The organism is Methylobacterium sp. CB376, from assembly GCF_029714205.1.
GTDB lineage: Bacteria > Pseudomonadota > Alphaproteobacteria > Rhizobiales > Beijerinckiaceae > Methylobacterium.
Window position 1 is genome coordinate 1,760,409 of sequence record NZ_CP121648.1, and the last position, 230,686, is coordinate 1,991,094.

The window sequence follows — 230,686 nt, forward strand, 5'->3', positions numbered from 1 at the left end:
GCTGGCGGTGGCCTGGCTCATGAGCGGCGCGACCTCGCGCGGCGATGCGGCCGCGCCGGGCGCAGGCACGGCTGCTCAGGGTCACGCTCACCCGGTTGCGCCCATCTCGCGCAACACCTCGGACGCGGCCTGAGCGGAACCGCGGTGAGCGGCCCCGTACCGCTCGGCGAGCCCGCGGCCCCGCCGCTCGGGACGGCACGAGCCGGCCTCCATCCAGCTGGGCCCCGTGGCGACCGAGTGAACCACCCCCCGGGCTTCGCGGAGGCCGCCTGGTTCGGATCGGGCGGCCAGGGCCTGCTCCTGCGCCCGGGCATGGCGGCGCGCCTCGGCCTCAGCGGGATCCGTGCGGCCGACCGGTTCGAGCTGCCGGCGCGTGTTGCCTCGTCGCCCGATGCGGGGCGTTGGTCCTATTGCTGGTCACGATTTGTTAACCATGGCAATCCAAGTGTCAGTCGCGGTCCGCATCCACGTCCTCGATCACGATGGGCCGCACGCCTTCAAAAGGCGCCCGGCACGGTCACGCGTCCGGGCGCCTCTTCTTTTGGCGCGGATCGCGGCGAGTCCGTCGTGCGTGGCAGGAGGGGCGGCGGCCGGGCCGGCAGGTCTGGTTGACCCGGGCGCCGGTGCGGCGACCAGCCCCCGCAGGATCCCTCCCGGCAGGTGCTTGGCGCGGCCTTCGCCCGCTCTGGTCCGCGACGCGAGCGGACGGGTGATACGCGATCCGCTTGATCAAAGCGGATCGCGTATCACAGGCCTGAGCGAAGCCGACATCCGCATGGCCGACATGGGAGATGGCGAAGCCATCAACCGGATGTCGGATGAGGATGTCCGTGGGGCGCGCCTCGCGCCCGGTGAACGCGTCGCGGCCGGGCCGCCGCCATCGCCGGGTCGGGATGTCCGGTTCGGTTGGCTGCAGGCTGCCGCGGGCTGCTCGATGCAATCCTGCCGGCAGCAGAACGCCCGGCGGGCATCCCAACCCGTCCTGCTACCCTGGGCTGCCCTTGGGCGTCCGAGCGCGGCGTTTCGGATCGGCGTGAGGCGATGTGACGTCGCGGCCCGGTGCCTGGACATGGGGCGGCCTTCGCTGGCCGCGCTGATGGGCGCGCGGTGCCGGCCCCACGGGTTGATCCGCGGCTGCCGGGCCGGCATGAGCCGCGACCACGCGGCGAGCCTCTTCGATGGTCATGCCGCAGGTTGTCAGTCCTTGGAGGGCGCCCAGGGCCCGATTGTACTCGGGGAGGTTGGCGCACCCGGGAATGCCCCAGGCTCGGGCCGCGATGGGCGCCGCGACTGCTGTCACCAGCGCAAGTACGGCAGCACTGTTCTTGACCGACAAAGCCGATGCTCCTCGCGGTCGATGCGCGAGCGGGAGGTATCTCAGGTCGCGGGCGGGTTCGGCAAGGTTCAAACCCGGCCGACCCGACGCTGGGCCGATGCTTCCGGCCCGGTGCCGCCAAAAGCTCTGCAATTTTCTCGCATCTCCCACTTGCCACGGCCAAGCCATGCGTTAACCTGTCTGTAGAAGGCGCCGTTGTTCGAACATTCGGCGCGAGATGCTGACGAAATTCAGCATTAAACGAAAAAATTTGCCACGTGTCATGGCGCAGACGTGGCTTGGCGCCCGATCTATGTAGCCAATTAAGAAAAAAATGCGCTCCATCACGTGACGGGGATGGAGAGCTGGGAGAACTTGCCTTCAGGGAGACGAGCATGCGTAAGCTTGGTTTCGGTGTCGCCACCGTCGGCCTGATCGTCTGTACGGCAACCACCAGCTTGGCGGAAACGGCGGCCGACCGAGCGGCCTGCACCCCGGACGTGTGGCGTCTCTGCAGCAGCGAGATCCCGGACGTCCCGGCGATCAGGGCGTGCCTGCGACGCCAGCGTAAAATCCTCAGCACCGCGTGCCGCCAGGTCTTCAACGCGCTGGATCGCGCTGAGATGTCCTCCGCCGCCATCGCCCGGTAGGCGGGCCCGGAACCTGCGCAAGCCGCGCGCTCGACGCTGAAGGCCGGCGCGCGGGGAGGGCGGGCACCCCCTCATCCTCGACGCGGCGCAGGCGACCGACCTGGACTTGGCGGAGGCCCGCAGGACGCTTGTCCGGAGGCCGATGGTCGCCGGTCGAGGAGACCGCCCGCGGCCCGAGCCGCGCAGGCGCCAATCGCGATGCTCTTGCGGGTCCCAGGAGGGACCGACGCGCGCTGCGGCATGTCCGAAGGAGGGAAGGTCCGACCTTCCGGTGAGAGACGTCCTGGGATCAGTCCGGGCACCGGTGAATGTCGGTTTCGAACGTGCCTTCCCTCTCGGTCATATGCCATGTTCCACCCTGCCCGGGTGTGAAGGCGATGTCCGAGCCCATCGTGCCGCCCCCGCGGAACCGGCACGAAACCCCGAAGATGATCTTAGTGCCCTCGCTGCGTCTGGATTTGATCGCGCAGGTCCCGCCCGAATACGTGATATTTTGTGGTGTGATCGCCACCTTGAGGTTTGCGGGATCGCTGTTGTCGCCGCGGCAGGGGCGATTTTGCAGGTAGCGGCCCTCGATGGCCTCCTCCGCCCGGGCCGCCGCGTGGCCCAGGGCCATCACGGCGACGACGATGCCGGCGCTCCCGCGGAGCCCCGGTCGCGATGGATGCGTTCGCGAAGGGGCTACCAGCACATCATGCGCTCCGCCCGGCCGCACAGGGAGCCAGCTTCGGCACTTCATTGTTGACCCGGATCAAGTAGCCTTGCCGAAGATCATGTTCTAATTCGCACCTGCTGATCGCGCAAGTTGGACTCCGGAATGCCGCTCGTCCTGACCCTGGCGCTTCGAAATCTGTTCCAGGACCGGCTCCGCTTCGCGGCCGCGGTGACCGGCATCGTGTTCTCGGTGGTTCTCATCCTGGTGCAGATGGGCCTGTTCTACGGCTTCGGGCGCATGGTGACGCTCATCGTCGATCATACCTCGGCCGACATCTGGATCATGTCGAAGGGGACGCAATACTTCGAGGACCTCTCGATCCTGGACTCGGACATGCGGGAGGAGTTGCGCGCCCTCGACGGGGTGGCGGACGCGATTCCGGTGGTGGCGGGCTTCTCCGCCTGGATCCCGCCCGAAGGCGGGCTGGTCGGCATCTTCGTCATCGCCTCGGACCCCGCTTCGGGCTTGGCACCGTGGAACATCGTCGAGGGCGGGCTCGACGACCTCGCGGCCCCGGGCACGGTCACCCTCGAACGCTCCTACGCCGCCGAGCTCGGGGTTTCCGCGCGCGGCGAGGCGGCGCAGGTGCGCGGTCACCCGGTCACGGTCGGCCCGGTGACCTCCGGCCTCCGCTCCTTCACGACCAGGCCCTACGTCTTCGCCGATTTCCGCAACGCCCGGTCCTATGTCGGGCTGCCCGCGAATCTCGTCACGTACTTCCTCGTCAGGATGAAGCCCGGAGCCGACCTCGAACGCCTCCGTCAGGACGCCCTCTCGCGCATTTCCGGCATCGAGGCCCTCACGCCGGATCAGTTCCGCGCGCGCTCCCGCAACTTCTGGCTCTATCGGACCGGAGCCGGCGCGGCACTCGTCGCGGGAGCCTTGCTGTCGGTGATCGTGGGAACGGTGATCATCGCGCAGACGCTCTACTCCAGCACGAAGGAGCACCTCTACGAATTCGCGATGGTGCGGGCGATCGGCGCCTCCAACCGCTACATCTACCGGGTCATCGCCTGCCAAGCGCTCGTCAACGCGCTGATCGGCCTCTCGGTCGCCACCGTGATCAGCATCGCGGTCGGACACCTCACCGCGACGAGCATCATCCCAGTCGTCATCACCCCCGGCCTCGTCACGATTGCCTTCGCGGTGACGCTCGTCATGTGCGTCGCGTCAGGGCTGGCTTCGATCGTGCGGATCATCCGCGTCGATCCCGCAAGCGTGCTCACGCGATGAATGCGGCGATCATCGAAGCCGAACGGGTCAGCAAGACCTACGGGCGCGGGCCGACCTGCGTCGAGGCATTGCGGACGCTCGATCTGACGATCCGCAGCCACGAATTGACCATCCTCGCGGGGCCATCGGGCAGCGGCAAGACGACCTTGCTGTCCATTCTGGGCTGCATGCTGACGCCCACGAGCGGCACCGTTCGGGTCTGCGGCGTGTCGGCCCGCGACGCCCGTCCCGAAGCGCTGGCGGCCATCCGGCGGCAGCACATCGGCTTCGTCTTCCAGTCCTACCACCTGTTCTCGACGCTCACCTCGGCGGAGAACGTGCAACTTGCGCTCGACGTTCGCGGCGAGCGCGGCCCCGAGGCGGTGGCCAAGAGCGTCGCGGTCCTCGGCAGCGTTGGTCTGTCGGCCAAGCTGAAGTCCTTCCCGCGCGAGCTGAGCGGCGGCGAGCAGCAGCGCGTTGCGATCGCGCGCGCCCTGGTCGCCGATCCCTCGATCATCCTCGCGGACGAGCCGACGGCCGCGCTCGACACGGAGAACGGCAGGAGTGTCATGGCCATCCTGTCCTCGATCGCCAGGGCGCGAGGGCGCGCCGTCCTGGTCGTGACCCACGACGCGCGGCTGTTCCACTTCGCCGACCGGATCGTGCAGATCGAGGATGGCGCGATCATTCGCGAGACTCGGCCGGACGCAAGCGGCAGCGGGGCGCCGGACCCGAATGCGTCCCGCGCAGGCACCTGAGGCGCGTTCGTCGCCCGCGCGCGAACGATGGTCCCGTGCGCGAAGCCGACCCGCTCGGGATCCAGCATGGTGCCGGGCGGCACGCTGGCCTGGACCAGCATTCGTCGGCAACCCTCACGATCTCGTTCTTGTTCGATCGCATGCAACGCTATCGCGCGGCAGCGAATCCGGCATGCCCCACAGTATGCGGCGCGTCCAGGCTGGGTTTGATCTAGCGCAATGCGGAGAAGCCTGTCCGATGTACGCTGGGGCCATAACAGAACGAAGGGGAGCGAAGCGATGCAGGTGAGAGGGGCGAAGCCGCAACTGATCGTGCTCGTGGCCGAGTCGCAGGCCTTGCCCGGCATGTGGCTGGAGGACATCTTGACCGACGCGGGGTGCGGGGTCAGCGGCCCCTATGCCACCTGCCGAGACGCGATCGAGAGCCTGGACGCAGCCCCTCCCGACTTCGCGCTCGTCAGCGTGAACCTCCGCCAGGGTCCTTGTTTCGCGCTCGCTCACGAGTTGCGTCGGCGAGGCATCCCGTTCGCCTTGATCGCCGGTTCCGTTCCCGTCCCGCCCACCTTCAGCGACGTGCCCGTCCTCGACCGCCTCTTCTGCGAGGAGGATGTCGTGAGGGCCGTCCCGATCTACGCAGGGTCGGCGCGAGTGATGCGGCGGATGCTCGCGCGGGACGCCGTCACCATCCGCCTCGCTCACGAGCCGGGTTGTTTCCGCCATCGCTCTGCGAGCGGGATGAGGGGCGCAGGTGCGAATGCCGGCTTTCGGCTGTCCGCCGTCGGGTGATGAGCGGCCATCCCGGCGGCACGCGCCGAAGCTCCGGCAACGCCGCCGAGCGGAGAGAAGCAGGGGCCGAGTCCGACCGCTCGGCATGAGCCGCACTCTCCCCGCACGGCGCGGCGCGCGGGCATTCTCCGAACATGTCCCGGAACAATGGCTGCCGCCGGCCGCGTGCCGACGGTCGTGTCCCTGGCGGTGGACCCGGCGGCCGCGAGGGAGCCCGCCTGGGGCCCCTCCGTCGCTCGATCGGCGTGAGCCGAGTGCTCTCGCCGTCAGATCTACTCGGGGGGACGAAAGCGTGCGGACGCGGGTCCGTCGTAGAGCTGGCCCTCGCGATCGTAGGCGCCGGCGAACGCGCGGCCGCCCGGGGCCTGCGAACAGACGAGGCCGTGATCGGGCGTCTCCGTCACTGCACAGGCCGCCGTGGCGGCGAGCGCCCCCGGGAGGAGCCGGAAATCTCCCCGCTCCGGGGCCGTGAAGCCGGGGCTGCCGGTTCGCCCGTGGCTCTCGATCCCGCGCTGCCGCGTGAGCGCGACCGGAAAGCCGTTGCTGCTGACGTCGTGATCGAACGCGCTCGCGAGTTCGGGACGGTCGTGCCCCTGCTCGTCGACCGGCAGCCACCGGAAGCAGTCGAAGAACGGGCTCGATCCGGTCTCGCCGGGATAGCGCGCGAGGTCGTCCCCCCGCACCACGCCTCGGCCGCAGGTGCTCGCGTCGAAAGTCTCGGGCCGGGTCCGGCACAGATCCGCGTCATAGCCGGGCGCGTCGGGCTCGCAGAACAGCAGGGCATTGTTCCAGTGCCGAAGGTTCGCGGCGGCGCCGATCCCGGTCACGGGCGAGCGCAGGTACCAGCTGTTGTTGAACACGTAGATCGGGCCGTGCTCCGCGTAGCGGTAGGAATCGGGCTCCGCGCCCCGCGGTGGAAGCGCGAGCTTGACGACCCGGCCCTGGAGGCTCGCGTCGCAGGTCTGATCGCGGGGATCCATCCAGGTGACCTCACCGGAGGGCGCGACGCTCTCGACTCCGACGGCGAGCCAGCGGGCGCGCGTGAAATCGAAGCGGCGGTCGAGCTTCGGGTCGAAGGCCCCGCCGGCCTCCGGCTTCTCGATGGGCTGACGCGCGCAGGGCGGCAGGGGAGAGGGGCGACCGGGACGGTCGATCGCCGGAACGTCGTCGAACCAGCCGCGGTTGCCGTAAACGTAGACCGGCCCGCCCCCCATGTCGTCGAAGGAGAACCACGCGTGGGAATTCACGATCCGGTTGCGGGCGATGCGCACCTCCATCGCCCAGGTCTCCAGTTCGACCGGATTGTCGCGCACGAAGGCGAACAAGTTGTCGTAGATCCAGACGTCCCGGTTGAACGGGCAAGTCGCCGGCGACAGGGCCGATGCTTTGAGATCCTCGCAGGCGGCGGCCTTGACCCGGAGGCCGTTATAGGCCGACAGGACGGTGTTGCGGCGGAAGATGATCGGTCCGCGCACGTCGGCACCGCCCAGGAGCGCGCCGTTGAAGTGGTCGTAGGCACCGTGGTGGGTCACTCCCCAGGGAATGCTGCGCCAGATCAGGCCCGCGCAGCCGAACGCGCCGACCCGGCCGTCGCGGCAGCGGAACGGTCCCTCGCGCGTCAGGGCGGCCTCCTCGTAGCCGCTCGCGTCCTGCACCCAGGTGACGTCCTCGACCACGAGCGTGTCGGCGGGGCGGTCGGGGCTGCCGCGCGCCGCGAGGCCGTAGCTGCTGCCGATCACCAGGGAACGGCGCAGCGTGACGCGCCGGCTGTCGATCGCCCGGACGGCCGCGAGCCAGCACCCCTGGAATGTCAGATCCTCGATCGCGACGCCGTCGGCGCGGTCGATGTCGAGGCAGGCCGCCTCGGCGAGCCGCCCCGCCCGCCCGATCGGCATGGCGAGCCGCGAGCGGCGGCCGCGGTCCCGCTCCACCGCCGAGGCCGCCACGGTCAGCGCGCCGAGGAGATCCGGCGCCCGGGGAACCGCGAGCGCCGTCGCGAGGTCGCCGCAGGGCTGCTCGACGTCGGCCTCCGGCATCGGGCAGCCGCGGATCTCCTCGATCGTCCGCCCGACCATCCGGGTGCGCAGGCCGAGCCCGCGGACGACGACCGGCGGGGCGTCCCGCTCGCCCGCTCCGGACAGCGTGACCCGCCGGGCATAGCGGGTCACCGCATCCGGCGCCGGGCTGTCGGCGAGGAGCTGCACGACATCGCCCGGCCGCAATCCCTGCAGGGTCTCCGTCGCGAACGCCTCCGTGCGCGGGGCGACCATGCGGCCGTCCGCGCCGTATCCCGGGCCGCCTCCCTCCGGCGTGACGTAGATCGTCCGCGCCGCGGCAGGGTGCGCCACCAGGAGCAGCAGCCCCGCCGCGAGGATGCGCCGGAGCCGTCCCGCCGGCAGGACGGGACGGGCCTTCCCGGTGCCGGCCGCGTCGTCGATCGCGCCCATCCTCGGTTCCCCGGTCGAGCCGGACTCATACGCCATCCGGTTGAGTGCTTCGCCATCTCCGATTTCGGCCATGCGGATATCGGCTTCGCTCAGGCGCCGCGCTCAGGCGCCGCGCAGGCGCGTGATCCGGGAGCCGCTTCGATCAAGCCGATCCCGGATCACTCGGCCGGTACCGGCTCGACGTCCTTCGTCGCCTCCGCGCCGCTGGCACGCTTGGCGGCCTCGTAGGCGTCCCGGTAGCCGCGGGCCACCGCGCGCACGCCCCGACCGATATCGGCGTAGACCTCGTCGGGGAGGTTGGCGAGGGAGACCCGCAGCGACCAGTCGGGTGCCTCGAAGCCCCCGCCGTTGAGCAGCACGATCCCGTGCACCTCGGCCAGCCGGAACGCGAGGTCGAGGGGGTGGACCGTGCGCTTCAGGTACTCCACCGCCTCCTCGCCGATGTTCTTGCGCGCCCAGAACTCGAAGTCGATCAGGCCGTAATAGGCGTCGAAGTTCGGATTCGGCGTGAGATGCAGGCCGAGGCCCTCGATCATCGACCAGACGCGCCGGTTGACGATCTCCATGCAGGCCTCCTGGTAGGCCTTCTTGTCGTCCATCAGCTCCGAGAGCGAGAACAGGCTCATCATCACCTGCTGCGGGAGGGAGAGGCCGGCGGTGTGGTTGAGCGCGATGTCGCGGCTGTCGGCCACGATGCGGTCGATGAACTTGAGCTTGCGCGGCTCCAGCGTCAGCGGGCCGTAGCGCCTGTCGAGGTCCGCCGTCACGTCGGCCGGCAGCTTCGCGATCATCTTGTCGAAGATGTTGTCCTCGTGGATCGCGATGGCCCCCAGGCGCCAGCCTGTGCAGCCGAAATACTTCGAGAAGGAATATACGCCGATGGTGTTGTGCGGCAGTTCGGCCATCAGCGAGCGGAAATCGTGCACGAAGGTGCCGTAGACGTCGTCGGTGAGGATCATCAGATCCGGCCGCTTGCTCTTGACCAGCTCGGTGATTTTGGCGATCGTCTCCGCGCTCATCGCCATCCCGGTCGGGTTGCCGGGATTGACGACGAAGAAGGCCTTGACCTTGGGATCGAGAAGCTTGTCGATCTCCGCATCCGTGTACTGAAACTTGTTCTCCTGTGGCGCCTTGATGTGGACGACGTTGAGCGCGTAATCCTCGAGATGCGTCATCTCGAGATAGGGCGTGAAGATCGGCGTGCCGAGGGCGATCGTGTCGCCCGGCAGCAGCAGCCGGTTGGCCTTGAGCGATTTGAACAGGTAGCACATCGCCGCCGTTCCGCCCTCGACCGCGTAGAGGTCGAACCGGCCGGCCGGCGCGCGCTTCCCGCACATCGCCCAGATCAGGTATTCGTGCACGATCCGCTCGTTGTGGACGAGCATGCGGTCAGGCACCGGGTAGTTGTCGCCGACGATCGAATCGACGAGCTCGTGCACGAAGGCGTCCGGATCGAACGCGAACGCCTTCACGGCGAAGGGCACCATCGCGGCCAGGAAGGAGGCCCCGGGCAGATCGGAATGCCGCTCCAGCCACGCGTCGAGCCGGCCGGCGATCCCGGCGGCCTGCGGCATGCCGCCGAGCCCCGCGGGGTGGCTCATCACGCGCCTGCTCTCGCTCATCGCGAACTGGCCGAGCAGGAAGAAGGCGTCGCGCGGCGTCGTCGCGACCCAGTTCGGATTGCCGCGACCCGCGTTGAGGAACGCCGATTGCGTCCGGCGGGACGTCTCCTTGGCCAGTTTGATCAACTCGTCCTTGATCTCGAACGGGCTGAGCGACTCGAAGTTCTTCAGGTTCAGCACATCAGTCATCGTCATCCTCCCGGAGATATGAATTGTCGTGCAAGACAATGGCCGTGACCGTGCCGCAGGTGACGAGCCCGATGGGGCCGGGGGCGGGCCGACGCCGAGAGCCGGGGCCCTCGTCCTAGAGCGGATCCCGGAGCCGATCCCGGCAGCGGCGCGGACCCGGTCTGCGCCGAGGTGGCCGCCGACCCGATCGCGACGAAGGTGCGGGTGAGGGTGTGGCCGATCCGACCTCGGTCGCGCCGGCGATCGCGGGCTGCGCGACCGCGACCACCGCCGGCAGGGTTGCCGTAACGTGTCCGGGACCGGGTCCCGCGACCTTCCTCCGCGTGATCGCGAGGCCGGACACGAGGGACGAGACGATGGCCAGATCAGGATGAGCACGGGACATCCTGACGCGCCGGTCGGTCATGGCCTCCCTCCCCGCATGGCCGCCCGACCGAGGAGGCCCCCCTCGAGGACGAGGCGGTCTCCGCGGGCAGCCGTATCTCGACTTCCGTCAGATCGCGTTGCGGTCCGAAGGCACAGCCGAGGCAGCGTTTCCTAAAGTGTTTACGGTGCGACCGACCGGGTGCTTGATCGAACGGGACACGGATCGGTACGCCTTCACTGAATTACGTAAAATCTCATTGCCACAGATCTTGTGCGGTGCGAGGGTATGGGCGGTGGCGGCTCTATTCAGCAGGAATTGCGACGCAGCATCGCGCGGCTTGATCGCTTGGCTCGGGCGCGGCGTGGCGACCCACTGATCACGCCGGCCGGATCGGGCGCATCCGCGAGCGCGACGGCGCGCGCGACATCGGGAGGGCGCGGTGGGTCAGGTGCGTCTGCGAAGCCCGCGTCGGCCGGACCGCGAACCTGGCCGGGCATCGCGCATCCATCGCAGGGCACTCCGCGCGATCGTCCTGATGGCGGCCGGTCTCGTGACGTGCGTTCCCGCTCACGCCGCCGCGAAGCCCGCGCGCGTCGTCGTGAGTTACGTGCCGCCCAGCGACCCCGCGCATCGCGACATCTACCGGACCGCGCGGCGGCAGCGCGTGCTGGAGCGGCTGGCCGATGTGATCCGCCTCGTTCGCCTTCCCCACCGCCTCACCTTCCGCATGCAGGGGTGCGGCGGCGAGCCGAACGCGTGGTACGATCCGGACAATCACTCCGTCACGATGTGCTACGAGATGGTCGCGGGCGTCGTGGCCCTCGCGCCTCGCGCGCGGTCTCCGGCCGGCGTCACCCGGGATCAGGCGATCCGCGGGCCGGTCGCGCAGATCCTGATGCATGAGACCAGCCACGCGCTGTTTCACCTCTTGCGCGTCCCCATCTTCGGGCGCGAGGAGGACGCGGCTGACCAGCTTGCCTCCCTGATCCTGCTGCAACTCGCGCCGGCCCCTGCGCGCGACGTCGTGAGCGGGAGCGGATACTTCTTCGCGGCACTCGGCCGACAGGAGCCGGTCGACAAGGGCAGCTTCGCGGACGTGCACGGCCTGTCGTGGCAGCGATTCTACAATCTCGCCTGCTTGGCCTATGGCGCGCATCCGCGCCGCTACGCCGACATCGTCACCAAGGGGTATCTGCCGAAGGAGCGGGCGGAGCGGTGCGGCGAGGAGGCCGCGCAGGTCTCGTACGCGTTCGAGCGGCTCATCGCCCCGCACCTTCGCGTGCGCCCCCATCGCGGCGCCCATCTTCGGCGCGCGTGGCGGTCGCGTTAGCGGACGGGCCCGCCGTCGTGTGTCGATGCCGGCACCGGCGGCCGCGGCGAGGTGCGCCGGCCATGCGCGGCTCCCGCCGATCCCTCGGCGCGCGACGCCGATCTGCGCCACGCGTCGCAGCGCCACCGCCGGACCCTCGATCGGTGCCGCCGCGATGACCTTTCGTCCCTCACCGTCTCGCGCGCGGCGGATGCCGATCCAGGTCTCGTTCGATCAAGCACCTGCCGCGGGAGCGGTCATTCTCGCGGGGACGGGCTCACCCGCCTCGGCGGTGACCTCGATCGGAGATGAAGGCAGCGATGGCCCGAGACCTCCCTCGTACATCGCCGTGCGCCGGTCGCGGTACCACCGCGGTGCCCGGCTCGCGGGATGAGGCGGGCGCCGGCCCCGAGGGGGACGCCGCTCCGCCTTGCCCCCGGCGCGGTCGTGCGCGTCGTCTCGCATCGGCGCGGCATATCCGGAGACGGCGACATGCGGCGCACCCTCGGGCTGACGGCGGGTTTGGCGCTGGCCGGCAGTGCCGTGCCGGGCTGGGCGACCCCGTCCCGCGATGCTCTCATCCGCGTCGTTTACGATCGTCCGGTGCAAGCGGAGGCGCTCGCGATCTACCGCGACCTCAAGGGGCGCCGCGTGCTCGAGGAATTGCGGAACATCATCGGCGTCCGCCTGCCGCGGCCGCTCACCCTGAAATTCTCGGCCTGCGACGGCGAGGTCAACGCGTGGTACGCGCCCGAGAGCCGGCTGGTCACGATCTGCTATGAGTACGTCCGAGACGTCCAGGATCGGGCGCCCAAGGAGACCCCCCAGGCTGGGGTGGCGCGGCACGCCGCGGTCTTCGGTCCCATCGCTCTCGTGGTCCTGCACGAGACCGGGCACGCCCTCTACGATCTGCTCGACGTCCCGGTGCTCGGCCGGGAGGAGGACGCGGCCGACCAGTTCGCCGCGATGGTGCTGCTCGAATTGCCGCCCGCACAGGCCCGGCCCATCATCGACGGCATCGCGCACCATTTCCGCAGCCATGCGGCCGAGGAACAGGCGGAGGAGGCGGTGCTCGCCGACGACCACAGCCTCGCCTTCCAGCGCCTCTACAATCTTCTCTGCCTCGCCTACGGCGCCGACCGCCGCGCCTTCGGCTACCTCGTCGAGGGCGGTGCCCTGCCGAGGGCGCGCGCCGCCCAGTGCGGGGCGGAGTACGACCTCGCCGCGTACTCGCTGCGCAAGCTCTTCCGGCGCCATCTGCGCGACGGACGGATCGCGCGCGCGCGCCTCCGCCGCGCTTTCCAGTGGATGTTCTGATGTCGTCGCCCACCCTCGTGCAGGTTGGCCCCGTCCTCGCCGCCCCCGGTCCGGCCGGCGCCGCGACGGGCCGGCCGACCGGTCTCGACCCGGCCCCGCGTGCCGGGCCGGGTCGCCGCAAGGGCGGTACGACCCCGTCGAATGGCCGATCTCGCGCCATGCCGGGCACCGGACCCGGCTCTCAGAGTCCTGACAACCGGAGACAAGGAGTGGCCTCCATGAAGCTGTTCTCTCCCGTTACCCTGGCGGCCCTGCTCCTGGGCACGCTGCTCGGGTTCGGCCCCGCCCCGGCGAGCGCCGCGCAGGGATGTGGCCCGGGCTTCCACCGGAACGTCTACGGCGTCTGCCGACCGAATTACGGCGGCTATTACGGCGCGCCGGGCGTCTACAGGGGCGGTGTCTACCGGGGCGGCGTCTACAGGGGCGGCGTTTACCGGGGCGGCGTCTACGGCCGGCGGGTCTATGGCGGCCGCGTGTACGGCCACCGCGGCTATGCCGGCCGGGGCTACGGTGCCCGCGTGGGCCATTACGGCGCGCGCGGCTTCGGCGGCCGAAGAGGCCGGCGGTAGGGGCCGCCGCCCGAGCCGGCCGGTGGGAGCCGCCCGCGCGGGCCGGGCGGCCCGCGCTGCGCCTCGCTCCGCGGCGCCGGCGCTCCCGCGGGCGGGCGATCGGGGCTGCGCGGGCCTGGGCCGCATCATGAGGCAGGGCCGCGCTCGCCGCGGAGGGTCGCGGGCGGCGGGGATGATCCAGAGGAGGGCGGGATGACGGGCATCTCCACCGACACGGTGTCCGATCAGGTCCCCGACGGCCGCTGGCGGCGCATCGGCCGGCGGATCGCCGACGAGGCCCGGCGGATCGCCGCGATCTTCGCCTATCTCTGGGTCGTGTTCGGCGTGCTGGTGCTGCACGAATCGATCGTGCTGTCGCGGCACGGCATCGGCTTCCGCTTCTACGGCTTCGCCTTCCTCAATGCCTGGATCCTCGCGAAGGTCGTCCTGGTGGCCGAGGCCTTCGATACCCGCCTGCGCTTCGAGGGCAGGCCGCTGATCCTGCCCATCGGCCTGCGCTCCGCCGGGTTCGCGCTCCTCCTCGTCTGCGCCTACGCGGTGGAGGAGACGCTGATCCACCTGTGGAACGGGCGCCCGCTCGCCGAGAGCCTCCCGGCCATCGGCGGCGGCGGCGTGCGGGGATTCGTGGTCATCGCGGTGATCATGACCGTCGCGCTCGTGCCCTACTTCACGTGGCGCGAGCTCGGGCGCGTGCTCGGCCGCGAGCGGCTGCGGGCCCTGATGCTGTCGGGCCGCGCGGCCTGACCGGCCCGCTGTCCCATCCGATCAAGCCGGTCGGGCGCGACCTGCGACCATGGGCTGCCGTTCTCCGCGCGAGGGGCGATCATGCTCCACCGTCCCCGATTACTCCTCCTCCTCCTCCTCGCCGCCGCGCCCGCCGCGGCCCGGGCCGAGACGGATCCGGCCGCGGCGCTCCCGGTCGGCACCGTCGCCGCCCAGAAGAAGGCCATCGACAAGGCCCTCGACTTCGTCGGCCGGGTCGAGGCGGTGAGCCGCGTCGAGGTGCGGGCCCGCGTCACCGGCTTCCTCGACACCGTCCTGTTCAAAGAGGGGGACCTCGTGAAGGAGGGCGCGCCCCTCTACCGGATCGAGCCCGACCTGTTCGAGGCCGCGGTGAAGCAGGCCGAGGGCGCGCTGGAGCGCAGCCACGCGGCCGAGACGCTCGCGGCGATCCAGCTCCAGCGGGCGCAGGACCTCCTCGATCGCAGTTCGGGCACCGTGGTCGCGCGTGACCAAGCCCGCGCCGCCCTCGACCAGTCGCGGGGTGCCGTGACGGGCGACGAGGCGAACCTGAGGACCGCGGAGATCAACCTCGGCTACACGAAGATCCTCTCGCCCATCGCCGGCCGGATCGGCCGGACCAGCGTCACCAAGGGCAACGTGGTGGGGCCCGACAGCGGCGTGCTGACCACCATCGTCAGCCAGGACCCGATGTATGTCAGCTTCCCGGTGAGCCAGCGCGAGTTCCTGCGGATGCAGCAGGGCGGTCCGCAGCCGGACCGCAGCAAGATCGCCGTGCGGATCCGCTTCTCGGACGGCTCGACCTACGATCAGGTCGGGCGGATCAACTTCGTGGACATCAGCGTCGACCGGAGCACCGACACCGTGCTGGTGCGCGCCAGCATGCCGAACCCGGCGGGCACCCTCCGGGACGGGCAACTCGTCCAGGTCGCGCTCCAGACCGGAATGCCCGAGGAGAAGGTGGTGGTGCCCCAGGGCGCGCTCATCGCCGACCAGGGCGGCGTCTACGTCTTCGTGGTCGAGGACGGCCGCGCGGTGACGCGGCGCGTGACGGTGGCGTCGGGGGCCGGCGGGAGCGACGCGGTGATCGAGGCGGGGCTCTCGGGCGGCGAACTCGTCATCGTCGACGGGCTGCAGCGCGTGCGCCCCGGCCTCCCGGTGCGGGCGGTCCCGGCCAGCGCGGCGGCGGGAAGGACCTGATCCGATGCTCTCCGCGATCTTCGTCGACCGGCCGCGCCTCGCGCTGGTGATCGCCATCGTCACCTCGATCGCGGGGGCGCTGGCGCTCCTCGCCATCCCGGTGGCGCAGTATCCCGACATCGTGCCGCCCCAGGTCTCGGTGACGACGACCTACCCGGGCGCCGCCGCCGACGTGGTCGAATCGACCGTGGCGCAGCCGATCGAGTCGCAGGTCGTCGGCGTCGACAAGATGATCTACATGAAGAGCGTCAGCGGCAACGACGGCAGCTACACGCTCACCTGCTCGTTCGAGCTCGGCACCGATCCCGACATCAATGCCGTCAACGTCAACAACCGGGTCCAGATCGCGCTCGCGAAACTCCCCGAGGACGTCCGCAAGCAGGGCGTCACGGTCAAGAAGAAATCCTCCGCCCTGCTCGGCGTGCTCGCGGTCTACTCGCCGAAGGCGATCCAGGACCCGCTCTTCATCTCGAACTACGTGACCATCAACCTGCTCGACCGGATCAAGAGCACGCCCGGCGTGGGCGACGCGACGCTGTGGGGGCCGCAGGATTACGCGATGCGGGCCTGGGTGCGCAGCGACCAGCTCACCGGCCTCAACCTGACCACGGGCGACGTCATCAACGCGATCAAGGCCCAGAACGTCCAGGCCCCGGTCGGCCGCATCGGCGCCCGGCCGATCTCGGACGAGCAGCAGCTCCAGCTCAGCATCCAGACCCAGGGGCGGCTCACCTCGCCCGAGCAGTTCCGCAACGTCGTGCTGCGCACCAACCCGGACGGGTCGCTGCTGCGGCTCGGCGACGTCGCCCGGATCGAGCTCGGCGCGGCGAGCCTCGACCGCGAGACGCGGCTCAACGGCAGCCCGGCCACGGTCATCGCGATCTACCAGTCGCCCGGCGCCAACGCGATCGCGACCCTGAAGGAGGTCAAGGCGCGGGTCGCCGCGCTGGCCAAGGCCTTCCCGGAGGGGCTGGAATGGAAGGTCACCTACGACCCGACCGCCTTCATCACCGAGACCGTGCACGAGGTGCAGAAGACGCTCGTCGAGGCCTTCGTGCTCGTCGTGATCGTGGTGTTCCTGTTCCTCGGCAGCCTGCGGGCGACGCTGATCCCGACGGTCGCCGTGCCGGTGAGCCTGATCGGCACCTTCATCGCGCTCAAGGCGGTCGGCTACTCGGCGAACTCGGTCTCCCTGCTCGCCATGGTGCTCGCCATCGGGATCGTGGTCGACGACGCCATCGTGGTGGTCGAGAACGTCGAGCGGGTGATGGAGGAGCACCCGGACCTGTCCCCGCGCGAGGCGACGAAGCGCGCCATGGCGGAGATCACCGCGCCGATCATCGCGATCACCCTGGTGCTGCTCTCGGTCTTCGTGCCGGTCGCCTTCGTGCCGGGCATCTCGGGCGAGCTGTTCCGCCAGTTCGCGGTCGCGGTCGCGGTCTCGATGTTCCTCTCGGCCATCAACGCGCTCACGCTCTCGCCCGCGCTCTGCGGCGTGCTGCTGAGACCCCATCACGGGCCACGGCGCGGCATCATGGGATTCGTGATGCGGGCGATCGACGCCGTCCGCGACGGCTACGGCGCCGCGGTGGCCCGCATCGTGCGCCTCTCGATCATCGGCCTCGTGCTGTCGCTCGCGGCGGCCTGGGGCACGGTCGAACTGGCGAAGATCACGCCCACGGGCTTCCTGCCGGAGGACGATCAGGGCGCCTTCTTCGTGGTGGTGCAGCTTCCCGAGGGCGCTTCGGTCGCGCGGACCTCGGACGTGGCGGCGAAGGCCGAGGCCATCCTGCGCGAGGAGCACGCCGTCGCCGACGCGACGACCGTGGTCGGCCTCAACTTCATCGACAATTACTCGCAGAGCAACGCCGCCTTCCTGGTCGTCACGCTCAAGCCGTTCGAGGAGCGCAAGGGGGCGGGCGACGGCGCCGCGGCCCTGATCGCGCGGCTCGGCCAGCGCTTCCGCGAGGTGCCGGGCGGCCTCGTCGTGCCCCTCGCGCCCCCGCCGATCATCGGGCTCGGGACCGGCGGCGGCTTCGCCTACGTGCTGGAGGACCTGCGCGGCGGCGATCCGAAGGAACTCGCCCAGGCCCTGCGCGGCCTCATCGTCGCGGCGAACCAGGAGCCGAAGCTCAGCCGCGTCTTCAGCACCTTCTCGGCGACCAACCCGTCGGTCTACCTCGATATCGACCGCAACAAGGTCCAGATCCTGGGCGTGTCGCTCGACAGCGTGTTCCAGGCGCTGCAGGCCTCGCTCGGCGGCTACTACGTCAACGACATCAACCTGTTCGGCCGCACCTGGCAAGTTCAGGTCCAGGCCGAGGCGGCCGATCGCCAGAGCATCGACGACATCTACCGCATCAACGTGCGCAACAAGGACGGCCAGATGGTGCCGCTGCGCAGCCTCGCCGAGGTGCGGATCGTCGTCGGACCGCCCTCGCTGATCCGCTACAACAACCTGCGCGCGGTGACGGTGCAGGGCGGGCCGGCGCCCGGCATCTCCTCGGGCCAGGCCCTCGCCGCCATGGAGGCCGTCGCGGCCCGGACCCTGCCGACCGGCTTCGGCGGGGAGTGGACCGACACCGCCTTCCAGGAGAAGCGGGCGGAGGGGAAGACCGCGATCATCCTCGCCTTCGCGGTGCTGTTCGCCTTCCTGTTCCTGGTCGGCCTCTACGAGAGCTGGACGATCCCGGTGCCGGTCCTGCTCTCGGTCACCGTCGGCATCGTCGGCGCCTACGCGGCGATGGTCTGGGGCGGGCTCACCCTGGACCTCTACGCGCAGATCGGCATGGTCGTGCTGATCGGGCTCGCCGCCAAGAACGGCATTCTCATCGTCGAGTTCGCCAAGGAGCAGCGGGAGAAGGGCGTCGCGCTGCGCGAGGCCGCGACCGAGGGGGCGCGGCTGCGCTTCCGCCCGGTCATGATGACCTCCTTCGCCTTCATCCTCGGCCTGCTGCCGCTCGTGATCGCCACCGGCGCCTCGCAGCTCGCCCGGCGCAACGTCGGCACGCCGGTCTTCGGCGGCATGGTCGCCGCGTCCTTCCTCGGCATCTTCGTGATCCCGCCGCTCTACGTGGTGTTCCAGGGCCTCCGCGAGCGGGCGTGGCGGCTGCTCGGCGGCAAGAAGCAGCAACCGGCGACGCGGCCGGCCGCGCCGACCGGTGCGGCGGGGCACCAGCCGGCGGAGTAGGGGGGAGGGGGCGCCATGGACGACACCGACCAGGACCTGCTGGCGGAGGCGCACGACGAGGCGGTGCCGGCCTCCGAGGCCGGCCGGCTCAAGCGCAAGCCCTACGAGCGCGAATTGCGCAAGCTCCAGGTCCAGCTCTGCCACCTGCAGAGCTGGGTGCGGGCGACCGGCGCGCGCATCATCGTCGTCTTCGAGGGCCGCGACGCGGCCGGGAAGGGCGGCACCATCAAGGCGATCACCGAGCGGGTCAGCCCGCGCGTGTTCCGGGTCGCGGCGCTGCCGGCGCCCTCCGATCGGGAGAAGAGCCAGCTCTTCCTGCAGCGCTACATCGCCCAGTTTCCGGCCGGCGGCGAGATCGTGATCTTCGACCGCTCCTGGTACAACCGCGCCGGCGTCGAGACCGTGATGGGCTATTGCGACGAGGCGGAGCGGCGGCGCTTCCTCGCCCTCTGCCCGCAGATCGAGCGCTTCATCACCGGCGGCGGCATCCAGCTCATCAAGTTCTGGCTGGAGGTGGGGCGCGCCGAGCAGAAGCGCCGCTTCGAGGCGCGCATCGACGACCCGCTGCGGCAGTGGAAGCTCAGCCCGATGGATCTCGAATCCTACCGGCGCTGGTACGAGTATTCCCGCGCCCGCGACGCCATGTTCGCCGCCACCGACACCGACGACCTGCCCTGGTACGTGGTGCGCTCGGACGACAAGCGGCGGGCGCGGCTCAACTGCATCGCGCACCTCCTGCACCTCATCCCCTACAAGGAGCTCGAGGCCGAGAAGGTGACGCTGCCCAAACGGAGCAAGAAGGACGCCTACGACGACACGCTGCGCGACCGGCGCTTCGTGCCCGAGCGCTACTGATCCCGACGGTCACGTCGCATGCGACATCCGACGGATGGCTTCGCCATGCGGATGTCGGCTTCGCTCAGGCGCCGCGCAGGCTCGTGATCCGGGATCCGCTTCGATCAAGCGGATCACGGATCATACGCGGTCCGGACGTGATCGTCCGGACCGCGTATCATCGGGAGGCACGACGGCCCGATGCGTCGGCATCCTGGGCCGTTGGCGCGGGGCGGGCGGCGCGGTCGCCGTGCGCGCCCCGATCGGGCGGGGCGCGATCGGCGGCCGGGCTCAAGCCATGATGCTGAGGCCGCCGTCGACGTAGACCGTCATGCCGGTCAGGCGGGCGGCGTAGGGCGTCGTCAGGTAGGCGGCGGTGAGCCCGACATCGTCGATGTCCACGAGTTCGCCGATGGGCGAGCGCTGGATCGCCTCGTTGAGGAGGAGGTCGAAATCCTTCAGGCCCGAGGCGGCGCGGGTCTTGAGGGGGCCCGGCGACACCGCGTGGACGCGGATGTCGCGGTCGCCGAGCTCGTAGGCGAGGTAGCGCACGGCGCTCTCCAGCGCCGCCTTGACGGGTCCCATCAGGTTGTAGTTTGGCACCACCTTGCTGGCGCCGTGGTAGCTCATGGTGAGCAGCGTGCCGCCCTCGTGCATCAGCGGCGCGGCGAGCCGCGCCATGCGGATGAAGGAGTGGCAGGACACGTCCATGGCGATCCCGAACCCCTCGCCCGAACTGTCGACCAGCCGGCCCTGGAGGTCGGCGCGCGGCGCGAAGGCGATCGAGTGGAGCGCGATGTCGAGGCGGCCCCAGCTCTCGGCGATCTGCCGGAACACCGCCTCGAGCTCCCCCTCCCGCTGGACGTCGCAGGGCAGGAAGAGCGGCGCGTCGAGTTCGCGCGCGAGCGGCTCGACGAAGGGCCTCGCCTTCTCGTTGAGGTAGGTCAGGGCGATCCGCGCCCCGAGCCGCCGGAAGACGCGCGCGCAGCCGTAGGCGATCGAGTGCTCGTTGGCGACGCCGAGCACCAGCGCGTTCTTGCCCGCAAGGGCGTTGCCATCGGGGATCTGCGTCATGGCTCTGTCTCCGGAGCGGGCGTCAGCCGGCTCTGCGTTGACGGGGGGCGGGCTCGGGTGCCGGAACCGCCGCGGGGGCCGGCCCGAGGAGGTCGCGCAGCCGCGGCATCACGGCGAGCTGCTCGGGCGCGAGGTCGAGCCGCGTCGTCAGGCGCTCCAGGATGTCGAGGAGGCGGCGGCGCTCCTCGGCCGTGCGCAGCAGGTCCGGCAGGGTCGCCATCGCCCGCTCGGGCGCGTGCGCGATGATCTCCGCCTGCTGGCGGACCACCCGGGCCGCCGCGCTGGCCGGCAGGTCGAGCAGGCCGATCTCGCGGCCGGCGATCTCGCGGATGCGCTTGAAGGTGGACAGCCGCCGCTCGCTGCCGAAGCGCGACACGAGGAGTCCGGCCCGCACGGCCGCCTCGGTGAAGCCGCCCTCGGCGATCCGGCTCAGGGCCTCGGGCGGCGCCGCATCGATGGACGGGGCGACGGCCGGCTCCGCACCGGGCGGCGCGACCGCGCTCAGCGTCGCGTAGACGGTGAAGAACAGGTTCTCGACCGCGGCGTCGCGCATCTGCCGGTAGAAGTCCCACCCGGCCATGATGCCGGCCGCGGCGCCGCGCTCGCTCGCCGCCCAGGCCCCCGCTTCGTCCCGGTGGACGCGGTGCCCCCTCACCAGATCGGCACAGGGGCCGAGGCACGCGAGGGCCGGGTTGAGATCGGACAGGGCCCAGCGCCGCGCCCGCAGGGGGTGCAGCGCCCGCGACAGCGCCCCGATCTCGCGCGGCACCCAGGCGCTCAGCACCGGATGCACGAAGGTCTCGTAGGCGGCCGCATTGAGCTCGGAGACCCGGCTCACCGCGGCGAACGGCACCTCGTCCTTGCGCGCGTATTTCTGCAGCGTCTGAAGGTCCTCGACCTGCAGCTCGCGCAGGACCGCATCGTAGCGCACGCCCCCGTCGGCGCGCTCCTCCTCGACCTTCATGCCGTAGAGCCCGGGCGGAAGGTGCTCGATGTAGTCGAGGAGGTCGACGATCTGCGCATGCTCGCGGCGCGCGACGCCGGCCGAGACGAAGATGCCGAGATGCCCGACGCTCTCGTGCATCAGCCCGACGATGACCTGCCCGTTCGCCTTGAGGTCGGCGGTCGTCGGGTAGAGGTCCGCGACCCAGTTGAAGGCCTGCTGGGGCGGGGTGATGTTGTCGCCGAGCGAGGCGAACAGGATGATCGGCGAGCGGATCGCCTTCAGGTCGAAGGTTCTGCCCTCCGCCCACTCGGCGCTGCCGGAGGCCAGCCGGTTGCCGACGAACAGGTTGTCGACGATCCAGCGGATCTCCTCCCGATTCATCAGGAAGTACCCGCCCCACCAGCGCTCGAATTCCAGGTAGCGCGCCGGCTCGGTGTCGATCTTCGAGAAGAGGTTGTAGGATTTCCCGAACCACGTGTTGGCCGGGTTCAGGTACTCGAAATTGTCGACGAGGTGCGCGCCGTCGAAGACGCCGCCGCCGAGGTCGCTGGCGAGGAGCGCCGTCCAGCTCCCGCCGAGCATGCCGCCCGCGTAGCGCATCGGGTTCTCGGCGTCGTTGCCCGCCCAGTAGGACATCGGCGCGCCGTTCACCACGATCGGCCCGGCGCCCTCGGGATCGAGCGCGCCCACCAGCATCGCGGCCCAGCCGCCCTGACAATTGCCGACGATGACCGGCTTGCCGCGCGTCGGGTGGCGCTCGCGCACGAGGCGCAGGAAGGCCGCCTCGGCCTGCGCGACGTCCGCCAGCGTCTGGCCCGGGACCGGCTCGGGGAAGAAGATCACCACGTAGACCGGATGACCGGCGCGCAGCGCCATCCCGACCTCGGAATCCGGCTTGAAGCCGCCGATGCCCGGCCCGTGCCCCGCCCGCGGATCGATGATGATGTAGGGGCGCTTCTCGGCGTCGCTCGGCCGCTCCGGCGGCGGCAGGATCCGCGCCAGGGCGTAGTTCACCGGCCGGGCGAAGCGGCGCGCATCGGCGACCACCTCGTAGGGGAAGGCGAGGAGCGGCGGCTTGCCGGCCGCCTCGTGCGCCAGCCAATTGTTGCCGCGCTGCCGGAGCGTGTCCCAGAACAGGACCGAGCGTTGGGCGAAGTCGGTCCAGTAGGTGATCGCGTCGCCGGCCGCCTGCGCGGGCGTCCGGGGCGTCAGGGCCTCGATCCAGGCGCGGTTCGCCCCTTGGACCGCGTCCAGATAGGCGTCCAGGGCCGTGGCGCAGCGTTCGCGGTAGACCTCGGCGATGCGCAGCTGGAGCGGGAGCAGCGGCTGCAGGCTGCCCGTCGTCGGAGCTTGCCGAGGATATACACGTGTTCCTGGGTCTGCCATGGCCCTCATCCTGTCCCGGTTGCGTGCGCGGCGGCGGGCGGCCGCGCGGCGCCTTGCTGCCCCAAATTCATGATCGCGTGCCGATGTCTCGGTCCCAGAGCACTTTCCGACGAAGTGGATGCCGGTTCGTCGCGGAAAATGCGGCAGGATCAGAGACCTAGAGCAACACCCGATTGCAACGTGATCGGGTGCCGCTCTAGTGGGGCTTGGTCTCCCAGGTGAGGAAGAACCCGACATCGCCCGGCATCCCGTCCGGCCAGTCGACGATCATCGCCTTCAGGCCGTAGCCGGCCGGTTGCAGGCGGTCGCGCCAGAACTCGTAGGCCTGGCGCGGGCGGCCGGTGAGGGTCTCGGCCCAGCCCGCCTCCGCCCCGTTGATGGCCCGGCCCTTGTCGGTGCAGATCAGGTTCGGGAAGCGCATCACCAGGAGCTCCTTCTGGCCCTGCTCGGCCGCGATGCGGAGCTTGTGCAGGAGGCGCTGCGTGATCTCGCTCAGCTTCTCGGGCGTGAGATCGAGGGGTTCCGCGAGCTGCTTGGCGAGTTCGGTCCGCGCCTTGGTGGCGCGGTCCTGCCCCTCCATCTCCTTGAGGGCCTTCGCGGCGCGCATGCGGGCCGAGTAGGCGGCGAGGTCGTCCGCCGACATGAACGGATCGTTGCCGATCACCGCGTCGGGCTTGGTCGTGAGCGTCTCCATAGCGGTCTCCATGGGGTCAGAGCGCCGGCTGGCGCGCGTCGTCGAGCACCGCGCGCATCCCGCGCGCGATCATCGTCTCCTCGTCGGTGGGGATGACGAGGGCCTGGGGTCCGGGACCGCGCGTGATCAGCGGCCCGCCCGCCGCGTTCGCGGCCTCGTCGAGCCGGAAGCCCGCCCAGGCGGCGCCCCGCAGCACCTCGGCCCGGGTGGCGGCGTCGTTCTCGCCGATGCCCCCGGTGAAGACGAGGCCGTCGATGCCGCCCAGGGCCGCCACGAGCGAGCCGAGCTCGCGCCCGATCCGGTAGACGAAGAGGTCGATGGCGGTGCGCGCGCGGCGGTCGGTGCCCGCCAGCGCGCGCAGCGTCCGCATGTCGTTCGACAGGCCCGAGACGCCCAGGAGCCCCGAGCGGGTGTAGAGCATCCGCTCCAGCGCGTCCGCGTCGAGCCGCATCTCCCGCAGCAGGTAGAAGACCGCGCCCGGGTCGAGGCTGCCGCAGCGCGTGCCCATCGGCAGCCCGTCGAGGGCCGAGAAGCCCATCGTGGTCGCGACGCTGCGCCCGCGGTCGAGGGCGCACAGGCTCGCGCCGCTGCCGAGATGCGCCGCGATCACCCGGCCCTGCGCGAGGACCGGGAAAGCGGCGCCGAGCCGCTCGGCGATGAAGGCGTAGGACAGGCCGTGGAAGCCGTAGCGGCGCACGCCGCGATCCGAGATCTCGGCCGGCAGCGCGAAGAGCTGCGCCACCTCCGGCTGGCCGCGGTGGAAAGCCGTGTCGAAACAGGCCACCTGCGGCAGGTCCGGGAATTGCCGCCGCACGACGCGGATCGGCTCCAGGTTGTGGGGCTGGTGCAGCGGCGCGAGCGGCACGAGGCGCTCCAGCGCCTCCAGCACCGCGTCGTCGACCCGCACGGGCGAGCTGTGCGCCGTGCCGCCGTGCACGACCCGGTGCCCGACCGCCGCCAGCCGGTGCTCGCTCCGGTGGGCCCGCAGCCACGCGGCAATCTGGAGCAGCGCTTCCTCGTGCCCGAAGCCGCCCGCCTCGAAGCACGCGTCGGCGACCACGGCGCCGGCGCGGTCGCGCACGATCATGTGCGGCCCGCTGCCGAGCCCCTCGAACAGGCCGCGATAGAGGCGGCGCGGGGCGCCGTCCTCCCCGGGCTCGAAGACCTGGAACTTGAGGCTCGATGAGCCGGCGTTCAGCACGAGCGAGGCCGGGATCATGGCTAGACCTCGGGCAGGGGCTTGGCCGCGCGCTGCGCCGCCGCGAAGAGCGAGGCGACGGCGCAGGAGGCGAGCCGCGTCAGGCGCGAATCGGCCCGGCTCGTCAGGATGATCGGAACCCTCGCGCCGAGCACGATCCCGGCGGCGTCGGCATCCGCCAGGAAGGTCAGGCTCTTGGCCAGCATGTTGCCGGCCTCGAGATCCGGCACGACCAGCACGTTGGCCCGGCCGGCGACCGGCGAGCGGATCTTCTTGATCGCCGCCGCGCCGAGATCGATGGCGTTGTCGAGGGCGAGCGGCCCGTCGAGCACCGCTCCGGTGATCTGGCCGCGATCGGCCATCTTGCAGAGCGCCGCGGCGTCGAGGGTCGAGGGGACCTTCGGGTTGACGGTCTCCATCGCCGACACGATCGCGACCCGCACCGTCTCGATCCCGAAGGCCCGCGCGAGGTCGATGGCGTTCTGGACGATGTCGCGCTTCTCCTCGAGACTCGGCGCGATGTTGATGGCCGCGTCGGTGACGATGAGGGGGTCGTCGTGGCTCGGCACGTCCATCACGAAGCAGTGGCTGAGGCGGCGCGCCGTGCGCAGGCCGCCCTCGCGGCGCACCACCGCGCCCATCAGCTCGTCGGTGTGGAGGCTGCCCTTCATCAGGGCCTCCGCCTCGCCCGCATTCACCAGCGCCACGGCCTTGGCGGCGGAATCGTGGCTGTGGGCCGCCTCGACGACGCGGTAGGCCGCGAGATCCTTGCCGAGCGCGGAGGCGGCCGCGGCGATCCTCTGAGGCGGGCCGACCAGGATCGGGTCGATCAGGCCGAGATCCGCCGCCTCCAGCGCCGCGCCGAGCGAGGCTTCGTCGCAGGGATGGGCGATCGCGACCTTCAGCCGGGGCCGCGCCCGCGCGGCGGCGACCAAGCGCTCGTACTTCTCGTGCCGGCGGTGCCGGGCCGGCGCCTCCTGCGTCGTCGAACTCGCCACGATGCTCTCTCCTGATCGGACAGGGCGCACGGTGCGCCGCCGATGGCCGCGCGGCCGGACCGGCCTCGGCCGCGAACCGGAGGGGCGCCCGCGCCTTCCCGATCACCCGCCCCCCGGCGGCGTCCGCGGGGCAATCTTCCAGAGGACGCGCCCCGCCGCTTGATCGGGCGGGACACCGGCGCGGCGGCTGCGATCGGCCCGGGACCGCGCCGGCCGGGAGCGGCGCCGCGGCGCTGGCGGGTGCGGGACGCCCGAACTCCCGTCAGCGCAACCGGAGCACGACGTGGACCGTCCGGCCCTCCCGCCGCATCTCCACCGGGGTCCCGCAGCGCCTGAACAGCGCGAGCATGGGAGCGTTGTCCGACAGAACCTCGGCGGTGAGTTCGGAGAGGCCGCTCCGGCGCGCCAGGGCGATGAGGTGGCGCATCAACGCGGCGCCGACGCCCCGGCCCTGCCACGCATCCGCCACCGCGAAAGCGAGCTCGGCCGTGCCGGGCGCCGTGACGATGAAGCGGCCGCCACCGACCAGGGTCGGGGCGCCGCCCGCCTCCGCCACCAGGGCGACGTGCTCGCGGAAATCGACATTCACGAAGTAATCGACCTCCCGCTCGCTGAAGCCGCGCCTGGGCGCGAAGAAGCGCAGGGTGCGCGAGCGCTCGCCGAGGCCGGCGAAGGCGGCGAGCAGGCCCTCCCGGTCCCCCGGCCGCAGCGCCCGGATCGACAGCGCCTGCCCGTCGCGCAGGTGCTCCACGGCGGCGTAGTGCGGTCCCGGGCCCGTGCTGGCCTGCTCCGTCATGGCGGACCTCGAATGTCGGAGGGGCGGCGCACCGATCAGGCCGGGCTCGGGCGCCTCGCACCGGCGGTCATGTCTCGTGACCGCCGGTGCGATTCGCGAATCGTCGCCAAGCCTGCGGCCTGCTGTCGACGGTGCGAGATGGTCACCGGCCCGATGCGTCAGCGTCCCGGGCCGCCGGCATCAGTAGCGCCGCACGCGCACGGCGCGCGCGCCGTAGACGCCGCGGCGCACGCCGACCGCCCCGCGCGGGCCGACGCAGCCGGCCCGGTAGACGCCGCGCGCGCAGACGACGGCCTCGGCCTCGGTCGGCGCGAGGGCGACCAAACTCGCGAGCAGACCGGCGACGATGAGAATGATCCTCATGGGCAATTCTCCTCCTTCTCGCGCGTCCCCGCGCGGTGATGGGCTTCCCTCACGTGCCCTCGGTGAGGGCGATGGCGAGGTCGGCCTCGGTGGCGGCGCGCACGGCGTCGAGGCTGACGCCCGGCGCCGTCTCGACGAGGGTCGCGCGCCCGTCCGGAAATGCGATCACCGCGAGCTCCGTCACCAGGAGGTCGATCCGCCTCTCGGCGGTGAGGGGCAGCGTGCATTCCCGAACGAGCTTGGGCCGGCCCTTCGCGGTGTGCTGCATGGCCACGACGACGCGCTTGGCTCCCGTCACCAGGTCCATCGCGCCGCCCATGCCCGGGACCATCCGGCCCGGCACCATCCAGTTGGCGAGGCGCCCGGTCTGGTCGACTTCGAGGCCGCCGAGCACGGTCAGGTCGAGGTGGCCGCCGCGGATCAGCGCGAACGAGGTGGCGCTGTCGAAGGCCGAGGCGCCCGGAAGCGCCGTGACGGCCTTGCCGCCCGCATCGGTCAGCCAGCGCAGGGCCATGCCGGGCTCCGGGACCGGGCCGGTCCCGATCAAGCCGTTCTCCGATTGGAAGAACACCGTGAGCCCGGGGGGGACGTGGTTCGCGACCAGGGTCGGGATGCCGATCCCGAGATTCACCAGCATCCCGTCGCGGAGTTCGCGGGCGATGCGCTTGGCGATGACGACGTGCGGATCCATCGGTTCACCCGCAGGCGATGACGTGATCGACCAGCGGCGCCGGCGTCACGACGTGGTCGGGCGCGATGACGCCGGTCGGGACGATGTGCTCGGCGCACACGATCACCGTTTCGGCCGCCATCGCCATCAGCGGATTGAAGTTCCGCCCGGTCAGCGCGTAGGTGAGGTTGCCGAGATAGTCGCACAGGAAGGCCTGTATGAGCCCGAACTCGGCGCGCAGGGCCGGTTCGAGCAGGTAATCGCGGCCGTCGACGGTGATCCGCCGCTTGCCCTCCTCGACGAGGGTGCCGATCCCGGTCGGGGTGAGGATTCCGCCCAGGCCGCAGCTGCCCGCCCGGATGCGCTCGGCCAGCGTGCCCTGCGGCACCAGCTCGACCTCCAGTGTCCGCGCGATCATCCGCGCCTGGGTCTCGGGATTGAGCCCGATATGGCTGACGACCGCCCGCCGCAGCGCCCCGGCCGCCACGAGCTTGCCGATGCCCCGCCCGGGCGCGGCGGTGTCGTTGGCGATGACGGTGAGGTCCTGCCGGCCCTGCCGGACGAGCTCGTCGACGAGCGGCTCGGGCGTGCCGACGCCCATGAAGCCGCCGATCATCACGCTGGCCCCGTCGGGGATCAGGGAAACCGCCTCGGCGAGTGAGCTGATCCGCATGGGAGACTGCCGCTCGGTGATGAGGGAGGGTGCGGTCGCACCGCCGGCCCCGGGCGGGCCGGGCTGCCCGTGCCGCCCGGGTGAGCGGTCCGGGGGGCGCCGGCAACTCGGCCCCGCGACCGGCGACGGGCGAGGATCCGTCGTGCGCGCCTCGGCGCGCGACGAACTCTCGGCATCGGCTCCGCCGTCCGCCCGAACGGCGGCCCGGTCACCCCGTCCCCCGGACAGGGCTGCCCTGCGCGCCCCGCTCAGTAGACGGCGGCGGCGCGCACGCGGCGGTAGGCGAACGGATCCGTCCAGGCAGGAACCCTGACGACCACGACCGGAGGCGCGGGATCGAAGGGCAGGAGGGCGGCACTGAAGGCGATGAAGCCGGCCGCCGCGCGCACGTCGTCGGGCTGCCGCGGGTCGCGGGAGATCCGGTCGGCCTCCCATTGCAGGCGCAGATTGCACCGGCGGGACGGGAGCCCGCCCGCCGGCGTGCAGGCGTCGTGGCGGGCGCAGGCCGCATCGAGCGCATCGACCGGCGGCAGCGGCGCCCGGTTCCCGAGGCCGCAGTAATTGCCGTGCATCAGCAGGCTCGGCGCGAGCGGCGCGGCGGGCGCCTGCGCCAGCGCGGGCGAGGCCAGGCCGAAGGCCAGGACGATGGGCGTGAGTTCACGGATCATGGCAGGCCTTCCTCCACTCTGCGGCCATCCCCGGGCGGCGCCCGCCCCGGCGGGCGCCGAGGAGCGACCGCTCAGTAGCCGTAGGGGCGGCAGACACCCGACGCGGCGTCGTAGTAGCGGGACGGGCCGCATCCGCCGTAGGTGGAGCCGTAATAGCCCGCCGCCGCGGCCGCCGCGGCGCCGGCCGCCAGCCCGTAGCCGTAGGGACGATAGCGGTAGCCGTAGGCGCCGTAGCCGCCGCGGTATCCGTAGCGGCCGTAGCCGCCGCGGTATCCGTAGCGGCCGTAGCCGCCGCGGTACCCGTAGCGGCCGTAGCCGCCGCGGTATCCGCCGCGCACGCCCGCCACCCGTCCGCCGCGGAAGCCGCCGGCACGGACGCCGTGGAACCCCCTCCGCCCCGGAACCCCCTCCGCCCCGGAACCCGCCGCCGCCGAAGCCGCGCGCTTCGGCGGTGATGCTGGTGAGGATCAGGGCGGCGATCGCGGAGGTGACGATGATGAGGCGCTTCATGGCGTCGTGTCCTTGACCTAACGGGCCGGCCGGCACGGGCTGCTGGCCGCCGATCAGGAGCTCGGGATCGGCAGCAGCTCCGCCGGTCATTGCGATGTGAACGATAATCTTGGCGTGCCTTGGCGCTTGATCGGACAGGACAGCCGAGATCGCAGTCGGACTGAACGTCTGGATTGCAGCTGGATCCACCCTGCACTACGCTCGACGGCGTTCGCTCATCGACCCTCACGCGCCAGCGCGGCGGGTCCGCGTCGCTGCGTCAGAGACGTCCCGCCTGGAGACGGTCGGGGCCGGGCGACGCGGGCGAGTCACGCGGGTTCGGCGCGGCATCGATTCGGTCATAACTGAAGTGCCGTCATTCGAGATCAGGGTCACGACGGGAAGCGCGGGGGCGATCCTGCGCGCCGCGACCGAGCGCGCGGCGGCCGCCAAGGCCGAGGGGCTCATCCGCCGGGCGCACCATCGCGGCGCCGCCATCGCGGTCGCGGTGGCGGGCAACGACGACCAGGCGGTGCGCCGCATCGAGCTCTACCTGGCCGACGTCATCTCCGAGGTGGAGCGGGCCTGACCGCCGAGCGGGACGGCGCCCGGCACGTCCGGCGCCGAACCCCGCCGGCCGGCTCGCCGGCGCGGTCCGGCGCGACCGCGGCGGGACACGGCCCGCGCCCCGGCGGCGTCGCCGCGGGCGGACCGGGCGCCGGCCTGGGGGCGAGTCCGGCACCGATCGGCAGGCCGACCGTGGCGCCCGGCTGCGCGAGGGCCGGGCCGGCGAGGCCGGCCGCGAGGGTCAGGCAGACGAGGGGCAGGCGCATCGCTGCGGGTCTCGGTGAGGGGGCCTTGCGGGCCCGGACCAGGGGCGGCTCTCGGCGGCCGGCGCCGGGCTGCGCGCCGTCAGGGGCCCGAGCAGCGCCGGTACTCCACGCCCGTGGGGTCCTGATCGCCGTAGTAGCGCTTCAGGGTTCCGTTCGGCCCGAGCGCCAGGAGAACCCTGACCTCGTTGACGGCGACGACGTTCGCGCAGTCGAGGACGAGCCGCTGACGGTCGCTCACCGGGCGCACCGACTTGATGCGGCAGGACGCCATCGGCGTCCTGAGGCGGTTGCCGGAGACGATGAAGGCCGGCGCGAAGATGTCGAGCGGCGTCCTGAACGACGTTCCTTTCCCGGCGGATGAGTACACCTCCGCACAGTCGCGCCCGCCCAGCACCCAGGCGCCCTGGTAGCCGGCGAGCCCGGCCGGCGCCGCCGTCGCGCGCGTGCCCCCGGCCGAGGCGAAAAGGGCCAGGCCGAGCGCGGCGGCACGAACTCCGTGTGCAGGTCCCATTGCGGATCTCCTCCCTCACGCCTCACGCCTCACGCGCCCGCGGCAGCGCGACGGCCGTCGCTCATCTCGCCGCCGCTCGGATCTCGCCGCTGCTTGCGCCACGCGCTCGGCGTCGTCCCGGTCCAGCGCCGGAAGGCATGGGTGAAGGCGGCGGGCTCCGAGAATTCCAGGGCGACGGAGATCTCCGCCAAGCTCAGGTTGGTGTCGGCCAGCAGCTGCTTGGCGACGGAGAGGCGCGTCTCGTTCGCGACCGATCGGAAGCTCGTTCCCTCGGCCCTCAGACGCCGGCTCAGCGTCCGCCGGTGAACCGCCAGCGCCTCCGCGGCCTGGCGCGCGCTCAGCTCTCCTTGCGTCAAGGTGGCACGCAGGTGCCGGCGCAGCTCGTCCGTCAGGTCCGCGGGCATGCTGGCCGCGAACTGGCGGATGCGCTGCTCGGCAAGCTTGCGCACGATCGGGCTCGCGTCCCCGATCGGCCGCCCGAGGAGGCGCGCCGGGAAGGTCAGCGCCGCGATCTCCTGTCCGAAGCGGACGGGAGCGCGAAAGACATTCGCGTAGGGCGTCGCATCGTCCGGCCCCAGGCGCGGCAGCAGCACCTCCTCGGGCGCCCAATCGCCCCCGCAGAGGGATCTGATCACGTTCGTCATCGCCGTGAGCGCCCGCTCGCAATGGAGCGCGATCCCCTCGGCCTCGGGCCGGTAGGGCGAGTAGCTGGCGATGGCGAGCGGGCCGTTCACCGCGACGCGGATCACGGCCCCTCGGTTGAGAAGACCGTGATGCGTCTCCAGCACCCGCAGGGCGTCACCGACCGTCTCCGAGTTCCTCATCAGCACGCCGAGCAGCCCGAGCGAGGCCAGCGTGGTGCGCTGGCCGACCAGGAGGCCGAAATGCGGACAGGCGCTCCGGCGGGCGGCGAGCGCCATCAAGCGTCCGAGACTCTCGAACGAGAGCGCCCCGGCTCCCTCCAGGCATCGCGGGCCGATGCCGCTCTGCACCAGCAGCGGAGCCGGCTCGATCCCGAGCGCCACCAGAACCTCGCAGATCGCCTCGACGGCGCTGCCGTGAACGGCGGCAGGGGCGGCCGGGCGCGGAGGGATGCTGGTCTCGGCACGCCTCGCCTCCGGCCGCGATCGCTCGCAACTCCAACTGATGGCTGACATCATGCCCACTCCTCCCTTCTTCGGTGCCGATGCTGCGGTCTTGCTGCGACGCATGATGACCGAACGCCGCTTCGATCGGCCGCCCCCGCCAAGTACTTTACCCGAGCCAAAACGCAGTTGCGCGAAATACGACCCCGACCAGCACTCTCTGTCGGATATGATATGAAGCAAAATTCGGAGATGATACTTGAAAAAATTCAGTCGTTTGGCAACGAAACTGAATTCGTCGCCACGCCGACCGTCTCACCCGGTTCCGGCCGAGCGGGATCGGTGCGGCAGGAGCCGCGCCATCCGGCCTCGTCCGAGCGATGACCTCCTCGCCCCGCCGGGTCGGAGCGAGGACTGACCTGATGGCGCGGTCGGAATGCCCATGCGTCCGGTCCACCTGCCGGCCGCCGCTCTGAGGCTTCGAGCCACCGTCTTGCCTGGCACAATCGTATGTTTCTCGATGCTGTGGTCCTTGACATAAGTCAATATCTGTCCGGTCTGACCACCGTGAGCGCGATGAAGAGGCTTGCCAAACTTCACAATTGATATTGAATCGGGCGCTGCCAGAGGTGGAACCCTGACATCTTGCAACGGATCGCCTCCTCGAGGGCGTGGAGGGTCCGGAGGTCGCCTCCGCGGTGATGGGCTGCCGTTCCGGATGGGGGGCGCGGCGCAACGCGCGGCCGCACCCGCCGCGCAGCGGGAGGCGGACCGGGATGCCGGTGCCGCGCGAGCAGGCCGAAGGGGCCGACACCCTGCGATCCTGCCGGCCTTTCGACGCGACCATCGGAGGGCGCCGGGCGCAGCGAGGAGATTTGCGTTCGGCGCCGCTTCAACCTGATCTACATCAAGGCGGCGAGCGACGATTCCGCCCTGATAGGATCGCGAGAGTTCAGCCGAGGCCGCAGCGCCGATCGATGCCGAGGGCCACGCCCAGGCGTCGCGCCGGCGCTGCCATGCGGGGAGGCAGGCGATGCACCGAGGACGCGGGACGCCGAAACACCGTCCGGACCTCCTGTCCGGCTCGACCCGCGCCCTCCTCATCCTCACCCTCCTCGTCGCGGGCGCGGACCGAGGCTGGTCGCAGGACAGCGTTGCCCGGGGGCGCCGCCTCGCCGACGATCTCTGCGCCGAGTGCCACCGCGTCGATTCCATCTCCCGGCCGAGGGGCGGCCCGGCCCCCGACTTCGTCGCCGTCGCGCAGGCGCCCTCCACGACCGGCGTCGCGCTCAGCGTCTTCCTGCAGCAGCATCACCCCGGGATGCCGAGCTTCCAGCTCTCGCGCGAGGAGCGCGACGCCCTCATCGATTACATCCTCAGCTTGCGCTCCCGGGCCTCCGGCAGCGGGCAGCCCTGAGCGCCGAGGCCTGCGGAGGGGCTCGCTTCGCGCCGGGCGGCGGCATCGCGTCGGACGAAACGTCCCGCACCCCGCACGCGTCCGGAGATCGAGGCAGGCGCAACGGGAAACACTCTCGGTCGGGGATCTGGCCCATGTACCAGAATATCGCCATCCTGTTCGCGTTCGTGTTCGCCTACAGTCTGGTTGCCGCGCCGCTGGAGCGCACGCCGGTGGCCGGCGCTCTCGTCTTCACGGCATTCGGGCTCGCCCTGGGACCGATGGGCCTGAATCTGCTGGAGATCGGCTCACGCGCGCAAGTCCTCAAGACTCTCGCTGAACTGACGCTGGCGCTGGTGCTGTTCACGGATGCGGCCAACGCGGATCTCGGTGTGCTTCGGCGCTCCTACGCGATCCCGGTCCGCCTGCTCCTGGTCGGGCTTCCTCTCACGCTGGTGCTCGGTACGGCGGCCGCGTACCTGCTGTTTCCCACGATCGGCCTGCTCGGCTGCGCGCTCCTCTCCACCATCCTGGCCCCCACCGACGCCGCGCTCGGGAAGGCCGTCGTCACCAACCCGTCCGTGCCCGCGGCCGTTCGCGAGGGCCTGAACGTCGAGAGCGGCCTGAACGACGGGATCTGCGTGCCCGTCCTGCTGATCCTGCTCGCGCTGGCCGCGGATCGGGCGGCCGACAACGACCACCTGCAGCTGGTGATGTCGCACTTCGTTCGGGAGATCGGCATCGGGCTCGTCACCGGGGTCGGGCTCGCGGTGATCGGCGTCTGGGGGCTGCGATGGGCGGAGCGCCGCGGCTGGATGGGCACCGGGTGGCGCCAGATGCCCGCCGTCGCGCTGGCGATCACGTCGTTCGCGGCCGCGCAGGCGCTGGGCGGCAGCGGCTTCATCGCGTCCTTCGTGGGGGGGCTGGCGGCCGGCTGGATGGCGCGGCGGCGGACGGTGAAGCACGAACTGCTCATGGCGGCCGAGGGCGCCGGCAACGTGCTGGCGCTCCTCACCTGGGCGCTCTTCGGCGCGACGGTGGTCAGCGAACTCGCGCCGCGCCTCGGCTGGGAGATGGTCGCCTATGCCGGCCTCAGCCTCACGGTGATCCGGATGGCTCCCGCGTGGATCGCGCTGGCCGGCTCCGGTGTGGACGCCGGCGGCAAGGTGTTCCTCGGCTGGTTCGGCCCGCGAGGGCTGGCCAGCATCGTGTTCGCCGTCCTGGTGCTGGATGCCGAGGTGCCCGGCAGCGACCTCATGGCGGCCACGGTTGCCTGCACGGTGATCCTCAGCGTCGTGGCCCATGGCCTGACCGCCAATCCGCTCAGCGACGCGTTCGCCCGCCACGCCGCGAGGCGGAGCGAGCCGCGCGGGGCGGCCGTCGCGCCGGGGCAGGCCGGCGCGCAGGTCCCGCGGCGTCGGGGCGCAGCCGCTGCCGGGGAGCCGCTCGCGAGGGATTCCCTCTGGCCTCACGCCTGATCCGGGATCCGGTTGACCCAAGCGGATCCCGCGCGCGATGGCCGCGATCAGGTGGGAAGACCGGCCTCCCGGCCCGTCCGGAGCGGCTCACGTCTTTGCAGCGCGACGTCTCCGGCGGCTTCCGCGCGGCGCGCCGACCGGAGCGCCTCCTCCCGCTTCGTGAGCGCCTGGTCAACGTAGTCGACCGCCAAGTGGATCACCGCGGCCTGGTGCTCCTCCAGGCGGCCGCGCGCCGCCTGCGACGCGATCGTGGCGACCGCCTCGTCGAGGCGGCTGCGGATCCTCTCGAGATCGGACAGCGTGCTGGCCCGCGCGATGGACGAGATCATCTCGTGCGCGCGGGACAGGATCGTGGGAGCATCCTGGACGCGCGGGACGCCGAGGAACCGCAGGATCGCGGCCAGTCCGGAGCCCAGCAGCCCCAGGATCATGGGACCGTAGAAGAGCCAGTCGCCGTAGCGCTCCATCAGGGTGGTTTCCTCGCTGTCGTAGAACGCCCTGGCGCCGGGATGAACCGGAATGACGGCGTCCTTGTCGGTGCTGGCAGCCTCCACCAGCGCGGCGAGCGGGGCATCCGGCGTGAGCTTCTGGCGATTGTCGAAGAGATGGCGGGTGAGCTGCGTGATCACGTCGTTCGAGACCTCCCGGTCCGCGACCAGGAAGGTCGCGACCTCGAGCGTCGTGAGGCTCTCCGCGGGCAGCGTGGGCGAGCCGCCGAACTGGCCGGCTGCGATCTCGGTGGCCTCGTAGACCGGGGTCGCCGCCGCGATGGCCTCGGCCTCGCTGATCTCCAGGAAGGCGAGTTCCCGGCGGCTGGCGCGGCGCACGGCCGCCCATTTCTCCCTCATCCTCGCCCCGCGGGTGGCCGGCACCGTGAACAGCAGCGCGTCCACCTTTCGGCTCCTGATCGCGTCCGAGATCTCGATCGCCGATGGCGGGACGGTCCTCGCGTCGACGGAGACCGCATAGTGATTGCGCAGCGTCGCGACGATCTGATCGTTGGCGTTGGGCGGGCCGACGACGCCGAGCACCCGGCCTCTCAGGTCGGCGAAGCCGGCGATCCTCGTCTTGCTCAGAGTGACGATCACCACCGGATCCTTGTGCAGGATCGCCACGGCGCGGACCTTCTCCGAGACTGCGCCGTCGCCGCGCACGACCGCGAGCTGCGCCTTGCCCGCGGCCAGCCGCGCCAACGCCTCGGTCGGGCCGGAGGTCGGGATCACGGACAGGCGCGCCGGAGCGCCGCCCTGGGTGAGGGCCCGGCTCCAGGCGGCGATGAGCACGGCGTCGTCGAACTCGGCCGGCCCGACCGCGACCGACAGGATCGCCGGCTTCGAGAGGTGGCGCCACGCCGCGACGGCCAGCCCGGCGACGAGGCAGAGACCCGCAGCGACAACGAGCCAGCGCACCGTCGTGCCCATCGCCCTGCCACCTGCGACCCGCCTCGCCATGACGCTCAATGACCCGGGCGGCGTCGACAGGCTTGATCGTGCGGGACAACGCGCCGCCAAGACCGAGAGCAGCGCTGATACGCGACCTCGGTCGGATCATGATCGCCGTGGACGCGCGTGAGACCGCCATTCGGCACGGCTGCCATGAGAACCGCGACCGCGTTGGCTGCGACCGTATTCGCGCAGTCGCGCCCGCTCGACAACCACGCGCCTCGGGAACCCGAGAGATCGGCCTGGGCCGCCGACGCCGGGACCGAGCCCGGCGGCACGCGCGAAACCTGCGAGGCTGATGGCGGCCCCGTCCCGAATCGCGCGCCGCGGACCGCGGATCCGCGCAGGGCCGCTACTTGGCCCATCGTTCGTTGCGCCACGCGCTCGGCGTCATGCCTGTCCAGCGCCGAAAGGCGTGCGTGAAGGCGGCGGGCTCCGAGAATTCGAGCACGGATGAGATCTGCGCCAAGCTCATGGTGGTGTCGGCCAGCAGCTGCTTGGCGATGCCGAGCCGCGTCTGGTTCGCGATGGACCGGAACGTCGTTCCCTCGGCCTTCAGGCGGCGGGTCAGCGTGCGCTGGTGGATCGCCAACGTCTGGGCGACCTGATCCTTCTCGATTCGCTTCTGCATGATCCTGGAGCGCACGCGCCGCCGGACCTCGTCGGTGACGTCGGACGGGAGGATGGCCTCGCATTGCTGGATGCGCCGCTCCACGCTCGCGCGAATGACGGGGTTGGCGTCCTCCACCGGCCGCTTCAGGAGCCGTGCGGGGAACACCAGCGCGGCGATCTCCTGCGCGAACCGGACCGGGGCCCGGAAGAAGCCCGTGTAGGGTGTCGTGTCCGGCGGCTCGAGCCGCGGCAGCAGCACCTCGTCCGGGCTCCATTTCGCGCCGCACAGCGCGCGCAGGACGTTGGTCAGGGCCGCGACGGCCCTCTCGCAGTGGAGCGCGACGCCGTCGACGTCGGACGCGTAGGGGGCGTAGCTCACGGTCGCGACGGCACCATCGACCGCCAGCTCGATCATGGCGCCGCGGTTCAGGAGATCGTGGTGCGTCTGCAAGGCCTGCAGGGCGTCGCCGATCGTCTCGGAGTGGCGCATCAGCGTCCCGAGCAGGCCGAGCGAGCCGAGGGTGGTGCGCTGACCAACGAGGAGGCCGAAATGGGCGCACCGCGCCTGGTCGGCGGCCAGTGCCGTCAGGCGGCCCAACGCCGCGAAAGAGACCGTTTCCACCGTCTCGAAGATCTGGGCATCGATCCCGGCTTCTTCAAGGACAGTTTCAGGATCTAGCTCAAGCTCTAACAGTATATCGTAGACGGCCTTGACTGCGAAGACGTGGGTGAAATTGAATGGGATAGACGGTGCGCTGAAACATTTTGAATCTTTTGATATAAGACCCTTCTGAAACTCTGGGTCGCGGCCTTGATTGCCACTCGACGGCACATCGGAAGGCATAGTCGTGCCTCCAGTGCTTCTGGATCAGGGCTGTCATGTAGATCATAAATGGGGCGGCTTCGCAATACACGTCTCAAGAACGTGGCCGTGCCGCGGAATGCGCCAGTGTCAGCGAATTGCGCTCGATCTTATCCGGCGCGAGGCGAATAGCCGTGGCATGGACAGGCCGTGGAGGCTCGGGACGGGGACATCGGCCCCGTTCGCGCGGGCGCGGGTCCCCGATCGTCCCGCTCCGTCGACGCGCGGCGGGGACGAGCGGCCGGTCCCGGGCCCCGACGGGGATCCGCGCCTTCCGATTCCGGCCCCGTCTCCGCGCGGACCGACGCGCCTCGCACCTCCCTCGTCGCGCTGCCCTCACCCCGTGGCGGGGAGCGGGCCGGGCAGGGGGTCGACGACGCCGCGATGCCGACGGCCTCGTGCCGAGCCGAGCCGAGCCGAGCCGAGCCGAGCCGAGCCGCGGACGGGCAGGGCTTCGCTCCCGTCGCGGCGGCCTCACTTGTCCTGGACGGTCGGATGTCCCGCGTCTGCTCCCCGCGCACCGGGGGCCCGGCGGCGCCTCACGGTCGGAGACGCGGGCCCTGCCTCCCGCGCGGCGGCCGCGTCCCGGTCGCGCGTGGGCGTTGCCAGCAGGATCGCCGTCCTCACCGCCGCGCGCATCTGGGCGTCGGACGAGCCATGCATGGCCAGCACCTCGCGGGCCTGAGGGTTGGCCTGCATGATCGCGCAGACGTCGATCGCGATGCCCTCCGCGAGCTGTCGCGGCCCGGGCGCCGGATCGTTCAGGTAGTCCGCCACGGCAGCGTCGAGCTGCTCGTCGGTGACGCGCTTGCGCTTGTGGAGATCCCCGATGGTGGGAGTGTCGATCATGGGCAAACTTCTACTCTGGCATGCCTGAATGCTGCGTTGAAGCGGATGATCGGGCAATGCGGCGGTCTGCGCAGGCGATGGGAGCCTCGAAACATCCAGTATCTACTTGATAGGCCGCCACGGCGTCGGTGCAGGAGCGCACTGCTGGATCGCTGCGCGGGGTCCGGAGATGCGCGCGGGCGCGCCTGGGTGGGGTCGCGGACGAGCGCAGCCGGTCGGCCCCCCGCCGGTGACCGCCGACGAAGCGGTGATCGGGAGGGGGATCGTCGCGCGTGCGTCGGGCCTGTCCCCGAGGCGGCGGGGCTGGCCGGGCGGGGCCCTTGAGCGAGGGGGCGGTCCGGGCTTGAGGGGCGGCGGTCATCGGTGCCAGCCATAACCGGCAGCCGGCGCGAGAGTTTCGGCGAAAGTTTCGGCGAGAGTTTCGGCGAGAGTTTCGGATCGCGTGCTTCGCCGAGGGAGGCGGGATCCGATCCGACGGGCAGCCTCACGAGGCCGAGGCGCGGACCGAGGCCGGGCGCGAAGCCGTCGGGGTGGCTGCGTCCCGATGCCGAGCGCGCATGGCACGCCGCTCGTCCGGCGCCGACGAGTCTAGAGCAGCACCCGATCACGTTGCAACCGGGTGCCGCTCTAGTGCACTGACGCCTTCAAAACGTACAAAGCTCAGCGCGATTTCTCGGGCGTTTGTAGACGTTTAGCAAATGAGCGCGTGGTGCGTTCGTCAGTGTCTGTGCACTAGATCTCTGATCTTGCCGCATTTTCTGCGACGAACCGGCATCCACTTCGTCGGAAAATGCTCTAATCGGGCACGCATTTCGCTTGTCTCTCCTGGTATCGCTGAATAGCAACTCGCGCATTGAACAGCAGGCGATCCGGTCCGAGCTCCCTGTCCAGACCAGAGCGCCTCACCATCTCAAGCACACCGGGATTCAAGCCGACGAGCCAAACCGTCACGCTGGTTCGTCTCGCGCCCTCCTGCAACATCTTGAGGGCCGAATACTCGATATCCGGAACGCGGCTGAGGTCGAGGGCGACCACGCGAGGCTTGTGTTCTGCAATGAGCAGCCTGATCTTGTCACCCACGTTCTGTGCATTCGCGAAGTAAAGGCGTCCCTCGGGCCGTATGATCAGGAGGCCGTCGAAGGTCTCGTCGTCGGGATGCTCGGGCGAGAGGGGGCGCAGGACGTCCGCACCGCGCTTGCGACCGATCACGGCGACCGCGGGGCGCGCGGTCTGGAGGGCCAGGCCGACCAGCGAGAGGACGACCGCGACGACGATGCCCTGGAGCGTGCCGAAGACGAGCACCCCGATGGCCGCCATGATGGCCCAGCGGAACTCCATCTGCCTCACCTGGAGGATGGCCCGGAACTCCCCTGGCTGGATCAGGCCGACGGAGTACACGACGACGATTGCCGCCAAGGTCGCGTGCGGAAGGAGGCTCAAGATCGGCGCCAGGACCAGCATCGTGGCGAGAGCCGCCGCCGCCGCGACGAGCGAGGCGGTCTGCGTCCTGCCCCCGGCGGCCCGGACGACGCCCGTCTGCGACGTCCCGCCGCCGGCCGGCATGGAGCCGAGGAACGCTCCCCCCAGATTGGCCGCTCCCGTGGCGATGAGTTCGCGATTGGCATCGATGGGCGGATCGCCCGCAACCACGAAGGCTCGCGCCGCGGCGATGCTCTCCGCGAAGCTCATCAGCGCGATGCCTATCGCGCCCGGAAGAAGCGCCTGGACGAGGGCCGGGTCGGGCCACGACAGCGCGGGGAGGCCGCGCGGGATCGGACCGACGATCGGGACGCCCCGGGCGTGGAGGTCGAGGAGCCACGAGGCCGCGATCGCCCCCGCGACGGTCACGAGGGGCGCTGGCGAGTGGGGCCTGAGGCGCTCCATCACGATGAGCGCGGCCAGCGTGATCCCCGCGACGGCCGCGGTCGGCAGGGAGGTTTCGGGGAGGTGTCGCACGAGGCTCAGCGCATCGGCGAAGAACGACTGCTTGGCGACGTGGAGCCCGAGAAGCTTGGGGGCTTGGTCCAGCAGGATCACGAGACCGATCCCGGCCTTGAAGCCCGTCAGGACCGGCACCGAGATGAAATCGGCGACGACGCCGAGTTTGAGGAGCCGCGCCGCGAGAAGCAGCGCGCCGACCAGGGCGGTGAGGGTCGCGCACGCGGCGGCTGTCTTCGCGGGATCGCCGTCCGACACCACGCTGCCGAGTTCAGCCCCGGTCAGGATGGCCAGCGTGGTCGTCGAACTCACGCTGAGAACGCGGGACGAGCCCAGCAGGCCGTAGAGGATGGTCGGCACGAAGGCCGTGTAGAGGCCGACCGCCACCGGCAATCCGGCCACGGTCGCGTAGGCCATGGCCTTGGGCAGAACGACCGCCGCGACCGTGGCGCCCGCCACGGCATCCGAGCCGAGCCCCGTCGGCGCACCTGCCGGACGAGCCTGCATGGGTGGTCCGAGTTCAGCCATGTGGACGACTCCGCGGATCGGGAGCGAATCCTCCCGGGGGTGGCGCGTCGCGCCGAGCAGGGGACCCGATCAGCGAACGTCCCGTCCCTCTGCCAGGGGCCTGACCTCGCGGGCGCGCCGCGGAGCGCGGGCGGAGCCGCGACGACGGGCGGGGCGCGGTTGAGCGGCGCATCTCATCGCAGGGCGCGGGCTGGCCGACAGGGGCTCCGGCCGAGCCGCCGCCGGCGCCGATCCGACCCACCGGAGAATGCGGAGAGGCTCTGGCATCGCGGTCGCTCCCGTCTGCTTCAGGTTTGAGATCGAATACTCGCGGTGATCGCCCGCCCAGCCAATGGTAGCACTGCGCGTGCTTTCGAATTGAAGCAATCCTGACGTGTCCCGTTGGATCAAGCGCCGCCGGAACCGGCGGCTTTAACATACATCGATCGACGAGGGTTTCCAGCAAGATCAGCGCCCGCACTGGCGAGGCCGAGAGAGGGTTACCTCCATGTCGAAGGCTGACCGACCGCACACGCCGTCCAATTTGCGGACTAACGAGCGATCCTCACGAAGGCTTGGCCCGCGATCGGTCGATGAGGGTGGCGCCTCATCCTCGCAGCGCGTCGACCAATTCTTGCTCATGCACTCCGCCCGACTGGACCAGTGGCGGGATATCGCGGTCGTTGCCGAAGCGTGGCAGGCCGGGACCAGGCAGCGGGACGATGTCGAGGCGGCCGTCCAGGCCATGGAAGCGGTCGAAGGCTACCACGCCTATCCGGGATCGCGGCTCCTGGCGGCGCTCCGCAACGCCATCGCGGAGGACGACGCGGGCGGCACGGCCCGCATGGCGCTGCGGATCTCCAATGCCTTGCTCACGCGGGCCTACCGCGAGCGGGCCGCGGAGTGGGACCCGCGTGCCGAACTGGCACCGGACGAGGTCGGCGACGTGATGCCGCCCGGCCTCGGCGAGGCGGACCCGCACCGCCCCTATTTCGAGGTGCTGTTCGTGACCGCCCAGCCGGCCTCGCGGTGGCCGGCCCTCGCCGAGGAGCTGCGCCGGCTCCGCCGCCCCGAGGATTCGTTCGTGTACGAGCCGGTTCTCGTCGGGTCGTTCGAGGATGCTCTCTGCGCGGCGGCGATCAACCCGTCCATCATCTCGGCGGTCGTGCCGGAGGGCTTCGCGTTCCGGTCGCGCCACGACGCGCCCGTGCTGCGGGAGGTGCTGCACACGCTGGGCGTGGAGGATGACCGCAGCACCTCCGCCCTGCGGCTCGCCGCGGCCCTGAAGCGAATCCGGCCGGAGCTCGACATCTTCATCCTCTCCGAGCGCCGGGTGGAGGATCTGGCGGGCGACCCCGCCGCGGATTGCGTGCGCCGGATCTTCTACGCCGTCGAGGAGCCCCTGGAGATTCACCTCTCGATCCTCGAAGGCGTGCAGGACCGCTACGAAACGCCGTTCTTCGACAACCTGAAGCGCTATGCGCGGCGGCCCATCGGCACCTTCCACGCACTCCCGATCGCGCGCGGCAAGTCGGTCTTCAGATCCGACTGGATCCGGGACATGGGCGCGTTCTACGGCATCAACCTGTTCCTCGCCGAGAGCAGCGCGACGACGGGCGGCCTCGACAGCCTCCTCGAACCGACCGGCACCATCAAGCGGGCGCAGGACATGGCGGCGCGCGCCTTCGGCGCCGACCACGTGTTCTTCGTGACCAACGGAACCTCGACATCGAACAAGATGGCCGTTCAGGCCCTGCTCGGGCCCGAAGACATCGCCATCGTCGACCGGAATTGCCACAAGTCACACCACTACGGCATGGTGCTGTCCGGCGTGCATCCCATCTACGTCGAGGCATTTCCGATGACGGAATACTCGATGTACGGGGCGGTTCCGCTGACCACGATCAAGCGGGCACTGCTCGCCCTGCGCGCCGACGGTCGTCTGGAGCGGCTGAAGCTGCTCGACCTGACCAACTGCACCTTCGACGGCCACATGTACAACGTGCGCCGCGTGATGGAGGAATGCCTCGCGATCAAGCCGGACCTGGTCTTCCTGTGGGACGAGGCATGGTCCGGTTTCGCCCGGTTCTCACCCTTCCTTCGGCCCCGCACCGCGATGGGAGCGGCGGCCGAGATCGAGGCATGGTTGCGGGACCCGGCCTCGCTCGACGCCTACGAGGCGCAGCAGCGCGAGCTGGGACCCCAGCCTTCGGACGAGGCGCTCCTGAGGACGCGGCTGATTCCCGATCCGCGCCGCGCGCGGCTTCGCGTCTACCAGACGAACTCGACGCACAAGTCGATGTCGGCGATCCGGCAGGGCTCCATGCTCCTGGTGAAGGATGTCGACTTCCACTCCGTGGAGGCGCAGTTCCGGGAGGCGGTGTTCACGCACGCCTCGACCAGCCCCAACCAGCAGCTGATCGCGAGCCTCGACGTCGCCCGCCGCCAGATGGAGCTCGAAGGCTACGGGCTGGTCATGAACGCGATCGAGATCGCGCTCCGGATCCGCCGGGCGGTCAACACGCATCCGCTGGTGTCGCGCTACTTCAACGTCCTTGGTGCCGAGCGCATGATCCCGGCCGCGTACCGCCAGTCCGGCTTCAAGGACTACCTCGACCCGGACGCGACCTGGGCCGACGTCGTCCGCGCCATGCACGAGGACGAATTCTACCTCGATCCCACGCGCATGACGCTCGTCTGTGGCACGGCGGGCTTCGACGGCACGCAATTCAAGGGCCTTCTGGCGAGCCAGTACGGTATTCAGCTCAACAAGACATCACGAAACAGCGTGCTGCTGCAATCGAACATCAACAATACACGCAGCGACGTCGCCCACCTGATCCGCGTGCTGGTCGAGATCGCTCACGGCATCGAAGACCGCCTCGCGGCGGGCGGCGAGGCGGAGCGCGCCGCCTTCGACGCGCGCGTCAAGTCGCTGATGACCGACGTGCCGGATCTGCCGAATTTCAGCCACTTCCACCAGAGCTTCAGGGAAAACGCCGGCGAGAATACGCCCGAGGGCGATATCCGCTCGGCCTTCTTCAGTGCCTACGATCCTTCGCTCTGCGAATACGTGCCGCTGTTCGGTCCGGAATGCGACCGCCGGTTGCGCGACGGACCGGAGATGATCTCGGCGAACTTCGTCATCCCCTACCCGCCCGGCTTCCCGATCATGGTGCCGGGCCAGGTGCTGACGCGGGAGACGGTCGACTTCATGCGCAAGCTCGACGTCAAGGAGATCCACGGTTACGAGAAGACGAGGGGGCTCAAGCTGCTCAAACCGGATGCGATCGCGGCAAAGCGCAAGTCTAAAGCACCGGCTGCGACGAGCAAGACCTCGCGAGCCGCGTAGGATGAGGTGCGAGCCATGGAATGAGGTGCGAGCCATGGGATGAGGTGCGAGCACTTGGACGAGGCGGATCTGACGGGAGAGGGCTTCCATGTTCGACTGGTTCGCAAACACGCTTCGCCAGTATCCTGAGATAGCCATCTTTATCGCCCTGGCGTTCGGCTATTACTTCGGGTCCTTCACCTACAAGGGGCTGGGTATCGGTGCCGTGACGGCGACGCTCATCGCCGCCGTGGTCATCGGCCAGATCGGCATCAGCGTGACCGGGCCGCTCAAGCCGTTCTTCTTCCTGATGTTCCTGTTCGCGATCGGCTACGCGGTCGGACCGCAATTCGTCCGGGGCGTCGCGCAGGACGGTCTTCCGCAGGCCCTCTTCGCGGTCATCGTCTGCGTGTTCTGCCTTGCGGGCGGTTATCTCGCGGCGCGGTTCGGGGGCTACGATGCCGGGTCCGCGGCCGGGCTCTACGCCGGCTCCCAGACGATCTCGGCCTCCATGGGTCTGGCGACCGACGCGATCAACCGGCTGCCGATCCCCGCCGAGCAGGCCAAGGCTCTCCTCGACGCCATGCCGGTCGCCTACGCCATCACCTACATCTTCGGCACGCTGGGTTCCGCGGTGATCATCGCCCTGCTCGGCCCGGCCCTCCTGGGCATCGACCTCGAGGCCGCCTGCAAGCGCTACGAGGAGAAGCGCGGCGGCACGAAGGTCGCCGGCGGCCCCGGAACCGCGTGGCACCAATTCGACCTGCGTGCTTATCGCGTGCGGCCCGACGGGATCATCGTCGGAAAGACGGCCGCGGAGGCGGAGCGGATGGTGCCGGAGCAGCGGCTCTACATCGAACGGCTTCGCCGCGGCGCGAATGTCATGGATGTGACCGCCGATACCGTGATCCAGGCGGGAGACGTGGTCGCGGTCGCGGGACGGCGCGAGGTCCTGGTCGGCCTGATCGGCGCGGCGGCCGAGGAGGTCGATGACAGGGAGTTGCTGGCGGTGCCGGTCGAGGGCCTCGACGTCTACGTGACGAGCAGGGAGGTCGATGGCAAGTCGCTCGCGGAGCTGGCGCAAAGCCCGTGGGCGCGCGGCGTCTTCCTGCGGAAGATCACGCGCGGCGCCACCGCGATCGACATCCCGATCCTGCCGAGCACGAGGATCAATCGCGGCGACATCCTCACGCTGGTCGGCCGAACTCAGGACGTGAGCGCGGCCACCAAGGCGATCGGCCATCCCGACCGCGCCACCGACGTCGCCGACGTCATGTTCATCGGCGCTGCGATCGCGATCGGCGCCCTGGTGGGTGCGGTGGTCTACACCGTCGGCGGCGTGCCGCTGACGCTCTCGACGTCCGGGGGCGCCTTGATCTCGGGCCTCTTCTTCGGCTGGCTGCGGTCGGTTCGTCCGATGTTCGGACGGATCCCGTCCTCGACCGTCTGGTTCATGAACTCCGTCGGACTGAACGTGTTCATCGCGATCGTCGGCATCTCGTCCGGCCCGAAATTCGTCGCCGGATTGCAGCAGCTCGGCTACGGTATCTTCCTCTGGGGAATTTTCGCGACGACGCTGCCGCTCATCCTTGCCCTTTATGCCGGGAAATACCTGTTCCGCTTCGACGACGCGATCCTGCTCGGGGCCGTGGCGGGAGCGCGCACCACGACGGCCGCGCTCGGGATGGTGACCGATCGGGCGAAGAGCCAGATCCCCGGCCTCGGCTACACCGTCACCTATGCGGTCAGCAACACCTTCTTGACGATATGGGGAATGGTCCTGGTCATGCTGCTGACCTAGCAGGTTCCGGAGATTGCCAAAGACGGACGGCTCTGTTCTGAAAATTCGGCCGTCCGCAGCGCTGCATGGATGGTGGAGATTGGCTCTCGATCTTCACCATTCTTGACGCGAGAGCGTCAGTGCTCTTGCGGGCATCCGATCCGAGCGATCTCGCGGAGGACGTTCGGCAATTGTCGCGCTCTCGTTCTGGTCAAGGCCGGTGGCGGCGGGTGGACGGCCGAAACTCCGTTCGTGGTTCGCGGCCGCGTGGATCGCGGCCGCGGAGCCGAAGGTCCGCCGGCTGACCAGCCTGACCTCGGGCCCGCCTGTCTCGTCCGATCAAGCTGCGCCGGCGCCATGGTTTAGCATGTCGGGAATGCGACGGTGGTCTCGCGCTTTCGGAGCCGTTGCGCGCGGCGGAACGATCCGAGCAGCGCCCACCTGACCAGGATCCAACTGTCCAGGAGGCTGGGCCATGAGGCGTCTGATTCTGCCGGCGGCAGCCATCACCGTCCTGATTTCGAGCGGTATCGTCGCGGAGGCGCGGGGCTTCCGCGGCGGGGGCGGCTTCCAAGGGGGCGGCTTCCGCGGCGCGTCCGTCGGTGGGGGTGGCGCGGTGGCGTGGGCCGCCCGGGCTGGGGGGCGGCAGGACCGATCGCGGGCAGGCCCGGCTGGGGTGCGGGGCGGCCCGGGTGGGGAGCGCGGCCGATCGCCGGGCGGCCTGGCTGGGGCTACGGCGGATATCACCGATACGGCTACGGGTACCGTCCCTACGGGTACGGCCTTGCCGGGGCCGCGGTCGGGGCGGCTGCGGGATATGCTCTCACGAGCCCGGCCGGTGACGGCGAGTGCGGGCCTTACGCCTATTACGACGCGTATGCGGGCGTCTGCCGCCCCTACTGACCGGGCTGCATTCCCGCGGGACGCGCCGTGCCGGTTCGCCCCGTCGGGACGGGCGGCGATCCGCGTCATCTCGGTTTCACGGCCCCCCGCGTTCCGCGCGGGGGCAAGCGCGCATCGAGGGCCGACGACGGGTCTGGCTCGGTGCGGCGTCCGGGCCGGTTCCCTCCGCGCGTCGCGACGGCGTTCGGAGCCGACGCTCCGCGCCGCGCCGGCGCCGCGCCGGCGCCGCGGCTCCCGCGTGATCCGCGCGAGGCGCGAGATCGGCGGAGGAGCAACGACCGCGCCTCAGCCCTCGCGGACGGCATCGACCGGGCGGCCGCGATGCGCCCGGCGCGTGCCGGCGCCAGCGCGCCACGTACGTAGGGTATCATTCCCATAGATTATATTCTGGGATATGATTTGAGCATTGAGCGATTCTCGCGGGGGCGGAATTGTGAAAAACTATCACGAAGAACTTTATGAAGATTATACGGATCCTGCATCCGTCGTGATCGACGAGTTGAGCGAGATCGATTATGTTGAGCATTTAAAAATCATCCTAAAATCTCATATGGGTCATTTTTTGGAAACCGGAGAAATCAGCAAGGTTGGCCTCGAAGCCAGTCGGTTGGATTTTGACGAGCTGATAAAGCGTTACGATGCCGACATCGAGGCGAAGATGATCATCAATTTCGCCAAAGATCGTCTATTTGGCGCAATCTGTTGCTTCAAAGATAATACGGCTCTGGCGTTGAGGCACATCGAAGAAACGCTCGGATACGTCGAGCGTATCCGAACCATATTTGACTAGGTGGGAGTTCGACTCGGAGCCCTTCCTCCCCTTTCGACGCTCTCGCGGCGACCCTCGCCAGCCTGCGCCGCGATGCCGGGCGGGGGCGCGACGAGGGACGCGCGCAACCGCGGCTTGCCGGGCCCGGATCACACGCCTGCGCGGCGCCTGAGCGAAGCCCCAATCCGCCATCCCGAAGGGATCAAGCGGATCACCAGCCCGCGCGGCGCCTGAGCGAAGCCCACATCCGCCATCCCGAAGGGATCAAGCGGATTTGGGATGAGCGGCATCCGAGGTCGCGCGGCGTTCTCCGCTGGCCCCGCCCCGCGACGACGCGCGAGCCGAATCGGTCTCTGCGCCGCCTCGAAGGCGGTGCGGTCGTTCGCCCGCAACTGGATCCTCGACCTGAAGGGGCGCGGCATCCGGGTGAACACGCTCAGCCCCGGCGCGACCCGCAGGCCGGGCCTCGTCGCCCTTGCCGGCCCGGATGCGGCCCAGCAGCAGGGGCTGCTCGACCATCTCGCCTCGAAGGTCCCGACGGGCCGGGTCGGCGAGCCGGACGAGATCGCGAAGGCGGCGGTGTTCCTGGCCTCGGACGACGCGAGCTTCATCGACGGCGTCGAGGTCTTCGTCGATGGCGGCCAGGCCCAGGTCTGACCCGGGATCCGCCTCGATCGGGCGGATCCCGGGTCGGGAAGCCCGCGCGGCGGAGCCTCGCGCGGCGGCGCGGCGACCGCGTGACCACCGGCGGCGCGGCGGACGCGGTGTCCAGAGCCTCAAGAGACGCTTCGATCGCGCCTCTGCTCGTCAACCACGTCGTAGATGCTGCACATCGCATTGAGGAACTGGATGACGGCGCTCTTGATCGCCGTCCGGTCGGACTCTCCGGCTCCGATCACATCGATCGTGAAGTGGCGTCTGCGATGGGCGTCCTCCTGCAGCGTCACTTTCACGGATTCGATGTCTTCGAAGCACGGCATCTCTTTGAGGTAGAGAAGGGCCAAGCATTCGATCTCAGAGCAAGTTCTCCGCGGGCGCCTCACTTACCATACTCCAGTGCAGCATGGGACCAGCAGCGTCGCAATCCGGCAGCGACTGATCAACGATAGTTGTTAACATTTGCTGTTCACGATCCCTCGATCATCGATCGGCGCGACTCCACTGCAAAGCTGCGGGCCGCGTGCTCCGGCGCGACGCGGGAGAGGGGGCGGGCGGAGAGCGCCGGCGCGGCCGGCGCCGCGCCCGAGCGGGTCGCTCCCGATCGTTCGGCGCGGCTCGACCCGTGACGAGGCCGCGGAACGCTCTCGCCGTCCCGTGCCCGGCAGGATGCGTCTTCGCCGTCAACTCGTCTTCGAAAAGGAACGTTCCCGCTGATCCTTCGGGATGGCGGATTGGGGCTTCGCTCACGCGCCGCGCGGGCTCGTGATCCGGGATCCGGTCGGATCACCGGATCCCGGATCAGGCCTCCGCCCGTCGGAACCGCGCCGCCGGGTGGCTCCCCGGCAGCAGTCGCCGCGCCTCGCCGAACACCTTCTGGCGCAAGGTGCCCGGCGCGTAGTCCGCCTTGTAGCGGCCCCGGCGCTGCAATTCCGGCACGACGAGGTCGATGAAGTCGCCGAAGCCCTCGGGCGTCACCGCGTAGCTCAGGTTGAAGCCGTCGAGGCCGGTCCCATCCATCCAGGCTTCGAGCCCGTCCGCGACCTGCTCGGGCGAGCCGATCAGCACCGGGCCGCGGCCGCCGATCGCGTTGTGCTGCACGATCTCCCGGATGGTCCAGCGCCGCTCGGCCCGCGCGAAGGACTCGACCATCGAGGTCACCGCGTTGTCGCGGCGGATCACCGGGAAGGGATCGTCGAGCGAATAGGCCGAGAGATCGATGCCGGTCCAGCCCGAGAACAGGGCGAGCGCGCCCTCCGGGTCGACATAGGCGAGGTAGTCGCGGTGCTTGTCGCGCGCCTCCGCCTCGCTGCGCCCGACGATCACCGTGATCAACCCGAAGAACAGGATGTCGTCCGGGTCGCGGCCGCGCGCCGCCGCGCGGGCGCGGGTATCCGCCACGGTGGCGGCGACCGCCCGCCGCGAGGGATCGCTCAGGAACACCGCCTCGGCATGCGCGGCCGCGAAGTCGCGGCCCCGGTGCGAGGCCCCGGCCTGGAACAGGAAGGGCGTGCGCTGCGGCGAGGGTTCGACCAGGTGGATGCCCTGCATGCGGAAATGCGCGCCCGCGTGCGCGATCCGGTGGATCTTCGCCGGGTCGGCGAACAGGCCGCGCTCCCGGTCGCGCAGCACCGCCCCGTCCTCCCAGCTCTCCTCCCAGAGGCGGTAGACCACGTCGAGGAACTCGTCGGCGATGTCGTAGCGGGTGTCGTGCGCGGTGATGCCGGGCCGGCCCACCGCCCGCGAGGCCGCGTCCGAGTAGCCCGTGACCACGTTCCAGGCGATGCGCCCGCGCGTGAGGTGGTCGAGGGTGGAGAAGCGGCGGGCGAGCGTGAAGGGCGGCTCGTAGGAGACCGAGGCCGTCACCCCGAAGCCGAGATGCGCGGTCACCGCCGCCATGGCGGAGACGAGGAGCATCGGGTCGTGCTTGGGCACCTGCGCGGCCCGGCGCAGGGCCGCCTCGGCGCTGCCCGCGTAGACGTCGTGGATGCCGATGCCGTCGGCGATGAACAGCGTCTCGAACAGCCCGCGCTCCAGGAGCCGCGCGAGGTCGGTCCAGTAATCGAGCGTGTGGAAGGCGAGCGAGCGGTCGCGCGGATGGCGCCACAGGCCGGGCGAGAGGTGGACCGGGCTGTGGATCGCGAAGCCGTTGACGCGGATGGGCTTGGGCATGGCGGTGGTCACGCCGCGCGGCGCCGGAACGCGGCGCCCGGATGGGTGGATTTCAGCCGCGCGCCCGTCCCCGGAAACAGCTTCTCGCGCAACGTGCCCTCCTGGTAGCGGGTCTTGAAGGCGCCGCGGTCCTGCAGTGCGGGCACCACGAGGTCGACGAAGGCCTCCAGCGTCTCCGGCACGACCACGCGGGTCAGGTTGAAGCCGTCGACGTCCGCCTCCTCGGCCCAGGACAGGAGTTCGTCCGCGACCTCGCCGGGCGAGCCGACGATGAAGGGCGCCCGCGCGCCGAGCGGCCCGAACTGCGCGAAGTCCCGGACGGTGAAGCGGTGGTCCGTGTTCACCGTCAGGTTCTCGACCAGCGACTGCATGGCGTTGGTCTCGACGTAGGCCAGCGCCTCGTCGGGGCCGAGCGCCGAGAGGTCGATGCCGGTCCAGCCCGAGACGAGCGCGAGCTGGCCCTGCACGTCGAGGTAGCGGGCGTACTCGTCGCGCAGGTCCAGCGCCTCGGCGCGGGTCGGGGCGACGATCACGGTCGCGCCCAGGAACATCAGGATGTCGTGGCGCGCCCGCCCGTGCGCGCGCGCGGCCTCGCGGATGCGGCGCACGGCCTGGCCGGCGATGGCCCTGGTGTGGCCGTTGAGGAAGATGCACTCGGCGTGGCGCGCCGCGAAGGCGCGGCCGCGCGCGGAGGTGCCGGCTTGGTAGAGCACCGGCGTGCGCTGGGGCGAGGGCTCGGCGAGGTGGTGGGCGTCGACCCGGTAATAGGGGCCGTCGTGGCGGATCCGGTGCACCTTGTCCGGGCGGGTGTAGAGGCCGCGCGCGCGGTCGCGCACGACCGCGCCGTCCTCCCAGCTGCCCTCCCAGAGCTTGTAGGCGGCCGCCATGAAGTCCTCGCCCGCCTCGTAGCGGGCGTCGTGGGCGCGGGCCTGCGCGAGGCCCATGCCGCGGGCACCGCTCTCCAGGTAGCCGGTGACGACGTTCCAGCCGACCCGGCCCCCGGTGAGGTGGTCGAGCGTCGAGAAGCGCCGGGCGAATTGGTAGGGGTGCTCGTAGGTGAGGTTCGCCGTCACCCCGAAGCCGATCTGCGAGGTGACGAGCGCCATCGCCGGCACGACCAGGAGCGGGTCGGCGTTCGGCGCCTGGGCGGCGCCCGCGAGCGCCGCGTCGGCGCTGCCGCCGTAGACGTCGTAGGTGCCGAACACGTCGGCGAGGAAGATGCCGTCGAGGAGCCCGCGCTCGGCCGTGCGGGCGAGGGAGGTCCAGTAATCCAGGGAGGTGTAGCGCACCGAGGCGTCGCGCGGGTGGCGCCACATCCCGGCCCAGGAATGGCCGGGGGCGTGCATGTGGAAGGCGTTCAGCCTCAGCTCGCGGCGGCTCATTCGAAGTCGTCCGGCAGGGTGAAACCGTCGTAGAAGCGGTCGGCCCGGATCGCGGCCTTGAACGCGTCCGAGCGGTAGGCGGCGACGAGGTCGCGCGCCCAGGCCGTGCCGGCGGAGGCCCTGCGCACCGCCACCACGTTCACGTAGGGCGAGGTCATCCTCTCCAGCGCCAGCGCCTCGCTGAGCTTCAGCCCGCTGAAGATCGCGAAATTGCCCTGGATCGCCGCGAAGTCGACGTCGTCGAGCACGCGCGGGGCCTGCGCGGCCTCCAGCGGCACCAGCCGGATACCCGCCGGATTCGCGATCACGTCGAGTTCGGTGACGTCGACCGGGTTGCCGTTGGGGCGCAGCCTCACCCAGCCGAGGTCGCGCAGGATCTTGAGGGCGCGTTCCAGGTTCACCGGGTCGTTCGGCACCGCCACGCTGGCGCCGGGGCGCACGGCCCCGGCGTCGCGATGCTTGCGCGAGTAGAGCCCCATCGGCGGGGTCGGCACCTGCACGATGCCGACGAGGTCGGTGCCGTTCCGGTCGTTGTAGGCCTTCAGGTAGACGCTGTGCTGCATCACGTTGGCGTCGACCTCGCCGCGGGCCACGGCCGCGTTCACCTCCAGGCCGGTGCTGAACTGGAGCCGCTGCACCCGGTAGCCCTGGGCCCGCAGAATCGGCTCGACCCCGGCCCGGAAGGCCTCCTCGTAGGGGCCGGGCGCGAAGCCGACCTTGAGGTCGGGCCGGTCCGGCCCGGCGCGCGCGCCGCTCGCCGGCGCGAGCACACCGCTCGCCGCCAGCACAGCGCTCGCCGCGAGCGCGCCGCTCACCGCGAGCCCGGCGACGAACCGGAGAAGCTGGCGTCGCATGGTCAGGCCTCCCGCGCCCGCCGGCCGGACACGCGCGCCGGTGCTTTCGGCCGCGACCCGGCCGGATCGAGGGTCTCGCATGCCATGAGGGGTCTCCCGAGGGGCGGCCGTCGCGGCCCTTGCCCAAGCCCGGGAACGCTCTCGCGCCGCGGCGCCGAAGTCAACGAGAATGTTCTTTTTAAAGAACGGCCTCGGGGAGGCTCGGCCCCTCTCGCGGGCGGAGAGGCGAGATTTTCGTTGCTGCCGCGGGGAGCCAACAGCCCCGGGCCGGGACCGGAGGGCGGCCTCGCGATATTCCGCGGAAAAAACGTTCGGAATGAGAAACAGGCCGGACGGCGGCCGGACCCGCTTGCCACGCTCTTCGAATTGTCTATCAACTAAGTGGATTACACGCCGGCGCGGGTCCCCGCGCGCCACAGGGAGCAGGCCGATGTCGCAGGTTCAGGCAGGGTGGGGCGGGGGGCCGAGCGCCCGCTACGAGGATCTCGCCGAGCGCTTCCGTCCGGTCTTCCGGCGCATCCGCGACACGGCGGCTGCCCGCGACCGCGAGCGGCGCCTGCCGCACGAGGAGATCGCGTGGCTGCGCGAGGCCGGCTTCACCACCCTGCGCCTGCCGCGCGCCCATGCCGGCCACGACGCCACCCTGCCGGAGCTGTTCAACCTGCTGATCGAGCTCTCGGCCGCGGATTCGAACGTCACCAACGCGCTGCGGGCGCATGTCGGCTTCACCGAGGACGCCCTGAACGCCCGCTCGCCCGCGTGGCGCGAGGCCTGGATCGCCCGCATCGGCCGCGGCGAGACGGTGGGGAGCGGCGTCTCCGAGACCGGATCCGCCAGGGTCGGGTCCTTCGAGACGGTGCTGCGGCGCGACGGCGCCGGCTGGCGGCTGTCCGGCACCAAGTACTACACGACGGGCTCGCTCTTCGCCGACTGGATCCACCTCGCGGCCGAGGACGAGGCCGGCGCGCCGGTCGGCGCCGCGGTGCCCCGCCGGGCGAAGGGCGTCGAGGTCATCGACGATTGGGACGGGTTCGGGCAGGCGCTCACCGCGAGCGGCACCGTGCGCTTCACCGAGGTCTCGCTCTCGCCCGACCTCGTGAATCCGGATCCGGGCCGCTTCCGCTACGCGATGGCGTTCTTCCAGCTCGTCCACCTCGCGACGCTCGCCGGCATCGCGCGGGCGGCCGCCGAGGACGTGGCGCGCCTCGTCGGCGAGCGCCGCCGCGTCTACAGCCACGGCAACGCCGCCCGCGCGGCCGAGGACCCGCAGATCCTCCAGGTGGTTGGGCGCGTGCGCGGCGCGGCCTACGCGGCGGGCGCGGTGGCCCTGCGCAGCGCCGAGGCGCTGCAGCGGGTCTACGACCTCGAGCAAGCGGGCGACGCCGAGGGCGCGGAGGCCGCCGGCACGGTGGCGGATATCGAGGTCAACCAGTCCGTGACGCCGGTGACGGGCCTCGTCCTCGACGCCACGACCCTGCTCTTCGACGCGCTCGGCGCCTCGGCGACGGCGCGCTCGCTCGGTCTCGACCGCTACTGGCGCAACGCCCGCACCATCGCCTCGCACAACCCCCGCATCTACCGCGACCGCATCGTGGGCGATTTCGCCGTCAACGGCACCGTGCCGCCCAAGCAGTACCGCGTCGGGCAGGGGTGAGGCGCGAGGCGGAACGGCTCACGCCCCCGGCCAGGCCGGCACGAAGCCGGGGCGCGTCCGGGCGATGAGGACGGGCGCGAGCGCCCACGCCACACCTGTGCGGCCCCACGATCCCCCCGCCGCGGCAGCGCCGAGGCGGACGGGCTGGCCGGACACCGATCGATCGTCAGCCCCTCAGGCGAGGAGGGGCCGCACCCGTTCGGCGAAGCGGCGCATCTCCGCCTCGAAGGGCTGGAATTGCAGCATGAACAGCTCGATCCCGGCGGCGTGGAAGGCGGCGAGGCGCTCCGCCACGGTGGCGTAGCTGCCCACCAGCCCGGCCGCCGTGCCGCCATTGGTGCCCACCGCGCGCGTCCTCGCCATGGTGCGGATCATGACCACCTCGGGATCGACGCGCGTGCGGCTCGCCTCGCGCATCCCGGCATCCGCGCCCGCGAGGTCGAGGAGCCGGGCGTGCTCGGCCCGCGCCTCCCGGTCCGTCTCGCGGGCGATCACGAAGGCCGCGAGCCCGAAGCGCAGGGGCGGCAGGTGCCGCGGCCGCGCCGCCGCGTCCGCGATCAGCCCGCGCACGGCCTCCATCGGCTGGCCGTTGAGGAACCAGACGTCGCCCTGATCGGCCACGAGGGCGCGGGCCGGCTCGGACTCGCCCCCGAGATAGATCCGCGGGCGCGCCCGGTAGGGGTCGGCGGGCCGCAATTGCAGGTCGCTCACCCGGAAATGGCGGCCCTCGTGGCTCACCCGCTCGCCCCGCATCAGGCGCGAGACCAGCGCGATCCACTCGGCCCCGTAGGCGTAGCGGGCGTCGTGCGCCGGGAAGGGCAGGCCCGCCGCCTCGAATTCGGTCGCGTTCCAGGCATTGACGAGGTTCAGCGCGAAGCGTCCCCCGCTGATGTGCTCGATCTGCAGCGCCATCTTGGCGAGCACGACCGGGTGGAAGAGGCCCGGCTTGACCGCCGCGATCAGCTCGATCCGCTCCGTCAGCGCGGCGAGGGCCGCGGTGGCGGTCCAGGTCTCGAGCTGGTCGCGGGCCTCGTCGTAGGGGTTCACCACGTGCTGCGCCACCAGCACCGAGTCGTAGCCGAGCGCCTCCGCCTCCCGCACCAGGGCGCGGTTGCGGGCCCAGGAGGCGTCGTCCGGCTCGTCCGGGTCGTGATGCGCCGCGCGGCTGCCGTGGACCGGCGCCCAGACGCCGAAGCGGGGAGGTGTCATCGCGCAATCCCTCTCGGGGGACGCCGCCCCCGGGCCGGAGGCGGGGCCGCCGGCGATCGGTATTCAGCCGCCCGTCTCGGGGCTCCAGAGCGGCACCGAAGCGGCATCGATCGGGCGGGGGATCAGGCCGGCCTCGTGGAAGGTGTCGGCGATCACCTGCTGCTCGGCCAGCCCCTCGCGCAGCACCGGCCTCACCGCGTAGCTGCGGCGGGCATTCACCGTCTCGACGATCGGCACCGGGACGTCGCCCCAGAGCGGGGCCAGCCGCGCGGCCGCCTCCCGCGGGTTGCCCTTCACCCAGCGGCCGGCCTCGACCAGCGCGTCGTACACCACCCCGACCACGTCCGGGCGCGCCTGCGCGAAGGCGGTCTGCACACTGTAGTAGCGGTTGTAGCTGGAATAGCCGGTGGCGTCCGTGATCACCCGGACCGGCGCCTTCGCCTGCACGATGGCCAGGAACGGATCCCAGATCACCCAGGCGTCGAGGCTGCGCCGCTCGAAGGCCGCGGCCCCGTCCGGGGCGTTGAGGTAGGCCGGCCGGATCTCCGCGAAGCTCAGGCCCGCGCGCTTGAGCGCCGCGGCCAGCAGGAAGTGGCAGCCCGAGCCGCGGGAGACGCCGACCGTGCGGCCCTTGAGGTCCTGGACGCTGCGAATCGGCGAGTCCGCCGGCACGATGATCGCCTCGGCCGCCGGGGAGGCGTCCTCCTTGGCGTAGAAGGTCAGCGGCGCCCCGGCCGCCTGCGTGAAGATCGGCACCGCGTCGGCCACGTCGGCGTGGAACTCGGTGCTGCCGGCATTCATCGGCTCGATCACGCTGGTGAACAGGTGCCAGCTCACGCCGAAGCCCTTGGCGGCGAGCCGCTGCTCCAGCGTGCCGTTCGTCTTGAGGAGGGTGAGCAGCGTCGAGGAGCGCTGGTAGGCGAAGCGGAGGATTTTTGGCGCGGCCCGCGGGAGGCCGGGCGCCGCGAGGGTGCCGGCGAGGCCGCCGAGGAGGGCGCGACGGGTCGGAGGGGCCATGGGATTCCTCAGGGGCCGGGCCGCCGCACGGCGTCCGCGATGGCGAGGGGCCTCGGCAGCGGGCCGAGCCGGTGGACGCCGTCCGCCGCCCGCCGCTGGTCCGCGATCGCCCCCGCAGAGGTCCGGTCGCCGCCCCGGACGACCCGCTCCTCGGCCCGGGCGGTGAGCACGGTGACGAACAGGAAGGCGAAGGCCGTGAGCAGGAGCCAAGTCTCGCACAGGCCCCCGCGCCGGAGCACCCGGCGGGCCGCTGTCGCAGGCATCGACACTCTCCGATCGGTGCGGTCCGTCCGCGGCGCGGCGATCCGCAGGGACGGACTCTCACCGACATGCGCGCGCCCCGTCAATGAAATCGGTTTTCGTTTTCAGGTCGATCGGCGGATGAACTCTCCGCGTGGCACGGTATGAGGGAGAATGTCCGACCATCAGCCGGCATTTTTCGAAGCGAGGATGCCCATCACGTCGATCGATCGTCGGAGAATATGCCTCACATGGGCGTTTTGGGAGGACATCATTGCTGCGAGATCGACACGGGAGGGGAGGAGTATGCCGGCCGACGGCGACGTGCTGCGCCGGGGGCGGACGCGCTGCCGCCCGGGTCCGGGAGGAGATCCGGGCAGCTGTCTCCGTCTTGCCGGACGGCGCCGCTGAACCCAGCGATCCGGAACCGCGTCACAGCGTCGAGACGACCTGGCCGTCGGATCGGACGAACAGCGCGCGCAGGCCCGAGCGCTCGGCGAGGCGAACCGCTTCGGTCTCTCCGAGGACCAGGAGCGCGGTCGCCCAGGCATCCGCCACCATGCAGGTCTCGGCCAGGACCGTGACCGAGACGAGGCGGTTCGACGCGGGGGCGCCGGTGCGGGGATCCATCGTGTGGGACACCGTGCGGTCGCCGATCCTGCGGCGATGCCGGTAGGAGCCGGAGGTCGCCACGGCGCAATCCGTCAGTTCCAGCACCCCCGCGAGGCTGCGCAGGCCGGGCTCGGGCCGCTCGTGCCCCACCGCCCACGGGCGTCCGTCCGGCTTGGTCCCGCGGGCGCGGAGCTCCCCGTCGATGCCGACCAGGAAGGCGGTCACCCCGGCCCCCGCGAGGACGCGCGCCATCTCGTCCACGCCGAAGCCCTTCGCGATCCCCGACAGGTCCAGCGCGAGCGGCGCGCGCTTGCGCGCGCGGCAACCCGGCCGGTCGATCTGCAGCAGGTCGGGCCCGCTCGGCAGGGGGCGGCCCGCCAGCGCCGCGATCGCACCCGGGTTGGGCCGCCCCGCCCCGCCGAAGCCCCAGGCGCGCACCAGGGCCCCCGCGGCGATGTGGAAGGCGCCGCCGGAGGCCGCGCCGATCTCGATCCCGGCGGCCAGCACGGCGGCGAGGTCCGGCGGGATCGCGACCCAGGTCCCGACCGGCGCGGCGTTGAGGCGGTTGAGGTCGGAGGCCGGATCCCAGCTCGACATCTGCCGGTCGACCCGGCTCACCACCTCCTGCAGGGCGGCGCCGAGCGCGTCGCGGTCGTGCGCGCCGGAAGGGTAGAGGAGCGCCGACCACCGCGAGCCCATCGTGGGGCCGCTCAGCGCGACCCGCGGCCCCGGGGCCATAGCCCCCGGCCCCGGGGGCATAGCCCCCGGCAAGTCAGTAGACGTCTTCGGCATAACGCCTCCGCGACCTGAGGGTGGTGACGTCGAGGCCGAGCGGCTGCACGGCCCCGTCGAGCACGCGCCGCACGGCCTGCGCCATGCTGCGCCCACCGCAGACCAGCACCTGGCCGCCCCGGTGCACCTGCTCCCGCACGAGCGCCGCGTCCGCGGCGAGGCGGTCCTGGACGTAGCCCCCGCCCGGCCGGCGCGAGAAGGCGGTCCGCAGCGCCGTCAGCCGCCCGGCGGCGAGGTGCTCCGCCAGTTCGCGCGCGTAGAGGTAGTCGGATTCCGGGCGCCGGCCGCCCCAGTAGAGATGGATGGGCCGTCGCGCCCGGTTCGCGCGGACGAAGCCGATGAGCGGCCCGATCCCGGTCCCGGCGCCGACCAGGACGAGCGGGGCCCTGCCGGGGGCAGGACGGAACTCGGGATTGGCCCTGATGAACGCCCTGACGCTGCCCCCGATCGGGAGGTCGTGGAGGAAGCCCGAGCAAAGCCCGCCCGTGTGCCGCCGCACGCAGATCTCCAGCACGCCGTCCTCCGACGAGGTCGCGAGCGAGTAGGAGCGGGGCACCTCGGTGCCCGGTGCGAGGATGCCGAGGAGATCGCCGGCCCGGAAGGGAGGCGTCTCGCCCCCGTCCGCGGGGGCGAGACGCAGGACGGCGACCGGCGTCGCCGAGGCGATGTCGTAATCGTCGCGGCCGACGAGCGTGTAGGGCGCGGTCGGCGGCACCGGAGAGGCGTGCGCGAGGACGAGGTCCCGCCCGTGCCCGAGCGCCCGGCCCAGGTCGCGCCCCCATTGCGCGAAGCCCTGCGCGGATTGGCGGTCGATCCAGGCCGGGGGCATCAGCCGCGGCCAGCCCTTGCGGTCGAGCGCGTCGGCCACCTCCCGCGCGAAGCCGCAGAAATGCGGAAAGGTGCGGTCGCCGAAGCCGAGCACGGCGACCGGGGGAGATCCCGCGACCGCGGCCAGGCGGTCCATGAAGCGGCTCGCCGAGGCGGGGGCGGCGCCGTCGCCGGCCGTCGCGGCGAGGATGAGCAGGCGGTCGGCCGCGCCATGCGCCGGCGACAGGGCATTCATCGGGGCCGTGTGCACCCGGTGGCCGGCCCGGGTGAGCGCGTCGTGCAGGCACGCGGCGAAGCCCCAGGTCGTGTTGCCCTCGCTCCCGACCAGGATGACCGTGTCGGCGGCGCGGAGGGGCAGGTTGGCGGGACGCCGCCCCCGCGCCGAGCGCCGCCGCAGCCAGATCGCCAGGCCGGTGCCGGCCAGGACGGGGGTGCTCACCGCGCACAGCCCGAGGACGAGGCCGAGCGCCCAGGCCCCGCGCCCCGTATGGAGCGCGGCGACGAGGCGGCTTGCCCGGTCGAGGGTCGTCGTCGGCGCGAAGGCCAGGACGCGGCCGGTCGCGGGATCGATCGAGGCCTCCCCGGCCGAACTGCGCAGCACGTAGACATCCGCCGGATCCGCCGGATCCGGAAAGGTGAGCGCGTCGAGATCCGCCAGTGCGACGCGGCGGAGGAGGTCGAGCGACCCGACCGGCAGGGGCGCGCCGCCGCTCGCCGCGACGGCCGCCGGGGCCGTTCCGCCGGCCGGGAGCAGATCGAATCCCTCCGCCGCCATCCAGAGGCCGGTGACGGAGGAGACCATCAGCCCGAGGGCGGCGAAGCGCCCGAGTTCCGCGTGCCACCTCTGCGCGAGACCGCCGCGGGGACGGCGCAGGAGCGCCGTCCAGCCGCCCTGGCGCCGCGCCAGCATGTGCAGGCCGGTCGCCGACAGGGCGAGCATGAGGGACGCCGCGAGGGCGGCGCCGATCCGGCCCGCATCGCCGGCCAGGAAGGCCCGGTGCAGCTGCGTGAGCGTCCGCACCGCCTGGGATGGGCGGAACGGGCCGAGGCTGCGTCCCGTGGCGGGATCGACGATCTCGACGCCGCGCGCCTCGCCGTCGTCGAACGCGACCGTGACGGCGCCGCTCGGACGCCGGACGATCCCGGTCACGCTCCGGTGGCGGGCCGCGACCGCCTCGGCCAGCGCGGCCACGCTCGTCCCGGCCGGGATGGCCGGAACGCGCGCCCGATCGACGACCGGAACCAGGGACAGGGCCGCGCCCGAGAGGGCCGCGACGACGAGGAGCGCCGCCAGGGGCAGCCCCAGGACGGAGTGGATGCGGCGGAACATCGGTCCCCCCGTCAGAAGCTGACCGTGAAGGTCGCGACGTGCTCCTTGCCGGTGACGGGCTTGCCCGCCGCCGCGCCGGAGAGCGGCGCGACCACCTCGGAGGGCCGGTCCACGCCGTCCTCGACGGCGGTGTCGACGCGGACCTGATAGCCGGCATCGATCAGGGCATCCGCGAGATCGACGCTGACCCTCAGCGTCCGGCCCGAGCCGATGCTCGCCCCGGTGATGCCGTCGATCGCCGCGCCGCCCGCGGCGCGGTACCACTCCGAGAGGTGGCGGTGGTACCTGGCCTTGCGTCCCGCCACCCAGAGCGTGCCCCGGTACTGCCCGGCCGCATCCGTGACGTAGACGGCGAGGTAGGCGGGGTTGCCGCCGTAATCCTTGAGCCTCGCTTCGAGGGTGACCGGCCTGGCCTCGGCCAGGGCGGGGGCCAGCAGGGTGGCGGCGGCGGCTACCGAGAATGCGCGCTTCATGGGGAATCTCCGCGGGAGGGTCCGGGCCGGCCGATCAGCGGATCTCGGCCCGGGGAGGGGCCTTGCCGCCGAAGAGGCCGCTGTCGGGAGCGGGTGCCTCGGTGCGGCGCGGCGGCGCGGGCACGCCGCGGCCGTCCTCCTCGCCGTCCTCGTCCTCGTGCCGGTGGCCGTGCCGGCGGGCCTCGGCCGCGCGGGCGTGCTCCCGCGCCCCGCCGGGCCGGAGGCCGGAGGAGCCCGGCCGGCCGGATTCGGCGTGGCGGGCGCCGGCGTGCTCCTGCGCTCCCCGCGAGCCCTCCGCGGCCAGCACGGCCCCCACGGCCGTCGTCAGGAGCAGGGCCGTGCCGATCAACGCGTGCTTGGTCATGGGTTCGTCTCCGGTCATTGCGACGCGCGCAGCCTCGCGCCCGCGCCTGACGCCGGGCTGAAAGGCCGGGCCGACGTCGTTCAGCCCGGTGTCAGGCGGGGGCGCCGCGGGCCGCGGACCGGCCGGAGCGAGGTGGACGACGGCCCGGAAGCCGCCGCTCTCGCCCGGGATCGGCGAGGCGAGGTCGAGCCGCAGCCCCGCGCCGCGGCAGATGGCGGCGGCGATCGCCAGCCCCAATCCCGATCCCTCGGTCCGCGCCGGCCCGCGCGTGAAGGGCCGGGTCAGCCGCGCGAGGTCTTCGGGAGGAACCGGCGGTCCGGCATTGCTCACGGCGAGCGCCTGCCCGGACAGGCGGACGCTCACCGGACGCGCGGGGTCGCCGTGCTTGAGGGCATTCTCGATGAGGTTGCGCGCCAGGATCGCGAAGGCGTCCGGGTCGAGATCCGAGGTCGGGCCGGGCCCGGGCGCCGCCTCCACCCGCAGGCGCTCGCCGCCGCCGCCGCGGCGCAGCTCGTCGACGACGAGGTGCAGCACGGGCGCGAGCGGCGCGGCGGTCTCGGCGATCAGCCCACCGCCCTCGGCCTTGGCGAGCTGGAGCAGCTTCTCGGAGAGGCGCGAGAGCCGGTGCAGCGCGCCCTCGACGGCGCGCGCGCGCGCGAGGCGCTCGCCATCCTGCAATTCCGCGCAGAGGCGCTGGGTCTGCGCCAGGGCGGCGGCGATCGGCGTGCGCAGCTCGTGCGCGGAATTGGCCGTGAAACTGCGCTCCGCCTCCAGCGCGCCGCGCAGGCGGCCGAGCAGGGCGTTGACCGCGGCCGCCACCGGCGCCACCTCGGCCGGGAGGTCGAGCGTGGCGATCGGCGAGAGGTTGCCCCGGCCGCGCGCCTCGATCGCGTCCCGGAAGGCGAGGACCGGCCCGAGCGAGAGGCGCACCACCAGCCACACCGCGGCGAGGGCGAGGGGCACGAGCGCGGCGAGCGGCCCGACCAGGGTCATCATCGCCTTCGCGACCGCGTCCCGCCGGTGGTCGAGCCGCTCGGCGGCGGTCACCGCGATCGTCCCCCGAACCCCCGTCTCCGTGTAGGTGCGCAGGCCGCTCAGGGTCCGGAATCCCGGGGCGAGGCCGCCCGGGATCCCCATCCGGTCGGCGTCGCTCGACCGCAGGAGGTCGCGCCCGTCGGCATCCCGCACGACGTAGGCGATGTATTCCCGATGCCGGCCGACCGGGGGCATGAGCTGGCTCGCGGTGCCGTCCTCCCGCGCCAGCACCTCCGCGTAGGCGAGGGGCAGCACCCGCTGCGCGACCTCCTGGAGGGCGCTGTCGAAGACCTCGTCGATCTCGTGACGCAGCACCAGCCCGGCCACCACCGAGGCGGCGAGCCAGGTCGCGGCCACGCCGAGCGCCAGCCCGATCCCGAGGCGGCGGCGCAGGCTCGCGCGCCCGGCTCCCCGGGCGATCCTCACGCGCCCCTGGCCGGTGCACCGAGGCGGTAGCCCATCCCGCGCACGGTCTCGATCGCCTCCGCGCCGATCTTCTTGCGCAGCCGCCCGACATAGACCTCGATCGTGTTGCTCTCGACCTCGGCGTCGAAGGCGTAGAGCCTCTCCTCGAGCTGCGCCTTGGAGAGCAGCGCGTGCGGCCGCTGGACGAGCGCCTCGAACAGCGACCATTCCCGGGCGGTCAGCGGCACGGGTTTCCCGGCCCGGTGGACCGAGCGGGCCGCCAGATCGATGTCGAGGTCGCCGATCGTGACGAGGGGGTTGGGGTTGCCGGAGTAGCGCCGCCCGACCGCGCCCACGCGGGCGGTGAGTTCGAACAGGTCGAAGGGCTTGATGAGATAGTCGTCCGCCCCCGCGTTGAGCCCCGCGATCCGGTCGGAGATCTGGTCCCGGGCGGTGAGGATGATCACCGGCGTGACGTCCCCCTGGGTGCGGCGCTGCCGCAGGAAATCGAGGCCGCGTCCGTCCGGCAGCATCAGGTCGAGCAGGACCAGATCGTAGACCGCCGCCGTGATCGCCGCGGCGGCATCGGCGAGGGTCGCGACCCGGTCGGCGGAATGGCCGTCCGATGCGAGGTGGTCGCGGACCGCCTCGCCCAGCACCGGATCGTCTTCGATGAGGAGGATGCGCATGCCCGCCCCGGTTGATCTCCCGCGAGACTACCGCATTTCCCCGTGCGGCGGACCGCAGCGGCGGCGCCCGGCGTTCAGGCTGGCGTCAGGTTTCGGTGATTGAGCTGCGCGGGACGGCCCGCGGATCCGGAGCCCCGGCCATGCGACGCGCGACGATCCTTCTCGCCCCGATCCTTCTCGCCCTCTCCGCGGCCCTGCCGGGCGGCCCCGCCGCGGCGGACGGGCATTGCCGCGTGCCGCTCGCCGATTGGCAGCCCCGCGCGGCGCTGCAGCGCAGGCTCGAAGCCGAAGGATGGAGCGGCATCGCCATCCGGGTGGATGACGGCTGCTACCGGGTGCGGGCGACGAATGCGCGGGGCCAGCGCCTGGACGAGAAGTTCGATCCGGCCCGGCTCGAACCCGCCCGGCGCGACGCGCACGGGGACGACGAGGAGTGATCCGACATCCGCATGGCGAAGCCATCAACCGGATGATCCGGGTCACCGTTGGCCGGTTCGGCGTCGCCGCCCGGCCGCGCGGATCAGCCATTTCCGCGCCTCGCCGAGGACGAGGACGGAACTGGCGGCGGCCGCGCAGATCGCCCAGTCGCCGACGCCGAGGCTCACCGTCGAGAAGGCCCGCTGCAGGACGGGAACGGAGACCGCCGCCACCTGGAGCAGGAGCGACAGCGCGATCGCGGCCCAGAGCCAGCGGTTGCGGAACAGGCCCTCGCGCGCGCTGCGGTCCTCGGAGCGCGTGTTGAGGACGTTGAAGAGCTGGGACAGGACGAGCGTGGTGAAGGTCATCGTCTGCGCGTAGGCCAGGGTGCCGTCCCCTTCGATGAATCCGCCCGGCAGGCAGGCGTCGAGCACCACCAGGGTGCTGCAGGCGGTCACGAGGCCCACGAAGGCGATGCCCTCCCACATCCGGCGGGTCAGCACGCCCTCGCCGCGCGGGCGCGGCGGGCGGCGCATCGCCGCCGGATCCGCCGGATCGACCCCGAGGGCGAGGGCCGGGGCGCCGTCGGTGACGAAGTTGATCCAGAGGATCTGCGTCGCCGTCAGGGGCAGCACCACCTCGCCGGCCCGCGCGCCGGTCAGCCCGAGCGCGTCGGCCAGCACCACCCCGAGGAACATGGTGGCGACTTCGCCGATATTCGACGACAGCAGGTAGCGCAGCACCTTGCGGATGTTCGCGAAGATCGCCCGCCCTTCCTCGACCGCCGCCACGATCGTGGCGAAATCGTCGTCCGCGAGCACGATGTCGGCGGCCTCCCGCGCCACGTCGGTGCCGCTCAGGCCCATGGCGACGCCGATATCGGCGGCCTTGAGGGCGGGCGCGTCGTTCACGCCGTCGCCCGTCATGGCCACGGTCAGGCCGTTGCGCCGCAGCGCCCGCACGATCCTCAGCTTGTGGGCGGGATCGACCCGCGCGTAGACCGAGACGTCGCGCACGGTCCGTGCGAGCGCCTCCTCGGAGAGCGCGTCGAGCTCGGCCCCGGTGAGGGCGCGCCCTCCCGCGGCGATGCCGAGCTCGGCGGCGATCGCCGAGGCGGTGCCCGGATGGTCGCCCGTGATCATGATCGGCCGGATGCCGGCCGCCCTCGCCCGCGCCACCGCCTCGCGGGCCTCGGCGCGGGGCGGGTCGGTCATGCCGATCAGCCCGAGGAAGACGAGGTCCCGCTCGATCTCCGCGCCCGGCGCCGCGCCGCCCGGCGCCGCCCAGCCCAGGCCGTCCCGCGGGAGCGCCCGGAAGGCGATCCCGAGGCTGCGCAGGCCCTCCCGGGCCAGCGCCTCGTTCGCCGCCGCGATCGCGGTGCGGCGCTCCGGCGTGAGGGCCCGGCCGCGCCCGCCGACGAATTCCTGCGCGCAGCGCGCGAGCACGACGTCCGGCGCGCCCTTGGTGGCCAGGAGGAGCGGCGCCTCGCCCTCGGCGTCGCTCTGCACCGTGCTCATCAGCCTGCGCTCGGAGGAGAACGGGATCTCGGCGAGGCGCGCGAAGCGGCGGGCCACCGCCCCGGCCTCCAGCCCCGCCTTGCGCGCCGCGGCGATGAGCGCGCCCTCGGTGGGGTCGCCCTGCACGGTCCAGCGCCCGTCGCGCTCCTGCAGGACCGCGTTGCTGGCCAAGAGGCCGGCGAGGAGGGCCCGCTCCACCTCGGCCCGCAGCGCCTCGCCGAGGGCGCCGCCGGCATGGCCGAGCGGTCCGACCGGGGCGTAGCCGCTGCCGCCGACATCGACGCGCCCGCCCGCGGTCGCGATCACCCGCACGGTCATCTCGTTGCGCGTGAGGGTGCCGGTCTTGTCGGAGGCGATCACCTCGGCCGAGCCCAGCGTCTCCACCGCCGCGAGGCGGCGCACGATCGCGCGCCGCCGCGCCATCCGCTGCACGCCGAGGGACAGGGACGCGGTGACGATGGCCGGGAGACCCTCCGGCACCGCCGCGACGGCGAGCGCCACGCCCAGGATGAGCACGCCGAGGAGGGCGCGCAGGCTGCGGACCTCCTCGACGACCACGATGGTCGCGATCAGCACGAGGGCGATGGCGACCACCACGAGCCCGAGGCGCTTGCCGACGCGGTCGAGTTCGATCTGGAGCGGGGTGCTCTCGTCCGGCGCGTCCTGCAGCATCTGGGCGATGCGCCCGATCTCGGTGCGCATCCCGGTCGCCGTCACCACGGCCAGCCCCCGGCCGCTGGTCACCGCGGTGCCGCTGAAGACCATGGTGCGGCGGGGTTCCGGATCCGCCGCGTCGGCGAGCGGCGCGACCTGCTTGAACACCGGCAGGCTCTCCCCCGTCAGGGCGGCCTCCGTGGTCTGCAGGAGGGCGACCTGGATCAGCCGCGCATCGGCCGGGATCGTGTCGCCCTCCTCCAGGCGGAGGATGTCGCCCGGCACGAGGTCGGCGGCCGGCACGGTCTGGAGCGCGCCGTCGCGGATGACCCGCGCCCGCGCGGCCGCCATCCGGCGCAGGGCCGCGACCGCCCGATCCGCGCGCACCTGCTGGAGCGCGCCCATCGCGGCGTTGAGGAGCACGATCGCGACGATCGCGATCGCGTCGTAGGGCAGGCCGGACTCCCGCTCCGACAGCCACAGCCCCGCCGAGACGAGCGCCGCGGCGAGGAGCAGCAGGACGAGGCTGTCCGTGAACTGGGCGGCGAGGATGCGCCAGGCGGGCACGGGCGGCGCGGCGCGCAGCGCGTTCCCGCCGTGGCGGGCGAGGCGCGCCCGCGCCTCGGGCGCGCTCAGCCCGGAGGCGGCCTCGACGCGCAGGGCCGCCAGAACCTCGTCGGCGCCGAGGCGGGAGGGATCGGCCGGATCCCGCGCGTCCCCCGCGGGATCGGCCTGCAGCGCGCGGTGCTTCGTCATCTCGCCCTGTCCAGTCCGACGCGCAGGTGACCATCCGGCGCGGAGTCCCCGCAAGGGGGGTCCGTCCTGCACCGGGCTAGGGCGACCGCCGCTGATCTACCTCAAGGTGTGCCGAGACCCGTGCCCCGAGAATGACCCCGCCGTATCCGGAGAGCCCTCATGACCGACACCATCAGGACCGTCCTCATCGCCGTGACGGAGCGCACGGGGGACGAGGCGCCCTCCGCGGCGCTCGCCTACGGCCTGGCGCTGGCGGGACAGGCCGGGGCCCGCGCCACCGTGCAGGCGGTCTCGGCCAAGCTCGTGCTGCCGCATGCCTGGATCAGCCGCTTCGTCGCGATGCTCGTCGCGGCCGAGAACCGGCGATTGCGGGATCTGGCGGAGGAACTCGCCGAGCGCGCCCGCGGCGAGGCCGCGGCCGCGGGGATCCTCTGCCGCACGCAGACGCAGCAGCTCCCCGAGGCCGAGCTCCTGGCGAGCGTCCGGTGGCAGGCGCGGCTCCACGACCTGACCGTGACCGACGCGGAGTCGCGTCTGCTGACCGGCGACCGCGGCCTGATCGAGACCCTGCTGTTCGAGAGCGGGCGCCCCGTGATCGTCGTGCCGCCCGGGGTCGAGAGCTTCGCGGCGCAGCGCATCCTCGTGGCCTGGGACGGCAGCGCCCAGGCCGCCCGCGCCGTGCACGACGCGCTGCCGTTCCTCAAGCGGGCGGGCGCCGTCGAGATCGTGTCGGTGGCCGGCGAGAAGGACCTCTCGGGCGCGGTGCCGGGGGCCGAGCTGGCGCCGCACCTCGCCCATCACGGCGTCGCGGTCACGGTCACCGACCTCGTGGCCGGGGACGGCGACGTGGCCGGCACGCTGCGCCGCCACGCGGCGGCCTCCCGCGCCGACCTGCTCGTAATGGGCGCCTACGTGCACTCGCTCCTGCGCGAGATGGTCCTCGGCGGGGTGACGCAGGCCCTGCTGGGATCCTGCCCCGTGCCCCTGCTCCTGGCCCATTGAGGGCGCCCGCCGGGCCGGGATCAGTGGGTCATCAGGCAGCAGAGCGGGCTGCGCTGCAGGACCGAGCGGGTCACGCCGCCGAACACCCACTCCCGCAGGCGACCGCGTCCGTAGGCGCCGAGGACCAGCAGGTCGGCGCCCGCCCGGTCCGCGAAGGCCAGCAGGCCGTCGGCCTCGTCGAGACCCTCCGGGACCGGCTCGGCGGCCGGGGCGGCCTCGACGCCGTGACGCGCCAGGAGTTCGGCGACCTCGTCCGCCCCTTCCTCGGCCGCCGCGGGTCCCAGGCTGACGACCGCGACGCGCGCGGCGGCGCGCAGGAAGGGCAGCGCGGCCGCCGCGGCGCGCCGCGCCTCGGGCGTGTCCTTCCAGGCCAGCACGATGCTCTCGGCCCGCAGCTGCTCGGTGCCGGGCGGCACGACCAGGACGGGGCGCCCGGCCTCCATCAGCACCCGGTCGGGCCGGACCGCGTCCGCGGCGATCCCGTCGGCCGGGCCGGGGCGCCCGACGACGAGCAGGTCCGCGCCCCGGGCGCGCAGGACGAGATGCTCCGTCGCCGCCATCGCGGCCTGGCGCCAGGAGCGGCGCTGCGGCCCGCCGGCCTCGCGCGCGAACACGGCCTGCAGGGCGCCGATATCCTCGTGGAGCCGCGCCGACTCGGCGGCGGAGTCGCCTCCCGCTCCTCGAAGGAGGTCCGCGTCACCGGGAGCGGGAGCTGCCGGGCGGCGGCCCCCGTGAGGGAGGCCCCGAACCGGTCCGCAACCTGGGCCGCGAGCCGGATGCGGCCGGCCGCGCCCGGGAGCGCGTCGACCGAGACCATGATCGTGGCGTAGCTCATGAGCACCTCCCCGGAGGGCGCGCGGCCCGGCGGGCAGCTTGGCACGCGGGCCGGCTCTGCACGAGAGCAGGGTTCCGTTGCAACCGAACCCTGCTCTCGGTTCTTGATTCTGCCGCATTTTCTACCCCGAACCGGCGGCGACTTCGCCGGAAAATGCTCTAGGGGCGAGCGGCCATGACCATCACCACCCTCGCATGACCATCACCACCCTCGACCGCCTGATCCCCGGCACGCTCGTGCCCTTCGGCGGCGACCGCGCCGCGGTGATCACGCCGGACCTCGCCGCGCGGTTCCAGCCCGGCGACCACCTGCTGGTGCTGCAGGAGACGGGCGATCTCCTGCACGTCCCCGCGGCGCAGAGGGCGCTGGCCGCCGCTGCTGTGGACCGGGCGGAGGCCGCGTTCCGGGCGCTGCCGGCCGTCCCGGATCAGGCCATCGACCGGTTCTTCGACCGCTTCGCGGCGCTCCTGAAGGATTCCTCGGTCTGGGACGCGGTCGCGCAGGCCAACCGGCAGGACGCGGCGCGCGCGGAGCAGGCCGGCCGCTCGACCACCCGCCTCGTCGCGGGCGACCGCATGCGGCGCGACATGAGCGCGGGCCTGCGCGCGTGGCGGGATTGCGGCGAGGGACGCGGTCGCGTGATCGCGCGCGGCGCATCCCGGCTGGACGATCGAGCAGGTGGCCGCACCGCTCGGCGTGGTGGGCTTCGTCTTCGAGGGACGCCCGAACGTGTTCGCCGACGCGGCAGGCGTCGTGCGCACGGGCAACACCGCCGTGCTGCGCATCGGCAGCGACGCGCTCGCCACCGTGCAGGCCATCCAGCGGCACGCGCTCGCCCCGGCCCTCCGGGAGGCCGGCCTCCCACCCGGCGCCGTGTCGCTGATCGACAGTCCGGACCGGGCCGCCGGTTGGGCGCTGTTCTCGGACCGCCGGCTCGCCCTGGCAGTGGCCCGCGGGTCGGGCCGGGCGGTCGCGCAGCTCGGCAGCGTCGCCCGGCAGGCCGGGACCGCGGTCAGCCTGCACGGCACCGGCGGGGCCTGGATGGTCGCCGACCGCGACGCGGATCCCGCGCGCTTCGCCGCCGCCGTGGAGGCCTCCCTGGACCGGAAGGTGTGCAACACGCTGAACGTGTGCTGCCTCCACAGGGCCCGGCTCGCCGACCTGCTGCCGGCCTTCCTGGCCGCCCTGGAGGCGGCCGGCCGCGCCCGCGGCCACGGCTGCAAGCTCCACGTGGTGGCCGGCGACGAGGCCGTGCTGCCGCCCGCGTGGCGGACCGGGACCGTGCGCGCCCGGCGCGCGGAGGGCGAGCGCACCGAGCCCCTGACCGAGATCCTGCCCGAGGCCGAACTCGGCCGCGAGTGGGAATGGGAGGACACGCCCGAGGTCAGCCTCAAGATCGTGGACGACCTCGATCACGCGGTGGCGCTGTTCAACCGCTACAGCCCGCAATTCGCGGCCTCGCTGATCAGCCGCGACCCGGCCGCGCATCGGCGCTTCTTCGACACGGTCAACGCGCCCTTCGTGGGCGACGGATTCACGCGCTGGGTCGATGGGCAATACGCCCTCAACCAGCCCGAACTGGGGCTCTCCAACTGGGAGAACGGCCGTCTCCTCGCCCGCAGCGCCATCCTGTCGGGCCTCGGCGTGTACACGGTGCGCAGCCGCGTCGCGCAGGACGATCCGCGGCTGAGGCGGTGACGGCCCGCCCGCGCCGCCTTAAGCCACCGCCCCGCGATCCCGCTCCGGCCGCGTCTCGGCGAGGGCGTCCGCCCCGGTGGCGTCGGCTCCCCAGAGCAGGCGGCGCACGCCCACGAAGGGCCGCCCCGCCGTCTCGAGCGGCGGCAGGAACGGGGCGCGGCCCAGGAGACCGGCCCGTCGCCAGTGCCCCCACAGGATCCCGGTCGCGAGGCTCGCCGCCGCCACCCCCCCCGAGCCACAGTCCGAGCAGGAGCTGCACCGGCACCACGCCGTTGAACTCGCGCAGGATCCCGAGCGCGAAGGCGAAGGACCACGACACCGCCGAGACCGCGCCCGAGAACAGGAAGGCCCGGGCGCTCACCGGGGACAGGCCCTCCAGGATCGGGCGGCGCACGTCCGTGAGCACGCGCGGCAGCACCCAATGGTGGATCACGACGCCGTTGAGGGTGAGCACGATCACGACCGAGACCTTCGCCCACATCTTCGGATTGAACAGCTTCTCCGGCGACTCGACGGCGTAGATGGCGAGGAAGCCGAGGCCCGACAGCCACAGGAGCGCGAGGCCGACCGTCACGACCTTGGCCATGAAGCGGATCATCCGCTCGATCTCGGGCGGCATTCCGCCCCAGCGCATCCAGCGCAGGAGCCAGAAATCCATCATCGCGGCGGCCCCGAAGCCGAGGCACAGGCCCACGAGGTGGATGCCGATCATGGGGGTCAGGAGCCGGACCTGCGGCAGCGGCGCCGGCAGCGCGACCGTGAGCGGCGCCGCGAGCGCCGGGACCGTCGCGACCAGCCCGAGGCACAATCCGACGAACGCCCCGCATCCGCCGGGCAGGATGCCCCAGGGGACGACCCGCCCCGCACCGAATCTTAGAAATCCCCGCATCTCTCGCTCCCGCATCCTCACGCAGCGCTCGGCCCCAGGCCGCGGACGCTAGATGTCGGGTCTTAACGATCGGTCAACGGATGACTCTGGGGAATTCAGTCAGCGAAGTCATGGAGGCGTCGCGTTTAGATTATCTTCGGGGTTCGGAGTCTGGATGGGGCCGGGACAGCGGGGATCGGCGCGATGAGGCAGGGACGCAGCGGCGAGGCGGTGAGGCGCCCGGAACGGGACGGGAAGGCCGGGTTCTCGCTGGTGGAACTCCTGGTGGTGCTGGCGATCATCGGGATGATCGCCACCATGGTCACCCCGCAGGTGCTCGGCTATCTCGGCCGCGCCAAGGGCGAGACCGCGCGCATCCAGGTCAAGAACCTCGCCCAGGCGGTCGAGCTCTACTACCTCGACCTCGGCACCTATCCGACCACGCAGGAGGGGCTCGCCGCCCTCGTCACCCCGCCCGAGGGCGCGCGGGCGGCGTGGCGCGGTCCCTACCTGCGCGACGGCAAGGGGCTGCTCGACCCGTGGGGGCGGCCGTTCCTGTATCGCTCGCCGGGAGCCGGCGGCGCCCCCTTCGAGATCGCCTTCACGGATCCCGACGCGCCGGGCCGCGGTGCGGCGCCCGAGGTCGCGGCCCGCTGACCGCGCGGGGCCGCCGGTGCCGCGCCGCGGACGCCGAGGATCCCGGCCGGGCGGGCCGGGGCGGGAGGCGGGCGGGTTCAGCCTCGTGGAACTGCTCGTCGTGCTGGCGATCCTCGCCCTGGCGGCGCTCCTCGGCGGCGCCGCCCTCGACGGAATGCTCCCGGCCCGCCGGCTCGACCGGCTCGCCGCCGGCGTGGCGGGCGAACTCGCCAGCCTGCGCGGCCACGCGCGGCGCACCGGCGAGCTGGCGCTGCTGCGGCTCGACCCCGCCCGCGGCCTCTTCCTGAGCAGCCGGCCCGGAGCGCCCCCTCGGCCTGGCCGGCTACGCCGTCCAGGTGGAGCCCGCGGCGGGCAGCCGGGCCGGCCCCGGCGAGATCCGCTTCGCCCCCGACGGCTCCTCCTCGGGCGGGACCATCCTGATCCACGGGCGGGGCGGAGGGCGCCGGATCGCGGTGAGCCGCCTCACCGGCCGGGTCGGGGAGGCGGAGGCGATGCCGTGAACCCGGCCTCAACCCGGCGGGGGCAGGATGCGGCCGCGGGCGGTGAGCGGGCCGCGGCCCGCCCGCGGAGCTTCCTCCGCCCGCGGAGCTTCCTCCGCCCGCGGAGCTTCCTCCGCCCGCGGAGCTTCCTCCGCCAGGAGGGCTTCACCCTAGTGGAGGTGCTCGTCGCCTTCGCGGTCGTGGCGCTCGCCACGATCATCGCGCTGGAGGCGGGCGCGTCGCTCGCCCGGCGCGCGCGCCAGCTCGCGGCCGAGCGGCACCGCCTCGACGAGATCGAGGCCATCGTGATGCTGCGCGCGGCGGGAGGTCGGCTCCAGCCGGGGCTCGAACGGGGTCGGTTCGCCGATGGGGAACCCTGGGTGCTCACCGTCGTGGACGTGGCGCCCCTGCTCGGCTGGCAGGGTCTGCCGCCGCTCTGGCGCGTCCAGCTGCGGCGGGGGAGCGCGAACGGCCCGCTCGTCTACGCGACGCTGCTTTCCGGCGGGCAGGCCCGCTAGAGCGGCACCCGATCACGTTGCAACCGGGTGCCGCTCTCGATCTTTGGTCTTGCCGCATTTTCCGCAACGGCACGGTCGGGACCCCGGAGCGGGCCTCGATGGCGGCGTGATCGGATCCTGCTCGCGGCCGCTGTCGCCCGAATCGCCGCCGGCTTCGCGGCCCGGGCCCGCCGCGGCGGGCTTCACCCTGGTCGAGGCGCTGACGGCGCTCGCGGTCGCGGCGCTGATCGCCGTGCTGCTGCTGCAGGCGGTCCGGGCGGCCGGGTTCCTGTCGCGGCTCGGGGCCGGCATCGCCGTGGAGGCGGATCTCGACGTGGTCCGCGACCACCTGCGCGCCGCCCTCGCCCGGCCCCGGGGCCGGGGCGCGGACGGCAGGGGGCCGTCCTTCCTGGGCGAGCCCGGACGTCTGGTGGCGATCCTCGCGGCCAGCCCCGCGACCGAGCGGGGCGCCGACATGCGGATGGTGCTGGCCGGGATGCCCCGGGCGGACGGCCGCATCGACCTCGTCGAGAGCCGCGTCCCGGAGACGGCGGCCGAGGCCGACCCGCCCGAGGTGCTGGTCGGCGGGGCGGCGGCGCTGCGCCTGCACTATTTCGGCGTCGCCCCGACCGAGATGCAGCCGCGCTGGCTCGACGCCTGGACGCGCCGCGACCGGATGCCGGCGCTGGTCGAGATCGTCCTCGACTTCCCGCCCGGCGACCCGCGGCGCTGGGCGCCGCTCGTGGTCCCGCTGGAGCCGCTCCCATGAGGCGCGCGGGCGTCCCGGCCGAGGACGGCTTCGTCCTGCCCGCGGTGCTCGTCGTGCTCGCCGCGGTGGCGATCACGGCCGCCATCGCCACCGAGCGCTTCGCGGTCCATCTCGGCGCCACCTCCGGGCGGGCCGAGAGCCTGCGCCTGCAGGGGCTCGCGGACGGCGCCGCCCGGCTCGTCGCCGCCTCCCTGCTCAACGAGCGCCAGCGCGGGGCGCCGGGCCTCGGCCTGCCCGAGGACGGGCTGCCGGTCGGCTGCCCGGTGCCGGGCGCGCGCCTCCTCGTCGCCGTGCAGGACCAGGCGGGGCTCATCGACCTCAATGCCAGCCCGCGGCCGCTGCTGGAGGCCGCCTTCCGCGCCCTCGGCCTCCCCGACCGCGAGGCCGGGACCGTCGCGGCGGAGGTGGTGGATTACCGCGACCCCGATTCCGACCCGGAGCCGAATGGCGGTGCCGAGGCCCCGCAATACCGGGACCAGGGCCTGCCCTACGGCCCCCGCAACGCGCCGTTCCGCAGCCCCGCGGAGATCGGCATGCTGCCGCATCTCGGCGAGGTGGAGGCGGCCCGGCTGCGGCCGTTCCTGACGGTCTACAACGCGACCGGCCAGTTCGATCCCGGCCCGTCGCCGCTCGGCGCGCTCCTCGGCGGCACGGTCGGGGAGGCGCTGCGCCCCTACGCGGCGCGCTCGCCGCGCAGCGTCTTCGCGATCCGGGTCGTGGCGGCCTCGCCGAGCGGGCGGGCGCAGCGGGAGGCGGTGCTGTCGGCCGGCTCGGTCCGCCAGTCCAATACCGGCCTCCTGAGCTGGCAGGCCGGCTTCGACGGCGCCCCGGCCCTGCCCGAGGCCGCGCCGCACCCGGCCTGCGGGCGCATCGCGGCCGCGCTCGCCGCCGAGGATCCGGCGCGGCGCGCCGGCCGGTGACGGGCCGCGCCGCTTGGGGCCCGGCCGGCGCTCACGCGGCCCGGCTCTCGAAGTCGATCCGCGGGTCGATCCAGCTGTAGGTCAGGTCGGAGATCAGGTTCACCACCAGCCCGACCAGCGAGAAGATGTAGAGGTTGGCGAACACCACCGGGTAGTCCCGGTTCACGATCGACTCGAAGGACAGCAGGCCGAGGCCGTCGAGGGAGAAGATGGTCTCGATGAGGAGCGAGCCGGCGAAGAAGGCCGAGATGAAGGCGCCCGGGAAGCCCGCCACCACGATCAGCATGGCGTTCCGGAAGACGTGCCCGTACAGGACCTGCCGCTCGGACAGGCCCTTCATGCGGGCGGTGAGCACGTACTGCTTGCGGATCTCGTCCAGGAACGAGTTCTTGGTGAGGAGCGTCGAGGTCGCGAAGGCGCCGAGCGCCATCGAGACGATCGGCAGCGTGATGTGCCAGAGGTAGTCCGTCACCTTCTGCCAGGGCGGGAAGGTCTGCCATCCCTCGCTGGTCAGGCCGCGCAGCGGGAAGATCTGCAGGAAGGAGCCGCCCGCGAACAGCACGATCAGCAGGATCGCGAACAGGAAGCCGGGGATCGCGTAGCCGACGATGACCACGCCCGAGGTCCAGACGTCGAAGGGCGAGCCGTCCCGCACCGCCTTGTGGATCCCGAGCGGGATCGAGACCGCGTAGGAGATCAGCGTCATCCACAGCCCGAGCGTCACCGAGACCGGCAGCTTCTCGCGGATCAGCTCCAGCACCGAGACGTCGCGGAAGTAGCTCTTGCCGAAGTCGAAGCGGGCGTAGTCCCACAGCATCTTGGCGAAGCGCTCGGGCGCCGGCCGGTCGAAGCCGAATTGCTGCTCCAGGCGCTTGATGAAGGCGGGGTCGAGGCCCTGCGCGCCGCGGTAGCGGGAATTCGCCTCGCCCCCGCCGCCGCGCGGCGCCGCCCCCGCCCCGAGATCGCCGGACCCGCCGCTCACCCGCGACATCGCGCTCTGGCCCTGGAGCTGGGCGAGCACCCGCTCCACCGGGCCGCCGGGGGCGAATTGCACGATCACGAAGGAGATCAGCATGATCCCGAAGATCGTCGGGACCATCAGGAGCAGGCGCCGCAGGATGTAGTTCGCCATCCGCCCTCACCCCCGCCCGATGCGCCGCGCGCGGGCGGCGTCGTACCACCAGATCGCCGGCGCCCCGAGCCCGTAGCGCGGCAGAGCGGCCGGCCGGCCGTACAGGTCCCAGAGGGCGAGCCGGTGCTGCGCCGAGTACCACATCGGCACCCAGTAGCGGCCGACCCGCAGGCAGCGGTCGAGGGCCCGGCAGGCGGTGGTGAGCTCCGCCCGGGTCGCCGCGTTGGCGACCCGGTCCAGCATCGCGTCGACCGCCGGGTCGGCGATGCCGGCGAGGTTCTGCGAGCCCGGCACGGCGGCGCTGCGGCTCGCATAGATCTCCCGCAGCCCCGCGCCCGGCGTCACCGAACCCCCGAACCGGGTCGAGACCACGTCGAAGTCGAACTCCTTGAGCCGCGCCTGGTACTGGGCCGGGTCCACCATGCGCGAACTCGCCCGGATGCCCAGGAGCGAGAGGTTCTTGATGAAGGGCTGCACCAGGGGCTGGAAGACCGGGCTCGAATCCAGGAACTCGAAGGCGAGGGGCTGGCCGTCCGGCAGCCTGATCTGGCCGCCCTCGCGGGTGCAGCCCGCCTCGCGCAGCAGCGCGTCGGCCCGCCGCAGCAGCGCCCGGTCCTGGCCCGAGCCGTCCGAGCGGGGCGGGGACCAGGGCGCGCCGAACACCTCGTCCGGCAGCCTGCCCCGGAAGGGTTCGAGGAGGGCGAGCTCCTCCGGCCCGGGCGGTCCCTCGGCCTTCAGGTCGGAATTCTCGAAGAACGAGGCGGTCCGCCGATAGGCGCCGTACATCAGGTTCTGGTTCGACCACTCGAAGTCGAAGGCGAGCCCGATCGCCTCGCGGATGCGCGGGTCCTTGAAGACCGGGCGGCGGGTGTTGAAGAACCAGCCCTGCGTGCCCGACGGGGTGGCGTCCGGCACGGTCTCGCGCTTGACCCGCCCCTCCTGGGCGGCCGGGAAGTCGTAGCCCGTGGCCCAGACCCGCGAGGTGAACTCCTCCCGCCAGGTGAAGGCTCCGGCCTTGAAGGCCTCGAAGGCGACGTCGCGGTCGCGGAAATACTCGTAGCGGATCTCGTCGAAATTGTTCTGCCCGACATTCACCGGCAGGTCGGCGCCCCAGTAGTCGCGCACCCGATCGAAGGCGATGAAGCGCCCGACCTCGAAGCGGGCGACCTGGTAGGGCCCGGAGCCGAGGGGGGCGTCCAGGGTCGAGGCCTCGAAGTCGCGGGCCGCGTAATAGGCCTCCGAGAAGATCGGGAGCTCCGCCACGACGAGCGGCAGGTCGCGGCTGCGGCCGGGCGCGAAGGTGACGGTGACCGCCTCGTCGCCCTCCGGCACCGCGTCGGCGACGTCGCGCAGCACCGAGGCGATCCGCGGGTGGCCCTTGTCCCGCAGGATCCGGATCGAGAAGGCGACGTCCCGGGCGGTGAGCCGCGAGCCGTCGTGGAAGCGCGCCTGCGGGCGCAAGGTGAAGCGATAGCTGAGGCCGTCCTCGCTCACCCGCACCGCGCGGGCGACGAGCCCGTAGAGCGCGTCCGGCTCGTCGAGGGCGCGCGTCATCAGGCTGTCGAAGGTCAGGTCCATCCCGGCCGCGCCGTCGCCCTTCAGCACGTAGATGTTGAGCGTGTTGAAGGTCTCGAAGGCTTGGTTGCCCGCCGTGGTGGCGATCTGGGTCGAGAAGGTGCCGCCGCGCGGCGCCATCGGCTCGACATAGTCGAAGCGCGGGAAGTCGGCCGGGTATTTCAACTCGCCGAAGCTCGACAGGCCGTGGCGCTCGCCCGCGGGGGGGCGGCCGTCCTGCGCAGCTGTCCCCTGCGCGCGGCCGGCCCGCGGCAGCGTCCCCGCGAGGGCGGCGCTGCCGGCGAGCCGCAGCAGGGCGCGGCGGGTCGGGCTCATCGCGCCGCCCCGGTCTTGGCGGCGAGGGTCCGGTCGTACCACCAGGTCCAGGGGAAGCCCGAGCCGCCATACGTCGGCAGCACCGCCGGATGCGCGAAGCGGTTCCAGCGCAGCGTCCGGCTCACCCCGGCGGCCCATTGCGGCACCACGTAGTCGTGGGCGAGCAGCACCCGGTCGAGCGCGCGGGTCGCCGCGACGAGCTCGTCCCGGTCGCGGGCGAAGATCACCTTCTCGATCAGCGCGTCGATGCCCGCATCCTTGATGCCGGCGAGGTTGCGCGAGCCCGGCCTGTCGGCGGCGGCGGAGCCCCAGAAATCGCGCTGCTCGTTGCCGGGCGAGAGCGATTCCGGCCAGGAATTCAGCGCCAGCGCGTCGAAGTCGAAGCCGCGCACGAGGTTCTGGTACTGGGCCGGGTCGACGATCCGCAACATGACCTTGATGCCGAGCCGCTCGAGCTGCTGGCGATAGGGCAGCACCACGCGCTCGGCCGAGTTGTCGTAGCCCAGGAACTCGATGGTGAGGGGCTGGCCGGAGGCCGCCTCGACCATCTGGCCGCCCCGCTGCGCGTAGCCGGCCGCCTGGAGGAGGCGCACCGCCTCGCGCAGGTTGGTGCGCTGCGCCTCCGCGCTGCCGTTGACCGGGTTGCGGTAGGGCTCGGTGAAGACCTTCTCGGGGATCTTGTCCCTGACGCTCTCCAGGATCTCGCGCTCGCGTCCCTCCGGCAGCCCCGAGGCGGCGAGTTCGGTGCCGAAGAAGTAGGAATCGATCCGCTTGTAGAGCCCGTAGAACAGGGTGCGGTTCATCTCCTCGAAGTCGAAGGCGAGGTTGAGCGCCCGGCGCACCCGCGGATCGGCGAATTTCGCGCGGCGCAGGTTGAAGGTGAAGCACTGCATGATGCCGCTGCCGCGGGAGGGGAACTCCTCCTTGACGATCCGCCCCTCGCGCACGGCCGGGAAGCCGTCGTAGGCGGTGGCCCAGTTGCGGGCGATGTTCTCGCTGCGCCAGTCGAACTGGTCGGCCTTGAAGGCCTCGATCAGCACCGTGCCGTCGCGAAAATACTCGTTGCGCAGGGCGTCGAAGTTGAAGCGGCCCTTGTTCACCGGGATGTCGCGGCCCCAGTAATCCGCCACCCGCTCGTAGGTGATGCTGCGGCCGGGATCGAGCTTGGCGATCCGGTAGGGACCGGAGCCGAGCGGGATCTCCAGGGTCGTCTCGGTCGGCTTGCGGGGATGCCCGCCGCCATCCCGGCCCTCCCACCAGTGCTTGGGCAGCACCGGCATCTGGCCGACGATCTGCGGCAATTCCCGGTTGCCGGTCTCCGAGAACGTGAAGCGCACCTCGCGCTCCCCGACCGCCTCGACCTTGGCGACGTTGTGGTAGTAGGAGGCGTAGAGCGGGCTGTTCTCCTTGAGGATCCCGAACGAGAAGATCACGTCCGCCGGCGTGACCGGCGCGCCGTCGTGCCACTTCGCCTGCGGCCGCAGCCGGTAGGTGACGCTGCCGAGATCCTCCGCCACCTGCACGCCCTCCGCGAGGAGCCCGTAGGACGTGAAGGGCTCGTCGAGCGCCTCGGTCATCAGCGTGTCGTAGATGAGCGGGACCTCGCCCTCGAGGTCGCCCTTCACCCCCGAGACGATCAGGTTGAGGTTGTCGAAGGAGCCCTGCTGGCCGAGGCGCAGGAGCCCGCCCTTGGGCGCCTCCGGGTCGGCATAGGCGAAATGGGTGAAGTCGGCGGGGTATTTGGGCGTGCCGAGCAGCGTCAGGCCGTGGCGCCAGGGCGGGTCGGCGAGGGCCGGCGCGGGCGCGAGGCCACCCGTCAGGCAGAGAAGAAGGGCGAGCGCGGCGGGGCGGCGTGCGGTCACGCGGGACGATCCTCCGTCTGGGCGCCCGGGCGACGGGCCGGGCGCGGCGATGATCCCGTGTTTACGTCCCGCGCTCCCCTGGCGCCACCTGCCCGATGCGCGCAGCCGCCCGGCCCCTCACGCCCTCTTGCCCCACACCCTCTTGCCCCAGACCCTCTTGCCCCAGACCCTCTTGCCCCAGATCCTCTTGCCCCAGACCCTCTGCCCCTAGACTTCTTGCCCTCAGGCCTTCCTGGCCCTCACACCCTCCTGCCGAGGCGCCGCAGGGCGGCCGCCGCCCCCGCATGGCCGAGTTCGGCGGCCCGCCCGTAGAGGCGCAGCGCCTCGCCCCGGTTCCGGGGCATCCCGAGCCCGGTCTCGTGGGCCTGGCCCAGGAGGTAGAGCCCGAGCGGGTCGTCGAGGTCGGCGGCCCTGCGGTACCAGGCCAGGGCCTCGGCGGCGTTGCGGCGCTTCTCGTAGAGCGCGCCCAGATGGGCCATGGCGGGGGCGAAGCCGAGATCGGCCGCCCGCCGGAACTGCGCCATGGCGGCCTGCGGATCGGGCCGCAGCCCGCCCTTGCCGTCCCGGTGGAACTGGCCGAGATGGTCGATCGCGACGCCGTTGTTCTCCTCGGCGGCGAGCCGGTAGAGGCGCAGCGCCTCGGCCTCGTTGCGCGGCAGGCCGCCGAGCCCCCGCTCGTGCAGGAAGGCGAGGCCCGCCCGCCCGACCGCGCTGCCCTCCTCGGCGGCGCGCTCGTAGAGCCTGCGCGCCTCCCGCGCGTCCTCTGGCAGGCCGCCGCGCCCCTCCCGGTACATCGCCGCCAGGTAGGCCATGCCGAGGCTGTTCCCGGCCTCCGCCGACCTGCGGTAGAGCCGCACGGCCTCGACGTCGTCCTTCGCCAGGCCACCCTTGCCGAGCTTGGTCATCCAGCCGAGATGCGCCATCGCGTGGGCATTGCCCGCCTCGGCGGCGCGGCGGAACAGGCGCGCGGCCTCCGCCTCGTCCTTGGCGAACCCGCCCTTCCCGTGCAGCAGGAACAGGCCGAGGTTGTTCTGGGCCGCCGCGTTGCCGAGGCGCTCGGCCCGCGCGTAGAGCCGTCCCGCCTCGGCCTCGTCCTTCGGCACGCCCTCGCCGCGGGCCGTCATCACGCCGAGCTCCACCATGGCGGCGGCATCCTCGCGCTCGACCGCCGCCCTGTACCAGCGCACGGCCTCGGCGGAATCCTTCGCCACCCCCTGCCTGCCGGTCCGGTAGAGGTTGCCGAGGTTGCGCATCGCCGCGACGCTGCCGCGCTCGGCCGCGCGGTGGAACAGGCGGAGCGCCTCGTCGGGGCTGCGCTCCAGGCCGCCGAGCCCCTCCAGCGTCAGGGTGGCGAGGTTGTTGAGGGCCTGCGCGCTGCCCTGATCGGCCGCGCGGCGGTACCAGGCCGCCGCGTCGCCGTACTGCTTGTCGGCGTGCAGGGCCCGGCCGAGTTGCACCGCGTAGCGCGGGTTGTCGGGAGCCGCCCGCGTCGCCGCCCGGCAGGCCTCGACCGCGCGCCGGGCGTCGATCTTGTCGAGCGGCACGCCGCGCAGGCCCGGCGCGCGCTCGCGCCCGTCGGAGACGGCGGCGAGTTCGTCGCAGAGGGCCTCGTCGCCGACCCGGCGCAGCGTCGGGCGCGGCAGCGCGGCGACCGTCTGGCGCCGGCTCGTCTCGATCTCGGCGAGGCGGGCCTGGGCCTCCGCCCGCAGCGGGCTGTCGCCGAACTGCGCGACGAAGCTGCGCAGGGCCTCCGGGTCGGTGCTGGTCTTGAGGAAGCGCCACGCGATCTCGTCGGCCCGGGGCGCGGCGGGCGCGGGCGGCTCGGCCCGCGCGCCGGCCAGCATGATCCGCCGCGCGCCGAGCACCTGGTTGTAGACGGCCGGGATCTGGTCGTGGTTCGCCCGGCGGGCGAGGGCGGCCACCTCCTCGCGCACCGTCTCGCCGAGATCGACGAGGCTGGTGCCGGGCTTGCGCAGCTCGGCGGCGAAGACGCGGGTGAAGACCGAGTTGGGGCTCGGGTCGCTGCCGGGGAGGCGGTCGAGGGCCTGCTGGCCCGCCCCGGCCGAGTAGAGCGAGAACACGCCCTGCGGCGGTTCCTTGAACGCGAGGCCGCGGGGCGCGCCGAGCGTGCGCGACCCGGCCTTCGGGAAGGGGTTGTCCCGGCAGGCATCGATCACCAGGATCGTGACCCGGGCGCCGCGGGACTGGATGTCCTGGATGATGTCGGCCTCGGCGAGGGCGAGCTTGCGCACCACGCCCTCGCCGCCCGCCGCCAGCGAGGGGATGTCGGCCGGGATCAGGTAGTTGACGCCGTCGAGGGCGACGCCGTGGCCCGCGAAGTAGAACAGCACCGTGTCGCCCGGCTCGACCTCGCGGGTGAAGGCCCCGAAGGCGGTGAGGAAGCCGGTGAGCGTCGCCTCGCGGGTCAGGCGCGCGACGCGGAAATCGAGGGATTGCAGCGCGTCCGCCACGGTCTCGGCGTCGCGCACCGCCCGCTCGAGCTGCATCCCCTGGGGGAGATTCGCGTAGGCGTTGACGCCGACCACGAAGGCGAGGCGCCGCTCGGCCCTGGCGGCCGCCGCGGAGAGGCAGAGCGTGAGCAGAATCAGGAGCGCCCGCCCGACGGATCCGGTCACGCATCGCCTCCCAGCCGAATGCCTCCCATGCGGGATGGGATATCGGGTCGATGGGAGCGCACAAGTGCCGATCGGCACGCGGTGTGCCCGCCCGCGCGGCGATCTCGGCTGGCAGGGCCGTGATCCGGGATCCGCTTGATCGAAGCGGATCCCGGATCACACGCCCGCGCGGCGCCTGAGCGAAGCCCACATCCGCCATCCCGAAGGGATCAAGCGGATCACCAGCCCGCGCGGCGCCTGAGCGAAGCCCAAATCCGCCATCCCGAAGGGATCAAGCGGATTTGGCATGACACGACGAAGGCCGGGCGGGCGCCCGGCCTTCCGCGCCGACGATGGTCCGCCCCGGTCGGGATCCGGGATCAAGGCTTTCGGATCAGGGCTTGAGCATCAAGGCTTAGGCATCAAGGCTTGGGCATCAGGGCTTGGGAAAGTCGACCGGCTTGTCCGAGAGCGTCTTCAGGTAGGCCAGGATGTCGGCGCGCTCGGCGCCGGAGGACACGCCCGCGAAGGCCATGATCGTGCCCTGCACGTAGCCCTTCGGGTTGTGGATGAACTGGTCCAGGTCCTCGTAGCTCCAGTCGCCGCCCTTGGCCTTCATCGCGGCCGAGTAGTTGAAGCCCTCGTGGCTGCCCTTCGGCCGGCCCACGACGCCCCAGAGATTCGGCCCGACCTTGTTCGCGCCGCCCTTGTCGAAGTTGTGACAGGCCGCACATTTCTTGGCCGCCGACTGGCCCTTGGCGGCGTCGGCGCTGGCGAGGCGCACCGGCAGGGGCTCCTCCTTGGGCGCCGCCTCGCCGCCGCCCGCCGGCGCCTCGGTGGCGGCCGCGAGCGCGTAGCCGCGATCGCCCGCCGGCTTCGGCTTGTAGATCAGCTCGGCGAGGAAGCCCGTGCCCATCGCGAACAACAGCGTGCCGAGCACGGCACCGGCGACCTTGTTAAGCTCGAAGGAATCCATGTCTCGGCAGCTCCGGTGCTCGAACGAGCAGGGCCTCGTAGGCGGTTGGAGGTGGCGGGGACGGCCCGAACCGGCCGCGCGCGCGGGGAACACACGGCGGGGTGCTTAGCCGTTCTCCCGCGCCATTGACAATGGCTCCAACCAACGTCGGTTGGTCGCAGACGCGGCCCGGGCCGCACTTGAGCGCGGCCCGGGCGGCGCCGCGGTGGCGGGCAGACCCGGATATGGTCTATGGAGCGCGCGAATCCCGGCTCGCGCCTCTCGCTCCTCTCCGGTTCGTCCATGTCCGATCCGCTGATCCTGATCCCCGCCCGCCTCGCGGCGACCCGCCTGCCGGACAAGCCGCTCGCGGAGATCTGCGGCGAGCCGATGATCGTCCACGTCTGGCGCCGCGCGATCGAGTCGGGTCTCGGCCCGGTCGTGGTCTGCACCGACACGCCCGCCATCGTGGCGGCGGTGGAGGCCGTGGGCGGGCTCGGGGTGCTGACCCGGCCCGACCACCCCTCGGGCTCCGACCGCCTCGCGGAGGCGCTCGCGATCATCGACCCGGAGGGGCGCCACGACGTGGTGGTGAACGTGCAGGGCGACCTGCCGACGATCGACCCCGCCGTCATCGCCGCCTCCGTGACCCCGCTCGCCGACCGCGCCGTCGACATCGCGACCCTCTGCGCCGTGATCACGCGACCCGAGGAGCGCACCGAGCCGAGCGTGGTCAAGGTGGTGGGCTCGCCGGTCTCGCCCACGCGGCTGCGCGCCCTCTACTTCACCCGCGCGACCGCGCCCTGGGGGGAGGGGCCGCTCCACCACCATATCGGCCTCTACGCCTATCGCCGCCGGGCGCTGGAGCGCTTCGTCGCCCTCGGCCCGAGCCCGCTGGAGCAGCGCGAGAAGCTGGAGCAGCTGCGCGCCCTCGAGGCCGGGATGCGCATCGACGCCACCATCGTCGACGACGTGCCGCTCGGCGTCGACACCCCCCACGACCTCGATCGCGCCCGCGCCGTGATGGCGGCCAGGCGCCTCAACTGACCAGAAGGCCGCGTCCCTCCCGATGACCCGCACGATCTCCTACCAGGGCGAGCCCGGCGCGAACTCGCACATCATCTGCGCCGAAGCCTATCCGGACTGGACGCCGCTGCCCTGCCCCACCTTCGAGGACGCCTTCGCGGCCGTGGCGGACGGCAGCGCCGATCTCGGCATGATCCCGATCGAGAATTCCATCGCGGGCCGGGTCGCGGACATCCACCACCTGCTCCCGGCCTCCGGGCTGCACATCGTGGGCGAGCAGTTCCTGCCGATCCATTTTCAGCTGATGGCGCTGCCGGGCGCCGATCCGGAGGCTCTGCGCAGCGTCCACAGCCACGTCCACGCCCTCGGCCAGTGCCGCAAGGTGGTCCGCCGCCGCGGCCTGAAGCCGGTGGTGGCGGGCGACACGGCCGGCGCCGCCCGCGAGGTCGCCCAGATCGGCGATCCGACCCGCGCGAGCCTGTCGCCGCGCCTCGCGGCCGAGATCTACGGGCTCACCATCGTCGAGCAGGACGTGGAGGACGAGGCCCACAACACGACGCGCTTCGTGGTGGTCGCCCGCGAGCCGTCCGTGCCCCCGCCCGAGAGCGGGCCCTGCGTGACGAGCTTCGTGTTCCGGGTCCGCAACCTGCCGGCCGCGCTCTACAAGGCGCTTGGGGGCTTCGCCACCAACGGCGTCAACATGACCAAGCTCGAGAGCTACATGGTCGAGGGCCAGTTCACCGCGACGCAGTTCTACGCCGAGGTCGACGGCCATCCCGAGGAGCCGCCCCTGCGCCGCGCCCTCGACGAGCTCGCCTACTTCTCGCGGGAGCTGCGCCTCATCGGCACCTACCCGGCCCATCCGTTCCGCGAGAGCACGCGGCCGCGGGCCGAGTAGCGGCAAGCGGCCGCCGGAGGAGCGGGAAAGCGGCCGTCGCGCCCGGGACGGGCCCTGGCCGCGGCCGCGGCCGCGCGGGGCTCGACAGCGCCCCCTCGTCCCGGGCAATCATCGGGCCCGCCTGCGAGCTCGCCGACCGCATGACCGCCACCGACGCCCTCTTCGCCGCCGCCCGGGCCGTGCAGGCCCGGGCCCACGCGCCCTACTCGCGCTTCCGCGTCGGCGCCGCCCTCCTGGACGAGACCGGGGCGATCCATGCCGGCTGCAACGTCGAGAACGCGGCCTACCCGGTCGGCACCTGCGCGGAGGCCGGCGCCATCGCCGCCATGGTGGCGAGCGGGGGACGGCGCATCGCGGCGATGCTGGTGCTCGGGGACGGCGAGGCGCTGGTGACCCCCTGCGGCGCCTGCCGCCAGCGCATCCGGGAATTCGCCGCGCCGGACACGCCCATCCACGTGGCGGGGCCCGCGGGCGTGCGGCGCAGCTTCACCTTGGACGCCCTGCTGCCCGCCTCGTTCGGCCCGGACAATCTCGGGGCCGGGGCGTGAGCCCGCCCGATCCCCGCGCCGCCGCGGCCGCCGCCGCGCTGCGCGCCCGCGGCGTCGCGGGTCCCTTCGCGCTCGCCATCGTGGCCGGCACCGGCCTCGGCCCCCTCGCGGAGCGGATCGCGTCGCCCCGCATCCTCCCCTACGACGAGATCCCGCATTTCCCGCTCTCCGGCGTCTCGGGCCATGCCGGGCGGCTCGTGGCGGGCACGCTCGCGGGCCGGCCCGTGCTGCTCTTCGCGGGCCGGGTCCATCCCTACGAGCGGGGCGATGCCGCCGCCATGCGGGTGCCGCTCGCCACCCTGGCGGCGCTGGGGGGCCCGCCCCTCCTTCTCACCAACGCGGCCGGGTCGCTGCGCGAGGAGGCCGGCCCCGGGGCCCTGGCGCTCATCACCGACCATCTCAACCTGTCGGGCCTCAACCCCCTGATCGGCGAGCCCTCCGACGCCCGCTTCGTGCCCATGGTCGACGCCTACGATCCGGGCCTGCAGGACGGCCTGCGGCGGGCCGCCGCGCGGGCGGGGATTCCCCTCCACGCGGGCATCTACGCGTGGTTCTCCGGCCCGAGCTTCGAGACGCCGGCCGAGATCCGCATGGCCGGGCTCCTCGGCGCGGACCTCGTCGGGATGTCGACGGTGCCGGAGGTGATCCTCGCCCGCTTCCTCGGCCTGCGGGTCGCCGCGCTCTCGATCGTCACCAACCACGCGGCCGGCCTGCACGGCGGCAGCCCGACCCATGCCGAGACCAAGCGCGCCGCCGCGCCGGCCGCCGAGGCGGTGGGCCGGCTCGTCGAAGCCTGGCTCTCGGGACCCGGGGGACCCTGAGGCCCGGGGCCTCGCCCCCGCGCCGGTCCCGGGTGAGCGCCGCCGGCGCGCGCCGAGGATGGATATCCGGCGGTCTCATTCCGGATTTCGCGCCGACGATGCCCTAGACGAAAAGTCGTATCCAGTCGCGATGTCGCATCAAAGCAGTCACTCCGCTATCTCGGCCGGTTCGTCTGCCGGAAGAACGCTGATCGAAACTGACTCTCATCGGCGTCCCAATGGCCCAGGTGCGGCGGGACCGGGGCGATCGTCCCCACATAAGGCAGACCGGGACAGCTTGGATGGATTGACGCTGCGCTGTCGTTGCTCGATACCCGGCGCAACAGGGGTACGGAACGTGCGGTGGATGACGATCGAGTCCGAGTCCAGGATCCCGTTCGGGCGCCCCACGGTGGTCGGGCGGGAGTTCGACTACATCGCGGATGTCCTGCGCAACGGCAGCATGGCGGGGGGCGGGCCGTACACGCAGCGCTGCGAGGAGTGGCTCAAGGCCGAACTCGGCACGCACCGGGCGCTGCTGACGCATTCCTGCACGGCCGCCCTGGAGATGGCCGCGATCCTGGCGGAGGTCGGGCCCGGCGACGAGGTCGTGATGCCCTCCTTCACCTTCTCGGCCACCGCCACCGCCTTCGTGCTGCGCGGCGCCACGCCGGTCTTCGTCGACATCAGGCCCGACACCCTCAACATCGACGAGCGCCTCATCGAGGGCGCGCTCACCCCCCGCACCAGGGCGATCGCGGTCGTCCACTATGCCGGGCGGGCCTGCGCGATGGACGCCGTCATGGCGGTGGCGAACGCGCGCGGGCTCGTGGTGGTGGAGGATGCCGCCCACGCCCATCTGGCGCGGGACGGGGCGCGGCCCCTCGGCACGATCGGGCATCTCGGCTGCCTGTCGTTCCACGAGACCAAGAACGTGATCGCCGGCGAGGGCGGCGCGCTCCTCGTCAACGACCCCCGCCTCGCCGCGCGCGCCGAGATCGTGCGCGACAAGGGCACCGACCGCAGCCGCTTCCTGAGGGGCGAGGTCGACAAGTACACGTGGCAGGATGTCGGCTCCTCCTACGGCCCGAGCGAGATCGTGTCGGCGTTCCTGCTGGCCCAGCTCGAGCGCGCGGCGGCGATCTGCGACGAGCGGCGCGCCCTCTGCGACGCCTACCGGGCCGGCCTCGCCCCGCTCGCCGCGCGCGGCCTCGTCACCCTGCCGGAGGCGGCGGGCACCCAGACGAACGGCCACATCTTCTGGCTGCTGACGCGCGACGAGGACACCCGCAACCGCCTCCTGGCGCATCTGGGCGCGCGCGGCATCCAGGCCACCTTCCACTACGTGCCGCTCCATTCGGCGCCGGCCGGGCGGCGCCACGGGCGGGCCGGGTCGAGCCTCGCGGTCACGGATTCGGTCAGCGCGCGCCTCGTGCGGCTGCCGCTCTTCCTCAACATGACGGGGGGCGAGATCGCCCGGGTCGTGGCCGCGGTCGAGGCCTTCTACGCCTGAGCGGGGCGCCCCGCGCCGCGGCCCCTCATGCGCCATCCGGTTGATCGCTTCGCCATCTCGCATTTCGGCGATGCGGATGTCGGCTGCGCTCAGGCGCCGCGCTCAGGCGCCGCGCGGGCTCGGGATCCGGGATCCGCTTCGATCAAGCGGATCCCGGATCAGGCGGAGGAGCGGTGGAGCGGGTGGTCCATCGTGATGCGCAGCCCCCGGCCGCCCCCGGGCAGGTTGCGGGCCGCGATGTCCCGCAGCGTGGAGGTCTCGGCGATGCAGGCCATGCCCGCCCGGGTGAACGTGTCCGCGTTGTAGACCTGCGGCGACAGGAGCGGGTTGGTCAGCGCGTGCGAGAACGCGTCCGCCGCCACCATGCGGCCGATCAGCGGCGGCACCGCCGCCCGCGGCGGCAGGTCCTCGGCGAAGAGCCCGACGAAGAACTCGATCCGGTCCACCGTCCCGTACAGGTCCCGCAGGGCCGCCACCACGTCCGGATCGCCGCTGATCTGCTCGAAGCGGGTGATGCGGGGATAGTTCATCAATTCCCGGTAGTCGTTGTAGCTCGCCAGCCGGTTGGTGCGGCCCTGCTGGACGCTCGCCCGCTCGACCTCCCGCAGCATCTCGGCGGTGTTGAAGAGGCCGAGGCGCCACGCCTCGGTCGCGCTGGCGGCGTGCAGGGCCGCGCCGAGTCCCTCCGCCAGGAGCGGCCCGTTCCCGAAGCGGGTGCCGGCCATCGGGACCTCGCCGTCCCGCCATCGCACCCGCTCGGGCACCAGGCTGTGCCACCGGTAGAGCAGGTTGAACTCCACCGGGATCCAGTTCTCGCGGTTCCACCGCGCGCCGTAGCAGGGGGTCGGGTCGGCCAGCAGCCTGAACCAGTAGGGCGAGATGTGGTTGATGTACTCCTCGACCACGACCTTGATCAGCTGGACGATGTTGATGGCGCGGGCGGTCTGGAAGATCCGCTCGTCGTCCCAGTCCGGCTCGGCGGCTTCGAGCACGCCGCAGAGCCGGTTGTGCTCGCGCAGGAACAGGGTGTTGATGGCCGCGGTGAAGAGCGTGGCGTTGGCCCGCTCGCCCCCGAAGGCGAAGAGGGTGGCCTTGCGCTCCGGCGGGAGCGTGTCGGGCATCTTCACCGGATCGGGCACGGCCGAGAAGCGCGGGTCGCGCCGGCCCTCCGGGTCGAAGAGGCGCGGCGCCCATTCCTCGCCGCCGTGCATCTCGGAGAGGAGCCGCCCGCGCTCCCCGCGGGCCTCGCTGCGCCGCCGCAGGGCCGCCTGCACCGCCTCGGTGAGCCCGTAGATCTGGCTCAGGTCGATCTGGTGATTGGTCCGGGTGCGGCGGGTATCGGCGGGATCCGTCATCAGGAACCCGTCCGTGAACCATTGGGCGAAGCTCGGGAACAGGAGGGTCGAGCGGGTCGACAGGCGCGGCCCTTCCGGCCGCGTCACGAAGAGGCGCGCCACCGCGTCCAGGGGCGGCAGCGGGTCGAGATCTCCGGGCGGCGCGTAGCGCGAGAACCACGTCCTGTCGGTGAGCGACGACCAGGAGCTGTAGGGTGCCATGGTGCTGAGCCGCAGCGGCCGCATCGGCGCCTTGCGCACGGCATTGTCGACGATCAGCCGGTTCAACAGGCGCGCGAGCCAGGGCTGCCGGTTGGCGACCTGCCAGAACGGCCTGCCGCGCGTGAGCAGGAAGGTCTCGATCGTGTTGCGCAGGCCGTCCCGGCTGGTGTCGCGGGCGGAATCCACCATGGGCGCACTCCCGATCCGTGAGGGGCGACGAGAGTGATCCGCGCGGCGCGGGCCACCCGCCGTCCAAGAAGGCGCCCGCACGGCCGCGAGGCCTCTGCCGCGTCGCGAGCGCCGGATCTCTCGGTGAAATCTCCACGGATGTCCCCTGGGGCATCCGAAAACACGACGCTTGGAAACAGCCACCGTATCGCTCGATTTGGCCTGTTTTGTCAATGCCGCGGGGGCGAGAATCGTGATCTTTCGCACATGTCGGAATGCGCCGGATCTTGAATCATCAGAAAGATATCTCAGGCATCTGATTTGATAAATATCAGAAAGTATGATTTCAATTACGGAGACATTGCGCAAAATAGGCATATGAATATATCAAAAAAAGGCGGAAGAGAGAGGCGAATGACGAATTTCATCCGGCATGGACCGTGGGAACGGAGCCGGTGCGGAGGGGCAGGGCGCCGCCCGCGGGAAGGCTCTGCCACGGGGCGCCGGCCCTGGCCCCTGCCTCGGCCGCATGGATGTCCCCAAGTCAGGTTGCGGTAAAGCCGCACCTCATGAAATCCGATCCTGTGATCGCGTGATCGTCCGGGGCCGCCCGCACGATCGAGAGCCTGATCCGGCGACGGACCCTGCCTGCCGGCATGCTGCTGTCCGGCCTGCCCCGCCCGACGGCGCCCGCGCGGCGGCCGGCTGGACATCGGCTGCCACGCGGTCGACTTTATCCCGGCGCGGAGCCCGCATCCCGGCGGGCCCGCCTCGCGCGCGGCCCGCATCCCGACGGGCCCGCGTCGCGCGCGGCCCGCATCCCGACGGGCCCGCGCCAGGGAGGACAGGCCGATGCGACGCAACCTCGTGGGATTCGTGCTCCTCGCCGGGCTCGGGGCGGGCGGGCTGACCGCCTGGCAGGGGCGGGCGCCGGCCCTCGGCAGGGAGCCGCGCTTCCCGCAACTCACGCTGGAGACCCTCACCGACCAGCAGCGCCCGCTCGGCGAGAAGATCATGAAGATCTCCAGCGTCGGGCTCGCCGGCCCCTACAACCCGATGATCCGCAGTCCCGAGATGGCGCAGCGGATGTACGATCTCCTCGACTACCTGCGCTGGCACACCTCGGTGCCGACGCGGCTGAACGAGTTCGCGATCCTGATCACGGGGCGGCTGTGGCGCTCGCAGGTCGAGTGGTACGCGCATCATCCGCTGGCCCTCAAGGCGGGCCTGTCCGAGGAGGTCGCGGCCGATCTCAAGGCCAATCGGCGCCCGCGCGGCATGAAGCCCGACGAGGAGGCGGTCTACGATTTCTGCATGGAGCTCTCCACCAAGCACGCGGTCTCGGACGAGACCTTCGCGCGGGCGAAGGCCGTGCTGGGCGAGCAGGGCGTGGTCGACCTCACGGCCCTGACCGGCACCTACGTCACGGTGGCGATGCTGCTCAGCATGGCCGAGGAGGGCGTGCCGCCCGGCAAGGAGCCGCCCTTCAAGCCGGGCGAGCCGTGAGCCGCGCGGGGCTCGCCCCGCCGCGGGGGCCCGGTTGACTCAACCGGGAATACGCTGATCAGCGGTCTGAACAGGCCACGCTCGCCGGTGCCGTCCTGCGCGGCCCCACGCGCCGGGTCACGGCCGCCCCGGAAGGAGCCCGCCCATGAGGGTGGCGCCCGAGCGGCCTGCCTCGCCCGGTCGGCCCCACCCTGCCGCCGGCGGTCCTCCGGGGCGTCTCCACCGAGCTGAATGCGCGCATTCAGAGCCAGGCGAGGGCGCTCGACGGCCCGCCCGTCATCCTCGCCCGCGAGGAGGCCGAGAAGGCCGACAGGGCGCTCGACCAGATCCACCGGCGGGCCTGGGATCTCTGGAAGCGGAAGGTGACGGCGGCGCCCTGAGCGCCCCGCGCCGGTGGGGTCACCGGTTCGGCGGCACGACGATGCGGCGAGCCGGCTCGCCGGGATCGCCCGACCCCGCCTGCGCCGGTCCGGTGCGGGCTGGAACGAAAGCGACGGCCGGCTCTTGGTTGTGCCGCACGTCGTCCGGCGAACCGGTCGCCGCGTCGTCGGACGATGCTGCAGGGAGGGACACGGACATGCAGGCAGATCGTCGCGATTTCCTGATGGGCGCGGCCGGGCTGGCGGCCGCCGGCGCCGGGGCGGCCGCGGGGCTGCGGACCGGGGCGGCGGCCGCGGCAGCCTCCTTCGAGATGCCGCGGGGCATGACGCTGCTCAACATGCAGCGCCAGGGGGGCTACGGCCTCGGCGTCAAGACGGAGCGGGGCATCCTCGACGTGACCGCGGCCGCGGCGAGCCTCGGCCTGCCCGCGCCCGCCGACATGGACGACCTCCTGCAGAACGGGAAGGGCGGGCTGCTCCGGGCGGTGGCGGACGGGGCGGCGCGCGGGCCGGACACCCTCTACCTGCGCGAGGAGGCCGTGCGGTTCGCTCCCCTCGTCACGAGGCCCGAGAAGATCATCATGATGGGCTTCAACTACCGGCACCACGCGGCCGAGACCGGAACCCCCATCCCCAAGGACCCTCCGCTCTTCAACAAGTACAACAACGCGCTCAACCACCATGGCGGCACCATCAAGCTGCCGACCGCGGTCGCGCGCGAGTTCGACTACGAGGTCGAGCTGGTGATCGTGTTCGGGCGGGAATGCTCCAACGTGTCGGAGGCGGAGGCCCTGGACTGCGTGGCGGGCTACGCCACCGGCAACGACTTCAGCGCCCGCGACCTGCAGACCCTGACGTCGCAATTCATGATCGGCAAGACGGCGGACGGTTTCGCGCCGCTCGGCCCCTACCTCGTCACCAGCGACCTCGTGAAGGACCCCAACAATCTGCGGCTGGAGACGCGGGTCAACGGCGTCCAGCGGCAGGACTGGAACACCAACGACATGATCTTCAACTGCCGCCAGCTGATCAGCTTCGCCTCCAAGATGATGACGATCAAGCCGGGCGACATCTTCTACACGGGAACGCCGCACGGCGTGATTTTCGGGGAGAAGAAGCCGCGCGCCGAGCGGCAATGGCTGAAGCCCGGGGACGAGGTCGCCTGCAGCCTGGAGGGCCTGGGCGAGCTGCGCTTCCGCCTCACCTGACGGCGTCGCGGATGCGCCGCCTGAGCCTGATCGCCGCCCTGGCGGCCGCCCTCGCCGGGCCGGCGCGGGCGCAGACGGCGCCGGAGCTGGCGCCGGGCGCGCCGGACCTGGCGCCGGGCGCGCCGGACCCGGCGCGCCAGGATCTCGCGCCGGGAGGCGTCCTGCGCGCGGCGATCAATTTCGGCAATCCTGTGCTCGCCCGGCGCGACCCGGCCACCGGGGCGCCGGAGGGCGTCTCGGTGGATCTCGCCCGCGAATTCGGGCGCCGCCTCGGCGTCCCGGTCGTGCTCGTCACCTACGAGGGGGCGGGCTTCGTCTCGGACGCGGCGACGCGGGACGCCTGGGACATCTGCTTCCTCGCGGTCGACCCGCAGCGCGCCCAGGCGATCGCCTTCACGGCCCCCTACCTGCTGATCGAGGGGACCTACCTGGTGCGTGCCGAGTCGTCCCTGCGCACGGTCGAGGATGCCGACCGGGACGGGGTGCGGATCGCGGTCGGGCGCGGCAGCGCCTACGACCTCCACCTCAGCCGAACGCTGCGCCGGGCACAGCTCGTGCGCGCCGCGACCTCGGCCGAGGCGCTCGCGCTCTTCGCCGCGCAGGAGCTCGACGCCGCCGCGGGGGTGGCGCAGCCGCTCAAGGCCTACGCGGCGGCGCATCCCGGGCTGCGCGTGATCCCGGGCCGTTTCATGGCGATCGCGCAGGCCGTGGGAATGCGGCCGGGCCGCGAGGCGGGGCTGCGCCGCCTGCGCGACCTCGTCGAGGCCGCCAAGGCGGAGGGCCTGGTCGCCGCGGCGCTCAGGGCCCACGGCCAGGACGCGACCGTGGCCGGGCCGGATCGGCCGCGGTGAGGACGGACCGGCGGCCGGGGCCCGGCCCCCGACGGCGCCGTCGCTCGCGGAACCTTGTCCTGGACCGCGCGCGATCGAGTTCTCAGGCATGACGAGACGATCCGCGGGAGGACGACGCATGCGTGCCGCCACTGACCTCCGGTCCGCCCTGCCGCGGCTCGCGCTCCTCGCGCTCCTCGCCGGTGCCGCGCCGGCCCGCGCGGCGCCGGAGGTCGCGATCGGGCCCGGCGATCTCGGCGGCGAGGTGACCGGGCCCGAGGGACCGGAGGCCGGCGTCTGGGTGATCGCCGAGACCGCCGACCTGCCGACGCGCTTCGCCAAGGTCGTGGTCACCGACGAGGCCGGCCGCTTCGTCATCCCCGACCTGCCCGCCGCCGGCTACCGGGTCTGGGTGCGCGGCTACGGCCTCGTCGATTCCGACAGGGCCGAGGCCCGCCCCGGCCAGGTCCTGCACCTCGCCGCCAGGCCGGCCCCGAGCGCCGCCGCGGCGGCCGAGTATTACCCGGGCGTCTACTGGTACTCCATGCTGCGCCTGCCGCCGGCCGACGCCTTCCCGGGATCGGACGACAATCCGGCCCATATCCCGGCCGGGATCCGCTCGCAGGCGGACTGGATCGACACGATCAAGAATTCCTGCCAGTCCTGCCACGCGCTGGGGTCTAAGACCGTGCGGTCGCCGAGCCCGGCGCTCGGCAGCTTCCGCACCTCGACGGAGCTGTGGGCGCGGCGCCTGCAATCGGGCCAAGCCATGGCCAACATGGCGCTGACCCTGACCCGGCTCGGGCCGGACGCGGCCCTGCCGCTGTTCGCGGACTGGACCGACCGCATCGCCGCGGGCGAACTGCCCTTCGACGCGCCGCGGCGGCCGAGCGGGATCGAGCGCAACCTCGTCATCAGCCTCTGGGACTGGGGCCTGCCGCCGATGTACCTCCACGACGCGGTCTCGACCGACAAGCGCGACCCGCGCGTCAACGCGAACGGCCCCATCTACGGCTCGCCCGAGGAGAGTTCGGACCTCGTGCCGGTGCTTGATCCCGTGCGCCACGTGGCGCGCCTGATCCGCCACCCCGTCCGCGACCCGGCGACGCCGAGCAGCCGCGACCTTCCGGCCGGCCCCTCGGTGTTCTGGGGCGACGCGCCGATCTGGGACGGGCATGCCAGCATCCACAACCCGATGATGGATGGGCGCGGACGGGTGTGGTTCACCGCCCGAATCCGCCCCGCCGCCAACCCCGCCCCGTGCCGGACCTCCCACCCCTCCGCCTCCGTCGCGCCCCTGTCGGAATCGGCGCGCCAGCTCTCGGTTTACGACCCGAAGGCGGAGAGCTGGACGCTGATCGACACCTGCTTCACCACCCACCACCTCGTCTTCGGCTACGACCACGACGAGACCCTCTGGCTCAGCGCCGGGCAGCCGGCGAGCGGGGTCGTCGGCTGGCTCAACACCCGGGCCTTCGCGGCGAGCGGCGACGAGGCGGGCTCGCAGGGCTGGACGCCGATCGTCGCCAACCTGACCGGGAGCGGGCAGCGCGCGCCCTCCGTCGGGCCCGACCAGCCGGCCGAGCCCGGCAAGGACAAGTGGGTGCGGGCGGCCTTCTACGGCGTGGCGCCGAGCCCGCAGGGGGACGTGATCTGGGGCCAGGCGATGGGGCCGGGCTTCTCGCGCATGGATCAGCCGAGCCTGCTCATCCGCCTCGTGCCCGGGGCGGATCCGAGCCGCACCGCGACGGCCGAGCTGTTCCAGCCGCCGGAGGGCAGCTTCGGGGCGCGCGGCGTGGACGTGGATTCGCAGGGCGTCGCTTGGACGGTGCTGGCGAGCGGGCACCTCGCGCGCTTCGACCGCCGCCGCTGCACCGGGCGCCTCGACGGGCCCGAGGCGGCGACCGGCCGGCACTGCCCCGAGGGCTGGACGCTCTACCGCTTCCCGGGGCCGCAATTCCGCGGCGCCGATCCCGCCGGGAGCGCCGAGCACGCCTACTACGTCTGGGTCGACGTGCACGACACGCTCGGGCTCGGGCGCGACGTGCCGGTCGCCATGGCCAATGGCGGGGAGGCGCTGCTCGCCCTCGTCGGGGAACGGTTCGTGACCCTGCGGGTGCCCTACCCGATGGGGTTCTTCAGCAAGAACGTGGACGGGCGCATCGACGACCCCGCGGCCGGGTGGAAGGGCCGCGGGCTGTGGACGACCTCGGGCACGCGGGCGAATTTCCACGGCGAGGGCGGCAAGGGCGCCCTCGCCAAGGTGGTCAAGCTGCAGATGCGGCCCGATCCGCTGGCGCGCTGAGGCGCCGGTCCCCGGTCGGACCCGCCGCGATGCCCCGCCGCTTCCTCGATCAGCGCCTGCGGCTGTCGCAGCTGCGGATGATCGACGCCCTCGACCTGCACCGCAGCCTCCTCAAGGCCGCGACGGTGCTCGGCGCCACGCAGCCGGCCCTGTCCAACAGCCTGCACGAGGTCGAGGAGACCGTGCAGGCGCGGCTCTTCGACCGGCACGCCCGCGGCGTGCGCCCCACCGAGGCCGACCTCGTCGTTCTCGCGGCGGGCGCGAGGGCGGTGCTCGCGATCCTCACCTCCCCCGCGGCCCCGGAGGCCAAGAGGCGCTCCGGGCCCGACGGGGCGTGAGCGCCGGGGCGGCGGGGCCCCCGCGCCGGCCGGGCTCACGCCGCCGGCAGGGCAGACTTGGGCAGGGCAGACTTGGGCATCAGCATGTGCACGCCCTTGTTGCCGTCCACGGTCTGGGTGATGCGCAGGTTCCCGGCGAGCGAGCAGAGCATGTAGGCTTGGTTGCGGCTGAGCGAGGTGCGCGCGCAGACGTGCTTGACCATCTCGCGCACCGCCTGCCGCATCGCCTCGTCCAGGCTCTCGTGCAGGCCGATCGCCATCAGGTCGGTCGGCGTCTCGGCGAAGGGCCAGGCGTGGTCGAGGTCCTTGCGCAGGGTGAGCCGGAAGGTCCCGGTGAGGCCGGTCTCCAGCGCGGTGACGCAGACCTCGCCGTCGCCCTGCACCCCGTGCCCGTCGCCCGCGTAGAACCCCGCCCCCTCGTTGAAGACCGGCAGGTAGAGACGGGTGCCGACCTTCAGCTCCTTGTTGTCCATGTTGCCGCCGAAGGCCCGCGGCACCGGCGAGCCGACCCGGCCCCAGGCCCGCGGCGGGGCCGTCGCCAGGATGCCGAAGAAGGGGTCGAGCGGCAGGTCGGTGCCCCAGGGCAGGGTGCAGACGCCGCGCGCGACGTCGATGTCGGGGTGGATCGTCTCGTACTCGGTGAACTCGTCGGGCAGGGTGCCGAGCAGCGGCAGGATGGCGACGAAGCCCCAATCCTGGCGGAACGCGATGTCGAGGATGTCGACCTGCAGCACGTCCCCCGGCAGGGCGCCGCGCACGTGGACCGGCCCGGTGACGAAGTGCGGTCCGTAGCCCGGCGCGTGGGCGTCGAGCGCCGCGAGGTAGTCGGCCGGCACCCGGGCGGGATCGGGATGGAGCGATTCGCGCCCCCCGGCCGGGAACGAGGACAGGGTGACCGTGTCGCCGGACTCCACCGTCAGGACGGGCGGCCTTCGGGCGTCGAAATAGCCCAGCACCATGTTCTCGGGAGTCGCCGGGATCTCGTGGTGGGTCGGCATCCGGTTCTCCTTGTTCAGACCGCGATGTGACGGGAGAGTGCGGCGCGGCTCAAGGCCGCCCGGTCGCCCTGCGCGACGACGCTGCCGCGGGAGAGGACCACGCGGGAGAGGACCACGAAGGCGTCGGCGAGGCGGATCGCGAAATCGAGGTGCTGCTCGACCAAAGGCACGCTGATCCGGCCCTTGAGCCCGATCACCTCCTCGATCACCGCGACGATGGAGGGCTGGATGCCCTCGGTCGGCTCGTCGAGCAGGAGGAGGCGCGGGCGCGTGGCGAGCGCCCGGGCGAGGGCGAGCTGATGCTGCCCGCCCGAGAGAGTGCCGCCGCGCCGGTGCCGGATCTCCCGCAGGGCCGGGAACAGGGCCACCACCCGTGTGCCGAGGAGGATGCCGGCGAGCCCGAGCCCCGTCGCGGGCGCCGCCATCGGCCAGCCGAACAGCAGCGAGAAGCCGGTCATGCCGTTGTTGCCGCCGAAACCGCCCACCGCGTGGGCGGCGCAGGATTCTTGCGCGAAAATTCTCATCCGCCCCGGGGGAGGTCCGCTTCTTGCTGCCTCAGCGGCGCACGGGGAGGTCCCGCATGCGATGCTCACGGCACACGGACGAGGAGATCGTGTTCCTCCTGCGGGAGGCGGAGAACGGGGTTCCGGTCCGGGCGATCTGCGCCTCGGCCCACGTCTCGCTCGCCACCTTCTACCGCTGGAAGCGCCGCTTCGGCGGCCTGCCGCTTCCGGTGGCGGCCCGTCTGCGCCGGGCGGAGCAGGAGAAGGCCGCCCTGCGGGCCGAGGTGCGGCGCCTGCGGCGCGCCGCGGCGCTGCCGCCGCAGGGCCGGGCGCCCGGCCCCGCGCCCGCTCCTTCCCATCGCGAGAGCGGCGCCCTGGTCGGACGCTTCGCCTCCGTGCGCGTCCTCCACCGCGGCGGGCGCGCGACGCGTCGGCGGGAGACCCGGGCGGGAGACCCGGGCTCCCCCTCCGCGCTACTCGGCGGCCTCGATCCGGGGCCGCTCCTTGTCCCGCCGCTCGCGCTTGACGAGGTCGGCGGTCAGGAACGCCACCTCCAGCGCCTGCTCGGCGTTGAGGCGCGGGTCGCAATAGGTGTGGTAGCGGTCCCGCAGGTCGTCCGCCGTGAGCGCGCGCGCGCCGCCCGTGCACTCGGTGACGTTCTTGCCGGTCATCTCCAGGTGGATGCCGCCCGCGTAGGTGCCCTCCGCCCGGTGGACGTCGAAGAAGCCCTGGATCTCCTTCATCACCCGCTCGAAGGGCCGGGTCTTGAAGCCGCTCGCCGTGACCGTGTTGCCGTGCATGGGGTCGCACGACCACACCACCTTGCGGCCCTCGCGCTCGACCGCCCGGATCAGCCCCGGCAGGTGGTCGCCCACCTTGTCGGCGCCGAAGCGGCAGATCAGCGTCAGGCGGCCCGGCTCGTTCTCGGGATTGAGCAGGCCGATCAGCCGGATCAGGTCGTCGGGCTTCAGGGACGGGCCGCATTTGAGCCCGACCGGGTTCTTGATGCCCCGGGCGTACTCGATGTGGGCGTGGTCCGCCTGCCGCGTCCGGTCCCCGATCCAGAGCATGTGCCCGGACGTGGCGTACCAATCCCCGCTCGTCGAATCGACCCGGGTCAGGGCCTGCTCGTAGCCGAGCAGCAGCGCCTCGTGGCTCGTGTAGAAGTCGGTCTGGCGCACCTCCTGGTGCGTCTCCGGGTTGATGCCGATCGCCCGCATGAAGTCGAGGGTCTCGGTCATGCGCTGGGCGAGGTCCTCGTAGGCCGAGGATTGCGGCGAGTCCTTCACGAAGCCCAGCATCCAGCGATGGGCGTTCTCCAGGTTGGCGTAGCCGCCGGTCGCGAAGGCGCGCAGCAGGTTCAGCGTCGCCGCCGATTGCCGGTAGGCCTCGACCTGCCGCCGCGGATCCGGGATCCGGTCCTCGGCGGTGAAGCCGATGCCGTTGACGATGTCGCCGCGGTAGCTCGGCAGGGCGACGCCGTCCTGCGTCTCGGTCGGCGAGGAGCGCGGCTTGGCGAACTGGCCGGCGATGCGCCCGACCTTCACCACCGGCGAGCCGCCCGCGAAGGTGAGCACCAGCGCCATCTGCAGGAAGACGCGGAAGAAGTCGCGGATGTTGTCGGCCGAATGCTCGTCGAAGCTCTCGGCGCAGTCGCCGCCCTGGAGCAGGAAGGCCTCGCCCGCCGCCACCGTGGCGAGGCTGCGCTTCAGCTTGCGCGCCTCACCTGCAAAAACCAGCGGCGGAAAGCTCGCGAGCTGACGTTCGACCGCCTCCAGCGCCACCGCATCGGGATAGTCGGGCACCTGCTGGATCGGCAGCCGCCGCCAGCTCGAGGGGGTCCAGCGCTCGCTCATTGGTCTCTCCTGCACACCTCTCCTGAAGGGTCACGGGTGGGCCCCGGGGATGGAGCCGCGCTTATAGGGCGGTTGCGGTCAAGAAGCGAGGGTGCTGCGCGGGCCCCGCCGTCCGGTTGCAGCGCCGACCGGCGCCGCTCCCCGGCGCCCCAGGGGCAGGCGGCGCCGGACGCAGCGGCAGGGGCGGGGACGGGCCGCGCCGCCGATGCAGAGCCGGCGCCCGGCGAGGCATCCGGCCCGGCGCGCGGGGCGCCATCATTCCGCAGCAAGGCCCTCGGAACGCTCGCGGAAGCCCGATCCTGCCTCGCCGGCGCGCGGCGATCGTCCGGCAACGCTTCGGATTGCATCAAATGCGATTGCCCCGAAAACAATAACCTGTGCACGTTACAGAGAGGGGCTGTAGAGATAACAACCGAAAATTGTGCGAGTGCTGTAAACGGAATGTTCACACATTGTTCATCTTGCAACGCGGCCGCGAAGCAGCAAGCATCGCCGATGTAAACGATGATTTGAGCTGCTGGCCGAGGGCGACATGCGATTGCGCATCGGAGAGAGGCTGCATTTGACTTTGTCCGGTGCAGGCGACCGCGCGATCGTGAGCCTCAATACTTTTGCGCTGACGCAGCCTGCACTGACCGAATTTCCGAGCAGCGAGGACGGCTTCACCTTCGACGCGACGCGCTGGCTGCATCCGGGCCGCAACATCCTCTCGGTCGTGCTGCTGGGCCCGGCCGGCGCGGTCCCCTTCCGCCTCCTGGTCGAGCCGAGCGGGACGGCGTCCTGGATCCTGGACGAGGCGGATTTCCTCCCGCTGGCGGCGCCCTGGCGATTGTGGACCTGCGCCATCGAGGTGGGCGAGGCGCAGGAGGCCGCCTCCCTCGGCGGGGCGGGCGGCTTCCTCCCCGGCTTCCTGCGCCGCGGCGACGCGCGCCGGGCGAGCGCCTGAGCCGGCGCGCCCGTCACGGCTCCGCGGCGACGACCGGCTCGGCGGGGCGCCGGATCGCGTCGGCCCGGCGCGCGGCGGGGCCCGCTCGCCGCGCCCGCGCAGGAGGTTGAGCGGCACGGCGAGCGCCACGGTGCCGAGCACCCACCAGGCCGGCCGCACGTCGTAGGAGAAGTCGAGATTCGCCGCGAGCACCGCGCCGGCCGGCACCCCGGTGGCGAGCGCGTACCACGCGGTCTCGAGCGCCGCGGTGGCGAGTCCGGACGCGGCGGCCAGCCCCGCCAGGGTGAGCGGGGTGGTGGCGATGCGGCGGTGCTGCATCAGCCGCCAGCCCATCAGGGCGAGAAAGAGCCCGCTCCAGAAGACCGGCTTCGAGACGTCGATCTTCGACTGCAGGAAGTAGTGGAACAGGCCGAGCGCGGCGATCCCGTAGACGAGGCGGTGCAGCCGGGTCCAGGTCCGCCCGAGGCGGCGGATCATGGCGTCCGTCGAGGTGGCACCGAGCAGGACGAGCCCGAGGAGCGCCGAAAAGCCGATGGCGAGGTAGATGCGCGTCACGATCTCGGCCGCGACCCGCGCGAGGTCGAACTTCAGGTCGGCCGCGTAGAGGAGGAGGTGAATCACCGCGTAGGCGAGGGCCGCGAGGCCGAGCATCCTCCGCACCAGGATCAGCCTCGGCCAGTCCGCCACGCGGCGCAGCGGCGTCACGGCGAGCGAGGCGACCAGCCAGTAGATCGTCCAGTCGCCCATCGCGTGCAGGAAGGCGGTGAGGGGCTTGGCGCCGAGCCGGTCGAGGCCGTAGGCCGCCGCGTAGGCGAGCCCGGGGCCGAGCGTCGCCAGGAACGTCGCGAGCTTGAGCCGGGACAGGCGGCCGGTGCGGTCGAGCCAGGGAAGAGCGAGCATGCGGGACCGGAGGAAGGGGAGGGACGCGTGACGGGGTGGACTTCGTGCCAGATGGGGACTCGGTTACGCTCCTGCCGCGCGGGCGATCACACGATGGCGTGAGGCCCGAAGCGGCCCGGTCCGCCGCGGATCCCGAGCGAGGAGACCCCGTTGCGCCTGTTCCACCCCGGCCTCGCCGCGATCCTGCTCGCGCTCGCCGCCTCCGGTCCGGCCCGCGCCGCCTGCACGCCGCCGACGCCGCCCGCGGCGAGCGAGAAGCCGCAGAAGCCGGCCCTGCCGGAGAAGCCCGCCTGCCTGTCCGTCAAGGCGGGCTGCCCCGGCTTCGAGGCCTACGCGTTCAACGATGCGGTGAAGGCCTACAACGCCAAATTGCCCGCCTACCGGGCGAGCGCCGAGGCCTACGCGGGCAAGCTCAGGGCCTACCTGGATGCCAGCGCCGCCTACGCCGCGTGCGAGATGAAGTCCCTGCAATAGGGCCTCCGTGCTAGGCTGGAGCCATGGACCCGCAGCGCACACGCCGCATGACGGTCGACGAGTTCCTGGCCTGGAGCGAGACGGCGCCCGGCCGGCACGAACTCGTCGGCGGCGAGGTCGTCGCCATGGCGCCCGAGCGGGTGCAGCACGCGCGCCTCAAATTCGCGGTCCAGAAGGCGCTCGATGCCGGCTTGGCCGGACATCCCTGCGAGATGCTGCCGGACGGGATGACGGTGCGGATCGACGAGCACACGGCCTACGAGCCGGACGCGCTCGTCACCTGCGAGGGCCCCCTGGACCCGCACGCCGTCGAGGTGCGCGCGCCCGTCATCGTCGTGGAGGTGCTCTCCCCGGGGACGCGGCGCTTCGACGAGCGGGGCAAACTCGTGGAATATTTCCGCCTGCCGAGCCTGCACCATTACCTGCTGGTCGATCCTGATCGTCGGCGGGTCATCCACCACCGACGGGCCGCCGAGGCGATCGAGACCCGCATCGTGGCGACGGGTCTGCTTCACCTCGATCCTCCGGGCGTCGATCTCCCGCTCGACGTGCTCTTCGCGCGATCCTGACGACGCCATGGACCCGAACCCGAAGCCTCGCATGACGGTCGACGAGTTCCCGGCCCCCGTCATCGTGGTCGAGATCCCCTCTCCCGGGACGCGGCGCGTCGACCTCTCGGAAGCTCGTCGGCGACTTCGCGCTGCCGAGCGTCGCGCATGACCTCGTCGTCGACACCCGGCGCGGCCTTAGTGCTGCATCGCCGGCGGGGCGAGTCCGTGATCGAGACCCGCATCTGCCCGCGCGGGACCCTGCGCCTCGACCCGCCCGGCCTGACGCTCGCGGTGGCGGATCTCCTCGCCGCGCGCTGAGGACCCCGCACCTTGACCCTGCCGGCCGCGGATGCGAGAGGCCGGGCCAGGATCCCTCCCGCCGGGTTGCCGCATGACCGCTCCGCTCGACCTGCTCGTCCTCGGCAACGCCATCGTGGACATCATCGCCCGGACCGACGAGGCCTTCCTGGTGCGCGAATCCGTCCACAAGGGCGCGATGCAGCTCATCGACGAGGCACGGGCCGAGCACCTGTTCGGCGTCATGGGGCCGGCGACCATCGTGTCGGGCGGCTCGGGCGCCAACACGGCGGTCGGCGCCGCCCAGCTCGGCGCGCGCACCGGCTTCGTCGGCAAGGTGCGGGACGACGAGCTCGGCCGCCTGTTCCGGCACGACCTCACCGCCACCGGCGTGCGCTTCGACGTGGCGCCGACGAGCGAGGGCCCGGCCACGGCGCGCTGCTTCGTCCTGGTCACGCCGGACGGCGAGCGCACCATGAACACCTATCTGGGCGCCTGCCAGGGCCTCACCGCCGCGGACGTGGACGAGGCGACCGCCGGCAGCGCCCGCTTCGTCTACCTCGAAGGCTACCTGTGGGATCCGCCCGCCGCCAAGGACGCCTTCCGCAAGGCGGCGACCCTCGCCCACCAGGCCGGCAACAGGGTCGCGCTCACCCTGTCGGACGCGTTCTGCGTCGACCGCTACCGCGACGAGTTCCTCGGCCTGATCCGGGACGGCAGCCTCGACATCCTCTTCGCCAACATCCACGAGCTGAAGAGCCTCTACCAGACCGCCGATGCCGAGGCGGCCCTCTCGGCCCTGCGCGAGGAGGCGGGGCTCCTCGGCGTCGTCACCCGCTCCTCCGAGGGGGCGCTGGTCGTCACCCGCGGCGAGACCCGGGCGGTGCCGGCCTCGCCGATCCGCGATCTCGTCGACACGACCGGGGCGGGCGACCTCTTCGCGGCGGGCTTCCTCGCCGGCCTCGCCCGCGACCTCGACCACGTGGATTGCGCGCGCCTCGGGGCGATCGCGGCCGCCGAGGTGATCCAGCACATCGGCGCGCGGCCCCAGACCGACCTCAGGGCCCTCGCCGCCCAGGAAGGCCTCTGAGCCGGGATGGTCGAGAACCGCCGTTTCGGCACGCTCGTCCCGCACCTCGTGCTGTGGATCGGGGTCGCCATCGTGGCCTTCCCGGTCTACCTCGCCTTCGTCGCCTCGACGCATGACGGCGCCACCGTGGCGAACGGCCAGATGCCCCTCTGGCCGGGCCTCCACGCGGCCGAGAACTACCGCAGGGCGCTGACGGAATCGGGGCTCGCGGGCGCGCCGGTCGCGACCATGCTCCTCAACAGCCTGATCACCGCGCTGGCCATCGCGGCGGGCAAGATCGTGATCTCGCTGCTCTCGGCCTACGGGCTGATCTACTTTCGCTTCCCGCTCCGGCAGACCGCCTTCTGGCTGATCTTCGTCACCCTGATGCTGCCCGTCGAGGTGCGGATCTACCCGACCTACAAGGTCGCGGCGGATCTCCACCTGCTCGACAGCTACGCGGGTCTGGCCCTGCCGCTGATCGCCTCGGCCACCGCGACCCTGCTCTACCGGCAGTTCTTCCTGACCGTGCCGAACGAGCTGGTGGAGGCCTCGCGCATCGACGGGGCGGGGCCGGTGCGGTTCTTCATCGACACGCTGCTGCCGCTCTCGCGCACCACCACGGCGGCGCTCTTCGTGATCCTCTTCATCTACGGCTGGAACCAGTACCTCTGGCCCATCCTGGTCACGACCCGCGACGACATGCAGACGGTGGTGATCGGCCTGCGCAAGATGACCACGATCACCGACCAGCTCACCGAGTGGCAGGTCGTGATGGCCACCGCGATGCTCGCCATGCTGCCCCCGGTGGCGGTGGTGGTCGGCATGCAGCGGCTGTTCGTGCGCGGGCTCGTCGAGACCGAGAAGTAGCCCTGCGAGCAACGGATCCCGGAATGGCGCGCCTCGTCCTCGATCAGGTGGGGAAGACCTACACGGGAGGCGTCGCGGCGGTGCGCGGCGTCTCGCTGGAGGTGCCGGCCGGGGCCTTCTGCGTCCTCGTCGGCCCCTCGGGCTGCGGCAAGTCCACGGTGCTGCGGATGATCGCCGGCCTGGAGACGGTGACGGCGGGCACCATCGCGATCGGCGAGCGGGTGGTCAACGAAGTCGAGCCGGCCGCCCGCGACATCGCCATGGTGTTCCAGAACTACGCGCTCTATCCGCACATGCGGGTCTCGGACAATCTCGCCTACGGCCTGCGCAACCGCGGCACGCCCAAGGCCGAGATCGCCGCGCGGGTGGGGGAGGCGGCGCGGCTGCTCGGCCTCGACGCGCTCCTCGACCGCTACCCGCGCCAGCTCTCGGGCGGCCAGCGCCAGCGCGTGGCGATGGGGCGGGCGATCGTGCGCAAGCCCCGGATCTTCCTGTTCGACGAGCCGCTCTCGAACCTCGACGCCAAGCTCCGGGTGCAGATGCGGGTGGAGATCCGCCGCCTGCAGCGCCAGCTCGGGGTGACGACGGTCTACGTCACCCACGACCAGGTCGAGGCCATGACCATGGCCGACCGGCTGGTGGTGATGAACGGGGGCCTGATCGAGCAGGTCGGCACCCCGATCGAGATCTATCGCCGGCCCGCGACGCGCTACGTCGCGACCTTCATGGGCTCGCCCCCGATGAACATCCTGGCCGCCGAGGCGGTGGGGGAGGGGGTCCGGATTGCCGGCCGGGTGTTTCCCGTGAGCCTGCCGGATCTCCCGGCCGGCCGCCCGGTCGAGGTCGGGCTGCGGCCCGAAGCCTTCCGGATCGCCCCCGAGGGCCTGCCCTTCCGGGTCGCCTTCGCGGAGGAGCTCGGGGCGACGCGCCTGCTCCACGGCACCCTCGGGGAGGGCGAGGTGGTGGTGCAGGTGCCGGCCGGGCCGGAGCCCGCGGAGGGCGCGACCGTCCTCCTCGCCTTCGATCCGGCGGAGATCCACGTCTTCGACCGCGAGACCGGGCGGCGGATCGGCGGGGGCGCCTGACCGGGGAGGATCGACGGATCCGCCGCCGCGCGTGACCGGGCGTTGCGCATGATCGCCTCTCCGGCGGCCGGCAAGGCGTCGGCGCGCATGCCGGTCAAGGACGCGATGGCCGTCCTGGCCAAGACGCGGCGGGTTGCGGCCGATCCGGCCGGGCATCATGGTTGGGCCAAGCGCTGTTGGGCCAAGCGCTGTTGGGCCAAGCGCTCTTGAGCCGCTCTTGAGCCGAGCGTTTGGCCGGAGCCGCGGGAAACCAGATCCGGGCTGAGCGCGGTCCAGTTGCGCGGCCCGCCCGATGCCCTCGGCAGACCTGCTCCCTGCGGGTCCGCTGAGGGTCTTGGCCTCGCATCACCTCTTGCGCCGAACCGGTGACCGTTTCGGCGAATGATGCGTGGAGCAGCGCCCGATCACGGTGCCATCGGGCGCTGCTCCAGCTCCTCGAGCGTGCCGCATGTCCTGCGCCGAACCGGCATCCCCTTCGGCGGGAAATGCGCTAGAAGGCCGGCTCGTCCCGGCCGCCACGAGGCCGCGTGAGGCCCCCTCCAAGGAGGTTCCGTGCACAAGCCGCTCGCGGGAATCAGGGTGCTCGAACTCGCCCGCATCCTCGCCGGGCCCTGGATCGGCCAGCTCCTGGCGGATCTCGGGGCCGACGTCGTCAAGGTCGAACGGCCGGGGGTCGGGGACGACACCCGCGCCTGGGGCCCGCCCTTTGTGGAGGCGGCGGAGGGCGGCACCCTCTCGGCCTCCTACTTCCACTCGACGAATCGCGGCAAGCGCTCGGTCGCGGCGGATTTCGAGACCGAGGAGGGCCGCGCCGTGGTGCGCCGGCTCGCCGCCCACGCCGACGTGATGATCGAGAACTTCAAGGTCGGCGGCCTCAGGAAGTACGGGCTCGACCACGAGAGCCTGCGGGCGCTCAACCCGCGCCTCATCACCTGCTCGGTGACCGGCTTCGGCCAGGACGGACCCTACGCGCCGCGCGCCGGCTACGACTTCATGATCCAGGGCCTCGGCGGGATCATGTCGCTCACCGGCGAGCCCGCGGGCGAGCCGGTGAAGACCGCGGTCGCCTTCGCGGACGTGTTCACGGGCGTCTACGGGGCGACGGCGATCCTCGCCGCCCTCCAGGGCCGCCACGCCACCGGCGAGGGCTGCCACGTCGACATGGCGCTGCTCGACACCCAGGTCTCGGTGCTCGGCAACCAGGCGCTGGTCTACCTCGTCTCGGGCCAGCTGCCGCCGCGGATGGGCAACGAGCACACTAGCATCGTGCCCTACCAGGTCTTCCCGGCCGCCGACGGCCACGTCATCGTGGCCTGCGGCAATGACGGGCAATTCGCCAAGCTCTGCGGCGTGCTCGGCACCGCGTGGCACCGGGACCCCGCCTACGCCACCAACCCGGCGCGGGTGACGAACCGGGCCGTGCTGATCCCGCTGATCGCCGCCGAGACCAGCCGCCACCCGAAGGCGGAGCTGCTGGCGCGGCTCACCGCTGTCAACGTGCCGGTCGGGCCGATCAACGACCTCGCGGAGGTCTTCGCCGACCCCCAGGTGCGGCACCGGGGCCTGCGGGTCGACCTGCCCGAGCCGCGCGCCAAGGGCGGCCACGTGCCGAGCGTGCGCTCGCCGATCGTGATCGACGGCGTGCCCATGGTGGCGGACGCCGCCTCGCCGCAGGTGGGGGATCACACGCGGAGCGTCCTCGACGACCCGGCCTGGGGCGGGTGACCCTTCCGGTGGGCCGCCGCCCGTGCGATCCGGCGGGATCGGGACAGGAGAGCCACGCGATGCCTGACAGCGCCACGCCCCGCTCCGGCGGCCGGATCCTCGTCGATCAGCTCCTCGTGCACGGGGTGCGGGACGCCTTCTGCGTGCCGGGCGAGAGCTACCTCGCGGTGCTCGACGCGCTCCACGACGCCGCGATCCGCCTCACCGTCTGCCGCCAGGAGGGCTCCGCCGCCATGATGGCCGAGGCGGCCGGCAAGCTCACGGGCGAGCCCGGCATCTGCTTCGTCACCCGGGGCCCCGGCGCCATGAACGCGGCGCCCGGCCTGCACGTGGCGCGCCAGGATTCGACGCCGCTGATCCTGTTCGTCGGCCAGGTCGAGCGCGGCGCGCGCGAGCGCGAGGCCTTCCAGGAGATCGATTACCGGGCGGTGTTCGGCACGGTGGCCAAGTGGGTGACCGAGGTCGAGGACCCGGCCCGCCTGCCGGAACTGATCTCCCGCGCCTTCCACGTCGCCACGGCGGGCCGGCCCGGCCCGGTCGTGGTGGCCCTGCCGGAGGACGTGCTCACCGCCACCGCCGCGGTGGCGGACGCGCCGCCCTACGCGCCGACCGAGACCCATCCGGCGCTGGCCCAGATGGTGGCGCTGCAGCGGCTCCTCGGCGAGGCCGAGCGGCCCCTCGCGCTCCTCGGCGGCAGCCGCTGGAGCGAGGCGGCCGTGCGGCGCCTCGCGCGCTTCGCCGGCCTGTTCCGCCTGCCCGTCGCCTGCTCGTTCCGCCGCCAGGGGCTGTTCCCGGCCGACCACCCGAGCTACGCGGGCGATCTCGGGCTCGGCGCGAATCCGCGGCTCCTCGCCCGCATCCGGGAGGCCGACCTCCTGCTCCTGGTGGGCGGGCGCCTCGGCGAGATCCCCTCGCAGGGCTACAGCCTGCTCGACATTCCCGGGCCGCGCCAGCGCCTCGTCCACGTGCATCCGGATCCCGAGGAGCTCGGCCGGGTCTACCGGCCGCACCTCGCCGTCAACGCGACCCCCGCCGCCTTCGCGGCGGCGATCGAGACCGTGCAGCCGCCCGCCCGGCTGCCCTGGGCGGAGGGGACCGACGAGGCGCACGCGTCCTACCTCGCCTGGAGCGATCCCGCCCGCGTCGCCACCCCGGGCGAACTCCAGATGGGCGGCGTGATGGCGCATCTGCGCGAGGTGCTGCCCGCCGACGCGATCCTGTGCAACGGGGCCGGCAACTTCGCCACCTGGGTGCACCGCTTCTGGCCCTTCCGGGCCTTCGACGGGCAACTCGCCCCGACCTCCGGCTCGATGGGCTACGGCGTCCCGGCCGCGGTGGCGGCCAAGCGCCTGCGGCCGGAGCGCACCGTGGTGGCGGTGTCGGGCGACGGCGACTTCCTGATGAACGGGCAGGACTTCGCCACCGCCGTGCAGTACGGCCTGCCGATCCTGGTCATCCTGGTCGACAACGGCATGTACGGCACGATCCGGATGCACCAGGAGCGGGAATACCCGGGCCGCGTCTCGGGCACGAGCCTGCGCAACCCGGATTTCGCCGCCTACGCGACGGCCTTCGGCGGCTACGGCGAGCGGGTGACCCGGACCGAGGACTTCCCCGAAGCCCTCGCCCGCGCCCGCGCCTCGGGCCTGCCGGCGATCCTGCACTGCCCGATCGACCCCGAGGCGATCACCCCGACCACCACTCTCACGGCGCTGCGGGAGCGCGGGCGGGCGACCTGACGCTCCCGCGCATCGCGCGCCGGAGGGGCCGCCGGTCAGGCGGCGGAAGCGGTGCGGGAGCGAGGAGCCAGGCGGACGTGCGTCGGGCCGTTGCGCTCAGCGGCCGAGGCCGGCGCCCTCGGCCGCCCCGCCCGCGCCCGCGCCGACGAAGGGGTGGACCAATTGGCCGCCGAACCCGGACGGGAAGGACGGGTCGCCGTTGCCGTAGGCCTCGGGCAGCACCCCCTTGGGCATGTAGAAGGTCCCGAAGATCAGGTCGATGAACGGGAAGCTCGCCGCGAAGTTCATGTTCCCGCCCTGGTCGGGGCCGGTATGGTGCCAGCGGTGGAAGACCGGGCTGACCAGCAGGTAGCGCAGCGGGCCGAAGGTCCAGTCGAGGTTGGCGTGGGCGAGGGCGGCGAGCGCGACGCTGAAGGGCACCAGCGCGATCACCACGTCCGGCGAGATCCCGAGCAGGAGCGGCACCGCGTCCGACAGCGCGCCGTGGAAGACCGCGTCGACCGGATGGAACCGGGCCGCCGACACCCACTCCACCTGCTCCGAGGAATGGTGGACCGCGTGGAACCGCCACAACCGCATCGTGTGGAACAGGCGATGGGTCGCGTACATCACGAGGTCGGACAGGATCAGGTAGAGCGGCACCTGCGCCCAGAACGGCAGGCCCGCGAGGGGGCCCTTGCCCTCCCCGAACTGCGCCGGCAGCCCGGCCGAGGCGCAGGCGGCGTTCATGACCACGATGCCGATGACCAGGAGCCAGACCCGGGCGTAGCCCGAGACGACCGGGATCGCGAACCAGTAGCAGACATCCGTGAGGACGTCGGGCTTGCGCCACCACGGCTGGCCCGGATTGCAGGGCCGGGCCACGAGGCTGACGGCCGTGAACACGGCGCCCAGGATCGTGAGCAGCAGCCACACCCCCGCGGTGCTCTCGGCGAGACCGTGGACGGCGGCCCAGAGGGCGGGCGGGAGCGGGAGGTCGGGCATGGTCACAATCCCTGGCCGGAAGCCATCAGCGGCCGGATCTGCGCGAGCGCGGCCTCGACCTGGATCGCCAGGAGCCGGCGCCCCCGCTCGGCGGTGGCGCGGCGCGGGTCGCCGCTGCTCCCGTCGCCGGCGAGGCCGAGCCGCACCAGGAGCGAGGGGGCGGCGCGGGTGAGATCGACCCGCTCCGGGGCCGTCACCAGCATCAGGGCGTGGTCGGCGAGCCCGGCGTGGAAGCCGATCGTGGCCGGCGTCTCGCCCTGGGACTCGAGCCAAACCTGCTGCGCGCGGTTCCCCTCGACGTAGTAGGCGTCGACACTCACCACGCGCACGCCCTGCGGCGCCCAGGCGCGGTCGAGGCGCGCCGCCACCTCCTGCTGCACCTTCAGGCTGCCGCCGTGGTCGCACAGGAACAGGATGAGGCGGAAGCCGTGCGCCTTGAGGCTGCGGGCGATACCCTCCAGCGTCCCGGCGAAGGCCTCCTCGGAGACGCCGAGCGTGCCGGGGAACAGGAGGTTGTCGGAGGGCGGATCGAAGCGGCCCTGGGGCACGTAGGAGATCACCGGGGCGACCAGGGTATGGCCGAGCGCCTCCGCGATCCGGCGCGCCGTGAAGGCCACGATACTGTCGTGCTTGTCGATCGGCAAGAACGGGCCGTTCTGCTCCAGCCCGCCGCTCGGCACCAGCACGGTCGTGAAGCCCTGCTCGCGCGCCTGCTGCACCTCGACCCAGGTCATGTCGGCGATCGCGATGCGCGCGACGAGCGGGGCCGGGAGCGACGCCCGCATGGTCAGGATGCCGACCGCCAGCACCGTGCCGACGGCGAGCAGGAGGCGCCTGGAGCGCCGGCACGGACTCAGGATCGGCATGGGGCGCGTGGAACGACCAGTGAAGCGGCACGATTCACCAGTCACCTAGCGCGTGACGATTAACCGAATCTTATATGCATGCGGGATGTGCCGCGCGTGCCGCCTTGCTCCGGTAAGAACAACGGGTCGCGCGCCGGCAGGCGCCTGGGCGTGGGTCGAAGACCCGCATCGGCGCCCACCGGGCAGGATCCTCCGCCTCGCGGGCGAGGCGGCGCCGGTCCCTGCCGCGGCCTCCTCTTGCTCCGCGTGCGCGGGCGTGCTTTTGCACGTCTGGCAATGGCCCGGCCGCACCCGTCATCGGGCTGAAACAGAACCGCCCCATCTGTGCCCACGGCACAGCAGGAGACGAGGCGCCATGGCCCTGAACACGATCCTTCGCGCCGGACTCGCGGTCCTCGGGATCGCGGCGGCCGGTCCCGCCCTCGCGGTCACCGAACTGCAATGGTGGCACGCCATGGTGGGGGCCAACAACGACGCGGTCATTCGGCTGGCCGAGGAGTTCAACGCCTCGCAGAGCGAGTACAAGGTGGTCCCGGCCTACAAGGGTACCTATCCGGAGACGCTGAACGCCGGCATCGCGGCCTTCCGGGCCGGCACCGCGCCGCACATCATCCAGGTCTTCGAGGTCGGCACCGCCACCATGATGGCGGCCAAGGGTGCGGTGAAGCCCGTCTACCAGCTGATGAAGGAGGCGGGCGAGCCCTTCGACCCGAATGCCTACCTGCCGGCCATCACGGGTTACTACTCCACCGCCGCCGGGGAGATGCTGTCCTTCCCGTTCAATTCCTCGTCGATGGTGATGTGGGTCAACCGGGACGCGCTGAAGAAGGCCGGCCTCGACCCGAACGCGCCGCCCAAGACCTGGCCCGAGGTCTTCGCCGCCGCCAAGGCCCTCAAGGCTGCCGGCTACACCACCTGCGGCGTCTCCAACACCTGGGTGACCTGGGCCCACCTGGAGCAGTTCTCGGCCTGGCACAACGTGCCGCTCGCCACCAAGGCCAACGGGCTCGACGGCTTCGACACCGCCCTGCAGATCAACGGGCCGCTGCAGGTCAAGCACCTCGCGACGCTCGCGGAGATGCAGAAGGACAAGCTCTACGACTATTCCGGCCGCTACGACAACGGCTTCGGGCGCTTCACCTCGGGCGAGTGCCCGCTGATGCTCGGCTCCTCCGGCTCCTACGGCAACGTGCGCGGCAACGCCAAGTTCGAGTGGGCGGCGGCCCCGATGCCCTATTATCCCGACGCGCCCGGCGCGCCGCAGAACAGCATCATCGGCGGCGCCTCGCTCTGGGTGATGGGCGGCAAGTCGGCCGAGGAGTACAAGGGCGTCGCCAAGTTCTTCGCCTTCCTGTCGGACACCGAGCGGCAGGCGCGCATCCACCAGACCACCGGCTACCTGCCGATCACCAAGGCGGCCTACGAGAAGTCGAAGGCGGATGGCTGGTACGACAAGAACCCGGCCCTCGAAGTCCCGCTCAAGGAACTGACCAACAAGCCGCCGACCGGGAATTCCCGCGGCCTGCGCCTCGGCAACATGCCGCAGATGCGCGACGTCTGGGCCGAGGAGATCGAGGCGGCGCTCGCCGGCAAGAAGAGCGCCAAGGAGGCCCTCGACGAGGCCGCCGCCCGCGGCAACGCCATGCTGCGCCAGTTCGAGAAGCAAGCGAACCGCTGACCGTGGGACCCGATCGCGTCACCTTCGGGGGCTGGCGGCTGCCGCTCCTCCTGCTCCTGCCGCAGCTCCTGACGGTGGCATTGTTCTTCTACTGGCCGGCCGTCCAGGCGGTCGGCCAGTCCTTCCTGGCGCAGGACGCCTTCGGGCTCGCGAGCGAGTTCGTGGGCTTCGACAATTACCGGGCCCTGTTCGCCGACCCGGCCTATTACGGCGCGCTCGGCGTCACGGCCGTGTTCTCGGCCGCGGTGGCGGGGCTGTCGCTCGGCCTCGCGCTGCTCCTTGCCGTGATGGCCGACCGGGAACTCGCCGGGGCGGGCCTCTACCGCACCCTCCTGATCTGGCCCTACGCGGTGGCGCCCGCGGTGGCCGGGGTGCTGTTCGGCTTCCTGTTCCAGCCCTCCCTCGGCATCGTCGCGCGGGGGCTGCGCGACCTCGGCGTTGCCTGGAACCCGCTCCTCGACGGCACCCACGCCCTGATCCTCGTGGTCATGGCCGCCGCCTGGAAGCAGATCTCGTACAATTTCCTGTTCTTCCTCGCCGGGCTGCAGGCGATCCCGCGCAGCGTGATCGAGGCGGCGGCGATCGACGGGGCGGGGCCGGCGCGGCGGTTCTGGACCATCGTGTTCCCGCTGCTCTCGCCCACCACCTTCTTCCTCCTCGTCGTCAACGTGGTCTACGCGTTCTGCGAGACGTTCGGGACGATCGACGTCCTCACCCATGGCGGGCCGGGCCGGGCCACCCAGACCCTCGTCTACAAAGTCTACCAGGACGGGCGCACCGGCTCGGATCTCGGCGCCTCCGCGGCCCAGTCCGTGGTGCTGATGATCATCGTGATCGCCCTCACGGCGGTCCAGTTCCGCACCGTCGAGCGCAAGGTCGCGTATTAGGGCGCGCCCGGGCCGTGAACCTCCGCGCCGCCGCTGCCGTTGGTGCGGGGAATCGGAGGTCCCATGACCCGACGCCCCCTGACCGCGCGCATCGCCCCGCTGACGCTCGCCACCGCGCTCCTCGCCGGCCCGGCGGCCCTCGCCCAGTCCGTCCATGCCCAGTCCGTCCCTGCCCAGCAGGGCGCCTCGCCGTTCCTCACGGCCCCGCCCCCGGGCGCGATGCGGGCGAGCAAGATCCGCGGCGTCGGCGTCGTCGGGCAGGACCACGTCCGGGTCGGCAAGATCGAGGACCTCCTCGTCACCGAGGACGGCCGGGTGCGGGCGGTCGTGATCGGGGTGGGAGGCTTCCTGGGCCTCGGCGAGAAGAAGGTCGCGGTGCCCTTCGACACGCTCGCCTGGAACACCGGCGTGTCGCCCCGGGAGAGCCCGCCCTCCTTCACCACGCCCGAGCGCGCGCCGAGCGAGGCCGAGGCCCGGACCGCCGGCCCCGAGACGATGCCGGGGGCGACGAGCCGCAACGAGGTGCTCTCGGCCGTGCAGGACAAGCACAGCGGCGCGGTCACCGAGGCGACCGGCTCAGTCGAGGCGGCGCGGCAGCCGCGCGGACCCGCCACCGTCCTGGTGGTCGGCAAGAGCGGCGGGCCGATCGAGGCCGAGTTGCGCATGACCAAGGCGGAGCTCGAGGCCGCCCCGGCCTTCGACGACGAGGCCCGCCCGGCCCGGTGAGGCGGCCGGCCGCTGCGAAACGCGGTTTCGCGTCCTGGCGGTCGGGGCGCGACCGCGCTACACCTCGGGGCAACCGACCAGCAGGAGGAGCCCGCGCATGACCGCCGCGCCCGTCGCCGCCATCACCCAGACCGACCTGAGCGCGGCCAAGCCGCACGAGGGAAGCAAGGGCGCCTTCCGCTGGGACGATCCCTTCCTGCTGGAGGACCAGCTCACGGACGAGGAGCGGCTGATCCGGGACACGGCGCGCGGCTTCGCGCAGGAGCGGCTCCTCCCCGGCATCGTCGAGGCCTACGCGGAGGAGCGGACCGACCGCTCCCTGTTCAACGCCATGGGCGAGCTCGGCCTCCTCGGCGTGACGCTGCCGGAGGAGTACGGCTGCGCCGGCGCGAGCTACGTCGCCTACGGCCTCGTCGCCCGCGAGGTGGAGCGGATCGATTCCGGGTACCGCTCGATGATGAGCGTGCAATCCTCCCTCGTCATGTACCCGATCTACGCCTACGGCGACGAGGCGCAGCGCCGGACCTACCTGCCGAAGCTCGCGACGGGCGAGTTCGTCGGCTGCTTCGGCCTCACGGAGCCCGATGCCGGCTCCGATCCCGCCGGCATGAGGACGCGGGCGGAGAAGATCGACGGCGGCTACCGCCTCTCGGGGGCCAAGACCTGGATCTCGAACGCGCCGATCGCCGACGTCTTCGTGGTCTGGGCGAAGTCGCCCGCCCACGACAACCAGATCCGGGGCTTCGTCCTGGAGAAGGGGATGAAGGGGCTCTCCGCCCCCAAGATCAAGGGCAAGCTCTCCCTGCGGGCCTCGGTCACGGGCGAGATCGTCATGGACGGGGTCGAGGTGCCCGAGAGCGCGCTCCTGCCCCATGTCAGCGGCCTCAAGGGGCCGTTCGGCTGCCTCAACCGGGCGCGCTACGGCATCTCCTGGGGCGCCCTGGGGGCGGCGGAGGATTGCTGGCACCGCGCCCGCCAGTACACGCTCGACCGCACCCAGTTCGGCCGCCCGCTCGCCCAGACGCAGCTGGTGCAGAGGAAGCTCGCCGACATGCAGACCGAGATCGCGCTCGGCCTCCAGGCCTCCCTGCGCGTCGGCCGGCTGTTCGACGAGGGCCGGGTCGCGCCCGAGATGATCTCCATCGTCAAGCGCAACAATTGCGGCAAGGCGCTGGAGATCGCCCGCACCGCCCGCGACATGCACGGCGGCAACGGCATCATGGGCGAGTACCACGTCATGCGCCACGCCCAGAACCTGGAGACGGTGAACACCTACGAGGGCACCCACGACGTGCACGCCCTGATCCTCGGCCGGGCGCAGACCGGGCTGCAGGCGTTCTTCTGACGCCGGGCCGCGGCCCGCCCGGGATGCGGCCGCCTCGACCCCATCGGCGAGGTCGGCGCGACCTGTGATCCTCGACGGGGCGGGCGATGCGCCGTGCCGCGGTCTCGCCTGCGGGGGCCGCGACGGGCGCATCTCGGCGGTGATCCGGCTCGCTCCCGAGGGCTTCGCTCAGGCGCCGCGCAGGCTTGTGATCCGGGATCCGCCTCGGTCAAGCGGATCCCGGATCAGGCCGTCTCCGCCGGGTGGCCCGCCCGGCGCAGGGCCTGCGGGGACTGGCCGTAGAGGCGCAGGAAGGCGCGGCGCATCCGCTCGCGATCGGCGAAGCCCACCTCCGCGGCGATCACGTCCAGGGAGTGGCGCCCCTCCACCAGCATCGCCCGCGCCGCCTCCACCCGCAGCCGCTCGACCACCTTGGCGGGCGGCTGGCCCAGCGCCTGCCGGAAGGCGCGGCTGAACTGGCGCGGCGACAGCCGCGCCGCCTCGGCCAGGCGGGCCACCGTCAGGTCCTCCCGCAGGTGGCGCCGGGCGTAGTCGAGCACCCGCTCGATCCGGTCGGTCTTCGGGGCGAGGTCGAGCAGGCGCGACAGCTGCGGCTGGCCCCCGGAGCGGCGCCGCTCCAGCAGCATGCGGCGCGCCACCTCGCGGGCCGTCTCCGGACCGAGGTCGTCCTCGACGAGGCGCAGGGCGAGGTCGATGCTCGCCGCCATCCCGGCCGAGGTCCAGACCGTCCCGTCGCCGACGTAGAGCCGGTCCCGCTCCAGGCGCACCGCCGGGTAGCGGGCCTGCAGCTCCGCGGCGTTGCGCCAATGCGCCGTCGCGCGCAATCCGTCGAGCAGCCCGGCCTCCGCCAGGACGAAGGCGCCCGTGCAGGTCGCCGCCACCCGCCGGGCGCGGGCCGCGGCCCGCCGGACCAGGGCGGCGAGGCCCGCCGGCACGGTCCGGGGCCCCGCGAAGGCCCCGACCATCAGCGTGTCGAAGGGCGCCTCCGGGAAGGGCTCGGTCTCCAGGCGGAACCCCGCCGCGGTCGGCACCGGCCCGCCCTCCTGCGAGACCAGGCGGATCGCGTAGGCGGGCCTCGCGCCGAGCGCGTTGGCGCTCTGGAACGCGGCGAGCGCGGCGAGCGACATCAGCTGCGCCCCGGGCAGCACCAGGAGGCCGATCGTCCGCGCCGCGCGGGCCGGCGCGAGCGCCTCCGGCGCCGCATCCGCGATGCCCCGGGACGATGCTGCGAGGTCGTGGTCCATGGCGCGCGCGGGTCGGGACGGGCTCGACCGCGGCGGCCCTGGCCCCGCGTCGTGAGCGGATGCGGGGGCCCGGCGCCGCGGATTACAGGCATATACCAGTAACCTGCCCGCCCGGTCCAGCAGGGCCCGCCGCGCGGCCCCGCCGGGCGGTCAGCCGAGGCTCGGCAGGGTCAGACCGTGCTCCCGCGCGCAGGCGACCGCGTCCGGGTAGCCGGCATCGGCGTGGCGCATCACGCCGCTCGCCGGATCGTTCCAGAGCACCCGCGCGAGGCGCCGGTCGGCGGCCTCGCTGCCGTCGCAGACGATCACCATCCCGGCATGCTGCGAGAAGCCCATTCCGACGCCGCCGCCGTGGTGTAGGGACACCCAGGTCGCCCCCGAGGCGGTGTTGAGGAGCGCGTTCAGGAGCGGCCAGTCGGAGACCGCGTCCGAGCCGTCGCGCATCGCCTCGGTCTCGCGGTTCGGCGAGGCGACCGAACCGGAATCGAGGTGGTCGCGCCCGATCACGATCGGGGCCTTCAGCTCGCCGCTGCGCACCATCGCGTTGAAGGCGAGGCCGAGGCGGTGGCGGTCGCCGAGGCCGACCCAGCAGATCCGGGCCGGGAGGCCCTGGAAGCGGATCCGCTCCCGCGCCATGTCGAGCCAGCGGTGCAGGGCTGCGTTGTCGGGCAGCAATTCCTTCACCTTGGCGTCGGTCCGGTAGATGTCCTCGGGATCGCCCGAGAGGGCGCACCAGCGGAACGGCCCGATGCCGCGGCAGAACAGCGGGCGGATATAGGCCGGCACGAAGCCCGGGAAGGCGAAGGCGTCGCGGACGCCCTCCTCCAGCGCCATCTGCCGGATGTTGTTGCCGTAATCGACCACGGGCACGCCGGCCCGGTGGAAGTCCAGCATCACCCGAACCTGCTCGGCCATGGAGCGCTTGGCCGCCGCCGCGACCCCGTCCGGGTCGCTCTCGCGGCGGGTTTCCCACTCGGCGAGGCTCCAGCCCCGGGGCAGGTAGCCGTTGACGGGATCGTGGGCGGAGGTCTGGTCGGTGACGCAATCCGGCCGCACGCCCCGGCGCCAGATCTCGGCGTAGATTTCGGCGGCGTTGCCCAGGAGCGCGACCGAGCGGGGCGTGCGCGCCCGGCAGGATTCCTCGATCAGGGCGAGCGCCTCGTCGAGGTCCCGGGCCTGCACGTCGACGTAGCCCGTGCGAAGGCGGAACTCGATGCTGGAGGCCCGGCACTCGACGGCGAGGCAGGAGGCGCCCGCCATCGTGGCGGCGAGGGGCTGCGCCCCGCCCATGCCGCCCAGGCCCGCCGTCAGGATCCAGCGCCCGGCGAGGTCGCCGCCATGGTGCTGGCGGCCCATCTCCACGAAGGTCTCGTAGGTGCCCTGCACGATCCCCTGGCTGCCGATGTAGATCCAGGAGCCGGCCGTCATCTGGCCGTACATCATCAGGCCCCGGCGATCGAGCTCGTGGAAATGCGCCCAGGTCGCCCAGTGCGGCACGAGGTTGGAGTTGGCGATCAGCACGCGGGGCGCGTCCGCGTGGGTGCGGAAGATCCCGACCGGCTTGCCGGACTGGACCAGCAGCGTCTGATCCTCCTCCAGGTCCGTGAGGGCGGCGACGATCCGGTCGAAGCTCGCCCAGTCCCGGGCCGCCCGCCCAATGCCGCCATAGACCACGAGCTCGCCCGGCCGCTCGGCGACCTCCGGGTCGAGGTTGTTCATCAGCATGCGCAGGGGCGCCTCGGTGAGCCAGCTCCGCGCCGTGAGGGCGGGGCCGCGCGGGGCGCGGACGAGGCGGGCATTGTCGAGGCGGGGATCGTCGAGGCGGCTCATGGCGGGCAGGCTCCGAAGGCGAGGCACGCGGACAGGACGTCCTGCAGGGCCGCGCGGACCGGCGCGGCGTGGTCGGGATCGTAGGGCACCGGCCAGGTCGCGGGATCGACCGGCCCGACCGGCTCGGCCAGGTAGGCGCGGCAGGCGAGTTCCATCTGCACCGCGTGGACGCCGTCCTGCGGGCGGCCGTAGGCGCGGGTGATGAAGCCGCCGCGGAAGCGCCCGTTGCTGACCTGGCTGAGGCCGCTGCCCCGGCAGATCGCCTCGATCCGCTCCTGGAGGGCGGGGTCGCAGGCCTGGCCGCCATGCGTGCCGATGTTGAAATGGGGCAGCAGGCCGGGGAACAGGCGCGGGATCTCCGAGCGGATCGAGTGGGCGTCGTAGAGCACCACCCGGGGATGGAGCCGCCGCAGCCGCGCGAGTTCGTCCTGCAGGGCCGCGTGGTAGGGGTCGAACCAGCGGGCGCGCCGGTCGGCCGGGTCGGGCGCCTGCCCGTCCCGGTAGAGCGGCTCGCCGTCGAACGTGGTGGTGGGGCAGAGCTCCGTCGTCGCCTGCCCGGGATAGAGCGAGGCGCCGGACGGGTCCCGGTTCACGTCGATCACCGTGCGCGAGAGGGAGGTGCGGATGATCGTGGCGTCGAGATCCGCCGCGAAGGCGTAGAGCCGCTCGATGAACCAGTCCGTGTCCTTGCGGGCGAGCCAGGGCGAGACGAGACCGGCCTCGATCTCGGGCGGGATCTCGGTGCCGGTATGGGGCAGGCTGAGGAGAAGGGGCGACGCCCCCCGCCGGACCGCGAGCCAGGCCGGCGTCATCGCCCGTCCACCCCCGGCAGGTCCAGGCCCGCGGCCGCCACCACGGCCCCGTCGCGCACCAGAGCCGTCGCCGCCTCGAGCTCCGGATGCAGGTAGCGATCCTCGTCGAGGCGGGGCACCGCCGCCCGCAGCCGCGCCCGCACCCGCTCCAGGGCCTCGCTCGACCGCAGCGGCGCCAGGAAATCGCAGCCCTGCGCCGCTGCCAGCAGCTCGATGCCGAGCACCGCGGCGGCGTTCTCCGCCATCGCCAGGAGGCGCCGCGCGCCGTGGGCCGCCATCGAGACGTGGTCCTCCTGGTTGGCGGAGGTCGGGATCGAATCGACGCTCGCCGGGTAGGCCCGCTGCTTGTTCTCCGAGACCAGGGCCGCCGCCGTCACCTGTGGGATCATGAAGCCCGAGTTGAGGCCCGGCCGCCCGGTCAGGAAGGCCGGCAGGCCCGAGGACAGGGCGGGGTCGACGAGGAGCGAGATCCGCCGCTCGGCGAGGGAGCCGATCTCGCACAGGGCGAGCGCGATCATGTCGGCCGCGAAGGCCACCGGCTCGGCGTGGAAGTTCCCGCCCGAGAGCGCCTCCCCGGTCTCGGGGAAGACGAGCGGGTTGTCCGAGACGCCGTTCGCCTCGGTCTCCAGGGTCGCCCCCGCCTGCCGCAGGAGGTCGAGGGCGGCCCCCATCACCTGCGGCTGGCAGCGCAGGCAGTAGGGGTCCTGCACCCGCTCGTCGCCGACGAGGTGCGAGGCCCGGATCGCCGAGCCGGCGAGGAGGCGGCGCAGGGCGTCGGCCGCGTCGATCTGGCCGCGGTGGCGGCGAAGCGCGTGGATGCGCGGGTCGAAGGGCGTGTCCGAGCCGCGGGCGGCGTCGACCGAGAGCGCCCCGGTGACCAGGCCCGCCCGCAGCAGGTCCTCCGCCCCGAACAGGCCCGCCAGCGCGAGCGCGGTCGAGAATTGCGTGCCGTTGAGGAGCGCCAGCCCCTCCTTCGGGCCGAGATCGAGGGGCGCGAGGTCCGCCCGCGCCAGGGCCGCGGCGGCGGGCAGCCGGGCGCCCCCCGCGTCGAGGCACTCCCCGACGCCGATCATCGCCGCCGTCATGTGGGCGAGCGGCGCGAGGTCGCCCGAGGCGCCGACCGAGCCCTGGCCCGGCACCACCGGGGTCACGCCCCGCGCCAGCATCGCGTCGAGCAGGGCCACCGTCTCGGGCCGCACGCCCGAGGCCCCCTGCGCGAGGCTCGCGAGCTTGAGCGCCATCATCAGCCGCACGATCCCGGCCGGGACCGGCGCCCCGACCCCCGCCGCGTGCGAGAGCACGATGTTGCGCTGCAGCGTGGCGAGGTCGTCGGGCGCGATCCGCACCGTCGCGAGCTTCCCGAACCCGGTATTGATCCCGTAGACGGGCTCGCCCCGCGCCACGATCGCCGCCACGGTCTCGGCGGCCCGCGCGATGCCGGGCCGGCAGGCGGGATCGAGCCGCAGCGGGGCCCCGTCGCGGATCGCGCGCCACTGCGCCAGCGCGGCGCGGCCGGGAGTCAGGGTGACGGCGCTCATCGGCCCCTCCGGATGCGGGCGTGCAGCGGGTTGAATCCCATGCGGTAGACGAGTTCGGCCGGGCGCTCGACGTCCCAGACCGCGAGGTCGCACCACTTGCCCGCCTCCAGCGTGCCGATCTCGTGCAGGCGCCCGAGGGCGCGGGCCGCCTCCCGGGTCACGCCCGCGAGGCATTCCTCGACGGTGAGCCGGAACAGCGTCGCGCCCATGTTGAGCACGAGGAGCAGGGAGGTGAGGGGGGAGGTGCCGGGATTGCAGTCGGTGGCGAGCGCCATCCGCGTGCCGTGGCGGCGGAACAGGTCGACGGGCGGCCGCCGCGTCTCCCGGATGAAGTAGAAGGCCCCCGGCAGCAGCACCGCCACGGTGCCGGCCCGGGCCAGGGCGGCGGCGCCGGCCTCGTCCGCGTATTCCAGGTGGTCGGCCGAGAGGGCGCCGAACCGCGCCGCCAGCGCCGCCCCGCCGAGATCGGAGAGCTGGTCGGCGTGCAGCTTCACCGGCAGGCCCGCCGCCCGCGCCGCCTCGAAGACCCGCGCGGTCTGGGCGGGCGAGAAGGCGATCCCCTCGCAGAAGGCGTCGACCGCGTCGGCCAGCCCCTCCCGCGCCAGGGCGGGCAGCATCTCGGTGCAGACATGCGCGATGTAGCGGTCCTTGTCGGGCTCCTCCGGCGGCAGCGCGTGGGCACCCAGGAAGGTCGTGGTCACGGTGACGTCGCGGCTCTCCCCGAGGCGGCGGGCCGCCCGCAGGCTCGCGCGCTCGGAGGCGACGGAGAGGCCGTAGCCGGACTTCACCTCGACCGCGGTCACGCCCTCGGCGATCAGCGCGTCGAGGCGCCGCAGCGCGCTCCCGACGAGCGCGTCCTCGCTCGCCGCCCGGGTGGCGCGCACGGTCGAGACGATGCCGCCGCCCGCCCGCGCGATCTCCTCGTAGCTGGCGCCGGCGAGCCGCGCCTCGAACTCCGCCGCCCGGTCGCCGCCGTGGACGAGGTGGGTGTGGCAGTCGATCAGGCCCGGGGTGATCCAGCGCCCCTCGCAATCGACCGTCTCGCGGGCCGCGAAGGCGGGCGCCGCCCGCGCCGGCCCCGCGTAGAGGATGCGCCCGTCGCGGGCGGCGATCAGCCCGTCCTCCACGAGGCCGAGCCCCGGCGCCCCCTCGGCCAGGGTGGCGAGCCGGGCGTTGCGCCACAGGCGGTCGCACAGCATGGGACGGCTCCTGGCGGGTGGAAGCGGCCCGGCGAATCGGCCGCCGGGTGGCGGTGCGCGCCGAGTATGTATAGACATAATCGGCCGCGCGGACCCTTGTCCACCCGTCCCGCGCGGGGGAGGGACCCGCGATGGCCCGGCTCTGGTTCCGCTCCGCCCTGCTGCCCGAAGGATGGGCGGAGGGCGTCGCCCTCGACGTCCGGGAGGGGCGCATCGCGGCGCTGGAGAGCGGCGTGCCGGCGCGGCCGGGGGACGAGACCGGCGGGATCGCGCTGCCCGGCCTGCCGAACCTGCACAGCCACGCCTTCCAGCGCGCCATGGCGGGGCTCGCCGAGTGCCGCAGCGGGCACGAGGACTCCTTCTGGACCTGGCGCGAGGTGATGTACCGCTTCGTGGCCCGGATGGCGCCGGAGGACGTCGAGGCGGTGGCCGCGCAGGCCTACGTGGAGATGCTGGAGGCCGGCTTCACCTGGGTCGGCGAGTTCCACTACCTGCACCACGCCCCGGACGGGCGCGCCTACGCGGACCCGGCCGAGATGGCCGGGCGGATCGCCGCCGCGGCGGCGGAGGCGGGGATCGGCCTGACGCTGCTGCCGGTCTTCTACGCCCATGGCGGCTTCGGGCCGGGGCAGGGGGCGCCCGCGCTGCCGCCGACCGCGGGCCAGCGCCGCTTCGTCAGCGACCCGGAGACCTTCGCGGCCGTGATGGCGGGCAGCCGCCGGGCGGTGGCGGACCTGCGGGATTGCGTGGTCGGCCTCGCGCCCCACAGCCTGCGGGCCGCGACCCTCGCGGAGATCGCCGCGATCCTGCCCCTGGCGGAGGGCGGCCCGGTCCACATCCACGCGGCCGAGCAGCTGCGCGAGGTGGAGGAGTGCCGGGCGGCGACCGGGGCGCGGCCGGTGGAACTCCTGCTCGACGCGGCGCCGGTCGACGCGCGCTGGTGCCTGATCCACGCCACCCACATGACGCCGAGCGAGACGCGCGGGCTCGCGCGCAGCGGCGCGGTGGCGGGCCTCTGCCCGATCACCGAGGCCAATCTCGGCGACGGGCTGTTCCCGCTGGCCGCCTTCCAGGGTGCGGGCGGCCGGTTCGGAATCGGCAGCGACTCGAACGTGCTGATCGCGGCGGCCGAGGAGCTGCGCCTGCTCGAATACGGCCAGCGCCTCGCCGGGCGGGTGCGCGGCGTCGCGACCTCGGCGCGCTCCGCCTCGACCGGCCGCGCCCTGATCGAGGCCGCCCTCGCCGGGGGCGGGCAGGCCCTCGGCCGGCCCGCCGGCCTCGCGCCCGGGCAGCCCGCCGACATCGTCGCCCTCGATCCCGACCACCCGGCCCTGGCGGAGCGCTCCGGCGACGCGTGGCTCGACGGCTTCGTGTTCGCGGCCCGCGCCGGGGCGATCGACCGGGTCTGGCGCGCCGGGGCGCGCGTCGTCGCGCAGGGACGGCACCACCGGCGGGAGGCGGTGGCGGCGCGCTTCCGGGCCGCCCTGGCGAGGCTCGCCGCGTGACCGGGGGCCCCAGCCTGACGGCCCGGATCCGCAGCGAGATCGAGGCGCGGATCCTGTCGGGCGACTGGCCGCCGGGCCATCGCATCCCCTTCGAGTCGGAACTCTCGGCGCTCTACGGCTGCTCGCGCATGACCGTGAACAAGGCGCTCGCGGGGCTGGCGGCCGCGGGCCTGATCGAGCGCCGGCGCCGCGCCGGCTCCTTCGTGGCCGCCCCCGCCCGGCAATCGGCCGTGCTGCAGATCCCCGACATCCCGGCCGAGATCGCGGCGCGCGGGGCGCGCTACGGGCTGGTACTCGTCGCGCGCCGGGAGCGGCGGGCGGGGGCGGGCGACCCGCCGGGCGCGGGCTTCGCGCCGGGCCAGCCGCTCCTCGACCTCACCTGCCGCCACCTCGCGGACGGGCGTCCCTTCGCGCAGGAGGAGCGCCTGATCAGCCTCGCGGCGGTGCCGGCCGCGGCGGAGGTGGATTTCTCCGCCGTGCCGCCCGGCACGTGGCTGCTGCGGCACGTGCCCTGGACGGAGGCCTCGCACCGCATCACGGCGCTCAACGCGCCGGGCGCCCTCGCCCGCGCCCTCGACCTGCCGCCGGGGGGCGCCTGCCTCGCGGTCGAGCGCCGCACCTGGCGCGGGGAGGACACGGTGACCTACGTGCGCCAGATCTTCCGGGGCGACGCCTACAGCCTGGGGGCGCGGTTCTCGCCCTGACGGGGCGGGGCGCTCGACCGCGAGACAGGCGCCGTGAGGCCGGGCCGCTGATCGGGACGGGCATGGTCCGCGCCCGGACCAACGGGGCGGCTCGTTCGTTCCTCCGCCTGCGACCGCTCCCGAAAGCCTCTCCCGTCAGCGAACGCCGTCCCGTGACCGCGCCCACCACGCCCAAGACCCTCGCGGACCCGGCCGCGCTCGCGGCCAGGCGCGCCCTCCTCGGCGCGCCCCATCTCGCGCCGCTGCGCGCCCTCGCCGCCCGCATCGCCGCCGCGCAGGGCGCGCCGGTGCCCGAGCCCGATCCCCTCGACGGGGGCGCGGCGGCCCGGCTGCTCCTGCTCCTCGAGACGCCCGGCCCCGCCACCGGCCGCACCGCCTTCGTGTCGCGCGACAACCCGACCGGCACCGCCGCCAACCTGTTCGGGTTCCTGGCGCGGGCCCGGATCGCCCGCGCCGACACGCTGATCTGGAACGCGGTGCCCTGGGTCATCCACGCCCCCGGCGCCCGCAACCGCGCCCCGCGCCGGGCCGAGATCCGCGCCGCCGCGCCCTACCTGCCCGCCCTCCTCGACCTGATGCCCGACCTCGCCGTGGTGGTCCTGGCCGGCCGCGTCGCCCAGAGCCACGCCGCCGCCCTGCGCGCGCTGCGGCCCGACCTGCCGGTGGTCGGCGTGCCCCATCCGAGCCCGACCTTCGTCTGCACCAGCCCGGAGGTGCGCGAGCGGATCGCGGCCGGCCTCGCCGAGGCGGCGGCGCATCTGCGCTTCTGCGCGTGAGGCCCGCTCCCGGGGCAAGACCCGGTCTCGTCTGGTCTTCCGGCGCCGGAGCGCCTACATGGCGGGCGCAAGCGGGGCTCGGTCGGAGTGCCGCCGAAGGTGCCGGGCCGGTGCCCGCGGGGGAGGCCGGTCGGCGGCCAGCGGAGTCGGACGCCGACGAGATGAACTTCGCCAGACAGGATACGCGGCTCGCGCGGGCCGAGCCGACCGCGGCGGGCCGGGACCAGGATCCCGCGCCCGAGGTGCCGGCCCTCGACCGCGCCGGCCGCCGCAAGCGGCGCTACGCCTGGATCGGCACCGCCGCGAGCGCGATCCTGTTCCTCATCTCGCTCGGCGTGCTCTACGAACTCGTCTCGACCGTGACCTGGTCGGAGCTGCGCGCCGCCTTCACGGCCGCCACCGGCGAGCAGGTGAGCCTCGCCGTGATGCTGGTGGCGGTGAGCTACCTGTTCCTCACTTGCTACGACGCGCTCGCCCTGCGCCAGCTCAGGATCAGGGTGCCGTACCGGACCACGGCGCTCGCCTCCTTCACCAGTTACGCGGTGAGCTTCAACCTGGGCTTCCCGCTCCTGACCGCCGGCACGATCCGGTACTGGATCTACTCGGGCAAGGGCCTGAGCCCCGGGCGGATCGCGGCGCTGACCATCGTGGCGGGCTTCACCTTCTGGCTCGGCATGGGGGCGGTGCTCGGCTTCAGCCTCGTGCGGGAGGCCGAGCCCCTGTCGCGCCTGACCTCGGTGAGCAGCGCCATCAACCGGGGCCTCGGCCTCGCGGCCATGGCCGGGGTGCTCGCCTATCTGGGCTGGGTGACGCTGAGGCGGCGCAGCGTGCGGGTGAGGGGCTGGCGGCTCGAATTGCCGGGCCTCGCCCTCTCCCTGAGCCAGATGCTGGTGGGCGCCTGCGACGTCTGCGCGGCGGCGGGCGTGCTCTACGTGCTGCTGCCGCCCGGCCACGGGGTGAGCTTCGAGGCCTTCGTGGCGATCTACGTGGTGGCGGCGATGCTCGGCATCGCGAGCCACGCCCCCGGCGGGCTCGGCGTCTTCGAGGCGACCGTGCTCCTCGCCCTGTCGGGGCTGCCGCGGGAATCCGTGCTCGGCGCGCTGCTCCTGTTCCGGGTCTGCTATTATCTGGTGCCCTTCGTGGTGGCGCTGGCGGCGCTCGGCGCCTACGAGATCGCCAAGCGCGTCAGGCTCACCCCCCGCGAGGCGCCCGAGGGCGACGAGGAGGCGTGACGCCGCCCGGCGCCGCGCCGCCGCCCGGGACCGCCGACGCGACCGTGCCGGGCATCGCGAACCCGTCACGCGATCGGCTTAGGGTTGCACCCATGCCTTCTCTCCCCTTCGACCCGCACAGGGCCGGCGCTGCCCGCCGGGCGGCGTGGCGGGCCGCCCTGATCGCCGCCCTGACGGTCGCCGGGGCGGCCGCCTGGGAGCGCGGCCCGGACCTCTGGCTCGGCCTCGGCACCGCCGCGGCGGTGCTGCTCGGCGGCTGGCTCGCCTCGCCGCGGGCGGAGGAACCGCTGCCCCGCCGGGAGGGCGCGTGCGAGGACCGCCCCAGCCTCGCCGAGGCCCTGCTCGCCAATATCCCGGACCCGGTCATCCTGATCGACCGCCGGGCCCTGGTGATCGAGGCCAACGCGGCGGCCCGCGCCCTGCTGCCGACGCTGCGGCCGAAATACCCGCTCTCCTTCGCGCTGCGCGATCCCGGCGTGCTCGACGGCATCGAGACCGTGCTGCACACGGGCGCGCCCCTCAAGACCCTCTACGCCCCGCGGGTCCCGACCGAGCGCACCTTCGAGGTCCAGATCGGCGCCATGAAGGGCTCGGCCGACGCGGGCGGGCAGCCGAACCTCGTCCTGTTCCTGCGCGACCTCACCTCGGCCAAGCGGCTGGAGACGATGCGGGTCGATTTCGTGGCCAATGCCAGCCACGAACTGCGCACGCCGCTCGCCTCGCTCCTCGGCTTCATCGAGACCCTGCAGGGGCCGGCCCGCAACGATTCCCTGGCCCGGGACCGCTTCCTCGCCATCATGCGCGAGCAGGCCCTGCGCATGACGCGGCTGATCGACGACCTCCTGTCGCTGTCGCGCATCGAGCTGCGCGCCCACGTGCCGCCGACGACCGTGATCGAGGTCGGGCCGCTCGCCCGCCAGATCGTGGATTCCCTCTCTCCCCTCGCCGAGGAGCGGGGCGTCGCGATCGCGCTGGAGGAGGGGCCCGCCCCGCTCGCGGTGCTGGGCGAGCGCGACGAGATCCTGCGCCTCGTGGAGAACCTCGTGGAGAACGCCGTCAAGTACGGCGGCGAGGGCGGGCGCGTGAGCGTGCGCGTGTCGGCCCTCGCGGCCGAGGCGGGCCGGCCGGCCCAGGTCGAGATCGCCGTCGCGGATGACGGCCCGGGCATCGCGCCCGAGCACCTGCCGCGCCTGACCGAGCGCTTCTACCGGGTCGACCCGGCCTCCAGCCGCCAGCAGGGCGGCACCGGCCTCGGCCTCGCCATCGTCAAGCACATCCTGAACCGCCACCGCGGCCGGCTCGTCGTGGAGAGCGAGCCGGGCCGCGGCTCGACCTTCCGGGCCTCGATCCCGGCCGCGGCGGGGGCGGGGCGCGAGGAGACGTCCCCGGGCTGAGCGCCCTTCGCCGACGTGCTCCGGCTCGGCGGACGGCGCGGGAGCGAGACTCGCAGCAGACCCGCTTGGGCTCGCAGCAGACCCGCTTGGGGCCGCTCCGCTCAGGGGCAGGCCACGAGCACGCGGCCCGTGTAGTCGGCCCCGGCGGCGGCCGCCGCGCCCGGGCGGACGAGCGCGTCCGAATCCGGGATCAGCTGCTCGCCGACCCGCGCCTCCTTGGCCGGATGCGTCACCTTGACGAGGCAGGCGGCGGGGCCCGCGACCCGCGCGGCCTCGTCGCCCGGGGCGAGGCCGAAGGCGACGTAGAAATCCGGATCGGCGGTCGTGACCACGAGGCTGCGCAGGGCGGCCGCGGGGGCGGCCGGCGCGAGGGTGAAGAAGAGGGTGAGCCGCCCGTCCCGGAACTCGGCCCGGGCATCCTGCGGGGCCGCGAAGGCGAGGAGGCGGCCGTTGAGCTTGGCCTGCACGTAGTAGCCGGTCTCGGCGAGGGCGGCGACGCGGGCGCGGGCGAGCTCGGCGAGCTTGTCGGGATCCGGGACGCCGTCGCGCCGCGAATCGAGGTTCAGCACCGCGAAGGCGGAGTAGTCGGGATCGAAGGTCCAGGTCAGGCGCAGGCCCTTGAGGGCGCGGGCCTCGTCGAGGACGATCTCGCTGCGCGCCTGCACCCAGACATGCGGGTGGGCCCGGGCCGCGGCGGGGGCCAGAGCCGACGCGAGGGCCAGCGCGACGGCGCACCCGGCGCGCGGGCGCGGCGAGGGCCGCCCGCCGATCGGCCCGCTCCGATCTCGGTTGCTGCCCATCCCGTCCCCCGCCTGGTCCCGGCCGGGCCCCGCCCGGCGGAACGCCCCTGGCGCCCAAGCGCGGCGAAACCATGTTGCGGATGCAGGGCTGGCGCGAAGCGCGGCCCTATCACCGCCCGATCCGGCGAATCCCATATCCTGCCGGGAGCGCGGCGCGCGACGGCGGCGCGCTCCCGAGGAGTTCGGCCATGACCGCGACCGCCCGCCGCCTCACCCTGCCCGTGGAGGGCATGACCTGCGCCTCCTGCACGGGGAGGGTCGAGCGCGTGCTCAAGGCCGTGCCGGGCGTCACCTCGGCCTCCGTCAACCTCGCCACCCGCCGCGCCACCATCGAGCTTGCCCCCGACAACCATCCGGGCGCCCTGGCCGAGGCGATCGCGGATGCCGGCTACGCCGTCCCCGAGCAGACCTCGGACTTCCTCGTCGAGGGCATGACCTGCGCCTCCTGCGTCGGCCGGGTCGAGCGGGTGCTCAGGGCGGTGCCGGGCGTCACCGAGGCCAGCGCCAACCTCGCCACCGGGCGGGTCAGCGTGCGCCATCCCGGCGGGCTGGTGGAGGAGGCCGCCCTGGCCCGGGCCGTGGCCGCGGCCGGCTACGCGCTGCGGCCGCTGCCGGCCGCCGCGCCGGAGACCCCCGCCCTGCCCGAGGAGGCGGTCGGGCTGCGCCGCGACCTCGTCGTCGCCGCCCTGCTGGCGCTGCCCGTCGTGGTCCTCGACATGGGCGGCCACCTGATCGGCGCCCATCGTCTGCACGCCCTCGTGCCGGAGGGCTGGAGCAACGGCGTCCAGGCCGTGCTCGCCACGCTCGTCCTCGCGGGCCCGGGCCGGCGCTTCTTCCGGCGCGGCGTGCCGGGCCTGCTGCGCGGCCACCCGGACATGAACGCCCTCGTCGCCCTCGGCACGGGCGCCGCCTACGGCTTCTCGCTCGTCGCCACCCTGGCGCCCGGCCTGCTGCCGGAGGGGACGGCCCACGTCTATTTCGAGGCCTCGGTCCTCATCATCACCCTGATCCTGCTCGGGCGCTTCCTGGAGGCGCGGGCGAAGGGGCGCACCGGCGCGGCGATCGCGCGCCTCGTCGGGCTGGCGCCGCGGACCGCCCGGGTCATCCGCCCCGAGGGCGAGGTCGAGGTCCCGGTGGTGGACCTGCGCCCCGGCGACCGCGTGCGGGTGCGCCCGGGCGAGCGCCTGCCCGCCGACGGGCGCGTCGCCGCGGGCGCCTCCGCGGTCGACGAGAGCATGATCACCGGCGAGCCGGTGCCGGCGCGCAAGGAGGCCGGGGCGCCGGTCACGGGCGGCACCGTCAACGGCACCGGCAGCCTGGAGGTCGCGGTCGAGCGCGTCGGCGCCGACACGGTCCTCTCGCAGATCATCCGCATGGTCGAGGCGGCCCAGGGGGCCAAGCTGCCGATCCAGGCCCTCGTCGATCGGGTCACCGGCTGGTTCGTGCCGGCCGTGATGGGCCTCGCCGCCCTGACCTTCCTGGCCTGGCTGCTGCTCGGCCCCGCGCCCGCCCTGGGCCTCGCCCTGGTCAACGCCATCGCGGTGCTGATCATCGCCTGCCCCTGCGCGATGGGCCTCGCCACGCCGACCTCGATCATGGTCGGGACCGGGCGGGCGGCCGAGCGCGGCATCCTGTTCCGCAACGGCACCGCCCTGCAGGCGCTGGAGGGTGTGCGGGCCGTGGCCTTCGACAAGACCGGCACCCTGACCGAGGGCCACCCCGCGCTCACCGACCTGATCCCCGCCCCCGGGGACGCGGCCGAATCCGCCTTGGCCGAATCCGCCTTGGCCGAATCCGCCTTGGCCGAGACAGCCCTGGCGCACGCGGCCGCCCTGGAATCCCGCTCCGAGCACCCGCTCGCCCGGGCGATCGTCGCGGGGGCGCGGGCGCGGGGCCTCGCCCTTCCGCCGGTCGAGGCCTTCGAGGCGGTGCCGGGCTTCGGCCTCGTCGGACGGGCGGGCGGGCGCGCGGTCGCAATCGGCGCGGCGCGGCACTTGGCGAGGCTCGGCATCCCGGTCGCGCCCCTCGCGGAGGCGGCGGCCCGGCTCGGCGAGGCCGGCCGCTCGCCCCTCTACGTCGCGCTCGACGGCCGCCTCGCCGCCCTGATCGCGGTGGCCGATCCGGTGAAGCCGGGCGCCGCCGCGGCGGTCGCGGCCCTGCAGGGACGGGGCGTGGCCGTGGCGCTGGTGACCGGCGACGACCGGCGCACGGCCGAGGGCATCGCCCGCGAGCTCGGCATCGCCACGGTGCTGGCCGAGGTGCTGCCCGCCGACAAGCTCGCGGCGGTGCGGGAGATGCGCGCCGCCCACGGCCGCACCGCCTTCGTGGGCGACGGCATCAACGACGCGCCGGCGCTGGCCGAGGCGGATGTCGGCATCGCGCTCGGCACGGGCACCGACGTCGCGGTGGAGAGCGCCGACGTGGTGCTGATGGCGGGGGATCCCGGCGGCGTGGTCGAGGCGCTCCACCTCTCGCGCGCGGTGATGCGCAACATCCGCCAGAACCTGTTCTGGGCCTTCGCCTACAACGCCGCGCTGCTGCCGGTCGCGGCGGGCATGCTGCGCCTCTTCGGCGGCCCGCTCCTGTCGCCCGTCCTCGCCGCCGGCGCCATGGCCCTGTCGAGCGTGTTCGTGGTCGGAAACGCGCTGCGCCTTCGCCGCGCCTGAGGGCCGGCGCCCCGGCTCATCCGCCATCCGGTTGATGGCTTCGCCATCTCCCATGTCGGCCATGCGGATGTCGGCTTCGCTCAGGCGCCGCGCAGTCTCGTGAGACGGGACCCGCTTCGATCAAGCCGATCCCGGATCAGCCGAAGAGCGGCGTGTCGCCGGCCACCATCGGCAGGATCTCGGGGGAGATCGCGACCGGCCGGTAGCGCCCGGCCCCGCCCCGCGCGGGCCGCCCGCGGCGGCGGACCACCTCGCGCTCGAAGGCGATGAAGGCCTCCGGGGTGCCGTCCCGGCGGCATACCGGCCGCACGTCGATCTCGCACAGGTAGGCCTCGCCGTCCTTGCGGTAGTTCTGCAGGCAGCCGAGGAAGCGCCCGCTCATCCGCAGCGCGCGATGCACCTGCCGCGTGGCCACCCGGCTGGTGGTCGGGCCCTGCAGCATGCGGGGCGATCGGCCGACGAGCTCGTCCTCCGCGTAGCCGGACATCCGGGCGAAGGCCGGGTTGGCGTAGAGGATCGTCGGTCCCGGCCGCTCGAGGTCGACGTCGGTGAGGACGACGGCGAGATCGAGGGGATCGGCGAAGAATTGAACGAGGCTGACGATGTCCATAGCGGTCTTCCCTAAGGACAGAAGTAAATCAGCATTCGTTAAGGCTTTCTGACCCGCCGCGGCCGGTCAGGGCGCGGGAGCCGGGGCGGCCAGGGCGGCGGCGAGGCGGGCCGCCAGGGCGGCGTTGTGGCGGATCAGCGCGATGTTGGTGGCGAGGCTGCGCCCGCCCGTGAGGGCGAGGAGACGACCCAGCAGGAAGGGCGTCACCGCCTTGGCGGCGATGCCGGCCGCCCGCGCCTCCGCCACCGCCGTCTCGATCAGGCCGGCGATCTCGGCGGCCGGGATCTCGTCGGCCTCCGGCACGGGGTTGGCCACCAGGATCCCGCCGCCGAGGCCGAGCGCGGCCTTGGCCCGGATCAGGGCGGCGACCGCCTCCGGGGTGTCGAGGCGCAGCGGCGCGGGCAGGCCGCTGTCCCGGCTCCAGAAGGCCGGGAAGCGGTCGGTGCCGTAGCCCACCACCGGCACGCCCCTCGTCTCCAGGTATTCGAGGGTGCGCGGCAGGTCGAGGATGGCCTTGGCGCCGGCCGAGACCACCGCCACGGGGGTGCGGGCGAGTTCGTCGAGGTCGGCCGAGATGTCGAGGGTCTGCTCGACGCCCCGGTGCACGCCGCCGATGCCGCCGGTCGCGAAGACCCGGATCCCGGCGAGCGCGGCGCAGATCATCGTGGCGGCGACCGTGGTCGAGCCGGTGAGCCCCGCCGCCACCGCGTGCGGCAGGTCGGCGCGGCTGAGCTTCAGCACGTCCCGCGCGGCGGCGAGCCCCGCCAGGGTCTCGGCCGGCAGGCCGATCCGGATCCGCCCCGCCACGACCGCGATGGTCGCCGGCACCGCCCCGGCCTCGCGCACCACCGCCTCGACGGCCCGGGCCGTCTCGACGTTCTGCGGGTGCGGCATGCCGTGCGTGACGATGGTGGATTCGAGCGCCACCACGGGCGCGCCCGCCGCGAGGGCGGCCCGCACCTCCGGGGCGATGTCGAGCAGGGAAGGGGGCATGGCATTCCTCCCGCGCCGGCGGCGATCCCGCCGGTCTGGCAGATTTGCCGGGGCCTGGCGAGGGCGCGCCCCTGGACGGCGCAGCGGGGCCGTGGTGCAATCGCCCCGGAGGCCGCCATGAAGACCCTGCTCGTTCCGATCGCGCGCCACACGCTCCTCGATTCCGTGCTGGAGACCGCGCTCCTCACCGCCCGGCGCTTCGGATCCTGCGTGGAGGGGTTCGGCCTGCGCCCCGCCCTCGCCGAGTACGTCCCGGTCGACATGGTGGGCGGCATGACCTGGGTGCGCGACGAGGAGGCCGACCTCGCGGAGGCCCGCGGCTGCGGCAGCCAGTTCTCCACCTTCATGGAGCAGCACGGGGTGCCGCGGGATTCGGGCGAGGCGGATCCCTCCCGCCCGCGCTACCGCTGGCTGCCCGACGCGCCGCCGGGCGACGGGTTCCTGGCGCAATACGCGCGTCTGTTCGGCGCGACCGTGGTGGGACGGCCGGGCGGGGAGGGCGGCCCGCGCATGACGACCCTCGAAGCCGCCCTGTTCGAGAGCGGCCGGCCCCTCCTGATCGCGCCCCCGACCCCGCCCCAGAGCCTCGGCGAGACCGTGCTGATCGCCTGGAACGGCTCGACCGAGACCGCCCGCACGGTGGCCTTCGCGGGCCCGTTCCTGCGGCGGGCCGCCCGCATCGAGGTGCTGGGCGTCGATTCCGGCATGGTGCCGGGCCCGAGCGCCGAGCAGCTGGCGGCGGCGCTCACCCGCGAGGGCCTGACCGCGCGGGGCCGCACCCTGGCGGCGGGGCGGCGCAATCCCGGCGAGGTGTTCCTGGCCGAGGCCGCCGCGCTCGGCTGCGATCTCCTGGTCAAGGGGGCCTACACCCAGAGCCGCCTGCGCCAGATGATCTTCGGCGGCGCGACCAGCCACATCCTCGCCCACGCCACCATGCCGGTGCTGATGGCGCATTGACGGGCGCAGCTGCGGCTGCCGGAACTCCGCCCGCGCTCCGCCGAGGGCGCCGTCTCGGGCGACCGCCCCCGTCGCCGCGCCGGCCCGCGGACGGCCCGGGCGCGCTGCCGGGACCCGCGCATCGACGGCCCGATGCCGCGATTCGTGCCCAGATCACGCCGGTCTCGGCGCCCCGATCCCGCCTGGAATTCCCTGCGCTCCGCCGATCGGAGCGATTGCGCGTTCTCATGTCCTTACGTAATGAGGGAGACCGAGGCTTTCCGAGACTTCGGGAGGGTGATGCACCGGGCCTGCGCCCGCCACAGCCGTGAAGGCCCGCGGATCCCCGAGATGATACCACCGGTCATTTCTGATGACCGGTGGTGCGGCTCTCGAATTTTCGCCAAGCCTCTGGCTTGAAATCGAAAATTCGAGATGGAGCAACGGCTCGATGCGTCAGCATCCTGAGCCGTTGGTATGATTCATGTTCATGCGCTCATCGGATCGAGGACCGACGGCGCTCTCACGCCATTCGGCAGCGGAGGGAACCGCGGATGAGTTTGCATCAGCTGAGCGAGACGCCGGAGCTGTTCATCACCGACGAGGCTCTGGATCGCATCGAGACGTTCTTTCGATCGGTCGCCCGGATGTATGAACACAGGGGGATGAGGGCCAGCCTCCAGTTCGTGAAGGAGATCTACATCGTGCCGGCCGGCGACGCGCCAGCCAAGTATCCCAGCAAGGAGGAGATGGGCGACCCGGCGGCGTGCAAGGCCTGGCTGGCCGAGCACACCTTGAAGAAGATCAACAACGTCCAGGTCGGGGTCGATTTTCTTGACAAAAGCCCGTGGAGAAACAAGATCACCTTGCGGGGCTTCGATCTCGACCTGCTGACCGACACTTTCGACGATGAGTACGTGAGGACGTTCAACACGATCGATCTGAACGGCGACGGCAAGCTGGTGCTGCGATAGCGCGCATCGGCCCGGCGGACGAGCCGTCCCCGGGCGCGGGACCGGTTCCGCCGGCGGCTCATCCGCCATCCGGTTGATGGCTTCGCCATCTCCGATGTCGGCCATGCGGATGTCGGCGTCGCTCAGGCGCCGCGCGGGCTTGGCATGCGCCATCCGGTTGATGGCTTCGCCATCTCCGATGTCGGCCATGCGGATGTCGGCGTCGCTCAGGCGCCGCGCACAGGCGCCGCGCAGGCTCGCGATCCGGGATCCGCTTGAGCAAGCGGATCCCGGATCAGAACCCGTCCGCGAAGCCCCGCACCAGGAGGTTGGCGATCGCCATCGGGGGCGGCGTGAGGAGGCCGTCCGGGTGGCGGCGCTCCAGCATCGCCCGCACCTCCTCGCGGGAGAACCAGCGGGCATCCTCCAATTCGTCGCGATCGAGGGTCAGGGCCTCGTCGAGGGCCTCGCCCTCGCAGCCGATCATCAGCGAGGAGGGGAAGGGCCAGGGCTGGGAGGCCCGGTAGCGCACGGCGCCGACCCGCAGCCCCGCCTCCTCGAAGGTCTCGCGGCGCACCGCGTCCTCGATCGTCTCGCCCGGCTCGAGGAAGCCCGCGAGGCAGGAATAGACGCCGGGGGCGAAGCGCGCCTGCCGCCCGAGCAGGCACCGGTCCCCGCGCGTCACCAGCATGATCACCACCGGATCGGTGCGCGGGAAGTGCTGCGCCCCGCAGGCCGCGCAGTCGCGCCGGAAGCCGCCGCAGGAGAGCGCGGTCGGCGCGCCGCACTGGGCGCAGAAGCCGTGGCGGGCGTGCCAGTTCAGGAGCGACTTCGCGGTGGCGAGGAGGCCGAGTTCCGGCGCCGGCACCGCCCCCTCGACCGCGACCGCGCGCAGGTCGAGCAGGCGGTAGGCCGGATCCTCCGCGAAACCCGCGCCGGCCTCGGCCGGCAGGGCCCCGGCGAAGATCGGCCGCTCGCCGATCCGCCCCAGGAAGAGGAGCGGGGCCGGCGTGGGGACGCGCGCGGCGTCGGCGACCGACAGCACCGCGCTCGCCGCGGCCCCGGCCGCCCGCAGCACCGGCACCTCGCCCGCGAAGAGGAGCAGGCCGGCCTCCGGATGGTCGGCGAGCGTCGGGGTCGGGCCGGTGCGCTCGGCGGAGTGGCGCACGAGCAGGCTCTGGGCGAAGCCGAGGCGGTCGAGGGGCGTCGTCACGGGATCTCCTCAGGGCGTGATCCGGCGATGGGTCGACCGCATCGACGCGCACATTGCGGCGAAATCACAGAGGGGCGGCGCTCACGCGGCCGCGAACAGCGCCCGGGCGCGCTCGACGAGCTGCGCGGCGGCGTGGGGCGGGTAGGGCGCGCGGGTGCCGTGGCCCCAGACCGGGCCGGGCCAGGCCGGATCGGAGCGGAACCGCCCGACCACGTGGACGTGGAGCTGCGCCACCACGTTGCCGAGCGCCCCGACATTCACCTTGTCGGGCTTGGCGAGGTCCAGCATGACCCGGGTCGCGACCCGGATCTCCTCCATCAGGGCCGCCGCCTCCCGCGGGGCGAGGTCGGTGAGCTCGCTCACCGCCTCCCGGCGCGGCACCAGGACGAGCCAGGGGAAGCGGGCATCGTCGAGGAGGAGCACGCTGCAGAGCGGAAGGTCGCCCACCGCGATCGTGTCGGCGGCGAGCCGCGGGTCGAGGGTGAAATCCGACATCCAAACCTCTCTCGATGCGCCCCGCGGGTCAGGCGACCTCGGGCTCGGGCGTCGCCCCGCACGGCCCTCCCTGCCCGGTTCCCTGGAACAGCCGCTCGCTCGTCAGCTTCAGGAAATAGAACCCGAATTCGGGGTTCTGGTAGTAGAGCTGCTTGACCTCCGAATAGGGCACGCAGAGCGCGACCCCGTCCTCGGCGCAGACCACCGAGGCGGTGCGGACGTTGCCGGGCGAGAGCATGCCGAGTTCCCCGACGATCGCCCCCGGCGCGATGTCGATGCCGCGCTCCTCGATCCGGAAGCGGCCGCTCTCGACGTAGAACATCTCGCTCGCCGGATCGCCCATCCGGAACAGCACCTCCCCGGCCTTGAAGCGGCGCGAGGTGCCGAAGGGCTTGAGCCAGTCGAGGGAGAGGTCGCCCCCCGCGGCCTTCTCGACGTCCCTGACGAGCCGGATCATCTCGTAGAGGCGCCAGGCATTGAACGGGATCTGGATCACCTCGGTCAGCACCGTCGGCACGCTGCCGACGAGGCAGCCGTAGATGATGACCGCGATGCTGCTGAGGATCGAGACGATCCGCAGCGGGATCATCGTCGTCATCGCCGAGGAGGCCACCGTCAGGGCCGTGCCCAGGTAGCCGATCGCTTCCACCCAATCCATCACGCCCTCGCCCCGCAAAGCCTTGCCCGGCCGATGGCATTCCCGGCGAAGCCTGACAAGGGCGGGGATGGCGCAGGCGCGGCGGCGGCGCGTGATCTCGGCGGCGCGTGATCTCCCGGGCGGGCGCGCCGCCCCTGCGGGAGCTCGCCCGCCGCCGCGCGGCGTGAGGTGACGGCCGGCTTGCCGATCCCGACGCGCGGCACGAGCCGACGCGGCCGCCCGGCCGGCGCGCCCGCGAAGGCGGGGCCCCGCCGCGGGCTCAGGCCGGATCGAGGATCAGCCCGAGCCGGTCCCCCTTGCGGACCATCCCGCCGTCCTCCGGCTCGACCACGTCGAGGATGCTGCGCGCCACCCCGCCCACCGTGACCGGGCCGCCGACCAGCTCGTCGAGGCCGTTCGGGAAGTCCCGCGGCGCCCGCACCCAGATCAGCCCCTGCGCATCCTCCGCCCCCCCGATCACTTCGGCTTCCCACACGGCGCATCCCTCCTCGTCGGTCCGGCCGCGGCTGTCGGGCAAAACCGGCCCGGTGGCAACCGTCGCGAGCGGGAACTCACCTCGGGCAGGAACTCACCCCAGGTATGTGGGTTGGGGTCGCGGCCGGGGCGGGATCCCGGCGGGGGGACGGGGCCTGATGCGGATCGTCGTGTTCGGACTGACCGTCTCGTCGTCCTGGGGCAACGGTCACGCGACGCTCTGGCGCGGGCTGTGCCGGGCCCTCGCGGCGGACGGGCACCGCGTCACCTTCTTCGAGCGCGACGTCCCCTACTACGCCGAGAACCGCGACCTCCACGCCCTGCCGGGCGGGGACCTCGTCCTCTATCCGGACTGGACGCCGGATCTCGCCGCCCGCGCCCGAGAGGCCGTGCGGGAATGCGACGCGGCGATCGTCACCTCCTACTGCCCGGACGCGGTGGCGGCGACCGACCTCGCCCTCGCCGCGCCCGTCAGCGTCTTCTACGACCTCGACACGCCGGTGACGCTGGCGCGGCTGGAGGCGGGCGAGGCGGTGCCCTATCTCGGCCCGCGGGGCCTGCGGGATTTCGACCTCGTGCTGAGCTACACGGGCGGGGCGGCCCTCGACGCCCTGCGCGCGCGGCTCGGGGCGCGGCGCGTGGCGCCCCTCTACGGCCACGTCGATCCCGACGCGCATCGGCCCGGCGCGCCCGCGCCGCACTACGCCTGCGACCTCTCCTACCTCGGTACCTACGCGGCGGACCGGCAGGCCGGGGTCGAGCGCCTGCTCGTCGCGCCGGCGCGCCTGCGCCCGGGGCAGCGCTTCCTCATCGGCGGGGCGCAGTACCCGGCGGATTTCCCCTGGGCGCCCAACATCTCCTTCGTGCGCCACCTGCCGCCGGCCGAGCACCCGGCCTTCTTCGCCTCCTCGCGCTTCACCCTCAACGTCACCCGGCAGGCCATGGCCGCGATGGGCTGGTGCCCCTCGGGGCGGCTGTTCGAGGCGGCGGCCTGCGGCACGCCGCTGATCACGGACGAGTGGGAGGGGCTCGACGCCTTCTTCGCGCCGGGCCGCGAGATCGTGGTGGCGCGCACCACCGCGGAGGCGGTCGCCGCCCTCGACATGGACGAGGCCGAGCGCCGGGCCCTGGCGGCCAGGGCCCGGGAGCGCACCCTCGACGAGCACGCATCCGCGCGGCGGGCCCGGACGCTCGTCGCCGCACTCGAACAGGCGGCGTCCGCGCGCGGCGCCGTCCCGGCGGAGGTCTGACGATGTGGGGCATCATTCCGGCGGCGGGCCTCGGCAGCCGCATCCAGCCGCTCGCCTTCTCGAAGGAGCTGCTGCCGGTGGGCAGCCGCCTCGATCACGGGATCGAGCGCCCCTGCGCGGTGAGCGAGTACCTCGTCGAGCGCATGATCCGCGGCGGCGCCGACCGGCTGCTGTTCGTCATCGCGCCGGGCAAGTCCGACATCCTCGACTATTACGGCGCCGCCTACGGCGAGGTGCCGATCGCCTACGCGGTCCAGCCCGCCGCGTCCGGCCTGTGCGACGCCATCTTCCGGGCCCTGCCCCTGATCGCCGAGGACGAGCCGGTGGTGGTGGGGCTGCCCGACACGGTCTGGTTCCCGGCCGACGCCCTGGCGCAATGCCCCGACGACGTCCTCTCCTTCCTGCTGTTCCCGGTCGAGCGGCCGGAATTCTTCGACGCGGTCGTGCTCGACGGCGACCGCGTACGCGAGATCCAGGTCAAGCGGGCGGACGCGACCTCGTCCTGGATCTGGGGCGCCTTCAAGATGCCGGGCCGCACCCTGCGCGACCTGCACCGGCTCTGGCTGCAGCGGGGCCGGCGCGACGAGTACATCGGCACGCTCATCAACGCCCACCTGGCGGCGGGCGGCGAGGCGCGGGGCATCCGCGCCGGCACCGCCTACGTCGATGTCGGCACCCTGCACGGCTACCGGGCCGCGATCGGGCTCCTGGCCGAGGCGGCGGCGGGCGAGGCGGATGCGGGCGCCCGCGTGGCTTTGGGCTGGCCGGGCGGCCGCGCGCCGCTCCACGCCGTCCTGCGCGACTAGCCCCGCGACCCGGCGATGCCGCTCAGCATCCTCCACGTCGCCTATCCCCTCGCCCCGGTCGGGCCGGACGCGGCGGGGGGCGCCGAGCAGGTGCTGAGCGCCCTCGACGCCGCCCTGGTGGCGGCGGGCCACCGCTCCCTCGTCGTCGCCTGCGCGGGCTCGCGGGTGCGGGGCGAGCTGATCGCCCTGCCCCGGGAGACGGGGCCCCTCGACAAGGCGGCGATCGCCCGGGCGCGCCGGGCCCAGGCCGAGGCCGTGGCGGCCGCCGTGCGGGCGCGGCCGGAGATCGACGTCGTCCACATGCACGGCATCGACTTCCACGCCGCCCTGCCGCCACCCGGCCCGCCCGTGCTCGCGACCCTGCACGCCCCCTTCTCCTGGTACGCCCCCGAGGCCCTGCGCCCGGCGCGCCCGCGCACCTTCCTGCACTGCGTCTCGGCTCACCAGCACGGGCTCGCCCCGCCGGGGCTCTCCCTCCTCGACCCGATCCCGAACGGCGTGCCGGCCGAGGCCCTGCGCGGGCGCTTCCCGCGCGGGCGCTTCGCCCTCTTCCTCGGCCGGATCGCCCCCGAGAAGGGCGTCGACCTCGCCCTCGACGCGGCCCACCGGGCCGGGATCCCGCTCGCCGTCGCGGGCGAACTCTTCCCCTATCCGGCGCACCGGGACTTCTTCGACCGCGCGGTGGCGCCGCGCCTCGACCGGCAGCGGCGCTTCCTGGGGCCGGTCGGGTTCCGGGCCAAGCGCCGCCTGCTCAACGCGGCGCGCTGCCTGCTCCTGCCCGCGCGGCTGCCGGAGACGAGCTCCCTCGTCGCCCGCGAGGCGATGGCCTGCGGCACCCCGGTGATCGCCGCGCCGATGGGCGCCCTCGCCGACTTGGTGGAGCCGGGCCGCACCGGCTTCCTGGCCGAGACTCCGGCGGAGATGGCCGCGGCGATCGCCTCGGTCGACCGGATCGACCGGGAGGCCTGCCGCCGGATCGCCGCGGGACATTCGGGCCTCGCCCCGATGATCGAAGGGTACTTTGCCGCCTATGAGAAGCTTCGCCGCGGCGCCGACCGGCCGGCCGCTCCCCATCGCCTCGCCGGCGCGGCGTGAGGCGCCGGCCCTCACCGCGTCCGTCCTCGCCGAGGCGGCCGACCTCGACCGGCTCGAACCCGACTGGTGGGACCTGTTCGGGCGCTGCCCCTCCGCGACGCCGTTCCAGTCCCCGGCCTGGCTCATCCCGTGGTGGCGCCAGTTCCGGCCCGGCGACCTCGCCGCGGTGGCGGTCCGGGCGGGCGGGCGCCTGGTCGGCCTCGCGCCGCTCTACGCGGAGGAGGGCGCGCGGGGCCGGCGCCTCCTGCCGCTGGGCATCGGGCCGAGCGACCATCTCGACCTCCTGCTCGACCCGGAGGCGGCCGGGGCGGGCGCGGCGCTGGCGGAGGGGATCGCGGCCGCGCGGGGCGGCTGCGCCACCCTGGACCTGGAGGACCTCGCGCCCGAGGCCGCCGCCTGGCAGCTCCCGGTGCCGGCGGGGGCCGCCGAGCGCGTCGAGGACCAGGTCGCCTGCCCGGTGCTGCTGCTGCCGCGCGAGGCCGCCAGCCTCGCCGACCTCTGCTCCTCGCAGAAGCGCCGCAAGATCGCGCTCGCCCGCAACCGCTCGCTGCGGCGCGGCGGCTTCCAGGTCGAGGCCGCCACCTCGCCCCGGGAGACGGCCGCCCTGTTCGAGCGCCTCGCGGCGCTGCACGCCGCGCGCTGGGAGAGCCGCGGGGAGGCCGGCGTGCTGGCGGACCCGGCCGTGCAGGCCTTCCACCGCGAGGCGGTGCCGCGCCTCGCGCGCGCCGGCCTCGTGCGCTTCCACGCGGTGCGGCTCGCCGGCGAGGTCGCCGGGATCCTGTACGCCCTGCGCGGCCGGCGGCGGGTCTACACCTATCTCAGCGGCTTCGATCCGGCCTTCGCCTTCGAGAGCCCAGGCGTGACGCTGGTCGCCGCCGCCCTCGACGCGGCCCGGGAGGAGGGCGCGCGCGCCTTCCACTTCCTGCGCGGCCAGGAGCCCTACAAGTACGAGTGGGGCGCGGTCGACATCTGGAACCGCCGCCGGAGCCTGCGATGGAGCTGAGCGGCGAGGCCGCGGCCTGGCTCGACCGGCTCGCCGCCGGCGAGGTGCCGCCCTCCGTCGCCCTGATGCACCTCGCGGCCGGGGCCCCGGGCCCGGAGGCGGTCGAGGCCGCGCTCGCGGCCGCGGCCGGCCCCGCCGACGCGGAGGCGAGGGGCCGGCTCGCGGCGGCGCGCGACCTCTGGCGGGCGAACCCGCAGGCGTGGGGAATCGTCCGGGAGGTGCTCGGCGGCGTCGATCACGGCGAGGAGCTGGAGGGCGCGCGGGCCGTCGCGGCGCTCGCCGCGGCCTTCGACCGGGCGGCGCGGGCCTCGCCCGAGGGCAGCGTCGCCCTCTACGCCCTCGGCAGCCCGGCGCTGCTGCGCGCCGCCACGGAGGAGATCGTCGCGGCGCTCGACGCCTGGGGCCTGCTGTCGCGCGAGGCGCGGCTCGTCGATCTCGGCTGCGGCATCGGCCGGGTCGCGGCGGCGCTCGCCCCCCGCGTCGCCGCGGTGACCGGGCTCGACATCGCGCCGGCCATGATCGCGGCGGCGCGGGAACGCTGCGCCGGCCTCGCGAACGTGGCGCTGCATCTCGGCAGCGGGCGCGACCTCGCGCCGGTTCCGACGGGGGGCGCCGACCTCGTCCTCGCGGTCGATTCCTTCCCCTACTTGGTCCAGGCCGGGCTCGCGGCGGACCACGTCCGCGAGGCCGCCCGGGTGCTGCGGCCCGGGGGCGACCTCGTCGTCCTGAACTACTCCTATCGCGGCGACCTCGCCCGCGACCGGCGCGAGGCGGCGGCGCTCGCCGCGTCCCACGGCTTCCGCCTGATCCGGGCCGGGACGGCGCCGTTCACGACCTGGGACGGGCGGGCCTTCCAGCTGCGCCGCCTGTGATCCGGGAGCCGCTTGATCGAAGCGGATCCCGGATCACGCGCCTGAGCGCGACGCCTGAGCGCAGACGACATCCGCATGGCCGAAATGCGAGATGGCGAAGCCATCAACCGGATGTCGGATGAGTTCGCCCGGCTTGCCCTGGCTTTCCGCCCTGCTCTTGCGTAAGGGCTCGACCCCGACGAGGCTGGCGCGGCGCTCCCCGCCCCGCGGGCCGGCGGGACTGGCGCTCCACCCCGTCCGCCTCTCGCGCGGCGCCGGCCCGGCGCTTGCTTCTCCTCCCTCACGCGACGGATCGACGGATGCTCAACACGCTCGTGGTCTTCCTCGGGGCCGGCCTCGGCGGTGCGCTGCGGTACGGCGTCAACGTGAGTGCGGCCCGGCTCGGCGGCAGCTTCCCGGCCGCCACCATGATCATCAACGTCTCGGGCTCGCTCGCCATGGGCATCCTCGCCGGCTGGTTCGTGGTGCGGGCCGGCCTGCCCCAGAGCCTGCGCCTCTTCCTCACCACCGGCATCCTCGGGGGCTTCACCACCTTCTCGACCTTCTCGCTCGAAGCCTTCCTGCTGATCGAGCGCGGCGCCCTCGCGCAGGCGGTCCTCTACGTGATCGGGTCGGTGGCCGCGGGCATCGCCGGGGTCGCGGTGAGCTTCGCGATCATCCGCCATTTCGGGTAAGGGCGGGCCCGGGCGGGCGGGCGGCGGTTGACAAGCCGGCCCGAACGGTCCCGAGTCAGGGCACCATGACCGATGCCCCCACCGGCAAGCCCCGGGTCGCCATCACCTACTGCACCCAGTGCGGCTGGCTGCTGCGCGCCGGCTGGATGGCGCAGGAGCTCCTCTCGACCTTCAAGGACGGACTCGGCGAGGTCGCGCTGATCCCGGCCACCGGCGGGGCCTTCGCGATCACCTGCGGCGATGCGCTGATCTGGGAGCGCGTCCGCGACGGCGGCTTCCCGGACGTGAAGACCCTCAAGCAGCGGGTGCGCGACGTCGTCGAGCCGGGCCGCGATCTCGGCCACGTCGATCTCCCCCGCGGCGACCGGGGCTGAGGCGGCGTGGCCGGCCTGAGGACCCGGGTGGCGCGCCTGCGCGAGCGCGGCCTCTCCACGCAGATCTACCTCGTGGCGCTGGCCATTGCCCTGATCGGCCCGGGCCTCCTGTTCACCGCGATCCTGCTCGGGCGCTACGCCGCCCTGGAGCGGGCGCGCTTCGAGCAGGATGCCCGCGAGACCGTGCGCGGGATCGCGCTCACGGTCGACCGCGACACGGCCGGCCTGATCTCGGTGCTGCAGACCCTCGCCACCTCGCCGCGCCTGCGGCGGGCCGAGGAGGCGGCGAGCTTCGAGGACCAAGCCCGGGCGGTGACCGAGGCGACCCAGCTGATGCTGTCCCTGCGCCGGCCGGACGGCACCCAGCTCGTCAACACCGCCCTGCCGCGGGGCGCGCCGCTGCCCCAGGGCGCCCAGCCCTACGACGCCGAGGTGCTGGCGACGCGCGCTCCCCTGGTGACCGGCGTGCAGCCCGGCCCGCCGGGCCGGCCGCCGAGCTACGCGGTGGCGGTGCCGGTGGTGATCGACGGCGAGGCCGCCTTCGTCCTCAGCGCCACCGCCCCGGTCGAGCGCCTGCACCAGATCCTGCTGCGCGACCTCGCGGAGGGCTGGATCACCGCGCTCGTCGACCGCAACGGGCTCCTGCTCGCGCGCTCGCGGGACCACGCGGCGCTCGTGGGCGAGCCGATGCTGGAGGCCCTGCGCGGGCGCGAGGCCGGGACGCCGGGCCTGTGGGAGGGCCTCGACCGCCAGCACCGCCCGGTGCTGTTCGTCGAGACGCGCACGCGCATCACCGGCTGGACCGCCTCCGCCAGCATCCCCCGGGCCCTGGTGGAGGCCTCGCTGCGGCGCTGGATGGCGGCCTTCGGGGGGTTCGGCCTGCTCGCCCTCGCGGTGTCGTCGCTGCTCGCGGTGCGGCTGTGGTCGCGGGTCGCCGAGCCGCTGCGGCTCCTGGCGGCGGCGGGGGGCGCGCTCGGCCGGGGGCAGCCGGTGCCGCGGGTCTCGACCCCGATCCGCGAGATCCGCCAGGTCGCCGACGCGCTGGCGGACGCCTCGGAGACGCTGCGCCAGCGCATCGCGGAGCGCGACCGGGCCCTGGAGGAGCAGAGCCGCGGCCTCGTCGCCCTGCGCGAGAGCGAGGCGCGCTTCCGCCACATGGCCGATTCGGCGCCCGCCCTGATCTGGATGACCGACGAGGCCGGCGAGACCACCTTCGTCAACATGCACTACGAGTACCTGTTCGGCCGCCCCGCCGCGACGCTGGTGGGCCGCCGCTGGCGGGAGGTCGTGCATCCGGACGACGTCGCGGGCTTCGAGGCCGCCTTCGCGGCCGCCTTCGCGGCGCGCCGCCCGCTGCGGGTCGAGACCCGGGTGATCGACGGGAGCGGCGCGGTGCGCTGGCTCCTCTGCGAGGGCGTGCCCCGCCTCGACGACCGCCACCGCTTCCTCGGCTACACGGGCTGCAACGTCGACATCACGGAGGCCAAGCTCGCCGAGGCGGCCCTGCGCGAGAGCGAGGAGCGGCTGCGCCTCGCCCTCGCGGCCGGCCAGCTCGGCACCTGGGAGATCGACCTCGCCACGGGGCAGAACCGGCTCTCGGCCCGCTCGGCGGAGATCGTCGGGCTGCCGCCCCTGCCCGGGGGCTGGATGGGCGCGGTGCACCCGGCCGACCGGCCCGCCCTCGACGCCGCCCTGGCGGCGCTCATCGCCGGGGAGGCCGAGTACCGGAGCGAGTTCCGGGTGCGGCCGGTCGACGGGGTGCTGCGCTGGGTGAGCGCCGAGGCGGTGGTGCAGCGCGACGCGGGCGGGGCGCCGCGGCGGGTGATCGGCATCCACCAGGACGTGACCGAGCGCAAGCGCGCCGAGGACCACCTGCGGCTGCTGATCCACGAGCTGAACCACCGGGTGAAGAACACCCTCGCGACCGTGCAGTCGATCGCGATGCAGAGCCTGCGCCGGCTGCGCGGCCGCGAGGCCGAGGGCGCCCGCGACGCCTTCGTGGCGCGGCTGATCGCGCTCGCGCGGGCCCACGACGTGCTGACGCGGGAGAGCTGGGAGGGGGCGGAGCTCGCCGAGGTGGTGGCGGGCGCGGTGGCGCCGCTCGAAGGCCCCCGGGGCCGCCGCCCGCGCTTCAGCGTGGCCGGGCCGCCCCTGCGCCTGCCGCCCCGCATGGCGCTGTCGATCGCGATGGCGCTGCACGAACTCGCCACCAACGCGGTCAAGTACGGGGCCCTCTCGGCCGTGGACGGGCAGGTCTCGATCGCCTGGAGCGTCGAGGCGGGCCGGCTCACCCTGCGCTGGCAGGAGAGCGGCGGCCCGTCCGTGACCCCGCCCGAGCGGACCGGCTTCGGCTCCCGGCTGATCGGCCAGAGCCTCGCCCGCGACCTCGCCGGCGAGGTCAGCCTCGACTACCCGCCGGCGGGCGTGATCTGCACGATCGTGGCGCCGCTCGACGAGGCGGAGGAGGCCCCGGCCGGGGAGGCTTCAGGCCCGCAGCGGCGCGAGCACCGCGCGCAGCGCGTCGGGTAGCGGCACCGGCCGGTTCGTGGCCCGGTCGACGTAGACGTGGACGAAGTGCCCCTGCGCGGCGGCCTCGTCCTCGTCCTCGCGGAACAGGCCGACCTCGTAGCGCACGCTCGACCGACCCTGATGCGCCACCCGGAGGCCGGCCGTGACCTGGTCCGGGAAGGCGACGGAGCGGAAGTAGCGGCAGCCGGTCTCGACCACGAGGCCGATCACCGCGCCCGCGGCGATGTCGAGGGCGCCCTCCTCGATCAGGACGCGGTTCACGGCCGTGTCGAAGAACGCGTAGTAGACCACGTTGTTGACGTGGCCGTAGACGTCGTTGTCGCTCCAGCGGGTGGAGATCGGCACGAAGCGCCGGTAGGCGGCGCGGCGCTCGGGGGAGGGCGGGTCCGTCACCGGGCCGCCGGCCGCGGGGGCGTTGCGCGCGTCTCGACCATCGTGGTCTCCCTGGCAGTCCGATCCGGCTCGGATCGGCCATCGAGAGCCGATCATGAGGAAGGATCGGCGCGCCCTCGATCGCATGCCGTTCGGCGGCCGACGGTCGATCGGTGTCCGGCGGCCTGTCCGGTCCTCAGCGCGGGCGGTGCCGCGCGTGCCAGCGGGGGCCGGGACCGCGCATGTAGTGGAGTTCGGGCCGATAGGGGTCTGTCAGCGCCGCCACCGTCGCGCGCCACGCCTGGGCGGGAGCGTGCCACGCCCGGGCGAGGCGGCCGAGAAGGGCCATCAGCATCGCGTCGTCCTCCAGCCACGGATCACAACCGGGACGCACGGATCATGCCGAGTCTCGGGTTTCGGATCCGTTGCGCCAGGATCTCCGCGCCCGGGGGCGTTTCGAGGGCGGCGCGGCGGTGAGATCAGGGCAGGATCCCGGCGAGGGACAAAGCCCCGGCCAGGATCACGAACAGGGCGGCCGCGAGGCATTCGAGCGGCACGCTCTCCCACAGGGCGGGGGCCTCCGCGCGCCCCGGCGAGGCGCGCCCGCGGGCGATCGGCTTCATGGTCACCTCCTGCCGGCCCGCCCCGGGCCGGGACCGCCCGTCCCGGGCCGGGATTTCCTCGCGGGCGGCGCCTCTGTCGGGTTGCCGTCCCGCCCCCAGCCTAAGCATCATTCGCCGAAGGGGCCACCGGTTCGGCGGCAAGATTGATGCAAGACCAAGCATCATTCGCCGAAGTGACCACCGGGTCGGCGCCAGACAGGGTTCCGGACCAGGAGTTGAGCAGAGTTGCCCCGCGCAATTCTGCTGAGAGGCCGTGATGGCCCGGGGACAGGGTTGCGGACCGGGAGGCGCCGTGCTCCGCTGGCACGTCCCAGGACCGAGCCCATGTCCCTCTCCCCCGACCTCGTCTCGTCGCGCGCGACCGACCTCGCCCGGGCGATCCGCGACCGCACCGTGTCCGCCCGCGAGGTGATGCGGGCCCATCTCGACCGCATCGCGCGGGCGAACCCGGCGGCGAACGCCATCGTGGGGTTGCGCGACCCCGAGATCCTGCTGGAGGAGGCCGCCTGCGCCGACCGCGACCTCGCCGCCGGGCGCTGGCGCGGGCCGCTCCACGGGCTGCCGCACGCGGTGAAGGACACGTCCCCGGCCGCGGGGCTGATCTGGACGCAGGGCTCGCCCCTCTTCGCCGGCCGCGTCGCCGAGGCGGACGCGCCCCACGTGGCGCGGCTGCGGCAGGCCGGCGCGATCCTGATCGGCAAGACCAACGTGCCGGAATTCGGCCTCGGCTCGCACACGGTCAACCCGGTCTTCGGGGCCACCCGCAACGCCTACGACCCGGCCCGCAGCGCCGGCGGATCGAGCGGCGGCGCCGCGGTCGCCCTCGCCCTGCGCATGCTGCCGCTCGCGGACGGCAGCGACCATGCCGGCTCGCTGCGCAACCCGGCGGCCTGGAACGGCGTGCTGGGCCTGCGCCCCTCGCCCGGCCGGGTGCCCATGCGCACCGACGAGGTCTTCCTGCCCGACCTCACGGTGGCGGGCCCGATGGCCCGCTGCACCGCCGATCTCGGGCTGCTGCTCTCGGTCCTCGCCGGCCCGGATCCGCGCCTGCCCCACAGCCTGACCGAGGATCCCTCCGCCTTCGCCGCGCCGGCGCCCCTCGCGCTCGCGGGCCTGCGGATCGGCTGGCTCGGCGACCTCGGCGGCCACCTGCCGGTCGAGCCCGGCATCCTCGCCCTCTGCGAGCGCGCCCTCGCGGTTTTCGCCGGGGAGGGGGCCCGGGTCGCCCCCCTGGCGCTCGGCTTCGACGCCGAGGCGGTGTTCCGGGCCTGGCGGGTGCTGCGGGCCTGGCAGGCCGGGGCGGCGCTCGCCCCTCACGCGCGCGACCCCGCCGCGCGGGCGGCGCTGAAGCCCGACGCGCTGTTCGAGATCGACGAGAGGGCGCGGCTCGACGCCTACGCGGTGCAGGCCGCCAGCGCCCTGCGCAGCCGCTGGTTCGCCCACCTGCTCGACCTGTTCGCCCGGTGCGACCTGCTGGCGCTGCCCGCCGCGCAGGTCTTCCCCTTCCCGATCGGGGAGATGTGGCCGCGGGCGATCGCCGGGCGCCCCATGGACAGCTATCACCGCTGGATGGAGGTCGCGATCCCGGCCACGATGGGCGGCTGCCCGGCGATCAGCCTGCCGGCCGGCCGCGGCCCCGGGGGGCTGCCGATGGGCCTCCAGCTCATCGCCCCCCACCGGGGCGAGGGGAGGCTGCTCGCCGTCGCGGCCGCCTACGAGGCCGCGACCGGCTTCGACCGGGAGGCCCCCGCGATCACGGCCCTGTGATCGCACGCGCTTGCGCTTGCGGGCTCATCGGCGCGCCCCATACTCCCTGCGCCAACGAAGAGCGGTCGATCGAATCGGCCGCGGGCGAGGGAGGAGACCATGAGATCGGTTCTGAAGGCTGCGCTCCTGGGGAGCGCGGCGCTGGCCGCGGGTGCGTCGTTCGCCGCCGTGAGCCTCGCCCAGGAGGCCGGCGACACGAAGGCCAAGGTCGACAACCTGGAGAAGCTGCAGGGCTTCAAGAGCACCGGCGTGGCCGAGCCGCCGCCGGTGCCCCAGACCGGCCGCAAGGCCGACGCCATCACCAAGACCCTGCAGAAGATCAAGCTGCCGGACGGCTTCAAGATCGACCTCTACGCCATCGTGCCGGATGCCCGCGCCATGGCGGTCGGCCCGAATGCCGGGGTGGTCTTCGTGGGCACCCGCAAGTCCAAGGTCTACACCGTGACCGACCGCGACAAGGACCGGGTGGCGGACGAGGTCAAGGTCTTCGCTCCCGGCATCGACTTCAAGATCCCGAACGGCGTCTGCTTCTCGCGCGACGGCGTGCTCACCGTCGTGGAGCAGAACCGGGTGCTGGCGTTCCCGGCGGCCGAGTTCTTCTACGAGGGGCCGGACGTGGCGGCGGCCGTGGTGGTCAAGCAGGGCGAGCTGATCCCGGTCTCGGAGGAGAGCTACAACCACACCGCCCGGATCTGCCGCGTCGGGCCGGACGGCAAGCTCTATATCTCGCTCGGCCAGCCCTACAACGTGCCGCCCAAGGAGAAGGCCGAGCTCTACGCGAAGACCGGCATCGGCGGCATCATCCGGATGGACGCGGACGGCAAGAACCGCGAGGTCTTCGCCACCGGCATCCGCAACTCGGTCGGCATGGACTTCGCCCCCGACAAGACGCTGTGGTTCACCGACAACCAGGTCGACGGGATGGGCGACGACCAGCCGCCCGGAGAGCTGAACCAGGCGACGAAGCCCGGCCAGAATTTCGGCTTCCCCTGGTACGGCGGCGGCGCCGTCCGCACGGCCGAGTACAAGAACGACGCGGTCCCGCCGGACGTGGTCCCGCCGAAGGCGGAGCTGCCCCCGCACGCGGCGGATCTCGGCATGATCGTCTACCGGGGCAAGATGTTTCCCGAGAAGTACCGGGGCGGCATCTTCACGGCCGAGCACGGCTCGTGGAACCGCACCACGCCGCTCGGCGCCCGGGTGATGTTCGTGCCGGTCAACAAGGACGGCGGCGCGGGCAAGCCCGAGCCCTTCGCGGAGGGCTGGCTCAACGAGAACGGCGAGTATCTCGGCCGCCCGGTCGACGTCGCGACGCTGCCGGACGGCTCGCTCCTGGTCTCGGACGATACGGCCGGCGCGATCTACCGGATCTCCTACGAGAAGTAGGGCAGCCGGCCCCGGCGCGTCCCGCCCCGGTCTCCGGGGAGGGCGCGCCGGGAGGCGGGATCGTCCCGCGCGAACCTGCCGGGCGTGCCGCCTCCTCGCGGCCGGCGCGCCGGCCCCGGCGCGCCGGCCCCGGCGCGCCGCGCCGAGGTGGTGGCGAGGTGGTGGCGAGGTGGTGGAAAGAGCGGCCCTCTTCCCCTATCCGCACGGGAGCGTCGGCGTCGTGCGGGTGGTCAGGTGCAGGAACTGGTGAGCGCGTGGTTCGGGTTGCTGAGCGCGATCCGGGTGGAGGGGCTGGCGGCCCTCGGCTTCGTGCTGGCCCTCGCCGTGACCCTGCACGCCCTCCTCAACAAGCGCGAGGTCGCCGCCGCGATCGGCTGGATCGGCCTCGCCTGGCTCTCGCCGCTGGCCGGCAGCGCCCTCTACGCGCTCTTCGGGATCAACCGGGTGACCCGCCGCGCCCGCCGCCTGCCGGTGCTGCCGGTGCGCAAGCCCGGGGTGCCGCAGGCCGATCCCGTCACGGTGCCCGGCCCGTTCCTGCCGCTGGAGCAGGCCGGCGACCGGCTCACCGGCCTGCCGCTCACCGGCGGCAACCGCGTCGCGCTGCTGCGCCACGGGGACGAGGCCTATCCGGCGATGCTGGCGGCGATCGAGGGCGCCCGGGAGACCGTCGGCCTCTCCAGCTACATCATGCGCGACGACGTGAGCGGGGAGGCCTTCGTGGCGGCCCTCGCCCGGGCCAAGGCGCGGGGCGTCGCGATCTGCGTGCTGGTGGACGGCATCGGCAGCGGCTACTTCTTCCCGGCCATCTACCGGCGCCTGCGGCGGGAGGGCATCCCGGCCGGGCTGTTCATGCACTCGGCCGTGCCGTGGCGGATGCCGTTCCTGAACCTGCGCACCCACAAGAAGCTGCTGGTGATCGACGGGCGGACCGGCTTCGTCGGCGGGGTCAATATCGGGGACGAGAACCTCGTGTCGCGCCACCCGCCCGAGCCGGTGCGCGACACGCATTTCCTCCTCGAAGGGCCGGTGGTCGGCCAGCTCGCCCAGGCCTTCGCCCGCGACTGGTCCTTCGTGACGGGGGAGGATCTCGACGGGCCCGGATGGTTCCCGGCGATCCCGCCGGCCGGCGACACGCCCGCCCGGGTCGTCACCTCGGGGCCGGACGCGGATATCGAGAAGATCGAGTACGTGGTGCTGGCGGCCCTGGCGGTGGCGCGGCACTCGATCCGGCTCGCCACGCCCTACTTCCTGCCGAGCGAGATCCTGCTCACCTCGCTGGCCCTCGCCGCCATGCGGGGCATCGCGGTCGACGTGATCATCCCGCAGGCGAGCAACCACCGCATGGTCGATTGGGCGACCCGCGCCCACGTGGCGCCGCTGCTGCGCTCCGGCGTGCGGATCTGGCTCGACCGGCCGCCCTTCGACCACTCGAAGCTGATGGTGGTGGACGATGCGTGGTGCTTCGTCGGCAGCGCCAACTGGGACACGCGCAGCTTCCGGCTGAATTTCGAGCTCAACGTGGAGCTCTACGACGAGGCCTTCGCGGCGGAGCTGAACCGGCTCCTCGCCGCCAAGATGCAGGTGCCGCTGACCCTCGACGCGCTCACGGCGCGGGGGATGCCGGTGCGCCTGCGCGATGCCGGCGTGCGATTGCTGCTGCCATACCTCTGAGGTCGACCCGCTCGCGCAGATGCGCCATGCGGGTGCGGCCGGAGGGCAGGGGCGCCGGCTCGAGATGGACCACGATCGGCCGGTGGTCCGAGGCGCCCCGCGGCAGCACCGCCCGGTGGCGGCAGACGAGGCCGCGCACGAGGCAGCGGTCGAGGCGCAGCGGCACGAGGTCGACCATCGCGTGGGTCGGGTGGCGCGGCCCCACGTCCCGGAAGCCCGGCAGCAGGGCGGGGCCGACGAGGTTGTAATCCCCGAGCACCGCGGCCCGCGCCGGCAGGTGCTGCTCGATGCGGCGCAGCTGGCGGCGGTTCAGCACCTGGCCGTGCGAGAGATGCACGTTGGCGATGCCGAAGGCGCCGCAATCGAGCACCTGCGCGACCCGGTCGACCAGCGCCCCGGACGGGATCGGGATGCTGCGCGGGGGCGCCGGGAACGGGGCCGGGCTCCACATCGCGAGCCCGTGGATGCGCCGCGGCAGCGGCGCCCAGGCGTAGTACCCGCCGACGCGCTCCGGCAGCGCGGTGATCTCGGCGGTGGCCTCCTGCATCAGCAGAAGGTCGGGCTTCTCCTGCGCGATCAGGGCGGCGACCGCCTCGACCGTCGCGCCGGTGCGCCGCAGCAGGTTCCAGCTGATGATCTTGCGCGGCGGGCGGACCATGGGGACCTGGATCGGAGCCCCGCCCGCGGGCAGGAGATGGGGGTGAGTCGGCATGGCTCCATGCAGGCCGAAAATGCGCCACCACGATGGCGGATCGGGGCGGAAGCGTTGTGCGCGACGCAGGACCGCCGCGAACCCTACGCCGGGCGGGGGCCGGGCGGAACCCGGGGAGCGTCCGGGAGAACCGGTTCCCTCCCCGCCATCGCCCGGGCTCGGCCCCCGGGCTCAGCCCCCAGGGCTCAGCCCCCGGCGGGCACCAGCCCCGGCAGGGCCCGCACCATCGCCCGGAACTGGTCGCCGCGATCCTCGAAGCTGCGGAACTGGTCGTAGGAGGCGCAGGCGGGCGAGAGCAGCACCACCGCCTCGGGCTCGCCGGCCGCGTCCTCGGCCGCCCGCGCCACCGCCCGGTCGAGGGTGCCGCAGCGGATGACGGGCGCGTGGCCCTCCAGGGTCGCCGCGAAGGCCTCGCTCGCCGCGCCGATCAGGTAGGCCCGCGCGATGCGGGGGAAATAGGCGCGCAGGCTCTCGATCCCGCCCTCCTTCGGCTTGCCGCCGAGGATCCAGTGCACCCGCGGGAAGGCGGCCAGCGCCTTCTCGGTCGAGTCGGCGTTCGTCGCCTTCGAGTCGTTGATGAAGAGCACGCCCCCGCGCCGCCCGACCTCCTCCATCCGGTGGGGCAGGCCGGGGAAGCTGCGCAGCGCCCGCGCGAAGGCGTCGGGCGCGACGCCGAGCCCGCGCGCCACCGCGTAGGCGACGGCCGCGTTCTGCCAATTGTGGGCGCCGCGCAGCGAGGCGATCCCGGTGAGGTCCGCGACCGGGGCGGGGGGCTCGGCGGTGCCGTCGATGAGCAGGCCGTGCCGGGCGAGGATGCCGGGCGCCTCAGCCCCCTCGCCGACATGGACCCGGGTGAGCGGGCCGTCGCGCCGCGCCGAGATGGCCCTGGTGTAGTCGTCGTCGACCCCGATCACCGCGTGGTCGGCCCCCGCGACCAGGCGCTCCTTGATGGCGGCGTAGTTCTCCATCGTGCCGTGGCGGTCGAGGTGGTCGGGCGTGACGTTGAGGAGCACGCCGATGCTCGGTGCGAGCGTCGGCGTCAGGTCGATCTGGAAGGACGACATCTCGATCACGTGGACCCGGTCGCGGGACGGGGGGGCGAGCGAGAGGATCGCGGTGCCGATATTGCCGCCCATCTGGACGTCGTGGCCGGTCTCCCGCAGCACGTGCGCGATGAGCGCCGTGGTGGTCGACTTGCCGTTGGTGCCCGTGATGGCGACGAAGGGCGCGTCGGGCGCGCTGGCGGCGCGCTCGCGGCAGAACAATTCGATGTCGCCGATCACCGGCACGCCGGCCTCGGCGGCGCGCTTGACGGTCCAGTGCGGCTCGGGATGGGTGAAGGGCACGCCGGGGGCGAGGAGCAGGGCCGCGAAATCCGCCCAGGCGGCCTCGCGCAGGTCGGCCGTGGCAATGCCCTGCGCGGCCGCTTCCGCCATCCGCTCCGGGTTGTCGTCGCAGGCGATCACCGCGGCGCCGCCGGCCCGCAGGCTGAGCGCGGTGGCGAGCCCCGAGCCTCCGAGGCCGAACAGGGCGAGTGTGCGGCCGGCGAAGGTGGTGCTGGGTGTCATCGGTCCCCTCGGTGAAGCCGCGCGACCCTAAGCATCATTCGCCGAACTGGCCACCGGTCCGGCGGCAAAAATGATGCGGGAGCGGGACCCCGAGCGGGCGCGCCTCGTGCAGCTCCGCGCGGGGTCCCGCTCCGGGGAGGACGCGGCCGGGCTCGCGCGCCTCGGGCGGGTGCGGGGCCGTTCGCCGCTCACGCCGCCCGCACCAGCAGCGCCAGCGCGGCGACCCCGATCACCGCGAGCGTCGCCAGGATTCCCCGCCCCGGCAGGCGAATTGGCGGGGCGAGTTCTTCGGGGCGAGCATGCCGACCGGATGCAGCAGCCGGGCGACGAGGAGCACGATCAGCAGCCCCTGCACCAGGGCGTGGCGGGCGCCCCCGGCCTCCAGGAGGCCGATCAGCAGGAGCGCGAGGGGCACGTATTCCGAGAAATTGGCGTGCGCGCGGATGCGCCTCAGCAGCGTCCCGTTCCCCGCATCGCCGTGCAGGACCCCGGAGGCGACGCGCCCCGCGATCACCCATCCGGCGAGGCCCAGATAGGCCAGCGCCAGCAGGGCGGCGTAGACCGCCGTGGTGGCCGGGAAGATCATGCGGTGCTCCGGGCAAGGGGGGTCGTACGACGGATGGCTTCGCCATCTCCCCTTTCGGCCATGCGGATTTGGGCTTCGCTCAGGCGCCGCGCGGGCGTGTCAGACGCTGTCCGGACGTGATCGTCCGGAAAGCATCTCAGAGGCCCATCCGCGCGAGCGAGTCGGGCTCGCGGATCGGGCAGCCATTGTGCTCGGCGCGGAAGCGCGCGGAATGCGGGTAGACCGCGCGGCGCGCCCGCATGATGGAGCCGAGGGGCCGGTGCGCCGCGATCCCATGCCAGGGGCTGAAGGCGAGACCGTCCTCGATCGCCCGCACCTTCTCGGGACTCCAGGTCTCCTGGGGCGGCACCGTGATCCGCGCCACGGTCCGGTAGGGGCTCTCCTCCTCCGGCCAGGGCACGGAGGCGTCCTCGATCGGCATCGTCTCGCGGTTCGTCCAGAGCTGCGCCCGCAATTCCCAGACCGCCTCGTTCTCCTCGAAGAAGGCCGAGACCGCCTCGCGCAGCCCGTCGGGCCGGCCGGTGACGGACAGGGAGGCGCCGGCGAGCGCCCGCAGGGCCGGCGAGGCGGGCGCCACCGCGACCTTGGCGACGTGATCGCCCCAGCGCAGGGGCGCCTGGCTGTAGAACGTCTCGCCGAGGATGTGCGTCTCGGGATGGCCGCCGAGGGCAATCACGGTCGGGCTCCCGGTGCCGAAAGTCTCCAGCACGGTCTCGACGCCCCGCAGCGTGGCCGAGAAGGCTTTCTTGAAGATCTGCGGCGTGTCGGTCGTGGCGGCCAGGAGCTTGAGGCTGCCCAGGAAGGCGGCCGCGTCCGGCGCCACGAAGGCCGGCGCGTCGGCCAGCACGAAATCCTGCGTCGTCCCCTCGGCGCCCGGCAGGCGCTCGCCCGGCACCTCCAGGATCTTCAGGGCGAGGCCGCGCGGGGTCGAGACGCTGTCGTCGAGGATGTCGCCCGGATTGGTCGAGAGGCGCAGCACCGCCTCGTGAGTCCCGGGCCGCGCGAAGGCGCCCTGCGCCAGGTCCGGCGGCAGCCCGGGCAGCACCTCCAGGGTGCCGGTGAGCAGCCCGTGGCACTTGGCGTGCACCCCGCGCACGGCCCGCCCGTAATCCTCCAGCGTCGTGCCCTGGATGCGCGCGAAGGCCGCGATCATGCCGGCCTGGACCGCCTCCTCGTCGGGCCCGATCACCTCGATCTCGGGCGTGTAGGGGAGCGGGTCGGGCATCGGAGACCTCCGCGACAACGAGGCGAGGGTTGCGTCGCGGGGCGACGAGCCTCAAACACGGCGCCGCGGACCCGGTTCCGCAGCGCTGCCCCGCACTTGCCCGAGAGGCCCCGCACTTCCCCGAGAGATCATCCCGGCGGCCGCTCGGTCAAGCGGCCCCGGGCCGGTCCCGTCCGAGCCCGGTCCGGCGGGCGAGGGTGGCGAGGTCCGGCGCGCCGGCCTCGCGCATCGCCGCGAGGGCGATCTGCGCGCAGGCGAAGGCGTCCTCGCCGGCATCGTGGTGGCGCAGCGGGATGCCGAGCCGCTCGGCCAGGATCGGGAGCCGGTAGCGCGCCTCCCCGGGCCATTGCCGCCGGGCGAGCTGGACCGTGCAGAGGGAGGTGAAGCGCGGCCGCGGCAGCCCGCAGGCGGCGAGCGCCGCGCAGAGCACGCCGACGTCGAAGCTCGCGTTGTGGGCGAGGACCAGGGCGCCGGCGATCTCCGGCAGGAAGGGCGCCATCGCCTCCCCGAAGGGCTTCGCGTCCGCGACGTCCTCCGGCCGGATGCCGTGGACGCGGATGTTGAAGGGCGAGAAGCGCAGGTCGGGCGGCCGGATCAGGCGGGCCTCGCGGCGCACGACCCGCCCGTCCTCGATCCAGGCGAGGCCCACCGCGCAGGCGCTGTCCCGGCGCTCGTTCGCCGTCTCGAAATCGATCGCAAGCGTTCGCATCGGCGGCGGGTGGCGAGGAATTCCGCCGGATTTCAGGCGGCCTCCACCATCGCCAGCCACTCGGCCTCCGAGATGACGCGCACGCCGTGCTTCTCGGCGTCCTTCAGCTTCGTGCCGGCGCCCGGCCCCGCCACCACGAGGTCGGTCTTGGCCGAGACCGAGCCCGAGACCTTGGCGCCGAGGCGCTCGGCGGTGGCCTTGGCCTCGCTGCGGGTCATGCGCTCCAGGCTGCCGGTGAAGACCACGGTCCGGCCGCTGAACGCCGCCGCCGCGGCGGGCGGGGCGGCGCGCTCGGTCCGCACCTGCGCGAGCAGCGCCTCGACCGCCGCGACGTTGTGCGCCTCCGAGAAGAACTGGATCAGCGAGGCGGTCGTCACCGCCCCGATCTCGCTGTCGTCCGCGAGGTGGCGGTAGGCGTCGCCGGGGCGCTGGCGGCAGGCCCGCATCACGGCCGCGCGCACCCCCTCCGGGCTGCCATAGGCCTCGAGGAGCGCCTCCTTCTGGGCGGCGCTCAGCCGCGCCACGGTGCCCTCGGCGAGGAGGTCGGTCTCGCCGGCTTCCGCCGCGGCGAGAAGCCGCTCGCGCGTCGTCGGGCCGACCCGGTTGAGCGCGGCGAGCCCCACCCAGTCCGGCCCCGGCTGGTGCGCGGCCGCCGCCCGCACGCCCTCCATCAGGGCGGGCATGTCGGGGAAGTGCTTGGCGAGGGCCTTGGCGGTCGCCTCGCCGACCTGCTCGATGCCGAGCGCGAAGATGAAGCGGTTGAGGGGAACCACCCGCCGGGCCTCCACGGCGGCGAGCAGGTTCCTGATCGCCTTGTCCTCCTCGCTCGCCTTGGCCTTGGTCTTGCGGGCCTCGGGCGCCTTGCCGGAGGCGAGGGCCCGCTCCGCCGAGAGGGCTTGGCGGCGGGCGACGATCGCGGCCTTGAGCGGCGCGAAGTCCAGCCGGAACAGGTCGGCGGGCTGGCGCACCAGCCCGGCCTCGAACAGGGTGGTGATGGAGGTCTCGCCGAAGCCCTCGATGTCGAGGGCGTTGCGCGAGACGAAGTGCTTGAGCCGCTCCTGGCCCTGGGCCGGGCAGATCAGGCCGCCGGTGCAGCGGCGCACCGAATCGAGCTTGCCGGTGCGCGGGTTGTAGGAGCGGACGGCGTGGCTGCCGCAGGCCGGGCAGATCTCCGGGAAGCGGTAGGGGACCGCGTCCGCCGGGCGGCGCTCCAGGACGACGTCGGCGACCTTGGGGATGACGTCGCCCGCGCGCAGCACCACGACGGTGTCGCCGACCCGCACGTCCGAGCCCCGCGACAGGTCGACGTCGGTCCTGAGCGCGAACCCGTCCCAGATGTTGATGCCGCTGCGGATCGGGGTCCCGTCCGCGTCGATGCCGCGCACGTAATCCTCGTTGTGGAGGGTGGCGTTCGACACCACCACGCCCCCGACCGTCACCGGCCTGAGCCGCGCCAGCGGGTTGAGCGAGCCCGTGCGCCCGACATTGATCTCGATCGCCTCGATGGTGGTGACGGCGCGCTGGGCCGGGAACTTGTGGGCCAGCGCCCAGCGCGGCGCGCGCGCGACGAAGCCGAGCCGGCGCTGGAGGGCGAAGGAATCGACCTTGTAGACCACGCCGTCGATGTCGTAGCCGAGATCGGCCCGCTCGGTCTCGATGGCGCGGTAATGGGCGAGCATCTCGGCGACCGAGGTGCAGCGCGTCGTGCGCGGGTTCACCGGCAGGCCGAAGCGCCGGAAGGCCGCGATCAGCCCGCTCTGCGTCTCGGCCGGCCAGGTCGACATCTCGCCCGCCGCGTAGGCGAAGAAGCGCAGGGGCCGCGAGGCGGTGATGCTCGGGTCGAGCTGGCGCAGCGACCCCGCCGCGGCGTTGCGCGGGTTGGCGAAGAGCGGCTTGCCCGCCTCCTCCTGGCGCGCGTTGATGGCGGCGAAATCCGCGTGCGAGAGGTAGACCTCGCCGCGCACCTCGCAGATCTCCGGCACGTCGGGGCCGGCGAGCCTCTCCGGGACCTCGCGGATGGTGCGGACGTTGGCGGTGACGTCCTCGCCGACCTCGCCGTCGCCGCGGGTGGCCGCCGTGACGAGGCGCCCGCCCTCGTAGCGCAGGGACAGGGAGAGCCCGTCGATCTTCGGCTCGGCCGTGACCGCGAGGGACTCGGAGGCGGGCAGGCCGAGGAAGCGGCGCACGCGCTCCACGAACTCCTCGATCTCCTCGTCCGCGAAGGCGTTGCCGAGGGAGAGCATCGGCACGGCGTGGCGGACCTTGGCGAACTTGTCGGAGGCCTTGGCGCCGACGCTGGCCGAGGCCGCGCCCGTGCCGGCGAGGTCGGGGAAGCGCTCCTCGATCGCCTCCAGGCGGCGGCGCAGGGAATCGTACGCGGCGTCCGAGATGATCGGCGCGTCCTCGCCGTGGTAGCGGCGGTCGTGCTCGGCGATCTCGGCGGAGAGCGCCTCGTGCGCCGCGCGCGCCTCCTCGGCGGTGATCTCTTCGACGGGGCGGGTCGTCTGTGCGGCCATGAGCAACCGGGGTCGATGGGGCTGGGCGGAGGCTGGGCGGAGTCTAGCGCTGCTCCGGTTAACGCCCAGGGGCAGGGCAGGGCAGGGCAGGGCAGGGCGCCGGCGCCGGATCGTACTCCGTGGCCGCCCCATCGACCGGCCGATCCACCCCCACCCCGTGGGCGCCCGCGGCCTTTATCAATGTTCGCGGGGCCTCGCGCCCGAAACCGATGCGGCATGCCGGTTGCTCTCCTGACCGGGCGCGCTACCCTCGTTCTCGATCCAGGAAAGAGACCACGTCCGTGACCGCCAAGCCCCTGCTCGCCGCCCTCGCCGGTGCGGCCCTGCTCGCCGCCAGCCCGCTCCAGGCCAAGACCCTGGTCTACTGCTCGGAAGGCTCGCCGGAGAACTTCTACCCCGCGGTCAACACCACGGGCACCACCTTCGACGCCAACGCCCAGATCTACAACAACGTCGTCGAATTCGAGCGCGGCGGGACCAAGGTCGTGCCCGGACTCGCCGAGAGCTGGGACGTCTCGCCGGACGGCACCGTCTACACCTTCCACCTGCGCAAGGGCGTCAAGTGGCACAACACCAACCGCGCCTTCAAGCCGAGCCGCGACTTCAACGCGGACGACATCATGTTCTCGATCGAGCGGCAATGGAAGGAGGATCATCCCTTCTACAAGGTGACCAGCTCGAACCACTCCTATTTCAACGATATGGGACTGGCGAAGCTGCTGAAATCGGTCGAGAAGGTCGACGATCACACGGTGCGCATCACCCTCACCCGGCCCGAGGCGCCGTTCCTGTCCGACCTCGCCATGTCGTACGCGGCGATCCAGTCGAAGGAATACGCCGACGCCATGCTGAAGGCCGGCACGCCTGAGAAGATCGATCAGTCGCCGATCGGCACCGGGCCGTTCTACCTCGTCCAGTACCAGAAGGACGCGATCATCCGCTACAAGGCCTTCCCCGAGTACTGGGGCGGCAAGGCCAAGATCGACGACCTCGTGTTCGCCATCACGCCCGACGCCTCGGTCCGCTGGGCCAAGCTGCAGAAGGGCGAGTGCCACGTGATGCCCTACCCGAACCCGGCCGACCTCGACGCCATCCGCAAGGACCCGGCCGTGCAGGTGCTGGAGCAGCCGGGGCTGAACATCGGCTACCTGTCCTACAACGTCACCCGCAAGCCGTTCGACGACGTGCGCGTGCGCAAGGCCTTCAACATGGCCATCAACAAGAAGGCCATCATCGACGCGGTCTACCTCTCGACCGGGATCGCGGCCGTGAACCCGATCCCGCCCTCGATGTGGTCCTACAACAAGGACGTCAAGGACGACCCCTACGATCCGGAGGCGGCGCGGAAGCTGCTCGCCGAGGCGGGCTTCCCGAACGGTCTCGAGACCGACATCTGGGCGATGCCGGTGCAGCGGCCCTACAACCCGAACGCCCGACGCATCGCCGAACTCATGCAGGCCGACCTTGCCAAGGTCGGCGTGAAGGCGGAGATCAAGTCCTACGAGTGGGGCGAGTACCGCAAACGCATGCAGGCGGGCGAGCACCAGACCGGCATGCTCGGCTGGACCGGCGACAACGGCGACCCGGACAACTTCCTGCACACGCTGCTCGGCTGCGACGCCGCCAAGAACAACGGCGGCAACACGTCGAAGTGGTGCGACAAGACCTTCGACGACATCGTGGTCAGGGCCAAGACCCTGACCGACCAGGCCGAGCGCACCAAGCTCTACGAGCAGGCGCAGGTCCGGTTCAAGGAGGAGGCGCCCTGGTTCACCATCGCGCACGCGGTGCAGCTGAAGCCGGTGCGCAAGGAGGTGATCGACTTCAAGCTCTCGCCCTTCAGCCGCCACGTCTTCTACGGCGTGGACATCAAGGGCTGAGCCGACGGGCGGCGCCCCTGGCGCCGCCCGCCGCGCGCCGCGCCGATGCTGCGCTTCCTCCTCACCCGCCTGGGCCTGATCGTGCCGACCTTCATCGGCATCACGCTCGTGGCCTTCTTCCTGATCCGTCTCGTGCCGGGCGACCCGATCGAGACCATGGCGGGCGAGCGGGGCATCGACCCCGCCCGCCACGAGGCCCTGCGCCACGAACTCGGCCTCGACCGGCCGGTCCTCGTCCAGTACGGCATCTATCTCGGGCGCCTGCTCCACGGCGACCTCGGCAAGTCGATGATCACGCAGGAGAGCGTGATCACCGAATTCGCCAGCCTGTTTCCGGCCACCGTCGAACTCGCCCTCTGCGCCATCGCGTTCGCGATCCTGCTCGGGGTCCCGGCCGGCATCCTGGCGGCGGTCAAGCGCAACTCGATCTTCGACCACGGCCTGATGGGGCTGTCGCTCGCCGGCTACTCGATGCCGATCTTCTGGTGGGGGCTGCTCCTCATCCTGCTGTTCTCGGTGCAGTTCGACCTCACCCCGGTCTCGGGCCGCATCGCCGTGCAGTACTACGTCGAGCCGGTGACGGGCTTCCTGCTCGTCGACAGCCTGCTCTCGGACGACAGGGGCGCGTTCGGATCGGCGCTCGCCCACCTCGTGCTGCCGACGGTGGTGCTCGGCACGGTGCCGCTCGCCGTCATCGCCCGCATGACCCGCTCGGCCATGCTGGAGGTGCTGGGCGAGGACTACATCCGCACCGCCCGCGCCAAGGGGCTGTCCTCCCTGCGGGTGGTGGGGCTGCACGCGCTGCGCAACGCGCTGATCCCGGTCGTCACCGTGATCGGCCTGCAGGTCGGGGTGCTGTTCACCGGCGCGATCCTCACCGAGACCATCTTCTCCTGGCCGGGGATCGGCAAGTGGCTGATCGAGGCGATCGGGCGGCGCGACTACCCGGTGCTGCAGGGCGGGATCCTGCTGATCGGGGCGGTCGTGATGACCGTGAACCTCCTCGTCGACCTCGCCTACGGGGTGATCAACCCCCGCATCCGGCACACCCGATGACGGATCCTGGAGGAGCGCCGATGAGCGTCGAGGTGATGGAGACCCCCGCCGCCGCGGCGCCGAGCGGCGCGCCGCCGCATCCCCTGCGGGAATTCTGGACCGCGTTCCGGGCCAATACCGGGGCGGTGATCGGGCTCGCGGTGATCGTGGCGGTGCTGCTGCTCGCCGCGCTCGCCGACGTGGTGGCGCCGCATTCGCCGACGCTCACCGACAACGCGATGTTCCTCAAGCCCCCCTTCTGGCAGCAGGGGGGCTCGCTCGCCTACCCGCTCGGCACGGACGCGATCGGGCGGGACATTCTCTCGCGGCTCATCCACGGGGCGCGGCTGTCGCTGGCCATCGGCATCGCGGTGGTGGGGCTCTCGATCCTGGTCGGCACCGCGCTCGGCCTCGCGGCGGGCTATTTCCGCGGCATCGTCGACATCGCGATCATGCGGGTGATGGACATCATCCTGACCCTGCCGAGCCTGCTGCTCGCCATCGTCATCGTGGCGATCCTGGGCCCCGGCCTGATGAACGCGATGCTGGCGGTCGCCGTGGTGGTCCTGCCGCACTACGTGCGCATCGCCCGCGCGGCGGTGCTGGCGGAGGCCTCGCGCGACTACGTCACCGCCGCGAAGGTCAGCGGGGCCGGCACGCTGCGGGTGATGCTCCGCGAGATCCTGCCGAACTGCGCCGCGCCGCTCATCGTGCAGGCCTCGCTCGGCATCTCGACCGCGATCCTCGACGCGGCGGCGCTCGGCTTCCTCGGCCTCGGCGCCCAGCCCCCGTCGCCCGAATGGGGCACGATGCTGGCCGATGCCCGCGAATTCGTCCTGCGCGCGTGGTGGGTCGTCACCTTCCCGGGGCTGATGATCCTGATCACCGTGCTGGCCTTCAACCTCCTGGGGGACGGGCTGCGCGACGCCCTCGACCCCAAGCTGAAACGGTAGGCCCGTGTCCCTGCTCGAGATCGACAACCTCACCGTCGAGTTCCCCAGCGCGGGCGGCGTGATGCGCGCCGTCGAGGGCGTCTCGCTGCGCCTCGACCAGGGCGAGGTGCTGGGCGTCGTCGGCGAGTCGGGCTCCGGCAAGAGCGTGACCATGCTGGCGCTGATGGGCCTCGTCGGCTATCCGGGCCGGGTCCGCGCCGACGCCCTGCGCTTCGAGGGCCGCGACCTCCTCGGCCTCTCGTCCCGCGAGCGCCGGAAGCTCACCGGCAAGGACGTCGCGATGATCTTCCAGGAGCCGACGACGAGCCTGAACCCCTGCTTCACGATCGGGTTCCAGCTCGCCGAGACCCTGCGCCTGCACGAGGGGCTGGGCCGGCGCGCCGCCCGCGACCGGGCGGCGGAGCTGCTGGGACAGGTCGGCATCCCGGCCCCGGGCAGCCGGCTCGACGCCTATCCCCACCAGCTCTCGGGGGGCATGAACCAGCGGGTGATGATCGCCATGGCGATCGCCTGCAACCCGAAGCTCCTGATCGCCGACGAGCCGACCACCGCCCTCGACGTCACCATCCAGGCCCAGATCCTCGACCTGCTGCTCACCCTGCAGAGGGAGCGCGGCATGGCGCTCGTCCTCATCACCCACAACATGGGCGTCGTCGCCGAGACGGCGCAGCGCGTGATGGTGATGTATGCCGGGCAGGTGATGGAGGAGCAGCGGGCCGAGACGCTGTTCTCCGCCCCCCAGCACCCCTACACGGCGGCCCTGCTGGCGGCGCTGCCCGAGCGCAGCGAGGGCGGGCGGCTCGCCACGATCCCGGGCGTGGTGCCGGGGCTGCACGACCGGCCCGCCGGCTGCCTGTTCTCCCCCCGCTGCGCCTTCGCGACCGAGCATTCGCGGCGGGTCCGCCCCGATCTGCGCGACGTCGGTGCGGGGCGGGTGCGCTGCCACTACCCCCTGGGCGATCCCGGGCGCGCGGACCGCATCGCCGCGGACGGGCCGGTCGGCGCCACCGCGGGGGCCGCCTCGTGAGCGCCCCCGTCGTCGAGGCGAGGGACCTCACCCAGATCTACGAGATCCGCCGCGGCCTGTTCCGGGCGCCCGCCCGGCTCCAGGCGGTGGGCGGCATCTCCTTCACGGTCGAGCCCGGGCGCACGCTCGCGGTGGTGGGCGAATCGGGCTGCGGCAAGTCCACCCTCGCCCGGATGGTGACGCTGATCGAGCCGCCCACCGCCGGCGCCCTCACCCTCGACGGGATCGACGCCGTCGCGCCGCCGCCGGAGGCGCGGTCGCGCCTGCGCCGCAGCGTCCAGCTCGTCTTCCAGAACCCCTACGGCTCGCTCAACCCGCGCCGCAAGGTCGGCACCATCCTGGAGGAGCCGCTCGCCATCAACACCGACCTGCCGCGGGCGGAGCGCACCGCCCGGGCCCGCGCCATGCTGACCAAGGTCGGCCTGCGCCCGGAGCATTACGGGCGCTACCCGCACATGTTCTCGGGCGGCCAGCGCCAGCGCATCGCCATCGCGCGCGCCCTGATGCTAAACCCCAGGCTCGTCGTGGCGGACGAGCCGGTCTCCGCCCTCGACGTGTCGATCCAGGCCCAGGTGCTGAACCTGCTCGCCGACCTGCAGCGGGAGCTCGGCCTCGCCTACCTGTTCATCTCGCACGACCTCGGCGTGGTGCGCCACATCGCCCACGACGTGATGGTGATGTATCTCGGCCTCGTCATGGAGCAGGGCGAGAAGGAGCGGATCTACGCCGCGCCGCTCCACCCCTACACGCAGGCCCTGCTCGGGGCGACGCCGGGCCTCGCGGGGGCACCCGGCGCCGCCGGCGCGGCGCGCCGGCGCGTCCTGCTGCGGGGCGAGCTGCCCTCGCCCCTCGACCCGCCGCGGGGCTGCGTGTTCTCCACCCGCTGCCCGCACGCCACCGACCTGTGCCGGGCGGAGCGCCCGCCCCTGCGTCCGGTCGGCGGCCGGCGCGTCGCCTGCCACTACGCCGAGACGTTCCTGGCCGAGGCCCCGGCCGCCTGAGCCGCGCGGCGCCTCATCCGACATCCGGTTGATGGCTTTCGCCATGCGGATGTCGTCCTCGCTCAGGCGCCGCGCAGGCGCGTGATCCGGGATCCGCTTGATCAAAGCGGATCCCGGATCAGCCCATCTCGGGCAGGGCGCGGCTCCAGCGCTGCGCCCCGTCGAGGAAGGCGCGGACGAGGGGCTGGTTGCGCCGCTCGGCCGGCGCGATCGCGTACTCGTCGATGGCGAGGCGGGCGTCGGTGATCGGCACGTAGGCGAGGCGCGAATCGTGCCCGAATTCCCGGTCGGCGACCACCCCGCAGCCCAGCCCGCCCGCCACCGCCTCGCGGACCCCGTCCCGGGTCGAGATCTCCAGGATCGGCCCGGGGACGACGCCGTGCTCGGCGAGGTTGGCCTCGAGCACCGCGCGGGTGCGGGATCCGCGCTCGCGCAGGACGAGGGCGAGGCCGGCGAGGTCGCGCATCGCCACGCGCCGCCCGGCGAGCCGGTGGCCGCGCGCCACGCAGAGGCCGACCCGCATCGACATCAGGTAGGTGGCGTGGATCTGGTCGGTGTCGGGCCGGCTCGCGGTGACGCCGACATCGGCCCGGAAGTTCTGCACCTGCTCGATCACGCGGTCGGAATTGTCGATCACCAGCGAGAAGGTCAGCCGCGGGCGTTGCTGCTGCAGCGTCCGCAGGATGCCGAGCGGCAGGACCGGCCCGTCCCCGGCCACCCGCAGGTGGCCGGCCTCGCCGTCCGGCGGCGCCCGGCGCAGGAAGCGCTGCGCCTCGGCCTCCGCCTCGAACAGGCGCGTCGTGATGGCGAAGAGCCCGCGCCCCTTCTCGCTGAGCTCGGCCCCCCGCGGCTTGCGGTCGAAGAGGTGGACCCCCGAGGCGGCCTCGAGGTCGCGGACCTGCCCGGACAGGCTGGACTGGCTGACGGAGGCCTGCCGCGCCGCCTGGGTGAAGCCCCCCGCCATGGCGACCAGGTGGAAGGCTCGCAACTTGCTGATCGACATGGCTGCCGCCCGTTCCGTCGCGTGACGCCGGATCCGCGCCGACGCCGCCGGGCGCTGCCGCGCAGCCGCGGCCCTGCCGCCGGCCGGGCTCCCGCGGCGCCCGACCCGCGGCCGCCCCCCGGGACGGAGCCGGATCCTCGCGCGCCGTGCTAGGATGTGAACTGCAACACGCTGATGACGCAAGCTGATCCGCGCCATCCATCATCCCGGGCGATGGCCCGCATCGAGAACCGGGATGGAACGACGTTCGATTTCTTGCGGGATTGTCACAGGCCGGTTCGGCTTCGCTTGCTAGCCGCTGCGTCAGGCGGGGCCTGAGCCCCGATGACCTTGCGGCGAGGCGCGACCATGGCGACGACCAATCCTGCGAACGACGCGGACCAGACCACCGACTGGATGCTCCGCATCCCGAAGGCCGACCGGGACCAGGGCCTCCTGGTGACGCCGGGCGGCAGCGGCAAGGCGACGGCCTACTCGCTCGTCTACGACGTCTACGTCCCGGCCGCGACCGCCGGCGGCTGGCTCCCGTTCCTCCAGACCGACCCCGACAATGCCGGCGACGCGGACCTGTTCGGCAAGATCGCCGACGGCAGCTACGGCGTCGGCATTGCCAGCGATTACAAGGGAGAGGCCAAGCTCGACGCCTGGAACCGCGTCGCCTTCACGGTCGAGATCGTGGACGGGAAGGTCACCCTCAACAAGTACGTCAACGGCGAGTGGGTCGGCAGCCAGAAGTCGGACGAGGCGGACCGCTACACGATCGACAAGGCCAAGGGATTCCTGATCTTCTCGGACGAGGACGGCGAGACCTCGCCGGCCTACCTGTCGAATTTCGCCTATGCGGAGAAGGCGCTGACCCCGGCCGAGATCGCCGGGCTCGGCGGGGCCAACCGCGAGGGCGTCTTCTCCGGCGCGCTGCGGACCGCGGTCCGGGCCGCGAACGGCAGCGAGTTCCGCTTCGCCGAGAATTCCCTGGCGCCGGAATTCGGGGACGTGACCCTGACGTCCCGCAACCTGTCGGCGCCGGTCGTGACCGCCGACCAGGCCGGCATCCCGCCCGCCCCGCCGCCGGATTGGATCATGACGGTCCCGGCCGGCGCGCGGAGCCAGAAGCTGCACCTGAAGCCGGGCGGCAGCGGGACCGCCACTTCCTACAGCATCGCCTTCGACGTCTACGTGGCGGCCGCCGACGCGACCAGCGGCTGGATCCCCTTCCTTCAGACCGATCCGGCCAACGGCAACGACGCGGACCTGTTCGGCAAGGTCTCGGGTGATCATTACGGCATCGGCATCGGCGGCGACTACGCGGGTTCGGCCAAGCTCGACGCCTGGAACCGGATCGCCTTCACGGTCGAGACCCGCAACAACGAGGTGGTGATCAGCAAGTACATCAACGGCGAACAGGTCGGCGTCCAGACCGTGTCGGACGCGGCCCGCTACGCGTTCGACAAGGCGGCGGGCGTGCTGATCTTCTCCGACGAGGACGGCGAGTCCTCGCGGGTCCATGTCAGCAACGTGGCCTTCATCGAGGCGCCCCTGAGCGACGCGCAGGTCAAGGCGCTCGGCGGCCCGAGCGCGGCCGGTATCGTGCCGCCGTCCCTCGAGCAGACCTTCACGGGCGCCAACGGCAGCGAGTTCCGCTTCGCCGCGCAGTCGCCCCTGGCCGCGACCCTCGGCAAGGGGGTGATCGAGGCCGAGAACGCCGACCTCGTGGTCGAGACCACCGGCGCCGCGGGCCTCCCGGCCGTCGCGCCGGCCCCGACCGGCCCGACCGCGCCGAAGCCCGTCCAGCTCCGCGCGATCAAGGACATGATGGTCACGCCGGATGCCGGCACCCTGACCGTCGATCTCGACCAGTACTTCACCGCCTCCGGCCTCCGCGACTTCAAGGCGACGAGTTCGGACGGCAAGGTGCTGGCCAGCCGCCTCGACGGCCGCAAGCTCCTGCTCGACGTCGGGGCGCTCGGCTTCTCCGACGTGCACGTGCAGGCGGCCGATGCCGAGGGGAAGGTCTACACGGATGATTTCCGCGTCCGGGTCGCCGGCCCGCGCGCCTACACGATCGTGGCGGTCCCGGACACCCAGGACTACGCCTATCCGGGCGAGCGCCGGAAGACTTTCGACGGGATGACGCAGTGGGTGGCGGACAACGCCAAGGCGCTGAACATCCGCTTCGTGACGCAGACCGGCGACATCACCAACGACAACAGGGCGGATCAGTGGACGGTCGCCAAGGAGGCGATGGCGCGGCTCAACGGCGTCGTCCCGTACTCGACGCAGCCCGGCAACCACGACCTGACCGGTAACGCGAAGGACTACAAGTCGCTGCAGTCGCAGTATTTCTCGATCGATTACATGCGTCAGAACTCGACGCTGGGCGGCGTCTACGATCAGGAGCCCGGCGAAACCCAGAACGCGTGGTACACGTTCGAGGGCGCCGACGGCACCAAGTGGATCGCGCTGTCGCTCGAATTCGGCCCGCGCGACGACGTCCTGCGCTGGGCCGGCGAGGTGCTGGACGCGCACCCGGATTACCGGGCGATCCTGACGACCCATCACTACACGAACATGGGAACCCGCGCCGACAACCTGTCCGGCCCGCTCTTCGGCGAGGGCACCGGCAAGGATTACGGTACCGGCAAGAGTCCCGAGAACCCCAACAACGGCGAGGACATGTGGCAGAAGCTGGTGTCCAAGCACACCAACATCAGCTTCGTGTTCTCGGGCCACGTGTTCGGCGACGGCGCCGAGACCATCGTCAGCTACAATGACGCCGGGCAGCCCGTCTACCAGATGCTCGTGAACTATCAGGACGGCGTCTCGACGGAGATCACCGGGAACGGCAACCCGGCCCGGGGCGGCAACGGCGGCAATGGCGCGTTCCGCCTGATCACCATCGATCCGGACAACAACCGGGTCGACACCGAGACCTACCTGTCGGCCTTCGACGAGTATCTCACCGGCTCGCGGGGTGATCCCGAGCCCTCGCGCAACGGCAAGGGCGGCGCACCCGCCCCGGGCGGCGGCGCGATCCAGCCCGTGACCTTCGGCCGGGACATTGTCGGGGACGGGCCGAGCGGCGTCATCGCCGTGCCGCGCTTCAATCCCCTCAACGGCCTCAAGGTCACGCCGGGCTTCGCGCCCTCCGACGGCGGCAGCACCTTCGGCGCCTACACGCTGATCTACGATCTCAAGCTGCCGGCCGAGGGCCACCTGTCCTCACTGTTCCAGGGCGATCTCGACAACCTCACGGACGGGGACCTCTGGCTCAACTTCCGCGACGGGTACGCGCTGATCGGCACGGGCGGCCATGACGAGGGCCGCGTGCCCCTCGACAAGTGGACCCGCCTCGCGATCACGGTGGAGCGGGCGGGCGCCGGCTACACGATGGGCAAATACGTCGACGGCGTGCTGCAGGCCACCCAGACCGTCGGCTCGCCCTACGACATCGGCGCCTCCGGCTTCCTGATCTTCGCCGACGACAGCAGCGAGACGATCGCGGCCTCGCTCTCCTCCTTCGCCTTCATCGAGAAGGCGCTGAGCGGCGACGAGGTGGCGGCGCTCGGCGGCCCGAGCGCCGCGGGCCCGCTGCGCGCGCCGCTCGCCGGCGTGAACGCGGTGCAGTTCGACTTCACGGACGGCACCTTCGCGCCGACGATCGGTCACGGCAGCATGTCGCAGACGATCGGCAGCAATGCGGGCGGCCCGCAGCTCACGGGAGCGTTCCGCGAGCAGCAGGAGACCCTCGCGAATACCGATCTGAGCGCGCCGAAGGTGCAGTTCGTCGCCCATGCGGGGGCCGACCAGACCGTCTCGGCCGGCCCGGCGACGCGGGCGAGCGTCCGCCTCGACGGGAGCGGGTCGACCGATCCGCAGCACCAGATCGCGCGCAGCGACTGGCTGAACGCGGATGGCGAGGTGATCGCCGCCGGGGCGGTGGCGAATGTCGAGCTCGGCGCCGGCGTGCACCGCCTGACCCTGCGCGCCACCGGGGCGAACGGCACGACCAGCCTGGACCAGGCGACCGTCGCGGTCGTCGACGCCCGGACCCTGCTGCAGGAGGATTTCAACGACGGGAAAGCCGAGGGCTGGGCGGCGCCGAGCGAGCGCTGGCAGGTTGCCGGCTCGGTCGCCTCGCGCCGCCAATCCGTCCCCGGCATCGCTCCTCCCGAGGGCGCGCTGCGGGCCTCCAAAGACGCCTCCGGGATCATGACCTGGACCGGGGAGGGCAGCCAGGATTGGTCGGGCTACACGGTCTCGGCCACCCTGAAGGCCGAGGACGACAAGGCGCTCGGCCTCGTCGCCTACTACAAGGACCCCAACACCTACTACGCGGTGACCTTCGACAACGCGAAGAACCAGCGCCTCCTGGTCAAGCGAAGCGCCGGGGCGGAGACGGTGCTCGCCCGCGAGAGCGGTCCGAGCCCCTACGACCGGCCCTTCCGGGTCGCACTGGCCGTCGAGGGCGGGAAGCTGCTCGCCACCCTGGACGGCGAGGCGCTGTTCGGCGGCGCGGTCGCGGATGCGAGCGCGCCGCTCGCCGGCGGCACCGTCGGCCTCTTCACGGAGGGGCAGCGCGGGGTGGTCTTCGACGACGTCTTCGTCGAGAAGGGCGTGCTCGTCGCGGATGCCGGCAAGGCCCAGCGCGTCATCGACCGGGACGGCGACGCCGTCGCCGCCGTCGACCTGTCGGGCCGCACCAGCTTCGGGGTCGCGGACGGCGCCCGCGCGCAGTGGAGCGAGAACGGCAAGGTCCTGGCGAGCGACCTCGACGCCCGCCTCGCCCTAGGGACCGGCGCGCATCTCCTGCGCCTCGACCTCGACGGCCCGTCCGGGCGGACGAGCGACACGGTCCGGGTCGAGGTGGTCGCGGCCCGGGATCTCCTCCTCGACGAGGATTTCTCCGCCGGCGCGCGGAACTTCCGCTTCGTGGACGAGGGCGAGATCGGCAAGGCGGCGGCGTGGTCGGTCTCCGACGGCGTCCTCCGGCAGGCGTCCGACCGCTACAGCCGCGAACTCGGCGGCAGCGGCGACACGGCGCCGAGCGCGCAGTGGAAGCTCAACTGGAGTCCGCTCGGCGACGGGGTGCACGCCCTGCGCAAGGGCACCTACGCCGTCTACGACGGCCCGGGCGCCTCGGAGTGGAAGGATTACAGCGTCGAGACCGATTTCACCGCTGCGCGCGGCGGGGTCGGCCTGCTCCTGCACTACCAGGACGACAAGAACTACTACAAGATCGAACTCGACGACACGACCGGTCTGGCGCAGCTGTTCAGCCTGAAGAACGGCATCGAGCAGACCCTGTGGCAGGGACCGATCCGCTACGACGCGGCCGGCCCGAACCACCTGCGCGCCGACATCGTCGACGGCAAGCTGCAGGTCTGGCTCGACGGCACCGCCCTCTTCACGCAGCCGGTGGCGATCCACGACACCGAGAAGGGCACCTTCGCGCTCTACAACTGGCACGGCGGGGGCGGCGTCACCTACGACAACGTCCGCGCGGTCGCCCTGGGCACCGGCGAGGCTCCGGTCGGCAAGACCCTGGTCGGCGGCGCCGGCGACGACGCGCTCACGGGCGGCGCCGGGGCGGACTCGATCATGGGCGGCGGCGGCAATGACACCCTGAGCGGGCTGGCGGGCAACGACGTGCTGGCGGGCGAGCAGGGCGACGACCAGCTCATCGGCGGCGACGGGGACGATTCCCTCGACGGCGGCGACGGCGCCGACCTCCTGTGCGGCAATGACGGCGCGGACGGTCTCTGGGGCGGGGCCGGGAAGGACCAGCTCTACGGCGGGGCCGGCGCCGACACGCTCGACGGCGGCGACGGGGCCGACACCCTGTTCGGCAACGAGGGCGCGGACTGGATGGCCGGTCAGGCCGGGGACGACGCGCTGGTCGGCGGCGACGGGAGCGACTCGCTGTTCGGCGGGGCCGGGAATGACTGGCTGGTCGGCGAGGCCGGGGACGACGCGCTCGTGGCCGGGGAGGGGAGCGACTCGCTGTTCGGCGGCGACGGGGCCGACTGGCTCGCCGGCGAGGCCGGGGACGACGCGCTGGTCGGCGGCGAGGGCACCGACTCGCTGTTCGGCGGCGACGGGAATGACTGGCTGGTCGGCGAGGGTGGCGACGACCTGCTGATCGGTGGCGAGGGGAACGACTCGCTGTTCGGCGGCGCCGGCGCGGATTGGCTCGAGGGCCAGGCCGGGGACGACGCGCTGGTCGGCGGCGAGGGCGACGACGTGCTGCGCGGCGGCGAGGGCAATGACTGGCTCGACGGCGAGGCCGGGAACGACGTGCTGGTGGGCGGCGCGGGCAATGACGGGCTGCGCGGCGGCGACGGGGCCGACTGGCTCGTGGGCGAGGCGGGATCCGACACGCTGAGCGGCGGGGCGGGCGACGACGTGCTGTTCGGCGGGGCCGGTTCGGACACGATCCAGTACGCGAGCGGCGACGGGCGGGACGTGGTGCGCGACTTCGTGACGGGCGGGGCGGAGCGGGACGTGGTCGCGTTCGGCCCCGGCCTGTTCGGCTCCTTCGCGGCCGTGCAGGCGGCGACGCAGCAGGTGGGGGCGGACGTGGTGATCACCGCCTCGGCCGGCAACACGCTGACGCTCCAGAACGTGCAGGCCTCGAGCCTCTCGGCCGAGAACTTCACCTTCGCCTGATCCCGACGGCCCGGGACGCCGACGCCCCGGGCCGTCGACCCTCTCGCATCGTCGGCGCGAGCCGATGGCTCGGCGAAATTGCGAGAACGCACCCAACGGTCATGACACCCGACCGTTGGGACGAGGCGGCGCCCGCTGCGCCGCGCAAGGTCCGGCAATCGGCCCCGGGGCCGATTGCCGGACCGCGTCGGTCTCGGGCGTGCCCTCGTCGGCGGTCCGATGTCGCGCCGCGCCCGGCGCAATCGCCGCGCGAAACGTTTCCCCGTCGGAGGATGGGGGCAATGACCGGAAGAATTCGGCTTCGATCTCCGCAGATGTGCCGCACCGGCGTTGGCGGATCTGCTTTCCGGTGACCGGCGGGTTGTGGATCGCCGAGATCGGTTTGGACCGCGGGGGACGCGTTCTTCATCGCGCTGTCGCAGAGCGACGCTATCGCTCCCGCCGCGGCGGCCCGGCAACGACACGCCCGCGCGACAGCGGGGGCCGGCCCGTTCGCGCCACGCCTCCCGGAGCGACTGATGACCGCGGTCCCGCACGTGCTCGCCAACGGCGACTTCGCACAGACCTGGAACGATCCCGGCCTGATCACCGCCGACGACGACTGGTCCGGGGTGCCGAGCATCGTGGGCTATCGCGGCGACGACATCACGAGCGTGGTCGGGGCCGACCCGCAGGCGCTCACGGGCGACGGCGCCGTCACGGCCGACGTCAACGCCAACCGGACCAACCCGAACGGCCTCACCGCCGGCGGCGTCGCCGAATTCGCCCTCGCCGACCCGGCGGTCGCGCTGCAGGGCTCGGGCGCCGCGGACGCCCCGAGCCTCGTCCTGTTCCTCGACGCGACCGGCCGCCGCGACGTGACCGTGTCCTACCGCCTGCGGGACCTGGAGGACGGGGCGGACAACGCCGTCCAGGCGGTGGCGCTGCAGTACCGGATCGGACCGGCGGGCGCCTGGACCAACGTGCCGGCCGCCTTCGTGGCGGATGCCACCGCGGGGCCGGGCAGTTCCGGCCCGGATATCCGCGTGCGGGCGGTGCTGCCGGCGGCCGCCGACGGCCAGGCCGGGCTCCAGGTCCGCATCATCACGGCGAACGCCGCCGGCAGCGACGAGTGGGTCGGGGTCGACGATATCGCGGTGACGAGCCAAGCCGCGGGCCCGGTGCCGGCGGCGCCGACGCTCCTGGACCCGGCTCCCTCGCTGGCGGGCGCCGCCGACGCCCCGGTCGGGACCGGCAGCCTGGTCGTGACCCGGCTCGGCGCGATCGAGGCCTCCGGCACCAACGGCGCCGAGGGCGGCGCGGAGGTCGTCTCCTTCGATCCCGCGACCGCGCAGCTCTTCACGCTCAACGCCCGCGACGGGCGGATCGACGTGACGCGGATCGGCGCGGACGGGGCGCTCACACGCACCGGCAGCATCGCGCTCGGCGACCTGCCCGGCTTCGGCACGGCCAACACCGTCGCGGTGAGGAACGGCGTCGTGGCGGTCGGCTACCAGAACGCCGATCCGCGCCAGAACGGCGCCGTCGCGTTCTTCGACGCGCGCAGCCTCGCCGCCCTGCGCGCGCCGCTCACGGTCGGCAACCAGCCCGACCAGCTCAGCTTCAATCAGGACGGCACGAAGATCGTGGTCGCCAATGAGGGCGAGCGGGCGACGGTCGCCGGCACGGCGGTCAATCCGAGCGGCTCGGTCTCGCTCGTCGACCTCTCGGCCGGCCTCGCCGGCGCCTCCGTGGCGACCTACGATTTCGCCAGCCTCGCCGGCCAGGAGGCGGCCCTGCGCGCCGCGGGAATGCGCCTGCCCCCGGGCGCGGGCGCCGTCGCGGATATCGAGCCCGAATACACGGCGATCAGCGGCACCACCGCCTACGTCACCCTTCAGGAGGCCAACACCGTCGCGGTCTTCGACATCGCCGGCGCCGCGCCGGTGCTGAAGGCCCTGAAGCCGCTCGGCGCCATCGACCGGTCCCTGCCCGGCAACGAACTCGACGCCTCCGACGACGGCGCGCCGACCCCGGCCGCGATCCGCATCCGCAGCGAGCCCGTGTTCGGCCTGCCGATGCCGGACGCGATCGCGACCTTCACGGCGCCGGACGGCCGGGTCTACGTCGTCACCGCCAACGAGGGCGACGCGCGCAGCGACGACAGCGACGTGGCGCGCCTCGCGACGCGCAGCCTCGACCCGACCGCCTTTCCCGATACCGCGACCCTGAAGCAGAAGTCCGAACTCGGCCGCCTCAACGTCTCGACCATCGACGGCGATACCGACGGGGACGGCGACCTCGACCGGATCTACACGTTCGGCGGGCGCGGCCTCTCGATCTTCCGCCAGGAGGCGGACGGCACCATCACCAAGGTCCGCGAGACCGGCGGCGAATTCGAGAAGATCATCGCGCGGGACTTCCCCGCCCTCTTCAACCAGAACCAGGGCAACGGGCAGGTCGACGACCGCTCGGACGACAAGGGTCCGGAGCCCGAGGGCGTGACGATCGGCACGGTCGCGGGCCGCACCTACGCCTTCGTGGGGCTGGAGCGGGTCGGGGGCGTGATGGTCTACGACGTCACGGTGCCGGCCGAGGCGGCCTTCGTGGCCTACCAGCCGCCCGCCGCGGGCCGCACGGACGCGGGGCCCGAAGTGCTGACCTTCATCGCGGCCGCCGACAGCCCGACCGGCCAGGCCCTGCTCGTGACCGCCAACGAGGTCGGCAACACCACGACCGTCTACCAGCTCGCCCCGCCGCAGACCGCGATCTCCCGGATCCAGGCCAGCGGCGACGCCTCGCCGCTGGCCGGCCGGACGGTCACCACCTCGGGCATCGTCACCGCGGTCGCCGGCAACGGCTTCTACCTGCAGGATCCGACCGGCGACGGCGACGCCGCCACCTCGGACGGGATCTTCGTCTTCACGGGCGGCCAGCCGCCTGCGGCGGTCGGCGACGCCGTCGAGGTCAGCGGCGAGGTCCGGGAATTCGTCCCCGCGCGGGCGGCGCGCGGCGCGCTCCCGGTCACCGAGATCGCCGGCTCGGTCACGGTGACGGTCCGCTCCAGCGGCAACGCCCTGCCGGAGGCCGTGCGGATCGGCGGCCCGGGCGGGCTCGCGCCGCCGACCGAGGACCTCGCGGCGGGCAGCGCCTTCTGGGAGAGCCTGGAGGGCATGCGCGCCACCGTGGCGGCCCCCCTCGCCACCGGCCCGACCAACGCCTTCGGCGAGATCTTCGCGGTGGCGGACGGGCGCGCGGGCGCCACCGGCCTCAACCCGGACGGCAACCTGCTGATCCGCGGCGGCGAGTCGGTCCTCGGCGCGGCCAACAGCCGGGGCGGCGACTTCAACCCCGAGCGGATCCGCCTCGATCCCGGTCTCGGCGTCACCCTGCCGAAGGTGAATACGGGGGCGCGGCTCGGCGACGTCACCGGCATCGTGACTTACAGCTTCGGCAGTTACGAGGTCGTGGCGACGAGCCCCGTCACCGTGACGGCGCCGAGCCCGCGGGTGAAGACCGGCGGCAGGCTGGCGGGCGACGCGGATCACCTGCTGGTGGCGAGCTACAATGCCGAGAATCTCGACCCGACGGACGGGGCGGCCCGCTTCGCCGCCATCGCCTCCGAGGTGCTGGGCAGGCTCAACACGCCCGACGTGATCGCCCTGCAGGAGGTGCAGGACGATGACGGGCCGGGCAACACCGCCTCGACCGTCACCTCGGCGGGGCGCACGTTCCGGCTCGTCGTCGAGGCGATCCGGGCGGCGGGCGGGCCGGACTACGCCTTCATCGACAACCCGTATATCGGCGACGACACCAACGGCGGCGAGCCGGGCGGCAACATCCGCACGGCCTTCCTGTACCGGACCGACCGGGTGAGCCTCGCACCGAACGCGGTGCGCAGCATCGCGCCCGATGGCAGCCCGATCACCGCGGGCCCTTCCGCCGACCAGCAGACCAACCCCGACAATCCCTTCTACGCGTCGCGGCCGCCGCTCGCCGCGGATTTCGTCTTCAACGACGAGACCGTCACGGTGGTGAGCAACCACTTCACCTCGAAGGGCGGCAGCGGCGCGCTGTTCGGCTCCGAGCAGCCGCCCTTCGACGCGGGTCAGCTGGCGCGGGCCGCCCAGGCCCAGGCGGTCAACAGCTTCGTGGACGGGATCCTGGCCGCCAGCCCGCGGGCGCGGGTCCTGGTGGCGGGCGACCTCAACGATTTCGGCTTCGAGGAGCCGCTCAGCGTGTTGAAGGGCGAGGCGACGCTCGCCGGCTACACGCGGGCCGGAACCGGCGTCACCTTCACCCGCGGCGGCACCGCCGTGCTCTCCGACCTGCAGGACACGCTGCCGGAGGGCCAGCGCTACGACTACGTCTTCGAGGGCAATTCCGAGACCCTCGACCACGTGCTGGTGACGGACGCGCTCGCGGCCGGTGTGCAGTTCGAGCCCGTGCACATCAACGCGGACTTCTTCGACCAGACCAGCGATCACGACCCGCTGCTGGCGCGCTTGGCCATCCCGGTCGTGGGACGCCTGCTCACCGGCACCGCGGCGGGTGACACGCTGACCGGCGGGGCGGGCGAGGACACGATCCTGGGCGGGGCAGGCAACGACTTCGCGTCGGGTCGGTCCGGGAACGACAGCGTGAGCGGCGAGGCCGGCGACGACCTCGTCTTCGGCGACGAGGGCGACGACGTCGTCGACGGCGGCGAGGACAACGACCGCGTCTCCGGCGGCGCCGGCGCCGACCGGGTCTTCGGCTCGGCCGGCAGCGACCTCGTCTTCGGCGAGCAGGGCGACGACGTCGTGGGCGCCGGCGAGGGCAACGACTTCGCGTCGGGCGGCGCCGGGAATGACAGCGTGAGCGGCGAGGCCGGCGACGATTACGTGTTCGGCGATGAGGGCGACGACCAGCTCTCCGGCGGCGAGGGCCGCGACAGCCTCTACGGCGGGCTGGGCAACGACGTCCTCACCGGGGATGCGGGCCACGACGTGCTGCTCGGCGAGCAGGACGACGACCAGCTCATCGGCGGCGACGGGGACGATTCCCTCGACGGCGGCGACGGCGCCGACCTCCTGTGCGGCAATGACGGCGCGGACGGTCTCTGGGGCGGGGCCGGGAAGGACCAGCTCTACGGCGGGGCCGGCGCCGACACGCTCGACGGCGGCGACGGGGCCGACACCCTGTTCGGCAACGAGGGCGCGGACTGGATGGCCGGTCAGGCCGGGGACGACGCGCTGGTCGGCGGCGACGGGAGCGACTCGCTGTTCGGCGGCGACGGGAATGACTGGCTGGTCGGCGAGGCCGGGGACGACGCGCTGGTCGGCGGCCAGGGGAGCGACTCGCTGTTCGGCGGCGTCGGGAACGACTGGCTCGCCGGCGAGGGTGGCGACGACCTGCTGATCGGTGGCGAGGGGAACGACTCGCTGTTCGGCGGCGCCGGCGCGGATTGGCTCGAGGGCCAGGCCGGGGACGACGCGCTGGTCGGCGGCGAGGGCGACGACGTGCTGCGCGGCGGCGAGGGCAATGACTGGCTCGACGGCGAGGCCGGGAACGACGTGCTGGTGGGCGGCGCGGGCAATGACGGGCTGCGCGGCGGCGACGGGGCCGACTGGCTCGTGGGCGAGGCGGGATCCGACACGCTGAGCGGCGGGGCGGGCGACGACGTGCTGTTCGGCGGGGCCGGTTCGGACACGGTCCAGTACGCGAGCGGCGACGGGCGGGACGTGGTGCGCGACTTCGTGACGGGCGGGGCGGAGCGGGACGTGATCGCGTTCGGCCCCGGCCTGTTCGGCTCCTTCGCGGCCGTGCAGGCGGCGACGCAGCAGGTGGGGGCGGACGCGGTGATCACCGCCGGGGTGGGCGAGTCGCTGACCCTGCAGAACATCCAGGCCTCGAGCCTCTCCGCCCGGAACTTCACCTTCGCCTGACCGCCCGATCACCTGGCCACTTGGGCGCGCCCGGGGGCGGGCAGCGTCGGTTGCCGCTCCGAAGGCGGCCCCGACCGGGGCCCCGCCCCTCCGAGGGCGAGGGCCGCGCGGGGCGCGCCGCGCGGACCGGCGCCGCTCACGGGAGCCGCGTCCGTCGGAGTTCGGACGGCGTGACGCCGAACAGTCGCTTGAACCTGTGCGTGAACCGTGACTGCGAGAGATACCCGCAACGCTCCGCGATGCGTCCGATCGGCTCCATGGTCGTTTGCACCAGGTGCAGGCCGTGGCCCAGTCTCGTCCTCTCCACCACGGACCTGATGCCCGTGTCCTCCGCCCTGATCCGCCTGCGCAGCGTCGTCGGGCCGACGGCGAGCCGCGCGGCGAGGCGCTCGACAGTCCACTGACCCGCCACGTCTTCGGACACGATGTCGTGGATTCGATGGCTCAGACTCCGACGGGCGGCAAGGCCGCCCACCTGGCGGTGACCAGAGAGATAAAGCAGCTGGAGGATTTCCTGCCTGCGAAAATGCCACAGTTCGGGCTGCGCGAAAGCGGACCATTCGATGTATTGTTGGAGTGTCTTGGCCAGGGTGCAGCCGATCTCCCCTTGAACCAGGGTCGGCTCTTGCGGCGGGCTCTCCTTGAACTGAGCGAAATCGGCGTATTCAAACTCGATGAGCAGGGCGAGGTACTCCTCGCTCGGAATGTTTCTCATGTCTATTTTGGTGGTGTTGGGCAGAAACAGAAAATTCTGCGCTGGACACACGATGTCGTCCGCTTTTCCAAGTTTCTTGACGCCCGCCATGACGCAGATCAGGAGCGGCTTGCTGATCGGGGCATTCAGGATGCGCTGCTCCTTGAGGGATGTGTAGACCGAGAATGGCCGCGGCGTTGCGGCCGTCGCATTCCGCTTGATGGAGAGGATGAGGTCCCGCAGGGCTCACAGGCGGTCACGGCGGACCTCGAACGTCACGTCATCCTACCGGCTATTCTCACGACGTCGAGACGCCCTCCCGCCCGGCGGCGGGAGGGCGTGTCACGGCACGCCGCGGTTCGACCTCAGGCCGCGCGCAGTGCCGGCATCGTCGGGCGCGGCGTCTCGCTCCTCGCCGCATCGACGATCATCGCGATCTCGCGGATGGTCTGCGCCGCGATGAGATCCGATGGCGATAGCGTCAGCTTCTGCTTGGCTGTCGAGAACTCGGCCTCGAGCGTCGCGGTGAACTGGACGACGCTCAGCGACGCGAGGCCACATTCCTGGAGGCTCCACTCCGGCTTGGCCGCCAAGCCCGACGTCCGGCTCACCATGTCGAGGATCGTCGCGAGCGTGTCCCTCTCCGGCCGCCCGGCCGCGCTCTCACCCGTCAGAAGCCGCAGAGACGCGCCGAATCCCCGTCGGATCACGCTCTCGAGAGGTTGGACCAGCTTGCCGAAGATCACCACCAGGCCGACAACATAGAAGTATTCAAACCATTGAACAGGGACCGGCTGTGGACTGAACCAGTAAAACTCCTTCCGATAGCTCCACCAGTTCCACCACTCTCCGTGCCGCGTGAGAGCAAAATACCACTGGCCGACCATTTGATGGAACAGGAAGCAGGCGTAGGCCGTCGGAGCGAGGGTCTGGGAGAGGGGATCGGATCGCAGGATCCGCGCGGTGAGTCCCCGTCCCGTGCTCAGGGCAAAGAGCCAGAGCAAGGTCACGGGAGCCCACACTCTGGAGTTGATCTCGTCCCAGGTCCGATTGACGATGCCGGGATCCATGAAGCTGTCCGCCGCGTCGGGGCGCAGAAAGAAGGTTTCGAGGGACGCGCGCGACAGTTCGGGCCCGTGCGGGATATAGCCCTGCATCACGTGCGCTGCGCTGTACAGGATGATGAGCGCCGTGATCGCGTCAGCGACGTAGCCCCATATTACGGAGTGTCGCTGCTCGTGGGGGCGAACGGCGTCGTACAAGAAAGCGACGCAGATCTCTCCCACAAAGTAGAGCATCCAGAATGGGGCAAACAGATAGAATCCTAGCATGATGAGATTATCTGTCCCAGCCATTTGGATCTGGGATGCGTCCGGGCTGATCTTTGTGCCGGTCGATTGATCGAAGAACGGATAGCCGATGGCGTCGGTCGCGTATCCGTACCAGAAGGCGAGCAGAATGAACAGATTGATCCCAACCACGACGCCTGCAATCAGCAGCAAATGTCGTGTCATTCCCCGTCTGACGTAAAATAGATTGTAAATGAAGGGGAATATGATAAGACATTGAAAATACATCGATATGAACCATAAGTAGAAACCCAGGAACCACGACGCGGTCCACAGGGGTGTCGCCGAGAGCCCCAGGCCGTAGATCAGCAGAGTGGAGGAGAAGTTGGCGATCCAGGAACTCTGCAGCAGCGGCGTGCCTTCGCAGAAGGTCCGGCTGACATCCCCGGATAGGGCGTTCCAGTGGAACACGCTCGAGAAGGTTCCCGGCTGGCAGCTCGGCAGCAGATTGACGACCGCAAGCAGGAGAGCGAGCGCGTAGAGGGGATACATCGCCAATATTCGGGCGCGGACGAACGCGGCCTTCCGCTGGATGGGGGCTGGCATGGACCCCGCCAGCGAGAAGCCCGCGACGACGAAGAAGGCGTGCACATGCCAGGGAAACTGGCGAAGGTTGGCGAAAGCCCCCCACGATTGGTCGGAGCCGATGTGCATGAACATGACGTAGCATGCCAGCAGGAAGCGCAGGCCGGACAGCGTCGACCAATCGACCTTGGGTGCGGCGCCGGTGCGGCTGCTCCCGTCCGATCGTCGGACGCCGCCACCTGCCTCGCTCGTCAAAGGCCGGGCCGGCTCGCTATCCGACACGCCCAACGCATCTGCGAGGCCGTTTCGGATGTATTTCTGGGTTGTCGTTCTCGGAAGTTGATGCTCCTCGACGAGCTTCCATCGGGTGGGATATTTGAACACGGCCAGCGCGTTGCTTCTGAGAAATTCCCGCAATTCCCGGATCGCTTCGGCCTGGGTGATGTTGCCGGGCGCCGAGGAGGCCAGGACCACGGCGCAGCCGACTTCTTCTCCGTAGAGGTCCGATGGAACCGGAAAGCAGACCGCGGTGCCGACCCATGGATGCCGGGACAGGACCGCCTCGACATCGAACGGCGATACTTGCTCTCCGCCCCGCTTGATGAGTTCCTTGATTCGACCTCTCAGAGCGAGCGTTCCGTCCGGGTCCATCTCGCCGAGATCGCCTGTCAGGAGCCAGCTGCGGAGAACGTGATCCTCGTGCGAGCGCAGCAGGAAGCGGGACTGCCGGTTGGCCGGAGGGTTGTCCGAGTAGCCGGCGAACACCGTCGGGCCCGAGATCGCCACCTCTCCGGTGACGCCGAACGGGACGGGACGCAGCGTGGCGGGATCCACCACCGCCATCGAGGCGACGATCGGGACCCCGACGGAGTCGGGCTTCTGCTGCCATCCCTGGCCGGTTCTCGGCGGCTGGCAGATCGGCATCTGCTCGGACATGCTGTAGGTCGCGACCACCTCACAGCCGAACGTCGCTTCCAGCGCGGCGCGATCGGGCTCCTTCAGAGCCGCCGCCCCCGATCGGATGAAGCGAAGATGATGATCCCGCAGCTTGCCGTCCCGGTCGAGGTAAATGGCACGGTTGTCGAGCAGGTACTGGGTCGTCGCGTTGTGGATCATCGGAACGGCGGAGTACCAAGTCGGCTTGGGGTTGGAATGGAGGAGCGCTTCCACCATGCCCCGCGGCGTGTATGCCCCATCGCAGGTGATCGAGGCGCCCACCGCGATGCTGCACAGGACGGAGGCGCTGAGCCCGCCGATGTGATCGAGCGGCATGACGCTGTAAGTCACGTCGCTGGCGGTGATCCCGAGCCCATCGGCCAGAAGGGCCGCATTGAGCACGAGATCCCTCCGGCGGAGAGGAACCAGTTTCGGAACGGACGTGCTGCCCGACGTGCGAAGCAGGATGCACACGGCCTCCGGCGGGTTGGCCAGAACCGGCAGGTGTTCGAATTCGCCGCGAGTCTCGGCGTACCGAAACAGGCCGGGAGATGCGGTCGATGCAACGGCGCGGTGCAGGGTGGCCTTGCCGGCGCGGACGAAGCCGTCGATCGCGGCGGATACGCCCGGCGACGAGACGCCGTCGAAGGTCACGACGTGCGCGACGCCGCACGAGTCGAGAGCTTGGGTCGCATCCGCCTCGCTCATGCTCGGCGTGAGGGGCACGGCACAGGTTTGGGACGCGATCGACAGGAACGCAGCGGCGGCCGTGGCGCTCCCTCCCGGGGGGGCCAAGTAGGCGACGACGTCGCCAGCCCGCACGCCGATGCGGCGAAGGTCGCCGTCCCCTCCGGGCCGGCAGAAATCGAGGAACTGGCCGTACGTCGTGTGCACGGAAGGATCGCTCCCGCGCGCCCAACGCAGGAGAGGGGCCTCGGCAGGACGCGCCGCGAGCGTGCCGGCGATCGTGTCCGGCAAGCCATCCGTGTCGCTCCGCACGGCGGCCACTTGCACGTCGGTCGCGACCGACCGGAAACTGCGTGCGCTCGACATCCTCCAGGCGATCGCCTCGGATCCGTCCGGCTCCCCGGATCCCGTCTCTTCACCCGCGAGGCATCGCCGCACGTTGCCGCAGATCTCGGTGTCGTCGCGCTCGGCGCGACCGATCTCGTGACCGCCCCTCAGATAGAACACGCTCGTGCGCCGCGGATCGGTGGTGAGCGCGAGCGATTCCGACCATGACTTGAGGTCGTCGTTGCGGCCGATGAGGTGAACGCATCGCGTTCCCGAAACGACGGACGGGCCGGCGCCCAACCCGGCACGCATGCGCAGGTCGGGGAACGGGATCGAGGCGCCCGCGCACGCCGCCACCATTCCACGAGCCGGCATTCGCCCCTGAAGCCCGTGCGAGGGGTCTCGACCCGTGCGATCCCGCAAGGCGGAGATCAGCGCATCGTCGTGGGCCAAGCCATTCACCAAACTCGCGATGACCCCGCCTTGGCTGAAACCGTAGATTCCGTCGAACGGCCCATACTCCTCGATCTGCAGAAGGACCGTTTGGACGGCATCGCAGATCGCGCCGAGCAGGACGCGGCCATCGACCGCTCCAGGATGATCCGACGGGAGCCAGGAGTACCAAGGTCCACTGACCAGATCTCCGAGATCCGCGATCCCTGGACCGGCTTCCTCGACCGCAATGGGTCCATTGACGTACAAGATATCGAAATCTGAACTCGTTACTCTTAAATTTTCCAATTGCATTCTGGTGACAGTGCTGTTGCTGCCGTAGCCATGAAGCGCCAGAACGCGCGGTCTGGAGATCGTTTTGCTATTGGAATTTCCCATCTCTGTATTCATTCCATTTCATGGCCCAAGAAGACGGTGGCTCGATGTCCTGGCTCGACGAGAATAAATTTCGTCCAGAAGCCGGACACGCCGGATCCGATTTTGGATCGGCCGTTCCGTGCCGTCTTGAGCCGGTGGAAGTTCATTCCACCTCGGTGAGATCGATCGACATGGTGTCTCCTCCCTTGGGGCACGGGGCGTCCCGTTGCATCGGCACGGCCGGCGATTGAGCAGCGGGACGCAATGCAGGGGCGGCAGTCACCGCCCACGGCGACGAGGCGAGCGTCAGTCCCGCTTGTAGAGGGCCTCGATCGTGCTCGATCCGAGCGCGTGGGCCCGCACCATGTAGCCGGTCAGGGCGCCCGACGCGCCGGCGGGCAGATCCAGCTTCTTGGAGAGCGCGTAGACGGTGAACTGATAGCGGTGAACGCCGTGTCCCCGCGGCGGACAGGCCCCGCCGAACCCGGCAATGCCGTAATCGTTCGTGACGCTGATGCTTCCGGCCGGCGTGAGCCCCTTGCCGGTCTCCCCGATCCCCGCGGCCAAGCTCGTGACCTCCTTGGGGATGTTGACGAGTTGCCAGTGCCACCAGCCGCTGCCCGTCGGAGCGTCGGGATCGTACGCGAAGACGGCGAACGCTTCCGTCTTGGCCGGTGCTCCGCTCCACGACAGATGCGGCGAGCGGTTGCCGCCCGTGCATCCGAAGCCTTGAAACTCCTGAGCGGCGCTCATGAATGTCCCGTCCGAGATGTCGGAGCTGGTCAACTTGAACGACTCCGCCATGGCGGAATTGGAAAACAGTATACACAAGGAGAGAATGAATGCGGCCGGACGATGCGTCATGAGAATCCCCTTCTCTCGACGGCGAGAGCGCCCGCGACGTTAGGGAGTTCCGCCCGGCGGCATGAGTCGGAAAGCGCTCAAACTTTGTGCCGAAACGATCATTGTGCGGCCGGCCCTCCGCCCTCGGCCTCGGCCTCGGCCCCCGCGCGGGCATCCGCCCGCGTCCGGGAACGCCCACGCTTCATCCCGCCGTCATGCGCTGCCGTTACGCAGCGGAAACAATCGATCGGCGGCAACCCGGCACGGGCGCATCGGCCATCCGGGCAGGCCGGCAACGACAACGGGGGTTCGCATGGCCAATTACACGCTCCAGCTCCTGCACATGTCGGACGGCGAGGGCTCGACCCTCTCGACCCAGACCGCCCCGGTGATGGGCGCGCTGATCGACCGCTTCGACGGCCAGTACGCCAACACGCTGGTGCTCGCCGGGGGCGACAATTACATCCCCGGCCCGTTCCTCACCGCGGGCGCCGACCCCGCGCTGAACCGCGTCGTCGGCGCCACGGCCCTCGGCCGGCCCGACGTCGCGATCTACAACGCCTACGGGGTCAAGGCCTCGGCCATCGGCAACCACGAATTCGATCTCGGCTCGCAGACCGTCGCGGACGCGATCACGCCCTCGGGCGCCTGGGGCGGCGCGCGCTTCCCCTATCTCTCGGCCAATCTCGACTTCTCGGGCGACGCGGCCCTGCGCGGCCGGGCGACCGCGGGCGGGCAACCCTCCTCGGCGATCGCCGGCCGCATCGCGCCCTCGACCATCGTCACCGTCAACGGCGAGCGCATCGGCGTCGTCGGCGCCACGACCCAGCTCCTGGAGCGGATCTCCTCGCCGACCGGCACGGAGGTGAACGGATTCCCCAAGGCGGGCGAGCCCGGCGACAACCTCGTCGAGCGCGACGACATGGCGCTGCTGGCGAGCCAGCTCCAGCCGGCCATCGACGCGCTCGTCGCCCAGGGCGTCAACAAGATCGTCCTCCAGAGCCACCTCCAGCTCCTCTCGAACGAGCAGGCCCTGGCGCCGCTCCTGCGCGGGGTCGACATCATCCTGGCGGCGGGCTCGCATACCCGCCTCGGCGACGCGACCGACGTGCAGGCCGCCTTCCCGGGCCACGACGCCACCTCCGCCGGTCCCTACCCGATCGTCACCGCGGGGGCGGACGGCGCCCCGACCATGATCGTCGCCACCGACAGCGAATCGACCTATCTCGGCCGCCTCGTGGTCGATTTCGACGAGAACGGCCGCATCGTCCCGGGCAGCCTCAACCCGGCGGTGAGCGGCACCTACGCGGCGACCCAGGCGACCCTGCAGGCCGCCTACGGCGCCGACATCGCCCGGGCCTTCGCGCCCGGCTCGATCGGCGCCCGGGTGAGGGAGGTCACCGACGCGGTCGGCCAGGTGATCAGCACCAAGGAGCGCAACGTCTACGGCTTCACGGGCGTCTACCTGGAGGGCGACCGGGCCTTCGGGCGCGCCCAGGAGACCAATCTCGGCGACCTCTCGGCGGATGCCAACGCCGCCGCGGCGGCCCGCGCCGTCGCCAGCCAGCCCTACCTCGTCTCCCTGAAGAACGGCGGCGGCATCCTCGCCTCGATCGGCGCGGTGAGCGGGGGCAGCGGCAACGACCCGAATGCCGGCGCCAAGCTGCCGCCCCTGGCCAATGCCGAGGCCGGCAAGCCCGCCGGCGGCGTCTCGCAGCTCGACGTCGAGAACGCCCTGCGCTTCGACAACAAGCTGATGGTGTTCGACACCACCGCCCAGGGCCTCAAGAACATCCTCGAATACGGGGCCGGACTCGCGCCGGGCAACGGCGGCTATCCGCAGATCGGCGGCGTCAAGTTCTCCTACGACCCGTCGCAGCCGGCCGGGTCGAAGGTGCGCAGCATCGCGCTGACCGACGAGGCCGGCACGGTGATCGCCAAGGTGGTGGAGAACGGCGCCGTTTTACCGAACGCCCCCGCCCGCATCAGCGTCGTCTCACTGAACTTCACGGCAAATGGTGGCGACGGCTATCCGACCAAGCAGAACGGCGACAATTTCCGCTACCTGCTCGGCGACGGCCGCCTGTCGGCGCCGGTCGACAAGTCCCTCGACTTCACGGCGCCGGCCAACGTGCCGGCGAACGTGGTCGGCGAGCAGGCCGCCTTCGCGCAGTACATGCAGGCGCGCTACGGCACGGCGGACAAGCCCTACGGCGCGGTCGACACCGCGTCCTCGGAGGATCTGCGCATCCAGAACCTGAGCGTCCGCGCCGACACGGTGTTCAATTCCGGCCGTTTCGGCACCGGCGGCGGCGACAGCCTCGCGGGCACGGCCGGCACCGACGAGATCTTCGGCTATGCCGGCAATGACACCCTGGCCGGCGGTCAGGGGAACGATTCCATGCTGGGCGGGGACGGGAGCGACCTCGTCTCGGGCCAGGACGGGGACGATGCGGTCCTGGGCGGGGCGGGCAACGACTTCGTGTCGGGCGGTGCCGGAAATGACAGCGTCAATGGCGAGGCCGGCGACGACCTCGTCTTCGGCGACGAGGGCGACGACATCGTCGACGGCGGCGCGGGCAACGACCGCGTCTACGGCGGCACCGGCGCCGACCGGGTTTTCGGCTCGGCCGGCAGCGACCTCGTGTTCGGCGAGCAGGGCAACGACTTCGTCGGGGCCGGCGAGGGCAACGACTTCGCGTCGGGCGGGGCCGGCAACGACGAGGTCCACGGCGAATCCGGCGACGATTACGTATTCGGCGACGAGGGCGACGACCAGCTCTTCGGCGGCGAGGGCCGCGACAGCCTCTATGGCGGGCTGGGCAGCGACGTCCTCGACGGGGATGCGGGCGACGACCTCCTGGCGGGCGAGCAGGGCGACGACGTGCTCATGGGCGGGGCGGGGAACGACTACCTGTCGGGCGGCCTGGGCAGCGACCAGCTCTTCGGCGGGGACGGGGCCGACCTTCTGTTCGGCAACGCGGGCAACGACTCGCTGTCGGGCGGGCGGGGCTCGGACATCTTCGCGTACGGGCGCGGGGACGGCCAGGACGTGATCCGGGACTTCACGGTGGGCGGGTCGGAGCGGGACGTGATCGCCTTCAACGGCGGGGTGTTCACGTCCTTCGCGGCCGTGCAGGCGGCGACCCAGCAGCTGGGGGCGGACGCGGTGATCACGGTGGGGGCGGGTGACAGCCTGACCCTGCAGAACGTCCAGGTCGCCAGCCTCTCCGCCCAGACCTTCACCTTCGCCTGAGGCCGCCGCCGGTTCCTCATCCGAGGAACCGGCGGCGCGCCCGGGCGGTTGGGGCGGGATGCCGGATCCCCATCCCCCGCTCCCGCAGATCGTCGCGAAGGCGGAGCCGAGCCTCGCCGATCCGCGGGCTGAGGCGTTCTACGCCGAGGCGCTGGGTCAGCTCGCCGCCTCGGGGCTCCCCTTCCTGCTCGCGGGCACCTACGCGGTCAGCGCCCATACGGGCATCGCGCGGCGGACCAAGGATCTCGACGTCTTCTGCATGCCGGGCGACGCGCCGCGGATCCTCGCCCGTTGCCAGGATCTCGGCTACCGCGTCGCCATCGAGGACGAGCGCTGGCTCGGCAAGGTCTTCGAGGGCGACCTCTTCTTCGACGTCATCCACGCCTCGCCGAGCGGGGCGACGCCGGTCACGCGGGCGTGGTTCGACCACGCGAGCACGATCGACCTCTTCGGCCAGCGCCTCGCCATCATCGGCCCGACCGAGCTCGTCTGGTCGAAGAGCTTCATCCAGCTCCGCCACCGCTTCGACGGGGCCGACGTGGCCCACACCATCCTGCGGGCGCACGACGCCATCGATTGGCACCGCCTGCTCGGCTACATGGAGATGCACTGGGAGCTGCTCCTCACCCACCTGCTGATGTTCCGCTGGATCTACCCGACGGAGCGCGACGCGGTCCCGGCCTGGCTCCTCGACGAGCTGCTCGACCGCCTCGACAAGCAGCGCCGCCTGCCGCCGCCGCAGATGAAGATCTGCCGCGGGCGGATGCTGTCGCGGGTCGATTACGCGATCGACGTGGGCGAGTGGGGCTTCGCCGATCTCGGCGGCGAGGGGGCGTGGCGGGACGGCATCACGGAGGAGACGCATGGCTGACCGCGCGGGGCCGCTGCGGGTCGCGGCGATCGGCGACCTGCACGTGAAGGAGGGGGCGGCGGCCCCCTACCGGGATCTCTTCGCCGAGATCTCCCGGGCCGCCGACGTGCTGGTGCTGGCGGGCGACCTCACCGATCTCGGCCTCGCCGCCGAGGCCGAGATCCTGGCCGAGGACCTGCGCGCCTGCGCGATCCCGGTGGTCGGGGTGCTCGGCAATCACGACCACGAAGCGGGCGCGCCCGAGGAGGTCTGCCGCATCCTGCGCCAGACCGGGATGCGGCTCCTCGACGGCCAGTCGGTCGAGATCGAGGGCGTGGGCTTCGTCGGGGTCAAGGGCTTCGTGGGCGGCTTCGGGCGCTTCACGCTCGGGGCCTTCGGCGAGGCCTCGATCAAGGGCCTCGTCGCCGAGAGCCAGCGGGAGGCGATGCGCCTGGAGAACGCCATGCGGCAGGTGGCGAGCCGCCGCGCCATGGTGGTGCTGCACTACGCGCCGGTCGCCGCCACCGTGCAGGGCGAGCCGCCCGAGATCTTCCCGTTCCTCGGCTCGTCGCGGCTCGCCGAGACGATCGACCGCTTCCCGGTCGGCGCCGTGGTGCACGGCCACGCCCATCGGGGCACCCATGAGGGCCGCACGCCGGGCGGGGTGCCGGTCTACAACGTGGCGATGCAGATCCCGAAGCCGAACGGGCGGCCCTACGCGCTGCTCGACCTCTGATACGCGTTCCGGACGCTCACATCCGGACAGCGGATGACGAGCCCGCGCGGCGCCTGAGCGACGCCGACATCCGCATGGCGACGCAATCCGTCGGATGTCGGACGATCAGCGCCCCCGCGCCGGCCGGGTCGAGGCGAGGAGCATCAGCCCGGCCGCGCCCATCACCGCCCCGACCGTGCTGAGCGCCCGCGCCGAGGGCAGGCCCTTGCGGGCGCGCCAGCCGCCGCTGGTCCGCGGCTGCTCGGGCCGCGGCGCGCGGATCGCCCCGTGCGTGACGGGCGCCGGGCGCGCCCGGTCGAGGGCGGCGTGGATCGCCATGCCCATCAGGTGCTCGGTCGGCCCGGGGGCGAGGGCGTAGGCGGCCTGGGCGAGGCGGGCGGGCCAGCCGACCGCGACCTCGTCGTGCGGGTGGCGCGCGAGGTGCACGAAGGTCTCGGCGACGTCCTCGGGCGCGTAGACCAGCGGCCCGGTATCGATGCGCCGCCCCGAGACGTTGGCCCCGTGCTCCAGGCCGGGCGTGTCGACCATGGCGGGGAAGACCGAGCAGACGTGGATCCCCGGGTGGCGGCGCAGCTCCTGGCGCAGGCTCGCCGTGAAGCCGCGCAGCCCGAACTTGCTCGCCGTGTAGGCCGCCGCGAAGGGCGCGGGGGCCCAGCCGCCGAGGGAGATGGTGGTGATGAGCGTGCCGCGGCCCTGGCGCAGGAAGTAGGGCAGGGCGGCGTAGGCGCCGTAGACTCCGCCGAGGAGGTTGATCTCGATCGTGCGGCGGTGGAGGTCGAGGGGCGCGTCCTGGAACGGGCCGAAAACGCCGGTGCCCGCGTTGTTGATCCAGACGTCGAGGCGCCCGAAGGACTCGTGCGCCGCGCGGGCGAGGCGCTCGACCGCCTCCGGGTCGGTGACGTCGGTGGGCACCGCCACGGCCTCGCCGCCGCGATCCCGGCACTCCCGTGCCAGCTCCTCCAGCGCCTCGCGGCGCCGGCTGGCGAGGGCGAGGCGGGCGCCGCGGCCCGCGAAGGCGAGGGAGGCCGCGCGCCCGATGCCGCTCGAGGCGCCGGTGATCACCACCGTGGCGTGGCGCAGGTCGGTCATGCGGGCCTCCGGGTCGGGGGGTGTCGCCACGCAACCCCCGGCCGGAGCCGATGTTCCGCCGGGCCGCTCAGGTCCGCGTGACGAGATCCGCCGGCAGGTCGCGGCCGTGGAACTTGCGGAAGAGCGCGGTCAGGCGCCCGCTCGCCATGTTGCTGCGCACCCAGTCGTTGAGCCAGTCCTTGAGCCGGTCCTCGCCCTGCGGCAGGGCGATGCCGAGGTTGAGCTCGCTCTGCACGAACTTGGTCTCGAAGGGCCGGTCGGCGCGCTTCTCGTTCATCACCGCCACCACCGCCTCCTGGGTCGAGACGAGGTCGACCTGGCCCGACACCGCCGCGGTGATCAGCGTGGCGTCGTCCTCGAAGCGGACGATCTCGGCGCCCTTGGCGTTCTGGGTCACCAGCATGTCGTTCACGGTGGCCCGGGTCACGCCGATGCGCTTGCCGACGATGTCCGGGTAGCCCTTCACGGCGAGGGCCGGCACGCCGGCCACCACGATGTTGAGGGTGGCGTAGGGCACCGTGAAGTCGATGACCTTCTTGCGCTCGGGCGTGACCGCGAGGCTCGCCACCAGGATGTCGGCCTTGCGGGTCTGGATGGTCGGGACGCGCGCCGCGTTGGTGATCTGGATCAGGTCGAGGTCGGCGCCGAGGTCCTGGGCGATCAGCTTGGCGGTCTCGACGTCGGAGCCGGTGGGCTGGAGGTTCTGGTCGATGAAGGCGAAGCGCGGGATGCCGATCGCCACCGCGATGCGGATCCGCTTCGCCTTGCGGACGGCGTCGAGGCTGTCGGCGCGGACCAGCGAGGTCGAGGCGGAGAGGCAGGCGGCGGCGAGGGCGAGGGCCGCGCCGCGGCGGGTCAGGTCGGTCATGGGTGTTCCTCCTTGGTGGTTCGTTCGGGCCCGCCCCGGCGGGGCGGGACGCCCGTCCCGCTCGACGCGAGACGCGTCGGGGGCGTGCGGGTCGGGTGCGGATGTCGGCTTCGCGCACGCGCCGCGCAGGCTTGTGATGCGCTGTCGGGACGTGATCGCCCGGACAGCGCATCACAGCTCGGAGGCCAGGAAATCCTGCAGCTCCGGCGTCTGCGGCGCGGTCAGCATCGTGCCGGGGCCGGTCTCCCAGACCCTGCCCGTGTGCATGAAGATCACCCGGTCGGCGACGCGGCGGGCGAAGCCCATCTCGTGCGTGACGCAGATCATCGTCATGCCGCCCTTGGCCAGCGCCTCCATCACCTTCAGCACCTCGCCGGTGAGGCGCGGGTCGAGGGCGGAGGTGACCTCGTCGAACAGCATCACCTTGGGCTGCATGGCGAGCGAGCGGGCGATCGCCACGCGCTGCTGCTGCCCGCCCGAGAGCTGCTCCGGATAGGCGGCGAGCTTGTCCGAGAGCCCGACCCGCGCCAGCGCCTCCGCGGCGAGGGCCCGCGCCTCCCGCACCGGCGTGCCCTTCACCCGCCGGGGGGCGAGCGTGATGTTCTCCTCCACCGTCAGGTGCGGGAACAGGTTGTAGCTCTGGAAGACCATCCCGACCTCCCGGCGCAGGGCCCGCAGGTCCAGGTGCGGGTCGTCGACCCGGCGGCCGCAGACCTCGATCGCCCCGGACTGGATCGCCTCCAGTCGATTGATGCAGCGCAGCGCCGTGCTCTTGCCCGAGCCGCTCGGGCCGATGACGGCGACGACCTCGCCCGCCGCCACCTCGAAGCTCACGCCCTTCAGCACCGCGATTGTGCCGAAGCTCTTGTGCACGTCACGCAGGCTGACGACGGCCGACATGGAGTTTCCTTTCGAGCCTGCGGCTCCAGCGCGACAGCGGGTAGCAGAGGGCGAAGTACAGGGCGCCCGCCAGCCCGAAGACAAGGAAAGGCTGGAAGATCGAGTTGTTGATGAGCTGGCTCGCCCGGGTCAGCTCGACGAAGCCGACCACCGAGGCGAGCGAGGTGCTCTTGAGCACCTGCACGAAGAACCCGACGGTGGGCGGCACCGCGATGCGGGCGGCCTGGGGCAGGATCACGTCCACGAGCGCCTGCCAGCGCGACAGGGCGAGGCACTCGGCCGCCTCACCCTGCGTGCGCGGCACCGCCTCGACGCAGCCCCGCCAGATCTCGCCCAGGAAGGCGCTGCAATAGACCATCAGCGAGATCGCCGCGGCGACCAGGGGCGACAGCTCCACCCCGATCACGCCGAGCCCGAAATAGACGCAGAACAGCAGGATCAGCAGCGGCAGGCCCTGGATCACCTGCACGTACGCGAAGGCGAGGCGGCGCACCCAGCGGGCGCGGGCGATGCGCAGGAGCATCACCCCGAATCCCGCGAGGCTGCCCAGCAGGAAGGCGAGGGCCGTCAGCACGACCGTCCAGCCGACGCCCTCCAGCAGGAAGACGAGGTGGTTGAGGGAGAAGCCGCCCATCCGCATCCCCTACAGGGCCGTGCCGAGCCGGCGCCGGCGCGGGAACAGGATCTGGGCCAGCGCGTGGAAGGCGAGCTTCAGGAGCAGCGCCAGCAGCAGGTAGAGCACCGCCACCACCAAGTAGGTCTCGAAGCTGCGGAAGGTGATCGACGTGATGTTGTTGGCCACCGCGGTCAGTTCCTCGGCGGAGATCTGCGAGGTGACCGAGGAGGCGAGCATCATCAGCACGAACTGGCTGGTGAGCGCCGGGTAGACCCGCTCCAGGGCCGGGCGCAGGATGATGTCGCGGTAGATCTGGGCCCGGGTCAGCCCGAGCGCCTCGGCGGCCTCGACCTGGCCGGGCGGGATCGTGTCCATCCCCGCCCGGACGATCTCGCCCGTATAGGCCCCGACATTGACCACCAGGGTGAGGATCGCGGCGGTCAGGACCGGCAGGCGCAGGCCGGCGCTGGCGAGGCCGAAATACAGGAAGAAGACCTGGATCAGGTAGGGGGTGTTGCGGACCGTCTCCACGTAGCCGCCGCAGAGCCGCGACAGCCACGCCCGGGGGCTGCGCCGCCCGACGGCGCAGAGGATGCCGATGAGCAGGCCGAGCACCGTCGCGACGGCCGTCATCTCAAGGGTGGTGAGCGCCCCCATCAGGAAGTCGGGCCAGTACTCGGCGAGGGCCTCGAAGTCGAAGCGGTAGCGCATCCCCTGCTCCTCAGCGCGCGAGCCAGCCGCCGTCGACCGGCAGCAGGATGCCGTGCACGTAATCCGCCGCCCGCGAGGCGAGGAAGACCGCCGCGCCGCCGAGATCCCGCGGCTCGCCCCAGCGCGCGGCCGGGATGCGGGCGAGGATCTGGCCGTTGCGCTCCGGGTCGGCCCGCAGCGGCGCCGTGTTGCTGGTGGCGAAGTAGCCGGGGGCGATCGCGTTGACGTTGATGCCGAGCGGCGCCCACTCATTCGCCATCAGGCGGGTGAGCCCGGCGAGCCCGCTCTTGGCCGCCGTGTAGGAGGCGATGCGGATGCCGCCCTGGAACGACATCATCGAGGCGACGTGGATGATCTTGCCGCCCTGGCCGTCGTCGCGCATGCGGCGGGCGAAGCCCTGCGACAGGAAGAACACCGCCTTCAGGTTCACGTCGAGGACCGCGTCCCACTCCTCCTGCGTGAAGTCGAGGGCGGCGGCGCGCCGGATCGTGCCGGCATTGTTGACCAGGATGTCGACCCGGCCCTCCTCGCTCGCCTCCGCGACGATGCGGGGGACGGGATCGAGGCTGGCGAGGTCGGCCCGGACGACCCCGACGCTTCGGCCCGTCGCCGCGATCGCCTCGCGCGTCTCGCCCATGTCCGAGCGGCCGACCGCCACGATGTCGGCGCCGGCCGCGGCGAGCGCGACCGCGATGCCCTGGCCGAGGCCGGTATTGGCGCCGGTCACCACGGCCCGGCGGCCGGTGAGGTCGAAGGGATGCGTCATGCGATGCGTCATGCGATGCGTCACGGCCCGTCCCCTCAGCGCAGGTCGTCCATCGCGACCATGTCCATGTCCGTGTAATCCTGGTTGTCGCCGCCCATCGCCCAGATGAAGGCGTAGTGGCTGGTGCCGACCCCCGAATGGATCGACCAGCCCGGCGACAGGATCGCCTGCCCGTCCGCCACCACGAGGTGGCGGGTCTCGTGCGGCTCGCCCATCAGGTGGAAGACCCGCGCCTCGGCCGCGAGGTCGAAGTAGAGGTAGACCTCGGAGCGCCGGTCATGCGTGTGGCACGGCATGGTGTTCCAGGTGCTGCCGGGTTCGAGCTGGGTCAGGCCCATCACGAGCTGGCAGGACTCGCAGAGGCCCGGCAGGATGTACTGGCGGATCGTGCGCCGGTTGCTGGTCGCCTGGTCGCCGACCTGCATCGTGCGGGCGCGGTCCTGGGGGATGAGCGCGGTCGGATGCGGGGCGTGGGCCGGGGTGCTGACGAGGTAGAACTTCGCCGGACGCGCCGGGTCGAGGCTCTCGAACGCGACCTCGCCCGCGCCGCGTCCGACGTAGAGGGCGTCGCGCGGGCCGACCTCGTGGCCGCGGCCGCCGACGCGCACCAGGCCGGGGCCGCCGACATTGATCGTGCCGAGTTCGCGCCGGGCCAGGAACGACTCGGTGCCGAGCGCCCGCGGCGCCGGGAGGGGGAGGGGGCTCGCCCCGGGCATCGCGCCGCCGACCACGAGCCGGTCGATGTGGCTGTAGGTCAGCCGCACCTCGCCCACGGTGAAGAGCCGCTCGATCAGGAAGTGGCGGCGCAGGGTCTCGGTATCGAAGCCGCGCACCGCCTCCGGGTGGGCGACCTGGCGGATCTCGATCGCGGCGTCGGAGGGCGTCGTGGGGAGGGTCATGCAGGCTCCGCGGAATCCGGGGGCGTCGCGCCGGCGGACATGTCGAAGAAGTCGGGGTTGAGCCCGGCGATGCCGCCGAGATCGGCGAGCAGGCCGTCGAGATGCGCGCTCATGGCGGCGCCGGCCCGGGCGGGATCGCGGTCCCGGATCGCGTCGCGCACGGCCGCGTGCTCGTCGAGGACGCGGGCGAGGCGCCCCGGCTGCGGCAGGGTGAGGCGGCGGAAGCGGTCGACCTGGATCTTCACCTGCTGCGTCAGCCGCCACAGGCCCGGATAGCCGGCGGCCTGGGCGATCGCGGCGTGGAATTCCTCGTCGCGCTGGTGGAAGGTCTCGCGGTCCTCGGCCGCCGCCGCCTCGGTCATGGTGATCATCAGCCGGTCGAGGGCGGCGAGGTCGGGCGCGCGGGCCTGCTCGGCGGCGAGCCGCGCGCTCGCCTCCTCCAGCGCCCGGCGGATCACGATCACCTCGGGCAGGTCGCGATAGGGGATGCGGGCCACGTAGGTGCCCGCCTGCGGGAAGATCTCGACCAGGCCCTCGTCGGCGAGGCGCAGCACCGCCTCGTGGACCGGCGTGCGGCTCACGCCGTAGCGGGCGGCGATCGCCTTCTCGTTGATCGGCTGGCCCGGCAGCAGGGAGAGCGACGCGATGGCGGCACGCAGGTCCTGGCGGATCACCGCGGCGGCCGAGGGCGCGCGGGCCGGGCGCGGGGCGCTCGGCAAGCGGTTGCGCGCCTTGCGCAGCGGTGAGGTCGGATCGCGCGGCATCAGCTCCATCCCTCGCCCGCCGCCGCTTGCCGCGCCGGTCCCGGAGGGCTCCCTGGGACCGGACCTTAAACTGATATATTAGATTTGCAAGCCCGCCGGAGCGGCTCCGTTCCCCGGTTTCGCGTGCCCCGGTCAGGACGCGGCGACGTCGTCCGGGGTGAAGGACAGGGCGGTGAGCAGCGTGACGGCGAGCCGCCCGCCCGCCACGCCCGGGTCGGCGGCCAGGAGGGACTCGGCCTCCTCCCGGCTGGCGACGTCGATGAGGCCGAAGCCGAGCACCTCGGCGCCGTCCAGGAGCGCGGTCACGTGGGTGAGCGGGCCGTCGCGCAGGAGCGTGGTCATGGCGCGGGCGTGCTCCCATTGCAGCGGCGCCGTCGCGGGGTCGTCGTAGCGGGGGCCGCGGGTGATCAGGAAGGCGAGGCCCGGGGCCCGGCCCCGCAGCAGCCCCTGCAGGGCCGCGTCCGTGACCGGGCCCTCGCGGCGGGGCGCGACGGGGGAATGCAGCCCGAGGCGGTTGCCCTCCGGGTCGCGGAAGATCACCACCTCGCCCGCCTCCCCGGACAGGACCGTTCTGGGGGTGAGGATCGTGCCGCCGAGCGGGGCGACCCGCCGCGCCGCGGCGTCGAGGCGGCCGCCGGCGTCGAGGTAGATCAGCGCCCCGTCCGACGATGGCGCGTAGCCCGCGCCCTGCACCAGGGCGCCGCGGTTGCGGCGGTCCCGGGTCGGGACCATCGCGCAGGTCAGGGGCCCGCAGGAGAATTCGACCAGGCGCGTCTCCAGCAGGCCCTCGTAGAAGGCGCGGGCGCGGGCCATGTCGGCGACGGGGATCTCGATCCAGTTCGAGAGGTGGTTCATCGCGGCGTCCTCGTGGGAAACGCCGGGATCATGCCGGGGCGCCGGCCTCAGGGATTGGACGTTTGGGAAGCGGGGCCGCCCTCGGGCGCCCGGTAGAAGATCTGCCCGAACTCGTTGCCGAGTTCGGCGAAGCGGCCCGGCGCGATCCCGGCGAAGCGCCGGAACTGCCGGATGAAGTGCGACTGGTCGCAGAAGCGGTCGAGGGCGTCGTCGCGCAGGCGCTCCGCCGAGCCGTGCCGGCTGAAGGCCCGGTAGAGCTGCTCGAAGGCGAGCACGCTGCCGAGGCGCTTGGGCGCGAGGCCGACATCGCGCCGGAACACCGCCGCGAGGTGGCGCCGCGAGTAGCCCGTCCGGGCCTCCAGGGTGGCGACGTCCATGCGGTAGCCGCTCGCCGCCATCAGGCGCAGCGCCTCGTCGGCGAGGCCCGGCCCGCGCCGGTCCGTGGCGAGGCAGCGCGCGACCAGGAAGGCGCGCAGGACGCGGGCGGCCTCCTCGGCGCTCGCCGCCTCGGCGAGCCGGCGCCTCAGCCGGTCGCCGCTCCGCCCGAGCACGTTGCCGACCGGCTCGATCGCCTGCGTGAGCTCGCCGAGCGGCAGGGTGAGGAAGCGGGACAGGCCGGCCGGCGTGAACTCGACGCCGATCGACACGGTGGGGACCGGCGCGGAGGAGATCACGGTCGGGGCGTCCCACTGGCCGATCAGGACCGCGTCGCCCTCCGCGTGGCAGCGGCGCCGCCCGCCGCCCTCGGCGGTCAGGCCGTTGCGCCAGGGCACGATCAGCTTGGCGCGCCCGTTCGGCACCACCACGCGCAGGTCCGAGGCCGGCAGCCCGCAGGGGCTCTCGAAGATCCACATCTGGTGGATCCACGGGCGGATCGGGGCGGGCAGGGCCAGGATCGTCAGGCGCAAGGCGGCCGGTCTCCCCGCCGCGGCGGGGCGCGGCACCGCCGCAGCTTACCCCGGGTTCGCGACGGGCGCGTTGACGGCGGCCGGGCCGGGCGCCGGAGGCGCGAGGGCCGCGCGCGCTTGGCCGCGCGCGGTCCTCTCACGTCTTCAGCCGGTACCCCGTGCGGAACATCACGGTCACGAGGCCGAGGCAGATCCCCAGGAAGGCCAGCGCCATCGCGAGGCTCACCCCCAGGCTGACGTCGCCGTGGCCGTAGAAGCTCCAGCGGAAGCCGCTGATCAGGTACACGACCGGGTTGACGAGGCTGAGCGCCCGCCAGAACGGCGGCAGCATCTCGATCGAGTAGAAGCTGCCGCCCAGGAAGGTCAGCGGCGTGACGATGAGGAGCGGCACCAGCTGCAGCTTCTCGAACCCGTCCGCCCACAGCCCGATCACGAAGCCGAACAGGCTGAAGGTGAAGGCGGTGAGGAGCAGGAACAGCACCATGACGAGCGGGTGGTCGATGCGGATCGGCACGAACAGGGAGGCGGTCGCCAGGATGATGAGGCCGAGCAGGATCGACTTCGAGGCCGCCGCCCCGACATAGCCGGCGACGATCTCGATCGGCGAGATCGGCGCCGAGAGGATCTCGTAGATGGTGCCGGAGAAGCGCGGGAAGTAGATGCCGAAGGAGGCGTTGGCGATGCTCTGCGTCAGCAGCGTGAGCATGATCAGCCCCGGCACGATGAAGGCGCCGTAGGGCACGCCCTCGATCACGGTCAGCCGCGAGCCGATCGCCGCGCCGAAGACCACGAAGTAGAGCGAGGTCGAGATCACCGGGGCGACGATGCTCTGCAGCAGCGTGCGGCGGGTGCGGGCCATCTCGAAACCGTAGATGGCGCGGATCGCGGGCCAGTTCATGCGGGATCCTTGACGAGGCCGACGAAGATGTCCTCGAGCGAGCTCTGGCGGGTCTCGAGGTCGCGGAAGCGGATGCCGGCGGCGCGCAGGTCGGTGAGGAGCGCCGTGATGCCGGTGCGCTCGCCCTGGCTGTCATACGTGTAGGTGAGCGCGCAGCCGTCCTCCGAGAGGTCGAGGCGGTGGTCCGAGAGCGTGTCCGGCAGCGCGGGCAGGCGGGTCTGCAGGTGCAGGATCAGCTGCTTGCGCCCGAGCTTGCGCATCAGCTCGGCCTTCTCCTCGACCAGGATGATCTCGCCGCGGCGGATCACCCCGACCCGGTCGGCCATCTCCTCGGCCTCCTCGATGTAGTGGGTGGTCAGGATGACGGTGACGCCCTGGTCGCGCAGCCGCCGCACGAGGCGCCACATGTCCTGGCGCAGCGCCACGTCCACCCCGGCGGTGGGCTCGTCGAGGAACAGCACCTGCGGCTCGTGCGCCAGCGCCTTGGCGATCAGCACCCGCCGCTTCATGCCCCCCGAGAGCGTCATGATGCGGTTGTCGCGCTTCTCCCAGAGGGAGAGGTCCCTCAGCACCCGCTCGACATGGGCGGGGTCGGGCGGCAGGCCGAACAGGCCGCGGCTGAAGCTCACCGTCGCCCAGACCGTCTCGAAGGCGTCGGTGGTGAGTTCCTGCGGCACGAGGCCGATCATCCGGCGGGCCTCGCGGTAGGAGGCGAGGATGTCGTGGCCGCCCACGGTCACGCGCCCCTCCGTGGGGCTGACGATGCCGCAGACGATGCCGATCAGCGTCGTCTTGCCGGCGCCGTTCGGCCCGAGCAGCGCGAAGATCTCGCCGCGGCCGATGTCGAGGGTGATGGAGCGCAGGGCCTGGAAGCCGGAGGCGTAGACCTTCGACAGGTTGGCGATGGAGATGATCGGCGACATCGCGCTCCGGCGGTTCTCCTGTGGCGGGCGCGATCTAGCACATCGCCTCGCGGCGGGCATGGCCGGGCGGGAGGCGGATCACAGGTGGATCACCCCGCGCCGCGCCGCGTGCGCCACCGCGTCCGTGCGGCCCGTCGCGTCGAGCTTGTCGAGGAGCGAGCCGACGTGGAACTTCGCCGTGTGGACCGAGATGCCGAGCCGCCGGGCGATGGCCTTGTTCGAGGCGCCCTCGGCGAGGAGGCCGAGCACCTCGATCTCCCGCGGCGTCAGCCCGGGATCGGGTGCCGGGCCGTTGCCGGGCGGCAGCGTCACCACCGCGTCCGCCGCCTCGCCCGGCCGCGCCAGGCGCAGGCCCGGCACGTCCGCCAGCAGGGCGACCAGCCGGTCCGCGAGGTCCGGCTGCGCCACGGCGAGGGCGAGGACGACCTCGCTCACGGCCTCTCGCCGATCGTGAGGGCGACGTCGAGCGGCGCGCCGCCGCGGCGCAGAGCCAGGGTCACGACGCTGCCGACGCTGCCCGGGCCGAGCGCCCCCTGCAGCGCCGAGAGGCCGCGCAAAGGCTCGCCGTTCCAGGCCGTGACGACGTCGCCCTGGCGCAGGTCCGCCCGCGCGCCCGGCCCGTCCGGCTCGACCTGCATCACCATCAGCCCGACGCTGCGGTCCTCCAGCCGCACCGGCTGCAGGCCGAGGCCGAGATAGCCGAGCGGGATGCGCCCGCGGGATTCGAGCAGCGGCGCGACCCGCCCGATCGTCGCGGCCGGGATGACCAGGGCGCGGCGGCGCGGGCCGAACACCACCATGCCGATCGCCCGGCCCGCGGGATCGAGGGCGAGCCCGCCCTCGCCCGAGCGGCGCAGCCCGAGATCGAGGTCGATCCGCACGTCGATCTCGCCCCCGCGCAGGCTGCGCCAGGCCGGCCCCACCCGCGAGACGAGGCCGAGCGCCACCGTGGGCGCGCCCTCCGCCGCCCCGACCGCCACGGCGAGCTGGCCCGTCACCACCGGCACCGGGTCGAGGGCCGCCGCCGGCAGGTCCGTGCGGGGGATGCGCAGGAGCGCGACGTCGGTCGAGGGATCGCGGCCGAGGAGCGTGGCGGCGAGCGGCGCGCCGTCGCCCGCCCGCACGGCGATCTCGCCCTCCTCGGCGAGCGCCTCGTCGGCCGTGACGACGAGGCCCGGCTTCCAGACGAAGCCGCTGGCGCGGTGGCGGTGGGACTGGACCGAGACGACGCTCGGCGCGGCGCGGGCGGCGAGCGCCGCGAGATCCTGCGAGAAGGCCTGGAGGGCGGTGGGCGTGTCGGTCATGGCGGGGCTCCCGTCGGGCCCCGAATGTGAGGGCGCGGCGCGCGCGCGGCACCTGCCCGGGTGGGCAGGCCCCGTCCCGGCGCGCCAGGGGCTCGGCGGCCGGCTCAGCCGCTGAACAGCGAGGTGAGCTGCTGGCCGCCGCGGTTGATCGTCACCTCCCAGGCCGAGAGGCTGTTGCGGGTGATGCGGTCGAGGTCCCTGGTGCTGGCGACCGAGGCCCCGTTCACCGCCACGATCACGTCGCCCTTCTGCAGCCCGGCCCGGGCCGCGATGCTGCCGCCGTCGACCTCGGCGATCACCACCCCGTCCGCCGGGAGGTCGAGCTGCAGCTCCTCGGCGACGGCCGGCGAGAGGTTGACCGCCGTCGCCCCCAGGAAGGGCGAGCGGGTGCGGATCTTGAGCGTGTCGCGCGGGCGCGTCTCGGGCGCCGGGGCGAGGCGCACCGGCAGCGTGATGCGGTTCGACCCGCGCAGCACCGCGAGCTTCGTCTCGCCGCTGATGCCCTTGAGGGCGAAGCGGTAGCCGAAGGCCTCCGGGTCGTCGACCGGCTGGCCGTCCACGCTCAGGATCACGTCGCCGCGCTTGAGGCCGGATTCCTCCGCCGGACTCTTGCCCAGCATGCCGGCCACCAGCACCCCGGTCGGGTGGTCGAGGCCGACGCTGTCGGCGATGTCGGGCGTCACGTTCTGCAGCCGCGCCCCGAGCCAGGGCCGGCGCACGATCCGCCCGCCGCCCCGCGCCGTCTCCACCACCGCCCGCACCATGCTGGCGGGGATGGCGAAGCCGATGCCGTGGCTGCCGCCCGATTGCGAGAAGATCGCCGTGTTGATGCCGACCAGCGCGCCCGACAGGTCGACCAGGGCGCCCCCCGAATTGCCCGGGTTGATGGCCGCGTCCGTCTGGATGAAGAACTGGTAATCGGCCGAGCCCACCTGCGTGCGGGCGAGGGCCGAGACGATGCCCTGCGTCACCGTCTGGCCGACCCCGAAGGGGTTGCCGATGGCGATCACGAAGTCGCCGACCTGCAGCGCCTCGGAATCGCCGAACTCCATCGCGGCGATCCCGCCCGGCGCCTTGATGCGCAGGACCGCGAGGTCGGTGCGGGGGTCGCGCAGCACGATCTCGGCCGGGAATTCCCGCCGGTCGGTCAGCGCCACCTTCACCTCGTTCATGTTCTCGACGACGTGGTTGTTGGTGACGATCAGCCCGGAGGCGTCGACGATCACGCCCGAGCCCAGCGAGCGCTGCGCCCGCTCCTGCGTGCCGCCGGGGCCGGATTCCCCGAAGAAGCGGCGCAGGAACTCGTCCATGGCGTTGCGGTTGGCCGAGCGCTTCTCGACGTGGGCGCCGTAGACGTTGACCACCGAGGGCGCCGCCTTGCGCACGATCGGCGCGAAGGAGAGCTGCACCTGCGCGCGGCTCTCGGGCAGGGCGCGGGTCGGCGGGGCGGGGTCGGCCAGGGCCGCGGCGGGGCCGAGGGCGAGCGCGGCGACCAGGGCAAGGCGCATCGGACAGCGCATCGGGCAGGGCTCCGGGACAGGATCGAGGGCCGGCCGGGCCTGAAGGCCCCGGCGCGGCGCATCCCTATGTTCCCTAAACAGCACTGCGCTGAAAAGATGGCGCCCTGGCCGTCGCCGGGGCCGCGCGGCCGCGCGCGATCAGGGCGGCGTAGAGCCGCGCCGAGGCCGCCGCGTGGCTGGCGAGCGTGGTCGGCGCCGCCCAGTAGCGCGCATGCGCCGCACGGCCCATCCGCCGCACCAGGGTGTCGTCGGCGAGGTCGTGGAAGACCCGGGCGAGGAGGTCGACCTCCGGGCGGGTGACGAAGCCGGTCTCGCCCGGCACGATCCGCTCGGCGGCCCCGGCCCGGTTCGAGGCCACCGCCGGGATGCCGCAGGCCAGCGCCTCGTAGACCGTGAGCGGCCCGGTCTCCAGCCAGCGCGAGGGCGCCACCACCGCCCGGGCCCGGGCGCGCAGCAGCGCCTCGACCTCGCCCGGCGCGCGCCAGCCCAGCACCTCCGCGCCCGGCATCGCCGCGAGCTCCCCGGCGAGCGGCCCGTCGCCGATGAACAGGGCCGGCATCCCGGCCGCCCGGGCGGCGGCGGCCACCAGGTCCGCCCCCTTCTCGCGGGTGAGGCGCCCCACGAAGGCGACCGCGTCGCCCCGGGCCGGGTCGGCGGGGGGATGGGGGTCGACGCGGACCGGGTTGTCGATCCGGTGGTGGCGGAAGGGCCCCTCCGGCAGCATCGGGGCGAGGCGGGCCCGGCTCGCGTCGCAGACGTGGACGAGGTCGATCGGCCGGTCGCGCAGGCCGCGCAGCGCCAGCCGCGTCGCGGCCGCGCGCGCCGCCCGCACCGCCTTGTGCGCCCGCGATTGCGGGTCGCAGGCGGCGGCGAGGCAGCGGGCGCCCAGCGGGTCGAGGGAGCAGGGCTCGGCGCGGTCGAAGCGGTAATAGACGCCGTTCGGGCAGACCAGGAAGTAATCGTGCAGGGTGACCGCCACCGGCACGCCGCTCGCTCCCAGCACCGGCAGCACCGCCGGCGAGAGGCTGCGGGTCCAGTTGTGGAGGTGGAGGCAGTCCGGCCGCAGCGCCGCGAGCGCGGCGGCGAGGCGCCGCGCGGCCGCCCGGTTCCAGATCCCGTCGCGGGCGCCGCGCCAGGCGGGCTGGTCCCAGACGTCGGCGAGCCCGAGGCCGACCCGGCGGATGCCCGGATGGTCGAGGAGCGGGTCGGCCGGGCCCTCGACCCCGTGCAGGAAGGTCACGCGGAGGCCCGCCTCGGCCAGCCCGCGGGCGGATTCGATCGCGACCTTCTCGCCCCCGCCCCGCGGCAGGCAGAAATTCGTCAGGATGGCGACGTGCATCGGAGCGCTCCCGGGCCGGCCCCGGGGCGGCCCGGATTGCATTTTACCCTCGCTCAACTGCCGGGTCGTAAACGGGGCGATCGGCGGAGACGAGAGCCATGGACGTCGTCCTCATCCTCGACCACGGCCACGTGAATGGCGGCCAGGCGAAGGTCGCGCTCGACTCCGCCCTCGGGCTCGCCGCGCGCGGCCACCGGGTCGATGTCTTCGCGGCGGTGGCCCCGGTCGATCCGCGCCTCTCCGCCGCCGGGATCCGGGTGACCTGCCTCGACCAGCCGGACATCGCCACGGCCTCCTCGAAGCTCGCCTTCGCCGGGCAGATGCTGTGGAACCGCCCCGCTGCGCGGGCCCTGGCGGGGCTGCTGGCGGGCCGCGACCCGGGCCGGACGATCGTCCACGTCCACGCCTTCGCCAAGGCGCTGTCGCCCTCGATCTTCGCGGCGATCCGGCGGGCGCGGCTGCCCGCCCTCTACACGATGCACGAGTTCTTCCTGGTCTGCCCGAACGGCGGCTTCTACGACTACCGCCGCCACGCGATCTGCCGCCGCGCGCCGCTCTCGGGCGCCTGCATCGCCACGAATTGCGACATGCGCAGCTATCCGCGCAAGGCGATGCGCCTCGCCCGGCAGGTGCTGCTGGAGAAGCTGGCGCGCTGGCCGGAGGTCGTCCGGGACGTGGTGACGATCAGCGCCCTGCAGGAGGCGGCCGTCGCGCCCCACCTGCCGCCCGGACTCACCCTCCACCGGGTCGACAACCCGATCGCGGTCCCGGACCCGGGCCCGAAGCCCGCCGGACCGCCGGGGCCGCTCACCTATGTGGGCCGGCTCTCCACCGAGAAGGGCGTCCTGCTGTTCGCGGAGGCGGCGCGCCGCGCGGGGGTGCCGGCGGTCTTCGTCGGGGACGGGCCGGAGGCCGAGACCCTGCGCGGCCGCTACCCGGAGGCGCGGCTGCTGGGCTGGCGCGACGCCGCCGGGGTGGCCGAGGCCCTGCGGGCGGCCTCGGCCCTGGTCTTCCCGTCGATCTGGTACGAGGGCCAGCCGCTCACGGTCTACGAGGCGCTGGCGCGCGGCACCCCGGTCGTGGTGAGCGACGCCTGCGCGGGCCGCGAGGCGGTGGCGGACGGGGAGACCGGCTACTGGTTCCCCTCCGGCGACGCCGCGGCGCTCGCCGCGCGGCTGACCCGGCTGCAGGATCCGGCGGTCCTGGCGCGGCTCGGCGCCGAGGCCCATCGGCGCTACTGGGCCGCCCCCCTCACCCTGGAGCGCCACTGCGCCCGGCTGGAGGAGGTCTACGGCCTCGTCCTGCAGCGCCGCGCGGCCGGGCTCGCGGCCCCGGCGCCCGGCGCGCGCCTGCAGCCCGCGGCCTGATCCGGGGCGCCGGTCAGCGGCGCCCGAGGCCGAAGCCGAGATCCCGCTGGCCCCGCCCGCCCGGGATCGCCGCCAGCACGGCGGCGGGGCGCTCGCGCAGGACGAGGGCGAGGGGCACCAGGGCGACGAGGCCGAGGAGCCGGCCGGCCGCCGCGCGCAGGCGCGCGGCGAGGGGGCGGCGGGGCGGGCGAAGGAGCGGTGCGTCAGGGTGGTCATCGGAGCGTCTCCGCGTCGGGGCGGGCCATCGCGTCGAGCGCGCCCCATGCCCCTGAGTGCCGCCGGGCGGGGATTCCGTGTGCGCTGGCGCACGCGGGGAGGGCGGGGGCGGCCGCGGGCGGCTTGCATCTGCCGGGCTTGCATCTCCTGAGCTTGCATCTCCTGAGCTTGCATCTCCTGGGCTTGCGCGAATCCTGGGGTTGCACGACAGTCTCGTCCGGCAACTGCCGCAGAGAGAGCGCATGAGTTCCGTGCTGTACGCCCACAGCAAGCCGGGCCGGCCCGAGGCGGAGTGGGAGCCGCTCGCCGTGCATGCCCGATGGACCGGGCGGTTCGCCGCCCATTTCGGCCGCGCCTTCGGCTGCGCCGGCCTGGCGCGCGCGCAGGGGCTCCTGCACGATACCGGCAAGGCATCCCAGGAATTCCAGGACTATCTTTGCGCGTTGCGCGCGCGGGGCGGCGATCACTCGACCTGGGGAGCCCAGCGGGCCGACGAACTCTACGGCCGCGTCGTCGGCCGCATGCTCGCCGCCTGCATCGCCGGCCACCATGGCGGCCTTCCCGACGGCGAGGCTTTGCGGCGCCGGCTCGCGCAGGCGCAGAACGACGCGAGCCGCTGGCGGGAGCTGATCATCCCGCTGGCCCCGGAGGTGATCGCGTCGAAGCGGTGCTTCGCGCCTCCCGCCCGCGAGCGGTTCGAGCAATGTCCCGACGCCCTGGCGCGGCGGCGCGCCTTCACGAAGGCCTTCCTGATCCGAATGCTGTTCTCGTGCTTGGTCGATGCGGATTTCCGGGCCACCGAGCGGTTCATGGCGGACGGGCGGCCTCGCGCCCGGGTGAGGACCCGCCTGCGCGACCTCGACCGGCAGCTGACCGCGCACCTGCGCTGCAAGCAGGCCGACGCCAAGCCCACGGCCATCAACGCGCTGCGGGCCGAGATCCTCGCGCACGCCGTCGCCAAGGCGACCTGCACGCCCGGCCTCTTCACCCTGACGGTGCCCACGGGCGGCGGCAAGACATTGACCTCGCTCGCCTTCGCGCTCGCCCATGCGGAGCGGTACGGCAAGCGGCGGGTGATCCACGTCGCTCCCTTCACGGCCATCGTCGAGCAGACCGCCGACGCGATCCGGACGGCGGTGGGCAATCCGGGCGCCATCCTCGAACACCACGCCAACCTCGACGAGGAGGCGCTGGCGCGCAGGCTCGCGGAGGATGGCGGCGACGAGCGCGACGGCCTCGGCCCCCTGCGGCGCGCCGCCGCGACCTGGGACGCGCCCATCGTGGTGACGACGGCCGTGCAGTTCTTCGAGAGCCTGTTCGCGAACCGGCCCTCGCGCTGCCGCAAGCTGCACAACCTCGCGAATTCCGTCATCATTCTGGACGAGGCGCAGACGGTGGATTCAAGTGGTCGTCGCAACGGCTTGGCGGAGGGCGGTTGTGATGGCAGGTCGGCGGCGTTCGGATCGGGCACTTCGCGAGAAGCTGCGGTCACCGGGTCGTCCCGGGGTCGGTCTGCGCGAGACGCGGCGGGGGTTCTGGGCGTTCCTCGCGCAGGGTCTCTCCAGCGAGGTCGCAGCGATGAAGCTCGGGATCTCGCCACCGGTCGGCTCGCGGTGGTTCCGGACAGCAGGCGGAATGGCACCTTCCCACCTGTCACCATCATCCAAGTCGCCTTCTGCGCGCTACCTGTCGTTGGCTGAGCGGGAGGAGATCGCGATCCTACAAGCGCAAGGTCACGGGGTCCGGGACGTCGCTCGGCGTCTGGGACGGGCGGCGTCGACCATCTCGCGGGAATTGCGCCGCAATGCGGCGACCCGCAGTGGCGGCCTGGACTATCGCGCCACGACCGCGCAGTGGCACGCTGAACGCGCGGCACGCCGGCCCAAGCCAGCAAAACTGGCGGGGAACGCAGCGCTGCGGACGTACGTGCAGGAGCGGCTCGCCGGAACTGTCGCGACACCGGGCGGGAGCGCTCTGCCTGGCCCTAGCGTTGCCTGGAAGGGACGGCGGCACGGGCGACGCCAGAGCCGGCGATGGGGTCGATCCTGGAGTCCGCAGCAGATCGCCGAGCGCCTACGGCTCGACTTTCCGGGCGATACGACGATGCGCATCAGTCACGAGGCGATCTATCAGGCGCTCTACATCCAGGGCCGGGGCGCGCTGAAGCGTGAGCTGACCGCGTGTCTTCGCACAGGACGGGCTTTGCGTGTGCCGCGGGCCCGCAGCCTGGGCCGAGGCAGGTCGTTCGTCACCCCCGAGGTGCTCATCAGCGAGCGTCCGCCCGAGGTGGAGGACCGCGCGGTGCCGGGGCACTGGGAAGGAGATCTGATCCTGGGTCTGAAGAGTTCGGCGATCGGGACCCTGGTCGAGCGCACGACGCGCTTTACGATGCTGCTGCATCTTCCGCCGATGGACGGCCATGGGGTGACACCGCGTGCGAAGAACGGCCCGGCGCTGGCGGGGCACGGGGCCCAGGCGGTGCGCGAGGCGATCGCCGGCACGATCGCGCGCTTGCCCGAGCAGCTGCGGCGCTCGTTGACCTGGGACCAGGGTACCGAGATGGCCGAGCACGCGCGCTTGCGGATCGACGCGGGTCTGCAGGTCTACTTCTGCGATCCACGCTCACCCTGGCAGCGGGGGACGAACGAGAATACGAACGGGTTACTGCGACAGTACTTCCCGAAAGGAACGGATCTGAGCGCCCACAGCGCGAACGATCTTGCTGCTGTGGCCGCAGCCCTCAACAGCAGACCGCGCAAGACGCTGAACTGGAAGACGCCGGCAGAGGCGCTCGACGCTGTGCTGGCTGCCGTGCAAGATGGTGTTGCGACGACCGCTTGAACCCAAGGACTCTGCCGACGCGCTTGCTGCTGCCGTGCCTCGCCGCCCTGGAGGAACTGACCGGGAATTACGGCGCCACCGTCGTGCTGTGCACCGCGACGCAACCGGCCGTTCGCGTGCGGGACGGCGCCCTGCGCGAGCGCTTCCGCCCGGTCGATCACGGCCTGCCGATCGGCGCCGACCGCGAACTCGCCCCGAGGCCGGAAAGGCTGGCCGACGAGGTCCGGCGCGTCACCGTCGAGGTGCTGCCGGAGCCGATCGGCGACGAGGTCGTCGCGGCCCGCTTCGAGGCGCAGAAGCAGATGCTGTGCATCGTCAACAGCCGCGCCCATGCCCGGGCGCTGTTCGCCCGCATCCGCGGCCTGCCGGGCGCGTTCTACCTCACCACCCTGATGTGCCCGGCCCATCGGCGCGCCGTGCTCGCCGAGATCAAGGCCCGGCTCGAGGACGGGAGGCCGGTGCGGCTCGTCGCCACCTCCCTGGTCGAGGCCGGAATCGATTTCTCGTTTCCGGAGGTCTGGCGCGCCGAGGCGGGCCTCGACCAGATCGCCCAGGCGGCGGGGCGCTGCAACCGAAACGGAGAGCTGCATCCGGCGCTCGGCCGGGTCGTGGTCTTCACGCCCGCCGCGCATCGGCCGCCCCGCTCCCTCGCGGCCTTTCAGCAGGCCGCCCGGCCCGTGCTGCGGGACCACCCGGACCCGCTCGGTCCCGACGCCATCGCGGCCTATTTCCGTCTCCTCTACGCGGAGCGCGGGCTCGCGGAACTCGACGCGGCCGAGATCGACGGTCAGGCCGGGATCCTCGCGGCGTTCGGCCGCCACGGCCTGGAGCGCGGCTTCCCCTTCGAGAGCGTCGCCCGCGCCTTCCGGCTCATCGACGAGACGATGGTGCCGGTCGTCGTGCCCTGGGACGCCGAGGCGGTCCAGGCCCTCGCCGAGGTCGCCGGCATGGAGCGCCCCACCGGCGAGGCGCTGCGGCGGCTGCACCCCTACACGGTCGGCATTCCCCGGCAGGCGCATGCGGGCTGGTGCGCCACGCGCGAGATCGTGCCGGTGGGCCCGGCCTGCGGGGAGGTGCTCACGCGGTTCGCGACCATGGACCTCTACGACGCCACGATCGGCATCGATCTCTGGGCCACGGCCGCGCGGGACGGGGAGGCGGATGCGCCGTGATGCGGCACCGGACGCGACGGGTGGGGAGCGAGGCCTTCGCTCGCGCGGCGCCCCCCGACGGCGGCGCCTCGCCGTGGGAGCGGCGGCGTCGTTCACGGAACGTCGCGAGGAGGTCGTCGGGCCTCGAACAGATCCTGACAGCTCCTGACAGCGGGGCGGCCGGGCTTCCCGTGCGTCCGAGGGAGGAGTCTGTGCGCCGCCCGGCTCCCCGAAACACCGCCACTCCATGGCCGGACCGTGGAATCGCCACGGTTGTCGAGCCTGCAGCCACTCCACGGCTCTCGGTCGCAGCGTGTCAACCGGTCTATCGTGTCATGAGGACAGAAAAAATATCGTTCGCAGTTCAGAAGCCATTCTTGAATTATGCTGGTGCAGATACGGCGGCCGTTTACATGACAAATTTGTATCTTGCTATTGCTTAAGATCGCGCAGCAGAATATTTTTTGGACAGAACTCTTGCGGCGGAGACGCGAGTATGCTGAGGTAACTCGGGAGGAAGCGGGTGCGATGACATACGGGGTCCGGTTGCACGTGTGGGGTGAGCGGGCGCTCTTCACGCGGCCCGAGACCAAGGTGGAGCGCGTCTCCTACGATGTCCCCACGCCCTCGGCAGCCCGGGGCATCCTTGAGGCGATCCACTGGAAGCCCGCCATCGTCTGGCGCATCGACCGCATCCACGTCCTGAAGCCGATCCGCTTCGCGAGCGTCCGGCGCAACGAGGTGGGCGCGAAGGCGAGCACGGCGCTGGCCCTGCGCGCGATGCGGAGCGGGACGCTCGCCGGGCTCGGCCTCTCGGCGGAGATCGAGCGCCAGCAGCGCGCCGCGACGATGCTGGTCGATGTCGGCTACGTCATCGAGGCCCATCTGGAGATGACCGCGCGGGCCGGGGACGACGCGCCGGTAAAGCACATCTGCATGTTCAACCGCCGCGCCGCGGCCGGCCAGTGCTTCCACCGCCCCTGTCTCGGGACGCGGGAATGCCCGGCCGAGTTCGCGCTGATCCCCGACGGCGCGCCGCTGCCGGCCAGCTCCCTGCCCGCCGAGGAGCGCGAGCGCGAACTCGGCTGGATGCTCTACGACATCGATTTTCGTCCCGACCGCAACGAGGCCCGCTTCTTCCGCGCCCGGCTCTCGAAGGGGATCCTCGACGTGCGGGCCTGCCTGGCGGCGAACGAGGTCGTGTCGTGACGATGCTGCAGGCGCTCGATCGGTATTACGATCGGCTGGAACGCCGCGGCGAGGTCGTGATGCCCGGCTGGTCGACGGAACCGCTCGGCCTCGTCCTCGAACTCGCCGAGGACGGGACGCCGCTCGGCCTCGCGGATCGCCTGACCGCCAGGGGCAAGCCCCAGCTCGACCGCGTGCCCAAGTGGTTCTCGCGGTCGGGCACCGGCTCGACGCCGTTCTTCCTGTGGGACAACCTCGCCTACGCGCTCGGCCTCGGGACGAAGGACCCGGCCAAGACCGCGCGCGATCACGCCGCCTTCCGCGATCTGCACCTGCGCGAACTCGCCGGGGAGCGCGACCCCGCTCTCGCGGCCCTGCGCCGCTTCGTCGAAGCCTGGGTGCCGGATCCGGAGGCGGCCCGGGCCCTCGGCCTCCAGAGCCGGCACATGGCGCTCAATCTCGGCTTCCGGCTGCGCGGCGAGACCGTGCCCCTCCATCACCGCCCGGCGGCGGCGGCGCATGTGGAGCGGCTCCGGGCCGCCCACGAGGGCGGCCCGGAGGGGTTCTGCCTCGTGCGCGGCGCGCGCCTGCCCCTGGTGCGGCTGCACCCGAAGGTGAAGGGCATCGACGGCGGCGCCGCGGCGGAGATCCCGCTCGTCTCCTTCAACCAGGATGCCTTCACGTCCTACGGGCACGACCAGGGCTTCAACGCCCCGACTTCCGCGGCGGCGGCCTTCCGGTACGGGGCGGCCCTGAACGCCCTGTTGCAGCGCGGCGGCCCGAACCGGCTGCGGATCGCCGACTCGACCGTCGCCTTCTGGGCCGATGCCCGCGCCTACGACGCGTCCGTGGCGGAGCCGATCGCGCTTGCCGCGGAGGACATCTTCGGCGACGCGCTGCGCGACGGGCCGGGCCCGGCGGGGACGACCGACGCGCGGGAGACGCAGGCGCTGCGCGAGGCCCTCGTCACGGTGGCGGAGGCCAGGGCCGCGCCGGACCTTCGGCCGGACCTGATGGAGAACGTGCCCTTCTTCGTCCTCGGGCTCGCGCCCAACATGGCGCGGGTCGCGGTGCGCTACTGGCTCGCCGGCACGTTCGGGAGCTTCAGACGCGCCCTCGACGCGCACGCGGCGGCGCTCGCGATCGAGCCCAAGCCGCGCGGCTGGGGCGCGAAGCCGCCCTCGCCGGCGCGCCTCCTGCTGAAGACGACGGCCCTCGCGGAGGAATTCGACAACATCCCGCACGGGCTCGCCGCCGAGGTGACCCGCGCCATCCTGGAAAACCGGCCCTATCCGCGGACCTGGCTCGCCGCGACGATCGCGCGGCTGCGGGCCGGCGACGACCCGGGCCGCGGCTGGCACGCCGCCGCCATCAAGGCCTGCCTGAACCGTCGCAGCGAGAGGGAGATGCTTCCCGTGGCGCTTGATCCCGCCCACACAGACCCCGCCTACCAGCTCGGGCGCCTCTTCGCCGTGCTGGAGGCGGCGCAGAGGACCGCCCTTCCCGGCGTCAACACCACGATCGGCGACCGCTGGTACGCGGCCGCCTCCTCCACGCCCGCCCGCGTCTTCGGCCCCCTGCTGCGGAGCCTGAAGACCCATGTCGCCGACGCGCGCAAGCGCGGCCTGGGCGGCTGGATCGAGCCCAAGGTGGCCGAGATCATGCAGAGGCTGCCGCCCGACCTGCCGCGCGTCCTCTCCCTGGAGGCGCAGGGGCGCTTCGCCGTCGGCTACTACCACGAGCGCGGCACCCGCCCCGAGAAGAAGACGGATTCCCCGACGACGACCGGCACGGACCCGGAGGAGACCCCCCATGGCTGACGCGGGCCTGCAGCGCCGCCACGATTTCGTGCTCTATTTCGACGTGACGAACGGCAACCCGAACGGGGATCCCGATGCCGGCAACATGCCGCGCATGGACCCCGAGACGGGGCACGGCCTCGTCAGCGACGTCTGCCTGAAGCGCAAGGTGCGCAACTACGTCGAGATGGCCGCCGAGGCGGACGGCCGCGACCCGATCCGCAACCGGATCTACGTGACCGAGGGGGCGGTGCTGAACGAGAAGCACCGCGAGGCCTACCTGGCCCTGCGCCCGGACGACCCCAAGGCCCGGACCGACAAGAAGCTGACGCCCAAGTCGGACGAGGAGGCGGTCCTGATCCGCCGCTTCATGTGCGACAACTTCTTCGACATCCGCACCTTCGGCGCGGTGCTCTCGACCGGCATCAATGCCGGCCAGGTGCGCGGGCCGGTGCAGGTCTCCTTCGCCCGGTCGGTCGAGCCGGTGCTGCCCCTCGAAGTCTCGATCACCCGCATGGCCGCCACCAATGAGGCGGAGAGGAATGAGCGGCAGGACGGCGAAGACAAGGCCGGGAAGCGCGGCGACAAGCGCACCATGGGCCGCAAGCACATGGCCGCCACCAACGAGGCGGAGAGGAATGAGCGGCAGGACGGCGACGACGAGGCCGAGAAGCGCGGCGACAAGCGCACCATGGGCCGCAAGCACATCGTGCCCTACGGGCTCTACCGCGCCCACGGCTACGTCTCGGCGCCGCTCGCCTCGCATCCGGTGAAGGGCACGGGCTTCTCGGACGGGGATCTCGCCCTCCTGTTCGAGGCGCTGCGCAACATGTTCGAGCACGATCGCTCGGCCACCCGCGGCGAGATGGCGACGCGCCGGCTGGTGGTTTTCCGCCACGCCTCGGCCCTCGGGAATGCGCCGGCCCAGTCCCTGTTCGAGCGGGTGCGGACCCTGCGCGCGCACAAGGGGTCCGTGCACGAGATCGGCGCCCCCGGGACCGACAATTGGCCGCCGGCCCGCAGCTTCGCCGACTACGCCATCACCGTCGATCGCGAGGGGCTGCCGCAGGGAATCGAGGTGACCGAGTGGTGAGCCCGCCCCATTCTGCCGAGTCTGAGGCAGTTTGGCCTCGGGCACGGCTGATCGCGTGAGGGGGCGGTCGGCGTCGAGACCTTGTGCGGCCTCGAAGGGGAGGCCGCGCAGGTCTATGTCGGTGTGTTCGACACGCTGGTGAGGCGGGACGACCCGGCTTTTCGCGTCTCCGGCCGCTCGCGCCGGCCGCCGCTCGATCGGATGAACGCCCTCTTGTCCTTCCTCTATGCGCTGCTCGGGCACGATTGCCGTTCCGCGCTCGACGCGCACGGGCTCGACCCGCAGGTCGGGTTCCTGCATGCCGACCGCCCTGGTCGCGCGAGCCTCGCCCTCGATCTGATGGAGGAGCTGCGGCCGGTCCTCGCCGACCGACTGGCCCTCAGCCTCGTCAATCGCCGCCAGCTCGGGGCGGAGGATTTCCGCATCGAGGAGGCCGGCGGGGTGCGCCTCACCGACGATGCGCGGCGGACCGTCCTGGGAGCGTGGCAGGAGCGCAAGCGCGAGGACCTGCGCCATCCCTTCCTCGACGAGACGATGCCGCTCGGCCTCGTGGCCCAGATGCAGCCCCATGTGCAGGCCCAGCTTCTCGCCCGGCATCTGCGCGGCGACCTCGACGGCTACCCGGCCTTCGTCTGGCGATGAGCCCGGGCGCGGGCCGAAGGGGGAATGACGCGTGCTGATGCTCGTCACCGACGACGTGAACACCCAGACGCCGGCCGGGCGCACCCGGCTGCGCCGCGTGGCCCGTGCCTGTCTCGACGTGGGGCAGCGTGTGCAGAACTCGGTCTTCGCGTGCGAGGTCGACCCGGCCCAGTGGACGGCCCTGCGCGACCGCCTCGTCGGACTGATCGACCCGCAGCGCGATTCCCTGCGCTTCGACCGCCTCGGTGCCGAGGGGCGACGGCGCATCGCGCATGTCGGCGCCAAGCCCATCCTGGATCTCGACGGGCCGCTCGTCTTCTGAGGCGCGCGAACCGCAAGCGCCCAGGCGTCTCCCGGACGGTTCGCGCAGGACGTAACGCGCTGACCAACCAAGCCAATCAGGATCGTGCCCTCCACCCCGCGGGCCGCCGCACGCCGCTGTCCGGCCGGTTCGCGCGGACGGCCGGAATTGCGCTGATCCGGCCGTTGGTTAGAGTGGCGCCATCGCCCCCTCGCGGGGGCGCGGATTGAATCCGGGTTTTTGCCCCCAACCACCCCGACCTGTCGAATCGCCCCCTCGCGGGGGCGCGGATTGAAACGCCTGCTGCTACCCTCTCTGCGCCGAGGCCATCCATCGCCCCCTCGCGGGGGCGCGGATTGAAACATATGAACAACGGTTGGGCACTCAACAATGTCGACATCGCCCCCTCGCGGGGGCGCGGATTGAAACAAGGCGACCGTGCCCGCGATCATCGAGGTGCGGTGATCGCCCCCTCGCGGGGGCGTGGATTGAAACGCCGTCGGCGCCTGGTCGCTGCCCGGCGACACGCATCGCCCCCTCGCGGGGGCGCGGATTGAAACAACGGGCGCGCCCCGCGTTACCGGGCGCACGCCCATTGCCCCCCTGGCGGGGGCGCCAATGGACACGCTGCGGGAGGGGGATCATCCGGGGCGCGCATCACCGTCGCCCCGCCGCAGCCTCCGCCCTCAGCCCGGGCGATCCCCGTCCGGCCCCATCGCCCGCGCGATCCAGGCGACGAGGCAGCGCAGGTCCGCCCGCGCCTGCAGGTGCTCGGCGATCCACAGCTCCAGCCGATGGGGGCCGGGCGTGAAGCCGAAGGGCGCCGCGAGGTGGCCGGCCCGGATCTCGCTCTCGACCAGGAGGCGGGGCGCCAGCGCCAGGCCCAGGCCGCAGGCCGCCGCCTGAATCACCAGGTAGAAGTGGCCGTAGCTCTCCTGCGGCACGATGCCGAGATCCGGCCGGCCGATCGCCCGCCCCCACTCGGCCCAGGCCTGCGGCCGCGTCGCCGTCGCCAGGATCCGCGCCCGCGCCAGGTCGTCGGGCCCCGCGAGCCCGAGCCGCGCCGCGTAATCCGGGTGGCAGACCGGGCCGATCTCCTCCGCGATCAGCGGCCGCGCCCGCGCGGTCGCCGGCGGGCGGTACATGCTGGTGCGGATCGCCACGCTGATCCCGTCGCGGACGAAGTCGACCTCGCCGTAGCTGATGTTGAGGCGCAGCTCCACCGCCGGATGGGCCTGCTTGAAGGTCTCCAGCCGCGGGATCAGCCAGTACATCATGATGGTCGCCGAGCACGACAGGGTCAGCGGCCCGGGCTGCACGCGCGAGACGGCGAGCTGAATCTGGTCGAAGGCGTCCGCGAGGCTCGCCGCAAGCTGCGCGCCCTCTTGCGTCAGGGCCACCGCCCGCGGCAGCCGCTCCAGCAGCGGCAGGCCGAGCTGCGCCTCCAGCGCCTTGATGTGGCGGCTCACCGCCCCGTGCGTGACCCCGAGCTCCCCCGCCGCCGCGCTCATGCTGCCGAGCCGCGCCGTCACGTCGAAGGCCCGCAGCGCGTTGAGCGGAAGACGGGACAGCGGCATCGGCCCCTCCGGGTGGCCCGGCGCCGCGGGCGGCCGCGGCTGCTGTGAGATTTCTTCACGGATCGCGGCGCCGAAGTCGAGTGGCCGCGCGCGCTCCCGCGTGCCACCTTCCCTCTGAGAACACGATCAGGGTGGAAACGGGCGAGGGCGGCGGGACGCGGCGCAGCCGCGGCAGCGCCGCCCCGCGGCCCCGCGCGAGCCAGGCGGCGCGGCCGCCGGGCGGGATCCGCGCCGCCCCGGCCGCGTCCCGCCCCGCCCCCGACCCGGAGGTGAGACCCATGTCCCGCCTGACCCGCCGCACCCTCCTGCTCACCGGGGCGACGGCGCTCGCCGCGCCGCACGTCGCCTGGGCGGCCGAGCCCGAGTTCCGGCTGAAATTCGGCAACATCGTCTCGGGCGATCACCCGCTCAACCTCGCCATGGGCCGGGTGCGCGACCGGGTCGCGCAGGAATCCGACGGGCGGGTGCGGATCGAGCTCTTCCCCAAGAACCAGCTCGGCTCCGACGCCGACATGCTGAGCCAGCTGCGCTCGGGCGCCCTCGAACTCTTCGCCCAGACCGGGGTGCTGATGTCGACCCTGGTGCCGGTCGCCTCGATCAGCGGGATCGGCTTCGCCTTCCCGAGCTACGACAAGGTCTGGGAAGCCCTGGACGGCCCCCTCGGCCAGCACATCCGGGGCGCCTTCGCCAAGGCCAACCTCGTCTGCCTTGAAAAGTCCTACAATCACGGCTTCCGGCAGACCACCTCCTCGACCCGGCCGATCCGCACCCCCGACGACTTCAACGGCTTCAAGATCCGGGTGCCGCCCTCGCCGCTCTGGACCTCGATGTTCAAGGCCTTCGGGGCCGCCCCGGTCTCGATCCCCTGGGCCGAGACCTACTCGGCGATGCAGACGCGGATCGCGGACGGGCTGGAGCAGCCGCTGATCGGGCTCCTCGTCGACAAGATGTACGAGGTGCAGCGATCCTGCTCGCTCACCAACCACATGTGGGACGGGTTCTGGGTCCTGGCCAACCGCCGCGCCTGGGAGCGGCTGCCGCCCGACCTGCGCGAGATGCTGGAGCGCGCCATCAACCAGGAGGCCCTGGTGCAGCGCCGCGAGGTCGAGCACATGAACGCGACCCTGCAGGACAGGCTGCAGAGCCTGGGGCTGCAATTCCACACCGTCGCCAACGCCGATTTCCGGCAGCGGCTGGTCTCCTCCGGCTTCTACCAGGAATGGCAGAAGCGCTACGGCGACGAGGCGTGGTCGCTGCTCGAGGCGACGACCGGCAAGCTCGGGTGAGGCGCGTCCCCGGGCCGGCCCGCGCCACCTCCCCATCCCCCGCACTCGGACTGGGCACATGCGTCTGCAGGACAAAGTCGCGATCGTCTTCGGGGCCGGCTCGGCCGGCCCGGGCTGGGGCAACGGCAAGGCCGCGGCCGCCCTCTTCGCCCGCAACGGGGCCGAGGTGATCTGCGTCGACATCAACCGGGCAGCCGCCGAGGAGACGGCCGGGATCATCGCCGGCGAGGGCGGGCGGGCGCGCCCCGCCGCCTGCGACGTCACCGATTCCGCCGCCGTGAAGGCCGTGGTGGACGAGGTGGCCGCCCGCCACGGCCGCATCGACGTGCTGCACAACAATGTCGGCCACGCCACCATGGGCGGGCCGGTCGAGCTCGACGAGGCGGACTGGCAGCGCGCCCTCGACCTCAACGTCACCGGCTGCTTCCTCACCTGCAAGCACGTGCTGCCGCACATGCTGGCCCGGCGCGCGGGCGCCATCGTCAACGTCTCGTCGATCGCGGCGATCCGCTACACCGGCTACCCCTACGCCGCCTACTACGCCGCCAAGGCGGCCGTGAACAACTTCACCATGGGGCTCGCCCTGCAATACGCGCGGGACGGCATCCGGGCGAACGCGATCATGCCCGGCCTGATGAACACGCCGCTGATCTTCCAGCAGATCTCCGGCCAGTACCGGGACGCCGAGGAGATGGTGCGGGCGCGCGACGCCGCCTGCCCGATGGGCCGCATGGGCACGGCCTGGGACGTGGCCAAGGCCGCCCTGTTCCTCGCCTCCGACGACGCGGCCTACATCACGGGCGTCAGCCTGCCGGTCGATGGCGGCCTCTCCTGCCGGGCCGGATGAGCGCCGTGCAGCCCGTCCCCGCCCCGCCGGCCCGGATCGAGGCCGATTACCTGCTGGAGAGCGTCGTCGACCCGCGCCGGGCCGCCGAGATCATCGCGGGCGAGCAGTCGAGCGGCACCTTCGTGCCCGTCCCGGGCGAGACGCCCGAGCTGAAGGCGCGCGCCGCCGCCCGGATCGAGCGCCTCGACCTCCTCGACGAGGCCGTCGCCGCGCCCGCTCTGCCCTCCGCCGGCATCCCGGCCGGGGCGGCGGCCCGGCGCGCCCGCCTCACCCTGTCCTGGCCCCTCGACAATCTCGGCCCCTCGCTGCCGAACCTCCTCGCCACGGTGGCCGGCAACCTGTTCGAGCTGAAGCCGGTCACGGGCCTGCGCCTCCTCGACATCCGCCTTCCGGAGGCCTTCGCGCGGGCCTATCCGGGGCCGCGCTTCGGCGTCGCCGGCACCCGCCGCCTCGCCGGAATCGAGGGCCGGCCGCTCATCGGCACCATCATCAAGCCGAGCGTCGGCCTCGACCCGCAGCAGACCGCCGCCCTGGTCGCCAGCCTCTGCGCGGGGGGGATCGACTTCATCAAGGACGACGAATTGCAGGCCGACGGGCCGCACTGCCCCTTCGACGCGCGGGTGCGCGCCGTGATGCGGGAGGTGCGCGCCCACCGGGACCGCACGGGCCGGGCCGTGATGGTGGCCTTCAACCTCACCGGCGACCTCGACCAGATGCGCCGCCGGCACGACCTGCTCGTCGCGGAGGGCGCCACCTGCCTGATGGCGAGCCTCAACTCCGTCGGCCTCGTCGGCATGATCGAGCTCGGGCGCTTCAGCGCCCTGCCGATCCACGCCCACCGCAACGGCTGGGGCTACCTCTCGCGCCACCCGCTGCTCGGCTGGTCCTACGTGGCGTGGCAGAAGATCTGGCGCCTCGCCGGCGCCGACCACATGCACGTCAACGGCCTCGCCAACAAGTTCGCGGAGCCGGACGACAGCGTCGTCGCCTCGGCGCGCACCTGCCTGACGCCGCTCTTCCCCGACAAGCCCTGCCTCGCCATGCCGGTCTTCTCCTCCGGCCAGTCGGTGCGGCAGGCCCCCGGCACCTACCGGGCGCTCGGCGGGACCGACCTCATCGTCACGGCGGGCGGGGGCATCATGGCGCATCCGGGCGGGCCGGCGGCGGGCGTCGAAGCCCTGCGCGAGGCCTGGGAGGCGGCGGTGGCGGGCATCCCCCTCGACGCCTACGCGCGCGAGCGCCCGGCCCTGCGCGACGCGCTCGGGGCCGCCGCGTGAGCGCGCCCCTGCCGGACGGGCCCCTCGTCGCCTTCTACGGCGACGACCTCACCGGCTCCTCGGCCGCCATGGAGGTTCTGGCCTTCGCGGGGCTGGAGACGGTGCTGTTCCTGGCCCCGCCCGCCCCGGAGCGCCTCGCCGCCGTCTCCTCCGCCCGGGCGGTGGGCATCGCCGGCATGGCCCGGGCGGCGGCGCCGGCCTGGATGGACGAGCACCTGCCGCCGGTCTTCCGGCTCCTGGCCTCGCTCGGCGCGCCGGTCCTGCACTACAAGGTCTGCTCCACCTTCGATTCCGCCCCGCATGTCGGCTCGATCGGCCGCGCGGCCGAGATCGGCGCGCGGCTCCTCGCCCCGGCCTGGATCCCGATGGTCGTGGCCGATCCCGGCATGGGCCGCTACCAGTGCTTCGGCAACCTCTTCGCCATGGCGGGCGAGGACGGGCACCGCCTCGACCGCCACCCGACCATGGCGCGCCACCCGGTCACGCCCATGGACGAGGCGGATCTCGGCCGCCACCTCGCCCGCCAGACCGCGCTGCCGGTCGGCCTCGTCGACTTCGCGGCGACGAAGCGGGGGAGGGGGCGCGGCCCTCGCCCGGGCGCGGGCGGCGGGCGCCCGCATCGTCTCCCTCGACGTGCTCGACCCCGAGACGCTCGCCGCGGCCGGGCGCCTGATCTGGGAGGAGGGCGGCCGGCCGGTCTTCGGCATCGGCTCGCAGGGCTTCGAGGCGGCCCTGGTCGCCCATTGGCGGCGGGCCGGGCTGCTGCCGCCCGCGGCGCCCGCGCCGCGCCCGGGCGCGGTCGCGCGGATCGCCGCCGTCTCGGGCTCGGTCTCGCCGGTCACCCAGGGGCAGATCGCCTTCGCCCGCGCGCAGGGTTTCCGCGTGATCCCCCTCGACGCGGCCCGGGCCGTCGATCCGGCGGCCTTCGCGCGCGAGGTCGGGCGGGCGGCCGAGGCGGCCCTCGCGGCCCTCGGGGAGGGGAGCGACCCGCTCGTCACCACGGCCGAGGGCCCGGACGATCCCGCGGTGGCGCGCCTGCGCGAGGCCGTGCGCGCGGCGGGCGCCGCCCAGGAGGCGGTCGACGCGCGCCTCGGCGCCGGGCTCGGGGCGATCCTGAACCGGGTCCTGCGCGAGGGGCGGCTCGGCCGCGGGGTGATCGCCGGGGGCGACACGTCCGGGCGGGCCGCCGCGCAACTCGGCATCGACGCGCTCGCGGCGATCGCGCCGCTCGCGCCCGGCGCGCCGCTCTGCCGGGCCCTGGGCCCCGAGGGCGCGCCGGCGGGGCTCGAACTCGCCCTCAAGGGCGGCCAGGTCGGCCGCCCCGATTTCTTCGTGGCCGCCAAGGGTGGCTGAAACGCGCGGCTGAAACGCGCGGCTGAGACGCGCGCTGAGACGCGCGGCCGAGAGACCAGCGGACGATCCCGGCCGAGGGCAGGAGCGGCCGCGACACGGGGAGGGACGGGATGACCGGGAGACTGGCGGACAAGGTCGCGCTCGTCACGGGCGGCGCGCGGGGCATCGGGCTCGCGGTGGCGCGGGCCTTCGCGCGGGAGGGCGCCGCCCTCGTGATCGCCGACGTGAACCGCGCGGGCGCCGAGGCCGCCGCGGCCGGCCTCGCCGAGGCGGGCGGGCGCGCCATGGCGGTCGCGGTCGACGTGGCCGATCCGGCCTCCATCGCCGCGATGGTGGAGGCGATCCTCGCCCGGCACGGGCGCCTCGACATCCTGGTCAACAATGCCGGGGTCGGGGGCAACACGCCCTTCCTGGAGACGCGGCTGGAGGATTGGAACCGCATCATCGGCATCAACCTGACGGGCGCCTTCCTGGTGGCGCAGGCCTGCGCCCGGGAGATGGTCCGCGGCGGCGGCGGCAAGATCGTCAACATCGCCTCGCTGTCCGGCCAGCGCGGCGGCGACGGCCGGGCGGCCTACGGGGCGGCCAAGGCCGGGCTCGAACTCCTCACCAAGGTGATGGCGGTCGAACTCTCCGAGCACGGCATCAACGTCAACAACATCGCGCCCGGCGCGATCGAGACCGAGATGGCGCGGTTCGCCCACGACGCGGCGACCCGGGCGGCCTACGGCTACCTGATCCCGATGACCCGCTACGGCACGCCGGAGGAGATCGCCGACGCCGCGGTCTTCCTGTGCTCGGACGAGGCCCGCTACGTCCAGGGCCACACGCTCAACGTCGACGGCGGCTTCCGGGCGGCGGGCCTGATGTTCAAGCGCGCCGCGCCCCCCGCCGCCGGAGCGGCCCCGACGCTAACGACGAACGGAGGAACCCCATGACCACGAACCCGTCGCGGCGGCGCTTCGCCGCCCTCTGCGCCACGGCGGCGATCGGCGCGGCGCTGCCCCTGCGCTTCGCCCGCGCGGCCGAGTTCACGTTCAAGCTCGGCACCAACGTCCCGGAGGCGCACCCGCTCAACGTCCACGCCCGCAAGGCCGCGGCGGCGCTGCTGGAGGCCACCGGCGGCCGGGTCGAGCTGCAGCTCTTCCCCAACAACCAGCTCGGCGGCGATTCCGACATGTTCTCGCAGCTGCGCTCCGGCGCGCTCGAGTGCTTCACCCTCTCGGGCGTCAACGTGCTCTCGACGCTGATCCCGGCGGCGGCGATCTCCGGCGTGGGCTTCGCCTTCAAGGATTACCCGACGCTCTGGCGCGCCCTCGACGGCCGGCTCGGCGCGCACCTGCGCGGCCAGATCGCCAAGTCCGGCCTCGTGGTCATGGACGCGATCTGGGACAACGGCTTCCGGCAGGTGACGACCAGCGTCCGGCCGATCGTGACCCCGGCCGACCTCAAGGGCATCAAGATCCGGGTGCCGGTGAGCGCGCTCTGGACCTCGCTGTTCAAGTCGCTCGGCGCCTCGCCGACCGGCATCAACTTCGCGGAGGTGTATTCCGCGCTGCAGACCCGGATCGTGGACGGGCAGGAGAACCCGCCGGCGATCATCTCGGCGGCGAAGCTGTACGAGGTGCAGAAGTACTGCTCGCTCACCAACCACATGTGGGACGGCTGGTGGTTCCTGATGAACCGCCGGGCCTGGGCCCAGCTCAGCCCCGACCTGCAGGAGACCTTCGCGCGCGTGGTCAACGCGGCGGCGCTGGCGGAGCGCGAGGAGGTGGCGCGGCAGAACGAGGGTTTGAAGGCCGACCTCGCCGCCAAGGGGCTGATCTTCAACGAGGTCGACCCGGCGCCTTTCCGCGAGGCGCTGACCAAGTCCGGCTTCTACAAGGAGTGGAAGGCGAAGTTCGGGCCGGAGGCCTGGGCGATCCTGGAGGAGACGAGCGGGGAACTCGCCTGAGCGCCCGCCGCCGCCCGACCGAGCAGAATGGCATGGGGCCATTCTGCTCGGTCTCGCGGTGTCGCATCGTTTTTCGCCGACGCGGACCTTCGGTTCGCCGCCGAGCCGGTGACCCCTTCGGCACCGGCCGGTCCCGGCCGGCGGGAGGATGCTGAGGAGCCCGACCATGACAGCCATCGCGCGCCGCTTCGCCGACCTCGACGGCGTGAGCCTGCACTACCTCGACGCCGGGGCGGGGGACGCGGTCGTCCTCGTGCACGGCATCCCGCAGACCTCCCACGAGTGGCGCCACGTCATCCCGCGCCTCGCCGGGCGCTACCGGGTGATCGCCCCGGACCTGCGCGGCCTCGGCGATTCCTCGCGGCCCGCCACCGGCTACGACAAGAAGACCCTGGCGGGGGACCTCTGGCAGCTCGTGCGCGGCCATCTCGGCATCGAGCGCTTCTTCCTCGTCGGGCACGATTGGGGCGGGCCCGTCGCCTTCTCGCTCGCGGCCCAGCACCCGGAGGCGGTGCGCCGGCTCGCCATCCTCGACGTGGTCATCCCCGGCGACGGGGCGGATTTCTCGCAAGGGGGGCGGCGCTGGCACCACGCCTTCTTCCGCACCCTCGACCTGCCGGAGGCGCTCTGCGCCGGGCGCGAGCACCTCGTGCTGCGCTGGCTGTTCGACCATTACGGCCAACGCCCGACCAGCATCCCGGAGGCCGACCAGCAGGAATACCTGCGCACCTACACCCAATTCGGCGCCTTCCGGGCGATGCTGGCCTTCTACCGCGCCCTGCCGGTCGACGCGGAGGACAACCGGGAGATGCTCGCCCGCGCCGGCAAGCTGCGGATGCCGGTGCTGGCGCTCGGCGGCGAGGAGGGTTTCGGGCGCGGGAGCGAGTGCATCGCGTCCCTGCGGCGCGTCGCCGAGGACGTCCGCGGCGGCACCGTCCCGGCCTGCGGCCACTGGATCCCCGAGGAGCAGCCGGAGCGGCTCTGCGACGAACTCCTGCGCTTCTTCGGCGAGGAGCCCTGAGGCTCAGCGGCCCGCGCGCGCGCCCCGGACCTCCGCGGCCGTCGCGGGCCGCCCGCCCGCCCGGGCCACCAGCCCGGCCATCTCCTCGACCAGGGCCGGATTGCCGGTCTCGGTGCCGAAGGGCGCGTCCTCCAGCCCGACCCGGACGTGGCCGCCCCGCGCCACCGCCTCGGCCGCCAGCGGCCTGACGTCGACCCCGAGGCCCGCCACCATCCAGGGGCTGCCCGGCGCCGCGGAGGCGAGGAGGCGCAGGTAGGCGTCGAGGGCGTACTCCGCGGGCGGGAAGCCGAAGGTGAAGCGGTCCGAGAACATGAAGCGGTAGACGGGCGGCGGGCAGCCCGGCACCGCCCGCGCCAGGATCGCGCCGAGGCGCAGGAAGCCCGGCTCGTAGATCGCGTAGCTCGGGACGGCGCCGAACCGCGCCGCGAGCGCGAGGCCCCGCAGCACGTGCTCGCCCGGATTGAGATAGACCGAGCCCGGCTCCCCGCGCGCCGCCTCCTCGGCCGTGGCGAGGTGGGTCGAGCCCGGATCGACCACGCCCCATTCGAGCAGCCCGCGCCGGCCGAGCGCCTCGACGGCCGCGAAGCGCGCCTCCAGCGCCCCGGGGCGGAAGGCCTCCGCCGACTGGATGAAGGGCAGGGTCGGGTAGACGATCACGTCCTCGACCGCGCGGATGCCCTCGATGATGGCGGCGTAGACCTCCGGATCGTCGTTCTGCCGCCCCGTCGCCGGGTCGTAGGCGTGGACGTGGATGATGGCGGCGCCCGCCCGCGCGCAGGCGACGCCGTCCGCCACGCATTCCGCCACGGTGAGCGGCATCCGCGGCTGGCGGGCCCGCGTCCAGGGCCCGTTCAGGGCGGCCTCGATCCAGACCGGCATGCGCGTCTCCTCCCGTGTCGCCGCACGCTCCTGTTGTGCGCCGGCGCGCGCCGCGGGGGAAGCGGCCTCGCCCGCTTGCCTGCGGCGGGGCGCCCGTGGGATGGCACCCGGATGATCGACCTCGTGCTCCTGCCGGGCCTGCTCAACGACGCCGACCTCTGGCGCGACCAGGTCGAGGCCCTCTCCGACATCGCCCGCATCCGGGTCGGCGACATCACCCGCGGGGACACGATCGAGGCCGTGGCCGATCAGGTGCTGGCCGAGGCGCCGCAAGCCTTCGCGCTCGCGGGCTTCTCCCTGGGCGGCATCGTGGCGCAGGAGATCCTGCGGCGCGCCGCCGCGCGGGTGACGCGGCTCGCCCTGCTCGACACGACGATCGCGCCCGACGGGCCCGAGCGGGCCGCGAGCCGCCGGGCGCTCGACCGGGCCGCGCGGGTGCCCGGCCGCTTCCACGGCTTCGGCGACCGGCTGCTCGCCACCTACCTGCACCCCTCGCATCGCGGCGACGCGGAGATCGTCGGGCGGATCCGGGCCATGACGGAGCGCCTCGGCCCCGAGATCTTCCGGCGCCAGAACGGCCTCGAGCGCCGGGACGGGTCCGCGCTGCTGCGCGGCTGGCGCAAGCCCCTCCTGATCCTCTGCGGCGAGGCCGACGCCGTGACCCCGCTCGCCGACCACCGCGCCATGGCGGCCCTGGCGCCGGGAGCGCGGCTCGTGGTCGTGCCGGAGAGCGGCCACCTGACGCCGATCGAGCAGCCCGGGGCGGTCTCGCGGGCCCTGCGCGACTGGCTCGCCGAGGCGGGGGCGCCCCTTCCCGGCCCGCCCGCCATCGCGTAAGGGGCCGCAGCGCCTCCCGCCCCCTCCAGGTCCATGATTCGCCTCGACAAGATCAGCAAGCAGAACGGCCGCCAGCTCCTCTTCATCGAGGCCTCGGCCGCGCTCCAGCGCGGCGAGAAGGTCGGCCTCGTCGGGCCGAACGGGGCCGGCAAGACGACCCTGTTCCGGATGATGACCGGCGAGGAGCAGCCCGACGAGGGTCAAGTCTCGATCGATCGGGGCATCACCATCGGGTATTTCAGCCAGGACGTGGGCGAGATGGCCGGCCGCAGCACCGTCGCCGAGGTGATGGCCGGCGCCGGACCGGTGAGCGCGGTCGCGGCCGAGCTCAAGGAGCTGGAATCGGCCCTCGCCGATCCCGACAGGGCGGACGAACTCGACGCGCTCGTGGCCCGCTACGGCGAGGTGCAGGCGCGGTTCGAGGAGCTCGACGGCTACGCGCTGGAGGGCCGGGCGCAGGAGGTGCTGGCGGGCCTGAGCTTCAGCCAGGAGATGATGGACGGGGATGTCGGCGCCCTCTCGGGCGGCTGGAAGATGCGCGTCGCGCTCGCCCGCATCCTGCTGATGAACCCCGACGTGATGCTGCTCGACGAGCCGAGCAACCACCTCGACCTGGAGAGCCTGATCTGGCTCGAAGCCTTCCTGAAGGCCTACGAGGGCGCCCTGATGCTGACCTCGCACGACCGCGCCTTCATGAACCGGGTCGTCGGCAAGATCGTCGAGATCGACGGCGGCGCGCTCACCACCTACACGGGCGATTACGAGTTTTACGAGCAGCAGCGGGCGCAGAACGAGGCCCAGCAGCAGGCGCAGTTCGAGCGCCAGCAGGCGATGCTCGCCAAGGAGATCAAGTTCATCGAGCGCTTCAAGGCGCGCGCCTCGCACGCCGCCCAGGTGCAGAGCCGGGTCAAGAAGCTCGACAAGATCGAGCGGGTGGAGCCGCCGCGGCGGCGCCAGAGCGTGGTGTTCGAGTTCGCCCCCGCCCCCCGCTCCGGCGACGACGTCGCCAGCCTGAGGAACGTGCACAAGCGCTACGGGCGGCGCACCCTCTACGAGGGGTTCGACTTCGCCGTGCGGCGCAGGGAGCGCTGGTGCGTGCTCGGGATCAACGGGGCCGGCAAGTCGACGCTGCTCAAGCTCGTCACCGGGACGACGGCGCCCGACGACGGCACGGTGGCGCTCGGGGCCGGGGTGAAGCTCGGCTACTTCGCCCAGCACGCCATGGACCTGCTCGACGGCGAGCAGACCATCTTCCGGTTCCTGGAAGATTCCTTCCCCCAGGCCGGCCAGGGCTCGCTGCGGGCGCTGGCCGGCTGCTTCGGCTTCTCGGGCGACGACGTGGAGAAGCGCTGCCGGGTGCTGTCGGGCGGCGAGAAGGCCCGGCTGGTGATGGCCCGGATGCTGTTCGACCCGCCGAACTTCCTGGTCCTCGACGAGCCGACCAACCACCTCGACATCGCCACCAAGGAGATGCTGATCGCGGCCCTGTCCGTCTACGAGGGCACGATGCTGTTCGTCTCGCACGACCGGCACTTCCTGGCCGCCCTGTCGAACCGGGTGCTGGAACTGACGCCCGAGGGGGTGCAGCAATATCCGGGCGGCTACACCGAGTACGTGGCGAAGACCGGCCAGGAGGCGCCGGGCCTGCGGCACTAGTCAGACCCCGATCAGCTTGACCATGGGAGTGGCTGCTGAGGCTGGCTTCCAGCCCTCCGTGATCAATCGCCCGAATGACGGCAATGGGAACGGGGTCAGGACATCAAGTCTTCGGCAATCCTCGTGAACCGGCAGTCCAGACGGACACCGGGAGGGGCCGCTCCGGGTCGAGGCGTCACACGTGAACGGATCCGTCCCCCTCTTCCCGCCCGCCGGCCCGCAGAATGACGGCCAACAATCCCCCATAGAAAGCCGTGACGGCGCAGAGCACCAGCCAGCCCGGCAGCGGGCCGATGCCGGCATTCGCAACAATCTCTCCTGCGGATCCGATCAGTTCGCCACGGCCGGATTCCTGGAGCCGCGCCGAGGAGATCTTCAGCAGCCAGGCCAGGAGCAGGATGAGGAACATCCAGCCGTAATTGCGCCGGAGGCGTCGCCTGAAGGCCTCGGTCATCGTGAGGTGGAAGACGGGATGGCGCAGGTCCATGCTGAGCGCTTCGGCCCAGTCGTCCGGCGGATCAGGCCGGGATGCGAAGACCTCGGCGTAGAAGTGGCGTTCGAGCCGGCGCACGCGCCGACGAAACACGTCGAAGAAGCGGTAGCGACGCGCTTCGATGCCGAGCAGGAGCAGCACGAGCAGCATGGCGAAGAGGAGCACGCCGTGGTGGGCCGTGGGTGTCGAGAGGGAGACCGACAGCATGGCAGCGATCACCGTGATGGCCCAGTTCGTCGTGCGGTCGATCCGATCGCGCCAGCCAGCCATCCGGCTGATCTCGGCGCGGTGGAAGTGCGCGAGAACAGTGAGCACTTCAGCGGGTGTCTTCGGGAGAGGAACCGGCACTGCGGTGTCTCTGTCGACCTGTTCGTTCCGCAAGAGTGCGCTCACACCTTCGTCAGAAGCAATGGCGCGGGTCGCCCCGGCAACAGCTTGGCCGTTCGCGTGAGAGCCCCGCACGGCGGATCCCGGGAAATTGTTCACGAAACCAAGCGCCTGGAAAACCCTCGCGATCGGACAGTCCCGACACGGGCTGCGACGGGCCGCCCAGGGTCGCAAGCGGCCCCCCGCATCGTCATGCTGATCGGATTTCGACCCTGAGCAGAAGTGCATGGTGCAATTCTGCTCAGACTCCTTCTCGCATCACTTTTGCCGCCGAACCGGTGACCATTGCGGCGAATGATGCTTAGGCGGGCGCCGCCGTCCCCCCGGCCGGGTGCAGGATCTGGCTCAGGAAGCGCTGCGTGCGCGGGTTCTGCGGGCGCAGGAAGAACGCCTCCGGCGGGGCCTGCTCGACGATCTCGCCCTGGTCCATGAACACGACCCGGTCGGCGACCCGGCGGGCGAAGCCCATCTCGTGCGTCACCACCAGCATGGTCATGCCGCTCTCCGCGAGCTCGACCATCACGTCCAGCACCTCGTTGACCATCTCGGGGTCGAGGGCGGAGGTCGGCTCGTCGAACAGCATGATCTTCGGGTTCATGCAGAGCGAGCGCGCGATCGCCACCCGCTGCTGCTGCCCGCCCGAGAGATGGATCGGGTACTTGTCCGCCTGATCGGGGATGTGGACCCGCGCCAGGTAGGTGCGGGCGAGGGCCTCGGCCTCGGCGCGCCCCAGGCCCCGCACCTTCATGGGCGCGAGCGTGCAATTCTCCAGGGCCGTGAGGTGGGGAAACAGGTTGAAGCGCTGGAAGACCATGCCGATCTCGCGGCGCACGACGTCGAGGCCCGGCAGGTTCGGGCCGAGCCGCACCCCGTCCACGGTGATCTCGCCCGCCTGATGCGCTTCGAGCTGGTTGAGGCAGCGGATCAGGGTCGATTTGCCCGAGCCCGAGGGGCCGCAGATCACGATCCGCTCGGCCCGGCGCACCGTCAGGTCGATGCCGCGCAGCACCTGCACGGCGCCGTACCATTTGTCGACGCCGCGCATCGTGATGACGACCTCGCCGAGGGCGTGCGGCTGGGGGGCGGTCGGATCGCTCTGCGTCATGGGCCGGGACTTCGAGGGAGGGGCGGGATCCCGGGCGAGCGGGACCCCGCGCCGGGAGGAGGCCGGCGGCGGCCTCAGAATTGCGGCATCGGCGGCAGGGTGCCGAGCGGGCGCCCGAACCAGCGCTGGTTGATCGCCGACAATTCGCCGTTGCCGGCGATCTCCGCGATGAAGGCGTTAGCGCGGTCGCGCAGGGCCGTATCGGCCTTGCGGAAGGCCATGCCGTTCGCCTGCTCGCGCAGGTTGAACTTCGGCTCGATGCCGAGGCTCGCGTAATCCTTGGTCAGCTGGGCCAGCACGGTGTTGCTGGCGCCGATCGACTGCACCTGCCCGGAGATGATCGCCTGCGTGGTGGTGGCGTCGTCGTCGAAGCGCATGATGCGGGTGCCGGGCGGGGCGACGGCCGAGACCGCGGTGTCCTGGGTGCTGGCCCGGGCGACCCCGATCGTCACGCCCTTGAGGTCCTCCGGCTTCGACACCGCCAGCGATTTCGGCCCGAGCACGTAGGTGCTGAGCGTGCTGTAGGGGTTGGAGAACAGCACCTGCTTCGACCGCTCGGCCGTGATGCCGAAGGTCGCGATCAGCATGTCGACCTTGTTGGTGAGGAGGTAGGGGATGCGGTTCGGCCCCGTCACCGGCACGAGGTCGAGCTCCACCCCGAGCGACTTGGCGAAGAGCCGCGCCACGTCGACGTCGTAGCCCGCCGGCTTCTGGTCGGCATCGGTGCCGCCGAAGGGGGGGTAGTCGGTGAGGACCCCGACCACGAGCTTGCCGCGCGCCTTGATCTCGTCGGGCGTCGCCGCCTCCGCCGGGCGGAGCCCCGGCGCCAGCGCGAGGGCGAGGCCGGCGGCGAGCGCGAGGGCGGCGCGGCGGCTCGGCCGATGGGATGCGGTCATGGGCTTCCTCCTGTGGGGGTGGCGCGCCTCAGCGGCTCGCCACCGCGAGCTTCCGCTCGATCCGCCGGCTATAGGCCGAGAGGGGCCAGCAGATCACGAAATAGACGAGCGCCACCAGGCCGAAGAGCGTGAAGGGCCGGAAGGTGGCGTTGTTGATGACCTGGGCGGCGCGGGTGATCTCCACGAAGCCGATGATCGAGGCGAGCGAGGTCGCCTTGATCAGCTGCACCAGGAAGCCGATGGTCGGGGCCACCGCGATGCGGACCGCCTGCGGCACGATCACCAGGGCGGTCCGGTTCCAGTAGCCGAGGCCGAGCGCGGTGGCGGCCTGCCACTGGCCGCGCGGCACCGTCTCGATGGCGCCGCGCCAGATCTCGCCCAGGAAGGCGCTGGCGTGCAGCGACAGGCCGAGCGCCGCCGCGCCCCAGGGATCGATCGAGAGCCCGAAGATCCCCGGCACGAAGAAGGCCAGGAAGAGCTGCATCAGGAGCGGCGTGCCCTGGAAGAGCTTGATGTAGGCGAAGGCGAGGGCGCGCAGCGCGCGGATCTCGCCCGTGCGGGCGAGCGCCACCGCCGCCCCGCCGAGCGCCCCGCCCAGGAAGGCGATCAGGGAGAGCGCCAGC

General features: G+C 72.6%; 183 protein-coding genes, 12 pseudogenes and 1 CRISPR repeat array (2 of these 196 only partly in view). Of the genes and pseudogenes, 98 read left to right on the top strand and 97 right to left on the bottom strand.

Annotation, left to right across the window (positions count from 1 at the left end; genetic code table 11):
- Both QA634_RS07855 and QA634_RS07860 read left to right on the top strand, forming a co-directional pair.
- Window positions 1-133, top strand: partial view of an NAD-dependent epimerase/dehydratase family protein gene (locus tag QA634_RS07855; protein ID WP_012331462.1) — the 3' end only. It extends 941 nt beyond the left edge of the window; the window shows 133 of its 1,074 coding nt (coding positions 942-1,074); its start codon lies off the left edge, out of view; it ends in the stop codon at window positions 131-133.
- Window positions 134-1,710: 1,577 nt separating this feature from the next.
- The gene (locus tag QA634_RS07860; RefSeq protein ID WP_012331463.1) at window positions 1,711-1,965 is read left to right on the top strand and encodes a hypothetical protein; all 255 of its coding nucleotides are present in this window, start codon (window positions 1,711-1,713) and stop codon (window positions 1,963-1,965) included.
- Window positions 1,966-2,254: 289 nt separating this feature from the next.
- Here the strand turns inward: QA634_RS07860 and QA634_RS07865 are convergent, their stop codons facing one another.
- Window positions 2,255-2,656 carry a hypothetical protein gene (locus QA634_RS07865; protein ID WP_265576560.1) on the bottom strand — a complete coding sequence of 134 codons (402 nt, stop codon included), beginning with the start codon at window positions 2,654-2,656 and terminating at the stop codon, window positions 2,255-2,257.
- A gap of 126 nt (window positions 2,657-2,782) precedes the next feature.
- On the opposite strand from QA634_RS07865, the gene QA634_RS07870 reads away from it, so the two are divergent.
- The 3 genes from QA634_RS07870 (at window position 2,783) to QA634_RS07880 (ending at window position 5,436) form a co-directional block, all read left to right on the top strand.
- Window positions 2,783-3,913: an FtsX-like permease family protein gene (locus tag QA634_RS07870; RefSeq protein ID WP_012331465.1), complete on the top strand. Its 1,131-nt coding sequence runs from the start codon at window positions 2,783-2,785 to the stop codon at window positions 3,911-3,913.
- Window positions 3,910-4,650 (top strand): ABC transporter ATP-binding protein, encoded by a 741-nt coding sequence (locus QA634_RS07875; RefSeq protein ID WP_012331466.1) that lies wholly within the window; start codon window positions 3,910-3,912, stop codon window positions 4,648-4,650. The genes QA634_RS07870 and QA634_RS07875 overlap by 4 nt, the downstream gene beginning before the upstream one ends.
- 279 nt (window positions 4,651-4,929) lie before the next feature.
- The gene (locus QA634_RS07880; protein WP_012331467.1) at window positions 4,930-5,436 is read left to right on the top strand and encodes a hypothetical protein; all 507 of its coding nucleotides are present in this window, start codon (window positions 4,930-4,932) and stop codon (window positions 5,434-5,436) included.
- A gap of 272 nt (window positions 5,437-5,708) precedes the next feature.
- Here the strand turns inward: QA634_RS07880 and QA634_RS07885 are convergent, their stop codons facing one another.
- Both QA634_RS07885 and QA634_RS07890 read right to left on the bottom strand, forming a co-directional pair.
- Window positions 5,709-7,883: a hypothetical protein gene (locus QA634_RS07885; RefSeq protein ID WP_012331468.1), complete on the bottom strand. Its 2,175-nt coding sequence runs from the start codon at window positions 7,881-7,883 to the stop codon at window positions 5,709-5,711.
- 158 nt (window positions 7,884-8,041) lie between these two features.
- Window positions 8,042-9,694, bottom strand: a complete 1,653-nt coding sequence (locus tag QA634_RS07890) for a bifunctional aspartate transaminase/aspartate 4-decarboxylase (RefSeq protein ID WP_043700954.1) — start codon at window positions 9,692-9,694, stop codon at window positions 8,042-8,044.
- A 902-nt stretch (window positions 9,695-10,596) separates the two neighbouring features.
- Here QA634_RS07890 and QA634_RS07895 point away from each other — a divergent pair.
- From QA634_RS07895 to ppk2, 7 genes are all read left to right on the top strand, one after another.
- Window positions 10,597-11,391, top strand: coding sequence for a DUF4344 domain-containing metallopeptidase (locus QA634_RS07895; RefSeq protein ID WP_018262117.1), 795 nt, complete (start codon window positions 10,597-10,599; stop codon window positions 11,389-11,391).
- 471 nt (window positions 11,392-11,862) lie between these two features.
- Complete coding sequence (locus QA634_RS07900) at window positions 11,863-12,687, top strand: DUF4344 domain-containing metallopeptidase (RefSeq protein WP_018262116.1); 825 nt, start codon at window positions 11,863-11,865, stop codon at window positions 12,685-12,687.
- A 218-nt stretch (window positions 12,688-12,905) separates the two neighbouring features.
- Window positions 12,906-13,256: a GCG_CRPN prefix-to-repeats domain-containing protein gene (locus QA634_RS07905; protein ID WP_012331472.1), complete on the top strand. Its 351-nt coding sequence runs from the start codon at window positions 12,906-12,908 to the stop codon at window positions 13,254-13,256.
- A 192-nt stretch (window positions 13,257-13,448) separates the two neighbouring features.
- On the top strand, window positions 13,449-14,000 hold the full coding sequence (locus tag QA634_RS07910) for a hypothetical protein (protein ID WP_012331473.1): 552 nt from the start codon (window positions 13,449-13,451) through the stop codon (window positions 13,998-14,000).
- A gap of 81 nt (window positions 14,001-14,081) precedes the next feature.
- Window positions 14,082-15,197 (top strand): efflux RND transporter periplasmic adaptor subunit, encoded by a 1,116-nt coding sequence (locus tag QA634_RS07915; protein WP_012331474.1) that lies wholly within the window; start codon window positions 14,082-14,084, stop codon window positions 15,195-15,197.
- Window positions 15,198-15,201: 4 nt separating this feature from the next.
- Window positions 15,202-18,387 carry an efflux RND transporter permease subunit gene (locus QA634_RS07920; protein ID WP_012331475.1) on the top strand — a complete coding sequence of 1,062 codons (3,186 nt, stop codon included), beginning with the start codon at window positions 15,202-15,204 and terminating at the stop codon, window positions 18,385-18,387.
- Between the two features lie 15 nt (window positions 18,388-18,402).
- A complete protein-coding gene (ppk2, locus tag QA634_RS07925; RefSeq protein WP_012331476.1) occupies window positions 18,403-19,242 on the top strand; it encodes a polyphosphate kinase 2 in 840 nt (279 codons plus the stop codon).
- A gap of 270 nt (window positions 19,243-19,512) precedes the next feature.
- Here ppk2 and fabI read toward each other — a convergent pair whose 3' ends face one another.
- From fabI to QA634_RS07980, 11 genes and pseudogenes are all read right to left on the bottom strand, one after another.
- The gene (gene fabI / locus QA634_RS07930) at window positions 19,513-20,295 is read right to left on the bottom strand and encodes an enoyl-ACP reductase FabI (RefSeq protein WP_012331477.1); all 783 of its coding nucleotides are present in this window, start codon (window positions 20,293-20,295) and stop codon (window positions 19,513-19,515) included.
- Window positions 20,296-20,317: 22 nt separating this feature from the next.
- Window positions 20,318-22,627: a DUF3141 domain-containing protein gene (locus QA634_RS07935; protein WP_012331478.1), complete on the bottom strand. Its 2,310-nt coding sequence runs from the start codon at window positions 22,625-22,627 to the stop codon at window positions 20,318-20,320.
- A 196-nt stretch (window positions 22,628-22,823) separates the two neighbouring features.
- On the bottom strand, window positions 22,824-23,321 hold the full coding sequence (locus tag QA634_RS07940; RefSeq protein ID WP_012331479.1) for a hypothetical protein: 498 nt from the start codon (window positions 23,319-23,321) through the stop codon (window positions 22,824-22,826).
- Between the two features lie 16 nt (window positions 23,322-23,337).
- The gene (locus QA634_RS07945; RefSeq protein WP_012331480.1) at window positions 23,338-24,540 is read right to left on the bottom strand and encodes an acetate/propionate family kinase; all 1,203 of its coding nucleotides are present in this window, start codon (window positions 24,538-24,540) and stop codon (window positions 23,338-23,340) included.
- Between the two features lie 2 nt (window positions 24,541-24,542).
- Window positions 24,543-25,517 (bottom strand): phosphate acetyltransferase, encoded by a 975-nt coding sequence (locus QA634_RS07950; protein ID WP_012331481.1) that lies wholly within the window; start codon window positions 25,515-25,517, stop codon window positions 24,543-24,545.
- 262 nt (window positions 25,518-25,779) lie between these two features.
- On the bottom strand, window positions 25,780-26,313 hold the full coding sequence (locus tag QA634_RS07955) for a GNAT family N-acetyltransferase (RefSeq protein WP_012331482.1): 534 nt from the start codon (window positions 26,311-26,313) through the stop codon (window positions 25,780-25,782).
- 180 nt (window positions 26,314-26,493) lie between these two features.
- Window positions 26,494-26,676 (bottom strand): hypothetical protein, encoded by a 183-nt coding sequence (locus tag QA634_RS07960; protein WP_012331483.1) that lies wholly within the window; start codon window positions 26,674-26,676, stop codon window positions 26,494-26,496.
- A 49-nt stretch (window positions 26,677-26,725) separates the two neighbouring features.
- The gene (locus tag QA634_RS07965; RefSeq protein WP_012331484.1) at window positions 26,726-27,367 is read right to left on the bottom strand and encodes a 3-oxoacid CoA-transferase subunit B; all 642 of its coding nucleotides are present in this window, start codon (window positions 27,365-27,367) and stop codon (window positions 26,726-26,728) included.
- A 4-nt stretch (window positions 27,368-27,371) separates the two neighbouring features.
- Complete coding sequence (locus QA634_RS07970; protein ID WP_012331485.1) at window positions 27,372-28,019, bottom strand: CoA transferase subunit A; 648 nt, start codon at window positions 28,017-28,019, stop codon at window positions 27,372-27,374.
- A gap of 248 nt (window positions 28,020-28,267) precedes the next feature.
- Window positions 28,268-28,687, bottom strand: a complete 420-nt coding sequence (locus QA634_RS07975) for a hypothetical protein (protein ID WP_012331486.1) — start codon at window positions 28,685-28,687, stop codon at window positions 28,268-28,270.
- 71 nt (window positions 28,688-28,758) lie between these two features.
- Window positions 28,759-29,197: pseudogene (locus QA634_RS07980) on the bottom strand (hypothetical protein).
- 349 nt (window positions 29,198-29,546) lie between these two features.
- Between QA634_RS07980 and QA634_RS07985 the strand changes: the two are divergent.
- Window positions 29,547-29,765, top strand: a complete 219-nt coding sequence (locus tag QA634_RS07985) for a hypothetical protein (protein ID WP_012331488.1) — start codon at window positions 29,547-29,549, stop codon at window positions 29,763-29,765.
- Window positions 29,766-30,088: 323 nt separating this feature from the next.
- On the opposite strand, the gene QA634_RS07990 is transcribed toward QA634_RS07985, so the two are convergent.
- Together QA634_RS07990 and QA634_RS07995 are read right to left on the bottom strand one after the other, a co-directional pair.
- Complete coding sequence (locus tag QA634_RS07990) at window positions 30,089-30,520, bottom strand: hypothetical protein (protein ID WP_012331489.1); 432 nt, start codon at window positions 30,518-30,520, stop codon at window positions 30,089-30,091.
- 29 nt (window positions 30,521-30,549) lie between these two features.
- Window positions 30,550-31,680 carry an AraC family transcriptional regulator gene (locus tag QA634_RS07995; RefSeq protein ID WP_012331490.1) on the bottom strand — a complete coding sequence of 377 codons (1,131 nt, stop codon included), beginning with the start codon at window positions 31,678-31,680 and terminating at the stop codon, window positions 30,550-30,552.
- A gap of 958 nt (window positions 31,681-32,638) precedes the next feature.
- On the opposite strand from QA634_RS07995, the gene QA634_RS08000 reads away from it, so the two are divergent.
- Both QA634_RS08000 and QA634_RS08005 read left to right on the top strand, forming a co-directional pair.
- Entirely contained in the window at window positions 32,639-33,022 is a 384-nt protein-coding gene (locus tag QA634_RS08000) for a c-type cytochrome (protein WP_012331491.1), read from the top strand.
- 134 nt (window positions 33,023-33,156) lie between these two features.
- Window positions 33,157-34,479 (top strand): cation:proton antiporter, encoded by a 1,323-nt coding sequence (locus QA634_RS08005; protein ID WP_012331492.1) that lies wholly within the window; start codon window positions 33,157-33,159, stop codon window positions 34,477-34,479.
- Between the two features lie 47 nt (window positions 34,480-34,526).
- Here the strand turns inward: QA634_RS08005 and QA634_RS08010 are convergent, their stop codons facing one another.
- The 5 genes from QA634_RS08010 to QA634_RS35540 all read right to left on the bottom strand — a co-directional run bounded on the left by QA634_RS08010 (window position 34,527) and on the right by QA634_RS35540 (window position 41,458).
- A complete protein-coding gene (locus QA634_RS08010) occupies window positions 34,527-35,900 on the bottom strand; it encodes a TAXI family TRAP transporter solute-binding subunit (protein WP_012331493.1) in 1,374 nt (457 codons plus the stop codon).
- A 373-nt stretch (window positions 35,901-36,273) separates the two neighbouring features.
- On the bottom strand, window positions 36,274-37,377 hold the full coding sequence (locus QA634_RS08015) for an AraC family transcriptional regulator (RefSeq protein WP_012331494.1): 1,104 nt from the start codon (window positions 37,375-37,377) through the stop codon (window positions 36,274-36,276).
- Between the two features lie 492 nt (window positions 37,378-37,869).
- Window positions 37,870-38,244, bottom strand: coding sequence for a hypothetical protein (locus tag QA634_RS08020; protein ID WP_012331495.1), 375 nt, complete (start codon window positions 38,242-38,244; stop codon window positions 37,870-37,872).
- A gap of 795 nt (window positions 38,245-39,039) precedes the next feature.
- A complete protein-coding gene (locus tag QA634_RS08025) occupies window positions 39,040-40,710 on the bottom strand; it encodes a SulP family inorganic anion transporter (RefSeq protein ID WP_012331496.1) in 1,671 nt (556 codons plus the stop codon).
- 586 nt (window positions 40,711-41,296) lie between these two features.
- Window positions 41,297-41,458, bottom strand: a complete 162-nt coding sequence (locus QA634_RS35540) for a hypothetical protein (RefSeq protein ID WP_341850691.1) — start codon at window positions 41,456-41,458, stop codon at window positions 41,297-41,299.
- Here QA634_RS35540 and QA634_RS08030 point away from each other — a divergent pair.
- The 5 genes and pseudogenes from QA634_RS08030 to QA634_RS08050 all read left to right on the top strand — a co-directional run.
- Window positions 41,435-44,041: a decarboxylase gene (locus QA634_RS08030; protein ID WP_043700959.1), complete on the top strand. Its 2,607-nt coding sequence runs from the start codon at window positions 41,435-41,437 to the stop codon at window positions 44,039-44,041. The genes QA634_RS35540 and QA634_RS08030 overlap by 24 nt on opposite strands.
- Window positions 44,042-44,129: 88 nt before the next feature.
- Entirely contained in the window at window positions 44,130-45,821 is a 1,692-nt protein-coding gene (aspT, locus tag QA634_RS08035) for an aspartate-alanine antiporter (protein ID WP_012331498.1), read from the top strand.
- Window positions 45,822-46,275: 454 nt separating this feature from the next.
- Window positions 46,276-46,703 (top strand): annotated as a pseudogene (locus tag QA634_RS35820) (hypothetical protein).
- A gap of 406 nt (window positions 46,704-47,109) precedes the next feature.
- The gene (locus QA634_RS08045) at window positions 47,110-47,493 is read left to right on the top strand and encodes a hypothetical protein (RefSeq protein WP_150108605.1); all 384 of its coding nucleotides are present in this window, start codon (window positions 47,110-47,112) and stop codon (window positions 47,491-47,493) included.
- A 213-nt stretch (window positions 47,494-47,706) separates the two neighbouring features.
- Window positions 47,707-48,129: pseudogene (locus tag QA634_RS08050) on the top strand (SDR family oxidoreductase); the annotation flags it as partial.
- Window positions 48,130-48,248: 119 nt separating this feature from the next.
- Here QA634_RS08050 and QA634_RS08055 read toward each other — a convergent pair.
- The 4 genes from QA634_RS08055 to QA634_RS08070 all read right to left on the bottom strand — a co-directional run bounded on the left by QA634_RS08055 (window position 48,249) and on the right by QA634_RS08070 (window position 52,537).
- The gene (locus QA634_RS08055) at window positions 48,249-48,476 is read right to left on the bottom strand and encodes a hypothetical protein (protein ID WP_012331500.1); all 228 of its coding nucleotides are present in this window, start codon (window positions 48,474-48,476) and stop codon (window positions 48,249-48,251) included.
- Window positions 48,477-48,930: 454 nt separating this feature from the next.
- The gene (locus QA634_RS08060; protein WP_018262098.1) at window positions 48,931-50,301 is read right to left on the bottom strand and encodes an LLM class flavin-dependent oxidoreductase; all 1,371 of its coding nucleotides are present in this window, start codon (window positions 50,299-50,301) and stop codon (window positions 48,931-48,933) included.
- Between the two features lie 8 nt (window positions 50,302-50,309).
- On the bottom strand, window positions 50,310-51,683 hold the full coding sequence (locus QA634_RS08065; RefSeq protein ID WP_012331502.1) for an LLM class flavin-dependent oxidoreductase: 1,374 nt from the start codon (window positions 51,681-51,683) through the stop codon (window positions 50,310-50,312).
- Window positions 51,680-52,537, bottom strand: coding sequence for a MetQ/NlpA family ABC transporter substrate-binding protein (locus QA634_RS08070; protein ID WP_012331503.1), 858 nt, complete (start codon window positions 52,535-52,537; stop codon window positions 51,680-51,682). Before QA634_RS08070 ends, QA634_RS08065 begins: the two co-directional genes overlap by 4 nt.
- Before the next feature lie 430 nt (window positions 52,538-52,967).
- Between QA634_RS08070 and QA634_RS08075 the strand changes: the two genes are divergently transcribed.
- On the top strand, window positions 52,968-54,191 hold the full coding sequence (locus QA634_RS08075) for an acyl-CoA dehydrogenase family protein (protein WP_012331504.1): 1,224 nt from the start codon (window positions 52,968-52,970) through the stop codon (window positions 54,189-54,191).
- Window positions 54,192-54,365: 174 nt separating this feature from the next.
- Here the strand turns inward: QA634_RS08075 and QA634_RS08080 are convergent, their stop codons facing one another.
- The 8 genes and pseudogenes from QA634_RS08080 to QA634_RS08115 form a co-directional block, all read right to left on the bottom strand.
- Window positions 54,366-55,400, bottom strand: a complete 1,035-nt coding sequence (locus QA634_RS08080) for an LLM class flavin-dependent oxidoreductase (RefSeq protein WP_012331505.1) — start codon at window positions 55,398-55,400, stop codon at window positions 54,366-54,368.
- 63 nt (window positions 55,401-55,463) lie between these two features.
- On the bottom strand, window positions 55,464-56,417 hold the full coding sequence (locus QA634_RS08085; RefSeq protein WP_012331506.1) for an ABC transporter substrate-binding protein: 954 nt from the start codon (window positions 56,415-56,417) through the stop codon (window positions 55,464-55,466).
- Between the two features lie 8 nt (window positions 56,418-56,425).
- On the bottom strand, window positions 56,426-56,680 hold the full coding sequence (locus QA634_RS08090; RefSeq protein WP_012331507.1) for a hypothetical protein: 255 nt from the start codon (window positions 56,678-56,680) through the stop codon (window positions 56,426-56,428).
- A gap of 409 nt (window positions 56,681-57,089) precedes the next feature.
- Complete coding sequence (locus QA634_RS08095) at window positions 57,090-57,968, bottom strand: FAD:protein FMN transferase (RefSeq protein WP_150108606.1); 879 nt, start codon at window positions 57,966-57,968, stop codon at window positions 57,090-57,092.
- A 73-nt stretch (window positions 57,969-58,041) separates the two neighbouring features.
- Complete coding sequence (locus QA634_RS08100) at window positions 58,042-60,219, bottom strand: PepSY domain-containing protein (protein ID WP_012331509.1); 2,178 nt, start codon at window positions 60,217-60,219, stop codon at window positions 58,042-58,044.
- A gap of 11 nt (window positions 60,220-60,230) precedes the next feature.
- A complete protein-coding gene (locus QA634_RS08105; RefSeq protein WP_012331510.1) occupies window positions 60,231-60,692 on the bottom strand; it encodes a DUF2271 domain-containing protein in 462 nt (153 codons plus the stop codon).
- Between the two features lie 481 nt (window positions 60,693-61,173).
- Window positions 61,174-62,517: pseudogene (locus tag QA634_RS08110) on the bottom strand (ATP-binding protein); the annotation flags it as partial.
- Window positions 62,514-63,185, bottom strand: a complete 672-nt coding sequence (locus QA634_RS08115) for a response regulator (protein ID WP_012331513.1) — start codon at window positions 63,183-63,185, stop codon at window positions 62,514-62,516. The gene QA634_RS08115 and the pseudogene QA634_RS08110, both read right to left, overlap by 4 nt.
- A 140-nt stretch (window positions 63,186-63,325) precedes the next feature.
- On the opposite strand from QA634_RS08115, the gene QA634_RS08120 reads away from it, so the two are divergent.
- Complete coding sequence (locus tag QA634_RS08120; RefSeq protein ID WP_012331514.1) at window positions 63,326-63,622, top strand: PepSY domain-containing protein; 297 nt, start codon at window positions 63,326-63,328, stop codon at window positions 63,620-63,622.
- A 42-nt stretch (window positions 63,623-63,664) separates the two neighbouring features.
- Here QA634_RS08120 and QA634_RS08125 read toward each other — a convergent pair whose 3' ends face one another.
- Window positions 63,665-66,529, bottom strand: coding sequence for a cation-translocating P-type ATPase (locus QA634_RS08125; protein ID WP_012331515.1), 2,865 nt, complete (start codon window positions 66,527-66,529; stop codon window positions 63,665-63,667).
- Between the two features lie 159 nt (window positions 66,530-66,688).
- Between QA634_RS08125 and QA634_RS08130 the strand changes: the two genes are divergently transcribed.
- Complete coding sequence (locus QA634_RS08130; protein ID WP_012331516.1) at window positions 66,689-67,531, top strand: universal stress protein; 843 nt, start codon at window positions 66,689-66,691, stop codon at window positions 67,529-67,531.
- 20 nt (window positions 67,532-67,551) lie between these two features.
- Here the strand turns inward: QA634_RS08130 and QA634_RS08135 are convergent.
- Both QA634_RS08135 and QA634_RS08140 read right to left on the bottom strand, forming a co-directional pair.
- Window positions 67,552-68,366 (bottom strand): annotated as a pseudogene (locus QA634_RS08135) (universal stress protein).
- Window positions 68,367-68,524: 158 nt separating this feature from the next.
- On the bottom strand, window positions 68,525-69,127 hold the full coding sequence (locus tag QA634_RS08140) for a hypothetical protein (protein WP_210161176.1): 603 nt from the start codon (window positions 69,125-69,127) through the stop codon (window positions 68,525-68,527).
- A 13-nt stretch (window positions 69,128-69,140) separates the two neighbouring features.
- Here QA634_RS08140 and QA634_RS35825 point away from each other — a divergent pair.
- Window positions 69,141-69,485 (top strand): annotated as a pseudogene (locus QA634_RS35825) (aldehyde dehydrogenase family protein); the annotation flags it as partial.
- A gap of 445 nt (window positions 69,486-69,930) precedes the next feature.
- Here the strand turns inward: QA634_RS35825 and QA634_RS35830 are convergent.
- On the bottom strand, window positions 69,931-70,953 hold the full coding sequence (locus tag QA634_RS35830; RefSeq protein ID WP_012331517.1) for a hypothetical protein: 1,023 nt from the start codon (window positions 70,951-70,953) through the stop codon (window positions 69,931-69,933).
- Window positions 70,954-71,136: 183 nt separating this feature from the next.
- Here QA634_RS35830 and gspG point away from each other — a divergent pair, with 183 nt between their 5' ends.
- The 5 genes and pseudogenes from gspG to QA634_RS08170 all read left to right on the top strand — a co-directional run bounded on the left by gspG (window position 71,137) and on the right by QA634_RS08170 (window position 74,254).
- Window positions 71,137-71,589, top strand: a complete 453-nt coding sequence (gene gspG / locus QA634_RS08150; protein WP_012331518.1) for a type II secretion system major pseudopilin GspG — start codon at window positions 71,137-71,139, stop codon at window positions 71,587-71,589.
- Between the two features lie 335 nt (window positions 71,590-71,924).
- Window positions 71,925-72,089: a hypothetical protein gene (locus tag QA634_RS08155; protein ID WP_283027529.1), complete on the top strand. Its 165-nt coding sequence runs from the start codon at window positions 71,925-71,927 to the stop codon at window positions 72,087-72,089.
- A gap of 140 nt (window positions 72,090-72,229) precedes the next feature.
- Window positions 72,230-72,586: pseudogene (locus QA634_RS08160) on the top strand (type II secretion system protein); the annotation flags it as partial.
- A gap of 106 nt (window positions 72,587-72,692) precedes the next feature.
- Window positions 72,693-73,334, top strand: a complete 642-nt coding sequence (locus QA634_RS08165) for a general secretion pathway protein GspJ (RefSeq protein ID WP_012331521.1) — start codon at window positions 72,693-72,695, stop codon at window positions 73,332-73,334.
- The gene (locus tag QA634_RS08170; protein ID WP_012331522.1) at window positions 73,331-74,254 is read left to right on the top strand and encodes a general secretion pathway protein GspK; all 924 of its coding nucleotides are present in this window, start codon (window positions 73,331-73,333) and stop codon (window positions 74,252-74,254) included. Before QA634_RS08165 ends, QA634_RS08170 begins: the two co-directional genes overlap by 4 nt.
- Window positions 74,255-74,285: 31 nt before the next feature.
- Here QA634_RS08170 and QA634_RS08175 read toward each other — a convergent pair whose 3' ends face one another.
- The 5 genes from QA634_RS08175 to QA634_RS08195 form a co-directional block, all read right to left on the bottom strand.
- Entirely contained in the window at window positions 74,286-75,386 is a 1,101-nt protein-coding gene (locus QA634_RS08175; RefSeq protein WP_012331523.1) for a microcin C ABC transporter permease YejB, read from the bottom strand.
- A gap of 6 nt (window positions 75,387-75,392) precedes the next feature.
- On the bottom strand, window positions 75,393-77,276 hold the full coding sequence (locus QA634_RS08180; RefSeq protein ID WP_012331524.1) for an extracellular solute-binding protein: 1,884 nt from the start codon (window positions 77,274-77,276) through the stop codon (window positions 75,393-75,395).
- On the bottom strand, window positions 77,273-79,138 hold the full coding sequence (locus QA634_RS08185; RefSeq protein WP_012331525.1) for an extracellular solute-binding protein: 1,866 nt from the start codon (window positions 79,136-79,138) through the stop codon (window positions 77,273-77,275). Before QA634_RS08185 ends, QA634_RS08180 begins: the two co-directional genes overlap by 4 nt.
- A gap of 239 nt (window positions 79,139-79,377) precedes the next feature.
- Window positions 79,378-81,774, bottom strand: coding sequence for a caspase family protein (locus QA634_RS08190; protein ID WP_012331526.1), 2,397 nt, complete (start codon window positions 81,772-81,774; stop codon window positions 79,378-79,380).
- A gap of 415 nt (window positions 81,775-82,189) precedes the next feature.
- Complete coding sequence (locus QA634_RS08195) at window positions 82,190-82,729, bottom strand: c-type cytochrome (RefSeq protein WP_012331527.1); 540 nt, start codon at window positions 82,727-82,729, stop codon at window positions 82,190-82,192.
- Window positions 82,730-83,011: 282 nt separating this feature from the next.
- On the opposite strand from QA634_RS08195, the gene QA634_RS08200 reads away from it, so the two are divergent.
- The 5 genes from QA634_RS08200 (at window position 83,012) to rffA (ending at window position 87,493) form a co-directional block, all read left to right on the top strand.
- Window positions 83,012-83,755, top strand: a complete 744-nt coding sequence (locus QA634_RS08200; RefSeq protein WP_043702154.1) for a 3-deoxy-manno-octulosonate cytidylyltransferase — start codon at window positions 83,012-83,014, stop codon at window positions 83,753-83,755.
- A gap of 22 nt (window positions 83,756-83,777) precedes the next feature.
- Window positions 83,778-84,632 carry a prephenate dehydratase gene (locus tag QA634_RS08205; protein ID WP_012331529.1) on the top strand — a complete coding sequence of 285 codons (855 nt, stop codon included), beginning with the start codon at window positions 83,778-83,780 and terminating at the stop codon, window positions 84,630-84,632.
- 140 nt (window positions 84,633-84,772) lie between these two features.
- Window positions 84,773-85,180: a cytidine deaminase gene (locus tag QA634_RS08210; RefSeq protein WP_012331530.1), complete on the top strand. Its 408-nt coding sequence runs from the start codon at window positions 84,773-84,775 to the stop codon at window positions 85,178-85,180.
- Window positions 85,177-86,001: a purine-nucleoside phosphorylase gene (locus QA634_RS08215; RefSeq protein WP_012331531.1), complete on the top strand. Its 825-nt coding sequence runs from the start codon at window positions 85,177-85,179 to the stop codon at window positions 85,999-86,001. Before QA634_RS08210 ends, QA634_RS08215 begins: the two co-directional genes overlap by 4 nt.
- 346 nt (window positions 86,002-86,347) lie before the next feature.
- Complete coding sequence (gene rffA / locus QA634_RS08220) at window positions 86,348-87,493, top strand: dTDP-4-amino-4,6-dideoxygalactose transaminase (protein ID WP_012331532.1); 1,146 nt, start codon at window positions 86,348-86,350, stop codon at window positions 87,491-87,493.
- A gap of 158 nt (window positions 87,494-87,651) precedes the next feature.
- Here rffA and QA634_RS08225 read toward each other — a convergent pair whose 3' ends face one another.
- A complete protein-coding gene (locus tag QA634_RS08225) occupies window positions 87,652-89,238 on the bottom strand; it encodes a peroxidase family protein (RefSeq protein ID WP_012331533.1) in 1,587 nt (528 codons plus the stop codon).
- Window positions 89,239-90,069: 831 nt separating this feature from the next.
- Between QA634_RS08225 and QA634_RS08230 the strand changes: the two genes are divergently transcribed.
- Window positions 90,070-90,723, top strand: a complete 654-nt coding sequence (locus QA634_RS08230) for a carboxymuconolactone decarboxylase family protein (RefSeq protein WP_012331534.1) — start codon at window positions 90,070-90,072, stop codon at window positions 90,721-90,723.
- Between the two features lie 399 nt (window positions 90,724-91,122).
- On the opposite strand, the gene QA634_RS08235 is transcribed toward QA634_RS08230, so the two are convergent.
- Window positions 91,123-91,302: a hypothetical protein gene (locus QA634_RS08235; RefSeq protein ID WP_150108607.1), complete on the bottom strand. Its 180-nt coding sequence runs from the start codon at window positions 91,300-91,302 to the stop codon at window positions 91,123-91,125.
- Between QA634_RS08235 and QA634_RS08240 the strand changes: the two genes are divergently transcribed.
- From QA634_RS08240 to QA634_RS08255, 4 genes are all read left to right on the top strand, one after another.
- The gene (locus QA634_RS08240; protein WP_012331535.1) at window positions 91,301-92,311 is read left to right on the top strand and encodes a fumarylacetoacetate hydrolase family protein; all 1,011 of its coding nucleotides are present in this window, start codon (window positions 91,301-91,303) and stop codon (window positions 92,309-92,311) included. The two genes, QA634_RS08235 and QA634_RS08240, sit on opposite strands and share 2 nt — an antisense overlap.
- 11 nt (window positions 92,312-92,322) lie before the next feature.
- Entirely contained in the window at window positions 92,323-93,162 is an 840-nt protein-coding gene (locus QA634_RS08245) for a transporter substrate-binding domain-containing protein (RefSeq protein WP_012331536.1), read from the top strand.
- Window positions 93,163-93,280: 118 nt separating this feature from the next.
- Window positions 93,281-95,446, top strand: a complete 2,166-nt coding sequence (locus tag QA634_RS08250) for a carboxypeptidase-like regulatory domain-containing protein (protein WP_012331537.1) — start codon at window positions 93,281-93,283, stop codon at window positions 95,444-95,446.
- 29 nt (window positions 95,447-95,475) lie between these two features.
- On the top strand, window positions 95,476-95,784 hold the full coding sequence (locus QA634_RS08255) for a helix-turn-helix domain-containing protein (protein WP_283027386.1): 309 nt from the start codon (window positions 95,476-95,478) through the stop codon (window positions 95,782-95,784).
- A gap of 35 nt (window positions 95,785-95,819) precedes the next feature.
- On the opposite strand, the gene QA634_RS08260 is transcribed toward QA634_RS08255, so the two are convergent.
- Window positions 95,820-96,782 carry an acetamidase/formamidase family protein gene (locus tag QA634_RS08260; protein ID WP_012331538.1) on the bottom strand — a complete coding sequence of 321 codons (963 nt, stop codon included), beginning with the start codon at window positions 96,780-96,782 and terminating at the stop codon, window positions 95,820-95,822.
- 14 nt (window positions 96,783-96,796) lie between these two features.
- Complete coding sequence (locus QA634_RS08265) at window positions 96,797-97,306, bottom strand: ATP-binding cassette domain-containing protein (protein ID WP_083784649.1); 510 nt, start codon at window positions 97,304-97,306, stop codon at window positions 96,797-96,799.
- Window positions 97,307-97,362: 56 nt separating this feature from the next.
- Between QA634_RS08265 and QA634_RS35835 the strand changes: the two are divergent.
- Window positions 97,363-97,512: pseudogene (locus tag QA634_RS35835) on the top strand (transposase); the annotation flags it as partial.
- A gap of 246 nt (window positions 97,513-97,758) precedes the next feature.
- On the opposite strand, the gene QA634_RS08270 reads toward QA634_RS35835, so the two are convergent.
- Together QA634_RS08270 and QA634_RS35545 are read right to left on the bottom strand one after the other, a co-directional pair.
- Window positions 97,759-99,141 (bottom strand): class II 3-deoxy-7-phosphoheptulonate synthase, encoded by a 1,383-nt coding sequence (locus QA634_RS08270; RefSeq protein ID WP_012331539.1) that lies wholly within the window; start codon window positions 99,139-99,141, stop codon window positions 97,759-97,761.
- 445 nt (window positions 99,142-99,586) lie between these two features.
- The gene (locus QA634_RS35545) at window positions 99,587-100,987 is read right to left on the bottom strand and encodes a sulfite oxidase heme-binding subunit YedZ (protein WP_341850692.1); all 1,401 of its coding nucleotides are present in this window, start codon (window positions 100,985-100,987) and stop codon (window positions 99,587-99,589) included.
- Window positions 100,988-101,137: 150 nt separating this feature from the next.
- On the opposite strand from QA634_RS35545, the gene QA634_RS08280 reads away from it, so the two are divergent.
- The 7 genes from QA634_RS08280 (at window position 101,138) to QA634_RS08310 (ending at window position 108,797) form a co-directional block, all read left to right on the top strand.
- The gene (locus tag QA634_RS08280; protein ID WP_012331542.1) at window positions 101,138-101,461 is read left to right on the top strand and encodes a hypothetical protein; all 324 of its coding nucleotides are present in this window, start codon (window positions 101,138-101,140) and stop codon (window positions 101,459-101,461) included.
- A 47-nt stretch (window positions 101,462-101,508) separates the two neighbouring features.
- Window positions 101,509-102,030, top strand: a complete 522-nt coding sequence (locus tag QA634_RS08285; RefSeq protein ID WP_018262064.1) for a Uma2 family endonuclease — start codon at window positions 101,509-101,511, stop codon at window positions 102,028-102,030.
- A gap of 373 nt (window positions 102,031-102,403) precedes the next feature.
- Window positions 102,404-103,399 (top strand): adenosine kinase, encoded by a 996-nt coding sequence (locus QA634_RS08290; protein ID WP_012331543.1) that lies wholly within the window; start codon window positions 102,404-102,406, stop codon window positions 103,397-103,399.
- A 6-nt stretch (window positions 103,400-103,405) separates the two neighbouring features.
- Window positions 103,406-104,248 (top strand): sn-glycerol-3-phosphate ABC transporter permease UgpE, encoded by an 843-nt coding sequence (gene ugpE / locus QA634_RS08295; protein WP_012331544.1) that lies wholly within the window; start codon window positions 103,406-103,408, stop codon window positions 104,246-104,248.
- A gap of 23 nt (window positions 104,249-104,271) precedes the next feature.
- On the top strand, window positions 104,272-105,333 hold the full coding sequence (locus tag QA634_RS08300) for an ABC transporter ATP-binding protein (protein ID WP_012331545.1): 1,062 nt from the start codon (window positions 104,272-104,274) through the stop codon (window positions 105,331-105,333).
- Window positions 105,334-105,885: 552 nt separating this feature from the next.
- On the top strand, window positions 105,886-107,058 hold the full coding sequence (locus QA634_RS08305) for a CaiB/BaiF CoA transferase family protein (RefSeq protein ID WP_012331546.1): 1,173 nt from the start codon (window positions 105,886-105,888) through the stop codon (window positions 107,056-107,058).
- A gap of 59 nt (window positions 107,059-107,117) precedes the next feature.
- The gene (locus QA634_RS08310; protein WP_012331547.1) at window positions 107,118-108,797 is read left to right on the top strand and encodes a thiamine pyrophosphate-binding protein; all 1,680 of its coding nucleotides are present in this window, start codon (window positions 107,118-107,120) and stop codon (window positions 108,795-108,797) included.
- A 96-nt stretch (window positions 108,798-108,893) separates the two neighbouring features.
- Here the strand turns inward: QA634_RS08310 and QA634_RS08315 are convergent, their stop codons facing one another.
- Both QA634_RS08315 and QA634_RS08320 read right to left on the bottom strand, forming a co-directional pair.
- Window positions 108,894-109,781, bottom strand: coding sequence for a sterol desaturase family protein (locus QA634_RS08315; protein ID WP_012331548.1), 888 nt, complete (start codon window positions 109,779-109,781; stop codon window positions 108,894-108,896).
- Between the two features lie 2 nt (window positions 109,782-109,783).
- A complete protein-coding gene (locus QA634_RS08320; RefSeq protein WP_012331549.1) occupies window positions 109,784-110,647 on the bottom strand; it encodes a creatininase family protein in 864 nt (287 codons plus the stop codon).
- Window positions 110,648-111,002: 355 nt separating this feature from the next.
- Here QA634_RS08320 and ugpB point away from each other — a divergent pair, with 355 nt between their 5' ends.
- The 4 genes from ugpB to QA634_RS08340 all read left to right on the top strand — a co-directional run bounded on the left by ugpB (window position 111,003) and on the right by QA634_RS08340 (window position 115,283).
- Window positions 111,003-112,325, top strand: coding sequence for a sn-glycerol-3-phosphate ABC transporter substrate-binding protein UgpB (gene ugpB, locus QA634_RS08325; RefSeq protein ID WP_012331550.1), 1,323 nt, complete (start codon window positions 111,003-111,005; stop codon window positions 112,323-112,325).
- A 2-nt stretch (window positions 112,326-112,327) separates the two neighbouring features.
- On the top strand, window positions 112,328-113,212 hold the full coding sequence (gene ugpA, locus QA634_RS08330; RefSeq protein ID WP_012331551.1) for a sn-glycerol-3-phosphate ABC transporter permease UgpA: 885 nt from the start codon (window positions 112,328-112,330) through the stop codon (window positions 113,210-113,212).
- A 63-nt stretch (window positions 113,213-113,275) separates the two neighbouring features.
- Complete coding sequence (locus QA634_RS08335) at window positions 113,276-113,938, top strand: PRC-barrel domain-containing protein (RefSeq protein WP_012331552.1); 663 nt, start codon at window positions 113,276-113,278, stop codon at window positions 113,936-113,938.
- A gap of 97 nt (window positions 113,939-114,035) precedes the next feature.
- A complete protein-coding gene (locus QA634_RS08340; RefSeq protein WP_012331553.1) occupies window positions 114,036-115,283 on the top strand; it encodes an acyl-CoA dehydrogenase in 1,248 nt (415 codons plus the stop codon).
- Window positions 115,284-115,507: 224 nt separating this feature from the next.
- On the opposite strand, the gene QA634_RS08345 is transcribed toward QA634_RS08340, so the two are convergent.
- From QA634_RS08345 to hutI, 5 genes are all read right to left on the bottom strand, one after another.
- Window positions 115,508-116,527: a GlxA family transcriptional regulator gene (locus QA634_RS08345; protein ID WP_012331554.1), complete on the bottom strand. Its 1,020-nt coding sequence runs from the start codon at window positions 116,525-116,527 to the stop codon at window positions 115,508-115,510.
- A gap of 150 nt (window positions 116,528-116,677) precedes the next feature.
- Window positions 116,678-118,357, bottom strand: coding sequence for a urocanate hydratase (hutU, locus tag QA634_RS08350; protein WP_012331555.1), 1,680 nt, complete (start codon window positions 118,355-118,357; stop codon window positions 116,678-116,680).
- Window positions 118,354-119,169, bottom strand: coding sequence for an N-formylglutamate deformylase (hutG, locus tag QA634_RS08355; protein WP_012331556.1), 816 nt, complete (start codon window positions 119,167-119,169; stop codon window positions 118,354-118,356). Before hutG ends, hutU begins: the two co-directional genes overlap by 4 nt.
- Window positions 119,166-120,707: a histidine ammonia-lyase gene (gene hutH, locus QA634_RS08360; protein WP_012331557.1), complete on the bottom strand. Its 1,542-nt coding sequence runs from the start codon at window positions 120,705-120,707 to the stop codon at window positions 119,166-119,168. Before hutH ends, hutG begins: the two co-directional genes overlap by 4 nt.
- Window positions 120,704-121,906 (bottom strand): imidazolonepropionase, encoded by a 1,203-nt coding sequence (hutI, locus tag QA634_RS08365; protein WP_012331558.1) that lies wholly within the window; start codon window positions 121,904-121,906, stop codon window positions 120,704-120,706. The genes hutH and hutI overlap by 4 nt, the downstream gene beginning before the upstream one ends.
- A 131-nt stretch (window positions 121,907-122,037) precedes the next feature.
- Here hutI and QA634_RS08370 point away from each other — a divergent pair, with 131 nt between their 5' ends.
- The 5 genes from QA634_RS08370 to QA634_RS08390 all read left to right on the top strand — a co-directional run bounded on the left by QA634_RS08370 (window position 122,038) and on the right by QA634_RS08390 (window position 127,517).
- Window positions 122,038-123,411, top strand: a complete 1,374-nt coding sequence (locus QA634_RS08370; protein WP_012331559.1) for a formimidoylglutamate deiminase — start codon at window positions 122,038-122,040, stop codon at window positions 123,409-123,411.
- On the top strand, window positions 123,408-124,115 hold the full coding sequence (gene hutC, locus QA634_RS08375) for a histidine utilization repressor (protein ID WP_012331560.1): 708 nt from the start codon (window positions 123,408-123,410) through the stop codon (window positions 124,113-124,115). Before QA634_RS08370 ends, hutC begins: the two co-directional genes overlap by 4 nt.
- A gap of 152 nt (window positions 124,116-124,267) precedes the next feature.
- Window positions 124,268-124,891 (top strand): uracil-DNA glycosylase, encoded by a 624-nt coding sequence (locus QA634_RS08380; protein WP_012331561.1) that lies wholly within the window; start codon window positions 124,268-124,270, stop codon window positions 124,889-124,891.
- Window positions 124,892-125,052: 161 nt separating this feature from the next.
- Window positions 125,053-126,123 carry a lysylphosphatidylglycerol synthase domain-containing protein gene (locus QA634_RS08385; protein ID WP_012331562.1) on the top strand — a complete coding sequence of 357 codons (1,071 nt, stop codon included), beginning with the start codon at window positions 125,053-125,055 and terminating at the stop codon, window positions 126,121-126,123.
- 92 nt (window positions 126,124-126,215) lie between these two features.
- Entirely contained in the window at window positions 126,216-127,517 is a 1,302-nt protein-coding gene (locus QA634_RS08390; RefSeq protein WP_012331563.1) for an ATP-binding protein, read from the top strand.
- Window positions 127,518-127,618: 101 nt separating this feature from the next.
- Here the strand turns inward: QA634_RS08390 and QA634_RS08395 are convergent, their stop codons facing one another.
- The gene (locus QA634_RS08395; RefSeq protein WP_012331564.1) at window positions 127,619-128,317 is read right to left on the bottom strand and encodes a DUF1007 family protein; all 699 of its coding nucleotides are present in this window, start codon (window positions 128,315-128,317) and stop codon (window positions 127,619-127,621) included.
- A 188-nt stretch (window positions 128,318-128,505) separates the two neighbouring features.
- Here QA634_RS08395 and QA634_RS08400 point away from each other — a divergent pair, with 188 nt between their 5' ends.
- Window positions 128,506-130,983 carry a heavy metal translocating P-type ATPase gene (locus tag QA634_RS08400; RefSeq protein ID WP_012331565.1) on the top strand — a complete coding sequence of 826 codons (2,478 nt, stop codon included), beginning with the start codon at window positions 128,506-128,508 and terminating at the stop codon, window positions 130,981-130,983.
- Between the two features lie 136 nt (window positions 130,984-131,119).
- Here QA634_RS08400 and QA634_RS08405 read toward each other — a convergent pair whose 3' ends face one another.
- On the bottom strand, window positions 131,120-131,593 hold the full coding sequence (locus QA634_RS08405; protein WP_012331566.1) for a PAS domain-containing protein: 474 nt from the start codon (window positions 131,591-131,593) through the stop codon (window positions 131,120-131,122).
- Between the two features lie 66 nt (window positions 131,594-131,659).
- Window positions 131,660-132,586 (bottom strand): pseudouridine-5'-phosphate glycosidase, encoded by a 927-nt coding sequence (locus tag QA634_RS08410; RefSeq protein ID WP_012331567.1) that lies wholly within the window; start codon window positions 132,584-132,586, stop codon window positions 131,660-131,662.
- Between the two features lie 117 nt (window positions 132,587-132,703).
- On the opposite strand from QA634_RS08410, the gene QA634_RS08415 reads away from it, so the two are divergent.
- Complete coding sequence (locus QA634_RS08415; protein WP_012331568.1) at window positions 132,704-133,543, top strand: universal stress protein; 840 nt, start codon at window positions 132,704-132,706, stop codon at window positions 133,541-133,543.
- 533 nt (window positions 133,544-134,076) lie between these two features.
- Window positions 134,077-134,496 carry a hypothetical protein gene (locus QA634_RS08420; protein WP_012331569.1) on the top strand — a complete coding sequence of 140 codons (420 nt, stop codon included), beginning with the start codon at window positions 134,077-134,079 and terminating at the stop codon, window positions 134,494-134,496.
- Between the two features lie 274 nt (window positions 134,497-134,770).
- Here QA634_RS08420 and nudC read toward each other — a convergent pair whose 3' ends face one another.
- The 4 genes from nudC to QA634_RS08440 all read right to left on the bottom strand — a co-directional run bounded on the left by nudC (window position 134,771) and on the right by QA634_RS08440 (window position 137,316).
- Window positions 134,771-135,688, bottom strand: a complete 918-nt coding sequence (gene nudC, locus QA634_RS08425) for an NAD(+) diphosphatase (RefSeq protein WP_012331570.1) — start codon at window positions 135,686-135,688, stop codon at window positions 134,771-134,773.
- Window positions 135,689-135,769: 81 nt separating this feature from the next.
- Window positions 135,770-136,183 (bottom strand): HIT domain-containing protein, encoded by a 414-nt coding sequence (locus QA634_RS08430; protein WP_012331571.1) that lies wholly within the window; start codon window positions 136,181-136,183, stop codon window positions 135,770-135,772.
- 28 nt (window positions 136,184-136,211) lie between these two features.
- Window positions 136,212-136,841 carry a cyclic nucleotide-binding domain-containing protein gene (locus tag QA634_RS08435; protein ID WP_012331572.1) on the bottom strand — a complete coding sequence of 210 codons (630 nt, stop codon included), beginning with the start codon at window positions 136,839-136,841 and terminating at the stop codon, window positions 136,212-136,214.
- A gap of 259 nt (window positions 136,842-137,100) precedes the next feature.
- The gene (locus QA634_RS08440; protein WP_012331573.1) at window positions 137,101-137,316 is read right to left on the bottom strand and encodes a hypothetical protein; all 216 of its coding nucleotides are present in this window, start codon (window positions 137,314-137,316) and stop codon (window positions 137,101-137,103) included.
- Between the two features lie 157 nt (window positions 137,317-137,473).
- On the opposite strand from QA634_RS08440, the gene QA634_RS08445 reads away from it, so the two are divergent.
- From QA634_RS08445 to QA634_RS08480, 8 genes are all read left to right on the top strand, one after another.
- On the top strand, window positions 137,474-138,565 hold the full coding sequence (locus tag QA634_RS08445) for a CgeB family protein (protein ID WP_012331574.1): 1,092 nt from the start codon (window positions 137,474-137,476) through the stop codon (window positions 138,563-138,565).
- Between the two features lie 2 nt (window positions 138,566-138,567).
- Window positions 138,568-139,371, top strand: a complete 804-nt coding sequence (locus QA634_RS08450) for a sugar phosphate nucleotidyltransferase (RefSeq protein WP_012331575.1) — start codon at window positions 138,568-138,570, stop codon at window positions 139,369-139,371.
- A gap of 15 nt (window positions 139,372-139,386) precedes the next feature.
- Window positions 139,387-140,466 (top strand): glycosyltransferase, encoded by a 1,080-nt coding sequence (locus QA634_RS08455; RefSeq protein WP_012331576.1) that lies wholly within the window; start codon window positions 139,387-139,389, stop codon window positions 140,464-140,466.
- Window positions 140,402-141,469, top strand: coding sequence for a GNAT family N-acetyltransferase (locus tag QA634_RS08460; RefSeq protein ID WP_012331577.1), 1,068 nt, complete (start codon window positions 140,402-140,404; stop codon window positions 141,467-141,469). Before QA634_RS08455 ends, QA634_RS08460 begins: the two co-directional genes overlap by 65 nt.
- Window positions 141,460-142,341, top strand: a complete 882-nt coding sequence (locus QA634_RS08465) for a class I SAM-dependent methyltransferase (RefSeq protein ID WP_012331578.1) — start codon at window positions 141,460-141,462, stop codon at window positions 142,339-142,341. Before QA634_RS08460 ends, QA634_RS08465 begins: the two co-directional genes overlap by 10 nt.
- Before the next feature lie 299 nt (window positions 142,342-142,640).
- On the top strand, window positions 142,641-143,015 hold the full coding sequence (gene crcB, locus QA634_RS08470) for a fluoride efflux transporter CrcB (protein ID WP_012331579.1): 375 nt from the start codon (window positions 142,641-142,643) through the stop codon (window positions 143,013-143,015).
- A 65-nt stretch (window positions 143,016-143,080) separates the two neighbouring features.
- A complete protein-coding gene (locus tag QA634_RS08475; RefSeq protein WP_012331580.1) occupies window positions 143,081-143,389 on the top strand; it encodes a SelT/SelW/SelH family protein in 309 nt (102 codons plus the stop codon).
- A gap of 6 nt (window positions 143,390-143,395) precedes the next feature.
- On the top strand, window positions 143,396-145,918 hold the full coding sequence (locus QA634_RS08480) for a sensor histidine kinase (protein ID WP_012331581.1): 2,523 nt from the start codon (window positions 143,396-143,398) through the stop codon (window positions 145,916-145,918).
- On the opposite strand, the gene QA634_RS08485 is transcribed toward QA634_RS08480, so the two are convergent.
- The 3 genes from QA634_RS08485 to QA634_RS08495 form a co-directional block, all read right to left on the bottom strand.
- Window positions 145,874-146,311: an acyl-CoA thioesterase gene (locus tag QA634_RS08485; protein ID WP_283027393.1), complete on the bottom strand. Its 438-nt coding sequence runs from the start codon at window positions 146,309-146,311 to the stop codon at window positions 145,874-145,876. The two genes, QA634_RS08480 and QA634_RS08485, sit on opposite strands and share 45 nt — an antisense overlap.
- A 175-nt stretch (window positions 146,312-146,486) precedes the next feature.
- Window positions 146,487-146,645, bottom strand: coding sequence for a hypothetical protein (locus QA634_RS08490; RefSeq protein WP_018262042.1), 159 nt, complete (start codon window positions 146,643-146,645; stop codon window positions 146,487-146,489).
- A gap of 124 nt (window positions 146,646-146,769) precedes the next feature.
- Window positions 146,770-146,913 (bottom strand): hypothetical protein, encoded by a 144-nt coding sequence (locus QA634_RS08495; protein WP_012331584.1) that lies wholly within the window; start codon window positions 146,911-146,913, stop codon window positions 146,770-146,772.
- 324 nt (window positions 146,914-147,237) lie between these two features.
- Between QA634_RS08495 and QA634_RS08500 the strand changes: the two genes are divergently transcribed.
- From QA634_RS08500 to QA634_RS08510, 3 genes are all read left to right on the top strand, one after another.
- Window positions 147,238-148,680, top strand: a complete 1,443-nt coding sequence (locus QA634_RS08500; protein WP_012331585.1) for an amidase — start codon at window positions 147,238-147,240, stop codon at window positions 148,678-148,680.
- Between the two features lie 99 nt (window positions 148,681-148,779).
- Entirely contained in the window at window positions 148,780-150,066 is a 1,287-nt protein-coding gene (locus QA634_RS08505) for a PQQ-dependent sugar dehydrogenase (protein WP_012331586.1), read from the top strand.
- A gap of 234 nt (window positions 150,067-150,300) precedes the next feature.
- The gene (locus tag QA634_RS08510) at window positions 150,301-151,737 is read left to right on the top strand and encodes a phospholipase D-like domain-containing protein (RefSeq protein WP_020493664.1); all 1,437 of its coding nucleotides are present in this window, start codon (window positions 150,301-150,303) and stop codon (window positions 151,735-151,737) included.
- Here QA634_RS08510 and QA634_RS08515 read toward each other — a convergent pair.
- From QA634_RS08515 to ligA, 6 genes and pseudogenes are all read right to left on the bottom strand, one after another.
- Window positions 151,670-152,395, bottom strand: coding sequence for an endonuclease/exonuclease/phosphatase family protein (locus QA634_RS08515; protein ID WP_018262038.1), 726 nt, complete (start codon window positions 152,393-152,395; stop codon window positions 151,670-151,672). The genes QA634_RS08510 and QA634_RS08515 overlap by 68 nt on opposite strands.
- A 239-nt stretch (window positions 152,396-152,634) precedes the next feature.
- A complete protein-coding gene (gene murD / locus QA634_RS08520; RefSeq protein WP_012331589.1) occupies window positions 152,635-154,017 on the bottom strand; it encodes a UDP-N-acetylmuramoyl-L-alanine--D-glutamate ligase in 1,383 nt (460 codons plus the stop codon).
- 188 nt (window positions 154,018-154,205) lie between these two features.
- Window positions 154,206-154,603: pseudogene (locus tag QA634_RS08525) on the bottom strand (MAPEG family protein).
- A 136-nt stretch (window positions 154,604-154,739) separates the two neighbouring features.
- Window positions 154,740-155,828, bottom strand: a complete 1,089-nt coding sequence (locus QA634_RS08530; protein ID WP_012331591.1) for a catalase family protein — start codon at window positions 155,826-155,828, stop codon at window positions 154,740-154,742.
- A 175-nt stretch (window positions 155,829-156,003) separates the two neighbouring features.
- Window positions 156,004-156,537: pseudogene (locus QA634_RS08535) on the bottom strand (3'-5' exonuclease); the annotation flags it as partial.
- Window positions 156,538-156,569: 32 nt separating this feature from the next.
- Window positions 156,570-159,053: an NAD-dependent DNA ligase LigA gene (ligA, locus tag QA634_RS08540; RefSeq protein ID WP_012331593.1), complete on the bottom strand. Its 2,484-nt coding sequence runs from the start codon at window positions 159,051-159,053 to the stop codon at window positions 156,570-156,572.
- A 281-nt stretch (window positions 159,054-159,334) separates the two neighbouring features.
- On the opposite strand from ligA, the gene QA634_RS08545 reads away from it, so the two are divergent.
- Genes QA634_RS08545 through QA634_RS08565 form a run of 5 tightly spaced genes read left to right on the top strand, consistent with a single transcriptional unit; the run spans window position 159,335 to window position 164,949 of the window.
- Window positions 159,335-160,933, top strand: a complete 1,599-nt coding sequence (locus QA634_RS08545; protein ID WP_012331594.1) for an ABC transporter substrate-binding protein — start codon at window positions 159,335-159,337, stop codon at window positions 160,931-160,933.
- 45 nt (window positions 160,934-160,978) lie between these two features.
- A complete protein-coding gene (locus QA634_RS08550) occupies window positions 160,979-161,989 on the top strand; it encodes an ABC transporter permease subunit (RefSeq protein WP_012331595.1) in 1,011 nt (336 codons plus the stop codon).
- A 20-nt stretch (window positions 161,990-162,009) separates the two neighbouring features.
- A complete protein-coding gene (locus QA634_RS08555) occupies window positions 162,010-162,921 on the top strand; it encodes an ABC transporter permease subunit (RefSeq protein WP_012331596.1) in 912 nt (303 codons plus the stop codon).
- A gap of 4 nt (window positions 162,922-162,925) precedes the next feature.
- Window positions 162,926-163,948, top strand: a complete 1,023-nt coding sequence (locus QA634_RS08560) for an ABC transporter ATP-binding protein (protein WP_012331597.1) — start codon at window positions 162,926-162,928, stop codon at window positions 163,946-163,948.
- Window positions 163,945-164,949: a peptide ABC transporter ATP-binding protein gene (locus QA634_RS08565; RefSeq protein WP_012331598.1), complete on the top strand. Its 1,005-nt coding sequence runs from the start codon at window positions 163,945-163,947 to the stop codon at window positions 164,947-164,949. Before QA634_RS08560 ends, QA634_RS08565 begins: the two co-directional genes overlap by 4 nt.
- A gap of 118 nt (window positions 164,950-165,067) precedes the next feature.
- Here QA634_RS08565 and QA634_RS08570 read toward each other — a convergent pair whose 3' ends face one another.
- Window positions 165,068-165,952 (bottom strand): LysR family transcriptional regulator, encoded by an 885-nt coding sequence (locus QA634_RS08570; protein WP_012331599.1) that lies wholly within the window; start codon window positions 165,950-165,952, stop codon window positions 165,068-165,070.
- Between the two features lie 348 nt (window positions 165,953-166,300).
- On the opposite strand from QA634_RS08570, the gene QA634_RS08575 reads away from it, so the two are divergent.
- Window positions 166,301-172,618 carry a LamG-like jellyroll fold domain-containing protein gene (locus tag QA634_RS08575; protein ID WP_012331600.1) on the top strand — a complete coding sequence of 2,106 codons (6,318 nt, stop codon included), beginning with the start codon at window positions 166,301-166,303 and terminating at the stop codon, window positions 172,616-172,618.
- 518 nt (window positions 172,619-173,136) lie between these two features.
- Window positions 173,137-178,524, top strand: coding sequence for a choice-of-anchor I family protein (locus QA634_RS08580; protein ID WP_012331601.1), 5,388 nt, complete (start codon window positions 173,137-173,139; stop codon window positions 178,522-178,524).
- A 136-nt stretch (window positions 178,525-178,660) separates the two neighbouring features.
- Here the strand turns inward: QA634_RS08580 and QA634_RS08585 are convergent, their stop codons facing one another.
- From QA634_RS08585 to QA634_RS08595, 3 genes are all read right to left on the bottom strand, one after another.
- Window positions 178,661-179,329, bottom strand: coding sequence for a helix-turn-helix transcriptional regulator (locus QA634_RS08585; protein ID WP_012331602.1), 669 nt, complete (start codon window positions 179,327-179,329; stop codon window positions 178,661-178,663).
- A gap of 254 nt (window positions 179,330-179,583) precedes the next feature.
- The gene (locus tag QA634_RS08590; RefSeq protein WP_012331603.1) at window positions 179,584-183,885 is read right to left on the bottom strand and encodes an AMP-binding protein; all 4,302 of its coding nucleotides are present in this window, start codon (window positions 183,883-183,885) and stop codon (window positions 179,584-179,586) included.
- Window positions 183,886-184,158: 273 nt separating this feature from the next.
- A complete protein-coding gene (locus tag QA634_RS08595; RefSeq protein ID WP_012331604.1) occupies window positions 184,159-184,716 on the bottom strand; it encodes a YbhB/YbcL family Raf kinase inhibitor-like protein in 558 nt (185 codons plus the stop codon).
- A gap of 292 nt (window positions 184,717-185,008) precedes the next feature.
- On the opposite strand from QA634_RS08595, the gene QA634_RS08600 reads away from it, so the two are divergent.
- The 3 genes from QA634_RS08600 to QA634_RS08610 are packed head-to-tail and all read left to right on the top strand — an operon-like array spanning window position 185,009 to window position 189,537.
- The gene (locus tag QA634_RS08600; RefSeq protein ID WP_012331605.1) at window positions 185,009-187,951 is read left to right on the top strand and encodes a 5'-nucleotidase C-terminal domain-containing protein; all 2,943 of its coding nucleotides are present in this window, start codon (window positions 185,009-185,011) and stop codon (window positions 187,949-187,951) included.
- Window positions 187,952-188,009: 58 nt separating this feature from the next.
- Entirely contained in the window at window positions 188,010-188,822 is an 813-nt protein-coding gene (locus tag QA634_RS08605; RefSeq protein WP_012331606.1) for a hypothetical protein, read from the top strand.
- On the top strand, window positions 188,815-189,537 hold the full coding sequence (locus tag QA634_RS08610) for a metallophosphoesterase family protein (protein WP_012331607.1): 723 nt from the start codon (window positions 188,815-188,817) through the stop codon (window positions 189,535-189,537). Before QA634_RS08605 ends, QA634_RS08610 begins: the two co-directional genes overlap by 8 nt.
- Before the next feature lie 105 nt (window positions 189,538-189,642).
- Here the strand turns inward: QA634_RS08610 and QA634_RS08615 are convergent, their stop codons facing one another.
- The 16 genes from QA634_RS08615 to QA634_RS08690 form a co-directional block, all read right to left on the bottom strand.
- Entirely contained in the window at window positions 189,643-190,626 is a 984-nt protein-coding gene (locus QA634_RS08615) for an SDR family oxidoreductase (RefSeq protein WP_012331608.1), read from the bottom strand.
- Window positions 190,627-190,693: 67 nt separating this feature from the next.
- Window positions 190,694-191,494, bottom strand: a complete 801-nt coding sequence (locus QA634_RS08620; RefSeq protein ID WP_012331609.1) for a transporter substrate-binding domain-containing protein — start codon at window positions 191,492-191,494, stop codon at window positions 190,694-190,696.
- Between the two features lie 171 nt (window positions 191,495-191,665).
- Window positions 191,666-192,394, bottom strand: a complete 729-nt coding sequence (locus QA634_RS08625) for an amino acid ABC transporter ATP-binding protein (protein WP_012331610.1) — start codon at window positions 192,392-192,394, stop codon at window positions 191,666-191,668.
- Entirely contained in the window at window positions 192,369-193,028 is a 660-nt protein-coding gene (locus QA634_RS08630) for an amino acid ABC transporter permease (protein ID WP_012331611.1), read from the bottom strand. Before QA634_RS08630 ends, QA634_RS08625 begins: the two co-directional genes overlap by 26 nt.
- Window positions 193,029-193,037: 9 nt before the next feature.
- Window positions 193,038-193,721, bottom strand: coding sequence for an amino acid ABC transporter permease (locus tag QA634_RS08635; protein ID WP_012331612.1), 684 nt, complete (start codon window positions 193,719-193,721; stop codon window positions 193,038-193,040).
- A 10-nt stretch (window positions 193,722-193,731) separates the two neighbouring features.
- A complete protein-coding gene (kduD, locus tag QA634_RS08640; RefSeq protein WP_012331613.1) occupies window positions 193,732-194,487 on the bottom strand; it encodes a 2-dehydro-3-deoxy-D-gluconate 5-dehydrogenase KduD in 756 nt (251 codons plus the stop codon).
- Window positions 194,488-194,522: 35 nt separating this feature from the next.
- Window positions 194,523-195,386 (bottom strand): 5-dehydro-4-deoxy-D-glucuronate isomerase, encoded by an 864-nt coding sequence (gene kduI, locus QA634_RS08645; RefSeq protein WP_012331614.1) that lies wholly within the window; start codon window positions 195,384-195,386, stop codon window positions 194,523-194,525.
- A complete protein-coding gene (locus tag QA634_RS08650; RefSeq protein ID WP_012331615.1) occupies window positions 195,383-196,150 on the bottom strand; it encodes a GntR family transcriptional regulator in 768 nt (255 codons plus the stop codon). Before QA634_RS08650 ends, kduI begins: the two co-directional genes overlap by 4 nt.
- A gap of 132 nt (window positions 196,151-196,282) precedes the next feature.
- On the bottom strand, window positions 196,283-197,005 hold the full coding sequence (locus tag QA634_RS08655; protein ID WP_012331616.1) for a VOC family protein: 723 nt from the start codon (window positions 197,003-197,005) through the stop codon (window positions 196,283-196,285).
- 47 nt (window positions 197,006-197,052) lie between these two features.
- On the bottom strand, window positions 197,053-197,913 hold the full coding sequence (locus QA634_RS08660) for a helix-turn-helix domain-containing protein (RefSeq protein ID WP_012331617.1): 861 nt from the start codon (window positions 197,911-197,913) through the stop codon (window positions 197,053-197,055).
- A 136-nt stretch (window positions 197,914-198,049) separates the two neighbouring features.
- Entirely contained in the window at window positions 198,050-198,811 is a 762-nt protein-coding gene (locus tag QA634_RS08665) for an ABC transporter permease (protein WP_012331618.1), read from the bottom strand.
- Window positions 198,808-199,734 carry an ABC transporter ATP-binding protein gene (locus QA634_RS08670; protein WP_012331619.1) on the bottom strand — a complete coding sequence of 309 codons (927 nt, stop codon included), beginning with the start codon at window positions 199,732-199,734 and terminating at the stop codon, window positions 198,808-198,810. Before QA634_RS08670 ends, QA634_RS08665 begins: the two co-directional genes overlap by 4 nt.
- A gap of 78 nt (window positions 199,735-199,812) precedes the next feature.
- Window positions 199,813-200,169: a response regulator transcription factor gene (locus QA634_RS08675; RefSeq protein WP_012331620.1), complete on the bottom strand. Its 357-nt coding sequence runs from the start codon at window positions 200,167-200,169 to the stop codon at window positions 199,813-199,815.
- Complete coding sequence (locus tag QA634_RS08680) at window positions 200,166-201,038, bottom strand: S1C family serine protease (protein WP_012331621.1); 873 nt, start codon at window positions 201,036-201,038, stop codon at window positions 200,166-200,168. Before QA634_RS08680 ends, QA634_RS08675 begins: the two co-directional genes overlap by 4 nt.
- Before the next feature lie 104 nt (window positions 201,039-201,142).
- On the bottom strand, window positions 201,143-202,558 hold the full coding sequence (locus QA634_RS08685) for a DegQ family serine endoprotease (protein ID WP_012331622.1): 1,416 nt from the start codon (window positions 202,556-202,558) through the stop codon (window positions 201,143-201,145).
- Between the two features lie 73 nt (window positions 202,559-202,631).
- The gene (locus QA634_RS08690; protein ID WP_012331623.1) at window positions 202,632-203,897 is read right to left on the bottom strand and encodes a glycosyltransferase; all 1,266 of its coding nucleotides are present in this window, start codon (window positions 203,895-203,897) and stop codon (window positions 202,632-202,634) included.
- Between the two features lie 98 nt (window positions 203,898-203,995).
- Between QA634_RS08690 and QA634_RS08695 the strand changes: the two genes are divergently transcribed.
- The 9 genes and pseudogenes from QA634_RS08695 to cas2 all read left to right on the top strand — a co-directional run bounded on the left by QA634_RS08695 (window position 203,996) and on the right by cas2 (window position 214,516).
- A complete protein-coding gene (locus QA634_RS08695) occupies window positions 203,996-205,264 on the top strand; it encodes a glycosyltransferase family 4 protein (RefSeq protein ID WP_012331624.1) in 1,269 nt (422 codons plus the stop codon).
- A 458-nt stretch (window positions 205,265-205,722) separates the two neighbouring features.
- Window positions 205,723-206,847: pseudogene (locus QA634_RS08700) on the top strand (CRISPR-associated endonuclease Cas3''); the annotation flags it as partial.
- A 73-nt stretch (window positions 206,848-206,920) separates the two neighbouring features.
- Window positions 206,921-208,321, top strand: a complete 1,401-nt coding sequence (locus QA634_RS08705; protein WP_012330561.1) for an IS30-like element ISMtsp4 family transposase — start codon at window positions 206,921-206,923, stop codon at window positions 208,319-208,321.
- 23 nt (window positions 208,322-208,344) lie between these two features.
- Window positions 208,345-209,493 (top strand): CRISPR-associated helicase/endonuclease Cas3, encoded by a 1,149-nt coding sequence (locus tag QA634_RS08710; RefSeq protein WP_050777472.1) that lies wholly within the window; start codon window positions 208,345-208,347, stop codon window positions 209,491-209,493.
- 507 nt (window positions 209,494-210,000) lie between these two features.
- The gene (cas5c, locus tag QA634_RS08715) at window positions 210,001-210,681 is read left to right on the top strand and encodes a type I-C CRISPR-associated protein Cas5c (RefSeq protein ID WP_043700984.1); all 681 of its coding nucleotides are present in this window, start codon (window positions 210,001-210,003) and stop codon (window positions 210,679-210,681) included.
- 2 nt (window positions 210,682-210,683) lie between these two features.
- Window positions 210,684-212,480, top strand: coding sequence for a type I-C CRISPR-associated protein Cas8c/Csd1 (gene cas8c / locus QA634_RS08720; protein ID WP_265576639.1), 1,797 nt, complete (start codon window positions 210,684-210,686; stop codon window positions 212,478-212,480).
- Window positions 212,473-213,552 carry a type I-C CRISPR-associated protein Cas7/Csd2 gene (gene cas7c / locus QA634_RS08725; RefSeq protein ID WP_012331628.1) on the top strand — a complete coding sequence of 360 codons (1,080 nt, stop codon included), beginning with the start codon at window positions 212,473-212,475 and terminating at the stop codon, window positions 213,550-213,552. Before cas8c ends, cas7c begins: the two co-directional genes overlap by 8 nt.
- An 81-nt stretch (window positions 213,553-213,633) precedes the next feature.
- Complete coding sequence (cas1, locus tag QA634_RS08730) at window positions 213,634-214,194, top strand: CRISPR-associated endonuclease Cas1 (protein WP_083784650.1); 561 nt, start codon at window positions 213,634-213,636, stop codon at window positions 214,192-214,194.
- Between the two features lie 31 nt (window positions 214,195-214,225).
- Window positions 214,226-214,516, top strand: coding sequence for a CRISPR-associated endonuclease Cas2 (gene cas2 / locus QA634_RS08735; protein WP_012331629.1), 291 nt, complete (start codon window positions 214,226-214,228; stop codon window positions 214,514-214,516).
- 181 nt (window positions 214,517-214,697) lie between these two features.
- Window positions 214,698-215,055: direct repeats of the CRISPR family, unit length 31 nt; unit sequence ATCGCCCCCTCGCGGGGGCGCGGATTGAAAC.
- Between the two features lie 126 nt (window positions 215,056-215,181).
- Here the strand turns inward: cas2 and QA634_RS08740 are convergent.
- Entirely contained in the window at window positions 215,182-216,072 is an 891-nt protein-coding gene (locus QA634_RS08740; protein ID WP_012331630.1) for a LysR substrate-binding domain-containing protein, read from the bottom strand.
- A gap of 278 nt (window positions 216,073-216,350) precedes the next feature.
- Here QA634_RS08740 and QA634_RS08745 point away from each other — a divergent pair, with 278 nt between their 5' ends.
- The 7 genes and pseudogenes from QA634_RS08745 (at window position 216,351) to QA634_RS08775 (ending at window position 223,810) form a co-directional block, all read left to right on the top strand.
- Window positions 216,351-217,358, top strand: coding sequence for a TRAP transporter substrate-binding protein (locus tag QA634_RS08745; RefSeq protein ID WP_012331631.1), 1,008 nt, complete (start codon window positions 216,351-216,353; stop codon window positions 217,356-217,358).
- 58 nt (window positions 217,359-217,416) lie between these two features.
- Window positions 217,417-218,205 carry an SDR family NAD(P)-dependent oxidoreductase gene (locus QA634_RS08750; RefSeq protein ID WP_012331632.1) on the top strand — a complete coding sequence of 263 codons (789 nt, stop codon included), beginning with the start codon at window positions 217,417-217,419 and terminating at the stop codon, window positions 218,203-218,205.
- Window positions 218,202-219,482, top strand: coding sequence for a ribulose-bisphosphate carboxylase large subunit family protein (locus QA634_RS08755; protein ID WP_018262003.1), 1,281 nt, complete (start codon window positions 218,202-218,204; stop codon window positions 219,480-219,482). The genes QA634_RS08750 and QA634_RS08755 overlap by 4 nt, the downstream gene beginning before the upstream one ends.
- Window positions 219,479-220,835 (top strand): annotated as a pseudogene (locus QA634_RS08760) (four-carbon acid sugar kinase family protein). Before QA634_RS08755 ends, QA634_RS08760 begins: the two are co-directional and overlap by 4 nt.
- Window positions 220,836-220,945: 110 nt before the next feature.
- Window positions 220,946-221,773, top strand: a complete 828-nt coding sequence (locus QA634_RS08765) for an SDR family NAD(P)-dependent oxidoreductase (protein ID WP_012331635.1) — start codon at window positions 220,946-220,948, stop codon at window positions 221,771-221,773.
- Window positions 221,770-222,789, top strand: a complete 1,020-nt coding sequence (locus tag QA634_RS08770; protein ID WP_012331636.1) for a TRAP transporter substrate-binding protein — start codon at window positions 221,770-221,772, stop codon at window positions 222,787-222,789. The genes QA634_RS08765 and QA634_RS08770 overlap by 4 nt, the downstream gene beginning before the upstream one ends.
- 166 nt (window positions 222,790-222,955) lie before the next feature.
- Window positions 222,956-223,810, top strand: coding sequence for an alpha/beta fold hydrolase (locus tag QA634_RS08775; protein WP_043700987.1), 855 nt, complete (start codon window positions 222,956-222,958; stop codon window positions 223,808-223,810).
- Window positions 223,811-223,813: 3 nt separating this feature from the next.
- Here the strand turns inward: QA634_RS08775 and QA634_RS08780 are convergent, their stop codons facing one another.
- Complete coding sequence (locus tag QA634_RS08780; RefSeq protein ID WP_012331638.1) at window positions 223,814-224,689, bottom strand: 3-keto-5-aminohexanoate cleavage protein; 876 nt, start codon at window positions 224,687-224,689, stop codon at window positions 223,814-223,816.
- A gap of 111 nt (window positions 224,690-224,800) precedes the next feature.
- On the opposite strand from QA634_RS08780, the gene QA634_RS08785 reads away from it, so the two are divergent.
- Together QA634_RS08785 and QA634_RS08790 are read left to right on the top strand one after the other, a co-directional pair.
- Window positions 224,801-225,526 (top strand): alpha/beta fold hydrolase, encoded by a 726-nt coding sequence (locus QA634_RS08785; RefSeq protein WP_012331639.1) that lies wholly within the window; start codon window positions 224,801-224,803, stop codon window positions 225,524-225,526.
- A 33-nt stretch (window positions 225,527-225,559) separates the two neighbouring features.
- Window positions 225,560-227,182 carry an ABC-F family ATP-binding cassette domain-containing protein gene (locus QA634_RS08790; RefSeq protein WP_012331640.1) on the top strand — a complete coding sequence of 541 codons (1,623 nt, stop codon included), beginning with the start codon at window positions 225,560-225,562 and terminating at the stop codon, window positions 227,180-227,182.
- A gap of 175 nt (window positions 227,183-227,357) precedes the next feature.
- On the opposite strand, the gene QA634_RS08795 is transcribed toward QA634_RS08790, so the two are convergent.
- From QA634_RS08795 to QA634_RS08810, 4 genes are all read right to left on the bottom strand, one after another.
- A complete protein-coding gene (locus QA634_RS08795) occupies window positions 227,358-227,945 on the bottom strand; it encodes a DUF2270 domain-containing protein (RefSeq protein ID WP_018261997.1) in 588 nt (195 codons plus the stop codon).
- A gap of 418 nt (window positions 227,946-228,363) precedes the next feature.
- On the bottom strand, window positions 228,364-229,167 hold the full coding sequence (locus tag QA634_RS08800) for an amino acid ABC transporter ATP-binding protein (RefSeq protein ID WP_012331642.1): 804 nt from the start codon (window positions 229,165-229,167) through the stop codon (window positions 228,364-228,366).
- Window positions 229,168-229,241: 74 nt separating this feature from the next.
- On the bottom strand, window positions 229,242-230,063 hold the full coding sequence (locus tag QA634_RS08805) for a transporter substrate-binding domain-containing protein (RefSeq protein WP_012331643.1): 822 nt from the start codon (window positions 230,061-230,063) through the stop codon (window positions 229,242-229,244).
- Window positions 230,064-230,091: 28 nt separating this feature from the next.
- Window positions 230,092-230,686, bottom strand: the 3' portion of a protein-coding gene (locus tag QA634_RS08810; protein ID WP_012331644.1) for an amino acid ABC transporter permease. Its footprint extends 56 nt past the window's final position; 595 of the gene's 651 nt are visible here — the last part of the coding sequence; its start codon lies beyond the right edge, outside the window; its stop codon occupies window positions 230,092-230,094.

Coding starts and splice junctions, on each gene's coding strand:
- QA634_RS08590 (WP_012331603.1), bottom strand. CDS start 183,885: ATGAATACAGAGATGGGAAATTCCAATAGCAAAACGATCTCCAGACCG.
- QA634_RS07880 (WP_012331467.1), top strand. CDS start 4,930: ATGCAGGTGAGAGGGGCGAAGCCGCAACTGATCGTGCTCGTGGCCGAG.
- crcB (WP_012331579.1), top strand. CDS start 142,641: ATGCTCAACACGCTCGTGGTCTTCCTCGGGGCCGGCCTCGGCGGTGCG.
- QA634_RS08450 (WP_012331575.1), top strand. CDS start 138,568: ATGTGGGGCATCATTCCGGCGGCGGGCCTCGGCAGCCGCATCCAGCCG.
- QA634_RS08320 (WP_012331549.1), bottom strand. CDS start 110,647: ATGCCGATCCTGAGTCCGTGCCGGCGCTCCAGGCGCCTCCTGCTCGCC.
- QA634_RS08570 (WP_012331599.1), bottom strand. CDS start 165,952: ATGTCGATCAGCAAGTTGCGAGCCTTCCACCTGGTCGCCATGGCGGGG.
- QA634_RS07970 (WP_012331485.1), bottom strand. CDS start 28,019: ATGCGGATCAGCTCACTCGCCGAGGCGGTTTCCCTGATCCCCGACGGG.
- QA634_RS08230 (WP_012331534.1), top strand. CDS start 90,070: ATGCGACGCAACCTCGTGGGATTCGTGCTCCTCGCCGGGCTCGGGGCG.
- QA634_RS08595 (WP_012331604.1), bottom strand. CDS start 184,716: ATGACGCATCGTCCGGCCGCATTCATTCTCTCCTTGTGTATACTGTTT.
- QA634_RS08065 (WP_012331502.1), bottom strand. CDS start 51,683: ATGAGCCGCCGCGAGCTGAGGCTGAACGCCTTCCACATGCACGCCCCC.
- QA634_RS08445 (WP_012331574.1), top strand. CDS start 137,474: ATGCGGATCGTCGTGTTCGGACTGACCGTCTCGTCGTCCTGGGGCAAC.
- ppk2 (WP_012331476.1), top strand. CDS start 18,403: ATGGACGACACCGACCAGGACCTGCTGGCGGAGGCGCACGACGAGGCG.
- QA634_RS08465 (WP_012331578.1), top strand. CDS start 141,460: ATGGAGCTGAGCGGCGAGGCCGCGGCCTGGCTCGACCGGCTCGCCGCC.
- QA634_RS08240 (WP_012331535.1), top strand. CDS start 91,301: ATGCAGGCAGATCGTCGCGATTTCCTGATGGGCGCGGCCGGGCTGGCG.
- QA634_RS08600 (WP_012331605.1), top strand. CDS start 185,009: ATGGCCAATTACACGCTCCAGCTCCTGCACATGTCGGACGGCGAGGGC.
- QA634_RS08765 (WP_012331635.1), top strand. CDS start 220,946: ATGACCGGGAGACTGGCGGACAAGGTCGCGCTCGTCACGGGCGGCGCG.
- QA634_RS08550 (WP_012331595.1), top strand. CDS start 160,979: ATGCTGCGCTTCCTCCTCACCCGCCTGGGCCTGATCGTGCCGACCTTC.
- QA634_RS07935 (WP_012331478.1), bottom strand. CDS start 22,627: ATGGCAGACCCAGGAACACGTGTATATCCTCGGCAAGCTCCGACGACG.
- QA634_RS08420 (WP_012331569.1), top strand. CDS start 134,077: ATGAGTTTGCATCAGCTGAGCGAGACGCCGGAGCTGTTCATCACCGAC.
- QA634_RS08370 (WP_012331559.1), top strand. CDS start 122,038: ATGGCCCGGCTCTGGTTCCGCTCCGCCCTGCTGCCCGAAGGATGGGCG.
- QA634_RS07975 (WP_012331486.1), bottom strand. CDS start 28,687: ATGATCCGTGAACTCACGCCCATCGTCCTGGCCTTCGGCCTGGCCTCG.
- QA634_RS07945 (WP_012331480.1), bottom strand. CDS start 24,540: ATGATCCCGGCCTCGCTCGTGCTGAACGCCGGCTCATCGAGCCTCAAG.
- QA634_RS08390 (WP_012331563.1), top strand. CDS start 126,216: ATGCCTTCTCTCCCCTTCGACCCGCACAGGGCCGGCGCTGCCCGCCGG.
- QA634_RS08235 (WP_150108607.1), bottom strand. CDS start 91,302: ATGTCCGTGTCCCTCCCTGCAGCATCGTCCGACGACGCGGCGACCGGT.
- QA634_RS08745 (WP_012331631.1), top strand. CDS start 216,351: ATGTCCCGCCTGACCCGCCGCACCCTCCTGCTCACCGGGGCGACGGCG.
- QA634_RS08250 (WP_012331537.1), top strand. CDS start 93,281: ATGCGTGCCGCCACTGACCTCCGGTCCGCCCTGCCGCGGCTCGCGCTC.
- QA634_RS07920 (WP_012331475.1), top strand. CDS start 15,202: ATGCTCTCCGCGATCTTCGTCGACCGGCCGCGCCTCGCGCTGGTGATC.
- QA634_RS08335 (WP_012331552.1), top strand. CDS start 113,276: ATGACCCGACGCCCCCTGACCGCGCGCATCGCCCCGCTGACGCTCGCC.
- QA634_RS08085 (WP_012331506.1), bottom strand. CDS start 56,417: ATGGCCCCTCCGACCCGTCGCGCCCTCCTCGGCGGCCTCGCCGGCACC.
- QA634_RS08345 (WP_012331554.1), bottom strand. CDS start 116,527: ATGGACCACGACCTCGCAGCATCGTCCCGGGGCATCGCGGATGCGGCG.
- QA634_RS08080 (WP_012331505.1), bottom strand. CDS start 55,400: ATGACACCTCCCCGCTTCGGCGTCTGGGCGCCGGTCCACGGCAGCCGC.
- QA634_RS08475 (WP_012331580.1), top strand. CDS start 143,081: ATGACCGATGCCCCCACCGGCAAGCCCCGGGTCGCCATCACCTACTGC.
- ligA (WP_012331593.1), bottom strand. CDS start 159,053: ATGGCCGCACAGACGACCCGCCCCGTCGAAGAGATCACCGCCGAGGAG.
- QA634_RS07960 (WP_012331483.1), bottom strand. CDS start 26,676: ATGAGGATCATTCTCATCGTCGCCGGTCTGCTCGCGAGTTTGGTCGCC.
- QA634_RS08430 (WP_012331571.1), bottom strand. CDS start 136,183: ATGTCGGATTTCACCCTCGACCCGCGGCTCGCCGCCGACACGATCGCG.
- QA634_RS08670 (WP_012331619.1), bottom strand. CDS start 199,734: ATGTCGCCGATCATCTCCATCGCCAACCTGTCGAAGGTCTACGCCTCC.
- QA634_RS35830 (WP_012331517.1), bottom strand. CDS start 70,953: ATGCGGGGATTTCTAAGATTCGGTGCGGGGCGGGTCGTCCCCTGGGGC.
- QA634_RS08580 (WP_012331601.1), top strand. CDS start 173,137: ATGACCGCGGTCCCGCACGTGCTCGCCAACGGCGACTTCGCACAGACC.
- hutI (WP_012331558.1), bottom strand. CDS start 121,906: ATGCTGTGCGACCGCCTGTGGCGCAACGCCCGGCTCGCCACCCTGGCC.
- QA634_RS08650 (WP_012331615.1), bottom strand. CDS start 196,150: ATGCCGCGCGATCCGACCTCACCGCTGCGCAAGGCGCGCAACCGCTTG.
- QA634_RS08805 (WP_012331643.1), bottom strand. CDS start 230,063: ATGACCGCATCCCATCGGCCGAGCCGCCGCGCCGCCCTCGCGCTCGCC.
- QA634_RS08385 (WP_012331562.1), top strand. CDS start 125,053: ATGAACTTCGCCAGACAGGATACGCGGCTCGCGCGGGCCGAGCCGACC.
- QA634_RS08755 (WP_018262003.1), top strand. CDS start 218,202: ATGAGCGCCGTGCAGCCCGTCCCCGCCCCGCCGGCCCGGATCGAGGCC.
- QA634_RS08340 (WP_012331553.1), top strand. CDS start 114,036: ATGACCGCCGCGCCCGTCGCCGCCATCACCCAGACCGACCTGAGCGCG.
- murD (WP_012331589.1), bottom strand. CDS start 154,017: ATGACACCCAGCACCACCTTCGCCGGCCGCACACTCGCCCTGTTCGGC.
- QA634_RS08775 (WP_043700987.1), top strand. CDS start 222,956: ATGACAGCCATCGCGCGCCGCTTCGCCGACCTCGACGGCGTGAGCCTG.
- cas7c (WP_012331628.1), top strand. CDS start 212,473: ATGGCTGACGCGGGCCTGCAGCGCCGCCACGATTTCGTGCTCTATTTC.
- ugpE (WP_012331544.1), top strand. CDS start 103,406: ATGGTCGAGAACCGCCGTTTCGGCACGCTCGTCCCGCACCTCGTGCTG.
- QA634_RS08690 (WP_012331623.1), bottom strand. CDS start 203,897: ATGCACGTCGCCATCCTGACGAATTTCTGCCTGCCGCGGGGCGGGGGC.
- QA634_RS08100 (WP_012331509.1), bottom strand. CDS start 60,219: ATGTTCCGCCGCATCCACTCCGTCCTGGGGCTGCCCCTGGCGGCGCTC.
- QA634_RS07995 (WP_012331490.1), bottom strand. CDS start 31,680: ATGATGTCAGCCATCAGTTGGAGTTGCGAGCGATCGCGGCCGGAGGCG.
- QA634_RS08515 (WP_018262038.1), bottom strand. CDS start 152,395: ATGGTCCGCCCGCCGCGCAAGATCATCAGCTGGAACCTGCTGCGGCGC.
- QA634_RS08205 (WP_012331529.1), top strand. CDS start 83,778: ATGACCCGCACGATCTCCTACCAGGGCGAGCCCGGCGCGAACTCGCAC.
- QA634_RS35545 (WP_341850692.1), bottom strand. CDS start 100,987: ATGCTCGCTCTTCCCTGGCTCGACCGCACCGGCCGCCTGTCCCGGCTC.
- QA634_RS07965 (WP_012331484.1), bottom strand. CDS start 27,367: ATGGATCCGCACGTCGTCATCGCCAAGCGCATCGCCCGCGAACTCCGC.
- QA634_RS08105 (WP_012331510.1), bottom strand. CDS start 60,692: ATGAAGCGCGCATTCTCGGTAGCCGCCGCCGCCACCCTGCTGGCCCCC.
- QA634_RS08255 (WP_283027386.1), top strand. CDS start 95,476: ATGCCCCGCCGCTTCCTCGATCAGCGCCTGCGGCTGTCGCAGCTGCGG.
- QA634_RS08490 (WP_018262042.1), bottom strand. CDS start 146,645: ATGCTGATGGCCCTTCTCGGCCGCCTCGCCCGGGCGTGGCACGCTCCC.
- QA634_RS08400 (WP_012331565.1), top strand. CDS start 128,506: ATGACCGCGACCGCCCGCCGCCTCACCCTGCCCGTGGAGGGCATGACC.
- QA634_RS08705 (WP_012330561.1), top strand. CDS start 206,921: ATGGCAGGTCGGCGGCGTTCGGATCGGGCACTTCGCGAGAAGCTGCGG.
- QA634_RS08195 (WP_012331527.1), bottom strand. CDS start 82,729: ATGGATTCCTTCGAGCTTAACAAGGTCGCCGGTGCCGTGCTCGGCACG.
- QA634_RS08015 (WP_012331494.1), bottom strand. CDS start 37,377: ATGCCTTCCGATGTGCCGTCGAGTGGCAATCAAGGCCGCGACCCAGAG.
- kduI (WP_012331614.1), bottom strand. CDS start 195,386: ATGACCCTCCCCACGACGCCCTCCGACGCCGCGATCGAGATCCGCCAG.
- cas8c (WP_265576639.1), top strand. CDS start 210,684: ATGCTGCAGGCGCTCGATCGGTATTACGATCGGCTGGAACGCCGCGGC.
- QA634_RS08780 (WP_012331638.1), bottom strand. CDS start 224,689: ATGCCGGTCTGGATCGAGGCCGCCCTGAACGGGCCCTGGACGCGGGCC.
- QA634_RS08620 (WP_012331609.1), bottom strand. CDS start 191,494: ATGACCGACCTGACCCGCCGCGGCGCGGCCCTCGCCCTCGCCGCCGCC.
- QA634_RS08415 (WP_012331568.1), top strand. CDS start 132,704: ATGAAGACCCTGCTCGTTCCGATCGCGCGCCACACGCTCCTCGATTCC.
- QA634_RS08395 (WP_012331564.1), bottom strand. CDS start 128,317: ATGGGCAGCAACCGAGATCGGAGCGGGCCGATCGGCGGGCGGCCCTCG.
- rffA (WP_012331532.1), top strand. CDS start 86,348: ATGACGATCGAGTCCGAGTCCAGGATCCCGTTCGGGCGCCCCACGGTG.
- QA634_RS08750 (WP_012331632.1), top strand. CDS start 217,417: ATGCGTCTGCAGGACAAAGTCGCGATCGTCTTCGGGGCCGGCTCGGCC.
- QA634_RS08625 (WP_012331610.1), bottom strand. CDS start 192,394: ATGTCGGCCGTCGTCAGCCTGCGTGACGTGCACAAGAGCTTCGGCACA.
- QA634_RS08585 (WP_012331602.1), bottom strand. CDS start 179,329: ATGGCGGGCGTCAAGAAACTTGGAAAAGCGGACGACATCGTGTGTCCA.
- QA634_RS08070 (WP_012331503.1), bottom strand. CDS start 52,537: ATGCGACGCCAGCTTCTCCGGTTCGTCGCCGGGCTCGCGGTGAGCGGC.
- QA634_RS08270 (WP_012331539.1), bottom strand. CDS start 99,141: ATGAGCGAGCGCTGGACCCCCTCGAGCTGGCGGCGGCTGCCGATCCAG.
- QA634_RS07890 (WP_043700954.1), bottom strand. CDS start 9,694: ATGACTGATGTGCTGAACCTGAAGAACTTCGAGTCGCTCAGCCCGTTC.
- QA634_RS07860 (WP_012331463.1), top strand. CDS start 1,711: ATGCGTAAGCTTGGTTTCGGTGTCGCCACCGTCGGCCTGATCGTCTGT.
- QA634_RS07885 (WP_012331468.1), bottom strand. CDS start 7,883: ATGGGCGCGATCGACGACGCGGCCGGCACCGGGAAGGCCCGTCCCGTC.
- QA634_RS08260 (WP_012331538.1), bottom strand. CDS start 96,782: ATGCCGACCCACCACGAGATCCCGGCGACTCCCGAGAACATGGTGCTG.
- QA634_RS08405 (WP_012331566.1), bottom strand. CDS start 131,593: ATGGACATCGTCAGCCTCGTTCAATTCTTCGCCGATCCCCTCGATCTC.
- QA634_RS08115 (WP_012331513.1), bottom strand. CDS start 63,185: ATGCGCATCCTCCTCATCGAAGACGATCCGGTGCTGGGCGAGGCGGTC.
- fabI (WP_012331477.1), bottom strand. CDS start 20,295: ATGACGCAGATCCCCGATGGCAACGCCCTTGCGGGCAAGAACGCGCTG.
- QA634_RS07905 (WP_012331472.1), top strand. CDS start 12,906: ATGAAGCTGTTCTCTCCCGTTACCCTGGCGGCCCTGCTCCTGGGCACG.
- QA634_RS08095 (WP_150108606.1), bottom strand. CDS start 57,968: ATGGGCTCGCGGTGGTCGGCGCTCCTCTACCCTTCCGGCGCGCACGAC.
- QA634_RS08225 (WP_012331533.1), bottom strand. CDS start 89,238: ATGGTGGATTCCGCCCGCGACACCAGCCGGGACGGCCTGCGCAACACG.
- QA634_RS08265 (WP_083784649.1), bottom strand. CDS start 97,306: ATGAGAATTTTCGCGCAAGAATCCTGCGCCGCCCACGCGGTGGGCGGT.
- cas5c (WP_043700984.1), top strand. CDS start 210,001: ATGACATACGGGGTCCGGTTGCACGTGTGGGGTGAGCGGGCGCTCTTC.
- QA634_RS08530 (WP_012331591.1), bottom strand. CDS start 155,828: ATGCCCGACCCGCTCCCCTACACGCCCGAGATCGAGGTGATCGGGCCC.
- QA634_RS08210 (WP_012331530.1), top strand. CDS start 84,773: ATGACCGCCACCGACGCCCTCTTCGCCGCCGCCCGGGCCGTGCAGGCC.
- QA634_RS08680 (WP_012331621.1), bottom strand. CDS start 201,038: ATGACCGACACGCCCACCGCCCTCCAGGCCTTCTCGCAGGATCTCGCG.
- QA634_RS08075 (WP_012331504.1), top strand. CDS start 52,968: ATGTCGCAGGTTCAGGCAGGGTGGGGCGGGGGGCCGAGCGCCCGCTAC.
- QA634_RS08175 (WP_012331523.1), bottom strand. CDS start 75,386: ATGGCGAACTACATCCTGCGGCGCCTGCTCCTGATGGTCCCGACGATC.
- QA634_RS08435 (WP_012331572.1), bottom strand. CDS start 136,841: ATGGATTGGGTGGAAGCGATCGGCTACCTGGGCACGGCCCTGACGGTG.
- QA634_RS08005 (WP_012331492.1), top strand. CDS start 33,157: ATGTACCAGAATATCGCCATCCTGTTCGCGTTCGTGTTCGCCTACAGT.
- QA634_RS08315 (WP_012331548.1), bottom strand. CDS start 109,781: ATGCCCGACCTCCCGCTCCCGCCCGCCCTCTGGGCCGCCGTCCACGGT.
- QA634_RS08665 (WP_012331618.1), bottom strand. CDS start 198,811: ATGAACTGGCCCGCGATCCGCGCCATCTACGGTTTCGAGATGGCCCGC.
- QA634_RS08090 (WP_012331507.1), bottom strand. CDS start 56,680: ATGCCTGCGACAGCGGCCCGCCGGGTGCTCCGGCGCGGGGGCCTGTGC.
- hutG (WP_012331556.1), bottom strand. CDS start 119,169: ATGACGCCGGCCTGGCTCGCGGTCCGGCGGGGGGCGTCGCCCCTTCTC.
- kduD (WP_012331613.1), bottom strand. CDS start 194,487: ATGACGCATCCCTTCGACCTCACCGGCCGCCGGGCCGTGGTGACCGGC.
- QA634_RS08605 (WP_012331606.1), top strand. CDS start 188,010: ATGCCGGATCCCCATCCCCCGCTCCCGCAGATCGTCGCGAAGGCGGAG.
- QA634_RS07910 (WP_012331473.1), top strand. CDS start 13,449: ATGACGGGCATCTCCACCGACACGGTGTCCGATCAGGTCCCCGACGGC.
- QA634_RS08120 (WP_012331514.1), top strand. CDS start 63,326: ATGCGACGCGCGACGATCCTTCTCGCCCCGATCCTTCTCGCCCTCTCC.
- QA634_RS08310 (WP_012331547.1), top strand. CDS start 107,118: ATGCCTGACAGCGCCACGCCCCGCTCCGGCGGCCGGATCCTCGTCGAT.
- QA634_RS07870 (WP_012331465.1), top strand. CDS start 2,783: ATGCCGCTCGTCCTGACCCTGGCGCTTCGAAATCTGTTCCAGGACCGG.
- hutH (WP_012331557.1), bottom strand. CDS start 120,707: ATGAGCGCCGTCACCCTGACTCCCGGCCGCGCCGCGCTGGCGCAGTGG.
- QA634_RS08575 (WP_012331600.1), top strand. CDS start 166,301: ATGGCGACGACCAATCCTGCGAACGACGCGGACCAGACCACCGACTGG.
- QA634_RS08555 (WP_012331596.1), top strand. CDS start 162,010: ATGAGCGTCGAGGTGATGGAGACCCCCGCCGCCGCGGCGCCGAGCGGC.
- QA634_RS07940 (WP_012331479.1), bottom strand. CDS start 23,321: ATGGAGACGCTCACGACCAAGCCCGACGCGGTGATCGGCAACGATCCG.
- QA634_RS08125 (WP_012331515.1), bottom strand. CDS start 66,529: ATGACGAAGCACCGCGCGCTGCAGGCCGATCCCGCGGGGGACGCGCGG.
- QA634_RS08410 (WP_012331567.1), bottom strand. CDS start 132,586: ATGCCCCCTTCCCTGCTCGACATCGCCCCGGAGGTGCGGGCCGCCCTC.
- QA634_RS08795 (WP_018261997.1), bottom strand. CDS start 227,945: ATGGCTGGCTGGCGCGATCGGATCGACCGCACGACGAACTGGGCCATC.
- QA634_RS08695 (WP_012331624.1), top strand. CDS start 203,996: ATGGACGTCGTCCTCATCCTCGACCACGGCCACGTGAATGGCGGCCAG.
- QA634_RS07875 (WP_012331466.1), top strand. CDS start 3,910: ATGAATGCGGCGATCATCGAAGCCGAACGGGTCAGCAAGACCTACGGG.
- QA634_RS08785 (WP_012331639.1), top strand. CDS start 224,801: ATGATCGACCTCGTGCTCCTGCCGGGCCTGCTCAACGACGCCGACCTC.
- QA634_RS08170 (WP_012331522.1), top strand. CDS start 73,331: ATGAGGCGCGCGGGCGTCCCGGCCGAGGACGGCTTCGTCCTGCCCGCG.
- QA634_RS08010 (WP_012331493.1), bottom strand. CDS start 35,900: ATGGGCACGACGGTGCGCTGGCTCGTTGTCGCTGCGGGTCTCTGCCTC.
- QA634_RS08020 (WP_012331495.1), bottom strand. CDS start 38,244: ATGATCGACACTCCCACCATCGGGGATCTCCACAAGCGCAAGCGCGTC.
- QA634_RS08655 (WP_012331616.1), bottom strand. CDS start 197,005: ATGAACCACCTCTCGAACTGGATCGAGATCCCCGTCGCCGACATGGCC.
- QA634_RS08245 (WP_012331536.1), top strand. CDS start 92,323: ATGCGCCGCCTGAGCCTGATCGCCGCCCTGGCGGCCGCCCTCGCCGGG.
- QA634_RS08770 (WP_012331636.1), top strand. CDS start 221,770: ATGACCACGAACCCGTCGCGGCGGCGCTTCGCCGCCCTCTGCGCCACG.
- QA634_RS08505 (WP_012331586.1), top strand. CDS start 148,780: ATGAGATCGGTTCTGAAGGCTGCGCTCCTGGGGAGCGCGGCGCTGGCC.
- QA634_RS08285 (WP_018262064.1), top strand. CDS start 101,509: ATGACGGTCGACGAGTTCCTGGCCTGGAGCGAGACGGCGCCCGGCCGG.
- QA634_RS08180 (WP_012331524.1), bottom strand. CDS start 77,276: ATGAGCCCGACCCGCCGCGCCCTGCTGCGGCTCGCCGGCAGCGCCGCC.
- QA634_RS07895 (WP_018262117.1), top strand. CDS start 10,597: ATGGCGGCCGGTCTCGTGACGTGCGTTCCCGCTCACGCCGCCGCGAAG.
- QA634_RS08615 (WP_012331608.1), bottom strand. CDS start 190,626: ATGACCGACCTGCGCCACGCCACGGTGGTGATCACCGGCGCCTCGAGC.
- aspT (WP_012331498.1), top strand. CDS start 44,130: ATGTTCGACTGGTTCGCAAACACGCTTCGCCAGTATCCTGAGATAGCC.
- QA634_RS08000 (WP_012331491.1), top strand. CDS start 32,639: ATGCACCGAGGACGCGGGACGCCGAAACACCGTCCGGACCTCCTGTCC.
- QA634_RS07915 (WP_012331474.1), top strand. CDS start 14,082: ATGCTCCACCGTCCCCGATTACTCCTCCTCCTCCTCCTCGCCGCCGCG.
- QA634_RS08610 (WP_012331607.1), top strand. CDS start 188,815: ATGGCTGACCGCGCGGGGCCGCTGCGGGTCGCGGCGATCGGCGACCTG.
- hutU (WP_012331555.1), bottom strand. CDS start 118,357: ATGAGCCGCCTCGACGATCCCCGCCTCGACAATGCCCGCCTCGTCCGC.
- QA634_RS08025 (WP_012331496.1), bottom strand. CDS start 40,710: ATGGCTGAACTCGGACCACCCATGCAGGCTCGTCCGGCAGGTGCGCCG.
- QA634_RS08060 (WP_018262098.1), bottom strand. CDS start 50,301: ATGCCCAAGCCCATCCGCGTCAACGGCTTCGCGATCCACAGCCCGGTC.
- QA634_RS08455 (WP_012331576.1), top strand. CDS start 139,387: ATGCCGCTCAGCATCCTCCACGTCGCCTATCCCCTCGCCCCGGTCGGG.
- QA634_RS08740 (WP_012331630.1), bottom strand. CDS start 216,072: ATGCCGCTGTCCCGTCTTCCGCTCAACGCGCTGCGGGCCTTCGACGTG.
- ugpB (WP_012331550.1), top strand. CDS start 111,003: ATGGCCCTGAACACGATCCTTCGCGCCGGACTCGCGGTCCTCGGGATC.
- QA634_RS08460 (WP_012331577.1), top strand. CDS start 140,402: ATGAGAAGCTTCGCCGCGGCGCCGACCGGCCGGCCGCTCCCCATCGCC.
- QA634_RS07955 (WP_012331482.1), bottom strand. CDS start 26,313: ATGACGGAGCAGGCCAGCACGGGCCCGGGACCGCACTACGCCGCCGTG.
- QA634_RS08290 (WP_012331543.1), top strand. CDS start 102,404: ATGACCGCTCCGCTCGACCTGCTCGTCCTCGGCAACGCCATCGTGGAC.
- QA634_RS08495 (WP_012331584.1), bottom strand. CDS start 146,913: ATGAAGCCGATCGCCCGCGGGCGCGCCTCGCCGGGGCGCGCGGAGGCC.
- QA634_RS08500 (WP_012331585.1), top strand. CDS start 147,238: ATGTCCCTCTCCCCCGACCTCGTCTCGTCGCGCGCGACCGACCTCGCC.
- QA634_RS07990 (WP_012331489.1), bottom strand. CDS start 30,520: ATGGGACCTGCACACGGAGTTCGTGCCGCCGCGCTCGGCCTGGCCCTT.
- QA634_RS08030 (WP_043700959.1), top strand. CDS start 41,435: ATGGAAGCGGTCGAAGGCTACCACGCCTATCCGGGATCGCGGCTCCTG.
- QA634_RS08130 (WP_012331516.1), top strand. CDS start 66,689: ATGACCGACACCATCAGGACCGTCCTCATCGCCGTGACGGAGCGCACG.
- QA634_RS07900 (WP_018262116.1), top strand. CDS start 11,863: ATGCGGCGCACCCTCGGGCTGACGGCGGGTTTGGCGCTGGCCGGCAGT.
- QA634_RS08200 (WP_043702154.1), top strand. CDS start 83,012: ATGTCCGATCCGCTGATCCTGATCCCCGCCCGCCTCGCGGCGACCCGC.
- QA634_RS08630 (WP_012331611.1), bottom strand. CDS start 193,028: ATGGGCGGCTTCTCCCTCAACCACCTCGTCTTCCTGCTGGAGGGCGTC.
- QA634_RS08300 (WP_012331545.1), top strand. CDS start 104,272: ATGGCGCGCCTCGTCCTCGATCAGGTGGGGAAGACCTACACGGGAGGC.
- QA634_RS08685 (WP_012331622.1), bottom strand. CDS start 202,558: ATGCGCTGTCCGATGCGCCTTGCCCTGGTCGCCGCGCTCGCCCTCGGC.
- gspG (WP_012331518.1), top strand. CDS start 71,137: ATGAGGCAGGGACGCAGCGGCGAGGCGGTGAGGCGCCCGGAACGGGAC.
- QA634_RS08800 (WP_012331642.1), bottom strand. CDS start 229,167: ATGACGCAGAGCGATCCGACCGCCCCCCAGCCGCACGCCCTCGGCGAG.
- QA634_RS08790 (WP_012331640.1), top strand. CDS start 225,560: ATGATTCGCCTCGACAAGATCAGCAAGCAGAACGGCCGCCAGCTCCTC.
- QA634_RS08635 (WP_012331612.1), bottom strand. CDS start 193,721: ATGCGCTACCGCTTCGACTTCGAGGCCCTCGCCGAGTACTGGCCCGAC.